This is a genomic window from Rhizobacter sp. Root404, from assembly GCF_001425865.1.
In the GTDB taxonomy this organism is placed as follows: domain Bacteria; phylum Pseudomonadota; class Gammaproteobacteria; order Burkholderiales; family Burkholderiaceae_C; genus LMDS01.
In genome coordinates, this window is sequence record NZ_LMDS01000005.1 from 1,119,400 (window position 1) to 1,348,496 (window position 229,097).

The window sequence follows — 229,097 nt, forward strand, 5'->3', positions numbered from 1 at the left end:
GGGGCACGACCTGGCCATAGTGCACGTTGAATCCGTGCGCGAACGCCAGCGAGGCGCCTTGCTTCATGTTCGGCTCGACGTCGTTCTTGTAGACGGCGGCGATCTGCTCGTCCGGCAGCAGCATCATCACCACGTCGGCCTGCTTGACCGCGTCGGCGACCTCGGCGACCTTCAGGCCGGCCTTCTCGGCCTTCGACCACGACGGGCCGCCCTTGCGCACGCCGACCGTGACCTTGACGCCGCTGTCGTTCAGGTTCTGCGCATGGGCGTGGCCCTGCGAACCGTAGCCGATGATCGTGACGTTCTTGCCCTTGACCAGGCTCAGGTCGGCGTCTTTGTCGTAGTAAACCTTCATGTCTATCTCTCCTGTGGATTCAGTGGATGCGGGATGGTGGATGGCCTGAAGAATCAGACGCGCAGGATGCGCTCGCCGCGACCGATCCCGCTGGTGCCGGTGCGCACGGTTTCAAGAATGGCGGCACGGTCGATCGCCTCCAGGAACGCGTCGAGCTTGCCGGTGTCGCCGGTGAGTTCGATCGTGTAGCTCTTGTCGGTCACGTCGATGATGCGGCCGCGGAAGATGTCGGCCATGCGCTTCATCTCTTCGCGCTCCTTGCCGACCGCGCGCACCTTGATCAGCATCAGCTCGCGTTCGGTGAACGCGCCTTCGGTCAGGTCGACGACCTTGACCACTTCGATCAACCGATTCAGGTGCTTGGTGATCTGCTCGATGACCTCGTCGGAGCCGGCGGTGACGATGGTCATGCGGGAGAGCGAGGCGTCTTCGGTCGTCGCGACCGTCAGGCTCTCGATGTTGTAGCCACGCGCCGAGAACAGCGCGACGACGCGCGAGAGTGCGCCCGGCTCGTTCTCGAGCAAGAGGGCAATGATGTGTTTCATGTCGATTTCCAGCGCGCTCTTCGGACCGGGGGCGGTAACCGCCCGGCCCTTGGCCACGCTGCTTTCGTTCAAAGGAGAGTGAATTCGCCGAAGGGGATCGGCGCCTATCGCCGCAGTCCCGGACAAGGCGCGGTAACGCCCTGCCCCGCCGCGGCGTTCAGCGCGTCACAGGTCTTCGGAGCCCAACAGCATTTCGGAGATGCCCTTGCCCGCCTGCACCATCGGCCAGACGTTCTCGGTCGGGTCGGTGCGGATGTCGAGGAACACGGTGCGGTCCTTCAGGCGGATCGCCTCGCGCAGCGCGCCTTCCACGTCCGACGGCTTCTCGATCTTCAGCCCGACGTGGCCGTAAGCCTCGGCCAGCTTGACGAAGTCGGGCAGTGCGTCCATGTAGCTGTGCGAGTAGCGGCCGCCGTAGTCGAGCTGCTGCCACTGCCGCACCATGCCCAGGTAGCGGTTGTTCAGCGAGATGATCTTGACCGGCGTCTTGTACTGCAGGCAGGTCGACAACTCCTGGATGCACATCTGGATCGAGCCCTCACCGGTGATGCAGAACACGTCGGCATCGGGCTTGGCGAGCTTGATGCCCATCGCGTACGGCAGGCCCACGCCCATCGTGCCCAGGCCACCCGAATTGATCCAGCGGCGCGGCTCGTCGAAGCGGTAGTACTGCGCGGCCCACATCTGGTGCTGGCCGACGTCGGAGGTGATGTAGGCGTCGCTGTCCTTGGTCAGGTCCCAGAGGGTCTGCACGACGTGCTGCGGCTTGATCACTTCGGTGCTGTTCTTGAAGGACAGGCAGTCCTTCTTTCGCCACTCGTTGATCTGCTTCCACCAGGCGGAGAGGGACGGCACGTCGGGCTTGGACTGCGCGTCGCGGATCTGCGCGATCAGCTCCTGCAGCACGTCCTTCACGTCGCCGACGATCGGGATGTCGACCCGCACGCGCTTGCTGATCGACGAAGGATCGATGTCGACGTGGATGATCTTGCGCTCGACCGAGGCGAAGTGCTTCGGGTTGCCGATCACCCGGTCGTCGAAGCGCGCGCCCACCGCCAGCAGGACGTCGCAGTTCTGCATCGTCATGTTGGCTTCGTAGGTGCCGTGCATGCCGAGCATGCCGAGGAACTTCGGGTCGCTCGCCGGCATGGCGCCCAGTCCCATCAGCGTGTTGGTGACCGGGTAGCCGAGCAGGTCGGCGAGCTCGCGCAGCTCGGCCGACGCATTGCCCAGCACCACGCCGCCGCCGGTGTAGATGTAGGGGCGCTTCGCGGCGAGCAGCAGCTGCACGGCCTTACGGATCTGCCCGCCGTGGCCCTTGCGCACCGGGTTGTACGAGCGCATCTCGACCCGCTCGGGGTAGTAGAACGGCGTCTTGGCCATCGACACATCCTTCGGAATGTCGACGACCACCGGACCGGGCCGGCCGGTGCGGGCGATGTGGAAGGCCTTCTTCATCGTCAGCGCCAGGTCGCGCACGTCCTTGACGAGGAAGTTGTGCTTGACGACCGGGCGGGTGATGCCGACGGTGTCGCACTCCTGGAAGGCGTCCAGGCCGATCGCCGGCGTCGGCACCTGCCCGGTGATGATCACCATCGGGATCGAGTCCATGTAGGCCGTCGCGATGCCGGTGATCGCGTTCGTGACGCCCGGGCCGGACGTGACCAGCGCGACGCCGACGTCGCCCGTCGCGCGGGCGTATCCGTCAGCTGCGTGGACGGCGGCCTGCTCGTGGCGCACGAGGACGTGTTCGATCGTCTCCTGCTTGTAGAGCGCGTCGTAGATGTACAGGACCGCGCCGCCCGGGTAGCCCCAGAGGAACTTGACGTTCTCGGCCTGGAGGCACTTGACGAGGATTTCGGAGCCGTTGGGATCGGACGCCGGCGTGGCGCTGGAGGGGAGCGGCTGCGCTGACGCGGCCCGCTTCATTTCAGTGGGAGAGATGTCCATGGCGGAAACCTTTGCGAATTTCTCTGACGAAAAACCATCGGTGCACCTCTCCTCATCCTCGTGAGACGGGTGTGGTGCCTGAGGGTCGACGATGTCGGCGCTCCGGTTGAGCGGCCAGCGTGTCGACCAGAACTGTCGTGCAACCCGGCATTATGTCACCGCTTTGCTGCGCCGCCGCAAGGATCGACGGACCCGACGCGGGCAATGAGATAATCGCCGCCTTGCCTGCGGGGTCTTCCTCCACCTGGCGCCAGACGGTATCCGACGCTCTTGGCATCCGACAAAGAACTTTCCGACTTCCTGAAGAGCGTCGACAAGCGCGCCTTCAAGCGCGCGCTGTACGCGGTCCGCGACGAAGACGCCGCGCTCGACATCGTGCAGGACACGATGATCCGCCTGTCCGAGAAGTACGCCGACCGGCCCGCCGCGGAACTGCCGTTGCTGTTCCAGCGCATCCTGTCGAACGCGACGATGGACTGGTTCCGCCGCCAGAAGGTGCGCAACGCGGTGGTGCGCAACTTCTCGGACTTCGAATCGGCCGGCAGCGACGGCGACTTCGACATCCTCGAGACGCTCGAGGCTCTGGGCGGTTCGCTGGCGTCCGAGAGCACGGCCGATACCGCATCACGGGCGCAGATCCTGCTAGCCATCGAGGCCGAGGTGGCGCGGTTGCCCGGGCGTCAACGGGAAGCCTTCCTGTTGCGTTACTGGGAGGAACTCGATGTCGCCGAGACGGCCGCTGCGATGGGCTGCTCGGAGGGAAGCGTCAAGACGCACTGCTCGCGCGCCGTGCATGCCCTGTCGACGGCCCTCAGGACAAAGGGAATAACGCTATGAACCAGTACGACTTCCGCACCGATTCCCGCTTGCCGCCTCAGGCCGCAGTCGACGCGCTGCAGACGCGCTTCGCGCTGCGCGTGGCCGCTGGGCTGAGCGAGCGCACCGCCGAGATCGGCCCCGACCTGACCGAGCGCCTGCGCTTCGCGCGCGAGAAGGCGCTCGAGCGCGCCCGTGCCACCCGCGCCGCCGCGACGACCCCGGCGGTCGGTGTGAGCCGCAGCGGCGCCGCCATCCTGGGCATGGCCGGATCGGGCTGGTGGCTGAAGTTCGCGTCGGTGCTGCCGGTGTTCGCGCTGGCGGCGGGTCTGTTCATGATCCAGCGCCTGCAGGACAACGCCCAGATCGCGACCGCCGCCGAGGTCGATGCCGCGCTGCTGGCCGACGACCTGCCGCCGCGCGCCTACAGCGATGCCGGTTTCGCTGAATTCCTGAAGACGCCAGGCGAGTGACGGGGGCTCCCATGACCCGAACCACGCGCGTCTCCACACCGGGTCTGCGTTGGGCCGTGGCTGCACTCACCCTGACGATGGTCGCGGTCGCCTCCCTGGTGCAGGCGTCGCAGGCACGTGCGCAGCCCCCGGCTGCAGCCGTCAAGGCTGCCCCCGCGGGCGAGCAGGGCGCACGGTGGACCGAACTCCAACCGGCGCAACAGCAGGCACTCAAGCCGCTGGAACGCGAATGGTCGACGATCGACGTGCGCAGCAAGCGCAAGTGGCAGGAACTCGCGGCTCGCTTTCCCAAGCTGAACCCGCAAGAGCAGGCGCGTGTGCAGGAGCGGATGACGGCCTGGGCCAAGCTGACGCCGAAGGAGCGCACCGAAGCGCGGATGCATTTCCAGGAGGCCAAGCAGCTTCCGGCGCAGGACCGCAGGGCGCGCTGGGACGCCTATCAGGCGCTGTCTCCCGAGCAGAAGCAGCAATTGGCCGAGCGCGCCGCGCCGCCGGCCGAGGCCGCGCGCAAGAACGCATCGCCCACGGCGGTGCGCTCGGTTCGCGACGCCGCACCGCAAGCCAAGTCCAACATCGTGCCGAACCCGGCGCTGGTCGCTGCGCCGCGGGCCGTGGCGCCGACTGTCGTTCAGGCCCGCCCGGGCGCAACGACCACGTTGATCAACCGGCCGCCTGCGCCACCCGGCCACCAGCAGACCGGCCTTCCGAAGATCGCGGCCACGCCTGAGTTCGTCAACAAGGCGACGCTGTTGCCGCAACGCGGCCCGCAAGGCGCGGCCACGCGCTCGGCCACCGCGCCGGCACCCGAACCCGCACCGCGGCAATGACCGCGGCGACCGGAGCTCCGGGCGGCGTCTTCCAGACGCCGAGCCTGAAGCGGCGCATGGCGTCGTTCGTCTACGAGGGTCTGCTGCTGTTCGGAATCGGTCTGTTCCCGGGCGCGCTCGGCGCCCTGTTCGTCGCGTTGACCGGCCACCAGCATCCGTTGCAGAGCGACACCGCGCTGCGGGCGATCACGCTGCTGATCTACGCTGTGTATTTCAGCTGGTTCTGGTCCGCGCGCGGCCAGACCCTGCCGATGCAGACCTGGCACATCCGCGTCGTCACCGCGGACGGCAGGCCGCTGAGCGAGGCACGCGCCCTGGCGCGCTTCGTCGCGAGCTGCGCCTGGTTCGCGCCGGCCGCGGCGATCGCGGCACTGAACCACTGGACGCGCTGGCAGGGGTTGGCGGCTGTGGCCATCGGCGTCATCGGCTATGCACTGCTGGCACTGCTGCACCCGCAGCGCCAGTTCTGGCACGACGCGCTGTGCGGCACGCGCCTGATCGACGCGCGCCCTACCCCCGTCCCGAAGACCTGAGCTGGCCCCCTGCCCGAGGCACAATCCGGCCCCATGACCAATCCGCACAAGGGGCGCACCGGGCTCGACCGGGTCATCCGCGCCACCGGCTATTCGGTCGCCGGCCTGCAAAGCGCGTACCGCGGCGAGAGCGCCTTCCGCCAGGAGTTCTGGCTCGCGGTGCTGCTGCTGCCAATCGCGTTCTGGCTCGGCCGCAGCTGGGTCGAGGTGGTGCTGCTGGCCGGCTCGGTGATGCTGGTGCTGATCGTCGAGTTGCTCAACTCGGCGGTCGAGGCGGCGATCGACCGCATCTCGTTCGAGATCCACGACCTGTCGAAGCGCGCGAAGGACATCGGCAGCGCCGCCGTCTTCCTGTCGCTGCTGCTGTGCTCGGGCACCTGGGCCGCCGCGCTGTGGCAGCGATTCGCGGGATGATCGGGCCGATGAAACCCATCTCGTTGTGCGTCTACTGCGGCTCGCGACCCGGCGTGTCGCCCGTCCATGCCGAGGCAGCACGCTCGGTCGGCCACGAGATCGGCCGGCGCGGCTGGCAACTGGTCTATGGCGGAGGCCGCGCCGGGCTGATGGGCGTGGTGGCCGATGCGGCGCTCGCTGCCGGCGCCACGGTCGTCGGCGTGATCCCAACGTCGCTGATGGACCGCGAACTCGGCCACATCGGCCTGACCGAACTGCATGTCGTGGATACGATGCACCAGCGCAAGACACTGATGGCCGAACGCAGCGACGCGTTTCTCGCGCTGCCGGGCGGCATCGGCACGTTCGAAGAGCTGTTCGAAGTGTGGACGTGGCGCCAGCTCGGCTACCACGACAAGCCGATCGGCCTGTTGAACGCCGCAGGCTACTACGACGCGATGCTCGGCTTCCTGCGCCACAGCGAAGCGCAAGGCTTCATGGCGGCCGAACAGAACGCGCTGCTGCAGGTCGACAGCGACCCGGTGGCGTTGGTCGAGCGGCTCGGCGCGCTGGCGCCGCTTGCCACGGCGCCGGACGACTACCGCCAGATCTGAAGCGCGCGCAAAGCGGCGGTCAGACCGCTTCGTCGTTGGTCTCGCCGGTGCGGATCCGGATCACCTGCTCGATGGCGGTGACGAAGATCTTGCCGTCGCCGATCTTGCCGGTCTTGGCGGCCTTGACGATCGCCTCGATGCAGCGGTCGACGTCCGCATCCTTGACGACGACCTCGAGCTTCACCTTCGGCAGGAAGTCGACCACGTACTCGGCGCCGCGGTACAGCTCCGTGTGGCCCTTCTGGCGCCCGAAGCCCTTGACCTCGGTCACGGTCAGGCCCGTCACCCCCACCTGACCGAGCGCCTCGCGCACTTCCTCGAGCTTGAACGGTTTGACGATCGCGGTGATCTGTTTCATGACGAGCTCCTGCAAGGGTTTGACGAGACTAGTTTAAGCGCGGAACTTCGAGGTGATCGGGTAGCGCCAGTCGCGCCCGAACGCCCGGTGCGTGATGCGGATGCCGACCGGCGATTGCCGCCGCTTGTATTCGTTGATCTTGATGAGCTTGGTCACCCGCTCCACGTCGGCCGCCGCGAAGCCCGCCGCGACGATCTCGTCGATGCCCTGGTCGAATTCCATGTAGCGCGACAGGATCGCGTCGAGCACCTCGTAGGGCGGCAGGCTGTCCTGGTCCTTCTGGTCGGGGCGCAGTTCGGCCGAAGGCGCGCGCGTGATGATGCGTTCGGGGATGATCTCGCGCCCTTGCGCGTTCTTCCACGCCGCCAGGCGGTAGACCAGCGTCTTGGCGACGTCCTTGATCACCGCGAAGCCGCCGGCCATGTCGCCGTACAAGGTGCAGTAGCCGGTCGCCATCTCGCTCTTGTTGCCGGTGGTCAGCACGATGGACCCGAACTTGTTCGACAGGGCCATCAGCAGCGTGCCGCGGATGCGCGCCTGAATGTTCTCCTCGGTCGCGTCCTCGGCGCGGCCCGCGAACTCGGTGGCCAGGCTGCGCTTGAAATCCTCGAACATCGGCACGATCGAGATCTCGTCGTAGCGCACGCCCAGGCGCTGCGCCATGTCGCGGGCGTCGATCCACGAGATGTCCGCCGTGTAGGGGGACGGCATCATCACCGTGCGCACGCGGTCGGCGCCCAGGGCGTCGACGGCGATCGCCAGCACCAGCGCCGAGTCGATGCCGCCGGACAAGCCGATGATCACGCCGGGAAATCCGTTCTTGTCGACGTAATCGCGCACGCCGACAACCAGCGCCGCCCAGGCCTGCGCCTCGATAGACGGTGTGGGCGCCACCTCGCCGGTCGCCGTCACGGTGGACACGTCGAGCAGCATCAGCGCCTCCTCGAACATCGCGGCGCGCGCGGTCACCGCACCTTCGGCGTCCAGCGCGAACGAGGCGCCATCGAACACGACCTCGTCCTGCGCGCCGGCCAGATGCGCATAGAGCAGCGGCATGCGCAGGGCGCGTGCGGTCTGCGCCATCCGCTCCTCGCGCTCGGCCAGCTTGCCGAGGTGGAACGGCGAGGCGTTCAGCACGCACAGCACGTCCGCGCCAGCGGCCCGGGCGAGCGTGCCCGGCTCGTCGAACCAGGCGTCTTCGCAGATGTTCAGACCGAACTTCAGGCCCTGCACCTCGATCACGACGGCCCCCTGCCCCGCATCGCGGCCCGACGCGAAGTACCGCCGCTCGTCGAACACCTGGTAGTTGGGCAGTTCGCGCTTGCAATAGGTGGCCAGCACCCGACCTTCGCTCAGCACCGAGGCCGCGTTGTAGCGCTGCGGCACCGAAACCGAGTTCGACCTAACATCACCCCGATCACCGAACTGATGCGGATGCCCCACCACCACGAACAAGCCAGGCAAATCGGCCAGCGCCCGCGCGCAGTCGGCCAGCGCATCGGCGCAGGCCTGCATGAATGCGGGGCGCAGCAGCAGGTCTTCGGGCGGGTAGCCGCACAAGCCGAGTTCCGGGGTCAGCACCAGCCGGGCGCCCTGCGCGAAGGCGCGGCGCGCGGCGTCGACGATGCGCGCGCTGTTGCCGGCCAGATCGCCGACCGTGGCATTGATCTGCGCCAGCGCCACTTTGACCGAGGATTGTTCTGACATGGTGGGTACTGCGGACGCGCGCAAGCGAAAGACGGAGGCCGATTCGGACGGCCCGGAAGGCTCGAACGATTATGTCATTCGGGTCTTCGACGACCCGGCCCAGATCGATGCGGCGACGTGGAACGAACTGGTCGCCGCCCAGGCGAGCGCCACGCCGTTCATGCGCCACGAGTACCTGCTGGCGCTGCACCGGTCGGAGAGCGCCGTGGCGCAGACCGGCTGGCTGCCGCAGTTCCTCGCGGTGTTCGATGGCACGGCGCTGATCGCCGCCTGCCCGCTCTACCTCAAGGAACACTCGTACGGCGAGTACGTGTTCGACTGGGCCTGGGCCGATGCCTACCAGCGTCACGGGCTGCACTACTACCCGAAGCTGCTCGATGCGGTGCCGTTCACGCCGGTGCCCGGTCCGCGCCTGCTCGCGCGCGACGAGACGGGTCGCCGGGTGCTGCTGCGCGCGATGCAGCAGCTCGCGCGCGACGCCAAGCTCTCGTCCGCCCACCTGCTGTTCCTCGACGAGGCGGACCAGCAGGCCGCGCGCGACGAGGGCTGGATGATGCGCAGCACCGTGCAGTTCCACTGGACACAGCGCGAGGGCGAGCCGTATGCCGACTTCGCGGACCTGCTCGCGAGCCTGCAACGCGAGAAGCGCAAGAAGATCCAGCAGGAGCGCCGCAAGGTGGCGGACGCCGGCGTCACGTTCACCGAATTGCAGGGCGAACAGATCACACCCGACGACTGGGACTTCTTCTACCGCTGCTATGCGCAGACCTACCGCGAGCACCGCTCCACCCCCTACCTGACCCGCGACTTCTTCGCACGAATGGCCGGCACGATGGCGCGGAACTGGTTGATGTTCATCGCCTGGAAGGACGGCGAACGCATCGCGACCTCCCTGATCTGCATCGACCCGGAACGCGGCACCGCGTTCGGCCGCTACTGGGGTGCCGTGGTGCACATTCCCTGCCTGCACTTCGAGGCCTGTTTTTACCAGCCGCTCGCGTGGTGCATCGCCAACGGCTATCAGCGCTTCGAAGGCGGCGCGCAGGGCGAGCACAAGATGGCGCGCGGCCTGCTGCCGGTGCAGACCTGGTCGGCCCACTGGCTCGCGCATCCGCAGTTCGCGCAGGCGGTCGGCGATTTCCTCGAACGCGAGGGCGCCGGCGTCGCGAACTACATCAGCGAGCTGAACGACCGCCTGCCGTTCAAGGCTTGAAGTCGCCGGCGAAGACCGAGACGAACTTGTCCGGTGTCACGTACTTGCGCAACGCGGCATTGACCTGCTCGAGCGTGAGCTGACCGATGGCCGCGTCCACCTTCGCGGCGAGCGCGAAGGTCCGGTCCAGGTACAGGTTGTTGGCGAGCGCGAACGCCACACCGCCGTCCTGCGCGCGCGACAGCTGCCGCAGGCTCAGCAGGCTGGCCTTGCCCTCGACCAGTTCCTTGTCGGTGAAACCGTCCTTCAGCGCGCGGGCGAGCTCCTCGCGGAACGCCGCGTCGACCTTGGCACGGTTCTGCGGCGCGAAGATGGCGCTCGCCTGCCAGGTCGAGTTGCGGTCGATGTTGAACCAGTCGATCTGGCTGCGCACGTCGTAAGACAGCCCCTCGGCTTCGCGGATGCGCTTCCAGAGCCGCGCGTTGCTGCCCGAGCCGAGCAGGAAGTTCGCCATCGTCAGCGCCGGGTAGTCGGGATCGAGGTCGTTCAACGGCACCGCCAGACGCACCAGCATGTTGGCGTTCGGCTTGTCCGGCGTCGCGATCAGCAGTTGCGCGGGCTTGACGTCGACCAGCGGCAGCGGCACGCGCGTGAACGCCGCGCCGGGCTGCCAGCCGGCCAACGCCGATTGCAGCGCCGTGCGCACCTTCGCCGGATCGAGATCGCCGACCGCGGCGAACTCCCCCTGACCCGCCCCGTAGAACCGGGCGTGGAATTCACGGAGGCGCTCGACTGTCAGCCCGCGGTAATCCTCGACCAGTTCGTCGAAAGTCGGCTTGTAGCGCGTGTCCTGACGGGGGTAAGGATTGCCCAGCCGATCGAGTGCGTTGCGCGCCAACGAGCCGGGGTCCTTGCGCTGCTGCTCGATGCCGGTCTGCACGGCGCGCTTGAATTCGTCCAGCGTGTCGGGCGCGAACACCGGATGGCGCAGCAGGTCCCCGACCAGTTCGATCGCGGCCGGCAACTGGTCGCGTCGCGATTGCAGCGTCACGACCACCCGGCCCGGCGTGCTCGAGATGTTCAGCTCGGTCTTCAGTGCGTCGAGCTTGTCCTGCACCTGCTGTCGGCTCAACGTGGTTGTTCCCTTGTCGAGCAGCGACGCCACCGCCTGCGCGGTCGCGTTCTGTCCCGCCAGGCTCTTTTCGTCGCCGAAGTGCAGAATCAACACGGCGCTGACGGCCTGGCCCCGCGTGCCCTTCGGCAACAGCGCGGCCTTGACGCCGCCGACGGCGAAGGTCTGCGTGCGCGCGTCGAGGTTCGCCGGCGTCGCCTCGAAGGCCTCGACCTTGGCCGCGGCGGCCTGCGGCTTGAACGCGCTCATTTCCTTCGCGATGTCGGTGCGCACCGGCGCCGGCGCGCGTACCGGCGCCTCGGTCGGCAGGTAGGTCGCGAGCGTGCGGTTCGACGGCACCAGGTACTGCTGGGCGACGCGCTGCACATCGGCCAGCTTGACGTCGCGCACGCGGTCGCGGGTCAGGAAGAACAGGCGCCAGTCGCCCAGGCCGATCGGCCCGGACAGCGCCACGCCCACCTGCTCGGGATTGGTGAACGACTGGTCCCAGTCATTCAGCCACTTGGCCCGGGCGCGTTCCAGTTCCGCGGCCGTGATGGGCTCGCGCGCGATCGATTCGAGCGTGGCGAGCAGTTCGCCGCGCGCCTTGTCCACGTCCTGCCCCGGCGCCAGCGACGCGCCGGCGAACAGCGCACCCGGGTCGGCCAGGTCGTAGCTGTAGGCGTACACGCCCGAGGCGAGCTGATTCTGCGTCAGGCGCTGATGCAGCCGACCGGACGGCGTGTCACCCAGGATGATGGTCAACAGTTCGATCGGCGCATCGTCCGCGGACGAGCCCGACGGCACGTGGTAGCCGGCCAGCAGGAGCGGCGTACCGCCGACGCGGCGCAGTGTCACGCTGCGTTCGCCGTCCTGCGTCGGGTCGAGCGTGTAGAGCACCGGCAGCGTGCGCGACGGCTTCGGCAGCGCGCCGAACGACTCGACGATCCAGCCCAACGTGCGGGTCGGGTCGAAGCGGCCGGAGACGACGAGCGTCGCGTTGTCGGGCTGGTAGTAGCGGCGGTAGAAGGCCTGGAGGCTCGGGATGTCGACGTTTTCGACGTCCGCCCGCGCGCCGATCGGCGAGTGACCGTAGTTGTGCCAGTCGAACATCAGCGCCAGCGCCCGCTGCGACAAGATGCGCGAAGGGTTGTTCTCGCCCGACTCCATCTCGTTGCGCACCACCGTCATCTCGGTGTCGAGGTCCTTGCGGGCCACGTTGCTGTTGACCATCGCGTCGGCCTGGAGGCCGAGGTACCACTTCAGGTTCGCATCGTTCGCGGCGAAGCTCGCGAAGTAGTTGGTGCGGTCGAAGCTGGTCGAGCCGTTGAACGCCAGCCCGCGCTGCGACAGCTCGGCCTTGGGGTCGCGATGGGTCGGCGTGCCCTTGAACAGCATGTGTTCGAGCAGGTGCGCCATGCCCGTCTCGCCATAACGCTCGTGGCGCGAACCGACCCGGTAGGTGAGATTGACCGTGGTCGTCGGCTTCGAGTCGTCGGGGACCAGCAGCACCTGCAGGCCGTTCGGCAGCCGGTACTCGTCGACCCCCTCGACCGACATCACGGCCCGCACACCGTTCGGCAGTGCCGCGGTGGCGGCGGGCTGCGCGCCCACCGCACAGGTCAGTACGAGGAAACCGGCGGTGACGAACGAGCGCAGCGTGGCGTGCATGAAGGCAATCGGTGAAGGCGGTGGACGCCTTACGACTGCGTTCAGGCCTTCTGGTTCCGGTAGGCAGCCATGCCGTCGACGATTTCCTTCTTCGCCGACTCCGGGCCTTCCCAGCCCTGCACCTTGACCCACTTGCCCGCCTCGAGGTCCTTGTAGTGCTCGAAGAAGTGCTGGATCGCCTTCAGGCGCATCTGGTTGATGTCTTCCGGCTTCTGCCAGTGGGTGTAGATCGGCAGCACCTTGTCGATCGGCACCGCGAGCAGCTTGCTGTCGCCCCCGGCCTCGTCGTCCATCTTGAGCACGCCGATCGGGCGGCAGGTCACGACCACGCCCGGCGACAGCGCGAACGGGGTGATCACCAGCACGTCGACCGGGTCGCCGTCGTCGGCCAGCGTTTGCGGGATGTAACCGTAGTTGCACGGGTAGTGCATCGCGGTGGTCATGAAGCGGTCGACGAACAGCGCGCCGCTTTCCTTGTCGACCTCGTACTTGATCGGGTCGGCGTTCATCGGGATCTCGATGATCACGTTGAACTGGTCGGGCGCCTTGGCGCCGGGGGTCACGTTGTGCAGGCTCATGATTGGATTTTCGGTGCGCGGGGAAACCCGGATTTTAGGCGCAGACGTTTCACGCACCTGACGCGCCGGCCCCATCGCGCCGCACCGATGGAAAACACCATGTCGCCAGCGTTGCTTTGTCACCATCCATCTGGCAGCATGCCGCGGAGGCCGGGCCACGGATAAACGCCCAGCGCGCGACGCTCGAAGTCGGCCTCGAACCCCACCATGCAATCGACGAGGAAGGACTTCCCTTGATCACGACATCGATGGCGCTCTACTTTGCGCTGGCCTGCGGCCTCGCTGCAGTCATATACGGCTTCGTGCAACGAAGCTGGATCCTCAGCCAGGATGCGGGCAATGCGCGCATGCAGGAAATCTCCGGCGCGATCCAGCAAGGTGCCGCCGCGTACCTGGCCCGCCAGTACAAGACCATCGCGATCGTCGGCGTGGTGCTCGCGATCCTGATCTTCGTGTTCATCGATCGCCTCAGCGCGATCGGCTTCGTGCTGGGCGCGCTGCTGTCGGGCGCCTGCGGCTTCATCGGCATGAACGTGTCCGTCAAGGCGAACGTGCGCACCGCGCAGGCCGCCACCAAGGGCATCGGGCCCGCGCTGGACGTGGCGTTCAAGGGCGGCGCGATCACCGGCATGCTGGTCGTCGGCCTCGGGCTGCTCGGTGTCGCGCTGTTCTTCCTGTTCCTGACCGGCGGCACCAGCCCCGAAGCGTCCGCGCTGTCGGCCGCGCTGAAGCCGATGCTCGGGTTCGCGTTCGGTGCCTCGCTGATCTCGATCTTCGCGCGCCTGGGCGGCGGCATCTTCACCAAGGGCGCGGACGTCGGCGCCGACCTGGTCGGCAAGGTCGAGGCCGGCATTCCGGAGGACGACCCGCGCAACCCGGCGGTGATCGCCGACAACGTCGGTGACAACGTCGGCGACTGCGCCGGCATGGCCGCCGACCTGTTCGAGACCTACGCAGTGACGCTGATCGCGACGATGGCGCTGGGCGCGCTGGTCGTGAAGAACGCGGCGATGTCGGCGGTGCTGTACCCGCTGCTGCTCGGCGGCGTCTCGATCATCGCGTCGATCATCGGCTGCTTCTTCGTCAAGGCCTCGCCGGGCATGAAGAACGTGATGCCGGCGCTCTACAAGGGCCTGGCGGTCGCGGGCGTGCTGTCGCTGATCGCGTTCTACTTCGTCACGACGATGTTCATGCCGGCCGACGCGCTCGGCGCGGGCACCCACATGAAGCTGTTCGGCGCCTGCGCCGTGGGCCTGGTGCTGACCGCGGCGCTGGTGTGGATCACCGAGTTCTACACCGGCACGCAGTACAGCCCGGTGCAGCACATCGCGCAGGCCTCGACCACCGGCCACGGCACCAACATCATCGCCGGCCTCGGCGTCTCGATGCGCTCCACCGCGTGGCCGGTGCTGTTCGTCTGCGTTGCCATCCTCGCCTCGTACGCGCTCGGCGGGCTGTACGGCATCGCCGTGGCCGCCACGTCGATGCTGAGCATGGCCGGCATCGTCGTCGCGCTGGACGCCTACGGTCCGATCACCGACAACGCCGGCGGCATCGCCGAGATGGCCGAGCTGCCGAAGAGCGTGCGCGACGTGACCGACCCCCTCGACGCGGTCGGCAACACGACCAAGGCGGTGACCAAGGGCTACGCGATCGGCTCGGCCGGCCTCGCGGCCCTCGTGCTGTTCGCCGACTACACCCACTCGCTCGAAGGCCGCGGCATGAGCGTGAGCTTCGACCTGAGTGATCCGAAGGTCATCGTCGGCCTGTTCATCGGCGGCCTGATCCCCTACCTCTTCGGCGCGATGGCGATGGAAGCGGTGGGCCGCGCCGCCGGCTCGGTGGTGGTCGAGGTGCGCCGCCAGTTCCAGGACGGCGCGATCATGGCCGGCAAGCGCAAGCCAGACTACAGCGCGGCGGTCGACATGCTGACGACCGCGGCCATCAAGGAGATGGTCGTGCCGAGCCTGTTGCCGGTGGTGGTGCCGATCGTCGTCGGCCTGCTGCTCGGCGCCGCGGCGCTCGGTGGCCTGCTGATGGGCACGATCGTGACCGGTCTGTTCGTCGCGATCTCGATGTGCACCGGCGGCGGCGCCTGGGACAACGCGAAGAAGTACATCGAGGACGGCCACCACGGCGGCAAGGGCAGCGAGGCCCACAAGGCCGCGGTGACCGGCGACACCGTCGGTGACCCGTACAAGGACACCGCCGGCCCGGCCGTCAACCCGTTGATCAAGATCATCAACATCGTCGCGCTGCTGATCGTGCCGCTGCTGCCCGCAGGCACCGCCGTCACCGCGGCGCCGGCGACGACCACCGCGATGGCGGCATCGGCCGCGCCGATGGCCACCGCGGACGGCGCGTCGTTCAAGGTCGAGAACGGCGTCGTGAAGTTCTACTTCGCCAGCGGCAAGTCCGACCTGGCCACCGGTGCCGACGCGGCGCTGGCCGACGTGGCCAAGGGCGTCGCGGCGGGCAAGAAGGCGGTCGTCAGCGGCTACACCGACTCCACCGGCGACGCGGCCAAGAACGAGGAACTCGCGAAGCAGCGCGCGATGGCCGTCAGCGCCGCGCTGAAGGCCGCCGGCATCGGCGACGACAAGGTCGAGCTGAAGAAGCCCGAGGTGATGATCGGCAGCGGCGGCAATGCCGAAGCCAGGCGCGTGGAAGTCGCGCTGCAGTAGTCGCGCGGCGCCCTCCGCGGCTCAGGCCCGGGTTCGCAAGAGCCCGGGCCTTTGTCTTTTCCGCTCGGCCGGTGGCCCCTGGTCACGCGGACGTGGTGACGATCCGACGCTCGGTGGGAGCGGGGTGGAACTGACGCACCCCACCCCTCAGAACCTGCATGGCAGCGCCGATGCGACTCGCTACATTGCGGCCGATCCCATGTCGGGACGCCTCTGGAGGAGACCCCGAATGGCCACCAACCTGCTCGAAATGCTCATGCGCGCCATCACGCCCGCGACGACGAAGTCCGTGTCGGATCACCTCGGCGAGTCGCAGGCCGGCGTACAGAGCGGCCTTGCGCTGTTGCTGCCCAGCCTGCTCGGCGGTCTGGCGTCCAAAGCATCGACCCCGGCAGGCGCGTCGAGCGTGTTTTCGGCGTTGACCGAGCCGCGGGTCGACACCGATCTGCTCGGCACGCTGAGTTCGCTGCTCGTCTCCGGTCGCGGCAGCGCCATCGCCAACGTCGGCAGCATCGGCAATGCGCAGCTGGCCAGCGTGTTCGGGGCGGACAAGGCAGTCGGCCTCGGCACGGCGCTGGCCGGCATCACCGGCATGAAGCCGGGCAACGCCGGTAGCCTGGCGACGCTGGTCGTTCCGGCGCTGTTCGGCTGGCTCAAGAAGCTGATCGGCGAGCGCGGCCTGAACGCCACGCGCACCGCCGAGTTGCTGGTCGGACAGCGGGATCACCTTGCCGGTCAACTCGACCCCGCACTGACCAAGGCACTCGGCCTCGCCGCGCCGTCCGCCTTGCTCGCCGGACTGGCGCCCGCCGGCGGTGCCGCCCCGGCGGGAGCCACCGGATCGGGCGGAGGGTTGCGATGGTTCCCGTGGCTGGTCGCCGCACTGCTCGCGATCGGCGCGCTGTGGTCCTTGCTTGGTGCCGGTGGCGGCGCGCCCGCCACGGCATCGCCGCCGGCCGTGGCGTTCGACCTCAAGGTGCCGGCGAAGGTGTATTTCGAGACCGGCAAGTCGGAGATCAGCGCGGAGGGCGTCGCAGTGGTCCAGGCAGTCGCCGGCTTGCTCGCCAGGGACAAGGCGACGCGGGTGGACGTGACCGGCTACACCGACAAGACCGGCGACGCGACGGCGAACCAGGACCTGGCGAAGAACCGCGCGCTTGGCGTGCAGGCTGCTTTGGTGGCAGCTGGCGTCGGCACCGACCGCATCGCGACACGGCCACCGATCTTCGTCGAGATCGGCGCCGGCGGTGCCGATGCCGAAGCGCGGCGCGTCGAGATCACCGCACGCTGAACCGCGGCAAGCCAGAAGGACAAAAGGCCCAGCAGGGATCGCCTGCTGGGCCTTGTCTTTTCATTGGTCGGGACGGCGGGATTCGAACTCGCGACCCCTTGCACCCCATTTGGTATTTTGGGTGTTTCGGGCCGTCCCAGGAAGTCTCACGTCGTCCCACTTTCCTTTGTCAAATCAACCACTTGGAACAATTTCGACGTCCCGAGCAGTCTTCCGAAATCTCGCCGAATCCGCCAGAATTCTGTTGCCAATTCTGTTGCCAGCCCCTCCCAGGTAGCGATTGGCGCTCGAAGGAGACGGCATGGCTCGGACAGCGAAGGTACAGCGGTTGACGGCACTGGCCGTGAAGCGCTACGCGGACGACCGTTCCGTCAGCGCGCCGCTTCACGATGGTGGCGGACTCTATCTCCGAAAGCGCGACGCTTCGGCGCTCTGGTACCTGCGGCTCACCGAGCCCGCGACCGGCGCACAGCAGTGGCACCGGATGTTCCCCGACGACCCGCTGGGTGGCTATCCCCACCGTTCACTCCTTGACGCCCGTGCCGAGGCCAAGCGCCTGTGGGATCTCCGCTCGGAAGGAACCGACCCGCGAGCCCTTCGCCTGAAGACGATCGCCACCCGGCGCCAGGCCGATCTCGACGAGGCCGCGGCGGAAAAACGCAAGGTCACCGTTCGGGTTCTGTTCGAGCGCTGGTGCGCTGTCGATCTGCAACCGCGAGTCGGCACCGACGGCAAGCGGATCGGTCGCAAGGACGCCGGCGCGTACACGCGTGCCCAGTTCGAGCGCCGCGTGTTTCCGAAGATCGGCCACTCGGCGGCTGACGAGATCAAGCGCGGCGATCTGCTGGAGTTGCTCGATGCGGTGAAGTCCGAGGGCAAGCTCCGGACCGCCAACATCCTGCTGACGGACCTGAAGCAGATGTTCCGGTTTGCGCTGGCCCGTGACCTGGTGCTCCGGAACCCGTTGGACACCGTCGCCAAACGCGATGTTGGTGGTCCCTCGGTTCAGCGCGACCGCGTTCTGACCGTCGAGGAGATCCGGCAGCTTCCCGGCTCGATCGAGGCGTCCGGGTTGCATGCCCGGTTTGCCGCGGCGATCTGGGTGATTCTCGCGACAGGTGTGCGCGTGGGCGAACTGCTCGGCGCGGTCTGGCTCGATGAGGAACGCGATCCCGCCGAATTGAAGACGATCGCAGACGCGAGTGGCGTCAAGCTGGGCTTCGTCAACCTGAAACGGAGGACCTGGCACCTGCCCGAGACGAAGAATCAGCGCGACCACACCATTCACCTGAGCGCGTTCGCGATCGAGCAGTTCGAGAAGCTGGCAGAGCTCACGGTGGCGAGCAATGACGATCCGGACCGTTCGGTGCCTTGGGTCTTTCCGAACATGGCCAACGACGGGCCCGTCGGCGTGAAGTCATTCGGCAAGCAGCTGAGCGATCGACAGAAGACGCCGGAGCGCCGCTTGCCTCACCGAAGCAAGGCCACCACGTCGCTGCTACTGAGTCGCGGGCGTTGGACGGCTCACGACCTTCGACGCACCGCAGCGACTCGAATGGCGGAGATCGGAATCAGCGGCGACGTCATCGACGAATGTCTGAACCACATGATCGAAAGTCGCGTGCGCCGAACTTACATCCGTGACCGTCGCATCACGGAGCAGCGCAAGGCATTCGACGCACTGGGCGCGCGAATCCACGCGCTCCTCGCTGCCCCGGCAAGCGGGAAACCGGAAAGCCAGCGACGGGTCGGTCGGCGCCATGGACTTTCTGAGGCCAGGCTCGCGACGGCGACATCCTCGCCCAAGCATCTGCCGCAGCGGTCTCGACAAGTCCGCACCGAAGGTACTGCACTCACTGCCCATAGTGGAGTAGATTTTGACAAATGGCCACAATAGAAGGACACTTGGCCAGAACGCGAGGATCGTCTGAATGAACACCACATCCGCTGTCGAGTTGCAGACCTTGGCCACACTGCCTTTCGAATCCGCCCGCACCGAGGCTGGCGATCTCCTTGGGGGCGCGAAGCTTTTGAAGCGCATGCCGTCGTCGCGGGCGGAGGTTCACGCGGCCATCGTCCACGGCATTCCTTACTCCGCCCTCTTCTTCCTCACGGATCGCATCACCATCTTGTCCGAAGTGGACGTGGCCAACGTGATTGGCATCAGCGCAAGAACGCTGCGCCGCCAGAAGGACGAGCCCAAGAAGTCGATGCCGACCGATCTGGCCAGCAAGACCTGGCTGTTTGCGGAAACACTGGCCAAGGCCGCGGAAGTGTTCGGCGGCAAAGCCGAAGCTGAGCGGTGGATGTCCGAACACGCTATGGGGCTCGACGGAGCCCGGCCCATCGACCTGCTGCGCACGCTACAAGGTGCGGAATTGGTCAATGAGTTTCTCGGGCGCCTGGAGTACGGGGTCTACAACTGATGACCCCGCTACCAGCCAAACTTGATCCGGGCGCACCGCTTGTTGCCTGGCGCGTCGATGCACAGCGCTACGCTTCGTCATGGGATAGCGGTATCGGCGCTGAGGCTGTCGGCGGTCGATGGAATCCTAAGGGACGAAAAGCCGTCTACTGCTCCATCGACCCTTCAACCTGCCTCGTCGAATCGGCGGTGCACCGGGGCTTCAAGGTTCTGGACAGCCAGCCACACGTCCTGACCAGCCTCGAAATTCTGGACCTGCGAACAATCCGAGTCGTGATGCCTGGGGAGGTACCGAATCCTGCGTGGCTCGAGGGCGGCACGCCGAGTCGTCACCAGCAATCTTGGGGCGAGGACCTACTTGATCTTCATGGCGTCGTCGTCTTTCCGAGCGCCGTTTCGAAAAGAAGCTGGAATGTCGTCATAGAGCCATCCGTGGCTGCTGGCAGGTTTCAGCTTCGAACGCAAGAGCGGCTCTCAGTAGACTCACGATTCAGTCCTGCGGAGTAGTCGGACTCCGTGCAGTTCGCGGAAGCGAGCTACCGCTCCCCACCCCAAGCCGCCGGTGGCACTTTTTCAGGTCGATCGGCCGGTCCACTCAGGAAGCGATCGTTCGCGACTCAGGCCGAGAAATCTTCGCGAAGGAATAGCGGGCGTTCGCGCTTGGCGCGGCCCCGGCCAGCACATGCGCGCGGATGAACGACTGCTGCTGAATGCTGCGAAGTTGCGCTGCCGACCCATTGCGGTCATAGCCGGCCCCAAACTCGCCGCCCTGTACCGGCCATTCGACGCACCGTTCACGCCGTGTGACCGGTGATGAATCTATCTGGCTGAGCCAGCCAATGAATGGCTGAAGACCGGCGCCACTTGACAACGCGATGCCGGCCCTACACACTTAACCGACTGGATAAACCAATCGGTTAAACATGAACGACTTACAGGCACTCCCGGCGCGAGAGACAGGAGACGCATCGCCGGATACGCGCCAACGCATCCTTGAGGCGGCGTTCAACTGCCTGGTCGCTCGGGGCTATGCAGCGCTCAGCGTACGGGACATCGCCAAGGATGCCGGCGTAAACCACGCGCTCATCAGCTACTACTTCGGTGGCAAGGACCGGCTTGTGATCGCCGTGCTCGACGATGCCAACCGAAAGCTGCTGGAGCGTCAGCAGCATTTGCATGAAGAGCCTGTTGGGTTCGCCGAGAAGTGGGCGATGGCACGACGCTTCTACCAGAGCGACCTTTCCTCCGGGTTCGTGCGCGTGCAGGCTGAGCTCTGGGCCGCAAGCCTGTCAAACGTCGAGTTGCGCGAGCAATTCTTACCCCGTATTCAGGCGTGGAAGCAGCTGGTTCTCAACGGTGTGCGTGATGCGTTCCAGGCTTACCAGGTCGATTTGCCGGCGGTCTTCAGCGCAGAGGCCATCGCCACGCTGTTGTCCGAGTTCTGGCTTGGCATGGAGTTCTCGCAACTGATCGGTGCCCATGGCGAGACAGCGCGGCACGATGCCACGCTCGACGCCATCGAGGTCCTGCTGCGCACGCTGGACGCGCGTACTGCGCCTGCCGCCAGCAAGCCGAAGGGTCAACGTCAGGTCAAACGCACCAGGAGCCGCCCATGAGCACCGATTGGCCGAAGCGCTTCGACCGCATCGCCGGCGCACTGCCTCCTGGCGGTCGGCTGTCCCCCGCCGATGAGGTGGCGTTCGATACCCTGGAGCCGGCGCTTCAAGGGTTCGTCAGCAGAGATGGGGTGCGGATTTGGTACGCGGTGTGGGGCACCGAAGGGCCTTTCCTCGCCTTTGCACCGCCTTTCCAGATCGTGCACGCTGAACTGCTCAAGAGTGTGGTGCCCTGGTTGTCGCAGCACTTCCGCGTGATCACGATGGACCCGCGCGGCAATGGGCGTTCGGATCGGCCGCAAGGCCAAAAGCATTACGCGCTGGACCTGTATGTCGGCGATTTTCAGGCGGTGCTGGACGCAGCCGGTGCTGACCGCGTGGCCCTGGTGGGGATCTCGGCTGCTGCCATGACGGTACTTCGCACCGCCGCCGAGCAGCCGGAACGTGTGACCCACGTCATCACGGCAGGTGGCTTTGCGCAATCACTGGTGACGGATGCCAAGCTGGCCGCGCGGGTCGAGGCCGAGTTCGCGGCCATGGCGCAGGACTGGCCGGGCTACGTCGATTTCTTCATGCAGCAAATCTTCAACGAGCCGCACTCGACGAAGCCGTACGAGGACGGCGTGCGCTTTGGCTGGGCCACCACGGGTGAGGTGCTCGCCTGGTGCTATCGCGGCTGGCTCGGCAACGATGTGCGCGAGCAGGCGAAGCAAGTGCGCTGCCCAACCCTCGTGATCCACGGCGACCAGGACAAGCGCGTCCTGTACGCCCGCGGCCAGGAGGTACACGACCTGGTGCCAGGCGCCAGGCTGTTGACCATCGCGAGTGGCGGCCACGTGACCGCCGTGCGCGACCCGGTGGTGTTCGCACATGCGGTTCGCGATTTCGTGGCGGGGGCGCCGCCCCTACGGACCTGGACCCGCGCGATGGCCCGTCCGCGTCGGGCTCTGTTCATCTGCAGTCCCATCGGCCTGGGGCATGCGCAGCGCGACCTCGCCATCGCGAAGGCGCTGCGCCTGATCCAGCCCGATCTCCAGATCGACTGGTTCACCACCCATCCGGCCGCCACCTACCTTGAGCGCGAGGGCGAGAGCGTGCACCCCATCTGCACGCGCCTGGCCAATGAGAGCCGCCACTTCGAGGGCATGGCGGGCGAGCACGATCTGTCGGCCTTCTTCGCGCTGCGCACGATGGACGAGGTGATGGCGCGCAATGCGCTGGTGTTCTTCGAACTGATGGAAGCCACGCATTACGACATCGTCATCGGCGACGAGGCCTGGGACGTGGACTACCAGTACCACGAGAACCCCGAGCTCAAGCGCCAGCCGTTCGTCTTCCTGACCGACTTCATCGGTTGCCTGCCGATGAACCCGGACAACGAGCGCGAGGCTTTCCTGTGCGCCGACCGCAACGCCGATGACATCGAGCACGTCGGGCGTTATCCCTATGTGCGCGACGCGGCAATCTTTGTCGGCAATCGCGAGGACGTGCCGGAGCAGACCTTCGGCCCGGGCCTGCCCGGCATCCGCGAATGGACCGACAAGAACTTCTGCTACTGCGGCTACGCGCTGCCTTTCGACCCCGGCGCCCTGGCCGACAAGGACGAGCTCCGAACGCGGCTTGGCTACCGGACCGATGAGCGCATCGTGATCGCTGCCGTCGGCGGTACCGGCGTGGGCAAGCCGTTGCTCGACCGCATCGCGGAGGCCTTTCCGCTCATGAAGCGCGAGGTCCCCGACCTGCGCATGGTGATGGTCGCGGGGCCACGACTCAACGCGGGTGACTTTCCGGCCATGGACGGGCTCGAGGTCCGGCCTTACGTGCACAACCTCTTCGAGCACCTGGCTTGCAGCGACTTGGCGCTGGTGCAGGGCGGGCTGTCCACGACGATGGAGTTGGTCGCGACCCGACGGCCGTTCCTGAGCTTTCCGCTGCGCAACCACTTTGAGCAGTGCGTCCATGTGCGCCGACGTCTGTTCAATTACGAGGCCGACAACTCGGTGGATTACGCGCAGACCGATGCGCAAACCCTGGCGCGTCGCGCGCTGGCTCAGATGGACGCACCGGTGCGTTACCGGCCGGTGGAAACCGACGGCGCAGTGCGGGCGGCGCAGCGCATCGCCGCAGTGCTGGAGAACCGGCATTGGGCCGGGTGACGAGACACCGCCCTCGCGGGCTGCTTTTCTTCAAAGGAGAAAGACATGGCTGCATTTGCCTTGCTGCACGGCTTGGTCGCGTACGCGATCTTCCTGCTCACCTTTTCGTACGCAATCCTCTTTGTCGGCAACCTCTGGGTACCCAAGTCGATCGACATCGGTGTACCGGACGCTGCAGCGGGCCAGCCGCTGGCACTGAGCCTGCTCGTCAACGTGCTGTTGCTCGGCGTCTTTGCCATTCAGCACAGCGTCATGGCGCGGCCCGGGTTCAAGCGCTGGTGGACCCGCTTCGTGCCCAAGCCCATCGAGCGCAGCACCTATGTGCTGCTGGCAAGCCTGTCGCTCGCGCTGCTGTTCTGGCAGTGGCGCCCCATGACCGCGCCGGTGTGGCAGGCACCCGAAGGCCTTGCGACGGTCGCCTTGCTGGCAGTCCAAGCCGCGGGCTGGCTGATGGTGCTCGCCAGCACGTTCATGATCGACCACTTCGAGCTGTTCGGTGTGAAGCAGGTGCTCGCCCGTCTGTCCGGGCGGCCGCTGCCGCCGCCGGTGTTCCGCACGCCGATGCTCTACAAGCATGTGCGGCACCCGATCTACCTCGGCTTCATGCTCGCCTTTTGGGCCACGCCCTCCATGACCGCCGGGCACCTGCTGTTCGCGGTGGCGACCACCGGCTACATCCTGATCGGGATCTGGTTCGAGGAGCGGGACCTGGTGCAGCTCTTCGGACAGAAGTATCAGGACTACCGCCTGCGCGTAGGCATGTTGCTGCCGCTGAAGCGCAGCCGGGCACAGCCCGTGGCCGAGGCGCCCGTCGCCAAGGGCGGCGCTTGATCGAGCCTTTCGTGCGCGAAAGCGGTAACGGCCCGACCGTGGTCTGCCTGCACGCCAGCGCATCCAGTTCGGCGCAGTGGCGTGCGCTGACCGAGCGCCTGTCGGGGCGGTTCCGGGTCCTGGCCGTCGACTTGCACGGATGTGGCCGCACGCCAGGCTGGCCCGGGCCCCTTCCATTGCAGCTGGACGATGAGACGACGATGCTCGACCCGGTCTGGGATCGTGCAGGAGCACGTTTCCACTTGATGGGGCATTCGTATGGCGGCGCTGTTGCGATGCACGCCGCCATCAGGCACGTCGACCGGGTCGCCTCGCTGCTCGTCTATGAGCCGGTGATGTTCGGTCTGCTGAACAAGTTGGAACCCGACTCCATGGCCGCCAGCGAGATCAATGGCGTCCGGGCCGATACCTCGCGGTTCGTGGCATCGGGCCATCTGGACGCGGCCGCGGCCCGCTTCGGCGCCTACTGGCTGGGTGACGAAGCTTGGGCAGCGCTCACTCCCGAACGCCAGGCAGCCATGGCTTGCGCCATGCCGAATGTGATGCCGCAGTGGCAAGCTGCGTTTGCAGAGCCACCGACGCGGATTGAGTTCGGCGCTCTGTCCATGCCAATTCAACTGCTCGGCGGCGTCTGCTCGACCGCCGCCGCGCGCGCTGTGTCTCGGCTACTGGCGGACATGCTGCCGCACGTTTTCCGCGAAGAGTTGCCGGGTTGTGGCCACATGGCGCCGGTGACCTCACCTGAGCGCGTGAACCCGGCCATCGAACGATTCCTTGCGACGCACTGATCGCGCCAGCCACTGTATGCAATCGCCATTGATTCCGCGAACGACTCGCACCGACAACCGTATCATCCGCTTGGCCGTTCCCGAGGACGCAGTCGCGCTGGGCCACATCCAGGCCGCGTCGCATCAGGCCACTTACGCGGGAATCATGCCGGATTCGATCCTCGTGAGGCTGAGCGCAGAGCGCTTGATCGAGCGTTTCCGGTCGCGTCTGAACGCCAGCGCAGAAGCTCATTTAGCGCCAGTGGTCGCCAGCCCGAACCGCCTCTGGGTTGTCCATGTGAACGGCGCCGTCGCGGGTTACGCAGCGACGCAGCCGGGCGCGAGCACCTTCCTGCCGCCACCGCACGGCGCTGGCGAAATCGAGTCCCTGTATCTCCATCCGGACGCCAAGGGACTGGGACTCGGGCGGGCACTGCACCAGCACGCCATCGACGATCTGGTGGCCCGAGGATTCGGTCCATTGGTCCTGTGGGCCTTTGCGGCCAACCGGCAAGCGTTGCGATTCTATGAACGTGCGGGATGGGTTCTGGACAAGGCCGGCGAGAACTGGGTTTTGGATGGGGTGGCCTGTCCGATCGTGCGTTACCGACTGCCCGTCGCTCGCAGCGCGACTGCCTCGACCGGACCGACTATCGATGCTCAGAAGCGCGGGGTGCCAGGATCCAGGCCAAGACAGATTCGGCCGGAAACGACATAGTTGTTGGGCGACATGGCGATGTGCTTGGCTGCGGCGCTGATGTCACGAACTTGACGCTCTAGGGGGAACTCCTCCCAAATGGCCGCGGCGCCTGCTGCGGCGGACACGATCTCCGCCACGCGAATGGAAGACTCGGCAGCATGCGTGCAAGCCGATCGGTACATGGCGCGAGCGCGAACGAGCCGCTCGCCTGCATCGTCAATCGCCGACGTCAGTTCGCTCATTGCCGCAATCATCAGCGCCCGTGCCGCGGCATGCAGAGCTTCGGCACGACCGATCTCCGACTGAATCAGCTCGCGGTCACGCAATGCGATCGACGTGCCTGCACGCGTACGCGCGGCGAGTCCAGTGATAAACGTGTCCAGCACGCCACGGGCGATTCCCAACGGCACGACCGACACTGTTGTCGCGTAGGCCGAGACGGATGGCCAGCGGTAGAGCACGCCGGGTTGCGTGGCTGGCGGGTGCAGCATGTCGTGTGAATGCTCAGTAGGAACGAAGATGTCGCCGAGAACGTAATCGCAGCTGCCGCTGGCGCGCAGGCCAGAGACCCGCCAGTTGTCAATGATCTCGGCATGCTCGGCAGGCACGTAGCACATGAGGATCCGCCCCTCGTCGCGCCCTTCAGTCACTCGACACGCCGCCGCGACCAAGCTTGCGTGGTGAATGCCGCTGGCAAAGGGCCACCGGCCGGTGACCTTGTAACCGCCCTCGACAGGTGCCGCTTGTCCAATGGCTCCGTTGGTGGCCACGACAAAGGCGTCGACAGGAGCGAACCACCGCTTCGCTACCGCTTCGGGAAGATACCCACCTGCGCGGCTCATGCCGCCGCCGTTGCCGACCACCCAACCGATCGAGCCATCCAACGCAGCGGCCGCTTCGACCACTTCCATGAATGACGCCGGCGATAGCTCCCATCCATTGAGTGACCGCGGCAGCCAAAGGCGCAATAACCCGGCCTGCGCGATCGCCTCGAACACCGGCCGCGTGAGCCGTCGCTCGCGATCCATGTCCTCGCGCTGCGAATTCACGAGCGGGGCCATCGAGGTGATTCGTTCCTTGAGCCGGGCAACGGTATCTTGCGAGTTATCGGTCAATTCCCAGCTCCCCGTGGATGTTCAGGCAAGGCCAGTGTCGCCCGGAGTGCCGGCGCCGAGCAAACGAGCAATATTCAGCTATAAGTGAATTGAATTCATCATGCCCCTGATGCGCCGCCTACCGCCCCTTGTCGCATTGCGAGCCTTCGAAGCGGTGGCCCGCCTCGGAAGCTTTCGGCTTGCTGCAGAAGAATTGCACGTCACACCAACAGCGGTCAGCCACCAGCTTCGCATCTTCGAAGAACATTGCGGGCAGATGCTGTTGCGCCGACGTCCCCGGCCGCTCAGCCTGACGGAAGCCGGCGCCCGCTTGTTTCCAGTGATTCGCGACGGGCTCGATGCATTTGCAACCGCCATAGAACAGGTCCGTGCGCCGCAGAATCACCGCTTACGGGTATCGACAACTAACGCCTTCGCGGCGCGATGCCTGGTTCCGCTTCTGCCGGCCTGGTACCGCGAAAACCCCGCGATCGATCTGGAGGTCATCGGGACGGACCAAGTCATGGACCTACGAGCGGGAACGGTGGACGTGGCTTTGCGCTACGCGCGCGACCCACCGGTGGACGGCGTTGCAGTGGAGCTCACTCGCGATCGCTTTCACGTCGTTGCGGCACCCAGGTTGCTGGAGTCCTCCGACGCTGAGTCGTGGAAGCGCCTGCCGCGCATAGCCTACGATTGGCTCCCGGGCGACACAATGGCGCCGACATGGGAGCGCTGGCAAGCGGTATCCCACATCCGCCTCAATGCGAGCGATCGAATCGCGATGCGCTTTCGCGAAGAGTTGCATGCCATTGAAGCTGTTGTTGCAGGTCAAGGCGTTGCCATCTGCAGCGATCTGCTGGTTCGGCAGGAGTTGTCCGACGGTTCCCTCGTGCGAGTGTCCTCGATCACGTTGGATGGCTATGGGCTTTACCTGGTAACTCTGCCGGAGCAGACTACCTCGCAGGGCGTACAAGACTTCTGCGCTTGGCTGCGACGCGTCTATTTGACCGCGTCCGCAGTGTCGAACGAGAGGCAAGTGCCAGGGTAGTAAGCCGAACTCATTCCCGATTCGACAACGGACTGGATCGACCACCTACTGTTTAGCCACCCAGTGCAGTGCATAGAGCAGACGCTAACGAACGGCCCGGACTGAGGTCGCAGCCGTTCCAACGCTCGAGGCAGAGAACAACTCCCAGCCTCGCTCTTTCATGGACGTACTCGGCCCTACACTGCGCACCCCTCCTGCGCATCGCTCCTAGTTCCGCCGCTCCCAACCGGCCGACCTAGCGTGGCCGGAACAAGTCGGGCATTGCGGACGTGTCCGGCGGACCAAACGCAAGCCGCTGCTGCGTCAGTCCGGCGAAGACTGAACTCGAGAAGTCGCCGAACGCACGAACCGCTGCTGAGTTCCGTGCCTCGCGGCGGTACATCAACGAGATCGGCGGCGCTTCATGACCGATCCACTCGCGAAGGACCTGTTCTAGCCGGCCCTCAAGCAGCCACGGCACCTTGCTTAGCCGCGGCGAGCATTGACACTGCTCCAGCAAGCACTGGCTCTCGATCCCAAAAGTCTCACAGATGTGTTTCTGCGCTACGGGTTTCGGGTAATTATTGTTGGGTGACCATGATCTGCGATTGCGTGGGGATGACTCAAATTTCGCGAAACGAATCCGACTTTTGCAGTTGCGGACACGAGGTCGGCAATGGCACACGCGATGAGTGAGACTGGGCGTGGGGCAAGACCGCCAACGCGCGTCGGCGCCAGTGGAACTTAAAGGCGAGGGTCGTAGTCGACGATGGATGAAAGCCGTTGCTGCTTCCCTTGCCATGCGCCTCAGCCTGTCAATGCTCACGGTACTTGGGTTGACCGCCGTATCCAAGACGAACTCACCTGCGACGGAGGTTGGCGAAACAGCGAGCGTTTTAGCTCTGATCGGTGATGCGGCTTGCGAAGACGATTCGCAGTGCGCAACGATTGGCGTAGGTGCGAAGGCATGTGGAGGGCCAGAGGGCTACGTTGCGTGGTCAATTGCGCGAACGGATCCGCACGCATTGGGCGTTGCCGCTCGGCGAGATGCCGACGCGGCGCGGCGTGAGCAGGCTAAGCAGAATTCCGATAGGGGGATGGTCTCTGATTGCAGCATCTCGCCCGACCCCCGTGCGTTCTGCGATATAGGTCGCTCTGCCTCCGCGTCGAGTGGACTTAGTGGGACTTGCCGAATACGCAAGGCACCGGGCTTGGCGAGTCCGATCCTCCGCTAAGCCGCAACGAAAAAAAGGCCGCATCAGCGGCCTTTGTAAGCTGTGCAGACCAGCTCAGCGTGCGTCGACCGAAACCAACGTGGTGCCGAGTGCGGTGCTCACACCGTCCTTGAACTGCAGCACACCAAGATAGCGGCTGCCGTTGTTAACATTCCACGACGCAGCGATCGTCGCAGTGCCGCCCAGGACGACATCCATCGGCCCCGGTGCACGCAACGTCTGCTTTCCTACCGGCTGCCCAATCACCCAGCTTGACATCGTGTAATTCGCCGAGCCGCCAACGGGCGCGTAGCCAACGACGCAGGCTGAGTAGCTTCCCGCCGCTGGCACCTTCAAATCGACCAACTCGTCGGACGTGCCGCCTCCGCTGGAACCAACCAAAGTGCCCGTGCCACCGGTCCCGTTGTAGACCTCAAGGTCTAGGTCGCTCCCTGAGCCGCCTTGCGTGTCGCTGTTGAAGAGCTGGAAGCGGGCAATCTGCGTCCCGACCGGTACAGTGAAGTTGAAGCATTGCTTCGCATTCGTTGTGATCTGCCCTGCACTCAAAGTTGCCGCCTGCATACCGCTCGGCGTAGTTACCAATATGCCGGTGTATCCCGTACCGACCGTGATCTGGGTCGCCCCGGCTTTACGTGTCTCGCTGATGGAAGCGGGCGCCGCGAAAAGGCTGGCTTTCAGGGTCAACGGGCTGCGCACCTGGTGCAAACCATCAGTCCAAACCACGTTGCCAAATACATAGCTGCCGATACCGGCAGTGGTCCGAGTCATGGTGACGCTGTAGGTCCCGCTGGCTCCAGGGGCCAGCGTCAGGCTCATCGGGCTCAGAGTGCCCGTCCAGCCAGGTGCGGTGGCGGTGCCGGAGTAGGTGGCGGTGGCTTTACCGACGTTTCGGACCGTGCGGGTAATCGTGATTTTGCCTAGGACGCTGGCAGCGGTCAGCGACGCGAGGTTAAGGTTCCACGGGGCCACGCTGCCATAAGTTTGGCAAGTGCTGCTTGAGGCCGATAACGAGCCAATTCCGCACAGAAACCGCAGGTAGTCCACTGGCCCGGCGTCATACACGAGGCCCGGATCGGCGGCGCCGTTGGGGCTCACGTGCCCGGCGCCATAACCAAAACGGTCAGCGTCAAGCGCCCCGCTCGCCAACTTGATGTCAGTAGCCGTCGTCATCAACGCTGACTTGATCATCGAAGGTGACCACGTCGGATGCAGTTGCTTCATCAGTGCCGCAATGCCCGCAATGTGAGGACTGGACATCGACGTGCCTTGCAGCGACGCCGCGGCCCCACTTGGGGTCGCGCCCGCCACAATCGCATCGTGCACAGCCTGTTGGCTCGAGTTGTCAGCCACGTAGGCAGCAATCACGTCGACACCAGGTGCGGAAATGTCCGGCTTCAAGATGTTGGCGTCAGCGAGGCTCGGTCCGCGCGATGAGAAGTCGGCCATCACTGGCGCTATCACACCAGGGGCCTGGACCGCGGGAGTGAACGATGCAGTCGCGGTAGGCGCTGCGCCGTAGGCCAGCACTGCTGCGGAATCCGCGGCGGCCAGGTGCACCGTCGGCACTACGTACGGCTGCAGGAGCTGCGTATTTGCAGTCGCTGGCGTGTTTTGAATAATCATTGCAGCGCCGCCAGCGGTCTTGACGGCGTCGCCCTTGTTGATCAGTGCATTGCCCCCGCGGATGCAGACGACCAGCTTGCCTGCGACCTTAGCCGGATCCAGCGCGGCCAAGGCCGAGCCGCCTAACGATGCGCGGTCAGTGGCGTTGTAGCAGCGTCGCAGCGCTGTCTGATCAGGCGCAGAGAGCGTGCCAACTGGCTGAAGGCCAGCGTTCTCCGAAAGGATCATTGCCGTGGACGGCAGTCCAGTCGATTGATAGGACGGGCCAGTAAAAGCAGCGCCCGAGCCAAGAGTGACGACCGCCGTGGTAAAGCGGTCGTGCGTTGAAGCGGCCACGGTCGTCAACCATGGGCTCATGTGAGCAACCTGGTTGCCGGGGCCGCTGTTACCTGCAGACGAGGCAACGAACACGCCTGCCGCTGCAGCATTGAAGAATGCAACCTCGACCGGATCCAGATATTGTGTTTGTGAGCCGCTGATCGAGTAGTTGATAACGTCCACGCCGTCCTGCACGGCCTTATCGATGGCGGCAACGCTGTCTGACGTGAAGCAGCTGTTCTTGCGAGCACCGGAAGTGGCTTCCACATAGCTCCAGCATGTGCGGTAGGCGGCCAATCGCGCTCGCGGCGCCATGCCGGAAAGACGCCCGGCGGCGATGCCGTTGATCAATGCCTCAGAGCCTTCGTTGCCGCCGGCAGTCGACGCCGTGTGAGACCCGTGTCCGTCCTCGTCACGAGGGCCGACATAATCGGTCGCCCACAACGGGCGGCCGAACGCGGTGAAGCCTACATTGAAGAATTGAGCTCCGATGAGCTTGTTGTTGCACATGGCCGACGTGAACCCCTGTCCGGCCGAACAGGTCCCGCGCCACTTCGCGGGCGGTGGGCCGTATACCTGAGTGCCTGCGGCGAAGTAGGGGACGGGCTTGCCGGTGGCATCTACCTTGTCGGAGAACGAGGCGTTCTCCGGCCAGATGCCACCGTCCACGATGCCAATGATGACGTCTTCGCCCTTGACGTTGCGGCCAATGCTGTCAAGCGCGGACCACAGGCCCCCCGGTGCGCTCAGACCCAGGAAGGCCGGTGTGCGAGTGGTGTCCATCGACCGTGCTTCGTCCGGGGTGACCGCGACTACGCCGGGCACGCCTTTGAGCTTGCTGGCCTGCGTCGGCGTTAGCTGCGCGGAGAAACCATTGAACGCGACGCCGTATCTGTGCAGCACGGCAGCGCCACCGATCTGCGCCAGCGCATTGCTACGCTTGGTATCGAGATAGCTGATGTAGGCACGAACGTTTGGTGCGCCAGCATTAAGCTTGCCGCCAGGTACAGGCCGGGTTGCTGCATAACCGGCGACGCCGCCTTCATAAGCGGCTGCAGGAGGGTCGGCCAGCTGAACGATGTAGGTCTGGCGCGCGCTTTGGGCCGACGCGAGAGATCCCAATGCCGTCAATCCGACGGCGAGTGCGATGTGAGGAAGTTGCATTGAGCTCGGCTCCTGCTACGTACAGCCGCTCGTGAAAGTAGAGCGGCGGGCATTGGCGGCGATGGCCGCAATGGAATACGCACCTGTCATAGGCAGATGCCGTACCCTTGCGTGGACCGACTGTGAGCGAGACTGAGCATTGGCAACCCCCCCTGTTCAGGGGGGTGGTCTGCGCCACCGGGCTATGTTCTAGAGGACGCAGGGTTTGTCCTGACCCCGTTGCGACCTCGGTCAGTCGATCGCCGCACTGTTTGGCTCTCCAAATTTGAGCGCGTGCCGCGATTTCGGAGCACCACGTTTGGGCGAACGTGCTGCTTCATAGCGGACTGTCGCGGGCGTCCGCTACTGGCCGAGACGTTGAGTTCAACGCCAAGCCTTGCAGCAGTCATTCGGCGTGATCGCCCGTTTGCTCAGGGGCAGCTGTCGGCCAGCGTCGCGAAAGGGGAGTCCCGGCCACAAGCAGCCGTTGGGTGGTGCGTCCGGAAGCGGACGTCGATTACCCAGACCAGCTCATTGCATCAAAGCTTCGATCAATGGGCAGGTGGGCGGAGCGGGCGTCGGCGCCTAGCTAGCTGAAGGGTAATCGCGTGTCGCCGAGGGCTGAACCTTCGACATGCGAAGCGGGGCCGGGACGTTAGCGGGCAGCCCCAGCGGTCGCATCTGCCTGGGCGATGAACGCCAGCAACGCGGGCGTCGACTGCTTCTCACGATGCACAACCAGATGACATTGCCGAAGCTGCCGCGGCAATGTCGTGGAGACGCGGCACAGACGTCCAGCTTCCAGCGCATCGTTCACTACCCAGGCGGACAGGCAAGCCACCCCCAACCCTTCCTGAGCGGCACGCTGGATGGCTTCCGAACTGCCTAGCTCGATGCTGCGCCGGTAAGAACGCAGGTGGGGCAGCAAGCTCTGGTCGGTGGCCTCGCGCGTGCCAGAGCCCGTTTCGCGAACCAGCCAGACCGCCTCACGCAGCGTGCGCAGGGGAATGCGCTCGCCTGCCGTACTCGACCGGGCCAGCGCACTGTCGGGCGCAGCCACGACCACCATCTCGTCTTGCAGCCAGGGGGTGACCACCAGCTCCGGCTGGTGGCTGGGCCCCTCGATCAGCCCCACGTCGAGTTCGAAAGCGGTCACGGCATCGCAGATGGCGGCGGTGTTCCCGATAACGACCTTCGACCGCCAGGCGGCGGCGCTGCCGGGCTGCTGTGCCCCCATGAAGCCAGCGAGCAGCTTGGGCAACACGTAGTTGCCAATCGTCGTGCTGGCGCCGATGCGCAGCGACTGCGCCTGCGCGCTGCCGTCGCGCGACATCTGCTCGATGCCTGCGGCGCCGTCGAGCAAAGCCAAAGCCCGCGGCAACAGCGCGCGGCCGTTGTCGTTCAACAGCAGGCGTTTGCCGGCGCGGTCGAACAGGCGCAGCGACAGCAGGCGTTCCAGCTCGTTGACGGCCGAACTGGTGGCCGATTGCGACAGCGCTATCTCAGCGCTGGCCGCCGTGGTGCTGCCGCTGCGCGCCACGGCGACAAAAATCTGCAGCTGACGCAGGGTGAGTCGAAGCACGTCCACGGTGATTGCCGTTGTTATCGATTTCGCAGGTACATCTTAGTCATACAACCCGTTGGACGGGTTGATTGCCAAGCTCTAAATTTGCCTGGCCGCTCGATCACGGGGCGGCGGCCCGCCGCGCCACCACCGGCATCTGGAGCCCGACATGCTGACCCTTGAACGAACAACCCCACGCCCCGCAGCACCCGGCCCGCTGGCCCCACAGGCACTGCATGCCCTTCAATGGGTTGCTGCCCGGCGGCCAGTGGCGGGCTTCATGGGGCCGACCCGCGACGTGGCCCATGCCGTCTCGACCACCTTGGCCGCCGACAGCAGCATCGACCCGCAGGTGCTGCGCTGGATGCCGGTCGCAGTGCCGATGGCGGCCGTGCTGCTGTGCGCCGGCATCGCCTTGATCTGGGTGCTGGCGTGATGCACGCGCTGTCGACCTCACAAGCCAGCCCTGGCCCGTCAGCCGGCCACCGGGCAGCGCGGTTGCGCTTGCAGTTGGCAGCCCTGCTGCCCGGCCTCGCCTTGAGCGGCGCCCTGGCCGCGACCGGCATCGCGCTGGGCCACATCGGCTGGCTGCGGGACCACGGCTTCAGTGCGCTGACGCTGGCCATCGTGTTGGGCATGCTGGTGGGCAACACGGTCTATCCGCTGGTGCCGCGCCTGGCCGCGGCCAGCGGTGCCGGCGTCAACGTGTCCAAGCAGAACCTGCTGCGCCTGGGGGTCGTGCTGTACGGCCTGCGGCTGACGGTGCAGGACATCGGCCACGTCGGCATCGCCGGCGTCGCCATCGACGCGCTGGTGCTGGGCTCGACCTTCGCGCTGGCCTGCTTCATCGGCACGCGCTGGTTGGGCCTGGACCGCAAGACGGCGATGCTGATCGGCGCCGGCAGCTCCATCTGCGGCGCCGCCGCGGTGATGGCTGCCGAACCGGTGGTCAAGGCGCGAGCCGAGCAGGTCACGGTGGCGGTGGCCACGGTGGTGGTGTTCGGCACGCTGGCGATCTTTCTGTACCCGGCGCTGTTCGAGCTGAACCAGCACTGGGCGCTGATTCCGGGTGGCGCCAACGGCTTCGGCGTCTACGCCGGCTCGACCATCCACGAGGTAGCCCAGGTGGTGGCCGCGGCGCGTTCGGTGGGCCCGGACGCGGCCAACTCGGCCGTCATCGCGAAGATGGTGCGGGTGATGATGCTGGCGCCGTTCCTGGTGATGTTGTCGGCCTGGCTGGCACGTGACGACAAACGCCACGCCCACACTTCCGCCGCCACGGGCCAGGCCCCAGGCAAGCTCGCCGTGCCCTGGTTCGCCTTCGGCTTCGTCGCGGTGGTGTTGTTCAATTCGCTGCAGTGGCTGCCGGCCTCGGTGGTGGCGGTGACCACCGAGATCGACACCGCGCTGCTGGCCATGGCCATGGCCGCACTCGGCCTGTCCACGCACATCGGCGCCATCCGCAAGGCCGGTGCCAAGCCGCTGTTGCTGGCGCTGATCCTGTTCGGCTGGCTCATCGTCGGCGGTGCCTTGATCAACCGCTGGGTACCGGCCCTGCTCGGCTGAAGCCTCGAATTCACGGCCCGACGGAATAAACCACGGGCTCTCCTCGTCCACCACAGCAAGCCTTTCCCTCTTTTCTCAACACTCTCCGAAAGACATCCCATGAATACCTTCTTCCGCACCACCGCGCTGGCCTTGTGCAGCACCTTCGTCCTCGTGACGGCCACCCTGCCCGCAGGCGCCGCCGAAGCAACCCCGGCCCGCGTCACCTTCGACGGCCAGATCCGCAACAACTCGCTGGCCCTGAGCCCCGACGAGGCCACGGCCGTCGTGTCCTACAGCGAACGGCCCGATGTCATCGTCTACGACCTGGTCACCGGCGCCGTGCGCGGTGTGCTGCGCGGCTACGTCACGCCGCGCAACATCGTCTTCGCGCCCGACGGCAAGAGCTTCTATGTCTCCGACAGCAGCCTGGGCACGGTGACGCGCCTGGACACCACCACGCTCAAGCCGCTGGCCACCGCGTCGACGCTGGCGGCCGGCCCCGGCGCCTTCGGCACCGCGCTCAGCAAGGACGGCAGCGCGCTGTACGTCAACAACCAGGCCAGCAGCACCGTGACGCGACTGGACACCGCCAGCGGGCAGGCCAAGGCCGTGATCACCGGCTTTGCGCAGCCGCGCCAGGGCGTGCGCCTGAGCCCGGACGGCGCAAAGCTCTACGTCACCAACTTCCTGGGCGATAAGGTCACCATCGTCGACACGCAGACCGACAAGATCGAGGGCGAGATCGCGGGCTTCAACAAGATCCGCGCCATCTCGGTCACCGCCGACGGCAAGACCCTGTTTGCGGCCAACAGCGGCAGCAACGACATCGCGGTGGTGGACATCGCCGCGCGCCGCGTCACCAGTACCGTGCCGGTGGGCCGCGACCCCTACGGCGCTGCGCTCACGCCGGACGGCCGCTTCATCTACTCGGGCAATCTGGCCGATAACACGGTGTCGGTGATCGACGTGGCCACGCTGAAGGTGGTGGCCACCATCGCCGGCTTCAAGCAGCCGCGCCAGGCCATCGTGTTCACGCGCGACGCCAAGACGGCCTACGTGCTGAACGAGGACCTGAGCATCTCCAAGGTCGAGCGTGCCGGGCAGCGAATCGTCGCCACGGTGGCCGCTGCGCAGGCGGTGGCGGCGTACTGAAAACCGGGAACTGTCAGAGAACCGGCGCACCGCACGACCGAGCCGGGGGCTTGCCGCTTCCGGTTCGCCCCGTTGTCGCCCCGCCCGCACAAAGGATCGAATGAAAACTCTGGCCAACCCCTGCCGGCGCCGCTTGGCGGCACTTTGTCTGGCCATGTGCACGCTGCCCGCCGCGTTCGCAGCTCAGGCCCAGACGGCCGCCCCGCCGGCGCTGGAACTCGTGGTGCTGGGCTCGGGCGGCCCGGGTGCCACCGGCCGCGCGGGCTCGGCCTTCGTGGTGTTGGTGGATGGCGTGGCGCGTGTTTTCGTCGACGCCGGCCCGGGATCTTTCGTGCGCCTGGGTGAAGCCAAGCTGGCGCTGGGTCGGGCCGACATCGTGCTGCTGACGCACCTTCATGTGGACCATGCCGGTGGACTGCCAGGCCTCTTTAAGGCCCGTGCGGTGTCCAACCGCGGGCCGGTCGATTTCAAGATCTTCGGGCCGGCCGGGCGGCGTGCGCTCGATGCCGACGATGCCGACTTCCCGGCCACCAGCCGCTTCATTGACCTCTTGTTCGGCAAGCAGGGCGCCTTCGGCTACCTGAAGGACTTCTCAACGCCGCTGCGCTTTCAAGTGACCGACATCGACGCACCCGCCACGGCGGCGGCGCTGCCCGAGGTGCGCACCTTGTTTGATGAAGGCGGCCTGCGCATCAGCGCCGTGGCCGGCCACCACCGCGACGCGCCGGCCGTCGTCTACCGCATCGACCACGCCGGCAAGAGCATCACCTTCAGCGGCGACATCGACGCCAGCGGGCTGGCGGGTCTGCGGCGAATCGCCCAAGGCACCAGCCTGCTGGTCTTCAACAGCGTGGTGCTCGACCCACCCGGCTCCCCCGACGTGCTGTACACGTTGCACACGCCGCCCAAGGCAATCGGCGAAGTGGCCGATGCGGTGCGCGCCGGCCAGCTGCTGCTGAGCCACTTGTCGCCCGCGCTCGACGCGCAGCGTGACGCTGTGAAGGCGTCGATCACCGCGCACTACGCCGGCGGGGTGGTGTTCGCGCAAGACGGTCAGCGGCTGGCGCCCTGAGGCGCGCAGCCGCCGGCAATAGTGGCAGTACCAGCCCCGAGTTCGACGCCCGTGCCTACCAACCCCACGAAGGTGATCACGCGAGCCATGCCGTCGGGCCACAGGAACACGGCGGCGTCGAACTTCATGCGCTGGCCGACCGATGGGCTGCCGCTCACGAAACCTTCGGTGCCGACACCGCGGTCCAGGCCCCGCAACTAGAAGGCGCCCGCCGTGGTGCCGAGGGCGTCGGCAAAGGTGCCCGAGAAGCTGAAGGTGTCGCTGGCCGGGTCGTAGCCGGCGAACGCGCTCGCCACATCCACGTCGCCGTTCTGCGGACCGATGTACGTGGGCAGTAGGTCGCCAATGGGGTCGGTGATGCCTTGCGCCAGCGCACCGGTCGCGGCGGTGAACAAGCTGGCCAGCAGCAGGAAGGTCAGGGTTCGCTTCATCGGAGCAATTGGTGGAGCGTGTCGGGCGGGTCAACTGCCGATGGCGTGACAGAAAAAGTTTTTGCGTGGGCCGGAATAGACCGCCTGCCGGCGCCGTCTGCCCTTGTGTCGGGACCTCATGGACCCTTCATCCACCACCGACCACCCCTCACTTCACATCAAGCCTTCAACGGAGCCCTCCATGTTCAAGACATTCGCCTTTGCTGCCACTGCCCTGACGCTTGCCGCTGGCAGCGCCTTCGCCGCCCCTTCCGACGACGCCCGCACGCACTTCCAGGCCATCGCTTCGGGCGACACCCAGATCGTGATGCGCGCCTACGCCGACCAGGCCCAGCTGAACTGGGTCGGCGGCCCGCTGGACGGCACCTACGCCACCACCGACGCCATCCGCGGCACCTGGGAAAAGTTCGGCAAGGCCGTCGGCCCGCTGAAGCTCACCATCGGCTCCATCGAAGAATCGGCCAACCCCAAGGGCTCGACGGTCTCCGCCAACGTCGTCTTCGAAGGCAAGATGCCCATCAAGGTGCGCTACGTGCTGACCTACCGCGAAGGCAAGATCGTCAGCGAAACGTGGCAGATCGACCCCAAGTTGAACGTCGCCCTGGCAGCCACGGCCGAAACCGCCGGCAAGACCGCGACCTACTGATCCACCAGCGCCGCGCCGCACCGGGCCAGACCGGGGGCGGTGCGCACCTGCGTCGTTCGGGTTCATTCCCCGCAGTTGACAACGGAATACCCGCAAGCGCCCGTGCGTCGACCTGATTGAAGTGGTTGACGCACTGCTCACCCATCCACCCAGGAGCTCCCCATGCGACACCCGCTTTCCAAACTTTCGGCCGTGCTGATGCATGCTGCCCTCGCGGCCGCGGCAGGCCTTGCTTCACTGCCCGGCCACGCTGCAGACGGCGCTGAATCGCTGACGTATCCGAACATCATCAAGATACGGGACGGCATGGGCGCACGCGGCGACCTCGCACCGATCGCACGCATCGTCTCGCCGCTGGCGGATTCGCAGATCGTGCCGGGCGAAGGCCGCATTGGCGCAGGCAGCGTGAATGGCACCGGCTTCGTGTTGAACATCGAGGTCGTCACGCGCGACGCGACACCGATCGCCGCGAAAGAATCGCTCAACATCAGAAACACCGCGCTTCTCGGCCAGGTCAACCCGAACATTCCGGGCCTCTATGTCTTCCTCGACACCGACCTCGTCAAGCCCGACGGTGGCGTGATCCCGAAGAACACCAACCTGGCGAACCTCTTCAACATCCTGGGCACCGACGACACGCCCGGCGCGGGCGTGACGCTGTGGCTGGGCTGGCACGTGCTTGAATCGCTGCCGCTCGACACGAGCCGCTTCAACATCACCACCGCCGTGGTCGACACCGCCGGTCGCATCGGCTTCGACAGGGTCTCGATGGCGGTGCTGCGCGGCGGTATCACATCGGGGCAGGCACTGACGCCCCTTCCGATCGATGTGTTCGATGACGGCATCGACGACGCGGACGGACCGGAGGTGACGATGATCGCGCCCCGCGTGCCGTCGCGTGTGTCACCCGGGCCGCAAACCGGCAATCCGACGCCGCCTGCGAATGCATCGCTGTTCTTCATTCAAGTGGCGGCGCTGGACCGCTCGCGTCACGGCATCGGCGTCAGCGAAAACGGCCAAGGCACGGCGGCCCGCTCGGTGTTGGGAACCATCCTGGATGGCAGCCAGATCCAGAACCCGATCACGCATCCCAGCAACGGCACGAACCGCAATTTCCCGGGTCTGAACGTGACCTTCGACGTGCCCTTGCGCCAGCCCAACGGCAACGTGGTGCCGGCGGGCTCGAACCTGGCGCCGATCTTCAACGTTGCCGGCAGCGAGCTGGACGCTGACGGCTATGTCGTGACGACGGCCGATTGGGTGGTGGGCGGATCGCTCCTGATGCCCGCGGGCAAGCGTTCGGTCACGATCACCGCCCGGGTCACCGACAACGCCAATCGCACCCGCAGCGTCAGCCACGTCGTGGGCATCAGCCCAGTCGAGAACGGCCAAAACCTGACGCCCGAACCCTGAGAACGAGGCCGCGCGGCTCCGACCATGGAGCCGCGCTCGACGCACAGGGCAGGGGCAGCCCGCCACCCTGCACAACCAACACCCCATCTTTTTTTCACGCCTGCGGAATAAAAGGCCTGAGCGTGCCGTCTGCCCCGATGTGAGCAACATCTCACCCACGCTGCCCAATCCGCCACCACCTCCACGGAGCTTCCCATGTTCAAAACCCTCGCCATCGCCGCATCTGCGGCAACGTTTCTGGTCACTGCCGGCTGTGCCAACATGGTCGAGCCGCCTGCCAAGGCGCCCGCCATGTTGTCTGGCGGCGCACTCGTCACACCCGGCGGCATGACCCTCTACACCTTCGACCAGGACGTGGCGAACAGCGGCAAGAGCGCCTGCAACGGCGGCTGCGCCGCGCTGTGGCCGCCGATGATGGCCACCGCCACCGACCAGACCACGGGTGCCTACAGCATCGTCACTCGCGACGATGGGTCACGCCAGTGGGCCTACAAGGGCAAGCCGGTGTACACCTACAAGGCCGACCAGAAGGCCGGCGACCGCAGCGGCGACAACTTCAAACAGGTCTGGCACATCATCAAGGAATGACGCCTGTACACCCGCCTGCACACCCAGCTTCGCGCGGGCTCACCCCATCGTCAACATCTTGATGAACGACGACCATCAACTGCTGAGCTGGGTGCCGCGTTTGCGCCGCTATTCCCGGGCGCTGGTGAACAACCGTGACGACGCCGACGACCTGGTGCAGGACACGCTGGAGCGGGCCTGGGCCAAGTCGGGCCTGTGGGGCAGCGTGGCGGACATGCGCGCCTGGCTCTTCAGCATCATGCACAACCTGCACGTCGATGGCGTGCGCCGGCCCAGGCTGCACCCCGTGACCATGGACGATGACACCCCCGAGGTGCCGGTGATGCCGACGCAAGGCGACAGGTTGGCGGTGCTGGACCTGCAGGCCGCGCTGGACCTGCTGCCCGTCGAGCAGAAGGAAGTGCTGCTGCTGGTGGCGCTGGAAGACATGGCCTATGCCGACGTGGCGCAGGCCCTGGGCATTCCCATCGGCACGGTGATGTCGCGCTTGTCGCGCGGCCGTGAGCGCCTGCGCGGCCTGATGGAAGGTCGTGCCGAACCCGTGCGGCTGAAGGTCGTCAAATGAATGCATTGCGAAGCACCCTATGAGTACCGATCGCCCATCGCCGCCCACCCTCCCSCCCMCCCCCCCGGTCACCGAGGCCGAGCTGCATGCGTTTGTCGATGGCCGTCTGCCCGCAGAGCGTGAGGCCGAGATCGCCGCCTACCTGGCCGCGCGCCCCGACGATGCGCAGCGCGTCGAGGCCTACCGTGCGCAGAAGCGCGAGCTGCACGCCCTGTTCGACCCCGTGCTGGACGAGCAGCCGCCGCAACGCCTGCTGAAGTCGGCGCGCCCGCGCGCCGTATCGCCGACGCCTTGGTACCTGCAGCGCTTGGCCGCCGGGCTGGCTATCGCCGTCATCAGCGGCGCCACGGGCTGGGGGCTGCGCGGCGTCGGACCTGGAACAGCCGGTGACGATGCCGCCCGCATGGCGGCTGTGCAACCGGCCCCAGGTGGTTTGACTTTGGTGTCTGCGGGTGGCTTCGCGCAGCGTGCCGCCGTCGCGCACGCGGTCTACAGCCCCGATGTGCGCCGGCCCGTGGAAGTGGACGCCGCGCACGAAGACCAGCTCGTGGCCTGGCTGTCCAAGCGCATGGGCGCGCCGATGAAACCGCCGCACCTGCAGGCGCAGGGCTACACGCTGGAAGGTGGGCGCCTGCTGCCAGGTGGCCAGGGGCCGGTGGCTCAGTTCATGTACCGCAACCAGCAGGGCAGCAAGCTGACGCTGTACGTGTCCAATGACGTGGCCGACGTCGGCAGCGCCGCGGGCTCGGGCGGGGCCGCGAAACCGGATGCGAAACCGGGTGCGAAGAACGCTGACACCGCCTTCCGCTTCGCGCAGGAAGGCGCCGTCAACGTGTTCTATTGGGTCGACGGGCCCTTCGGCTATGCGCTGTCGTCCGACGCCGACCGCAGCGTGCTGGCGCGGGTGTCGGCCGAGGTCTACCAACAGCTGGGCGCACCGCGCTGAAGGCCACGGCAAGTCCCGCAGCGCAGGCGGTTTGCACCGCCATGGAATGAATTGGCCTGAAGCGCGCTCTTTGCTGCGAGCGCCTGACGCACCGACACAGCCCTTCGTTGGGTGCAAGGTCGCGCGTCACGGGCCCCAGTCCACCTTTGCACTGAACAAAGAAAGCACCCATGACCACCCAACGTCGCGACATCCTCAAATACTCGCTGGCCGCCGCGGCAGCCAGCGCGCTGCCCGCAGCACAAGCCCAGGCACCGGCCGCCAGCACAAGCACCAGCACGACAGCGCCTGGCCCCGGCATCGACCCGCGCGACCGCGTCTTCATCACCAACGAAGACTCCAACACGCTCGTCGTCATCGATCCCAAGACCAACACCGTCGAGAGCACGATCAACCTGACCAGCTTCGACGAAGACCCGCGGCCGCCGTTCCGCTACGTCACCGCCGGCGTGGCGCCCACGCACGCGGCGATGATCCACAAGCCGCTGTACCACGGCTGCATCGACGCCCACGGCGCGGTGCCGTCTCCCGACGGCCGCCTGCTGGCCACCAGCGGGCGCGGCTCGAGCAACATCTACCTCATCGACGCCGAGCAGCGCCGCGTCATCGGCAACACGCCGAACCCGGCTGCCGGCCCCACCACCAACCCCGAACGCCTGAGCAGCGGCCTGCTGCTGGGCCGAGAACCGCACGAGCCCACCTTCACGCGCAACGGCAAGGAGCTTTGGGTGACGCTGCGCGGGGAAGACCGCATCGCCATCGTCAACGTCGAACTCGCCCTGCGTCAGTTGAAGGGCACCGACAACACAGGTTCGACGGCCATCCGCCAGTTCCTGCCGACGATCAACGGCCCGGCCCAGGTATGGTTCAACCGCGAAGGCACGCTGGCCTTCGTGGCCAGCCAGAAGGTGTCGCAGGTCGACGTGTTCCGTGTCAACCCGGGCGCCGATGGCCACAGCCAGCCGCAGCGCGTGACGACACTGGACATCAGTGCGCAGGACAAGCCCGGCTTCACGCCCTTCATGAAGACCACGCCCGACGGCGCCGAGGTGTGGTTCTCGCACAAGCTGGCCGATGCGCTGTCTTCTCGCTCGACGCGGGGCGGTTTCGACCTCATTGACAGCGTGCCGCTGGGCATGGGCGCGCGGCCCAACCACGTCGAGTTCGTCAGCAACGCGCGCGGCAGCGTGGTTTACGCCAGCCTGGCGCGCATCGACGACGGCGGCCCCGGCGGCGTGGCCTCCAGCCCCATCGCCATCATCGACCGCAGCGCCGCCGGCGGGCAGCGCAAGGTGGTGGGCAGCTTCTTCAGCCACGGCCGCGAAGCCCACGGGCTGTGGACCAACCCCGAAAACACGCTGCTCTACATCGCCCACGAGCAGGACGAACTGCCCGGCACGCCCAACGCCGGCCAGACAGTGTGCAGCGCCTTCGACGTCAGCGACCCGCTGAAGCCGGTCTTCATCGCGCAGATTCCGCTGGGCAACCTGACCCTGCCTTCCGGAGCGCTGCGCAACAAGAAGAGCATCAACCTGGTCTACGTGCGCGTGGGTGCCAAGGGGCAGACTGCATGAAGGGCATGAAGGGCATGAGGGGCGGACACGCCCAACATGGAGTCAGTGCCTTCGAGCGCGAGATGGACGCTTCGATGGCCCGCATGATGCAAGACATGCACGGCCCGGGCTTCGTGGGCCAGGCCGACATCGACTTCCTGGCGATGATGATTCCGCACCACGCCGGCGCCGTCGACATGGCGCGGCTGGTGCTGCAGCACGGCCGCGACCCGGCCACGCGGCAACTGGCGGAGGAGATCATCGCCGGCCAGACCATCGAGATCGAGAGCATGACGCGGCGGCTGGCGGCCTTGCAGCAGCGCTCTAGCGCGGGTTCGGCAGCCGAATTTCCATCGCTGGGTGGCACGCGCGGGCCGTGATGCCCAGCCTGAGGGTAAGCACTGACGATGGCGATGGAATGAACCGCAGCGCTGTCCGCTCTTGATCACCATGCTGTTCCAGTCTGCCGAGTCCCGCTACAACCAATGGGTGCGGGACCATTACCGCTTCCTGCTGCGCAGCGCCTGGGCGCTGACAGGCTCGCGTGCCATCGCCGAAGACGTGGTGCAGGACTGTTTTGCCAACGCCTGGAAGCACCGCGAGCAGTTGCGCGATGCGGCCTTGGCGCGGGCCTGGCTGTTCCAGATCATGCGGCGCGCCGCCTTCCGCCAGGCCGCGCCGGGCATGCAGTCGCTGGACGACGACGAGCAGCCCGAGCAGGCCGCCCCCGACGCCGGGCTGGACGACAAGCTGGACGTGGTCAAGGCGCTCGCGCGGCTGGCGCCCATCCACCGCGAGGTGCTGGTGCTGTTCTATTTCGACGACATGCCCACCGCGCAGATGGCCGAGGCGCTGGAGATTGCGCCCGGCACCGTGCTGTCGCGCCTGGCTCGCGCGCGCGACGCGCTGAAGCAGGTGATGGGCGTGCCAGTGCGGGCACCCGGCGGCGCCCAGGTCACGCCCTTGCGGAAGACCCCGTCATGAAGCGCGAACTCCGGCCGCCCGAGTTGCCCGACAGCGCGTTCGACTTGCGCACGCGCGCCGAACTGGCGCTGGCCTTCGAGCCCATCGACGCCCCGCCGCACTTGTACCGCAAGGCGCAGCCGCTAATGGCGCGGCGCAGCTTCCAGCGCGCCGTGCTGGGCCTGCTGCTGGCAGGCAGCGGCACCGGCGCCGTGCTGGCCATGCGCCCGCCAGAACTCGTGCGCGGCGCCATCGAACACGAATACTTCGAGCGCACGCTGCGCGGCACCTTCATGGCCAGCGCGCCCTTGCTGCAGCACCTGGGGCTGGCCGGCCAACAGGTGGTGCCCGGCTTCCCGCAGCTGATGCGGCCTTGCGACATCGACGGCCACCTCGTCTACCACCTCACCACCTTCTTCGAGAAGGGCGGCATGGTCACCGTGTTCGCCTTCGACAAGGCGGTGGCACTGACGGAGGGCAGCGGCTGGTGGGGCAACGTGCACTGGAAAGTCATCACCTCGCGCGACGGCAAGCCGCTGGTGCTGGTGGCGCAGAAGAAGCAGGCCCTGGCCGTGGCGCAAAGCCAGTTCGGTCCAGCCACCGACATGTCCCCACCGAATTCCACACCGACCCCCAAGGAGACCCGATGAACAAGACCTTGAACTCGCTGCCGCGGCGCCAGATGCTGGCCGGCAGCGCCAGCGCCCTGGCCGCGGCCGGCCTGGCCACTTTCACGCGCGGTGCCGCCGCGGCTGGCGAAACCCCAGTGGCCAGCGCCACGCCCAAGCCGCTGCCCGCCTACGTGGCGTGGAAAGACCCGGCCAGCGTCATCGTGCACAGCAGCACCACCATCGAGACCAAGCGCGCAGCCTTCGGCAGCGGGGTCATCACGCCGGGCGAGCAGCTCTACATCCGCAACAACCTGCCGGCGCCCGACGCGTCCATCGTCGCCGACCGCGACGCCTGGCAGGTGGCCATCGAAGGCGTGAAGGCGCCGCGCACGCTGACGCTGCGCGAGCTGAAGACGATGGGCGTGGAGACGACCGCGATGGTGCTGCAGTGCTCGGGCAATGGTCGCGGCTACTTCCCCAGCAAGCCCAGTGGCACACCCTGGCAGGTGGGCGCGGCGGGTTGCGTGATGTGGACCGGCGTTCCGGTGCGCGTGGTGGCCGAAGCGCTGGGCGGCGTCGTGCCGGGCGCCGGTTACCTGACCGGCACCGGCGGCGAGAAGCTGCCCGAAGGCCTGGACCCGCTGAGCATCATCGTCGAGCGCTCGGTGCCGGCCGCCGCGATGGCCGACGCGCTGCTGGCCTGGGAGATGAACGGCGTGCCGATCTCGCTGGCCCACGGCGGGCCGCTGCGCCTGATCGTGCCCGGCTACACCGGCGTGAACAACATCAAGTACATCAAGCGCCTGGCCTTCACGGCCAAGGAAACCGAGGCGAAGATCATGTCGCACGGCTACCGCATCTCGCCGCCGGGCGGCAAGGGCGACCCGAGCCAGCCGTCGGTGCAGGAGATGTCGGTCAAGTCGTGGATCAACTCGCCGGCGCCTGATGCATCCAGCGTCAAGGCCGGCCTGGTGCAGGTGCAAGGCGTGGCCTTCGGCGGGCTGAACGGCATCAAGCGCGTCGAGGTGTCGCTGGACGGCGGCAAGACCTGGAACGACGCGCGGCTCACCGGGCCCGACCTGGGCCGCTATGCCTGGCGACAGTTCGTGCTGGCCGCGAAGCTGCCCGCTGGCAGCCACACGCTGGCCAGCCGCGCCACCGACACGGCCGGCAACGTGCAGCCCGAACAGCGGATGGAAAACGCCGGCGGCTACAACAACACGAGCTGGGCCGACCACGCCGTGAAAGTGACGGTGGCCTGAACATGCGCAACACCATCCACCAGCACTTCGTGGTGCATGCCTTGAAAGTCGCGTCGGTGCTCGTCGCAGGCCTGGCACTGCCCGCTCTGCCCGCGCTGGCGGCCGACGAAAGCGCGCAACTCGCCCTGGGGAAGAAGCTCTTCCTGCAGGGCGTCGTCCCGTCGTGCGCCGTGTGCCACACCTTGCAGGCCGCAGGTGCCGAGGGCGCCGTCGGCCCGGTCCTCGACGAGTTGAAGCCCGACGCTGCGCGCGTGGCGAAGGCGCTGCGCAACGGGCTGGGCCAGATGCCCTCGTACAAGGACAAGCTCACCGAAGCAGAGATTGCGGCGCTGGCGCTCTACGTGTCGAAGGCCAGCGGGGGTGCCAAGTGAAACTTCAGGTGGGTGGAATCTGTGGTGCATCCCCACCGATAAAGGCTCGTCCGCGCGGGCCGCAAGACGCTGACTGGCACCGAAACGCAGGGCATCTTCATCGGTCGCCGCCGTCGGCAGCGACTGCTTCTCAACTCCTCGACAGACTGGATTGGGTCGGCAGCGAATGTTCGGCTGATCGCGTTCCGGACGGATGGCCTTCATCGGGTGTCGATCGGCGCCGCAGATCGTGACCGACCGCTTTATAGAACGGTAGCGTTCGAGCGGCCGAAGGCCTATGGCGGCTGCACTTTTAGACCGGTCACTGGCGCGGCAATTTCCCGACTGATCCTATGACCGAAGGTGGCCGGGAGCAGTCACGGCAATGCACGAAATTGATCGAAATTCAGCACGAGACTCAGGTGCAGGTCGACCTAAAGTTGACTCTCATCACGGAGCCCGACATGCAGCCGACGATCCGCACCACTACCTCAGCCTCGCCCATCACTCCACCCACGCCCAAGTTCGTTCGTATGCCAACGGTTCTCCAAATCACGGGGCTTGGGCGATCAACGATCTACAGGTTGATCGCCGAGAAGAAGTTTCCCGTGCCGGTGCGGGTGGGCGATCGCGCCGTGGCGTGGCGCCAGGTTGACCTGGACGCCTGGAGCGAAGGTCGGCTGCCCTCTGCCCACTGACCAAGCGAGACTCTTCAGCGCATGATCAACAGCAGCTTGATCATTGCCCCGACAAGGAGCAGAAGCAGCGCAACGCGACCCCATCGCCACGTGGTGAACCGGTATCGGTGGTTCAGCCGGAGAGCCGTGTGCACTCGCGAGATGGCCACAAGTGCAAGCACTGCCACCCCCGTCGGCAGCAAGATGCCAGTGCCTCCGGGAACCTGACCGAGAAGCACCATGGCCGCGAGCGGCCATGCAGTCGCGTCTATCGCACCCAACCATCGACGACCGGGCCAATAGGCCGCGTCGGGCGCCGGTGCACGGGCGAACACTATCCACATCATCTGAACCTCACTGGGCTTGTCACCCTGCCTTGAGTCCTGAGGGAGCCGTCTCTTCGGGCATTCCCAAGATTCCGCAGAACCGGGTGCCCCATGTCCTGCCTCTCATCCTTCGGTCGCCTTGCGCAGCGAGACGCGACGCGCCAGCCGCGGCCGACAAGGCACCGTGGAGAGTTGGGCGGGGCCCGCATCGCGGGAAGGTCCAAACTCCCGCGAAAGGCCTTGCGGCCGGGGCGCGCGACGCAAGACTGCGCAGTTGTGGCGAACGCAGATGTCGGCAGGCACCGAGCCTGGCGCGAAGCCAGCAAATCTGGTCGACCCGATCCGATTCGTTGGAGGTGCTCATCGCCGAAGACTGCTGAAGCCCACGGGACGATGAGAGACGTCTTGATACGGAAACGATCTGCACGGGACTTGCCTTTTTAGATACGCGAGTTCATAGTAGTTTGCCATTTCCGAATTTTCCAGCTCAAAAGAGAAACAACTGCTGGTGGGTTCATGGCCTGAAGCTTCGTTAAACCGCAGCGGACGCTGGGTCTGCGGGAGGTGCCTATGTCGGACCGCCGTTCTGTTTGCTCGAGTGCGCTGCATTCGAGCCTGGGGAAGCCCCCATCGCCTGCGCCCCTTGATGCAGGTGCCGTCACGCGAACGCCTCGATCGCCGTGGCCTGAGATCCGTTTCTTTGCCCGCGGGCAGCATGTCTAACAGCGCTAGCCGTCAGACGAGTGATCGGCCGCGGTCGGTCGCCGAATCGAGTGCGGACAACGTGTTGACTGTCCGCATCAGCGCGCGTCCGGGAGGCATCGCGGTTCAGCGCACCGAGCAGCGCCCCGACGGCAGACGCGTGGTGCAGTCGATGCACTTCGCCGATGAGGCGACATACGTCCGGTGGTGCCAGTCGGATGACCTGTGGTTCACGTATCCCCTGCTCTTCTCAAAGTTGTCGAGGAGCGGGTGTGAACTCTTCAACTTCGAGCCCTGACGATGGTTCGTTGCTTGCCGCGACGCTTCGGCCCGACTACTTCACCGCGGTCGGTCAGGTGATCCGCGACATGCAGTCGGCCCAAGACCAGTCCCAGGCGGTCGAATTGCTGCGCGAAGCCACCGTCCGCATGGGCGCGGAGGTCGCCATCTTTGCGAGCTTCATCCGAGACGACGAATCCTGCAGGTCCTATCGATTGCTTCTTGCGTGCGACCCGGCTTGGTTCAAGGAATACGAACGCCAAGGTCGCTTCGACGACGACCCCTGGCTTGCCTACGCACAGCGGCACTCGGTGCCCGTCCGAAGCTCTCAACTCCCCGTCAAGACCGACGCTGAACGTTCTGCCGTTGGTCTGGCCGCGAGGTTCGGCTTCCGCTCAGCAGTGATCGTGCCGACGCCATCCAGCGGCGGACTCTCCCGAGCCGGTGTGCTCTGTCTGGGTTCATCGAAGAGCGGCTACTTCGACGACGACGGGTTCGTTGCGCTTCGTGTCATCGCACGGAGTGTCGCCATGGAACTCCACGAGTGGTGGCTCGGCCGCATCAGCCACGAACTGATCGCCACTGCTGGTCTGGCGCCCGAGGACCTGCTGCTTCTGGCGCACGAGCGCCAAGGCCACACCACGAAGGAAATCGCCAGAGCATTGAACTGGTCGACGAGTTCGGTCGACTCGAGGTTCCACCGAATGATCGTCCGGCTGCGCGTTTCCAGCCGCAAGGCCGCTGCGCGTCTGGCTGCCGAATACGGCGTCATCTAGAAGATCAGGAGACCCCATGTCCGCTGCAACGTTGACAAACGCATCCCAACGCTCACCCGCGTGGCTTTGGAAGATGTACGACTATGTCGGGGCCCATTCGAATCCGCTCCGGGCCGAGAACGAACGAGACCGGGCGCGTCAACGCGCCGTCATGCCGGCAGTCGCCGTTGCGTGGGTGTACGGATTTCATCTGATCATGGGATCGGACGTGACGGACAACGAGCGCCTCTGGATCATTGCGGCATTGCTCTACTGCGCGGCGGCGTTGGCATTTCGCGCCTACCTCAAGGGACATCCCGAGGGAGGCGTACACGTCCAGTACGCATTCCTGGCGCTGGACCCGATGATTGTCGGGTGGGCGCTGTATGCCGCCCCGCAACTCCTCGCCTGGTTCCTCGTCCTGATGCTGGTGACGATCGTCCGCGTTGGGTTTCGGTATGGGTTGAACGCCATGAAGGTCGAGCTTGGCTTCGCCTGGCTGGGTGTGTCGCTGCCACTCATCTTCGGGTCCTACTGGCACACGGAACTGCAGATGAGCGCATCTTTGCTTCTGATGGTCAGCTGGGCATGGTGGCTGTTTGCGCCATTGATCCGCTCTGCCGAGCGCGCCAAGGCCATCGAGATCGAGCGTGCGCGCCTCGAGTCGCTGGAAGACTCGCTGCAGGCCAAGAGCGAGTTCCTGTCGCGCGTCAGCCATGAACTGAGATCCCCGCTGCAAGGCGTCGTGTCGGCGATCGACCTGTTCGAGGAGCGCTACATCAACGATGCGGCGCAGGCTGAGCTGGTGTCTCAGATTCGGCGTGGCGCGACTGCCCTGAACACCCAGCTTCGAGACCTTCTGACGCTTGCTCGCGGCGATGTCGGAAAGATGGAGATCAATCCCATGCGCTTCGAGGTCGGAGACCTGGCGGTGACGCTCGCACGGCAGGTCGGCCGTGAGGCCATCGCCAAAGGGCTGGAGCTTGTGGTGGACACACCAGAGGAACCGATATTCGTGGTTGCAGATCCGGCGCGTATCGATCAGGTGTTGACCAACCTCTTGACGAATGCGACACGTCACACCAAGGCAGGAACCGTGACGCTGAAGCTCCATCCGTACGAGGCGGAGTCAAGCTCGCTGCGCTTCGAGGTGATCGACACAGGTCCTGGAATCGAGAGCGACCGGATACCGACGCTCTTCGATCCGTACACACGATTTGGCGAGATGACCAGCAAGGGCGAGGGAGCCGGCCTCGGCCTGGCGATCGTGCGATCGGTGCTTCAGTTCCTCGGCGGCACCGTCAAGGTGTCGAGCGCGAGAGGCGTCGGGACCAACTTCGATGTCCGAATCCCCGCCGAGCTGCTGGACGGCGAACGACCTCCGGCCGATATCGCGCTCGTCACCCGTGTGCTGGTAGTCGACGACCGCAAGGAAGTGCTCGACGGGATCGCGAGCGTGGTGCGACAGCTGGGGTTCTATTGCGACACCGCGCTGAGCGTGGCGACGGCTGCGAATCTCCTGGGTGCCCGCCGGTACGACGTTGCCTTCGTCGACCTGGACATGCCGATCAAGAGCGGATTCGACCTGGCCTCAGAGACCCGGCGCGGGGATGGCCCCAATGCGCGCACCCGAATCGTGTCCATAAGCGCGGCAGATGTGCCCGACGCGAGACGTGGGTGGCCGTTCGACAGCCACCTCACGAAGCCAATCACCATACAGGCGATTCAGCGGGCTATCGCCCAGCCAACGCTTGCAGCAACTGAGCCGAAACGATCGGCAGGCGCGTAGGCTTCTCGAAGAACAGCAGTTTGTAGGTCGATACGGCCTCCGCGACGGCGGGCTCGATCATCACGTCGGACTGAATTTTTCCGGTCAGCACCGCGATGGGACAATCACGGTCGTCCGCCCGGATCATGCCTACCAGTTCTGCGGCGGAGCCTTCGGCGAGCATCCAGTCGATCACGAATCCGTCGAAGGGTCGAAGCCGCATGCTCGGTACCAGGTCGTCGACACGCGTGAACGCCTCGACCTCGCATCCCCGATCGGAAAAGTGCCGCGCCAGGTTGCGCGCCTCGTCCCCGTCATCGTCGAGCACGGCGATCCGCCAGCGTCGGTCACCGACGCCGACGACACGGACGCTGGCCACGTCGAAGCATTGGCTCGACCCCACCTCTGTCGCAGGGAGAACCATCCACTGATCGCCCAAGCGAACCGCCACCAGCGAGTTGCGCGCAGGCTCCTTCGACGCATTGCCCGGCACCAGGAAGCACGGGACTCGAACCGGGCCGGCGACCAGCATGCCAGGCACCTCGTCGGTGGAATTCTGTTCGGCAAAGACCGTGGCGAGTGACTCGCCGTAGTGCTTGGCGATGGTTTCGATCTCTTCGAGCTCCCACGCCGCAGTTCCGTTCATGCGTCGGTAGGCCACCGTGTAGGCCACCTTCAGCACCTCGCCAATCGTGATGACATGCTGATTGGTCGGCACGTCGTGGCGCGAGAGCAGCGCTCTGACATACCGCGTGCCTACGGGATCTGGCTCACCGTCTCGTCGAGCGCTGGACGTCTTGGGCAACGAAGCAGAAGGCATGTGAGCGAGTTCCTCACGGGCAGGTGCAAGACAGATCGATCGAACTACATCAGATATCCATTTTAGTCGCTCTGCGGGGCATCCACGTCCTAAATCGCAAACAGGTGCCGGCGGGGCCAAGGCTACCGCGATCGAAAACGAGTCGGGAACGCCCGTTTTGTGATCGCGAGACGTCCTGAGATTTCTCGGGACCTCGCTGCTCTATCTGGGACTTCAGAGCGATTTCGAACATGGTCGATGTTGCTGAATTTGAGCCCGAATTCAGCACGCGTTCATGGCTCATTCGCACCTAGATTTATCTGCATGGACTCTTCGATTCAACAGGGCTGAGCGACATGGACGTCACCTCGTTCATCGCACTCGCCGCGGTCTGCGCCCCGCTCGTTCATGCGAGCACCGCCCGGGCCATCGTGTCGACCGAGAGCACGTTCAATCCCAATGCTATCGGCGTGGTTGCCGGCAACCTCACACGCCAGCCGCGCAATCCGCAAGAGGCGCTGGCGACCGCACGCTCGCTTCGCGACCAGAAGCGCAACTTCAGCGTCGGGCTTGCCCAGATCAACGTAAGCAATCTCGATCGCTTCGGGCTGTCGCTTGAGGACGGGTTTGACAGCTGCAAGAACCTGCAGGCGATGCAGGCAGTGCTGACTGAGTGCTTCGATCGAGCCGGTCCCGTTGACGGTTCCCAGGGCGCGCTGCGCCGCGCCCTCTCCTGCTACTACAGCGGCAACTTCACGACCGGCTTCAGGCACGGCTACGTAGACCGTGTCGTCAGCGATGCTCGGAAGACCGCGCGCGCCCCGCCGTAAGCAACCACGCGCTTTTCATCTCGTTTCAGCACACTTTTTGTGATTGAGGACTCGATCATGGCCACTACTTTGCGTCCGATTTTCAACATGAACGTTCTGGCGTTCGTTCTGATGAGCGTGCTCATCGCCTTCATGCCCCAGCTCGCCCTCGCTCAGGGCTTCGACAAGATCAACACGACGGTCACCAACGTCAACACCATCCTGGTGACGATCTCGATCGCGGTCGTGACCATCGCGATCATCTGGGCCGGCTTCAAGATGATCTTTCAAGGTGCTCGCCTCGCCGATGTCGCCAACGTCCTGATCGGCGGCACCCTGATCGGGGGCGCCACGGCGTTCTCGACCTACATCATCAGCTGATCGCAGGCGGGCTCATCGTGCAGGCCGAAGCCATCTACAAGGGCGCGACCCGGCCCGCCATGAAACTGGGCATCCCGCTCGTGCCGCTGGTGGTCCTGTTCGGCACCGGGATGCTGCTGGTTCTGTGGGTCGGGAGCCTGGTCAGCTGGTGGATCCTGCCGATCGTGCTGGCCGCCTTCGTGCCCGCACTGGGCTGGATGCGCTTCGTCACGAGCAAGGACGACCAGCGCTTTCGGCAGATGTTCGTCGCCGCCAAGTTGCGGTTCCATGACCGCAATCGGCGCCTCTGGCTGTCGCGCAGCTACGCGCCTTACCTCTATCGGGGGACTCGTGATGTTTGGCATCGGTAACTCAGGCGCCCGAACGGGTGACGCCCCGTCGAGGGCACACAGGATGCGGCGCAGCGCCGAGCCGCGCCACTGGGCGCGTGCGCAGTCCGAGAACCCGCTCGCGCGCTTCGTGCCGTTCTCGTCCCTGGTCTCCCCCGTCGATGTGATCACCCGGGGTGGCGACTACCTTCGGGTGTGGCGTCTGGACGGCGTTGCGTTCGAGTGCGCCGACGAGCACACGATCGCCGAGCGGCACGAGGCGAAGTGCAGCCTGCTTCGCAACCTGGCCGGCGGCCAGTTCGCTGTGTGGGAGCACCGACTGCATCGGGCCATCGAGGACGACATGGCGGTCCCGACGGAGCCGGGCTTCGCACGCGACGTGGCGCAGGCATACGGCGGCCTGTTGCACAGGCAGCGCATGATGAGCAACGAGCTCTACATGACGCTGGTCTACCGTCCGACCACGTCAAGCGTCGGCCGCGCGTTCCAGTCCACACGACGGACGCGCCGCGACATCGGCAAGGCTCAGGACGACGCGATGCGCGTCATGGACGAAAAGTCCGCCCTGGTTCAACGCGTTCTGCGCGGCTTCGACCCGCAACTGCTTGGCACGGTCCGCCGCAACGGGCGTGACTATTCCGAGGTCGCCGAGTTCCTTGGCTACCTTGTCAACGGGGTGTGGCGGGCAGTGCCGATGCACGCCGGTCCGCTCTACCGGACGCTGCCGACCTCACGCCTGTCCTTCGGCGCCGACAAGCTCGAGATAAGGAGCGGCGAGCAGAAGCGCTTCGCTGCCTTCGTCGACATCCACGAGTACGCCGACGCGGTCGAACCCGGTGTGCTGAACGCCCTGCTCTACGAGCGAAGTGAGTTCATCGAGACCCAGACCTTCTCGATCCTGCCGCGACGCGACGCGATGCGCGCGTTGGAGCTGCAGCGCGATCAGCTGATCGCCAGCGACGATGTTGTCGAGAGTCAGGTCGCCGAGATGGACGTCGCCTTGAACGAACTCGGCGACGGACAGTTCTGCATGGGTGAGTTTCACTACAGCCTGGTCGTGTTTGGCGACGACGTCGCCGATGCCGGGCGCCGCGCGGCGCAGGCGATCGGCGCTGTGGGCGAGGCGTGCAGCCTGCAGATGCGGCCGGTCGACCTCGTGGCAGACGCTGCGTGGTTCGCCCAGATGCCGGGCAACTGGCAGTGGCGGCCTCGGGAGGCCAAGCTCTCCTCCCGTGCGTTCGCTGCGCTCGCCAGCGGTCACAATTTCCCGCGCGGCAAACGCGATGGCAACCCGTGGGGTGAAGCGCTGGTCTTGCTTCGCACCCCGAGCGGCCAGCCCTTCTATCTGAACCTTCACAAGAGTCCGGAGGACGAGAACTCTGCCGACAAGAAGCACCCGGGCAACACGCTCATCATCGGCTCGACCGGCGTCGGCAAGACAACGCTCGTGATGCTGCTGCTGGCACTGACCCGGAAGTGGAACCCGGCGCCTCGCCTCGTCCTGTTCGACCTGGACCGCGGCAGCGAGATCGCCCTTCGAGCGCTGGGTGGTCGGTACTTCACCTTGGAAGCAGGCAAGCCGACCGGCTGCAACCCGCTTCAACGCGACCCCACGCCGGCACGTATCCAGTTCTGGGAGCAGTTGCTCCGGACCTGCATCGCAACGCCGACCCTGCCCCTGCTCCCCGTAGACGAGCGCGCCATCGCCGATGCCGTCCGATCTGTCGCGATGATGCCGAGACACCTGCGCCGCTTCTCGACGGTTCGACAGAACCTGCCGAAGTCGGGCGAGAACAGCCTCTATGAGCGACTCGGTCGCTGGTGCAAGGGCGGCGCACTGGGTTGGGTGTTCGACGAGGCGGACGATCGCCTGACGGACCTGATGGATGCGAGTGCCATCGGCTTCGACACCACGGAGTTCCTAGACTTACCCGAGGTCCGCACGCCAATGATGTTGTACCTGCTCGACGTGATGGGCGAGCTGGTCAACGGCGAGCGGCTGATCTACGTCATCTCCGAATTCTGGAAGGCGCTCGACAACGAGATCTTCAGCGACTTCGCGAAGCAGAAGCAGAAGACGATCCGCAAGCAGAACGGCCTGGGCATCTTCGACACGCAGAGCCCGTCGGACGTGTTGCGCCACTCGATCGGCCGAACAATGGTCGAGCAGAGCGTCACCAAGATCTTCCTCGCCAATCCGGAAGCGATGCGCGAGGAATACGTCGAAGGGTTCGGTCTGACGGAAGCTGAATACGACATCGTCAAGAGCCTCAGCGCACGCGGCGGCCGCAGCTTCATGGTCAAGCAGGGAAACAGCAGCGCGATCTGCGAACTCGACCTCTCTGGCCTGGAGGACTTCGTTACCGTGTTGTCCGCCACCACGGATAACGTCGCATTGCTCGACGGCATCCGGGAACGCGTGGGTGACGACCCCAAGGCTTGGCTCCCTTTGCTCCTGGAAGCGGTTCGTGAGCGCAAATCCAAGCCGCAAAGGAGCGTTCCATGAAAGCAATCACCATGCTCGTCCTCGCGACGAGCGCCCTCGCCTGTCTCGCCGCGCAAGCCCAGTACGTCAAAGGCAATGAAGCCGTGAAGACCACTGCCGCGGGCAAGACGGTCGAAACGCCACCCATGCCGGCGACCGGTCCGATGCGAAACACGAAGCCGTGCCTGGCATCGGGCTCCTGCTTCGCTGGCGCATGGCTCATGGTGGAAACGCAGGACGGCTTGGTCGAATGCACCGAAGCCTATGCGCGCGCTGGCACTTGCCGCCCCTCGACCTACGGTGCCAAGAAGGCATCGCGTCTCTGGGTGGTCAAGCGCGGGAGCGAGTGGCTTCAGTGCCAGTACCCGGATCTTGGAAGCAAGTGCGTGAACATGTTCGCGCGGCCCCCGGCAAACATGCCATTCGACGCGGTTCAGTAGGCGGGCACTGACATGTTCACCTGGCTCGGCACCAACCTCACGGGGATCATGAGCACATACGTCTTCGGGGTCATCTCGACCCTGATGACCGCGCTCACACCGATTGCGCTCGTCTGCATGACCCTGTGGGTCCTGCTCTACGGGTGGGCTGTGCTTCGCAACGAGGTGTCCGAGACCGTGCCGAGCTTCGTCTGGAAGACGACGAAGATTGGCCTCGTGATCGCGTTCGGGCTACAGGCCGGCTTCTACGTGACCAACGTCGCCGACACAGCGGACTCGCTCGCCATGGGCGTCGCGACGACGTTTCTGCCTGCGGGGGTTGATCCGAGTACCGTGACTTCTCCGTACGCGCTGCTCGACAAGTTCAACGACGACGCGAGCGCCCAGGTCGCAGACATCATGAAGGACGCCGGCATCACGCGTCTTGACCTGTTCCTCGCAGCGGCCGTGTTCTCGCTGGGTTCAGTGGCTTTTCTCTGCGTGGCGCTCTTCGTGGTGACGCTCTCGAAACTCCTCTTGGCCTTCGTGCTGGCGGTCGGTCCGATCTTCGTTCTCTGTCTCGCGTGGAAGCCGACGCAGCGCTTCTTCGACAGCTGGTTGTCGATGCTGCTGAACGCAGTCGTCCTCACCTGGTTCGCTTTCTTCGCCCTCGGCTTGAGCGCTCATGTCGGAGCGGGGATGTTCAAGGCCATTCAGGATGGCGGCGGCTTTCTTGGTGGCACATTGAACGCGCTCACCGAAGCCACTCGCTACTGCGTGCTCATGATCCTCATGGGGATCATCTGCTTTCAGGCGCCCAGCCTCGCCTCGGCCCTAACGGGCGGTGCGGCAGTTCAGCAAGGCATCCAGATGGTGCAAAACGCGATGATGGTCGCTGGTCTTCGCGCATCCCGGTCGGGCGGTTCGTCCGCCGCGTCAGCTGCTACAGCCGGCGGTGCGATCCGGGCCGGCACTGGCCTGCCGTACGCCGCAGGCAAAGCCACGCGCTCAGCAGCAACTGCAGGCGCCCGCTTCGCCGGAACCATGGCCACCGGTGCCGGCGCTGTCGCGCGCGGCGCCTACACCGGCGCTCGTACCGCCGCCTACCGTCTGCCCGCGATGCGCGGCCGGAGCTGACCCACCCCGAGGAGCCCGTCATGAAGCCACGCTTTTTTCGTCTCGCCGCCATTGCGCTTTCTGTTGCCGTTCCACTCGCCTCATTCGCGCCGGCGAGTCAGGCCCAAGGCATTCCGGTCATCGACATCGCGAACCTGGTCCAGACCATCATGCAGGTTCTCAACGACGTCACCAAGATTGCCAACCAAGTCGAGCAGATCGAGGCTCTGCAAAGTCAGCTCGCGAGCATCAACGGCATGCGCAATCTTGGCAACGTCTTCGACAGCGCGACGCTGAAGAACTACGTCCCCGCGAACGCCTACAACCTGGTCAATGCCATCGACACGGGTGGATACGGGGGGCTCACCAGCACGTCCAAGACACTTCGTGACGCGCAGATGGTCTACAACTGCTTGGATCGCTCCGGGGCAGCCCGCACCGACTGCCAGGCCATGCTCGCTCAGCCGTACCAGCAGAAAGGCCTGCTGCAGGACGCCATGAAGGCGGCGTCCGGCCGGCTCGAGCAAATAAAGTCGCTGATGACGCAAATCAACGGCACCAGCGACCAGAAGGCCGTGCTCGAAATCCAGGCCCGCATCGGCGCCGAGAACGCGATGCTCCAGCACGAGATGTCCCAGGTCCAGATGCTGACCGGCATGGCCGACAGCGAAGAGCGCATCGCCCGCTCGCGTGACCGCGAACGCCAGGCCGAGATGCTGAACCGCACCGGCAAGATTTCCGACTACCTGCACTGAGCATCCGGACGGAGACGACGCACCATGAATGCCCTGGTACATCCCGGCTCAGCTGCATCTCACAACTCAAAGGGGCTGGCCGAATCGCAGGACGCCATCGAGACCAACCGCAATTGGGAACTCGATCGCGCGCTGATGCTGCAGCGCTCCGAACGTCGCGGCTGGATCGTCGGTGGCGTCGGCATCCTCGTGGCGATCATCAGCGCGCTCGCGGTCCTCGCGCACGGCGCGCTCCACCAGGTCGTCGGCATTCCGATCGTGGTCGACAAGACCACCGGCGAGACCACGATCGAGCAGCGACTGAGCGCCGAGACGATTCCCCCGATGGAAGCGCTCGACAAACACAACCTAGCGGTCTTCATCCGGGCACGCGAAGGCTACAGCTGGTGGTTCCTGCAACGCGACTTCGATCAGGTCTCGCGCATGGCGATCCCCACCGTCTTCGCCGACTACAACCGTGCGTTCGAGGGCCAGGAAGCTCTGCAGAAGAAGCTGGCCGGCGCCGAGGAATGGCGCATCAACGTGGTCAGCGTGCGTCTGGCACCGTCCGGGCGCCGCGGAAACGGCGGCATCGCCTCGATCTCCTACGAGAAGGTGGTGCACTTGGTCGACCGGAACATCCCCGACGTGACGACACGGCACGCCGCCAGTGTCGTCTACGAGTACCAACCGAAGGTGCTCGCGAAGGAGAAGGACCGGATCGAGAACCCATTCGGCTTCGTCGTCACGGCCTACCGATCCGATCCCGAGATCGCTTCGCCACCACCCACGCCTGGCGGCGCGGCTGCGAAGCAGTGAGGCGACCATGCGCAGAGACACGCTCACGTTCGCCGCCGCATGGCTGGTCGCGGCATCCATCGGCCTTCTGATCGATCCGGCATTCGCTCAGGACACCGCGGATCCCCGGCTGCGGGACGTCTTCTATGACCCTCAAGCCGTCGTCACCGTCTTCGTCAAACGCGGCGTCGTCACCGACATCGTGCTCGACGCCAACGAGGCGATCACCGATGTCGCCTCCGGCCTCGGAGCCGATTGCGCCAAGCCGGACTCGAGCTGGTGTGTCGCGGCGCAACCCGGTGGACGCCACCTCTTCGTCAAGCCGAAGACCACCGCGGGCGCACCGAACAACATTGCGGTGGTCACCGACCGGCGCACGCACTCGTTCCGGTTCGTCGTTTTGGCCGACCGGGATGCGCGCCAGCCGGTCTACCGCCTCTCGGTCAGGACAGCAGTGGCACCTCCTCCGCCGACGGCACCGCAAGCGTCGATGGCGACAGCCGAGGTCGCCGCGCCAGCCCCGCTCTCTGCAGCAGAGGTGATCAAGGAGCGACTGGGTGCGGCACCCCAGCCGGTCAACTCGAGCTACTCGATCGCCGAGGGCAAGCACTCGGAAGACATCGTCCCGACGCTCGTGTTCGACGACGGGCGCTTCACGTACCTGAAGTTCCCGAACAACCGCGAGGTGCCTGCCGTCTTTCATGTGCTGCCCGACGGATCCGAGACCGTCGTCAATGCGCGGATGGAGGGTGATCTGCTCGTGGCCGATCGGGTCAGCCGGCGCCTGATGCTGCGTGCGGGTTCGGCCGTCGTCGGCGTGTGGAACGAGGCCTTCGACCTGGATGGCGTGCCGCCGACCAACGGCACCACGGTCTTCGGCGTCGATCGGCAGATCAAGACCTCGCCCACACCACCTACCACCAGTCAGGGAGGTCAACGATGAGTGCCAACGAATCTAGACCGGAACCGGAACGCGACGGATCCAATGCGGCAAATGTGATCGAGCCCCTCGAGGGCGAAGCCGGCATTCCGAGCGTCGTTCGGCCCAAGGGCGTGAACGTCTCGCGCAAAGGCATCTTTGCGGTCGCGTTGCTCGCGCTGTCTCTCGTGGCGGTGTCCGGCGTGTCGATCAACCGGGCGCTGTCGAACAAGAAGGATGGCGACGAAGTCTCCAAGCACCTGGGTGATCGACCGGCCGCTGCCGGCGGCGACGCCCGTCGCCTCGACATGACGTTGCCTCTCCCTGTCGCCTCGGTGCCTGCCGGTCGCATGATCCCAGCCATCTTGCCCACCGCCGACGAGCGGCGCGCGGAGGCGATTCCGCTGCGCCAGAACGAACCGGCCAGGATGGCGCCGGAAGACGCGCCCGTCCTGCTCGTTTCGAGTCGGCCCACGCCAATATCCGACTCATCGTCGCGGCGCCAGGCGGGTCAGGTTGGAGGCGACAGCGCCGCACTCGATGGCCCGCTCGACACCACGCGTCGCAACCTCGAAACCTATCAACGCCAGCTGCAAGGTGTCGTCGATTCGCTGACCAAGGGCCGAGGCAGTCTTACGCCGGCAACCCAAGGCGCTGCATCCACGCTCGTTTCGAGCGCAGCCCCGCCGGCCGGTCTCTTCGGGGGCGAACTCCAGAAGTCGGCAACGCCTCGCGTCGCGGCCGGACTGCTCGGTGACCGCAGTTTGATCCTTCCCAAGGGAACAGCCTTCACGTGCGCACTCAAGACGAAGCTGATCAGCGCAGCGTCCGGCTTCGTCAGCTGCCAGGTCCGGCGCAATGTCTTCAGCGACGACGGCCGTGTCCTTCTGGTCGAGCGCGGCTCGCACATGGACGGCGAGTACCGGATCGCGTCGGTGCGCCCGGGCACCGTGCGCATCCCGGTCCTGTGGACCCGCATCCGCACCCCCCGCGGCGTGACGGTCGACATCGAGTCGCCAGGGACCGGGCCGCTCGGCGAGTCCGGCGTAGATGGCTACGTCGACAACCGCTGGCTGGAACGCATTGGCGCGGCGATGCTGCTTTCGCTGATCGACGACTCGGTCAAGCTGGCGATCGAGGACCGTGGCAGCGCTGGCAGCGGCAACACCATCGTGCTGCCTTCCACCACCTCCAGCACGAGCAAGCTCGCCGAGAAGGTGCTCGACAGCACGATCAACATCCCGCCGCTGATCTACCAGAACCAGGGCGGCATCGTCGGCATCTATGTGGCACGAGACGTGGACTTCTCGTCCGTCTACGAGCTGAAGGTGGGCGAGCGATGAGCGGGCCGGGCGTGATCGACGGTATCGAATCCGACCTCGCCGATGCATGGTGCGGTGACGCCACCTCGGTGGTCGAGTTTCTGCGTCCGCTTCGGGCGCAACTCGATGCACCCGGCGTGCTGGAAGTCTGCGTCAACCGTCCGGGCGAGATGATGGTCGAGACCGCGAAGGGATGGCAGTCGGTCGCCGCGGCGGAACTCACCCTCGAGCGTTGCCTGTCGCTGGCGACGGCGGTGGCGACGTACTCCGATCAGCAGATCAACCAGGAGCACCCGCTCCTGTCGGCCACCTTGCCGACGGGCGAACGCGTTCAGTTCGTCGTCCCGCCGGCGGTGACGCGCGGAACCGTGTCGATCACGATTCGCAAACCCGCTCAGCTGATCCGGCGCCTGGACGATTTCGAGCGCGAAGGCCTGTTCGAACGCACCGCGACTGTCGCCCGAAGCGAGGCATGTGACCTTCTGCCCTTCGAGCAGGAACTCGTCGCTCTGCGAGATGCGGGACGGTATTCCGAATTCCTGCGCCTGGCGGTCCAGAAGCACCAGACCATCGTCGTCAGCGGCAAGACGGGATCCGGCAAGACGACCTTCATGAAGGGGCTCGTCGAAGAGGTCACGCACCGGGAACGCCTGATCACGATCGAGGACACGCCAGAGCTGACGATTCCGAATCACCCGAACGTCGTGCACCTGTACTACAGCAAGAACGCGCAGGGCACGGCGAAGGTGACGGCGAAGTCGCTGCTCGAGGCCTGCCTGCGCATGAAGCCCGATCGGCTCTTCCTCGCCGAAGTTCGGGGCGACGAGTGTTTCTACTTCGTGCGCCTCGCCGCCTCGGGTCACCCGGGCAGCATCACGAGCGTCCACGCCGGCAGTTGCGCCCTCGCCTTCGAGCAGATGTCGCTGATGATCCGCGAGAGCGGTGCTGGAGGCGGCCTGCGCATGAACGAGATCAAGTGGCTGCTCGGGGTCGTGATCGACGTCATCGTCCAGTTCGACCGTGACGAGCGCGGCCGCTTCATCTCCGAAATCTACTACCAGCCACGGCGACAGCGGCTGGGGCGCTGGGACGAATCCGGCGCGGGTCAGGACGCGAGGGCCACAGCGTGAGCGCAGCGACCGCCCTGTCGATGACGACCTGGACGCCGGCACGCAAAGGCGTGGCCGGTCTGTTCATCGCGATCGTCTTCTGCGGCCTCGCGTGCGCGGCGGTTTACCTGTCCGCGGTGATCTTTCTGGTTCTGAACAAGATGCATCCTCGGCATGCCGAGTTCAGGAGCATCGCGACGTACTGGGACGCCTACGCCGACGACCCGAAGCGGCGCCGGCAGCTGATCGGCTCCGTCGGCGCGTCGGGCATCGCGCTTCTGGTCGTCCTTCCGTTCTCCTTGGTCGTCGCGGCGCGAAGGCAGCGTCCGCTGCACGGTGACGCACGGTTCGCGACCGAGGCGGAGATCGTTCGGGCCGGGCTCCTGGATCGCGGCGGCGAAGATCGATCGCCGAGGATCATTGTCGGCCGCCATCGCGGCCGATTCCTGAGGCTGCCTGGGCAGCTGTCGGTGATGCTGTCGGCGCCGACCCGAAGCGGTAAAGGGGTCGGCGTGGTTGTGCCGAACCTTCTGAACTGGCCCGACTCGGTCGTGGCCCTCGACATCAAGGGCGAGAACTACGAGATCACGGCCGGCTATCGGGCGGCGCACGGTCAACGCGTCTACGCCTTCTCGCCGTTCGATGAGCAGGCGCGCAGCCACCGTTGGAACCCGTTGACTGCCGTCCGCACGAATCCGCTCCACCGCGTGGGCGACCTGCTGGCCGTCGGCCAGGTGTTCTTCCCGAACGACGGCACCAGTACGTCTTCGGACGCGTTCTTCAACGACCAGGCGCGCAACCTCTTCATGGGGCTCGGGCTCTACTTGCTCGAAACACCCGCCCTACCCCGGACCCTCGGCGAGATGCTGCGTCAGTCGTCCGGCAAGGGCCAGTCACTCAAGGACCACCTGAGCGGCGCGATCGGCCAGCGCGTCAAGGACGGTGATCCCCTCAGCGACGAATGCGCCGATGCGCTCAACCGGCTTCTGACCAACTCCGAGAACACGCTCACCTCCATTGTCTCGACCTTCAACGCACCGCTGACGATCTTCGCGGATGCGATCGTCGATGCAGCGACCAGTGCCGACGACTTCAGGCTCGAAGACCTGCGACGCAAACGGATCACGGTCTATGTTCGCGTTCCGCCGAACCGGCTCGCCAATGCACGACCTCTGCTGAACCTGTTCTTCTCGCAACTGGTGAGCCTGAACACACAGCAGCTGCCGGAGCAGGACCGTAGCCTCCGGTTCCAGTGCCTGCTGATCAACGACGAGTTCGCAGCGATGGGCCGCGTCGGCGTGATCTCGACGGCGGCAGCCTTCCTGGCCGGCTACAACCTGCGGCTCCTCACCGTGGTGCAGGCCATGTCGCAGCTCGATGTGCTCTACGGCGACAAGGAAGCCCGCACGTTTGCGACGAACCACGGGTTGCAGATCCTGTACGCGCCGCGCGAGCAGCGCGACGCCGATGAGTACAGCGCGATGCTCGGGCACTTCACCGAGCGTGCGACGTCGAGAAGCCATTCGCGGTCCTTCGGGCACCACGGGCATTCGAGCACCGGCCGCAACGAAAGCGATCAGCGCCGCGCCCTGTTGTTGCCGCAGGAGTTCAAGGAGCTCGGCCCGGAACGTCTGGTGGTGATCTTCGAGAACTGCAAGCCGATCCTGGGCGAGAAGATCCGCTACCACCGCGACAAGGTTTTCAAGGATCGCTTGCGGCGCGCTCCGGTGGTTCCTCGCATGAACACCGACCTGCACCTTGCACGGACGCAGCAACGGATGCGCTACGCCGACGACGAGCTGGCTGACGGCCAGACTCTGTCGGTCGATGACCTGGCGCAGGACTTCAGCGACATACGCGTCCCGGGCGCAGACGGCACCGCCGCCGAGTGGGACGCCTGCATCGAGGCGTTCCTCCAGGAGACCGACGTGACCGGCCCGCGCGAGAGCTTTGGCGGTTCCATCGAGGCGCTTGCGCCTGATTACGACGATGGGATATCACCAGATTTGCCATCGGCCGGGCACGAACGAAGTGACGCCTTGAACCAGACCTGAAGGAGCACCAATGCGAGCCTCTCTCCCCATCTTCGCCAGCCTCTTGATCCTGAGTTCGTGCGGTTCGCCACCGAAACCGCCGACCGTGGACGAGTCCAGGAGGCGTCCGGTCAATGTCGCGACCGCAGTCGAGCTGCAGACGTGCAGGAGCGATTTGCAGAACACACGCATCCTCGCCACCGAAACCACTCGCCTCGCGGAAAGCGCCAGCGCCACGGCAACTCGTCTCGCGCTCCAGCAGCAGGCGATGTCGTCGAGGCCATCGCCAGAGGTCGAGTTGGCGAATGCTGTGTATACCGTGCGATTCGCGTTCGGCAGCATTCAAGTGTCGGTGCCTCCGCGCGAAACTGAGGCGTTGATCGAGCACGCGCGTGCCGCGACCGTCGTGATGCTCCGAGCCCGGACAGACGGTGATACCGAAACGCCTGCGGAGAGTCGTATCGCTCGTGAGCGCGCCATCGCCGTTCGAACTTACCTTGTGCAATCCGGTGTCGATCCAACGCGCATCCGTATGACGTGGCAACCAATCGGCGACACGGTGAGCGACAACGGCACCGCGAACGGCCGTGCGATGAACAGACGCGTCGAGATCGAGCTGTATCGACTCGCTCCGCAACGCCTCGCGGTGAACTCGGCCTCATCGGCGCTGTAGCCAAGCGTGGCCTGGACAAGTCATTCCTGAAGGAGCGCACTCCATGGGCACTGAGAGCGGATTGGGCCTACGGCCTGGTGGCACCGTCGAGCCAGCGAATCGGGCGAAGGTGGCGCGGGAGGTGTTCCAGATGCCGACCGAGCCGCGGGGCAAACACTACGAGCTCCGTGACCCGTTCGCGGAGGTGACGTATCGCATCGACTCGTTCGCCGACATGACGGCAAAGGCGGATCAGTTGGGCGCCACGCGATTCCACGCCATTGGAGCGGACGGTTCTCGCACTCCCGTCGTGAAGGTCGGGCGCGACTGGAAAGACCCGGACACCCGCGCGACGATGTCAGATCGCACCACGCCAACAATCGACCGCGCGAGCAACGTCGTTCCGATGGCGGGCTCGCCCACGGCCACGCCCGTCACCGAGTCCGTTGTCGCGAAGATCGATGGGGACGCAGAACGCACCGCCCGCATCGCGAAGCTCGAAGCAGCTTTGTTCGAACGCTATCTAGTCAAGCGCGCCGCCGTGAAGGTCGGTGAGCTCAGCATCGGGCAGACGGAGTATCGGTATCGCGGCGATGCGAATCGGGTCGCGTTCACCGAGACGACCTTCCGGCTTTCGACAGACAACAACAACCCATCGGTCGCTCGCTCGATGGTCGACGTGGCGGAAGCGCGCAATTGGCAAGGCATTCGTGTGTCGGGAAACGAGGATTTCAAGCGCATGGTCTGGCTCGAAGCCTCGCTGCGTGGTGTGAAAGCGCTGGGCTACGAGCCGCAGTTGGTTGATCAGAAACTGCTCAAGCGCGAGCGCGAAGCGCGTTTGATCAATCGAATCGAGCCGGTGGCCCAGCTCGATCGTGCCGCCGACGGCTCCGCTTCCACAAGCAAGCAGTCTGCGCGCGGCAGCGCTGGAAGAAAGGCGGTACTTGTCGCGCTCGAAGCCGTGCTCGTGTCTAAAGGCGTTCCGGTCAAGCAGCGAGATGCCGTGATGGCAGCCGCTGCGGAGAACCTGTCGAATCGGCTGCGCGCCGGCGAAGTCCACAAGGTCAAGGTCTTCGACAAGAACGCGCCGTCTCAGCGCATCCCGGTCGTGCCTGCTCGTGAAATCCAGCGCGCGCAGGAACGGGCGGCACCTACCCGTTGAAGCCAGGAGTGCAGTGATGTATCTGGTCGACGGCCGACGGTATGCAACTGGCGGGAGCGAGCTACAGCATGCGTTGGCCGCAGCCTACGTCAGGCGTCTGCGACCCGTCTGTCTGTGCGCGGACCCGCATGCGCCGCTCTACATCGCTCGATTGGGCGCTATCTTCATGCTCAAGCGCATGCCGTTCACCGGTGGTCAGCATGCCATTGCGTGCCCTCACTACGAGGCGTCCGAGGAGTTGTCAGGAATGGGCCAAATCCTTGGCACGGCCATCTCGGAGAGTCCCGACACAGGCATGACGCAGCTGCGCGTCGACTTCTCGCTGTCAAAAGGCGCGACACATGCAGTGCCGCAAGCCGAGTCGGCGGATCGTGGCGTCGCTAGCGGAACCGGCGCGGCCCTGACCCTCCGCGGCCTCGCGCACTACTTGTGGAGAGAAGCCGAGCTTACGAGGTGGCGGCCAGGATTCGATGGCAAACGGACCTGGGGTGTGGTGCGGTCTCATCTCCTCACGGCGAGCTCCAACAAGAACGTGAAGGGTTCACCGCTGACAGACGTTCTCTACGTGCCTGAAGCGTTCACGGTCGCCGGCGCGGACGCCATCCGGGCGCGCCGCAAGTTTCGCTTCGACATGGGCCTGAGACGTTCGACGAGCGGTCCCGCGAGGAAGATGATCCTGGTGGGCGAGCTGAAGGAGGTGCTTCCGGCACGGATTCACTTCAGCGCGATCATCAAACATGCTCCGGATATGCCGTTCTTCATGAGCAGCGATCTGCATCGGAGGACGATGCGGCAGTTTGACTGCGAACTGTCGCTGTGGGCCGGCAATCCGGAGTGCCATCTGCTTGTCGTGGCGACATTCGGCTTGACCGACTGGGGCCAGCCCGCGATCGACGAGATCTGTTTGGTCCTGGCTTCGGCCCAATGGATCCCACTCGTCGATGGCTTCGACAAACTCTTGATTGACCGACTGGTGCGCGATCGGCGAGCGTTCGACAAGTCGCTGGGCTTTAACTCGCGACTACCGCCAGGCGCCATCAGCGCCGTGTTGCTGGACGCAACCTCGGGGCCCGTGCCTCTGGCGATCGACCGCGACGACATTGACGATCAGAACGCTCGGTCAGACGTGGGGCTCACTGGCGCGAGTTGGCGCTGGCAAGTCCATGGCACAGACATGCCGGCTTTACCGGCTTGACGATCGGGGGCGCGTTCGACCCCCAGCGGTTCTTCGTTGCCGGCGCATCGCCCGCGACCGCCAATCGAGAAATAAAAATAGAAATAAAAGTGGGTAAGTTTGCAAATCGCCTGTAGGATACGGGTTCGCCAACTCGAAATTCGCTGCACCATGACACGCATGATCGTCCAGTCTCGCGCGGACCGGCTGTTGAAGAAAGATTATTTGATCATCAGTCAGCTCATCGTCGATGCGTGGCGGGACTACCAGCAATACCCGTTCACGATTCAAACCGCGCACACGCCGAGGACCCGTGCGAGTGCGGTTCACGACCACATGGTGCTTCGTGCTCGCGAGGCCTTCGCGAGCATGCCCCATGCGAAGTGCATCGACCATAGCGGCCTTTTCATTGTGCTTCTTTACGACCGCATCGCATTGCGATTTAAGAAGCTGGACGACGAGTTCCGCTCGTCCAACATTCCAACCCAGCAGAGCCTCGACTTTGTGCGTCAAGAGTCAGAGCTACCCGGCATCAAGACCATGATGAACCTGCAGGCCGGCTATCGCCTGAATCGCCTCCAAACGGACCTCGAGGGCGTCTATGTCGCCTGTCCGCGCGGTGCAGAGAACCTGTGGATCAAAGAGCTGCCGATCGTCAAGATGGCAAGCAGCGCCAGCGTCATCAGTTTCCCGCCGTCCATCAAGCCGACTCCAGCGACTACGTTCTCGATCAAGGATCAGCCTAAGAGCGACAAGTTGGCAGATAGTGAAGGTGGTTAATCCGAAGATGGTGACCCTCGCTCGAGAGGCGAGGGAACTGACGCAGGCGGACCTGGCGCAGCGGCTTGGTATCAGCCAAGGCTTGATGTCAAAAATCGAAAACGGAATTGTGCAGACGCCTGCACCAGTGCTTGAGGGACTTGCGTCGACGCTTGGCTTCCCGGAGGCGTTTTTTTTGCAGCCCGACTCGATCCATGGGGTTGGGACGGACACGTTTCATCAGATGTATCGCCGGCGAAAGGCGCTGCCGATGAAGACGTTAAAGCGCATCGAGGCACGAGTGAACATTTCCCGCATGCACGCTGATCGCATGCTGAAAGCGGTCAACATCGAGCCAGGTCACGGGATTCCGAGGCTCGAGGTAGACGATTTCGATGGTGACATCGAGCGAATCGCCGCAACAGTGCGAGCCTCTTGGCTGCTGCCCAGCGGTCCGGTGGACAACGTTGTGAAGTGCATCGAGGATGCGGGTGGCATGGTGATCCCGTTCGACTTTGGTACCCAACAAGTCGACGCTACCAGTCTGCGTTATCGCGATTTGCCTCCACTCATGTTTCAGAGCAATCATTTGCTGGGGGATCGACAGCGGTTCACGCTTTCGCACGAGCTGGGTCATATGGTCATGCACTCGGTCGTTCCGAACGCGAATATGGAGAAGGAGGCTGACCGATTCGCTGCCGAGTTTCTAATGCCGGCGCAGGAGATTGGCCCTCAACTCGTAAACCTCACGCTACATCGTGCCGCGCAGTTGAAGCGCTATTGGCGCGTCTCGATGGCAGCAATCATTTACCGTGCTAGCTCATTGGCCAAGATCACTGAGAACCAGGCGCGTTATCTTCGAATTCAAATGGGAACAGCGGGGCTTCGCACTCGGGAGCCGGTTGAACTTGACGTTCCTGTAGAACGACCGCGACTCCAGCGTGAGCTGATCGAGCTTCATTTGAAGGATCTTGGGTACTCGGCGAGTGAACTATGCATGACGCTCGCTTCCACGCCTCAAGACTTCGCCGAGTTGCACATGGATACGCTGCCGATGGCCTATCGCGCGGGCTTCTTGTCCGCCTCCGATGTTCGCGGCGAAAACGTCGTGGAGCTTCCCCGCCGAAAGTAATTGGCGCCCACAGGCGAGCAATAGCAGATCCATAGAAAGGCGCCAAGATGATCTTGACACTGACGGGCGCATCCGGCGCAGGTAAATCTACGCTTGCGAAAGCTTTGGTGTGCTTACTACCAGGTTCAGAACTGTCGCCGGGCTGCACTACACGCGCCATTCGGCCTTCTGAAACCGCGGCGGACGTGGTTCACCTGAGCGAGGAGCGGTTCAGTGAGATGCGTGAGCGTGGAGACTTCCTGTGGACAGTAGAGGTTCACGGCCTCTGGTATGGAACACTTCGACGTGTAGTCGCTGACGGACTCGAAGACCAAGCACACTGCCTACTATTCGCACTTACACCTGAAGTGCTGCCGATCCTCAAAGACTTCGCGCGAAAAGCCGGCTACGGCGATGAGGTGCGTTCAGTTTATGTCACCTCCCCTGAGCCTACCGCTCTTCGTGCCCGGCTGAGCGCACGTGGGGACGACAACGAAACTATCGAGCGCCGCTTGGACGATTGCGAGACCTGGGACGCCACAGCCCGCTCTTCTTACCTATACGATCTTTTCGTCCCCGGTGAGGGCGATGTAGAGCGGAACGCGAGGGGATTAATCGATACGCTTGGCATTCTGAAATCGAATCAATCAGGGACGGCATAAAAATGTTCTATTCGAGAAGGCTGAATTCCGAATCCGGCATCGTAGAAGTATGGGAGTGTGACTGGGACAAGCATCAAACCGGGATGGCAAAAAAGATCTTCATCCGCAAACACTGTGATGAAGGGCAGCTTGAGATGCCGCACGAGCAATATTCGGCTGCGGCCGCAATCTGCTGGGCACCTGGACGTACCATCGGGAATATCGCCGTTAACTCAGAAGAAGTATTTGGAAGCTTCGGCGGCAAGAGTGGAACGAACGCAATCTTGCCTTGTCACATTGTCCCTTGCGGGAAGTTCAGAAATGGAGCATCTCGGTGGTATTGCAAGACTCATCAGATTCATTGGGGAACCAAAGCAGATATAGCAGCTCTCCCTGAGTCTGGAGATGTTACCTGCAGCAACCACCTGATGGAGATGAGCTACGTTGTCGATCCGCTCGTACTGGAATTCAGTGACTACGAAGAGATAGGGATTTGGTGTTCGCTTCCGCCGGCAATTTCATCTCGTCCAATCGAGAAGCGCCCGCCAAAGATTCACATTCATAAGCGGTTCACGGGAAACGAGAAAAAGTCTCTCGATCGCGACTTCGACGCCGTCGTGTTCTCATACAACCAGGATCTAGGCCTATTCGCAAACGACCAGATTACGCAGATCCAAGTTACGCCTCCGGCTGCATATGAATTTGTCAACTCGATCGAACAAGGGCGTGAAATGGGGTGTGTTAGTTGCAAAAAATGTGGCTATCCACACCTCGACCTCGGGTCATTTGCGAATAATCCCCACGCGAAACACTTTTGCGGAAATTGTGGAAATGATAGTATTTGGAGTGAAGGGAAAATTGTCTCTACTCCGCTGAAGCCACTCCACGATCAATTTCACAAGAGTAATTGCTATGTGGTGCCGGACCGGTCATTGAACTTGGATGACTACGATGGTCGGCATTTTGAGCTGTGGGCTTCAACTCCGGCAGTCGTGTGGACTGCCGATCGTCCGCAAGAACGGGGAATTCATGTGCACGTCTTTGAGGGCGAAGGGCCCCGGCGCATCGAAGACGACACTTTTGGAACTGTCATTTATCAGGGTAAGCCGTTAGACCGTGCAACGCTTTGGGCCATGATGAGGGAACACACTCTCTACTGAAACGAAAGGCGCCGTGTGGCTGTTTCCGCTGCCAAGTTTGACCGGTCATCAACCAACGGTCTCTGCGCAGATCTCGCACCCCGGGGTCGACCGACGTTGCTAAGAGGAGAAGAACATCGACCGCTCCTCAGCGGTGTGGAGACTGTGCTTCGCAATGTGGGACTGGGCGGCCGGCACCTGCTCAGACTTCAGGTCCCACGGTAGATCGTCGAAGTTGATCTCGGCGATGATGCTCGAGAAGTCCTTGTCATAGCAGTCCTTCAACACTTTCATGTCTGTCGACGGGAAGCTATCTTTGAAGTCCTTGTTATAGCGGGGCTGGAAGTACCGGATGAGGGACGCTTCGTAGAGTGCGACTCGCTCCTTCTCCGTAGTGCCGTAGAGCTTGTCGATCCCAGCGCGAATCCGCTCCGTCCCACTGCTGAGATCCTTCGCAAAGGGATTGAACATCGTCAACATTCGGTTGGCAGAGATCACTTCCAGCAGCAGCACCGTAAGTTGCTTGCCTGGTGGGGCCCCGATTTGGAGGGAGATCTTCTGGAGCGTCTCGTGCTTCTCAAGGCGATCGAGCGCTGCTCGCTCGCCGGCCTTTCCATAGGCCTGCCCGATGTAGAGCACGTCGAAGTGGACCGGATGCACCTGCTTAATGGCCTGCGCCATGTCCACATCGTCTATCCCGTGTTCCTCTCCGTCCTTGCCGAGAACACGAAATAACTGGTCTTCCTTCACTAGGGTCGATCCCTCTGGAAGTCTCGACTTGACGACCACCGGGTTGTCGCCGACTTTGAACTTGATCAAGGCCATCTGACCTGCCTGTTCAACTTCCTCGAGGAAGACCCGAGGGGTAAGTCCAATGAGGTAGATATGACACTTCTTGCTGACCTCTTCGAACTCTTCGAGCCGCTCCTTTTCGTAGATCGCCGCTGCCGGCATGACGACAAAGCTGTCTGCGTGCAGCATTAGAGCGTGCTCGATGTCGTACTGCTTCTTCGAGAAATCAAACACCTTGGCGAACCTTATGTTGTGTCAGTCGACTATCGCATATCGAGCGTGCGCAGACGACCCGGGCGGCGAGCGGGCGCTCATCCATACGATGGTCAGCGATCAACGTGCGGCTCGGTCAGGGCCGACCAGCGGAATGCGATGGCCAACCATCACCCCTATCGGAACCACGTCGAAGCTGAGTCAACGGCATACACGCCGCCTGCATGAGGTCAAGCGCCCCGCTCTTCTTCAAGCAGTGGGGAGGCGTACGCAACAAGTTCGCCGGTCGCGAGCTGCACGGCCGGATCTACGACGAGATGGGCGGCGTGAGGCGCTAGGCCGCGATGCGTTTGAGGTTAAGTGCAAGCATGCGGGTGAAGATTTCATCGTCCGTCATCGTTGACGAGTAGTCCGCCCATCCGTATGCAGCCGCGACTGCCATATCGATCTTCTCGTGGGCGCCAACGAGCCACGCCGGCCGCTCGTTATAGAGCTTCGTCAGCGTACGCTGAGCCACCTCGACTTCGTGGCCTTCTCGTGGTCTGATCAGCGGCGCATAGGGCGACGATGACATTCCCAACGGCACGATGTCGGGTTCACGGGTGACCCACACCGCCGGATGGACCCAGTCTTGACGAAGGTCGTCTAGTCGTTTGGCCGCATCAGCGATGCCGGTCGCTGCCGCAGCGATCGTGTCCGGCAGGCCGGCCGGTATGAGCGCGCCAGCAGTTGTCACCTCGGTTGTCTTGCTGGCGGTATCAGCCGGCGTCAGGCCGGACGGGAACGGAAAGGTGTCGAACGATGTCGTGGGCGTGTAGCGCGGGCGGTCATCGAGATTTGTGCCCAACCGAAGCGACCACAGGACGTGGAACCGACTTTGCAAGATGCCAAAGGTCGCGTCGTCCGACCGGGCGAAAGCTATCAGGGCATGGTCCGGAAGAACGCTGGCGTGCATCCAGGTGAAGATTCGGTGTTTCGCCGTGCCGAGCACGACCAGGTAGCGGGGCAGGCCAGCCAGGGCCGAACGGAGCTGGGGAATGGGTTCGGCCAGCAGCCACCAGTATTTCTTGTATGACGCGCGCGGGTTGTGATCGCGTTCGGGCTTGACGGTTTCGACAACGTATTTGTACGGTGCCTCGTACAGGCTCGCGTCTTCAGCGGACATGTCCGTGCCGAAGTCGATGATCCACTTGTCCTTAGGCCTCTCGATCACGCCTTTACCGTTTGCCCACGGCTTGACCACTTCGGCATTGGAACGGCCACCAGGATTTGGCATCGCCAACCACTTGCGGGCGAGTTCGCCGGGGATATCGAATGGGCCTGCCTTGACGGTCGTGTAGTAGGCCGCGCCCTGGTTTTCGGCCAGTACGTTCGCCGTCGTCAGGTCGGCTCCGGAACTGAGGTCAGCGTTGATCTTCGTGACGACAACGCCATCGAGCCGCGGCGGCACCTCGAAGGCTTTGCTGGCGAAAGCGACGAGGCATACCTGAAGCGACGCGCCTTCGTTGACCCACGGCAGCGAACTCCACGCGTCATAGATGGTGGCGCTCTGATCAATGTCGTCGAGCACCTTGCGGTTCAGGCCGCCACGAAGGCTGTCCGTTGCCACCAAGCCTGCGGCGCCGAGTTCGCCGGCGACAACTTTGGCGCGCGCCTTCTCAAACCAATAGCAGACTAGGTCGGCAAAGCCGACGACACGACCCTTGTAGGCGTCGCGCAGTCGATCCGTGTATTCGTCGCCAACCTCACGCCTCATCTTCTTCGTCCCGAGGAACGGGGGGTTGCCGACCACGACTGTCGCAGCTGGCCACTCGGCTTCCGTCCCGTCGACATTGACGATGGCATCGCGGTTCTCAATGCAATCAAGCGGTTCCAGGATCGGGTTCGTCTTAAACGCGTAGCCGTGCTGCAGTCGCCATTGCAGCTCACCGATCCAGACTGTGACGCGCGCCAATTCGGCGGCGAATTCGTTGATCTCGATGCCCAGTACGTTATGTGGCCCCGTCACGTCTTGCTGGCGGTGCAACCCGAGCGTTTCGGCTTCGAGGTTGACCCTGTGCTCAATGTCCTTGAGAGTTCGGAGGGCCAGGTAGAGGAAATTGCCACTCCCACACGCCGGATCGAGAACCTTAAATTGCTTCAACTTCTCCAGGTAGGCGTTGAAGACGAGTTGCGCCTCTTTTTCCGCCGCGTTGGCGCTCGTCCGGACGCGGCCATACTTGACCTTGTCCATGATCGTCTTCGCCTCTTCGCGGAGCCGATCGCGCTTCTCCAGCAAATCAGCGATCCGCTTGGCGACCAGCGCCCATTCGGCCAACAATGGGGTTTCGACGACCGGCTTGACGATGCGCAAAATCGTCGCCGGATCGGTGTAGTGGGCACCCAGCTGGGCACGCTTGCCGGGGTCAAGGCCGCGCTCGAACAGCGTTCCGAAAATGCTGGGATCGATAGCGCTCCAGTTCATGCCACTGGCGTTGCGCAACGACGTGACATCTTCGGCGGACAGCGGCGGCACCTTGATGTTATGGAACAGGCCGCCGTTGAACCACAGGATGTCCTCTGCGCCGAAAAGGCCACCATCACGCATGGACTCGAACAGCTTGCCAAGTTGATGACCCAGAACCGTCGGGGTCACGTGCACGCCCACCAGGCGCTCGAACAGCTTTGCGGGCAAGAGATCGACATCTTCAGCAAAGAAGCAAAACAGGCACTGGGTCAGGAAGTGTGAGACCTCGCTGGGCGGTACGCCAGCGATTCGCAGCCGGTCGGCCGTTTCAGCAAATGTCGTCGCAGCCTCTTCGGTGATCTGCTTGGTCGTTTTGGCCGGCTTGAATTTCTCCGGCGACTTAAAGAGCCAGCGAAGCTTCTCCTGAACGTCTGGCCGGGTAAGCTCCTCGAGCAAGATCGTGTGCTGTTCGCTGGGCGTGCCGGTGAAGTGCGTGTGAATCTCGATCTTGAGCCGGTCGCTGACGACCAGCAGGGCCGGGTTGTCGAGCGGCAGCGCATACAGCATGAGCTGCTTGAGCGCCCCTTCGAGACTCTTGCCGGGAGCTTTGTATTCCCAGCCGAAATGGCCACGCATCCAGACGTCCGCATAGCCCTTACCCGTACCGGTCTTCGTTAGGCCGCGCTCGAAACAGTAGTTCTCGACGTCGCCAGGCGTAGGTACGCCCAGGACGGCGCAGAGGTCCATGAAATGCGGCTGCGCGCCTGCGCGTTCGTTGAGTCCGTAGGCCGGTCCGCCGGCACCCCATTTTTTGATGAATTCTTGTGGCGTCATGGACGGGCATTGTCACCGACCACGACGGTCCCTTCGTCCCGATGAGCTGCCCTAAACTGGTGGCCTTGCAGCCCAGCCGCACCCATCATGGCTCGCATCGAGAAGACCGTTTTCATCAGCTACCGTAGAGCGGACGAAGCCTGGGCGCTGGTGGTCTACAACTGGCTGACGCAGCACGGCTATGACGCCTTCATCGACTACGAGGGGCTCGCTAGCGGGTCGTTCGAGACGGCGATCATCGAAAACATCAAAGCACGGGCCCACTTTCTGGTGCTGCTGACGCCGACAGCACTGAGCCGTTGCAATGAGACTGGCGATTGGCTGCGTCGCGAGATCGAAGAGGCGATGGCCAGCCGACGCAACATCGTGCCGCTCATGTTCGCTGGTTTCGATTTCACGGCCCTGTATCAGCAAGCGCAGATGACCGGCAAGCTTGCGATGCTTCAGCAATACAACGGGCTGCGCGTCGCGTCTGTCGACTTCGAGCCGACCATGCAGAAGCTTGCCACCAGATTCCTCAACGTTGCGCTTGATGCAGTCCTGCATCCACCGTCGATCCGTGCCGAGGAAATCGCACGCGAACAGCAGGCGGCAGCGAACGCCAACCTGCAAGCGGACGAAATTGACTTTCTGCGTATGGAGCTGGCGGAGGCGAAGGCCAAGCTGAAGGACTTCGAATGCCCGCAGTGCGAGGCGCCGTTAGAGTTACGGGTGTTCCACAACAAGACGGCGGAGTACCGGGGCAAGAGCATTGACCACGACGTCGAGTATGTACGCTTCACCTGTGGCTATGAGATGGTCGACGGAACGACAACGACGGAATGCAAGTGCGAATCGCTGGAGCCCGAGCCGCCCGAGCGCGACCTGCGAGATTGACACTAGGCCCGCTGCCGCCATGTCCATCATTTAGGACATCATCGACCTGCTGATTTTGCGCAAACAGGAGAAGAAGCTGGAACCGGACATTGTGCTTGCGCCGCTTACGAAGGCGCTCGCATTGAGGCGATTCGCGCAAAGGCGACCAATCTATTCACACCCGTCTCTTGCGGACGGCGCCGACCCATGTTTCTAGTTTACTGATGTCTTCTTGAAGCTCTGCTGGCGGTGGAACTGGTGCCCGCCACGCCGGCGCCTTGTCATGGCCGGGGAGCCAGGTCGAGCATTTGGTCATGGAGACTTCGACGAGTTTGCAATCGTCATCCGTGATGTCTGCGATCAGAGCGATCTGCTGGGTTTGAATGCTGGGTCGGAACCGTTCAACGAGGCCACCGAGCAGGACTTCTTCCAACGCGCGTTCCCAGCCTTCGCGCAGCAACCCGTAGAGGTGCTTTGCTTCCTTCTCGTAAGCATCCTGATGACCGTCGCGCGACAGCTTGTCGGCGTCCTGCCAGGCCTTTTTCAGGAACCCGAGCTTCTTCTTGATAGGCATGGCGACCCATGGAAGCTCCGCTTCACAAACTCCAGCGCCTCTGGGAAGGTGGCGCACGTGCTGATCCAGCGCGGCGATCCCCTGCTGCTCGGCACACTGTTTCAACGCCAGCAAGAAAACGACGTCGTGCGTGAAGACGATCACCTGGCGCCGCTGTGATTCCTCGACCAGTCTGTGTGCCACGCTTCCACGCCACTGGAAGTCCAGGGAGGAGACAGGGTCGTCAAACACGATGCCGGATGGATCGTCTGCCGTGCTGAGTTCTGCGAAGAACGCGGCGATTGAGAGGCAGCGTTGCTCACCTTCGCTTACCACCTTTGGCAGTTCGACACCAGGGGCACGAGTGAGGACGAGCCGGTGATAAAACACCCCGTCCGCGCCGCCTTGCTCCTTGAGTTCCACAGCCATGTGCCGGAAACCGAGGCGACCAAGTTCCTCCTGAAAACTCTGCTTCAGCTTCTGGGAGACCGCGACCTTGGTGACCGCCGTGCTCTTCGCCGTGATGGATTGAGTCCTTGTCTCTTCAAGACACAGGCCGTAGGCCGCGAACCGCTTCTTCCGGTCAATCTCGGCCAGGACAGCGCCCTCGAGGGAAGCCAGGAGCTTTCGTGACTGCAACTCCACCAGCTCCGCGGACAGTGCCTTCTGCGCTTCTTTGTTGATGGACGCGCGAAGCAGTCGGATGCGTTCTTGGAGCTGGCTCGCGAGGGCCGCAACGGCTTCCGAGACGGGCACAACCTTCTGAAGATCGGGCGGCAAGACGCCGTTTTCGGCTAGGCAGGCAACGACGGCCTTGCGACGATCTTCGTTCCCCGTCAACGCCTCGCCGATCTCGCTCGCCAGTTGTTCCTGATCAAGAGCGATTTCCTTGCGAGCTTCTTCCACACCCTCGGTCTGCACTCGGAGATCGAGAAGGACCTTTCGCTGACGCGCGAAGCCCTCACGCAGGTGTCGCAGCTCGCTCTCGGTTTTCGAGATGACGAAGGTCTGGAACTGCTCGAATCTGTGTGCAGCCGCAAGGTCAAGTTGCTGTTGGCAAAGCACGCACTTCGCGTCGTCTGCCGTCACCGGGAACGCCCGGCCCGGAAATGCGACTTCCTCAGAATAGCTGCGCGCAGCCTCCCACATGGCCGCCCAATTCTCACTACCTGTCCCGGCCAGGAGCCCTGCCGGAAAGGTCGCGTCGCGAAGGCGGTTTGCCTCTTCGGCCTTACGAGACCCGGCCGCGCGTATATCGATCATTGCTGAGACGGCCGTGTCCGACAGGGCTGCTTCGACAGCGCCAAGATGGCGAGCTAGACCAGTCACACGGCCGTGGCGAAGGGTCAGTTGCTGGGCCAGTTTTTCCGGGTCGTTGGCCTTTTGGTCGAGCAGCGCCTTGTCCAGTAGGGAAAGACGCGCCTCTTCCTCGTCGGACAGGTGCGCGAGCGCCGAAAGCGCGTCGGGCTTGGTCAGCGAGCTAACGCTTGCCAGGAATTTCGCCGCGGCCGTGCCGGCCACAAACTGCGGCACGATCGCCGCCACGCCGTCGCTGCCAAGCGAGCGCTGATCCGCCTCCAACTGAAGGCGCACTGACTTGCACGCTTGAACCAACTTGTCGAAGAGGTCCAGGCCGAAAGGACGAAACTTGACGTTCGTCTTTTCGGTCAGGTACACGGCGGCGCCGTGAGTATCGAATACGCTCACACGAGAAATGAGTTCGTCGTCCAACGCCCCGGTCCACTCGCGGGGCGCCGGCTCGTTGCCCACTTGGTACTTGATCGCCACAACGGGCGAGAACGGCGCGGAGCCTGATACGACGTTGCCCAAAATCTCCTCGCGCCCGCGTGCATGACAGGCACTCTTCAGGATGCGTATGTAGCCCGACTTTCCAGCGCCGTTGTCCCCGTAGACCACAGTCAGTCCCGGCGCGAAATTGAGCGTCTGCTCCTCGGCGAGGGCGTTCACTCCGCGATGGTGGTAAATCGACCCCAGCGACACTGACGGCCCAGTCGCTCTGTCAGGGACGTGCTGCTTGTCCAATGGAGCGGCTTCTTGGGCTTCCGCAAGGCCGTGTCCGCTCTTGCAAATGTCGGTCAGCGCACGCACGTCCGCGTCGTCCAGCTCCCCTTGCACAGAAAGGCGGCGTAGGGCATCGCGCTGCCACATTGGTCGGTCGTGGGACCAAGTCAGAATCTCCTGCAGCACCGACATCGAAACCCTCCCTTTTGTATCGATGCATCATATGGAATGTTTTCGTATCGGCGAGAGAGCTACACCGGTTTTGACCTGCTGTATGTTGACAGCCGTTCCATGCGGCCAAGGCGCTCGCAATCGGCGATGACGACGCCTCCCGTCTGATCAAGGAGCACTTCCCCGCACCTCAGGCCCCTGAGCTGAATTACAGCTTGTTGACTCGCCGTGCGGGCAATCATCCTGGGGACCTGGCATCGCTTCGCGATGTGCTCGAGCAGTACAAGTGTGTGACCGCATGGCATCGGCTCACAGGTAAGTTGCTGCATGCTCTCGCACCACGGCCCCGGCATGATCGCCGCTACCGGGCGATGTCGCGCGCAAATCCCGCGGTATCGTGCTTGCGTTCTCCGATGCCGACAGCGCCGCGGAACTTTCCAATTGCGACGGCGAGCGTCCTGTCGCGCTGCTCGCCCGAGCGCGAAAGAGCGGCCGCCAACCGCTCCCACGCATCCGAACGGAGCTGTGGGACAGGCGCGCCCGCCGGTTTGCGCTGGCGAACGGGAATCCTCACTCGCTTCTGTTCGCTGGCCTTGATCCGCCAAAGCGCCTCACCTTGGCGGCCTTGGCCACGCACGACGCGAGCCGACGCCTCGGCGTCGATGCCCCACCCCCTGAGCTTTTCGGCGAAGGTCTGGCGCCAACGACTGAGGTCCGCCTTGCGCGGGTTGAGCCGCTTGCCATGTCGCGACTCAGCCCGCACGCTGAGGTGAACGTGCGGGTTGGCCTGGTGATCGTGCAGCACCATCACGTATTTTTGATCCGCCAGCTCGGCCTGCGCGAACTCACGCGCCGCCTTCAGTACGGACAGCGGATCGACGCCGCGCGGCATCGACAACATGATATTGAATGCCTCTCGTCGGAAGCCGATGTCTTCGATCGGTGTTCCCCCGAGCCGCCAGTCATCAACCAATGCGCGCAAATCGTCCTTTCCATTCAGGACCTCTCCACGGTCATCTTCGATTTCCAGGCGACCGTTCTTGCTGATGTATTTGAAGTGCGCCGCGATCGCCTTCATGCCTCGTCCGCCGCCAGTTACCTTCACCATCACTTGCGGGGCGCGACGAACAACAGTGGCTTCGATCCGGGCCCGGATCGCGTTCGCTCGTTGCCTCAGAAGATTCGCAGGCAGCTTCGGCTGCGGCGGCACCTTGACCATCCGATTGCCCGGATAGAAGATGCGTTCGCCCCACCGCACCAGCACGCCGTCAATCGATTGAGGATCAGACATCACATGATCTCCTTGCGTTTGGCGTTGTGATCGCGCCCGCCGACGAAAGTGGCCTGAGGCTGCAGTTGTTTGAGCGCTTGGCCGGACAGGCCGAGATGCCTATGGACCTCGCCTGCGACCTCGTCAAGCAAAGAACGGTAGCGTTGAGCGGAGTGCATCTCGCTTCGAGCAAGAAGGCTTGCCAGGTGCCGAAGGTTTCGACTCATCGTGGACAACTCGGCGTTGGACGCGATCAGCGCGGAGATGCAGTCCGCTCGTCCGCCTGAGGACACTGCGGGAACACCCTCGATTAAGCCGGAGAGGAAGACCCCGCGCGACAGGCCTGCTGCCTTTGCGGCTCGGTCAAGCCGGACAACGTTGTCGGCGTCGAACCTGATCGACAACTTGACCTGGCTAGAAGCCGGCTCGGATGTCCGATCGTCCAAATCCCCTGCCGCAGGCAACACGCTTGCCAACGCCTCGCGAACGACGACCGACACGCTTACCTGTCGACCCCGAGCATGTGCCACCAACGCGGTCTTCAGACCGCGCATATCGACCGTGACGAACTCGTGAGGAGCGGTGTTCATGAGGCAACGAATGAACTCGCGAAGCGGTTGTGAAATCGGCGGCGGGCAGCCTATCTCTGCACTCACCACATCTTCATCTTCGTCGATGAATCGACTCTTCTCGCTGCTGAATTTCGGCCCAAATTCAGCACGCGTTTGGCACCGATCGACGTCGATGATTGGTTCAAGCGAAACGCGACCGAAAAGTCCGCGGAAAGCGGTGAAACGCGAGCGTTAAGCGAGCGAAAAACCAGTGCAAAGAAGCGGCAAATGCGAACAGACACCGAAAACTTCCGGCAAGGGAGCGAGAAGCAGCCGGCAACTGGCTGCGAAGCGACCGAAAAGAGGCGCCGGCAATGAGGCTCGTGCCCACCCAATCTCCTGGCCGAGGAACGCGCAAGGCGCGGGATTTCGGGCTCGAGATTGCGCAGCTTCGCGCGCAGGGCTATACGCTCGATGCCATCCGCATCGCGCTCGCGAATGCTGGCGTGGACGTCACCATCAGCACGGTTTGGCGAGAGGCGAACAGAGCTGTCGTGGGACAGCCCGCGAAGCCGGTCGCCAAAGCGATGGCGACGAGCGCGGCGCCACCGGACGCCGTCGCTCCAACGATCGCGCAAGCATCGGCTTCCCCGCCCGCGGCCCAGACCCGCGCTGAGCGGCGCAACGGCAACGAGGTCGCCGAAGCCTTCATGCGCAGCCAGATCACCAATCCCCTCATTCGCGCCAAGGAGCAACGATGAAAATCGCCGTTATCAACTTCTCCGGCAACGTCGGGAAGAGCACCATCGCCCGTCATCTCTTGCTCCCCCGCATCGAGGGCGCTGAACTCATCGCGGTGGAGAGTCTGAACGCAGACGAAAACCAGGGTCAGGCGCTGCGCGGGCGTCAGTTCGGCGAGTTGCAGGAGTATCTCCAGACCGTCGATAACGTCGTGGTCGACATCGGTGCCAGCAATGTCGAAGACTTGCTCGGTCTGATGCACCGCTACCACGGAAGCCACGAAGACTTCGATTGCTTCGTGGTTCCGACCGTCCCGGCGCTCAAGCAGCAACAGGACACGATTGCCACGCTCGTCGAACTCTCAGGCCTCGGAGTGCCACCCTCTCGTCTCAAGCTCGTCTTCAACATGGTCGAAGACGATGATGACGCGGCACGTTCATTCAGCCAGTTGCTGACGTTCGTCGGCCAGCAGCTGCTTGCCGAGGCCAATCTGGCTTGCAAGCTCGGCAGGAACGAGATCTACGGCCGCGTTAAAGGCTCGGGCGCGGACCTGTCGGCGTTGATACAGGACAAGACGGATTACAAGGCGCTGATCGTGAAGGCACAGGGCACGGCAGACAAGCTCGCGTTGGCGCAGCGCCTGGCCACGAGGCGGCTCGCATCGGGCGTGATACCGGAACTGGATGCGTGTTTTGCGGCGCTCGGCTTGAACCAAAGCATGGCATGAGCGGACCGACGACGGCACGGGAGGCACTCATCGTCGAGGCTCTCGGCGAAGTGGCGCTGCTTCTTGACCGCATGGAGACCGTGACCTCCTCCATGGAGGTCGGTCGACTGGCGTTCATCAATGCGGGCGCGGACTTGGAAGGCCGGCTCAAGGACTTCGACATGCGCACTGCGTCGATCGCGCAGCAAGTCCAGGCTCGCGCGGTCGAGCACATCGTCAGGCGCACTAGCAAGGTGACAGGCGATTCGATCGAATCGCAGGCGCGCGCCATGAACATGGCGGCTCGGCTCGCGTTTTCGGAACAGGCCGATTCGAGCCTGGCAAGGTTGACGAATGCTTTGCAGCAGGTCCTTCACCGCGTCGACCGGCCGTGGGACCTTTGGTTGACGCACGCTGCCACGGCTGCCGTGTCGGCGTGGGTCACGTGGTGGCTCTTCAGTTCACTTCCGCCTCGATGATCCGACGAAGCCAGGGGCGTGCCGAGCCTCAGCGAGAAGGCTGCTCACAGCGCACCACGAAGTTTCAAGTAGACCGCATCGGAGTTGCGGATCACTTGAGACAGACTCGGACGAGGAGCCTCTCAGTGCTCCTTGTCTTTCGGCGGGTTCGGATCGTTGCCGGGCGCAATCGTGTCCTTGCTCCGGATCTTGCCGTCGGTACCCTTGATCTTGAGTTCTCCGCCGCCCGCGTTGACCAGCATTTGCTTGGCTTGGTCAGCTGCTTGCTTTTGCGTTTGATGATTGCCGGCGGAGCGCGATGCTCCGTCGCGCTTGTTAGCCCAGGTGCCGTCGCTTCGCTGGGAGACAGTTCGACGGTTCGCCATGTTCGCTCCTGGTTGACAGGATCACTACATTACGACGAAACGAGGCCGGCGCCAAGGCCGGCGTGATCCGTCACGCTAGGCGCAAACTTTGTCCGCCGGTCGATTTCGATCGTCGCCGCCATCGCGGCACAATTCCTCCCATGCCAAACATTGCATCCATCCTGAAGTCCGAGATCACCCGAATCGCCCGCAAGGAGATTCGTGCCGAAGTCGAGGGCCTTAAGAAGTCCGTCGGTGGCTATCGATCCGAGATCGCCGGTCTTAAGCGGCGAGCCCAATCGCTCGAGCAGCAAGTCAAGCGTCTCGAGAAGTCAGCGCCCAAGCCGGACGCGCCACCGTCAGTCGAAGAGGGCAAAGCCCCTCGATTCAGTGCCAAGGGCCTGGCCAAGCAACGGCAGCGATTGGAACTGTCGGCCGATGCCGTCGGCGTTCTCGTCGGCGCATCGGGACAATCGGTCTACAACTGGGAAGCGGGCAAGGCACGGCCGCGGGCCAATCACCTGCCGGCCATCGCTGCGCTGCGCTCGCTGAGCAAGAAGCAGGCAGCCGAGATCCTCGCCGCTCGGAAGATCGCGAAGTAGACGAGTTGCCGGGGCTGCGGGCCTGGGCTTCCGGACCGCGGTTTCGCGCGACTTACGACCTCTTCGAGTGGGACTTTCGCCACTCCCACGGTGGCACCGGATTGGCGTCGGCCCACAGGCCCAATCGTTCGCGGTGCGCGACGATCTCCATCGCCTGGATTTTCGGGTCGGTGAGATACCGGGTGTAGGCCCACGCCATCCCTGATCGGACCATCGCCGCATTCGCATCGGTTCCGGTGCAGATGACGCGCGCGACGGTCCGACCATAGCGATCGCGAGTCGATGGCCGAATCTCCGCCTGCTTCTTGAAGCACAAGGTCGAGAGCATCTCCTTGCTCCGCTGGCCGAAGGCTTGGGCCTTTTCAGGCGCATCGATCTCTGCGAGTCGGATCACCTTCTGCGGCTGGTCAGCACATCGAACCTTGATCGTGTCACCGTCGCTGATCCCGACGACCAGGCAAAGGAGTGCGGCTTCAATCATGAACTCTGGACGGCGTTAGCCGGTTGTTTGAGGTGGGCCGATGATGCCTGCCATATGCTCTCGCCTTCGATCGCGTCCAGCCAGCGGAGGCATCATCAAGACCAACTATGTCCTGATCGACTACGAGAGTGTGCAGCCTGAGATCGTCGCGGCGTTGAAGGACGATCACTACCGGGTGCTGATGTTCATCGGTCCGACCCAGGCACGCATCGACATCAACGTGGCCACGGCGCTGCAGGTGCTCGGCACGCGAGCCGAGTACATCCGAGTGTCGGCTCCAGGCCGAAACGCGCTCGACTTCCACATCGCCTATTACCTGGGCCGGTTGGCGGTCGCCGAGCCGGACGCCTACTTCCATGTGATCTCGGTCGACAAGGGCTACGACCCGCTGATCGAGCATCTCAAGAGCAAGGGCGTTCACGCAACTCGCTGCGCCGATGTCAACGACATCCCGATCGTCCGGACCTCCGGTGCCGCGCCCGCAGACGACAAGCTGTCGAGCATCCTGGCCTACCTGGTCAAGCGCGGTGAGCAGCGGCCCGCCTCCACCAAGACCTTGAGCACCAGCGTCGCCGCGCTGTTTCAGCCGAAGCTCGACGAGACCGAAGTCCAGTTGCTGCTGGCGGAACTGCAGCGCAACGGTGTGTTTGTGGTCAACGGCACCAAAGTCGTCTATTCGTTGCCGGACTGAAGGAACCGAAGCACATCGAGCTTCGCGACAAACGACCTTCCTCATTTGACCCCCGTGTTGCGACAGGCAATGCTCACCGAGCGCCGCCGATGCGACGCCCAGTCTCCCGACCTGCGGCCTCGATGGCCAAGAGGTCGGGCACCGCGAGCCGGCGCAGCCGGCGAGCGCCGCCGCCAGGCGTGAGCGCTTTCCCGTGCCGAGCCCATCATCGACCCGGAACGACAGGTGGTCGGTGCTGAATCTCCGCAGAAATTCAGCACCTCCATCGTTGAAAACGTCAGGCAGAACGAATCTTGCGCATCTCCTCGGCCAGCACCCACAGCGCGCGATTCAGGTTCACGCTGCGGTCGATGCTGCCCACCGTTCGCGTCTGCATCCGGCGGCCCTGCACACTGCGTCCCCGCTGCCCGCCCTGAATGGCGTTCTCCTGGACCCGCTGGAATGTGGTCCACAGGCTGTGACCGAGGTCCTCCGGGCGGCGCGCCTCGATCAGTTGCTCGGCGGTGATCGGCGCGGGCGGTTGTCCCTCGGTGCGCTCGCCATAGCGCAGCGCCAGTGCCGCGGTCGCGAAGGCGCGCTGCTCGTCGACCTTCAAGGTCAGCGCCTTCATGCCGTCCGTCGAAGCATCGACCGCCTCGAAGTCGTCCAGCACGCGGAACGCGCCTTCGATCACGTCATCCTGAATGTTGCCCTTGTGCGGGATGCGGATGTCGTTCGACACGGTGCCGACCACCAACCCGTTGCAGCAGACGAAGCGGAACACGCCCGCGAGCATCTGGTACGAACTCGCCCCGTCGTGGCTGTTGATCAGGATGATCTCGTTCGCTTCCGGCCGGGCCTTGACGTGCCCCGCGTGCCGCATGCGGATCATGTGCTTCGTGAACTCGGATTTGCCTTCGATCCTGCTCTTGCTCTGCGCGACCATGAAGGGCTCGAACCCCTCCTTGCGGAGGCCGCGCAGCACCTCGATGGTCGGGATGTACGTGTAGCGCTCGGAACGGCTCGCGTGCTTGCCCTCCGCGAAGATCGACGGCGCGGCCTGCCGCATCTGGTCTTCCGCGAGGGGCTGCTCGCTGCGGATCACGTGGGTGTTGCGCGCAAAGCGCGTCGCGAGACTCGGGCTGGTGCTTGAAAACATGTTGACTCCTTGTCGATGAGGAAAGACGGCGGGCCGGCGCATACGCGCCCTGCCCGCTCGCAGATCAGTTCGCCGCAGCGGCGCCGCGACCCTGAGCACCGGAACGGCCTGCGCGCCCACGCGGCTTCGCCGTCGTGCGCTTCGCGGTCGTGTCGTCGGGCGCCTCGTCCTGCCGCTCGCGACGCGCGTCGGAATCGGCCTTGCTGTCGAGGTAGTCGAGCTCCTCGCAGGTGAACTGAAACCCGTAGACGGTGCTGCCGTCCTTGTCATAGTTGTTGTTCCGCAGGCGCCCGACCACGTTGACACGCGAACCCTTGCCGAGGTACTCGGCGGCGTTCTCGGCCTGCTTGCCCCACAGCGTCCACTGGATCGCGGTCGCTTCCTCGGCCCGGTCGTCACCCGACCCGCGCCGTGTGTTGCTGATGATGGTCACGGTGCCCTTGGCGACCTCGCCATCGCGACCTTTGACGAACTCGACCTTGACGGCCGAAGCCAGGCGCGCGTTGCGCTGTTCCACTCGTACGAATGCCATGATGAATCTCCAGTCAGAACGATCAGCCGGAACCCGTCTTGAGTCCCTTCAAACTGATCCTTCTGCTCGGACTTCCTCGCACCCGCCCACGGGCGGGCGGGGGGTGGGCATGGCCTCTTCCCTCACGGGAAGAGGTGGGAGATGGGTGGGGTTGCGTTTGGGTACCAGCAGCCGAAGCGATGAGCCAGTTTCCGGCCCACCGCTGTTTTAGATCCCCCCACAAGTCCCCCTCATTGAAGACGGGGGCGCAGCTGGGGGGAGCGCGGTGGGTTGTACTGGCGATCAAGGCTGCAAAGAGTGGAAAGAGGGCCCGCAGCACAGGCGAACGATGTGACAGGTCTCCTGGCGCAGCGGATGCGCGGAGGAGCCCGCCCCGTCCCTGAGAGTCGGCGGCTCCGCGGCACGCGTGACACCAAGTGAGCCGAAGGCGAAGCGACTGGCGCGTGGGCCGAGCCGGCTCGATCACTTGCGGCCGGGGCCGTCACGGCACGCAGCGCTTTCGCCCTTCGAGATTCGAGATTCGAGATTCGCGTCAGGGATGGCCGCCCGCAGGGGTGCGACGTCGGACTTCGACGGCGGCTCGACGCGCAGCGCAACAGCCCGGCTCGGCGCATCCGGGCGAAGCCCTACAACGTGAGTTTCGAATGCTTGATCGCGCGGTAGTAGCTCAACGAGTTGGCGGCCTGGCGCTCAGGCCTCGTGCACCACAGGATCAGCGCAAGCAACGCCACCTGGATCGGCAACCGAAGCCACAGTGCCCACAACGGGATCGCCGCAAACAGGTCCGGCCTTTGCAGCATGTAGACGTGGCACGGCGTGACGGCGACCGTCAGCAGGAACAGCCCGATGCCTGCCGCGCGTCGCGTCGGCCGCCACAGGAGCCCCACCGGGCCGAGCAACTCGAACACGCCGCTGACCAGCACGGCAGCGCGCGGCCACGGAATGTAGGGCGGCACGATCCGCATCTCGGTCTCGGTCGCCACGAAGTGGGCGATGCCGCCGACGAAGAACCACAGGAAGACGACGATCAGACCGGCCAGCTTCCCGCGCGACATCGACACACTCGCCATCCCTCACTCTCCCAACAGATGCAGCACGATTTCGCGCCGATGCGGCCGCGTGCGGTGCTCCCAGAGATAGATTCCCTGCCACGTCCCGAGCGCCAGGCGCCCATCGGACAGAGGCACCGACAACTGCACCGCCGTCAGCGCCGCACGCACGTGGGCCGGCATGTCGTCGGCACCCTCGTCGTGATGCCGGAACAACGGATCGCCATCGGGCACGAGCCGCGCGAAGAAGCGGTCGAGGTCGCCCCGCACGTCCGGGTCGGCGTTCTCCTGGATCAGCAGGCTGGCGGAAGTGTGCCGAACGAACACGGTCAGCAGGCCGGCCGCGAGGCCCGACTCGTCGACCCATTCCGTGACCGGACGCGTGACCTCGAGCAGCCCGCGTCCGCGGGTCTCGAAGGTCATCGACGTGGTGAACTGGCGCAGCATCGGAGCAGCATAAGGCACGGCGGATGCCGACCCGAGCCGGGCATCCGCCGTGATGGGCGGCCCCGGCATCAAGGCCGGGGCCGCTGCTTCACTCCTGACCCGCTTCGCCGTCCTCGTCAGCGCTCGACGCGTTGGCGGACGACGCAGCGTCGGAACGCTCCGACGCCGATGGCGCACAGAGCATCGCCGGCAACCAGCCACTCCCCGCCGCGAGCCGCTCGGCCTCGCTCGCGAGGTCGCCCTTCTTCAACTTCGACAGACGTGTGACCTGATCCGGTGCGAACACCGCCACCGCTTCCAAGGCCTTGGCTTTCGAGACATGCTCGAAGTAGCCTGCGGCCGTCGGCGTCCACCACACGTGCATGTCGAGGTCGAGTGCACGCGCCAGCAGGCTCGCGGGCGCCTCGGTTTCGCGGGACTGGATCGCACCGACGGTCGAGGCGACGCAGACCGCGAGCAACGCGATGAGATCGGTCTGCGGCATCGCGAGCAGCACTTCGAACATCGCGGCCGAATCGTCCGGCAGGCGCCCGGCCCACGCCTCGCAAACTGCGCGCAGGCCCAACGCGGCTGGCGCCTCGACGATGTCCGGTGCGTGGGTCACCAACCCATCCACATGGGACGTGGCGCTGATGTTGATCGGCGATCCCTCGTAGCCGTTGCAGATCACGCGCCGAGCCAGGTGGTGCACCAGCAGCACCAAGGCGATCTGCGGATGACGAGCCACCTCGGCCTGCAACGCAGCCGTGCGATGCGCACTCAGCCGGCGCACCAGCTTTTCCGACAGGCTCGCCTTCGGCGGCTCCGCAGCGCCGACCTCGGCATCGCCGCCCGTCGCGCCACCCTCACCTTTCACGCGCTCGCGCAGCTTCTGGGCTTGCTCACCGCGCAGCAAGCCCCGATGCACGACGACGGCACCGGCATGGTCGACAGCCACCACTGCACCGGCCTGTGCGAGCACCTCCGGCGCGTAGGTCGTCAGCGACTGATTGATCGCATCGATCTGGTCGCCCAACGCATCGAGCTGGTCCTGCAAGCCCTGCGCATCCTCGTCCGACACGTCGGCCTCCTCGTCGTCCAGACGATCCTGCAGGGCCTGCTGCTCGGCTTCGAGCTTGGCGATCCGCTTCGCCTCGGCCTTGGTCGGCTGGCGGCGCTCGCGTCGCGCCCGCTGGAACACATGCAATTCGGCATAGGTTGCACGCGGCACCACGTCGATCCACGCCCAGCCTTCCCCGCGCACCTGTTCCGCCGTATCGGCCAGCTTGTCGCGCGCCAGTCGATCCAGCAATGCCGGGTCGGTCAGGTAAGCGCCCTGTTGCTCGTCCGAGAACAGGTCGCGCCGCAGCGCACCGCCTGCCGCCTCATAGGCATCGAGCCCGACGAAGCGCGCCAGCGCATCGCCAGCCGCCGACAGCTCGTCCTGCGTCAGGTGCTCGCGCAACGCATCGGGACTGCGCTGCCAATCGGGCGAGTCGTAGAACGCGGCCTCCTGCGCCGCAGGATCGTCGGTGATCGCCAGCGCCATCAACTGGTCGAGGGTCACCGCATCGACCCGGTAGTCCGCGAGCAGTCGCGGCGACACGTTCGCCAACTTGAGGCGACGCTGCACCACCAACGGTGAGACGCCGAAGTCGGCCGCGATGTCCTCGACCGGGTGACCTTCGGCGACCAACGCGGCGAAGGCCTCGAACTGATCCGCCGGGTGCATCGACTCGCGCTGCACGTTCTCGGTCAGGCTCACCGTGCGCGCCGCGCCGTCCGGCACGAGCAGACACGGCACCTCGAAGTCTTTCGCGAGCTTGCGCCGCTTCACCAGCAGCTTGAGGGCGGCGAGGCGACGACGACCCGCGACCACGTCGAAGCGCTCGCCATCGACGTTCTGCACGACCGCGAGGTTGTGAAGCAAGCCGACGCGCGCGATGCTCGCGGCGAGTTCCGGGATCGAGGTGCCGCCACTGCGGCGCACGTTCCGACTCGACGGTCGCAGCAACGACAGCGCCACGAGCCGCCGCTCCTGGCCTGCGGCACATGTAGATGAGGATGCCGCCGCCGTAGCGATGGCGGTGGTTTCGGAAAGGGTCATCGTGTTCATGGATTTGCTCCTGCCCCCTCGGTCGCATTCAGCGACACCGGGGACCGTTGATGGAAGATTTCGACAGACGGTTCGGGCTAGTGGTGCTGCTGCATCGGCGCTCTCCTTGGCTGTTGGTCGGATGTGGGCTCCGCAGGGCCGCGAAGCCCCTTCGCGGCCATAGAGGCCGATCCGGCCGGCGCGGGTGCGCCGTCAAGGGAGGAAGCGCAGCCGCTGGCGCGGCCCGCAGGCGAAGCCGAGGACTCGGGCGGCTGCGCGGCCCTTGACGGGAGGAGCGACCGCAGAGGCCACGCAAGCCGGCCACGGCCGGCGCGCAGGCGGCACGCAGCGAAGCACAGAGCCGCCGAAGGCGGAGCCGTTGGCACGACATGGCTCATTGAGAAGCGCAGCAAAAAGGGGGCGATGCCCCCTGCGCTACATCAGGCCACGTTCGGCCATCGACAGAACATCCGGCCCTGCAACGATCAGGTGATCGAGCACCCGAACGTCGACCAGGCTCAGCGCGCTCTTGAGCGTCTGCGTCAGGAACTCGTCCGCCCGCGACGGCTCCGCGACGCCCGACGGATGGTTGTGCACCAGGATCACGGCCGCCGCATTGCGCGCCAGCGATTCCTTCACGACCTCCCGCGGATACACCGCCGTCTGGCTCACCGTGCCGCGGAAAAGCTCCACGAGATCGATCAGTGCATGCTGCGCATCGAGCATCAGCACCGCGAAGACCTCGTGCTCCAGGCCACCCAGCCGAACCCGCAGAAAGTCTCGCACCGCCTGCGGAGAGCCCAACACCTCACGGCCTCGCAAGTGATGCCACAACAGTTGCTGCGCTGCTCCCAGCACCTCGTCGTCTTGAGCAGGTCGATAGCTGCCCGTGACATCGCGAACGAGGAGAACAGAAGACTCGATGGAAGAGTTGAGATCGTGTGCCATGGTCGGCTCCGTGCATCGGGCGGGATTGCCCGAGACGTGTCCAGCACGGCGCAGCACAGCCGTCAGGGTTCGCAGACGGACGCAGGCCGCGAGCACGATGCGAAGCAGCGCGCGCAGACCTTGACGGCGAGAACGCCGTGGTACGTTGAAGGAGCAGCAAGCCGCCCCGCTCCACCCTTCGAAGGCATCGGCAAGCGCAGCGTGCAGGCGTGAGGGATCAATGCCGCATGGCCGCAACTCGACGCGAGGTGCGGGGCAACGCCCGAGAGCCCGACGGCAGCCCGTGCCGGCACGTATCTTCATCGCCACTCAGCACAACCAAGAAGGCAGCGAATGCGTCAAAGCCGAGGAGTAATCCTCAGCGAGTCGGACGATCTTCCGACAGCGCCATCGTCTTCTCGTCGCGTCTTCCGCCATAGAAGCGCTCGAGCGCGACACCAAAGCATTCGTCCGGCGAGACCTGCTCGAACAACGTCAGGCAGCTGCAGAACTTCAAATCGTCCGGCGACCCGAAGATCTCGTGAGCCGTCTTCGACGGCACTTCGAGTACCGCCAGTACGCACTCTTTCAACCTCGGACCCAGGACGGGGTGCGACCAGTACGAGTGCGCTTCAATCAGGTCGTGCAGCCCGTAGAACTGCGCCATCGAGCTGCGACCCAGCGCCTTCAACTGAGGGAACACGAACCACATCCAGTGCGACTGCTTGTGCCCTGCCTTCAGCTCCGCCAGAGCGGTCGCGTAGACCGGTGCCTGCGCTTCCACGAACCGCCTCAGATCGCCCATTGCGTCATGCCGCCAGGCGGTGCTCGTAGTACGGCCGCGCCCGATCATCCAGGATCGCGTACTGCGCCGAGAGGTTCTTCGGATCGGGACTGAGCCAAGCATCGATGTTCTCGGGCCTGATCGGAATGATGCAGCGGTCGTGACCGGCAGCGGACACCTCCGCCGGCGGTTCGTCCGTGATCGCCGCGAACGACAGCAGGTCGGGCTCCCCCGGAGCCGACCATCGCGACCACAGGCACGCCACCAGCATGTCCTGCGTCGGCCGGGGCCGAAACTCCAGGATCAGGTTCTTCACGTCCTCGCCGTCTCCGAGTGCCCGTCCCTCGGCACGATGCTGATTGACGTTCTCGAAGAACGCGTTGACCACCATCAGGCCGTGCGAGTAGCCGAACAGGCCCTTCCAGAATCCTTCCAGGTTCTCCCGCCGCGCGTTGTAGGTCCCCGGGTACTTCGTGTCGTAGAACGCCGGCTTGCCGGCCGGCCGGCATTGATAGCGCATCGGCTTGATCACGCGCCGGCCGTTCTCCATCACCATCACCGGCGCGTAGTGCCCCGGAAAGATGCGCGAGTCGCTCTCCTTCAATTCCAAACGCTTGAGGTCCGAGAGCTTGCTGATCGCCCACTCGATCTTGTCGGTCGCGATGCGCCGGCTGTTTGCCGCTGCCTTCGTGGTCTTCGTCTGGAGGGTTCTCTCGGCATCTGCGAGGCGCTTGCGCTGCTCGAACAGGCCCTGTTCGAGCCGGACCGTCTCCGCGGCCGCGAAGCTATCGATCGCAGCCTTGATCCGACGCTGGGCGTCGGTCTCGGGCTGCGCGAACGCTGCCTCCACCGCCTTCGGGATCTTGATCTTGGCGTCGTCGATGTGGCGCCAGAACAATTCGTAGAACTCCTTGATATCGAGTTCCGCATTGAAGTCCCGGATGTAGCGACGATAGTCCGCCCAGACGAGAGCCGAGTAGCACATGAACATCCTTGCAGCGAGATGGTGGGTACGCAGCGGCAGTTTACGGAACCTTCACGATGACTCTTCTCGACGCCAAAAGCCAAGGCGCCAACGCCTTCGCAAGGTCATCACCGCGCCGGAATTCACGACCAGATCGCCGACGATTTGCAGGTCACCGGACTTTGGTGCAATACTGGATGCCCATACAGTATTCAGGAGCCCCCCATGGCCGCCGTCCTGGAGTGGGCCGGCGACGACGAGGAGCCGGTCCCGGCATCCTTTCCGTCGTCGCAGCACCGCACCCGAGGCCGACGGACACCTGTGCGCCCGGGCGAATTGCCGCCCGACATCGAAGCGGCAATCTGGCGCGGCGACCAGCTCGGCTCGCCGGTCACGTCCGTCATCTCGAGCGGCTTCAAAGCCCTGGACGCCGAACTTCCCGGTGCGGGCTGGCCCTGCCATTCCCTCACCGAAATCCTGCAGCCCCAACCCACGGTCGCCGAGTGGCGCCTGCTTGCACCAGCGATGCGCCAGGTCGTGGCCAACGGCGGCAACGTGGTCGTCGTCGGCCCACCGAAGATTCCGCACCTGCCTGGTCTGAAGTACGCCGGACTCGACGAACGGCACCTGGTCTGGATTCAGGCCGACACCCCGGCCGAACGACTGTGGGTGACGGAACAGCTGATCAAGACGAACGCGGCGGGGTTGCTCGTCTCGTGGCTGCCTCAGGCACGCCAGGAGCAGATCCGACGCCTGCAGGTCTGCGCACAGGCCTGCGATGGACCGGCCTTCCTGTGCAGACCAGCAGCCGCAGAGCACGAGCCCTCCGCGGCGCCGCTGCGCATCCAGCTCACGTTCGGCGTGGACTGGGAAGTGCACGTGCATCTTCTCAAACGCAAGGGGCCGACCCACGAAGGCCACATCGCCCTGCGCTCGGTGCCGGGCGGTCTCGAATCCATCATCACGCCCCGGCTCAGAACGCCGAGCGCTCTCATCGCCGCGCGCAAGTCGCGCGACGATCAACCCCATGTTGTGGGCAGCCCTGCTCCCCGACAAGCTTCCATCCGACGAGTCACGGCGCACTGACGCGGTCTCGGGACTCGCGACCTGGTGCCTTCAGTTCACACCCCGCGTCGCCGTCATCGAACCGCTGTCGGAGTCGCCCGCCGTCGTGATGGAGGTCGAGGCAAGCGTCCGCCTCTTCGGTGGCAAGCGCAAACTCGTCGAACGGGTCCGTGACGAAGTCGGTGACCTCGGCGTGCGACAGCTCAGCTGGGCACCGACGAGCCTGGCCGGCGTCGCGCTTGCGAGAGCGGGCAAGTCGAATGGTTTCGCGAAACCGATCGAGCAGCTCCTCGATGCCCTGCCCGTCGAGACGCTGACGGCGGTTGCCGTGCATCACGCGACCCTGGTTCGAGTCGGCTGCCGGACCCTGGGCGATGTGCGCAAGCTGCCGCGCGGTGGCCTCAGCCGCCGCTTCGACGCCGAGCTGTTAGGCGCGCTCGATCAGGCCTACGGCCTGCGACCCGAAGCCCATCGCTGGGTCGAACTGCCCGACACCTTCAGCGCGAAGTTCGAACTGATGGCTCGGGTCGAGATGGCCCCAGCGATGTTGTTCGGCGCGCGACGGCTGATGTTGCAGATGTCGGGTTGGCTTGCAGCGAGGCACTGCGGCGTCACCGCCTTCACGCTGCGCTGGTGGCACGACGCGATGCGCGCGAAATCCGCCGGCCAAAGCGGCGAGATGACGGTCCGCACCGCGCAACCGACACGCGACATCGAGCACCTCACCCGACTGCTGGCCGAGCACCTCGCCAAAGTTGAACTGCTGGCTCCGGTCGGCGACCTGGAACTGCTCGCCCTCGACGTGCAATCGCTGGAGGAGCACAGCACCACGCTCTTCCCCGAGCCCCAGCAAGCAGGCGAGAGCCTCGCCCTCGTCCTCGAACGCATTGCGGCACGACTCGGTCCGGACCGCGTCCTGCGACCGGTCGTCGTCGAGGACGATCGCATCGAGTGGATGACCCACTGGCAACCGGCGCCCGAACCCCGACCACGCAAACTCAATCGGTCGGTCGACATCCCGCAGCCGACCTTCGTGTTCGACGCACCCCTGCGGCTGGCGACGCGCGGCGAGCGACCGCTCTACCAGGGGATGCTCCAGCTGCTCGCCGGACCGCACCGGATCGAAGGGGGCTGGTGGGACCGCACCACCGAGAACGGCGAGCAGACCACACGGAACGTCGTGCGCGACTACTGGGTTGCGCTGAGCGAACACGCCGGCATCCTGTGGGTGTTCCAGACGCGCCTCGCCAACGACGAAACGCAGTGGTTCGTCCACGGCGTCTTCGCCTGAGCCCTTCACCAGGTCATGCCGTGAGCACCATTCCCGACTACGCCGAACTGCGTTGCGTCAGCAACTTCACCTTCCTGCGCGGCGCCAGTCAGCCCGAGGAACTGGTCGAGCGCGCGAAGCAGCTCGGCTATACGGCCCTGGCCATCGCCGACGAGTGCTCGCTGAGCGGCATCGTGCGCGCCCACGTGGCCGCGAAGAAGAAGGAACTCAAGCTGCTCGTCGGCAGCCAGTTCGCCATCGACTGGGGCATCGCGGCATCGACAGAGACCACGCCATTCGAGCTCACAGTCCTCGCCTGCAACCTGCACGGCTACGGCAACCTGTCGCAGTTCATCACCAAGCTGCGTCGGTCATCGCCGAAGGGCACGTATCACCTCGACATCTCCAACATCACCGGTGACGAGCTCGCCGACTGCGTGGTGCTGGCGTCGCCGAAGCGCATGGCCGAGCCGGAGCAGCTGAGCAGCGTCGCGAAGTGGCTCCTCGACCATTTCATCGGCCGGTGCTGGTTCGGCGTCGACCTGCTGCGCATCCTCACCGACGAGATGTGGCTGCACAGGCTGCGCGAGGTCAGCGCGGCCAGCGCGATCCCGCTGGTCGCGGCCGGTGACGCGCACTTCCATGTGCGCTCGCGCAAACCGCTGCAGGACGTACTCACCGCGACGCGCGTCGGCAAGCCATTGACCGAGTGCGGACTCGACCTCCAGCCGAACGCCGAACGGCATCTGCGCACACGACTGCGCCTCGCCCAGACCTATCCGGAGGACCTGCTCGCCGAAACATTGAACGTAGCATCACGCTGCGTCTTCAGCCTCGACGAACTGCGCTACCAGTACCCCGACGAAGTGATTCCGAAGGGCGAGACACCGGCCTCGTATCTGCGCAAGATCACCTACGAAGGCGCGGGACGTCGCTGGCCCAAGGGCATGCCCGCGAAGGTCCAGACCCAGATCGAGTACGAACTCCAGCTGATCGGCGAGCTGAAGTACGAGCACTACTTCCTGACCGTCGCGGACATCGTCGCCTTCGCACGATCGCGGCACATCCTCTGCCAGGGCCGCGGCAGCGCCGCCAACAGCGTGATCTGCTATTGCATCGGCGTGACCGAGGTCGACCCGGCCCGCATGAGCGTGTTGTTCGAGCGCTTCATCTCGAAGGAGCGCAACGAGCCGCCTGACATCGACATCGACTTCGAGCACGAACGGCGGGAGGAGGTGCTGCAGTACCTGTACACGAAGTACGGCCGCGATCGCGCGGCACTCACCGGCGTCGTCATCAGCTATCGCCCGAAGAGCGCGATTCGCGATGTCGGCAAGGCCCTGGGTTTTCCGCTGGAGACCGTCGATGCGATCGCCAAGGGCCACGTCTGGTGGGACGGCAAGGACGTGAAGAAGGAACGCCTCGAGGAACTCGGGCTCTCGGTGGACGACCTGCAGGTGCGGCAGCTCCTGCACCTGACGCAGCAACTGCTGGGTTTTCCGCGCCACCTGAGCCAGCACACGGGCGGCTTCGTGCTGACGAAGGGGCCACTGTCGCGCATGGTGCCGATCGAGAACGCGTCGATGAAAGACCGCACGGTCCTTCAGTGGGACAAGGACGACCTCGACGCGCTCGGCCTCCTCAAGGTGGACTGCCTGGCCCTCGGCATGCTGACGGCGATCCGCAAGTCACTCGAGTTCATCGGCACGCGCAAGGGTTACGTCTTCGAGATGCAGGACATCCCAGGCGAGGACACCGCCACCTACGACATGATCTGCAAGGCCGACACGGTCGGCGTGTTCCAGATCGAGAGCCGCGCACAGATGAGCATGCTGCCGCGGTTGCGACCGCGGTGCTTCTACGACCTGGTCATCGAGGTCGCGATCGTCCGGCCGGGACCGATCGTCGGCGGCATGGTCCATCCGTATCTGAACCGCCGGCAGGGCAAGGAGCCGACCACGTACCCGAGCGAAGCCTTGAAGGAAGCACTCGGACGAACGCTGGGTGTACCAGTGTTCCAGGAACAGGTGATGCAGATCGCGATGATCGCGGCCGGATTCACGCCCGGCGAGGCCGACGAGCTTCGACGCGCGATGGCCGCCTGGAAACGCAAGGGCAGCCTCGATCGCTACTACGACAAGATCGTGAACGGCATGACCGAACGCGGTTACGAGAAGGAGTTTGCCGAGGCCATCTTCCAGCAGATCCACGGGTTCAGCGAGTACGGTTTTCCGGAGTCGCACGCGGCCTCGTTCGCGCTACTGGTCTACGCCAGCTGCTGGATCAAACATCACCACCCGGCCGAGTTCCTGGCGGCGATGCTGAACTCTCAGCCGCTCGGGTTCTATTCGCCTTCGCAACTCGTCCAGGACGCGAAACGTCATGCGGTCGAGGTCCGTGCCGTGGACGTGATGGTCAGCGATGTCGACTGCACGCTCGAGGATCTACCGCATCCACCGGCGGTGCGGCTGGGACTGAGGATCATCTCCGGCCTCAAGGCGGAGACGATGGACCGCATCGTCGAGGCTAGACGCGACCGCGTTTTCGACTCCGCCGAAGACCTCGCGAGACGCGCACATGTCGATCACGCCGAGATGAAGCTGCTCGCTGGCGCCGACGCGCTGATGAGCCTGTCGGGCCATCGCCGACAACAGGTCTGGGATGCCGCCGCTCTGCGGTCGACACCCGAACTGCTTCACGAGGCCAGCTTCGACGAGGACATGCTCGAGCTTCCCCCGGCGCCGGAGGGTGAGGAGATCCTGTTCGACTATGCATCCCAAGGGCTCACCCTCAGGCGCCATCCCCTGGCGCTGCTGCGCGACAGACTCACCGAGCGCAAACTCATCACTGCCGAGCAGCTCGATGCGCTTCCCAACGGGCGACTCGTGCACTACTGCGGCATCGTGACACTGCGTCAGCAGCCGGAGACCGCGAACGGCACGGTGTTCATCTCGCTCGAGGACGAGACCGGCGTGGTCCAGGTGATCTGCTGGAAATCGCTTCGCGATGCGCAGCGCAAGGAACTGCTGAACGCACGCCTGTTGGAAGTGCACGGCCAGTGGCAACGCGAAGGCGACGTGAAGAACCTGATCGCCGGGAAACTGGTCGACCTGACGCCGCTGCTCGGCCGTCTCGCCACCGAAAGCCGGGATTTCAAATGAGGCCCGTCCGTGGTGAACGCTGCCTTGGTGCTCACTCCCCACTGATCTGATTACACATGGACATCTCCCTGCCGATATGGCCGCGCCGCGTTCATCTCACGCGCCTGATGTCGATCTGGCGGTCGGCCGGATGGCCCTGCCGTGACGCCGTCGAACTCGACCTGATCGCAGCAGGCTGGGCAACGCTCCTTGAGGGTGCTGGTGGACACGAAACCATGCGGCTGACGCCAGCGGGCATCCACCTGCTGGCGGATTCCCGGCAACGCAACCGGCGAGCCCTTAGCGATCACGACCGGCTGGCGGGTCGCGTCGCTGCCAACCTGATGGCCGCAGGACGGATCGTCTGGCGGGAATTGTCACTGCGCGCACGGATCAACGCCAACGATCCGGCATCGAACGGTTCCGCGACCATTACCGACGAGGCACTGTGGGCGGAGGACGAGGCGAACCTCCAACCATCCCATCAGGGCAAGGCGGCGTGGCGCATGGCCAGACCCGATGTGTTCTCGGTGCGCCGGACATCGGTCGAGGAATATCTTCGGCCCACGGTGCACGAGGTCAAGGTGAGCCGGGCCGATCTGCTGTCCGACCTTCGCCACGCAGCCAAACGCGCGTCCTACCAGTGGCTGTCCTGCGAGACCTACTTCGTGTTCCCGGCCGGCGTGGCAGAGCCGCGTGAGATTCCCGAAGCCTTCGGCGTCTGGCTGCTGAATGGTTCCATCGAAGCCGGCACGCTCGACCTGATCCGTCCCGCGCGGCACGTCGCCTGCAAGTTGCCGTTCCCGGTATGGATGGCGCTGGCCGCGGCGCCTCCGACCCGCCGTGAAGACGAAGCGATGCAGCGGGAACTGGCAGACGCGTCCGCTGCAGGGGAGTCGATCGACGACGCTGCGTTCGAAGCAGCGCTGCGCAATGGCAGCGACCTGTGAAGACCTACACCGTCGCCGTCCGCACGCTCTGCGAATTCGCCGCCAAACAGGGCGACCTGGACCTGCGATTCACCCCGTCGCCCACCTCCCAGCAAGGCGTCGCGGGCCACCAGACGGTCGCCGCGAGTCGCTCGGCGTCGTACCGCAGCGAAGTCACGGTGCGCGGCGAGTACCGGCACCTGGTCGTGCGGGGACGCGCCGACGGCTACGACCCCGATCGGCAGTTGCTGGAGGAGGTCAAGACGTTCAGGGGCGACCTCGACCTCATGCCCGCTAACCATCGCCATCTCCACTGGGCGCAGGCCAAGGTGTACGGCGCACTGGTGTGCCGGCAGCTCGACTTGCCGTCGTTGACCGTGGCGCTCGTGTACTTCGACGTCGGCAGGCAACAGGAGGCACTGCCGCTGACCCAGCGGTGCACGGCGAGCGAACTGCAGGCATTCTTCGAGGCACTGTGCGAGCGCTTCATCGCGTGGGCGGATTGTGAACTGGCGCACCGGGAAGGACGCGACGCGGCGCTGACGATCCTGCAGTTTCCGCATGCTGAGTTCCGGGCAGGACAACGCGATCTCTCGAAAGCCGTGTTCAACGCCGCGCGACTCGGTCGTTGCCTGCTGGCCCAGGCGCCCACGGGCATCGGCAAGACGATCGCCACCCTGTTTCCGATGCTCAAGGCTTGCCCCCCGCAGGAACTCGACAAGATCTTCTTCCTGACGGCCAAGGGCTCGGGCCGATCACTGGCGCTGAATGCACTGGAGACCATCCGTCGAAGTCAACCCGGCATGCCGCTGCGAGTCATCGAACTGGTCGCCCGCGAAAAGGCCTGCGAGCATCCCGACAAGGTGTGCCACGGCGAGTCGTGCCCGCTCGCTCGCGGCTTCTACGATCGACTGCCCACAGCTCGCACAGCGGCCGTGTCGGCCGGAACGCTGACTCGAGAGTCGATCCGTGAGATCGCCCTCGCGAATCAGGTGTGCCCGTACTACCTCGGCCAGGAAGTGGCGCGATGGTGTGACGTGATCGTCGGTGACTACAACCACTTCTACGACAGCACCGCGCTGTTGCACGGTCTGACGCTGGCGAACGCGTGGCGAGTCGGCGTCCTCGTCGACGAAGCGCACAACCTCGTCGATCGTGCGCGGGCCATGTACAGCGCGAGCCTGCATTCGGCGCAGCTGCGATCGGTCCGGGCGGCGGCGCCGGCCGCGTTGAAGGGGCCGCTCGATCGCCTGCAGCGATGCTGGAACCGGTCGGTCAAGGGCGCGACCGGGGCCTACACCGTCCTCGACGAGCCGCCACGGGCGTTCGCATCGGCACTTCAGGACGCCACCGGCGCGATCTCGGAGCACCTTGCCGAGAACCCGGCAGGGGTCGACGGTGCGTTGTTGCAGTTCTACTTCGATGCCCTGGAGTTCACACGTCGGCTCGACACCTTCGGCGCGCACTCACTCTTCGATGTCACGCTCGATCCGGGCACGGCATCGGGTCTGCTCCGGTCCGGCTCGACACTGTGTGTGCGCAATGTACTGCCATCGCCGTTCCTGAAAGCGCGCTTTGCGGCGGTCCGAGCCACCGTGCTGTTCTCCGCCACGCTGACGCCGTGGAACTTCTATGCAGACACCCTGGGCCTGCCGGATGACACCGCATGGCAAGACGTGGCCGCGCCGTTCCAGGCCGAGCAGTTGTCGGTGCACATCGTGCGCGACGTGTCGACCCGATATCGTGATCGCCGCAGTTCGCTGGCACCGATCGCGCGGCTCATCGCAGCGCAATTCGACTCAGCCCCCGGGAACTACATCGCGTTCTTCAGCAGCTTCGACTACCTCGAACAGGCGGTCGCAGAATTCAGGCAAAGGCACCCGGACATTCCGACGTGGCAGCAAGGGCGACGCATGCGCAACGCCGAACAAGAGGCTTTTCTGGCACGCTTCGATGTCGATGGCCGCGGCGTCGGATTCGCGGTACTCGGCGGCTCGTTCGCAGAAGGCATCGACCTCGTCGGAACGCGCCTGATCGGCGCGTTCATCGCAACGCTTGGACTCCCTCAGTCCAACCCCATGAATGACGAGCTTCGACGACGGCTCGATACCGAGTTCGGTGCCGGCTACGACTACGCCTATCTTTTCCCCGGCATCCGGAAAGTGGTGCAAGCCGCCGGTCGCGTGATTCGCACCCTGTCAGACAGCGGGACCCTTCACCTGATCGACGACCGGTTCGCGAGGCCCGAAGTACTGCGCCTGCTGCCGGTGTGGTGGGGAATCGGTGCTCCTTGCGAGACCACACCTCAAGCCTTCCCGGGTCGCGGCATGGTCGAGTCCTTCGTGCCCGTTTGCGAAAGCACAGTACGTCAGCGGGCGCATGCCTGAGCTCCGGAGGTGGGCCGAACAGCAGGGCGTCGTGTGGTTGACCGTCCTGTCGAGCCACCCCTCTCGGTCCGACTACCTCGAGCCAGATAAAGCCGAGACGTTCAACCGCGGCCGCGGCGGTCTGCCTTCGGCTCTGCTCATCGACGCGAGCGGTGCTGTGGGCAGTGCATATGGCGCAAAGACCGCCAACCACATGTTCATCGTTGGCAAGGACGGCATGCTGGTCTACGCCGGCGGCATCGACGATGGTGAGACCATCGACCCAAAGAAGGTGCTGGCCGCGCACAGCTACGTGCGTCCGGCGCTTGAAGAGGTCTTGGCCGTTTCGCTGTGCGCTTGCGTACGCGGGCTGAGCCAGCTAAGGCCGACCAGCCTCTCACTTGACCGCGTGCAGCTCCGTGACGGTGGCCTTGCCCTTGACCATCTCGGCCTGGAAGCGCACCTTGTCGCCAACCTTGAAGCCGTCGAGCATCTTCTTGTCGGCAATCTCGAAGCCCATTGTCATCGCGGGCATCGCCAGGTTCGGAATGTCTCCGTGCCGCAGGACGATGAGCCCGGTGATGGGGTCGAGCTTGCGCACCTCGCCGTTCACGAGCGACATGGCCGCAGCGGAAGCGGAAGCCGTGGGTTTCATCGGCATTTGCATCGACTGAGCCATCGACAGGCCGGAGGTGCCGAGCAGAACCGTGGCTGTGAGCGTAGTGAGTGTCTTCATGGAAGTCCTTCAGGAATTGGCTGGTTTGGGTAGCGGCTGAACGATTGAGGTCGCGGCAGGCGCTCGCTGAGCGCCGCGCCGCCGGTGCACGAGGTACCAGGCCGCTGGTATGACCAGCATCGACAGCAGCGGTGCCGTGACCATGCCGCCGACCATCGGAGCGGCAATGCGCGTCATGACTTCGGAGCCCGTGCCGGTTCCCCACAGGATGGGCAACAGGCCCGCCATCACCACCGCGACAGTCATCGCCTTGGGGCGCACGCGCAGCACCGCACCTTCGCGAATGGCTGCCAGCAACGTCTCTTCGTTGTCAGGCTCTCCCGCAGCCAAGCGCCTGGCCAGTGCGTTCTTCAGATAGATGAGCATCACCACGCCAAACTCGGCGGCAACACCCGCGAGCGCGATGAACCCGACAGCCGTGGCCACGGAAACGGAATGGCCCAGCGCCAGAATGAGCCAGAAGCCGCCGACCAGGGAGAACGGCACCGCAGCCATGACCAGGCCAGCGTCCGCGAACGAGCGGAACAGCAGGTACAGCAGCACGAAGATGACGGCCAGGGTCACCGGCACTACGAGCTTCAGCCGCTCGGTCGCGCGCTCCAGATACTCGAACTGCCCGGACCAGGACACGGCATAGCCGGCGGGCATTGCCACGTACTTGGCAACCGCCGCTTGCATGTCCGTCACGACCGAACGCAGGTCACGACCTCGAACGTCGACGTAGACCCTCCCGGACAATCTGGCGTTCTCGCTACGCAGCATTGGCGGGCCTTCTTCGATGGAGATGCGGGCCACGTCCTGCAGCAGCACGGTCGCCCCTTTCTCGGTCACGAACGGCAGCTGACGCAGCCGCTCGAGCGAGTCGCGGATTTCGCGTGGGTAGCGGACGTTGACGGGATACCGCTCGCGGCCCTGGATGACCTCGCCGACGTTGTCGCCGCCGATGGCGGTCGAAACCACAGCCTGCACGTCCGCCACCGACAGGGCGTAACGCGCGGCAGCCAGGCGGTCGACGTCCACGTCGATGTATCGACCGCCGGTCAAGCGCTCGGCGAGCGCTGACGAGACGCCGGCAACCCCCTTCACTGCCGCCTCGATTTGCGTCGCCAGACGGTCGATGGTTGCCAGGTCTGCGCCGGCGACCTTGATGCCAACCGGACTCTTGATGCCGGTGGCCAGCATGTCGATGCGATTCCGGATTGGCGGTACCCACACGTTGGAAAGGCCGGGTACCTTTACCACGCGGTCGAGCTCGTCGACCAGCCTGTCCGGCGTCATTCCCGCACGCCACTGCTCCCGCGGCTTGAATTGGATGGTGGTCTCGAACATTTCCAGCGGCGCTGGGTCCGTTGCCGTGTCCGCGCGACCAGCTTTGCCGAACACGCGCTCGACCTCGGGTACGGTCTTGATGAGCCGGTCGGTCTGCTGGAGCAGCTGAGCGGCCTTCGACACGGAAATGCCCGGCAGCGCTGACGGCATGTACAACAGGTCTCCCTCGTCGAGCGCAGGCATGAACTCGCCTCCGAGGCGCGTGACCGGAATGGCCGTCAGCGCCAGCACCGCAGCGGACGCGACCAGGGTCGTCTTGGGGAAACGCAAGACTGCATCGAGTGCCGGGCGGTAGACCGCAATCAGCAGGCGGTTCACCGGATTGGATGCTTCGTGCGGGATGCGTCCGCGGATGAAGTAGCCCATGAGCACCGGGACCAGCGTCACCGACAAGCCCGCGGCCGCCGCCATCGCGTAGGTCTTCGTGAACGCCAGCGGTGAGAACAGTCGCCCTTCTTGGGCTTCGAGTGCGAACACCGGCACGAACGACAGCGCGATGACCACCAGCGAGAAGAAAAGAGCCGGCCCGACTTCGACGCAGGACTCGACCACCAGGTGCCAGCGCTCCGTTGTCGTCGGCGCTCGGCCATGCTCCGCCTCGAAGGCTTCGATGTGCTTGGCCATGTTCTCGACCATCACGACCGAGGCATCGGTCATCGCGCCGATGGCGACGGCGATGCCACCTAGCGAGAGGATGTTCGCGCTGACGCCTTGCCAGTGCATGACGATGTAGGCTGCGAGGACGCCAACCGGGAGCGCGACTACCGCCACCAGCGCCGAGCGCAGATGGAATATGAAGATGGCGCAGACGACCGCCACCACGACGAACTCTTCGATGAGCTTGGAGCGCAGGTTGTCGACAGCCCGGTCGATGAGCTTGGAGCGGTCGTAGGTCTCGACCACTTCGACGCCCGGCGGCAGGCTGGGCTTGAGCGCAGCAAGCTTGGCCTTGACCGCCTCGATGGTTGTACGGGCGTTCTTGCCCGAGCGCATCACCACGACACCGCCGGCGACCTCGCCCTCCCCATCGAGCTCGGCAATGCCGCGGCGCATCTCTGGCCCGATCTGCACGGTCGCAACGTCTCGGAGCAGCACCGGCGTCGTGCCGGACAACGACAAGGGAATGGTGCGGAAGTCGTCCAGCGACTTCAGGAACCCGCGTGAGCGCACCATGTACTCGGCTTCGGCCATCTCGACGACCGACCCGCCCGAGGATTGGTTGGCGTTCTTCAGCGCCTCCATCACCGCCCCTTGCGTGACGCCAAGCGCGCGCATGCGGTCGGGGTCGAGCACGACCTGGTACTGCTTGACCATGCCGCCGATGCTGGCGACCTCGGAAACATCGGGAACGGTCTTCAGTTCGAACTTCAGGAACCAATCGTTCAGCGCGCGCAGCTGGCTGAGGTCGTTCTTGCCCGTCCGGTCGACCAGTGCGTACTCGTAGACCCAGCCCACGCCGGTCGCGTCCGGGCCCAGCGCCGCAGTCGCGCCCGGCGGCAGCTTGCTCTGCACCTGGTTGAGGTACTCGACGACGCGCGACCTCGCCCAATACGCGTCGGTCTTGTCGTCGAACAGGATGTAGACGAACGAGTCGCCGAAGAAGCTGTAGCCGCGGACGGTCTTGGCACCGGGGACGCTGAGCATCGTCGTGGTTAGCGGGTACGTGACTAAGTCCTCGACCACCTGCGGCGGCTTGCCCGGGTACGTGGTCCGCACTATCACTTGAACGTCGCTCAAATCGGGCAACGCGTCTACTGGCGTCTTCTTGACCGACCACAGCCCCGCGGCCACTAGAAAGGCAGTCGCCATCAGCACGAGGAACCGGTTGCCGACCGACCAACGGATGAGCGTGGCAATCACTTGGCTCCTCCAGTTCGCTGGACCGACACGAGCTCGTAGTCCATGGCGCCACCCTTCTTGAACTCGAAGCGGACGGTGTCGCCAGGCTTGATGTCAGCGAAGGCCTTGGCATTCGGCTTGCCGAAACCCATCGTCATCGACGGCCATTTCAGCGCGGCAGTTGGGCCATGCGAGATGGTGATGCCGTCGGTTTCGACGCTCTCGACCTTGCCTTCGCCGACGAAAACGCCGGAGGTCGCTGCGGACATGGACGCGGCCGAGGCCGGTGCTTCCGCGGCTGCCGCGCTCATGCTGCCGGTCACCGAACGCAGGCGAGCCTCCGAGTCGATGAGGAACTGGCCACTGGCCACGACCACCTCACCTTCGGTGAGGCCTTGCGTGACTTCTATGTCCTCGCGCACCTCTTGACCAACGCTCACGTCCCGACTTTCGAACGAGCCGTTCTCCTTGCGCACGAGGACGACAGCGCGCTTGCCCGTACGGATGACGGCCTCGGAGGGAACAACGAGTCGCGACGAAGTCGGACCGGCCACCTGCAGGCGCAGCAGCATCCCCGGGGTGAGTTTGCCGCGCTTGTTGTCGACTTCGAAGCGAGCCTGCAGCGTCCGGGTGCTGGCGCTGACCTGCGGGAGGATTTCCTTCAGTTCGCCGTCGAACGTCTGTGAGGCGTCGGCCTGCAGCACCGCTTTGACTTTCTGGCCCCGCGTGAGGCGAATGGCTTGGGCTTCTGGCACCTCGGCCACGGCCCACACCTTCTCCAGCCCGGCGATGCGGAACAGCGTCATCCCCGGCGAAACGGCCATACCCTCGCGCACGCCCAACTCGGCGACGACGCCGCTGACTGGCGCACTGAGGGTGAAGCGCGCCTGTGCAGTCCCCGACTCTTCGCTCTGGCGGATGAGGGACTCGGGAATGGACATCGCGCGCATGCGGTCTCGTGCAGCCGCGATGAGGTCTTGCGGCACGCCGGCGCGCTTCAGCGCAAGCAACTCGTTCTGGGGGCCGAGCCAATCGGGCGCGAAGATGGTCGCAAGCGCTTGTCCCGTGCGGACCTGCTCCATCGGTGCCCGCACTGCAAGGCGCTCCACGTAGCCTGCGACCCGCGTTTGGACGGCCACGTTGAGGCGTTCGTCGAATTGCACCGCACCTACCGCGTCGAAGGAAGCCGAGATGTCGGCCTTTCGTACTGCGGCGGTGCGGATGCCGAGGTTCTGCTGCACCGTCGGACTGACCTTGACCCCACCGTCACTGGCGTCGCCGTCGGCGTAGACCGGCACCAGCTGCATGTCCATGAACGGAGACTTGCCGGGCTTGTCGAACCGTTGGCCCGGCACCATGGGATCGTGCCAGTAGAGAACTTTCTTGTCGGCAGAACCCGATGCGCCAGGCGCAGTTGTCGTGGCCATCTCGGTGGAACCACTGGTGTGCCGGCCGGCGTAGAAGCTGCCCGCGACCAGGGCGGCAGCGCCCAGCAGCGACAGCGCAATGACTTGAGCGCGCTTCATTGAGCACCTCCATTCACGATGGGTTTGAAGGCGAGCTGAGCCTGCGCCTTGGCGAGGTCGCGCTGCAGCGTGAGCAGCTTCCGTTGGGCTTCAACTTCCATGTGCCGCGCCTCGAACAGCGACACCAGCGTCACCTGGTTCGAGCGGTACCCGGCGAGCGCGGCGGCTGTTCGTTGCTGCGTTGGCGCCACCACCGACGTCTGGCATCGCTGGATGCGGTCGGTCAGGCGCTGAGCGTCGCTGGTCAGGCCGCGAAACTCCGCTTGTGCCGCACGGGTTGCTTCGGCCAGAGTGCCCTCGGCCTTGTCGACCAGCGCGAGCTTGGACGCTGTGTCTCGGTCCTGCCGCTCCGCTGGCGACACTGGAAGCGGGATGCTCACGCCGAACGACACCATGTCCGAGTAGCCGGTCCGCTGACCGTAGGACACCTCCCAGGACCAGTTGGGCTTGCGGTTGCTTGCGGCGACCGCCGCTTCCTGGCGCGCGAGCTCGATGTCACGCTGCGCCGCCAGCACCATCGGGTGGCTCGCGACGAAAGCTTGCTCATCGAGACGGGCTAGTTCGACCGGCGCTGCGAGGTCGTCGGTCTTGAGGCCGACCCATCGCTCCAACGCGACGCGAGCGGTACCCTGCTGCTGCCGGACCTCTGCGGACTCGTCCTCGGCGATGCCTCGCGAACTGGTCGCGGCCAGCACCTCCTGGCTGCTGCCAGCGGATGAGGACAACCGAGCCTTGGCGGCTTCCAGTTCCTCGTGAACATGGTGCTCGGAAAGCGTGGTCAGCTTGAGCGTCTCGCCGGCGAAGTAGGCATCGACGTAGGCGAGCGCCGTCTGCAGTCGAACGTCGGCCGCCGCGGCTTGGACAGCAACGGACTCGCGGCTGACCATCGCATCGGCGGCAGCTTGGCGGGCGGCGCGTTTCTCCGCCGAGACCCACTCCTGCCCAATGCCGATGCGCTTCATCGTCATGGAGTCGCGCGTGGTGCTGAGGCGGTCGCCACCGGTGACGGGCAAGTTGTCGACACCGGCACGGAGTGTCGGGTCCGGCAGTTGGCCGGCCGCGCGGGCCGCCTCCGAGGCGCTGACGACGCCGGCGCGCGCCGACCGTTTGGCTTCGGAGCGTTGAACCGCCAGGTCGAGCGCCTGGGTAAGCGTGAGCGGTGCAGCGACCGTCAGTGCCGGCAGCAATGCGACGGCCAAGGCCACCGCGCGCAGGGGTAGAGTGAACATGGGAACTCCGAAGACAAACGGGGCGTTTGCTGGCGAGCGGGCAAGCCGCACCAGCGCCGGTCAGTCGACGGAGGGGTCAGACGCGGAGTCTGAGCGTGGAAAGGAAGACGGGGTCCGGAGGCGGACGTGCTTCGGGCGAAGACGTTGCCGGGAGGGCTTCAGCCTCGACAGCGTCGAGAACGAGCGGCAACACGAGGACCTGCACGACCATCGGCACCGATGCTGCAGGAAGCTTGACCACCTCGAAAGACTGCGCGGCTCCGGCCGAGTGCTGGTGGCAAAGGACAGGCTGCGCCTGGTCCATGCCCTCGCAGGGCTCGCCTGCGGCCATCATTTGCGCCATGGCTGCAGCGTCCGCTTGGCCCGGGCAGACGTAGTTCGCCAACGCCAGCTGTGAGAACAGCAGCGACAGCACGACGAAGAACGTCGTGGTCAGGCGGTGGATGGAACGACGCGTCATGAGCATCCGAAGTGTAGCCGCGGCGGTTTAGTCAGTTGACAAAGGTTGGGCTTACGCCCTCTCAGAAGAACATGAGTGTGGCCATGCCCTTCTCAGTGCTTGTGTCCGCTCGTCGCCCCGGTGTAGCCCCGCGCCTCGTTGTACAGGGCAACCTGCTGGTCGGTCAGCAACCGACGGGTTTTCAAATGGGCGACGAGGTGCGCGGCGCGCAGTTGGCCGTTGAGCGCGGCAATGCGCTCCGTCGCCGCCACGATGGCTTTCTCGTCCGCTGTCCCGCGCTTGAAGGCCTCGTCAAGCTCACCCTCGGCCGCGATGACCTGCTGCCCCAATCGCTGTGCTGATGCCTTCATCTCCGCGCTGATACGCTGCAGGCCCACTTGTTGGTCGGCTGTCACCATGAGCCGTTCCTGCAGTTCGAGGACGTGCAGTGGCCCGGGAACTCCATTCAACTCGGCCGGCAGCGAGGCACCCATGCCGCGCCCTACTTGCAAGTCCGATACCTGCTCGGGCGACAAAGCCTTGATGTCCCGGCTCTGGAGCTCTTTGTACGGGCTACTGTGCTGATGCTGCGCCCAGGCCGATGGAGCGACCAGTGCAAGAGCGAGGAGCAGGATACGTGGGCACATAGGGCCTCCGTCAATGGTCGAGGCGACAGAAGCAGTACACGAACTGCTGTGTCGAGCCCCAAGGGGTTGTGTGCAGATTGATGCTGTGGTCCAGGAGCCGGAACTGCCCACCGAATTCGTCGTGAAGCGCCTCCGACGAATACCGAGACACCGGCAGGCCGCTGCACTGCGAAGGTCCTTCGGGGCCGAACGCGCCGACGACGGCGAACCCGCCAGGCTTCAACGCTCTCAGCACCTGCGCGACGTAGGCGCTCCGCTGTTGGGGCTCCGTGAGGAAGTGGAAGACGGCGCGGTCGTGCCAGACATCGAAGGATGCGGGCGCGAAGTCGTGCGCCAGGACGTCGGCGTCGAGCCAGACCACCCCGCCCGCGCGGGCGCCCAACCGCGCACGAGATACCTCAAGGGCCTTCTCGGAGAGGTCGAGTACGGTGACTTTCTCGTACTCGGCGTCAACCAAGTCGTCGACCAGCGTGGACTCGCCGCCGCCGACGTCGATGAGGCTGGCAGTCAGCGGTACGCCTGTCTTGCGGATATACGCCAATGACTCCTGCAGGTGTGGCGCGTACCAGCTGACAGCGTCTGGCGCTTTCGTGCCGTATACCGCTTCCCAGTGTGACTTCGGCTCCATCTTCACGTCCGTTCTCGTTTGGTCGCTAGTGTGCATGGCCATGCCGATGATGGATGTCCGGGTAGTGGGGATGCTTGTGCGTCAGCACTTCATGGCGATGCTGGTGCGCATGCGGCTCGGCGCTGTCCCAGTCGAAGTGGTGAGCGTGCTGGTGATGCTCATCGTGGCGATGCGGGTGAGAGTGCTCGAGCGGCTCGTGGCTGTGTGCGTGAAGGTGCCGTTCCCGCACATGAAGCCAAACACCGAGTGCCATCAACGCCGCCGCCGCCCAAAACAGCGGAGCTGGCGCACTTGGCCAGATGGCGAGCGAGATGACGACGCCAAACAGCGGCGCGACCGAGAAGTAGGCGCCAGTGCGCGCTGTGCCCAGTACCCGAAGGCCGACCACAAACAGAGTCAGGCTCAGCCCATACCCGAAGAACCCCAGCAGTAAGCTGGCCCCGACGGTGGGCAACGCGGGCAGGCTCACTCCATTGGCCAGCGCCAAGGCCGTGTTGCAAGCGCCCGCAACGAGACCCTTGAGTCCAGCGACGAGCATCGCGTCGTTCGTCGACACCTTTCGGGTCAAATTGTTGTCGATGGCCCAGCACAGACAGGCCCCCAGGATGAAGAGAGCTCCGGTCGACAAGGCTGCGCCTCCAGGCTCCCAGGATAGAAGCACTCCCCCGGCAACGATGGCAATCATGCCCAGGACGATTTGCCGGTCCGCGTTCTCCTTGAACACCAACCAGGCGATGACCGCCGTCAGCACGCCTTCGACATTCAGCAAGAGCGAAGCCGACGCGCCGCTGGTCTGATTCAATCCCAGCATCAGCAACGCCGGCCCAAGCATGCCGCCGAACACGATTGCGCCCAGCAGCCATGGCATTTCCTTACGCGGGATTTCGAGATTGGTTTGCGTCTGACCCGCAGCGCGTTCGCGTGCCCACCGCAACGCGAGCAGCAGAGTCAGACCCAGGCCGCTCCCCAGGTAGAGCAACCCGGCGAGGAGGAGCGCAGGTACATCGCCGACGAGTAGCTTGGCAAGTGGTGTGCTGGCACCGAACAGCAGGGCAGCGGCAAGTGCGGGAGTGGCTGTGCGCAACGACATGGCGGACTTCAAGGGTTCTAGGCTTCAATGTAGCGGCCAGGCCACCTCACTTGGCAGGTTGAATTGCCGTCACGGTGAAGGCGCCATTGACCTTCTCGGCCGTGAACTTGACCTTGTCGCCCTCCTTCAAGCCGTCGAGAAGCTTTGGGTCGGCGGCCTTGAAGACCATCGTCATGGCGGGCATCTCGAGGTTAACCAATGGGCCGTGCCGCAGCGTCACCTTGCCCTGGTCCTTGTCAAGCTTGCGCACCTCGCCGTCGCTCTGCGGGGCGGCAGCCGTCGCAGGATGATGCGCGGAGTGTTCAGCAGCGGACGCCGGTGCGGTCTGGGCGTTGACGACGAACGCGGCCGAGGCGATGGTGGCAAGGGTGATGATGTGAGTGAACTTCATGTTGGACTCCTTCAGGATTTGGGGTAGTGGGCGAAGACGGTCGAACGACCGCTCTTGTCGATGAGAAAAACGTCGAACGGGTCTTCGCGGTCGCCGTACTCCATGCCGGGCGAGCCAACGGGCATGCCGGGCACGGAAAGGCCGATGGCCGCCGGCTTGGTTGCGAGCAGGCGCTTGACCTCTGCTGCAGGTACATGGCCCTCGACGACGTAGCCACTGACGATGCCCGTGTGGCAACTGCCGAATTTGTCCTTGAGCCCGTAGCGTTTGCGGGTGACCGTGGTATCGCCGACCTCGGTCACCTTCACAGGGAAGCCGGCGGCCTTCAAGTGGTCCACCCAGGCGCCGCAGCAGCCACACGTGGGCCTCTTGAACACTTCGACCAAAGGCAAGGCTGTCACAGCGAGGGCCGGCAGTGCGGTAACTGCAGCACTCGCGGTCAGAGTGGTCAGGAAGTGGCGGCGCTTCATTTCACAACCACCTTTCCTACCATGCCAGCCTCGAAGTGGCCAGGCTGCAGACACGCAAACTGGAACTCCCCCGGCTTGGTGAACTGCCAGACGATTTCGCCGGCCTTACCCGGCTTCACGTGGGCCATGTTGGCGTCGGCGTGCTCCATCTCCGGAAACTCCTTCATCAGTTCAGCGTGTTCCTTGATGGCTTCCTTTGTGCCAAGCACCATCTCGTGCAAGACCTTGCCGTCGTTGTGCACGACGAACTTCACCGTCTCGCCGCGCTTGACGGTCACGTCCGATGGCGTGAAGCGCATGGCGTCGCTCATGTCTACCTTGATGGTCTTCGTGACCTTCTTCGGATTGCCTTCCTGTCCGAAGTCGGTTGCCTCGACCTTGCTCGCGTCGAACTTGCGAGCAGCAGCGTGTTCTTCGTCGCCATGCGCAAACGCGGCGCTCATGCCAAGCGCGAGAACGGCGGAGGTCAGTGCGTTCAATTTCTTCATGGATTGTTCCTTCAGTGGCCTTCGTGGCCGGTGGGTTTGCGAACTTGCAGGGTTTTGGAATCGGCCTTCGGGGCCGGCGCTCTGACCGTCTCCGGCATCTCGGCCGTGTACTCGCTGGCGAGCGTGCCGGCGGGGTGCTTGTACGGGCCTGGGTCTTTGAAGTCGCCGCGCTTGATGTCGTCGCGGACCTTGACGACGCTGAACATGCCGCCCATCCCGACCGGGCCGAATGGCCCTGAGCCGGTCATCATCGGCAGAGTGTTGTCAGGGATGGGCATCTCCATCTCGGCCATGTCGTGCATGCCCTTGTCGCCCATGACCATGTAGTCCGGCACCAGCTTCGAAATCTTCTTCGCGACGTCGCGGTGGTCCACGCCAATCATGGTTGGGACCGAATGGCCCATCGCGTTCATCGTGTGGTGAGACTTGTGGCAATGGATGGCCCAGTCGCCCGCGAGCGCGTCGAACTCGAAGGCGCGCATCTGACCCACGGCGATGTCGGTGGTGACCTCCGGCCAGCGCGCGCTCCTGGGCACCCAACCTCCATCGGTGCCGGTCACTTCGAAGTGGGGGCCGTGCATGTGGATGGGATGGTTGGTCATCGTCAGGTTGCCCACCCGGATGCGTACACGCTCGCCCGTGCGTGCAACGAACGGGTCGATACCCGGGAAAGCCCGGCTGTTCCACGTCCACAGGTTGAAGTCGAGCATCGTGTTCACCTTCGGCGTCGCGCTGCCTGGCTCGATGTCGTAGGCGTTGAGGATGAAGCCGAAGTCGCGGTCGACCTTGAACTGCTTCGGGTCCTTGGGGTGCACGATGAACAGTCCCATCATCCCCATCGCCATCTGCGTCATCTCGTCGGCATGCGGGTGGTACATGAAGGTGCCCGAACGCTGCAGCACGAACTCGTACATGAAGGTCTTGCCGACCGCGATGGGCGGCTGGGTCAGCCCGGTGACGCCGTCCATGCCCGAGGGCAACAGCACACCGTGCCAGTGCACGCTGGTGACCTCCGGCAACTTGTTCGTGACGAAGATGCGGATGCGGTCGCCTTCGACCGCTTCGATGGTCGGGCCTGGGCTCTGACCGTTGTAGCCCCAGAGATTGGCTTTCATGCCCGGGGCGATTTCGCGCACCGCAGGCTCGGCCACAAGGTGGAACTCCTTGACGTTGTCCTTCATGCGCCATGGCAGGGACCAGCCGTTGAGCGTGACGATGGGTTGATACGGGCGGCCGTTCGGAGGGAGCGGCGGCAGTTGCATCTCCGCTGACGACTGCATCACCGCTTCGGGCAAAAGGGCTGCGCCTGCGCGGCTGACTGCGGCGGCTCCCAGCATGGTCGCGCCGGCGGCCCTGAAAAATGTTCTGCGATTGGTCATTGTTCTTTTCCTTCAGTGGGCAGGCTGCGCAGAAGCTGCAGCAGTGCTGGGACCCATGCCCGGCGTGGAGCCGGGCGAGCGGCCCGTGAGAGCCGACTGCAGATTCGTCTCGGCCACCCAGTAGTCACGCAGTGCCTCGACAGCGCCGGTGACGCTGGCAATCTGGTCCTTGGAATCCGCTAGGAGTTCGAAGACGCTCGCGAGCATCCCGTTGTAGCGAAGCAGGTTCTCGTCGGCGATGCGTTTGCGCAGCGGTACGACCTCGTCGCGGTAGTGCCTGGCCAGGTCGTAGGCGGTCCTGTACGCGGAGTACGACTCGCGCACTTCGGAGCGGGCATTGATGGCGACCTGTGCCGTGCGGTTCACCGACTGCATGTACGTGGCTTCGGCGCGGGCCATTCGCGCAGAACCGAAGTCAAAGAGCGGCAACTCGAGCTCGATTTCGTAGCCGTTGCTGCGCTGCTCGCCCGTGGAGCTCTTGTTCTGATAGCCCGCGTGCAGGACGTTGATGAACCGAGTGGTCTGGGTCAGGCCGAGCGACTTCGCCGTGGACTCGGTGGCACGTTTGGCCATGAGGACGTCAAGACGCTTGTCCATTGCGGTCTGTTCCGCATCCTTCGGTTCAGCCGGTGCGGCAGGCAGGTCCGGTAACCGCTCAGGAAGCGTGAACCCGAGCTGGTCCCCAGTCAGCGCGAGAGCCCGCGTCAAGCGCTCACGGGCGGCCAGCGCCTGATGCTGCGCCCTGGCCAGCTGCGCCGTAGCATCCGAGTAGAACGACTGCTCCCGCATCTGTGCCAGCTTGTTGAAGTTGCCGGCGGCGGCCATCCGTTTCGCCAGTTCATTGGAGGCATCTGCAGCTTCCTTCACCTGCCCGTAGTAACCGACCAGTTGCTGCACCGTCACCGCCTCGAAGAAGGCCTTACGCGCCTCGCTGGCGACTCCCACGGTCTCGAAAGCCGCCTGCAACTGCGACTGCTCGAAACGGCGCTGCTCGACCTGCTTGGCAAGGGGCATGGTGAGCAGCCCCAGCACGTCGAACAGTAAGGCGCGGTCAATTTCGACAATTCCATTCCCGCTCAGGCGACCAAAACTGAACGAAGGGTTCGCGAGCCGACCAGAACGTACCAAGTCGGACTCGGCGATGCCGAGTTCGGCATAGCTGGCCTGCAGGTCGCGGTTGTTCAGGAGCGCGATTTGCACCACGCTGTCGGCGTTCAAAGGCTGCTTCAACAGCTCGGCCAAGCGCGCGTTCGCTGTGTCGGTCTCGCCGGCGCTGCGTTGCCAGTTGGCCGACTGCCCGGTGCGCTCCTTGGTCAGCTCTGAGACCTTGCCGAACCCGCCGTCTTCCGAGAACGAGGCGCAGCCGGTCAGGAACAGTGCGGTAGCAGCCACTACCGTCAGGCGCCTCACTTCTTGCCTCCCGGCATCGGCATTTGATGCCCGCTGTGGTCGGCCTTCGCTGGCTTCGAGGCGGCTGGTGCCGGTGCGGATGCACCGCCCATGGGCATGGCCATGGCGTGACCACCGGACTTGCCGACAGCGTCATTCATCGACTTCCAGTTGCCCGGTTTGGTGTCCTGCCAAGGCTTGTAGTCAGCGAAGGCGGACTGGTAGGGCAGCTGCGGAGTCGGCTTCGGCGACTCGGTGTTGGCCGGTTGTGCGGCAGCCAGAAGGGGTGCGCACGCGGCAAGGGCGAAGCCCCACGCTGGTAGGTTGATTTTCATTGTTCGAACTCATCTGACGCACCGCTGGCGCGATGCCAACGGCGGATTTCCCGTGCGATGGCCGCACGAGCCCGGTTCGGCCTCTCAGCGGAGGCCTGCTTGGGTCAGATGGTTCGTGGAGGACGTTCCTGGCCGTCCGAATGGAAGGCAGGGATGCGCGCGGTTAGCGCGGGGAAGATGACGGAGGAGGTCAGATTGGGCTCACCGAGGGACGGCACCGCGCCGACAATGGAAGCCATGCAGCAACCGCTCGCGCAGAAATGGCACGTGGCGGGGTGGTCGCCCGAGGGTGTGTCTGAGTTCGGCGCCTCTTGGCTCGCGTGATGGTGCGCCGACGCGTGGTCCGCATGCATCTGATGGTCAGTTTGCATGTCGTGGTCGTCGTGCCCAGCGACCACAGTCGCAGTGCCCGTGCCCTCACCGTCCGGGCACAGCATGGTCGCCGCCACCGCGCCCCGGATGGGGAGCAGGACGGATAGCAGGACCAGGATGATGATGCGGAGGTGTTTCACGTTCGACGATTATCGGGCAGTTGCGTTGTGCGCGCAGGTCAGCGGAAGTTGCAGTCGTATAGCGCCGCGCACTTAGCCCCGCATTCAATGGGCCGGACGGCGCGGTGCGACCGGAACCCTTCGTTTCGACGGAGCGTCGTCGGTCGCGCCACCCTCCGCCGCCAAGCCATCCAAGATGGGGCATTCCGGTCGGTCGTCCCCGTGGCAGCAGTGAACGAGGTGCTCGAGCGCGGACTTCATCGCCAGAATTTCCGCCGCCTTCTGTTCGAGTTCCTTGATGTGTGCCTCGGCCAGGGCCTTGACCTGCCGACTCGGCCGCCTACGGTTTTGCCACAGGCTCACGAGTTCCGCGATTTCTGAAAGCGAGAAGCCGAGGTCGCGCGAGTGCCGGATGAAACGAAGAGTGTGCACATCCGCCTGCTGGTACTGACGGTACCCGGACTCCGTACGCCGTGCTTCTGGCAACAAGCCCAGCTCTTCGTAGTGCCGAATCATCTTCGCTGACACGCCGGACGTACTCGCTGCTTCGCCGATGTTCATCATGACCTTGTTCCTTGGGGGCGCTTGCGCTATGGGCAGTCTAGACCTTCCCACTATGGCAAGGTCAAGGCAAAACCACGTTCGTGGCCCATCGCGTCGACAACGCTTGACCTTCCCAAGATGGGAAGGTCGAAAGTTGCTTTGTCGAAAACCAACTGGAGAGCTAAATGGTCACCTTCGAAGTCAACGACATGACCTGCGGTCACTGTGTCAGCGCCATCACCAAAGCGGTAGCGTTCGTCGACCCGGGCGCCAAGGTCCAGGTCGACCTGGCCTCCCACCGCGTGCAGATTGAACCGACCGCCTCGACGGTGGCGGTTCTGGGCGACGCCATCAAGACGGCAGGGTTCACGCCGGTCGCTCTCGCGGGCGAAGTGCCCCAGTCGGCACAAGCAGCTCCGAGGAAGGGATGCTGCTGCGGCTGAGTGGCAAGAGCCTGCGGCTGGTTGGTCAGCCCGCCAACCGGCCGCACTCATTGCCTTGGCCCGATGCGTCCCTTGATGCACGTCAAAGGCATGCCGTCCGGCAGCGCTCATTCTTCTCACAATGCACCCGGAGAAGAAGATGAAGCTCGTACTCAGCGCTGTAGCCCTGACCTTGTTGGCTGGTTGTTCGTCCTTGCCAGGCAGCTCATCCAAGGAGGCCGACGAACATGCGGCGCACCATCCGGCCGGGACCCTTGCCACCCCGGCGCCCACTGGCTACGACGAGCAGATGAAGATGATGCAGGAGATGCATCAGAAGATGGCCGCCGCGAAGACGCCTGAGGAGCGCGCCGCAATGATGAAGGACCACATGAAGACCATGCAGGACGGCATGGGCATGGTGGGTCAGATGCACGGTGGAATGATGGGCGGCAAAGGGATGGAAAGCGGCAAAGGCGAGATGCGCATGGACCCGGAAATGATGAAGCGCCGCATGGACATGATGGAAATGATGATGCAGATGATGATGGACCGCGAGGGGACGAAGCCCCCGGCGACCAAGTAGCGCTGCGCCCGACTGGAGCATCGACATGGACATGACCGACCACGAACCCCCACCGTTCTGGCGCTCGCGCGCGGGAATTGCACTCCTCGTCGTCGTCGCGGTTGGCGGCTTCCTGCTGTTCACGGAGCACCGCGCCCACGTGCTGGGCGTCTTGCCGTTTGCGTTCCTGCTGGCATGCCCGCTGATGCACGTCTTCATGCACCACGGTCACCACCATGGCGGCCACGGCCACAGCGAGCGAGGCAACGATGAACGTCGCTGACAACGCCTATGGCCTCTGGGGGCTGGTGATACTGAACTCGGTCATCTTCGTCGGGTTCGCCTACAGCTTCTTCAAGCCGACCACCCTTCGCGACTGGCGCAGCTTCAGCGCGTACTCGGCCTTCATCGTGGCGCTTTTCGCGGAGATGTATGGCTTCCCGCTGACCATCTACCTCTTCTCGGGCTGGTTGAGTTCGAAGTTTCCTGGCGTCAACCTGTTTGGCCATGAAGCCGGCCACCTGTGGTGGCTCGTGACGGGGCAGCACGGCAATCCTCACCTCGATGTCCTCCACATCCTGAGCGTCGTCGTCCTGTTTGCCGGCTTCATGCTGCTCTCGAAGGCTTGGCACGTGCTCTATCACGCCCAAAGGCGACACCAGCTCGCGACCGCAGGCCCCTACCGACTCGTGGGACACCCGCAATACATCGGTTTCGTCGCCATCATGTTCGGCTTCCTGCTGCAGTGGCCGACGCTGCTGACCTTGGCGATGTTCCCGGTGCTCGTGGTGATGTACGTGCGCCTGGCCATCTCGGAGGAACGAGACTCCGAGCAGGCCTTTGGGGACGCATGGCGAGCCTACGCGGCCGTAACGCCTCGGTTCATCCCGCACTTCTCGAAGGATGACCGTGCACGGCCGGTCAACAGCCACTAAGGGTGCTGACCTCGCCTCTGGGCTCGGTGCCATCGTTCTGGGCGCGGGCCTGGCGCTGGTTGCGCCAACCGCCCTTCAGGCCTACGCTGTTCCTTTGCTTGTCGCAGGGCTTCTCGTCCACGGGCTGGGCATGACGCTGAAGTACAGGCTCGAAGGCCGCGAAGGAACGCCCCTCTGGTGGGAGCGCGTTCTCTTCTGGCTGTGTTGGGCCTGTCTGGCGGCGCTCGGACTTTGGATGGTTGTCGGCCTGGCCTCTCGATAGCGCTCCGCTTGACCTTCCGACCAAGGGAAGGTTCAAACTGCCAACAAGAACTGGAGAGCGCCATGCAAAGCAATACGAAAACATCTCACGACCACGCGCATCGCGGCACACATGTGATGCCGGACGGAACGGTGATGGGCGGCGCTCATCACGACCACAGCCATGCAGCTCACCTGCCGGCAGCGACGAAGCCCATGCCCAAGGGCGACCAAAGCCAGGTCGAATACACCTGCCCGATGCATCCGCAGGTGCGACAGATGGGTCCGGGCAACTGCCCCATCTGTGGCATGACGCTCGAGCCGGTGCTGGCCACTGCCGACCAAGGCGAAAGCCCTGAGCTGCGCGACATGACCAAGCGCTTCTGGATTGGGACTGCGTTGACGGTCCCGGTCTTCGCGCTGGAGATGGGCGGTCACCTTTTCAACATTCACCACCTCATCGCTCAGCAGACGTCCAACTGGGTGCAGTTGCTGCTGGGAACAACCGTCGTGCTGTGGGCAGGTTGGCCGTTCTTCGTGCGTGCTGTGGCATCGGTCAAGAACCGAAGTTTGAACATGTTCTCGCTCATTGCCTTGGGCACGGGCGCGGCCTGGCTCTACAGCATCGTCGGAACAGTGGCGCCGCAGCTATTCCCTGCAAACCTGCGCATGGCCGATGGTGCCGTCGCCATCTACTTCGAGGCCGCCGCGGTCATCACGGTGCTCGTGCTGCTGGGCCAGGTGCTCGAACTTCGAGCACGCGAGAAGACGTCGGGAGCCATCAAGGCCCTTCTCGGCCTGGCGCCGAAGACGGCGGTCAAGGTGAAGGACGACGGCGCTGACGAAACCGTTCAGGTCGATGCCATTCAGGTCAGCGACCTCCTGCGCGTGCGTCCCGGCGAGAAGGTGCCGGTCGACGGTGAACTCACCGACGGCAAGGGCAACGTCGACGAGTCGATGGTCACCGGCGAACCCATTCCAGTCGCGAAGACCATTGGCTCCAAAGTGACCGCGGGAACGCTCAATCAGACCGGGGGCTTCGTAATGCGCGCCGAGAAGGTCGGCGCGGACACCCTGCTCTCGCAAATCGTCCACATGGTGGCGGCGGCGCAGCGCAGCCGCGCGCCCATTCAAAGGATGGCCGACCAGGTGGCCGGTTGGTTCGTGCCGGTCGTCATCCTGATTGCGGTTCTCACGTTCGTGGTGTGGCTGGTCTGGGGACCGTCGCCGGCATTCAGCTACGCGCTCATCACGGCGGTGGCCGTCCTCATCATTGCCTGTCCCTGTGCGCTCGGCCTAGCCACGCCGATGTCCATCATGGTCGGTGTCGGCAAGGGGGCTCAGCATGGCGTGCTGATTCGCGACGCCGAAGCGCTCGAGCGCATGGAGAAGGTCGACACGCTGGTGCTCGACAAGACCGGGACGTTGACTGAAGGCCGGCCGAAGGTTGTACACATCGAACCAGGCCCAGGTTTCAGCAAGGACGACGTGCTGCAGAAGCTCGCGAGCGTGGAGCGGGCCAGCGAACATCCTTTGGCCATGGCAATCGTCAACGCCGCGCAGGAGGGCAAGCTGAACCTGTCGGCCGTCACCGACTTCGACTCACCCGTTGGCAAGGGCGTGGTCGGCACCGTCGACGGGCAGCGGGTCGTCTCCGGTAGCGCGAAGTTCCTGGCCGAGGAAGGCGTCGACTCGGCATCGCTGAACCAATCGGCGGAGGAGCAACGCGCCAAGGCAGCAACCGTCATCTTTGTCGGCGTCGACGGCAAGCTCGCCGGCTTCGTCGCCATCGCCGACCCCATCAAGGCCACGACGCCGCAGGCGCTTCAGGCATTGAAGGATGCGGGCATCCGCATCGTCATGCTGACGGGCGATGGAAAGACGACTGCCGAGGCAGTTGGCAAGCAGCTTGGCATCGACGAGGTCGTTGCCGAGGTGTTCCCTGAAGACAAGGTCGCGGTGGTGCAGCGATTGATGAAAGAGGGACGGGTCGTCGCCATGGGTGGTGATGGCGTCAACGATTCGCCGGCACTTGCAGCAGCCACGGTGGGCATCGCAATGGGCACTGGCACCGACGTTGCGATGGAAAGTGCAGGCATCACGCTGCTCAAGGGTGACCTCATGGGCATCGTCCGAGCGAGGACCTTGTCGCAAGCGACGATGCGGAATATCCGCCAGAACCTCGCGCTAAGTTTCGTCTACAACGTGGCCGGCATCCCGCTCGCTGCCGGGGTGCTCTATCCGTTCTTCGGGCTCTTGCTGTCACCGGTCGTTGCAGCCGCGGCAATGGCGTTGTCGTCGGTCAGCGTGATTGGCAATGCACTTCGGCTTCGTGCGTTGAAGCTGCAGTAGCCATGATTCAGGGCCTCTGTCGTCGCGGTCTGGCGGAGTGGCTCATCGCCGCCTGCGGCGTCTGGCTCATGGGTCTGGGCCTGTACTTCATCTTCGTCCGCCCGGCACTGCTGCCGGAAGACGTGCGCTACATGGGCGCGGACCTGCAAGCCCTGCAGGCCGTCGCGCCGCACCTGGGCGACTGGCTGGGCAAGGTGTTCACCGTCATGGGTGGCTTCATGGCCGGAGCCGGCGTGCTTGTCGTCTACTTCGGTTGGACCGTGATGCCGTCGAGGCCCAGGGGTGCGACGCTGGTGCTGGCCTTGGTCGGAGCCCTGACGCTGGTGCTGATGAGCGCGGTGAACCTCGCGCTGCACTCTGATTTCAGGTGGTTGCTCGCACTGCAGCCGTTGGCATGGGCCGCTGCGCTGGTGCAGTACGAGTTGCAGGGCCGGAAGCGTTCCTTGCCAATACGGTCCGCTTCCCATTCGAAGTAAGCTCTGGGTGCGGAGCCCGTCCGGTCACGGGCTGGAGACGACCATGTACCGTCTGACATCCAGCGCACGGAAGTTCGTTCTGGCGACCCATGTCACGTCCTCAGTCGCGTGGATGGGTGGCGTAGCCTGCTTCCTCGTTCTCGCCATTGCGGGCTTCACGAGCACCCAGACGCAGACAGTGCAGGCGGCATACCTCGCAATGAGCCTCATTTGCTGGTTCGTCGTCATCCCGCTTAGCCTGGCTTCGCCGGCAACCGGCGTGATTCAGGCGCTGGGTACGCCCTGGGGCCTCACGAAACACTACTGGGTTTTGGTGAAACTGCTCATCACCATCCCATGCTCGGCTGTGTTGCTCCTCCACATGCTGCCGACGACGCGGCTCGCCGCTGCTGCGGTCCAGGGAGGCCTCGTTGGAGAAGCAATGCAAGACTTGCGCGTGCAGCTCATTGCCGACTCGGCGGTGGCGCTGGGCGTACTGCTGCTGACGGTCGTGCTCGCGGTCTACAAGCCGCGAGGACTCACGGAGGCTGGTGCGATTGCTGCTGGTAAGCGGTCAGCTGATGAGCAAGCCCCGTACGCGCTCCCGACGTGGATGCTGTGGCTGCGGCGAATCGCCATTGCAGCGGCAGTTTCGTTCCTAGCTGCGCACCTTGCTGGCAAGGGCATTGGCGGGCACGGAATGCACTAGCGCTTCCGTCCAGGACCTCGGGTCAGTCGGCAGGATGGCCAGCACAGCCGTGCTGCTCCGCTGCGGACATGACAACCGCTGAGACCAGAACCGACAAGCTGATGTCAATTGACAGGCGGCTGTCGGAATGCGTTAGTTGGATGCGTTGCGTTTCGGCTCCCTCGGCAGCAGCTGAGGTCCGTTGCGATTGGCGGGCTGGCCATGTTGCGTTTCCCCCGGCGGTATTCGACATCCAACTGTCAATTGGCAGAACCGTGTCAACTCCAGACAGAACAGCCAAGCCGCCGCCAGATGGCCTCGCGTTTGCTAGCCTACGGTCCGGCCTGCCCATCCCGCGGCAGATGACAGACGTCAACCCTCTCGACCAAGCGTACGCCGAACGCGTTCTGGCTGAAGCCGCCATTGCTGGTCTGCTGGACGTCTTGTCGGGGCGGGTCGTGTCCGAGGAGGAACTGGACCATCTGCTCGGCGTCACGGACTTTCCGGGTTCGAACGAGCCGTAGACGAAGGTCCAAAGGCAACGCCGAGAAACTGACTCGCTCCTGTCGGAAAGTGTTGGAACGCACCCGACTGCTTGTGCACCAGCAACGCGTAGTTCGCGCCCTTGGTCTTGGTGCTTGCCGCTCGGGCATCGACGTATTCGACGAACTGGGAGGCTGAATCTTCTCCGCAACGCCAGGCGCGACAACCTCTTCAGTCTAGCGCTCGGGCTCGCAAAGCGTGAGGCAGGCTCATGTCGAGTGGACGGAGCGGAGGTGTCCCTTTGCCCGCTTGGACTCCGGGGGGTTTTGTGCGGCGCGGGTCATTCCCGAGAGGATGCCGCACTTGTCAGCGGATTGCGATACGCCACAGCGCGCACGGAGTTCCTTGAGTTGTTTCTCCAGCGCTCGCAGCTCACGGATGCGCGTCGACACATGCCCGATGTGTTCGTCCAGAAGCGCGTCGACGTCGCCGCAGTCTTCAGCTGGCGCGTCCTTGAACCGCAGCAACACCCGAACCTCGTCAAGAGACATGTCGAGCCCGCGGCAGAACCGGACAAACAGAAGTCGCTCCTTGTGCGAAGCGTCGTAGACCCGAAAGTTGCCCTGCGTACGCGCAGGCGCAGGCAGCAAGCCCTCCCGCTCGTAGTAGCGGATGGTCTCGATGGGGGTGGACGACTCGACGGCAAGCTCGCCAATTTTCATGGAATCTCCACGGTGACAGGGTCATGAGTGTAGGCACTTGACTCTGTAGTAGCTACAGGTATTCAAATACCCACAGCACTCGAACAAGTACCCATGCCAAACACCCAGAAGGCCCTTGCCGGGCACCAACACGACGCCCATGACCACGGGCACGAACACGCGCATCCGCTCAATCCCGCCGTGGCATCGACGGACAGTTGTTGTGCTTCGACCTCGTGTGGCTCTTCGGTTTCAGTGAAGGAGCTGCAGGCCACCCTGCCCGCTTCCACCGGAGCACTCCAACTCCGGGTCCCGTCCATGGACTGCCCAGCGGAAGAGGGCCAAATTCGCGCCGCTCTTGAAGGCATCGCGACCATACGCCGCCTGAGTTTCGACTTGCCCGGCCGAGCACTTGCGGTCGAGGCGCCCCCTGCGGCCTGGCCCGACATCATTGGCGCTATCAATGCTGCAGGTTTCAAGACGGAGACCCTTTCTGCGCCGGTGACGCCCGAAGAAGGGGCTCGCGCACAGCGAGCAGAGTTCCTGCGTCTGGTCGGAGCGTTGGTGGTTGCGGTGCTTGCCGAGCTCATCAACTTCTTCGCTCCGGAAACGACGGTTTGGAATGCTGTCGGGATGGGCGTCGCTGCGGGAGCAATTGCACTCGCGGGCACGTCCGTGTTCCGCAAGGGCGTCTCTGCGCTGCTGCGAGGTCAGCTCAACATCAATGCGCTGATGTCGGTCGCGGTCGCCGGCGCCTTCGTCATCGGCCAATGGCCCGAGGCCGCAATGGTGATGGCGTTGTACTCATTGGCAGAGCTCATTGAAGCCCGAGCCGTCGACCGTGCACGCAACGCTATCAGTGGCCTGCTCGCACTGTCGCCGCAGGAGGCGGAGGTCTTGCAGGCCGATGGCACCTGGGCGACGGTCCAGGCCACAAGCGTCGCAGTCAGTGCCATTGTTCGCGTGCGCCCGGGTGAGCGCCTGGCGCTCGACGGACGGGTGAAGACCGGCCAAGGCGCCATCGACCAATCGCCCGTGACCGGCGAGAGCGTCCCCGTCGACAAAGGCCCTGGAGACGAGGTCTTCGCAGGCACCATCAACCAGAACGGTTCGCTCGAGTTCGAGGTCACGGCACCGGCCAGTGACACCGTGCTCGCCCGCATCATCCACGCGGTCGAGGAAGCGCAAGGCAAACGTGCTCCGACCCAGCGCCTGGTCGACCGCTTCGCCGCCGTCTACACACCAGCGGTCTTCGTGCTGGCGCTGGCCGTCGCGGTCGGCGCGCCGCTGCTCTTTGGTTGGGCCTGGATGGCCGCCATCTACAAGGCGCTGGTTTTGCTGGTCATCGCCTGCCCGTGTGCTCTCGTCATCTCGACCCCGGTCACGGTCGTCAGCGGTCTGGCTGCAGCCGCGCGACGCGGCACTCTCATCAAGGGCGGCGTCTACCTCGAAGAGGCCCGCAAGCTAAAGACCATCGCGATGGACAAGACCGGGACCATCACCGAGGGCAAGCCCAAGCTGGTTGCTCAGGTCGTTCTGACCGATGCTGTACCTGAAGCCATGGTCCTGCGCATCGCGCACAGTCTTGCTGCGCGCTCTGACCATCCGGTGTCCAAAGCCATTGCGGCCGGGCTGGATGGCGAAGCGTTGGTGGTGGAGCGCTTCGCTGCCGAGCTTGGCCGCGGAGTCCAAGGCGCCATCGACGGGCACGACTACGTCCTCGGAAACCATCGCTGGATTGAAGACCGCAAGCAGTGCTCCGCCGACCTTGAAGCGCGAATGCAGGAGCATGAAGTTCTGGGGCGCACCATCACCGTTCTGGCGAACTCGCAAGGGGTGCTTGCGCTGTTCGCCGTGGCAGACACTGCCAAGGCCTCGTCGAAGGACGCGGTCGCTGAGTTGCTCCGAATGGGCGTCGCCTCCGTGATGCTGACCGGTGACAACGAGGCAACGGCCAAGGCGATTGCAGCCCAGGTTGGCATCACTGACGTCCGCGCGAATTTGCTGCCGCAGGGCAAGGTCGAGGCTATCAAGGCCCTTGCCGCTTCCGGGCAGGCGGTTGGCATGGTCGGCGATGGCTTGAATGATGCGCCGGCACTCTCAACGGCCAACGTGTCCATTGCCATGGGTGGTGCCGGAACAGACACCGCGATGGAAGCGGCCGACGTGCTCATCATGAACGATGACCTCCGTCGCGTGCCCGAGACCATCCGACTGTCCAAGCGCGTGTACGCCGTTCTCTGGCAGAACATCGCGCTGGCGCTCGGCATCAAAGCCGTCTTCCTCACGCTCGCCATCTTCGGCAACGCCACGATGTGGATGGCCGTGTTCGCCGACATGGGCGCCAGTTTGCTGGTGGTCTTCAACGGCCTTCGGCTGCTGCGAAAAGCGGCCTGAAGAGGCGCCCTCTCCCGAGACCTCCGCGTAAACCCGCATCTATACTGCCGACCGATGCTCCGCACGTTCCTCATCTTCGTTGCCATGTTGTTGCCGCTCCAGTTCGCCTGGTCAGCGGCTTCGGCGTATTGCCAGCACGAAACCACCGAACAGCAGAGCAAGCACTTCGGCCACCACTTCCACGCTCACAAGGGCGAGGTGAAGAAGGCTTCCGACAGCAAGCTGATGGCGGACTCCGACTGCGCGTCGTGCCATGCCAGTGCCTCGGCTGCAATTCCGACCCAGCTCGACGGGTGCGACTTCGAAGCCACGTCGCTATCGGCACAGGTCGTGGCCTCGCCACCTTTTTCATCGGCGCTCGCTCGAGCGCCCGACCGCCCTCAGTGGCTTCGTCTCGTCTGACCGGCGAGACGTTCAAACAACTCCAACTGTCCTGACGTTTCGCCGAATCCCTGGTTTCAACCTTGTGAGATTCGATGCGAAAACACGTGCTGCCGCTCGGGCTGGCGGCGATATTGCTCAGCCCTTTCTTCCTCTCTTCGGCGCAGGCCCAGCCCACGTCGGTCCTTACCCTCGAACAAGCCCAGGCGCTCGCCGCCTCCAAGAGCTTCACCGTCATCGCAGCACAGCGCGAGGTTGATGCCAATGACGGGGCTGTTCGCCAAGCAGGTGCCTGGCGAAATCCCGAGCTGAACGCCTCGGTCGAGGACACGCAGCGAGCAACCCGCACGACCACGGCAACGGTCGACTTCCCCATCGAGCTCGGCGGAAAGCGTGCCGCTCGTGTCAGCGCTGCCGACAGGGGGCGTGAATTGGCACAAGCCGAACTCAGCAACGTTCGAGGCGGCCTGCGCGCCGATGTCGTCCGCGCCTTCTTCAGCGTCCTCGTCGCTCAGGAACGGGTCGCGCTCACCTCCAATTCCGCTGACCTGGCGGCTCGCGGCGCCGACGCCATCGGTAAGCGGGTGACCGCTGGGAAGGTGTCGCCCGTGGACGAGACTCGCGCTCGGGTCGACCAAGCCAACGCGCAGTTGGAAGCAGCCGAGGCGACGGCCGAATTGCAAGGCGCCAGGCAGACGCTTGCCGCGCTCTGGGGCGACCCCGAGCCACAGTTCGGTGCCGTGCAAGGCGACATCGAATTGATGCCCACTAGAGCACCTGCCTCCGAACTCGCACGGGAGCTCGACGCTTCGCCGGGACTGCTGACAAGTCGCATCGAGGTGGACCGGCGCCGAGCGCTTGTCGATGTCGAACGCAGCAAAGGCGTACCCGACCTGACCGTGAGCGTCGGCGCGAAGCGCGACAACGAACTCGGCCGCACGCAAGCCATCGTCGGCATTTCCATACCGTTGCCGTTCTTCGACCGGAACCAAGGCGCGACCTACGAAGCCCTGAAGCGGGCCGAGAAGGCCAATGACGAGCACCAGGCCGCACGCATCCGCGTCCTCACCGAGTTGCAACAGGCGTCGAGCCAACTGAATGTCGCCAGCGCTTCAGCACGGACGCTGAAGTCGACCGTACTACCTGCAGCGCAGCAGGCGTACGACGCCGCCACCAGAGGCTTCGAGGCGGGCAAGTTCGGCTTTCTCGATGTCATCGACGCCCAGCGCTCCCTTCTCCAGGCCCGCGCGCGCTATCTGACCGCGCTGTCGACCTCCAATCAGGCCGCCACGGCCATCGACCGCTTGCTCGGTCGGTAATCGAACACACCACACATCATGGCAATCAGCAACAAACAACGCATCGCGATGGCGGTCATCGTGCTCGTCGGCCTCTTGGGCGGTGGCGCCGTACTCCTGTCGGAGCGCGCGAAATCGGGCGGCGAAGAGGCCGAGCACTCTGAGGCTGGCCACAGCGACAAGGATCAGCACGCCGCCGACGGCAAAGCCGCCCACAAGGAAGGCGAGAAGGACGAACACGGCCACGAGGCCAAAGCAGAACCGAAGGGCGGCCACAAAGAGGGCGAGAAGGAACAGCACGAGGAGCGTCAGGTCAAACTGACGGAGGAGCAACTCAAGGGCTCCGGCATCACAGTGCAAGCCGCAGGTCCGGCAAAGCTCCAAGCCGCTGCTCAGTTCCAAGGCGAAATCCGCTTCAACGAAGACCGAACCACACACGTCGTCCCGCGCCTCGCCGGCGTCGCCGAGTCCGTGAACGCCAATCTCGGACAGCTGGTTCAAAAGGGACAGGTGCTGGCAGTCGTCGCGAGCACGTCCTTGTCGGAGCAGCGCAGCGAACTCCTGACCGCGCAGAAGCGTCGCGACCTCGCGAAATCGACTTACGAGCGCGAGAAGAAGCTCTGGGAAGACAAGATTTCCGCCCAGCAGGACTACCAGCAGGCGCAAAGCTCGCTGCAGGAGGCGGAGATTGCCGTCCAGAACGCATCGCAGAAACTGGCGGCAGTCGGTGCGACGGGTTCGTCCACGGGCCTCAATCGCTTCGAAATTCGCGCGCCCTTCTCCGGCACCGTTGTCGAGAAGCATCTGAGCCTGGGCGAAGCCGTCAAGGAAGACGCGAGCATCTTCACGGTATCGGACCTGGGCACGGTATGGGCTGAGTTCGCGGTCGCGCCGAAAGACCTGGCAGCGGTCCGCGTCGGCCAACGGGTCATCGTCTCGTCGACAGCATTCGACAGCAAGGTCGAAGGCACCATCGCATACGTGGGCGCACTCCTCGGCGAACAAACCCGCACTGCAAGAGCGCGTGTGACATTGACCAATCCGAAGGGGGCATGGCGCCCCGGACTGTTTGTGACGGTCGCCGTTCTCGGAGAGGACCAGGACGTTCCGCTGACGGTGAGCGCAGATGCCGTTCAGACCATCGACGAGCAGCCGATGCTCTTCATGGCTACCCCAGGAGGCTTCGTCGCCAAGCCAGTGAAGGTCGGTCGGTCAGACGGCCGCACTGTCGAAATCCTCGGGGGCATGAAGCCCGGCGACAAGTACGCCGCGACCAACACGTTCGTCCTGAAGTCGGAACTCGGCAAAGCCAGCGCCGAGCACGGCCACTGAGCAGGAACGCATCATGTTTGAACGCATCATTCGCTTCTGCATCGAGCAGCGCTGGTTGGTCATGCTGGCAGTGCTGGGCATGGCCGGTCTCGGCGTCTACAACTACTCGCGCCTTCCCATCGACGCCGTCGTCGATATCTCCAACGTCCAGGTCGTCATCAACACGGAGGCGGCGGGCTATTCGCCGCTGGAGACCGAGCAGCGCATCACCTACCCCATCGAGACGGTGATGGCTGGCTTGCCCGGCCTCGAACAGACACGTTCGCTCTCCCGCTACGGGCTCTCGCAGGTCACCGTCATCTTCAAGGACGGCACCGACATCTACTTCGCCCGGCAGCTGGTGAATCAGCGTGTCCAAGAGGCTCGCGACCGGCTGCCCGCCGGCATCACGCCGACCATGGGACCCATCTCCACTGGATTGGGAGAAATTTACCTTTGGACTGTCGAGGCGCGCGAAGGCGCGAAGAAGCCCGACGGTACGCCATATACGTCCACCGACCTGCGCGAAATCCAGGACTGGGTCATCAAGCCGCAGTTGCGCAAGGTCAAGGGCGTCACCGAAATCAACTCCATTGGCGGGTTTGAAAAGCAGTACGTCGTCGCACCAAATCTCGAGCGGCTCGGCGCCTACGGCTTGAGCCTGTCGGAGGTGGTCACCGCGCTCGAGAAGAACAACTCCAACCAAGGCGCCGGCTACATCGAACGGCGTGGCGAGCAGTACCTCGTGCGTGCGCCAGGACAGGTCAAGTCGATCGAAGACATCGGCGACATCATCATCGGAACTGCCGCCGGCCAGCCCATCCGCGTCCGCGACGTCGCCGACGTTGAACTCGGCCGCGAGCTTCGCACCGGCGCAGCGACCGAAAACGGCAAGGAGGTCGTGCTCGGCACGGTGTTCATGCTGATGGGAGAGAACAGCCGCACGGTCTCGCATGCGGTGGACAAACAGATGGAGGCCATCAACAAAACGCTTCCTGCGGGCGTCAAGGCTGTCACGGTGTACGACCGCACGGTGCTTGTCGACAAGGCCATCAACACCGTCCAGAAGAATCTTCTGGAGGGCGCGGTCTTGGTCATCGTCGTCTTGTTTGCACTGCTCGGCAACTTCCGAGCGGCGCTCATCGTGGCGACGGTCATCCCGCTGTCGATGCTGTTCACGTTCACGGGCATGGTCAGCTACGGCATCAGCGCCAATCTCATGAGTCTTGGCGCCTTGGACTTTGGCGTCATCGCCGATGGAGCGCTTGTTTCGGCCGAAGCCGCCATCAGACGTCTTGCACACGCGCAGGCCCATCGAGGTCGACCGCTGACTCGCTCAGAGCGCTTCCACGAGGTTTACGAAGCGGCCAGAGAGTCTCGGCGGCCCCTGCTGTTCGGGCAACTCATCATCATGGTCGTGTACATCCCCATCCTCGCGCTGACGGGCGTCGAGGGGAAAATGTTCCATCCGATGGCCTACACGGTGCTGTTGGCCTTGTTCGGTGCCATGGTGTTGTCGGTGACTTTTGTGCCGGCTGCCATCGCGCTCTTCATCGGCAATCGAGTTGCCGAGAAAGAAAACCGGCTGATGGAGTGGGCCAAAAGCCGCTATCAGCCTGCGCTCAAGAACGCTCTGAGCAACTCGCCCGTAGTTTTTACCTTTGCTGCCGTCGCGGTCATGTTCTCGGTCGCCGTGGCCAGCAGGCTTGGAAGCGAATTCGTCCCGAGCTTGAATGAGGGCGACTTCGCCATCCAGGCACTGCGCATCCCCGGCACCAGCCTGACCCAGTCGGTCGAAATGCAGAAACAGCTCGAAGCTCGCCTGAAGGCCAAATTCCCGGAAATCGAGCGAGTCTTCGCCCGCACCGGAACCGCCGAGATTGCGGCCGACCCGATGCCACCCAACATCTCGGACGGCTACATCATGCTGAAGCCTGTCGACAAGTGGCCGGAGCCGCGCAAGACTCGAGACGAGCTACTTGCCGCTGTCCGCGAGGAAGCCGCTCTGGTTCCCGGCAACAACTACGAGTTCTCGCAACCCATCCAGTTGCGCTTTAACGAGCTGATTTCGGGCGTGCGCTCGGACGTCGCAGTGAAAATCTTTGGCGACGACAACGAGGTCCTGAACAAGACCGCCGCGGAGGTTGCCGAGGCACTTGGCAAGGTACCAGGCGCTACGGAGGTGAAGGTCGAGCAAACGACTGGGCTGCCGATGCTGACGGTCAACGTCGACCGCGCAAAGGCCACGCGCTACGGCTTGAACATGAACGAAGTCCAAGACACGGTGGCAACGGCCATCGGCGGCCGCGAAGCTGGCACCTTCTTTCAAGGAGATCGTCGGTTCGACATCCTCGTCAGGCTCCCCGAAACGGTCCGCCAGGATGTGGAGGCACTTCGTCGCTTGCCGATTGCTCTGCCCAAGGGAGTCGGGCCGACGGCGTACGTGCCGCTTGGCGAACTCGCGAGCTTGGAAATGACGCCCGGTCCGAACCAGGTGTCACGGGAGGACGGCAAGCGCCGGGTCGTGGTCAGCGCGAACGTCACGGGGCGCGACCTCGGGTCGTTCGTGAGCGACGCTCAGACGGCCATTGCGAAGGTCTCCGTGCCTAGTGGCTACTGGACAGCCTGGGGCGGAACGTTCGAACAGCTCGAGTCCGCAACCAAGCGCCTGCAGCTGGTGGTGCCGCTCGCCTTGTTGATGGTTTTCGTCCTGTTGTTCACGATGTTCGGCAACATCAAGGATGGCCTCCTGGTGTTCACCGGCATTCCTTTCGCCCTGACCGGCGGCGTGCTCTCTCTTTGGGCTCGGGGCATCCCGTTGTCCATCTCAGCGGCAGTGGGGTTTATCGCGTTGTCGGGAGTCGCTGTCCTCAATGGGCTCGTGATGCTTTCGTACATCCGCACCTTGCGAGACCAGGGCAAGAGCCTCGACGATGCCATCTGGGAAGGGGCCTTGACGCGCCTGCGTCCGGTCTTGATGACCGCACTGGTTGCCTCGCTGGGTTTCATCCCGATGGCCATCGCTACCGGCACCGGCGCCGAGGTGCAGCGGCCCCTGGCGACGGTTGTCATTGGCGGGATCCTGTCGTCGACCGCACTGACGCTGTTGGTTCTGCCCCTCCTGTACAGATGGGCTCACAGGCGCGACGAAGATGAGCTTCCCGACGAAGCTCCGACCTTGAGCACGAAGACAGCATGAGCGCCGAACACAGCGAAGAAAAGGGTCATGCAGGGCACGACCACGCCACCGGCGCCAACGAACGGTCGTTGAAGATTGCGCTCGCCCTCACGATGGCGTTTCTCATCGTCGAATTGGTCGGCGGCGTCGTCACGAAGAGCCTGGCACTCATCTCGGATGCGGCGCATATGTTCACCGACGTGGCGGCATTGGCCATCGCATTGGCGGCTATTCGCATCGCCAAGCGGCCGGCCGACGCCAAGCGCACGTTCGGCTACCACCGCTTCGAAATCCTGGCGGCAGCGTTCAACGCAATGTTGCTGTTCGGGGTCGCGGTGTACATCCTCTACGAGGCATACCTGAGAGTGAAGGCACCGCCGGAAATCCAGTCGACAGCGATGCTCGTCATCGCAGTGGTTGGATTACTCGTGAACTTGGCGAGCATGAAAGTCCTGGCCAGCGGCCAGGAGTCAAGCATGAACGTCAAGGGTGCCTACCTCGAGGTTTGGGCCGACATGATTGGTTCAGTGGGCGTCATCGTCGGTGCCCTGGTCATCAAGTTCACCGGCTGGTCGTGGGTGGACTCGCTGGTCGCCGTTGGCATTGGCCTGTGGGTCGTCCCCCGGACCTGGACGCTGCTCAAGTCAAGTGTGAACATCCTCTTGGAGGGTGTTCCCGACGATGTCGACGTGGAGAAGGTTAAAGAGACGCTGCTGTCAGTGCCCGGAGTCATCAGCCTGCACGACCTACACGTATGGGCTGTCACTTCCGGAAAGAGCACTCTCACGGCGCACCTGGTCACGGAGGAAAAGGTGCACGCCGAACGAGACATCCTGCCCGTGGTTCGAGACCGCCTTGCGGATCAGTTTGGGATCACGCACACGACGATCCAATGTGAGGTGACGCCGTGCGAACAGACAGACGAGACGAACCACTTTCGTAGCGCGGCGGAGGGGTTGAAACACGACCACCGTGACGATCGCTCTTAGCGAGAGGGACTTGCTTCGCAGGCGGAGTGAGCAGACGTTCCGGAATGTCGGCTCCTGGCCTTCGAGGATCAGCGAGCACACTGCGCCGAACGGCAACTGTGAGTCGTGTAGCTGCCGACCAATGCCGTACTACCGCTTTGACATGTTGACCGGGCTGTGACGTTCGCCATCCGAGCGATCGTGGACGACCCTGAGCTTCCGCTCAAGCTTCATGACAGCAGACGTTCGCGCTCTCTCAATGGGCGAAGCGGCGTCCGCTTGACCTAGAACCATATTTCGACCAGAATCGAAATATGGAAGAACAAGGCGCCATCGTTTCGCTTGCCGCGCTCGCCCAGGAGATGCGCCTGCGTATCTTTCGTGCGCTGATCGGTGCCGCCCCCATCGGGATGACGCCCGGCGAGCTGTCGGCCATGCTCGACGTTCCGGCGTCGACGCTGTCCTTCCACCTCAAAGAACTGACGCACTCGGGGCTGGTGACCCAGGAGCGCGAGAGCCGCCATCTCATCTACAGGCCCTCGATCGACCAGATGAACGAGCTGCTCGGGTACCTCACCGACCACTGCTGCCAGGGCACACGCTGCCTGGTCGTCAAGGCCCCGGCCTGCGCAGACTGCTGAACTCTTCCATCCGCCAGCTCGCCGTCAAGGGAATCCCATGGCCGACAAGATCCACAACGTGCTGTTCGTCTGTAGCACTGACACCGAGAAGGCTGCCGTGTTCATGTCGGCTGCAGTCACGCTCAAACATCGCCTCGAGTTGATGTTGGCGCTGCCGATCAAGAGCCTCGATGCGATGGCGATCAAGCGCGAGATCACCCAGATCGGCAGGAGCTGAGCGGTCGATCCTCCGGAGCCCGGCTGGTCACAGCGATGCCTTGGGATCGAACCAGACTCGCGACTGGCCTTCACAGTCTCCTCTCCCCATGACCACGAACGTCCTCATCCTCTGCACCCACAATTCCGCGCGCAGCGTGCTCGGCGAAGGCATGGTCAACGCACTCGCCGCGCGCCTCGGCCGCGACGTGCGCGGCTTCAGTGCCGGCAGCGCGCCGAGCGGCCGCATCAACCCGTTCGCGCTCGAGGCGCTCGGCAATGTTGGCGTCGACACCAGCGCATTCCGCAGCAAGAGCTGGGACGAGTTCACCGCGCCGGATGCCCCCGAGATGCGCATCGTCATCACGGTGTGCGACAGCGCCGCGAAGGAGACCTGCCCATATTGGCCCGGCAGCCCGGTTCGGATGCACTGGGGCTATCCCGATCCGTCGAATGCACCGGGCGGCGACGAAGGCAAGCGCCAGGCCTTCGAACTGACCCGCCAGGCCATTGGCTATCGCTTGCTGCAGCTGTTGCAGCTTCCGCTCGAGACGATGAGCAACGCCGACCTGCAGGGCGCCCTGAACCAGATCGCCAGAGGCTGAGCCATGGTCGATCTACGTCGCAAGCTCCTTGCCGAAACCCTCGGCACCGCCCTGCTCCTCGCGGTCGTGATCGGCTCCGGCATCATGGCCGAGCGCCTGTCGGGCGGCAACGTCGCGATCGCGCTGCTCGCCAACACACTGGCGACGGTCGGTGGCCTGTACATCCTGATCGGGGTGTTCGACCCGGTCAGCGGCGCGCATTTCAATCCGGCGGTGAGCGCCGTGATGGCATTGCGCGGCGAGCTCTCCAAGGCCGCGCTCGGTCCCTACATCCTCGCCCAGCTCGTCGGTGCGATGCTCGGCGCCTGGCTGGCCCACGCCATGTTCGACATGACGATCCTGCAGTTCTCCACGCATGTGCGCAGCGGGATCGGGCAATGGATCGCCGAGGCGGTCGCCACCGCAGGCCTGCTGCTGGTGATCCTGCGCGCACCCGATGGCCGCGCGGCCGCCATGGTCGCGAGCTACATCGGGGCCGCCTACTGGTTCACCGCGTCGACCTCGTTCGCGAACCCGGCCGCCGTATTCGGGCGTTTGTTCTCGGACAGCTTTGCCGGCATCGCGCCGTCAAGTGCGCCGGGCTTCGTCGTCTCGGAACTGATCGGCGCATTGATCGGCCTGTGTATCCATCGAGCTCTCGGTCAACCGCGCGCCGGCCATCCCAATGTCGTTGAGTCCTCTGGCGAAGCGCTGGAGGAGCCCCGGTCAACCAAGCGCGCCTGAACAGCCGCGGTCCTCCTCAAACCTCGTCATCCCATGCCCACCGTGAGCGACCCCTCCATCACCATTTATCACAACCCCGATTGCGGTACCTCGCGCAACACGCTGGCGCTGATCCGCAACAGCGGCGTCGAGCCGATCGTCATCGAGTACCTGAAGACGCCGCCAGGCCGCGCGAAACTGGTCGAGCTGATTGCGGCAATGGGCGTTCCGGTGCGCAGCGTGCTGCGCCAGAAAGGCAAGCCCTACGACGAGCTGAAACTTGGCGATCCGAAGTGGACCGACGACCAGCTCATCGACTTCATGGTTCAGCATCCCATCCTGATGAACCGGCCGATCGTCGTCACGCCGCTGGGCATGCGCCTGTGCCGGCCGTCCGAAGCGGTGCTCGACATCCTGCCGTCTCCGCAGCTCGCCCCCTTCTCGAAGGAAGACGGCCAGCCGGTGATCGATGCCGCATTGACCAGAAAGAGCAGCCACCGTGTCGCTCCTTGACCTGAGCCTGCCGAACGTCGACGCGTCGCTGTTCGACTCCCCGACCGGTACGCGCTTGGCGGGCGCCGGCGCATCGACCCATCCGCCGCGTTTCCTGCTGCTCTACGGCTCGTTGCGCGAGCGCTCGTACAGCAAGCTGCTGACGCTCGAAGCGGCGCGCCTGCTGATAGCGATGGGCGGCGAGGTCCGCGTGTTCGACCCCGCCGGTCTGCCGTTACCCGATTCCGCACCTGACACGCATCCGAAGGTGCAGGAGTTGCGCGAAGCTGCCGCCTGGGCCGAAGGCATGGTCTGGACCTCGCCGGAGCGCCACGGCGCGATGACGGGCATCATGAAAGCGCAGATCGACTGGATCCCTCTGAGCATCGGCGCAGTCCGGCCCACGCAGGGGAAGACGCTCGCCGTGATGGAAGTGTCCGGCGGCTCGCAGTCGTTCAATGCCGTCAACCAGCTGCGCGTGCTCGGACGCTGGATGCGCATGATCACGATCCCGAACCAGTCGTCGGTCGCGAAGGCGTTTCTCGAGTTCGACGAAGCCGGGCGCATGAACCCCTCGGCCTACTACGAACGGGTCGTCGACGTGATGGAAGAGCTGATGAAGTTCACGCTGCTGACGCGCGACGTCGCGCCGTACCTGGTCGACCGCTACAGCGAGCGCCGGGAGAGTGCGGACGAGCTGTCCAAGCGGGTCAACCAACGCGCGATCTGAGAGAAAACTGACAAGGGGCATCGCCCCTTTCCTTCCGCCGACTTAGTTGCTATTGACAACGACCAACCGAGTGCCTATCGTGAGCCTACATAGTTGCTATCAACAACCACATGAGTGCAATCCCCGATCAGTCACGCGGCCTGCTGCGCGAAGTCGCCCGCATGTACACGCGGGCTCAGCGCGTGGTCGCCGACTGCTGTCGCACCACCAACACGCAGTGCCACCTGCTCACCGAGCTCGCCCGCACCGGTCCGCTGCCCTTGTCGGAACTCGGCACGCGGGTGTCGCTGGAAAAGAGCTGGGTGTCTCGCGCGGTCGAGGCGATGGTCGAGCGTGGACTGGTGACCAAGGAGCCGAATCCGCTCGACGCAAGGAGCTGGCTCGTCACGCTCACCGACGAAGGCGTACGCACCGTCGATGACCTGAACCAGACGCTCGACGCCCACGCCGAGCAGTTGTTGGGTTCTCTGAGCACGCGCGAACGCGCCGCGGTCGAGAGCTCCCTCTTGTTGCTGATGAAGGCGTTGCGCGAGGACACCGCAGCCAACTGCTGCCTCCCGCCGCCGGAACGGAAGGAAACCAAATCATGCTGCTGAACACGGCCCCCACCCTTCGCCACGCCACGCAGACCGACTGGCCCGCCATCGAGGCGCTGCTCCTGGCGAACAAGTTGCCCACCGATGGCGCGCAGGCGCACCTGAACACCTACCTGCTGGCGATCTCCAACGGCGAGGTCGTCGGCAGCGCCGGCGCCGAGGTCTACGGCCAGATCGCACTGTTGCGCTCCGTTGCGGTAGCGCCCGGCCTGCACAAGCAGGGCATCGGCAAGTTGCTGCTGAACAGTCTGCTGCAGGAGGCACGGCGCCGCGACATCGGCAAGCTGTACCTGCTGACGGTGACGGCGCCCGAATACTTCGCGCAGTTCGGTTTCAAGCGCGGCAAGATCGAGGACGCTCCGCAGGCGCTGAAGGCGTCGGCCGAGTTGCAGGGCGCGTGCCCCGCCTGCGCAGCCTTCATGGCACTCACGCAGCAAGAGACTTCGCGAACCAACGACGCGCTGCCGGTGGCCGTGCTCGGCGCTGGCCCGGTCGGCCTGGCGGCAGCCGCCGAGCTGCTGGAGCGAAACATTCCGTTCGTCGTCCTCGAGGCCGGCATGCATGTCGGTGCGAACCTGGTCGATTACGGGCACGTGCGCCTGTTCTCGCCGTGGCAGTACAACGTCGACGCCGCGATGGCAAGGCGTCTCGCGCGCACCGGCTGGCATGCACCGCCCGCCGCGGAGCTGCCGCTGGCGGGCGAAGTGGCCGAGCGCGTGTTGCAACCCTTCGCTGCACTGCCGGAGGTTGCGCGTGCGCTCCAACTCGACACGAAGGTGGTGTCGGTCAGCCGCGAAGGGTTCGACAAGGTCAAGAGCGCCGGACGCTCCGAGGCGCCGTTCGTCATTCGCGCGATGCAGGGCGACAAGACCGTCGAGCTGCGGGCTCGCGCCGTGATCGACGCCTCGGGCACCTGGGGCTCCCCGAACCCGATCGGTGCCAGCGGATTCCAGGCCATCGGTGAAGCCGAGGCTCAGTCGCAGATCTCCTACGGCATTCCCGACATCCTCGGCAGCGCACGGACTCGTTTCGAAGGCAAGCGCACCCTGGTCGTCGGAGCGGGACACAGCGCGGCGAACGCCTTGCTGTACCTGGCGGAGCTGGCGCGGCAAGCGCCCGAGACACGCCTGCTGTGGTCCGTGCGATCACAGACGTTCACCCGCGTCTTCGGCGGCGGCGAGGCCGACGCCCTGCCTGCGCGTGGTCAACTGGGCTCGTCGCTGAAGGCCCTGCGGGACAGCGGCGCGCTGGAGTTCGTCAGTGGCCTGCGCATCACGGCGATCCAACGGGCCGCGGGCCAATTGACGGTCGTCGGCCTGAACGCCAAGAACGAGACCGTCACCTTGAGCGGCATCGACGAAATCATCTGCGCGACCGGGCAGCGCCCGAACCTGTCGCTGACCGGTGAACTGCGCGTGAAACTCGACCCGTGGCTCGAGTCCACCGAGGCCCTCGGTCCGTTGATCGATCCGAATGTGCACAGCTGCGGCACCGTGCGTCCGCACGGGCACCGCGAGCTCGCGCATCCCGAGCCTGGTCTGTACACGATCGGGGTCAAGAGCTACGGCCGTGCGCCGACCTTCCTGATGGCCACCGGCTTCGAGCAGGCGCGCTCGGTCGTCGCGGCCATCGCCGGCGATCTCGAAGCGGCGGACCGCGTCGAACTGGACCTGCCCGAGACGGGGGTCTGCGGCCTCGGTACCGACGACACGTCTGGCGCCGAGAGCAGTTGCTGTGGCGACGCACCCGTGACGGCCACGCTGGCGGCCGCCGCAACGCCGTCCAAAGGCGGATGCGGTACCACATCCTGCGGCACCAAACCGGTCGTGCCCGTCGTCGCAGCCTCGACAGCGCGCTGCTGCGGCTGACATGGGCGGCCCGCGCCACCTTCCCGTGGTCGTCGCTGCGCTCGGCACGGCGCAGACGCTGGCGTGGGCCTCCACCTACTACCTGCCGGCGATGCTGGCCGTGCCGATGGCCAGGGACCTCGGCGTCTCGACGCCGACGGTCTTCGCCGCCTTCTCGTTGGCGCTCATCGTGTCGGCGCTGCTCAGACCTTATGCTGGACGGGCCATCGACCGTTGGGGTGCGCGGCCGGTGCTCTCCAGCACCAACGGCGTCTTCGCGCTAGGCCTCGCCGCGCTCGCGAACGCGCATGGGCCAGCGGGCCTCTTCGGCGCCTGGGTGATCCTCGGGATCGGAATGGGCAGCGGACTCTACGAAGCCGCGTTCTCTGCCTTGGTGCGGCTCTACGGCCGCGACTCGCGCAACGCCATCACCGGCATCACGCTGATTGCCGGCTTCGCCAGCACCATCGGCTGGCCCTTGTCAAACCTGCTCGAGCATCAGGTCGGCTGGCGCGGCGCCTGTTATGCATGGGCCGCGATGCACCTGCTGATTGGCCTGCCGCTGAACCTGTTGCTGCCCAGAGCAGCAAGTGCAGACCACGCGTCGGACCCGGCACAGGCCACTCCCAGCGACGCGGTGCCACTGACCGGCGCGCGTGCAAAGCGTGCGGGCGTGCTGCTCGCCATGGTGTTCGCAGCCACCTGGTTCATCAGCACCGCGATGGCAGCTCACTTGCCGAGATTGCTTCAAGCGAACGGCGCCACGCTGGCGACCGCCGTCGCCGTGGGTGCCTTGATCGGGCCGGCGCAGGTGGCGGGACGGCTGCTCGAATTTGGCTTCCTGCGGCGGCTTCATCCGCTGCTGTCCGCCCGCCTGGCCGCGCTGATGCACCCCGTCGGCGCATCGCTCCTGCTGTTCATCGGCGCGCCAGCTGCCGCCGTCTTCGCGGTGATGCACGGTGCCGGCAACGGCATCCTGACGATCGCCAACGGCACGCTGCCGCTGGTGCTCTTCGGGACCAAGGGCTACGGTCAACGGCAAGGGATGCTGATGGTTCCGGCGCGGCTGGCGCAGGCGTCCTCGCCCTGGCTGTTCGGGCTGTGTCTTGACCAGTGGGGTGAGGCCGCACTGTGGGTGTCCGGCGCGATCGGCTTGCTGGCCTTCGGCGCGCTGTTCGCGATGCCCCAGCCCTCCGACAAGTCCGCATCCCCCGCGGCTCCCGTCATCCACTCCACTTCGTCTTGAGCCATGAACATTCGAGTCCCCACTCCCGCGGACGCCGATGCCATCGCGGCGATCTACGCGTCCATCGTCGCAAATACCAGCATCTCGTTCGAGCTGACGCCGCCGTCGGTCGACGAGATGCGCAGCCGGATCGTGAAGACGCTGCACGACCTGCCCTGGCTCGTCAGCGAAGATGACCAGGGCTCGGTGGACGGGTACGTCTACGCGAGCAAGCACCGCGAGCGTCCGGCGTACCAATGGTCGGTCGACGTCACCGCGTACGTGCGCGAGGACGCGCGCGGTACGGGCATCGGCAAGAGGCTGTACCGCGCCCTCTTCGACGAGCTGGCCCTGCTCGGCTACTTCCAGGCGTTCGCCGGTATCGCACTGCCCAATGCGGCCAGCGTCGCGCTGCACGAGTCCGTGGGCTTCGAGCCCATCGGCGTCTATCGCAAGGTCGGCTTCAAGCACGGCGCCTGGCACGACGTCGGCTGGTGGCAGCGGGAGCTTCGCGAACCGATCGAGCCCAACGCGCCCACGCGATTTCAGGTGAAGACATCGACATGAAGACCAAGCGAGCGCAACTCGCGTGCACCCGAGGCTGATCCATGCGGCGAAGAAATGTTCTGGCCGGCGCGGCGACACTGCTGAGCATCAATGCGCGAGGCGCTGACGCTGGCCGAGATCTCGGCGGGCCACGCAGTGCCTACGGCGAACGTGCCGCGTCCTAGCGAGGGGCAACCCGCTTCTTCAACCCATCGGCCACGCCGGGGACTGGAGCGAGTCGCGCGCCACTCCAAGATTCGGTGGGCATCATCACTCCCTCCTCGCTTCATTTCGAGCGGCATCACTCCGGCGTGCCGACGATCGACCCTTCGAAGCACCAGTTGCTCGTGCACGGCCTCGTGAAGCACCCTCTCGTCTTCTCGATGGAAGACCTGCGTCGTTTGCCGTCGGTCTCGCGAATCCATTTCGTCGAGTGCGCGGGCAACAGCGGACGAGAACACGCGGGCAATCCCGGCGAGACGGCACAGAAGAGCCATGGTTTGGCGAGCTGCAGCGAGTGGACAGGCGTGCGCCTCGCTGACCTGTTGCGCGCCGCGGGCGTTGATCCCGCCGCGCACTGGCTCATCGCCGAAGGCGCCGACGCGGGTCGTCATTCGCGAAGCATTCCGCTGGACAAGGCCATGGACGATGTTCTGGTCGCCTACGGTCAGAACGGCGAAGCGCTGCGACCAGAACAGGGGTACCCGTTGCGTCTGCTGGTGCCCGGCTGGGAAGGCAACGTCAACGTCAAGTGGTTGCATCGAATTCAACTCTCGACGGGCCCCGCGATGTCGAGAGACGAAGCGGCGAGCTACACCGACTTCATGCCGGACGGACGCGCGTGGCAATTCAGCTTTGAAATGGACGTCAAGTCGGTGATCACGCGGCCCAGCGGTGGCATGCGCTTGTCTCGCGCGGGCCTGCACGAGATCTCGGGGCTGGCATGGTCGGGCCGCGGTCGTGTCTCGCGCGTGGAGGTTTCTTGCGACGGCGGATCGACGTGGCAGCATGCGGCACTGGGTGACTTGGTGTTGCCGAAGGCATTCACCCGATTCACGCTGCCGTGGCGATGGGACGGCAAGGAAGCCTGGATCCTGTCGCGGGCCACGGATGAAAGTGGCGACACGCAGCCCACGCGGGAACGCATCGTGTCCGCCAGAGGACTTCAATCGGGGCCTGATGGATTCAATCATTACAACGGCATCAAGGCGTGGCACGTGAGCCGCGACGGCGTGGTGACCCATGTCTAGTCTCGCGGCGCCGCGGCTGGCAATGATCGCGTTGGCACTCGCCACTGGGTTCGGTGCGGCGGCGAACGATCCCAACAACCTGCTCGATGCTCCCGGCCGACGGGCGAGCCCATCGGAAATCGCAGCCGCCGACATCACTGTCTTTCCGGATGGTTCGGGTCTGCCCACCGGACGCGCAACAGCGCGCGAGGGGCGGCTCGTCTACGGCCAGCACTGCGCGGCGTGCCATGGCGAGAAGGGTCAGGGGAACGACGACTTTCCTGGCCTCGCCGGTGGCGTCGGCAGCCTCAGTGGCGGAACCCCGCTGTTGACCGTCGGCAGCTACTGGCCCTACGCGACGACGCTGTGGGACTACACGCGACGTGCCATGCCGTACCCGCGACCAGGCTCGCTGACACCGCAAGAGGTCTATGCGGTCACTGCGTACGTCCTCTACCTGAACGGCATCGTCGAGGAAGACTTGGTACTCGACCAGAACACTCTTCCAAAGGTACGCATGCCGAACCGTGATGGCTTCGTACCCGATCCGCGTCACAGGCGCTTGATCGTCCTACCCGCGCGAGATCGTCGTTCCAAGTCGGTGCGATGACGCAGCAACCCCAGCTCGGTGCTTGTCCTCGGGTTCCAAGAGAGTCGAGTTTGCAGTGCAGACCCTGACCTTCGAATCTCAACCACAACTCTGCGAGGCAAAACGTGGGCGCGCGCTCGCTTGAGCGCTATACCGGAACGCGACCCAAAGCGTTCGTAGCCTGTAGCGATCCGCCCTCGCTCAACAAAGCTTCGACAGAGCCGCAGAGGAGTCCAACGCACCATCGGGAGTGCGACGCAAGAACACAACAGCGCGACATTTCTTTTCGCATCCTTCGCGAGGACTTCCCGCACCGTCTCAGCGTTCGCCAAGTGCCCGGAATTCTGTTGCCAATTCTGTTGCCAGGGCCCGAATTGGGGCCCGAAAAGAGAAATGGGTTAGCCCCTTGTGAGAGCTAACCCATTGATTTCATTGGTCGGGACGGCGGGATTCGAACTCGCGACCCCTTGCACCCCATGCAAGTGCGCTACCAGGCTGCGCTACGCCCCGATGAAGCCATGATTATAAGGTCAGACCGCGAGCAGCCCGCGGATCGAGATCAACTCCTGGCGCATCTGCGGCAGTGACAGCGCGACGGTCGAGACCTCCGGCTGCGGAATGTCGGGCGGCGCCGCGTCGCCGTCGGACTGCAGCGCCTCGATGACGTCCTCGAGGTCGATCGCATCGGCGCTGACGACGCTGCTGTCGTCGATCAGTTCGGGCTCGGCGATCGCCCGGCCGGAAGGGCCTTCGGTCAACCGGTTACGCGCCCCGCTGATAGTGAAGCCCTGCTCGTACAGCAGGTCGCGAATGCGGCGGATCAGCAGCACCTCATGGTGCTGGTAGTAGCGCCGGTTGCCGCGGCGCTTCATCGGTTTGAGCTGGGTGAACTCCTGCTCCCAGTAGCGCAGCACATACGGCTTCACGCCGCACAGGTCGCTGACCTCACCGATCGTGAAGTAGCGCTTGGCGGGGATGGCTGGGAGCGCTTTCTCCATGAAAATCAACGAGGTTTGGGCAGAAAGCTAAGACTCTACTCGAACTCCTCCTCGGGCGGTATGTCGCCTTGCACGACACCCTTCAGTTTGTGGCTGGCGTGGAAGGTGACCACGTTGCGCGCCTTGATCGGAATCGCTTCGCCGGTGCGCGGATTACGGCCCGGGCGAGGCGCCTTGCGCCGGATGTTGAAGTTGCCGAAGCCGGACATCTTCACGTCCGCCCCGGTCACGAGCGTCGCGTGGATCAGGTCGAAGAAGGCCTCGACCATGTCCTTCGACTCGCGCTTGTTCAGGCCGAGTCGCTCGAACAGCAACTCGGCCAGCTCGGCCTTGGTCAGCGTCGGCGTCTCGAGCGTCGGCAGCGCGACGCGGCTGACCGGGGGCTCGTCGTCGCCGGGATCGTTGATCATGTCGATGCGCTCGTGCGGATCTGCAGCGTTCATCGGCGGCCTCAGGCGCGCAGCCGCACGCCGAGGCGTTGCGTCAGCGTGGACAGGACATCGGCGATCGCCGCGTCGATGCGCTCGTCGGTCAACGTGACCTCGTCGTCCAGCAATTCCAGGCGGACGCTGAGGCTGCGTTCGCCGGCCTTCATCTCGCCACTGGGCGTGGTCGGCTTGTAGACGTCGAACAGGCGGGTCGAGCGGATCAGGCGGGCGCTCTTGGCAGCCCCGATCGCCTGCATCAGCGCGTCGTGCGTGACGAGCTCGCCGGCAATCAGCGACAGGTCGCGCCAGACCGACTGCTGCCGTTGCACCGGCGTCAGGCTGGGCAGCTGGCGCGCCGTCAGCGCCGCGGCGTCGAGTTCGAACAGCATCGGCGCGTGCGGCAGCTCGTAGGCCTGGCGCCACTTCGGGTGCAGCTCGCCGGCATGGCCGATCACCACGTCATCGAGTTCGATGCGGGCGCAGCGGCCCGGGTGCAGCGCCGGGTGCTCGGCCGCGACGAAGCGCGCAATGCGCGGCGCCAGCAGCGCCTCGATGTCGCCCTTCAGGTCGAAGAAGTCGACGCTGCGGTCCTTCGTCCCCCACTGCAGCGCGTCGGCCCCGCCGTAGGCGAGACCGGCGATGCGCAGGGTCTGGCCGACGCCCGCCACGCTGACCGGCCCGTCGACGACGCTCGCATCGCGCCTGAACGTGCGTCCGGCTTCGTACACACGCACCCGCGTCGCCTTGCGCGACAGGTTCAGCCGCAGCACGCCGATCAGGCTGCCCAGCAGGCTGGAGCGCATCACCGCGAGGTGCGCGGCCATCGGGTTGACCAGCTTGATCGGGTCGGCGTTGCCGGCGAGCTCATGCTCCCAGCGCGCGTCCACGAAGCTGAAGTTGATCGTCTCCTGGTAGTCGAGCGCCGCCATTCGGTGGCGCACCGCGTCGAGCCCGCGCTGCGACTCGCTGCGCACCTGCGGCACCAGCGACGCCTGCGGCGGCGCGACCGGCAGGCTCTCGTAACCGATGACCTTGATGACCTCCTCGATGAGGTCCTCCTCGATCTTCAGGTCGAAGCGCCAGCTCGGCGGCGTGACGGTGATCGTCCCCGGTGCGCTCGTGAACGCGAAGCCCAGGCGCTGCATCACGCCTTCGCACTGCGCCTGCGTCACCGGCATGCCGATGATCTTGGCGGCGCGCGCAACGCGCAGCGTGACCGGCTTCGCCTGCGGCAGGTTCAGCACCTGGTCGTCCATTGCGCCGGCCTCGCCGCCGCAGATGTCGAGGATCAGCTGCGTGATGCGCTCGATGTGTTCGACGGTCAGCGCCGGGTCGACGCCGCGCTCGAAGCGATGCCCGGCGTCGGTCGAGAAGTTGAAGCGCCGCGAGCGGCCCATCACCGCCTCGGGCCACCAGAACGCGGCCTCGACATAGACGTTCTTCGTGTCGTCCGACACCGCGGTCGCGTCGCCGCCCATGATGCCGGCGAGCGATTCGACACTCTGCCGTTCCCCCGCCCCGTCGGCAATCACGCCGACCTGCTCGTCGACCGTGATGGTCGACCCGTTCAGCAGCTTCAGCGTCTCGCCGGCGCGGCCCCAGCGGACGACGAGCCTGTCGTGGATCTTGTCGAGGTCGAAGATGTGCGACGGCCGGCCGTACTCGAACATCACGTAGTTCGAGATGTCGACCAGCGCGGTCACCGAGCGCTGGCCACAGCGCGCGAGTCGATCGACCATCCACGCCGGCGTTGTCGCCTTCGTGTTCACGTTGCGGACGATCCGGCCGGAGAAGCGGCCGCACAGATCAGGCGCCTCGACCTTCACCGGGAGCTTGTCGTCGAAGCGCGGCAACACCGGGGGGAAGCTCGGTGTCTTGAGCGGCGCACCGGTCAGCGCGGACAGTTCGCGCGCGACGCCGTAGACACTGAGGCAATGGGCCAGGTTGGGCGTCAGCTTCAGCGTCAGCAGCGTGTCGTCGAGCCGCAGGTGCTCGCGGATGTCCTGGCCGACGACCGCGTCGTCCGAGAGGATCAGCAAGCCGCCGTGATCCTCCGACAGCTTCAGCTCGCGGGCCGAGCACAGCATGCCCTGGCTCTCGACACCGCGCAGCTGCCCGAGCTTGATCGCGAACGGTGCACCGCCCTCCTCTGCCGGCGGCAGCGCCGCGCCGACCAGCGCGCACGGCACCTTGATGCCGGCGCGCACGTTCGGCGCACCGCAGACGATGTTCAGCGTCGTGCCGGTACCGGCATCGACCTGGCAGACGTTCAGCCGATCGGCATTCGGATGGCGCTCGACCGACAGCACCTGGCCGACGACCACGCCGGCGAAAGGCGGCGCGGCCGGGCGTGCCTCCTCGACCTCCATGCCGGCCATCGTCAGCGTGTCGGCCAGTTGTGCGCTGCTGATCGGCGGGTTGCAGAACTCGCGCAGCCAGGACTCGGGAAATTGCATGTCGTTGTCGACTCGTCAGTGTCGGAAGGAACGTGTCAGTTGAACTGCGCCAGGAAGCGCAGGTCGCCTTCGAAGAAGGCGCGCAAGTCGCTGATGCCGTAGCGCAGCATCGCCAGCCGGTCGATGCCGGAGCCGAACGCGAAGCCGACGTAGCGCTCCGGATCGAGCCCCATGTTGCGCACGACATTCGGGTGCACCTGGCCCGAACCCGAGACCTCGAGCCAGCGGCCCTCGAGCGGGCCGCGCTCGAACATGATGTCGATCTCCGCGCTCGGCTCGGTGAACGGGAAGTAGCTCGGGCGGAAGCGCAGCTTCAGCTCGGTGGTCTCGAAGAAGGCCTGGATGAACTCGAGGTACATCACCTTCAGATCCTTGAAGCTGACGTTCTCGCCGATCCACAGGCCCTCGACCTGGTGGAACATCGGCGAGTGGGTGGCATCGCTGTCGACGCGGTAGGTGCGCCCGGGCACGATCACGCGGATGTCGGGCATCGTCGCCTGGCCGGCGTACCGTCTTGCGTGCGCCTGCGCGTAACGCACCTGCATCGGCGAGGTGTGCGGGCGCAGGTTCAGGTACGCGCCGTGGGCGTCCTTGATGTCCACGTAGAACGTGTCCTGCATCGAGCGCGCGGGATGGTTCTCGGGGTTGTTCAGCGCGGTGAAGCTGTACCAGTCGGTCTCGATCTCGGGGCCGTCGGCCACGTCGAAGCCCATCGAGCCGAAGATCGCCTCGATGCGCTCGCGGGCGCGCGAGATCGGGTGCAGCCCGCCGCCGGCGCCGCGCTTGCGGCCGGGCAGGGTCACGTCGAGCGCTTCGCTCTTCAGCTGCGTCTGCAACTCGGCGTCGGCCAGCGCGTCACGGCGCGCGTTCAGCGCCGCCTCGATCTGCTGCTTGGCCGCATTGATCAACGCGCCGCGGGCCTTCTTGTCATCGGGCGACAGGGCCCCGAGCGCCTTGAGCTGCTCGGTGATGCGGCCGGTCTTGCCGAGGTAGCGGGCCTTGGCGTTCTCGAGATCGGCGGGCGCGGTCGCCTGCTCGAAATCGGCTCGCGCTTCTTGCACCAACGGGCTGAGGTCGTTCATCTGGGTTGCTGCTGGCAGGAACAAAAAAGGCCGCACACGAGGTCGGCCTTTGGAAGCTCACCCGGTCGGCATCGCTGCCGGCCGGGCTGGCCGCGAGGTGCAGTGCGCGAGCACTGCACCGTGGCGACTTAAGCGAGCTGGGCCTTCACCTTCTCGACGATGCTGGCAAAAGCGGCCGGATCGTGGATGGCCATGTCCGACAAGACTTTGCGGTCGATCTCGATCGACAGCTTCTTCAGGCCGTTCATGAACTTGCTGTAGGTGACGCCATGGCTGCGGCTGCCGGCATTGATCCGGGCGATCCACAGGTGACGGAAGACGCGCTTCTTGGTCCGGCGGTCACGGTATGCGTACTGCCCGGCACGCATGACTGCTTGCTTGGCAATGCGGAATACATTCTTGCGGCGGCCGCGGTAACCCTTGGCGAGTGCGAGAACTTTCTTGTGACGGGCGCGAGCCGTTACACCACGTTTGACGCGAGGCATGTTGTGTCCTTTCCTTGAAGCGGTTTAGAGGCCAGCGAAGGGCATCATCTGCTTGATGTGCCCCATGTTGGTCTCATGCACGTTGACGGCGCCGCGGAGGTGGCGCTTGTTCTTCGTGGTCTTCTTGGTCAGGATGTGGCGCTTGAACGCCTGGCCCCGCTTGACGGTGCCGCCTGGACGAACGCGAAACCGCTTGGCGGCGCTTTTCTTGGTCTTCATTTTGGGCATGTGATGCTCCTTCTTGGTTGCTCCTGCATGGCGCCGGCAAAGCTCTTGCCGTCTTGTAGGCCATGAGGGGCTTCTGACAACACGCTGGCGACCAGACCAGCGCACTGCATCTCGGTAACTCTTACTTCCGCTTCGGCGCCAGCACCATGATCATCTGGCGCCCTTCGAGCTTGGGCATGTGCTCGACCACCGACACATCGGCCAGCTCGTCGCGGATGCGCTCCAGCAGCCGCATGCCGATGTCCTGGTGGGTAATCTCACGCCCGCGGTAGCGCAGCGTGACCTTGCCCTTGTCGCCGTCCTCCTCGATGAAGCGGCGCAGGTTGCGCATCTTGATCGCGTAGTCGCCTTCGTCGGTGCCGGGCCGGAACTTCACTTCCTTGACCTCGACCACCTTCTGCTTGCTCTTGGCCTCGGCCGCCTTCTTCTGCTCCTGGTACTTGAACTTGCCGTAGTCCATCAGGCGGCACACCGGCGGATCGGCCTGGGCGACGATCTCGACCAGATCGACGTCCGCCTCACCTGCCAGGCGCAAGGCCTCGGTGATGCTCACGATGCCCAGCGGTTCGTTCTCGGGTCCGTTCAGCCGGACTTCGGGCGCCATGATCTCGCGGTTGAGGCGGTGCTTGCGCTCTGCGTTCGGAGTACGGCGGTCAGCAAAAGTAGCGATGGTCAAAACCCTTCAATAGGCTCCAAGGCAGCGGAGCCCGACAAATACCCATGTGCGGCCGGTCTTCAGGCTTGCAACGCCACCGGAGTGGCGCCTTCAAGTCTTCTGGGCGATGTCAGCGGCGATCTTCTGTGCGAAGTCGGCCAGTGGCATCACACCGAGGTCCTGGTTGCCCCGGGCGCGCACCGCAACGGCTCCGTTTGCCTTCTCCTTGTCACCCACGACGAGGATGTACGGAACCTTTTGCAAGGAATGCTCGCGGATTTTATAGGTTATTTTCTCGTTGCGCAAATCGGACACCACCCTAAGTCCTTGTTTTTGCAGCGTTTTGACCACTTCGCGGGCGTAGTCGGACTGGTGGTCGGTGATGTTGAGCACGCTCACCTGCACCGGCGCCAGCCAGGCCGGCAGCGCGCCGGCGTGGTGTTCGATCAGCATCCCGATGAAGCGCTCGAAGCTGCCGACGATCGCCCGGTGCAACATCACCGGGTGGGCGCGGCCGCTGGACTCGGTCACGTACTCGCCGCCCAGGCGCTCGGCGGTGTTGAAGTCGACCTGCATCGTGCCGCATTGCCATTGCCGGCCGAGCGCGTCCTTCAGCGTGTACTCGATCTTCGGGCCGTAGAACGCCCCGTCGCCCGGCGCGACGATGAACTCGACGCCCGAACGGCGCAGCGATTCCATCACCGCGTGCTCGGCCTTGTCCCAGAGTTCGTCCGAGCCGACCCGGTGCTCGGGCCGTGTGGCGACCTTGTAGATGATCTCGCCGAAGCCGAAGTCCTTGTAGACCGCCTGCAGCTGCGCCGTGTAGGCCACGCACTCCTCGAGGATGTGGTCCTCGGTGCAGAAGATGTGGCCGTCGTCCTGCGTGAAGCCGCGCACCCGCATGATCCCGTGCATCGAGCCGCTGGGCTCGTTGCGGTGGCACTGGCCGAACTCGCCGTAGCGGATCGGCAGCTCGCGGTAGCTGCGCATCTGCGACTTGAAGATCAGCACGTGGCCCGGGCAGTTCATCGGCTTCAGCGCGTACTCGCGTTTCTCCGACTCGGTCGTGAACATGTTGTCGCGGTAGTTCTCCCAGTGGCCGGTCTTCTCCCACAGCCCCTTGTCGAGGATCTGCGGGCCCTTGACCTCCTGATAGCCGCAGTCCTTGTAGACCTGACGCATGTACTGCTCGACCTGCTGCCACAGCGCCCAGCCCTTCGGGTGCCAGAACACCAGGCCCGGTGCGAACTCGTCGATGTGGAACAGGTCGAGCTCGCGGCCGAGCTTGCGGTGGTCGCGCTTCTCGGCCTCCTCGAGCATGTGCAGATGCTGCTGCAGCTCGTCCTTCGTGGCCCACGCGGTGCCGTAGATGCGCTGCAGCATCTCGTTGCGGTGGTCGCCGCGCCAGTAGGCGCCGGCCACCTTCATCAGCTTGAAGTGCTTCAGCTTGCCGGTGCTCGGCACGTGCGGGCCGCGGCACAGGTCCTCGAACGCGCCTTCGCGGTACAGCGAGACGTCTTCGCCGGCCGGGATGCTCGAGATGATCTCGGCCTTGTAGTGCTCGCCGATTCCCTTGAAGTACGCCACCGCCTCGTCGCGCGGCAGCACGCGGCGCTCGACCTTTTCATCCTTGCGCGCGAGCTCGGTCATCTTGGCTTCGATCGCGACCAGGTCTTCCGGCGTGAACGGGCGCTTGTACGAGAAGTCGTAGAAGAAGCCGTTCTCGATCACCGGGCCGATCGTGACCTGCGCGTCCGGGAACAGCTCCTTGACCGCGTAGGCCAGCAGGTGCGCCGTCGAGTGCCGGATCACGTCCAGGCCGGCCGGGTCCTTCTCGGTGACGATCGCGAGCGGCGAGTCGTGCTCGATCAAATAGCTCGTGTCGACGACCTTCGCGTCGGCCCCCTGCCCGACGCGGCCGGCGAGCGCCGCCTTGGCCAGGCCGGTGCCGATCGACGCGGCCACTTCGGCCACCGTCACCGGGCCGGGGTACTCACGCTTCGAGCCGTCGGGCAATTGGATGGCGATCATCTTGAAACTCCAGAAAAGCAAAAGGCGCGGACTGAGCCGCGCCTTGTCGAGAAAGGGAATGGAAATGCAGGTCGAGACGCGCGGCCGACTAGACCTTCGTGGAGAAGGTGGTAGTTCGCGGTGTCATAACCATCATTGCCTTTCTCGTCCTTGTGTGTTGAGTGCGCGATTCTACATCGGCAGGATCGACACATTCGCCGTGCGCTCGATCAGCCACAGCAGCCCGATCACCAGCGCGGCGAACGAGCCGCCGCGGATCACCAGCGGCCGGTAGCGCGGCCACTGGCGCAACGCGAACAGCAGCGCGGTGACGCCGACGACGATCATCAGCTGCCCGAGTTCGAGGCCCACGTTGAACTGCAGCAGCGCCCACGCGAAATCCGCCGTCGGCAGGTTCAGCTCGGCCAGCACGCCGGCGAAGCCGAAGCCATGGATCAGGCCGAACAGGAAGGTCACGACGACGCGCCGCACCGGGAAGATCGGCCAGACGTTGTCCAGTGCCGCGAGGATGATCGTCACCGCGATCGCCGGCTCGATGATCGCCGATGGCAGCGAGACGATCTTCAGCGCCGCCAGCCCCAGCGTGATCGAGTGCGCGACCGTGAATGCCGAGACGATGCCGACCACCGGCCAGATCGCCTCCGACAGCTTGCCGACCGGCTGCCAGCCCTGCGGGCTGCGACGCATCACCGACGGCAGCAGCAGGCACAGCAGGAACAGCACGTGGTCGTAGCCGGTCAGGATGTGGTGCACGCCTTCGCGCAGGAAGCCCCATGGGCCCGCGTTCGCGGCCGATGCGGGCTGATCGGCCGCCGCGGTCGTCGCGGTGCCCGCCTGCAGCGTGACGCCGCGCGACGGGTCGAGCAGCGCCAGCGCGAGCGGCTGCCCGGCCATCTGGATGCGGGCGATGCCGCGATGCGTCGGATCGACCTCGCGGAACAGCGTATAGCCGATGGCCGGTTGCGCCGTCAGCACGCAGTCGGCGCTCAGCAGCAGCACCGCGTAGGCGCCATCGTTGCGCCGCTCCAGCGCCTGGCCGGTCGGCCGCAGCGCGCAGCCGGCCAGCGTCAGGCGCGGCAGCGCGTAGGCCTCGATGCGCGGCCACGCGGTCTTGACTTCGCCCCAGGTCAGCCGGCCGTCGTCGTCGGCATCGAGCACGAGCGCCACGTCCAGGTCGCGCAGCGCGATGTCCCAGCGCACCTTGGTCGCCGCCGGGCCTGCGTCGATCTGCAGGTACGAATCGCTCGACTTGTGCGCCTGCGCCGGCAGCGCGAGCCCGAGCAGTGCCGCGCAGACCAGCAGCAGGCGCAACAGCGCGCTCATCGCAGCGCCTTGATGCGCGCGTCGACCAGGCCGATGTCGGCGGCGAGCTTCTGCGCCGCATCGATCGCCTCGGATCGGCCGCTGGCGCGCGCGGCCTGCGCCAGCACGACCAGGTCGAGCGGCTCGCGCTGCTGCGCCACGTTGCCTCGCGCGAGTTCGAGGGCGCGCGCGGCGTCGCCGTCGACCTGCAGCGCGAACATCGCCTGCTCGCGGCCGTGGAACACCTTGGCGTCGGGGCGCTCGTTGGCCAGGGCGATGCGCTCGCGCATCTCCGCGGCATCGGCGGCGGCGCCGGGCGCCCGCGCCTGGGTCCCGGCGATCGCGAGCCGCAGCAGCACGGCGTCGCTGCGGGCCTGCCCTTTCAGCAGCGCGAGCGCCTGCGCCGGACGCTTCTGTTCGATCAGGAAGTCGGCGTAGTCCAGCGTCGTGTACGGATCGGCATCGAGCGCCAGGGCGGCGCGGAACGCGGCCTCGGCTGCCGCCGGGCGGCCCGCGCGCTGCTCCAGTTCCGCCAGGCTCGTGGTCAGCCAGGCTCGGGTCGTGGCGGGTTGGCGCGCGTCGGCCAGCAGCGCCGCGAACATCGCGCGCGCACGCGTCTGGTCGCCCCGCAAGGCCGCGTTCTCGGCGATGCAGGCGTTGCCGTGCACGGCCGCACCGGCACGCAGCACTTCGGCGCACGCGGCATCGGATTCGGCATACCGCCCCTGCACCCGGCGCACCGTCGCGAGCGTGAGCCAGGCCTGCGGGCGCGGCGCACCGCCGCGGGCGATCAGTGTCGTCAGCGTGCCGACGGACGCGTCGAAGTCATGCAGGTATTGCTGCAGGGTCGCTCGCATCATCAGCACGTCGTCCGGCGTCGATGCGGCGTCGCGCCAGCCATCGATCGCGGCCATCGCCATGCCGGCGAAGCGCGGGTCGCCCTGTTCGTGGGCCTGGTCCAGATAGGCCTTCGCCGCGGCCAGCGCGAGGGCCGGGTCGTTCGGCCGCTGCGCCAGTTGCTGTCGCACGCGCCGGGCCTCGGCTCGGCCGCCCGGCAACGCGGGCAGGACCTCGATCACCTCGTCGTCACGGCTGGGCGTGATCGGCGCGGCGGTGGCGTCGTGCATGAGCGCACCGAGCAGCGCGGCGCACAACAGGATTCGGAGGATTGGCATCGGGCCAAGAATAAGGGAGGGCGGCACGCGATGCGCGCCGCCCTCCTCGCCTACGTCACTCGACGGCGACTGGCTCACCGGTGTCGTCGGCCGGCGGCGTGACATTGCTGACGTCGACCGGCTCGAGCTCGTCCGCCGACGACGCGACCAGCGCCTTCACGTAGCTCATGAAGCCGGCGCTCGACTCGCTCGCGCTGGCCGGCACGGCCTCGGTCACCGGCGGGGTGTCGTCACCACCACCGCAGCCCGCGAGGGCCGCGCCGGCGACCAGCGCCAGGATCATCCATGACTTGTTCATGTCGTGCTCCTTGCGTGGCATCACTGCGCGCCCGGCACCGGCGTGCCGATGTACGGGAAGGTCGGCAGCAGCGGACCCGCGGCCTTGACCTTCGCGCCGGCCTGGTCGACCCCGTCGTGCAGGCCGTACGCAGCGGCGCCGAGCGGCACGGCCGAGGGCTTGCAGGTCGCGCCGAGCTTGAACGCGTCCGAGTCGCCGTTGGCCACGCACAGCCCGCCCATCACCGCGATCAGCGAGATGTCGACCACGTCGTCGTTCGGACGGCGCCCGTTCGGGTAGCCGGCCAGGTCCTGCGGCGCCGGGCCGAGCAGCCCGCCGAGCAGGCCGAGGCGGTTCTGGTTGGCGTAGGCGGTCGGGGCGATCGCGGTGTTCAGGCGCAGCATCTCCGACGCCGTCACCGTCGCGGGCTGGTTCACGCCCTTGATGCCGGTCAGGAAGGTCGTGACCAGGTCGGTACGCGGGAAGTTGGTCGGCGCGATGTTCGGCGTCGCCAGCGCGATCTCGAGCAGCGCGGGCAGCGTCGGGTTGGTCACGTAGTTCGCGAACTGGGCGTCGTCCTTCGGCTTCGAGGCGTTGAACTTGTCCTTGTCCGGCAGGCCGATCACCACTTCGTTGACCAGCGGCATGCCCAGGCGCGAGACCTGCGTCCACGCGCCGCCGCCGACCTGCGCGGTGCCGTAGCCGCTCTTCGGCGCACCGTTCATCAGGTGGCCCTGGCGCACGCTGGCCGTCGTCCACGCGCCGATCACCGGATCGGAGCCGGCCGTCAGGCAGCTGGTCGGCACCTCGACCGCGAGCGACGTGACGTTCTTGTACTTCAGCGAGTCCTCGCCCGCGTCGCGGTTGTTGTTGTCGAGCAGGAAGGCCGCGCTCGGCACGTTCACCAGGTCGAAGATCGCGCCCAGGTTCACGGCGAACGGGTCCTTGCGCTGGCCGACGAAGACCTTGCCCGGCGTCGCGCAGCCCGGGATGTTGACGCTGTAGATGTGCTTGGCCGCATAGGCGGCGTAGTTCGGGATCGTCTTGGTGCCGATGTTGTCCGACGGCTTGTCGAACGTCGCGCTGCCGCCGGTCACGTTGGTGACTGCGCTCTTGGTGCCGCCGCGGCGGTCGCCGCGCACCACGTTGACGGTGAAGCTCTCGTTGACGTTCAGGGTCGCGGCGTTCGGGTCGGTCACGCCCCCGAACTGGGTCAGCGGGATCGCGACATCCTTGCCGCCCACCGACAGGGTCTTGCCCTTCAGCGTGTTCTTGAACTGGAACTGGAAGCTGATGTCTTCCTTGCCGTCGCCGTTGTTGTCGACGTGGATCTCGTACATCGCGTTCGGGTCGAGCTTGAAGTAGTTCGGGCCGCCGTACGCGTCCTGCAGCGGCAGGTAGTTGGCGATCAGCGTGACGAAGCCGGTGCGGCCCGGCTCGTAGCTGTTGAACATGTAGAAGTCGGTGGCATCGACCTTCGGCATCGCGGTGATCGACGGCGCCTCGCGGTGGCTCGAGGCTTGCGCCGGCAGCGACGCCATGCCGTAGGCGGTGGCGAGGGCCGCGAGCAGCGGCAGCAGGCGGGGATGGCCCGTTCGTTGAGCAGTCATGTCGTCTTCCTTTGATTGAAGTGTTGGGCACGGCCCGCCGGGCGTGTGCCCGGCTGCGGTCGACTTGTCTCGACGCGCATGGCACTCGGCCCGTCGCGTCTGCAGCCCCTTACGCCAGCCCTCCCGGACTGGATGCAATGCAAAGGAAGATTTCGGTGCGCGCCGGCTCAGCCGGGCGCGGCGGCGGCCTTCATCCGCTGCGCGAACTCCTGGCGCAGCTCGCGTCGCGTGCGCGCGGCCGCGTCGCGGCGGCGCTGATCGGCGGTCAGCAGGGCCAGCGGCGGCACCGCCACCGGCTTGCGGTCCTCGCCCATCGCCACCATCGTGAAGAAGCAGCTGTTCGCGTGCCGCACCGTCTGGCTGACGATGTTCTCGGTGACGACCTTGATGCCGATCTCCATCGAGGTGTTGCCGGTCGCGTTGACGCTGGCGAGGAAGGTCACCAGCTCACCGACGTGGATCGGCTCGCGGAACATCACCTGGTCGACCGACAGTGTCACAACGTAACGGCCTGCGTAGCGGCTGGCGCAGGCGTAGGCCACCTGGTCGAGCAGCTTCAGCACGGTGCCGCCGTGCACGTTGCCGCTGAAATTCGCCATGTCGGGCGTCATCAGCACGGTCATCGTCAGTTCGTGTTTTGGCAGGTTCATCGATCGCTCCCTTCAGGCCAGCGGTTGCGCAGCAAGACCCGGGCCGCCCCGCGCCCAGTCGGCGAACTCGTCGCGCAGCCGCGCGCTCTCGGCGACCGCGCGTGTCCACGCCCTGACGCGGCCGGCGGTGTCCTCGCCGAACAGCTTGAAGTCGGCGCGGTCGGGCAGCTTGCCGTTCGGCAGCGTCGCGATCCACGCCGGGTTCGGCGACAGCACGATCACGTTCGACAGCTGCGCGGTCGCGCGGTGCCGGTGCTTCAGGAACTTGTCCAGCCAGCCGGGAATCACGCTCTGCTGGAAATGCGGGTACAGCACCAGCGCCGGTTCGTCGGGCGACGCATCGGCCATCGACGCGTAGTTCAGGTGCAGGTGGTAGTCCGTGATCCCGCCATCCTGGTACGCCCCCGGCGGCGCGCCCGGGATGTTGTGCACCGGATCCAGCCAGTACGGGATCGAGCAGCTCGCGAGGATGCTGGGCGCGAGGTTCTCGGCCGACAGCCGCGCGGTGTGCGTGCGGTAGTCCTGCAGCTGGATCGGCAACGGGTCGCGCGGGTCGGAGAAGATGACCCGTTCCCACCAGCCGCCCATCGCGCGGCGGCTGAACGCGTTGGCGGCGAAGGCGCTCGCGTAACTCAGCGGCGTGCTCACCGACGACAGGGCCCGACCGTGCCGCCGAATCAGGTGCCGGCCGCGGCTGGTGAACACATGCAGACGCAGGCGCCGGTTGCCCAGCAACTCGGGGACGCGGTGGCCGAAGCGCGCGGCCAGGTTGGCGCCGAACACCTCGGACACGTGGCGCGGCGTCGGCAGCTTGCCGGGCGCGTGCTCGTAGTCCTGGTGGATGTAGTCGTGCGCCATCTGGGCGAGCGCGGTTGCCGGGTCGTCGAGGCAGGCCGCGGCCATGCGCCAGGCGCCGATCGAGGCGCCGAGCAGGTGGATCGTCTGCGTCGCCGCCGCGAGCCATTCGCCGAACAGGTACTGGTCGAGCGGATTGAGTGCCAGGCCCTTCGGACCCCCCGCCGCGGCAGGGATCGCGCGCACGTGGCGCGGCTGCAGGCCGTGCTCGCGCAGCGCCTTCAGCGCGCGCGGGCCGGCATGGACACACAGGGCTCTCATGTCGTCACTGTAAGGGCCGCGCGGCGGGCCGCGGCGCCCGACCCGTTCAGCGCTTGGTCTGCAGCCGCGCGAACGCGTCGGCCATCGCCGAACCGCCGGCGGCCGGCGCGGCGCTCCGATTCGGCGCGCCGACCCGTTCGCCGCGCGCCGGCGCGCGGTACGCATTGCCGCCGCGCTCGCCGCCCGCGGCGGGCTTGGCGTCGAGCTTCATCGTCAGCGAGATGCGCTGGCGCGCCAAGTCGACCTCGAGCACCTTGACCTTCACGATGTCGCCGGTCTTGACGACCTCGCGCGCGTCGTTGACGAACTTGTTCGCGAGCTGGCTGACGTGGATCAGCCCGTCCTGGTGGACGCCGAGGTCGACGAACGCGCCGAACTGCGCGACGTTGCTGATCGTGCCCTCGAGCGTCATGCCGGCGACCAGGTCCTTGATGTCCTCGATGCCGTCGGTCAGGCGCGCGACCTTGAAGTCCGGACGCGGATCGCGGCCCGGTTTCTCGAGTTCGGTCAGCACGTCCTTGACCGTGATCGCTCCGAACTTCTCGTCGGCGAATGCTTCCGGCTTCAACGCACGGATCACGTCGCTGCGGCCCATCACCTCGGCCGCCGGCTTGTTCACCGCGGCGAGCAGGCGCTCGACCAGCGGGTAGGTCTCGGGATGGACACCGGTGGCGTCGAGCGCGTTGTCCCCGCCGCGGATGCGCAGGAAGCCGGCGCTCTGCTCGAAGGTCTTGGCGCCCAGCCCGCTCACGTCGAGCAGCTGCTTGCGGCTGCGGAACGCGCCGTTCGCATCGCGCCAGCGCACGATGCTCGCCGCGACCGCGCCGCTCAGGCCCGACACGCGCGAGAGCAGCGGCGTCGACGCGGTGTTCAGGTCGACGCCGACCGAGTTCACGCAGTCCTCGATCACCGTGCCCAGGCTCTTCGCGAGCTCGCTCTGGTTCACGTCGTGCTGGTACTGGCCGACGCCGATGCTCTTCGGGTCGATCTTGACCAGCTCGGCCAGCGGATCCTGCAGGCGCCGCGCGATGCTGACCGCGCCGCGCAGGCTCACGTCCAGGTCGGGCAGTTCCTTGCTCGCGTACTCGCTGGCCGAGTAGACCGACGCGCCGGCCTCGCTGACGACGATCTTCTCCATCTTCGTGTCGGGCGCGATCTTCTGGATGCGCTTGATCAGGTCGCCGGCCAGCTTGTCGGTCTCGCGGCTCGCGGTGCCGTTGCCGATCGCGATCAGGTTGACACCGTGGGTCGCGCACAGCCGCGCGAGCGAATGCAGGGAACCCTCCCAGTCGCGGCGCGGCTCGTGCGGATAGACGGTGTCGGTGGCCAGCACCTTGCCGGTCGCATCGACCACCGCCACCTTGCAGCCGGTGCGGATGCCGGGGTCCAGCCCCATCACGACCCGCGGGCCGGCCGGCGCGGCGAGCAGCAGGTCGCGCAGGTTCTCGGCGAACACCTTGATCGCGACCGCCTCGGCGTCTTCACGCAGCCGCGCGAACAGGTCGCGCTCCAGGCTCAGGCTGAGCTTGACCTTCCAGGTCCAGGCGATGCACTTGCGGATCAGGTCGTCGGCCGGGCGTCTGGCGTGGCCCCACTTCAGGTGGACGGCGATGTGGCCTTCGGCGAGGACCGGCTTGCCGGGGACGATTTCCTCGTCGGTCACCAGCTTGGCATCGAGCAGTTCGAGCGTGCGGCCGCGGAACACCGCCAGCGCGCGGTGCGACGGCACCGTGCGGATCGGCTCGGCATAGTCGAAGTAGTCGCGGAACTTGGCGGCGTCCGGGTGCGTGCCGTCCTTGCCGTCCATCAGTTTGCTCTGGAACAGCGCCTCGCCCCACAGCCAGTCACGCAGCTTGCGCACCAGCGCGGCGTCTTCGGCCCAGCGCTCCGACAGGATGTCGCGCACGCCGTCGAGCACCGCATGGGCATCGGCGAAGCCGCCTTCGACATTGACGAACGCCACGGCTTCGTCGAGCGGCACCAGCGTCGGGTCGGCGAACAGCTTGTCGGCCAACGGCTCGATGCCGGCCTCGCGGGCGATCATCGCCTTGGTGCGGCGCTTCTGCTTGTACGGCAGGTACAGGTCCTCGAGTTCCTGCTTGGTCGGCGCAGCGTCGATTGCCGCTCTGAGGGCGGGCGTCAGCTTGCCCTGTTCGTCGATGCTCTTGAGCACCGCGGCGCGGCGCTCCTCCAGCTCACGCAGGTAGGACAGGCGGGCTTCGAGCTCGCGCAGCTGGATGTCGTCGAGGTTGTCAGTCGCTTCCTTGCGGTAGCGCGCGATGAACGGAACGGTGGCACCCCCGTCGAGCAACTCGACGGCGGCTTGAACCTGGGCCGGGCGAACCTTGAGTTCGGCGGCAATCTGCAGAAGGATCTTGTCCAAGAGGCGGGGGGCTGAATACGAAGCGGCGCAGTGTGCCACACCCCCCTCACCCGACCCGGCTTCCGGCAGCCGGTGGAACGCCCGTCAGTTCAAGGGGCCGACGCGGCCGGCATCGCGGGGCCGACCGTGGTCTCGCGGGTGACGGTCTCGCGCAGGATGCCGCCGCCCTTGACGCTGCCGCTGGTCGTGGTCGTGACGCTCTTGGTCGAGCCCGACGGGTCGATCTTGGTCATGCTGCCTTCGCGCACCCGTGCGCGCAGCACGCAATCGCGCTGCTCCGCGCCGGTGAGCACGTCGCAGCGCTCCTTGGCGTTCTTGCGCAGGTGGCCGTCGCCGTCGCTGAGCTGGCCCTTCAGCGCGGCTTCGCGCGCATTGACGGCTTCCTTCATGCAGGCGTCCATCACCTGCCCCGATTGGCCGGCGAGGCAGCGCGCGCGCTCCTGCTCGTAGCGGGCCTGCACGTCGGCCGACGCCGCGCCGGCGGCAGCGGCCGTGCCGCAGATCAGCGCGGTCGCGAAGCCGAGCGCAGTGGCACGGAAGGTCGCTTGACGGGTCTTGTTCATGGCATGTCCTGGGTCGAGTGATCGATGCCCGACTCTAGGCAGGACGGGGTCTCGTTCACGTCGGACGCCGGCGCGACCCGAACCCGTCGCCGCCGAATCGGCTGTAGGACACGTCCGGCGCCGTCAGACACGCAGGTGGCGCAGCGCGCCCTGGGCGGCGGCGACGCCGGAGGCGAAACACGCCGTCAGCAGGTAACCGCCGGTCGGCGCCTCCCAGTCGAGCATCTCGCCGGCGCAGAACACACCGGGGAGCGCGCCGAGCATCAACCCCGCATCGAGCGCCTCGAAGCGGACCCCGCCGGCACTGCTGATCGCCTCGTCGAGCGGCCGCGCGGCGCCCAGGCGCAACGGCAGTGCCTTGATGGCCTGCGCCAATCGCAGCGGATCGGCGATGACCTCGCGCGGCAGCAGCTCGTGCAGCAGCGCGGCCTTCACGCCATCGAGCCCGAGGCGGCTCTTCAGGTGCGTGGACAGCGAGCGCGAGCCGCGCGGCCGCGCGACCTCGGCCTGCACGAAAGCGGCATCGCGCTGCGGCAGCAGGTCGATGTGGACGAGGGCGTCGCCGTGCGCCGCGATCGCGTCGCGCGCCGGGCCGGAAAGCGCGTAGACCAGGCTGCCCTCCACGCCGCCCTCGGTGATCACGAACTCGCCGGCCTGCCGATGCGCCGGTCCGTTCGGACCGACCAGCGACAGCGCGACGTTCTTCAGCGGCTGGCCGGCGAAGCGCGTGCGGAAGAATTCGGTCCAGGATGGGGCCACGTCAAAGCCGCAGTTGGACGGCCGCAGCGGCGCGACATCGACGCCACGGGCCTGCAGCCACGGCACCCACGCGCCGTCGGAGCCGAGCCGCGCCCAGCTGCCGCCGCCGAGCGCGAGCACGACGGCATCGGCCTCGGCGACCGCCTCGCCCGCCGGCGTTGCGAAGCGCAGCCGCGACGGGCTCGCGCCGCCCTGCACCCACCCGGCCCAGCGATGCCGCATGTGGAACACCACGCCGGCCGCACGCAGGCGATGCAGCCACGCGCGCAGCAGCGGCGCGGCCTTCAGGTCGGTCGGAAAGACGCGGCCCGAACTGCCGACGAAGGTGGAAACCCCCAAGCCGAGCGCCCACGCGCGCAGTTCGGCCGGGCCGAAACCGCGCAGCAACGGGTCCAGCGCCGGCCGGCGCGCCGCGTAGCGATCGAGGAAAGGGTCGAGCGGCTCGCTGTGCGTCAGGTTCAGCCCGCCCTTGCCGGCGAGCAGGAACTTGCGGCCGACCGACGGCATCGCATCGAACAGGTCCACGCGCACGCCGCCGGCGGCCAGCACCTCGGCGGCCATCAGCCCGGCCGGCCCGCCGCCGACGACGGCGACGCGGCGAGGAGAATTCAGGGTCATGTCGTGTCGGTCCGTGCGCGGGTGGGGTTCGAAGGCGGCGCAGTGTGGCACAGGCCGCGGCGTAAGAAGCCCGGCCTGGCAGCGACCCACCCTGTCGAGACCCGAAGCCTGGAGCGCGCCCGATGCCTGCCAACCGCCTACTGATGACCGCCACGCTGCTGGCCGCGCTTGCCGCGGCCAGTGTCCCCTCGATCGCCGCGACGCCGAGTTGCCGTGCCGCGAGCAGCGCCGTCGCACCGTCGGTCATCGAGCTCTACACCTCGGAAGGCTGCAGCTCGTGTCCGCCGGCCGATCGCTGGCTGTCGCGGCTGAAGGCCGATCCGTCGGCCGTCGCGCTCGCGTTCCATGTCGACTACTGGGACCGGCTCGGCTGGAAGGACCGGTTCGCGAGCCCCACCTACACGCAGCGCCAGGCGCAGCAGCAGGCGAGCACCGGCGCGCGCTTCAGCTACACACCGCAGGTCGTGATCGACGGCGCCGACCGGCCCGACTGGCCGCGCGCCACGACCGCCACGAGCCGCAGCCGTTCGAACGCGCCGGTGCAGGTCGAGCTCGCGCGCGACGGCCGGCGCGTGACCGCGTCGATCGCCGTGGCGTCGAACGCGCCGCCGCGGCTGGCCGCGTACTGGGCCGTGACCGAATCGGGCCACCGCAGCGCGGTGCAGGCCGGCGAGAACCAGGGCGCGACGCTGCAGCACGATTTCGTCGTGCGCGAGTACCTGCCCGTGGCCGCGTGGACCGCACGCGCCGACGCCCCGGCGACGCTGACGTTCGAGCCTGGCACCGCGCCCGACCCGGCGCATCCGCGCGAGGTGAACCTGGTCGTCGTCGACGCGCAGACCGGTCGGCCGGTGCAGGCGCTCAAGCTCGGGTGCTGAGCCCTTACACGGCGGCCGTCGCCGCGACGTTCGACGTCGCCGTCCGGCAGGTTCACCCGCTCGGCGTCCATGCGTCTGGTCGGCCCGCAGCGTCTCGCAGTCGCAGGCGGCCAGGTCCCAGCCGTAGCGTCGCACGCGGCGTGGCAGGCGGGCATCCCTCGCCGGGCTCCGCTGCGCTCAGCGCCGCGTGACGACGATTTCGAGGTACTCGCTCGGCACCAGCAGCGCATTCGCGCCACCCTGGTTCAGGCTGTCCAGCAGCGCGCGCAGGTCGGTGTCGAGCGCAGCCGCCTTGTCGGCCGGCAGCGCGGCGAACGCCTTGTGCACCGGGCCATACCAGGTGCGGAACACCTCGACGAAGTGCGCCGCCGAGCGGTAGCGGAAGTTGAACATCCGCTTCGTCACGGCGATCGACTGCGCGCTGTCGCCGAACAGTTCGTGCAGCGCCGTCTCCACACCCCAACGCGACGGCGGCTGCACGCCGGCCGGCGGCGGCAGGTGCCGGCCCAGCGTCTTGAACAGCTGGCCGATGAAGCCCTCGGGCGTCCAGTTCGCCAGGCCGATGCGGCCGCCAGGGCGGCACACGCGGGCCATTTCCGAGGCGGCTTTCGCCTGGTCGGGCGCGAACATCACGCCGAAGGTCGAGAGCACCACGTCGAAGCTGGCCGCGTCGTACGGCAGTGCCTCCGCATCGGCGATCTCGAAGGCCGCGTTCAGGCCCTCGGCGCGCGCGCGGGCGGCACCGCGTTCGAGCAGGGCGGGCACATAGTCGGTCGAGGTCACGCGGCAGCCGCGGCGGGCGGCGGCGAGTGTCGCGTTGCCGTTGCCGGCGGCGACGTCGAGCACGCGCTCGTCCCAGCGCAGGTCGCAGGCCTCGGCGAGCTGCTCGCCGACGATCTGCAGCGTGGTGCCGATGACGGCGTAGTCGCCGCTGGCCCAGGCGGTCTGCTGGCGGGCCTTCAGGGCGGTCAGGTCGGTGGCGGGGGTGGTCGTGGCGGTGTCCATGCGGAGGCTCCTGTCGGGTGATGGACCTGGCCAGTGGCGGGCCGTGTCCTGTGCCGCACTGTGGGCAACGCGCGTGGCGGCGTCCTGCCCGAACGTCGGCAAGGCTTGGCCGAGCGTCCGGGCGAAGTCCCTGACGGCATCCGGCGCTTTGTCGCGCCTGCGGCTGCGACCACAATCGATCGCACCGCGATTCCACCGGAGTTCGAGATGAGCCTGAACGACATCGCCACGGCCATGCAACGTGTCGAGCGCGCGTTCACGCGCCGCCCCGAGGCGGGCCTGCACGACGACGCGCCGGCGATGGCGCGCTGGCAAGGCGGCGCCCGCTTCGTCGCCAGCCATCCGGGCGGCCACCAGGTGCCGACCGACATGCCCACCGAACTCGGCGGCGGCGGCAGCGCGGTCACCCCCGGCTGGCTGTTCCGTGCCGGGCTGGCCTCGTGCGCGGCGACGTCGATCGCGATGTCCGCCGCGGCGGCCGGGATCGCGCTCGAGGTGCTCGAGGTGAGCGCCAGCAGCCGCTCGGACACGCGCGGCCTGCTCGGCATGGCCGGGGCCGACGGCACGCCGGTGTACGCCGGCCCGCACGACATGCAGCTGCAGGTGCGGATCGTCGCCCACGCCGTCCCGCCGGAGCGGCTGCGCCGGCTGGTCCGGGACGCGGTCGGTCGCTCGCCGGTGCCGAGCGTGCTGCCGAACGCGACGCCGCTGGCGCTGCACATCGACGCCGGCGACGCCGCCGAGGCCTGAGCCGATGGATGCGCTCTCGCAGACGCTGCGCGTCGTCCACCTGGTCGGCGCGATCTTCATCCAGGGCCGGTTCACCGCGCCGTGGTGCTACGAATCGCCACCGGCCGACACGGTCGCGCCGCTGCTGGAGCCGGGCGCCGAGCGCATCGTCATCTTCCACCTGATCACCGAGGGCGAATGCTGCGTCGAGATGGACGGCCAGCCGCCGATGCAGCTCGTGGCGGGCGACGCGATCGTCTTCCCGCACGGCGACGCGCACCACATGGCCTCTGAACCCGGCGTCACGCCAGCCCGAGGCGGCGCCAAGCTCGACGCGATCCTGGCGCGCCGCCCGCGCCAGATCGCCTACGGCGGCGGCGGTGCGGCGACGCGGCTCGTCTGCGGCTACCTGGCCTGCGACGCGCGCCTGGCACGGCTGCTGCTGACCGGCCTGCCGCCGATCGTGCGCGTCAACGTGCGCGATTCCGCGGCCGGTGCATGGCTCGAGGCCTCGCTGCGCTACGCGCTGGCCGAGGCGCGCTCACCGCGCCCCGGCGGCGCCGGCGTGCTCGCCAAGCTGGCCGAGGTGCTATTCATCGAAGTGCTGCGCTTGTACATGAACGCGCCCGACACCGAGCGCACCGGCTGGCTCGCCGGCGTCGGCGACCGCATCGTCGGCAAGGCGCTGAGCGAGCTGCACGAGCGCCCCGCGCATGCCTGGACGCTGGAGGAACTGGCGCGCAGCGCCGGCACCTCGCGCTCGGTGCTGGCCGAGCGCTTCCAGCAGCTGGTCGGCAACTCGCCGATCCAGTACCTGACGCAGTGGCGCATGCTGCTCGCCGCCAACCTGCTGACCCGCAGCGACGCCTGCCTGGCGCAAATCGCCGAAGACGTCGGCTACCAGACCGACACCGCATTCAGCCGCGCCTTCCGACGCGAGTTCGGCGCGCCGCCGGCCGCGTGGCGGCGCAGCCGCGCGCAGGCGCGTGCCGTGCCGCAGGCGGCGCAGACCGTCGAGCCCTGAGCGGCGCGCGTCAGTCGGCCTCGCGGAGTTGGGCGCGCAGCTTCTCGCCCAACTCGGGCTTGTGCGCGAACGGGTCGGTCGGGTTGCGCGGGGTCATGATGTCCTCGAGCCGGACCTGCACGCTGCCCAGCGACTTGGGGTGGCTGTAGACGTAGAAGCGGCGCTCGGCGATCGCGTCGAACACGAACTGCGCCACCTCGGCCGCGCTGACCTTGCCGCTGCTGACCGCCTTGTCGCTCATCGCCTGGCCGATCAGCTGGCTGCGCGTGAGCTTGCGGCCCGTGTCGGTCATCTCCGCGGGGCGGTTGCGGTCGCTCTTGGTGATGCCGGTCGGCACGAAGAACGGGCACAGCAGCGAGGCGCTGATCTGGTCGGTGACCAGGCGCAGGTCCTGGTAGAGCGTCTCGCTCATCGCGACGACGGCGCTCTTGGTCGCGTTGTAGACGCCCATATTCGGCGCGTTCAGCAGGCCGGCCATCGACGCGGTGTTGGTGATGTGGCCCTCGTAGGTCGGGTCCTGCTTCGCAGCCTCGAGCATCATCGGCGTGAACACGCGGATGCCGTGGGCCACGCCCATCAGGTTGACGCCGACGACCCACTCCCAGTCCTTCAGCGTCGTCTCCCAGATCAGCCCGCCCGCCCCGACGCCGGCGTTGTTGAACACGAAATGCGGCGCGCCGAAGCGCGCGAACGCGGCGGCGCCGAGCGCCTCGACCTCGGCGGCCTTCGACACGTCGAGCCGGAACGGCAGCACCGCGGCGCCGAGACCGCGGATCTCGGCGGCGGCCGTGTCGAGCGCGTCCTGCTGCACGTCGGCCATCACGATGTTCATGCCGAGGCGGGCGCCGATGCGCGAGGTCTCGAGGCCGAAGCCGGACGCGGCCCCGGTGATCACGGCCGTGCGGCCCTTGAAGGTCTTCATCTGTCGGGTCTCTTTCAGGCGGGTTGCGGTTTCTTGATCTGGAAGGCGATGCGCGGGAAGTGCACGTGCACGGTGCCGGCGCGCTCGTCGGTGCGGGCGATCACGACCTCCTGCCGGCTCAGGCCGACGAGGCGACCGGCCACCGGGTCGTGCGCGTAGTCGGTCGGCGTCACGGTCACGTCGTCGCCCTGCGCGAGGCCGGGTTCGGCGCTGAACGACAGTGGCGCGTGCGCGCCCTGCGCGGCGATAGCGATCGCCTCGGCGCTCGTCATCTTCGTGAAGCTGCCCTGGCCGAAGGCGTTGACGCGCTCGTACCACGCGCAGACTTTCGGATAGGCCTCGAGCAGCGCGGCGACCGGCGGCGCGAGGCGGATGAACCAGATCGACTGCGCGGCCGAGAAATCGGCGATCGACGGCAGCGCGCCGAGCAGGAACGGCTGGCCGTCGTGCAGCATGTGTTCGAGCCGCGCGAGGTAGGTGTGCAGCGCGGCCGCGCCGTCGGTCACGGTCGCGCGGCGCATGTTCGGGTTCATCGCGGCGCGGTCGGCGCCGAAGGCCTTCAGCATCTCGGGCGTCGCGTCCTTCAGCACATGCGGCGCGCCGGCGGGCTGCAGCGTGAACGGCACCGCCGTCCAGAACAGCGTGGTGTCGGCCCACTGCGCGACAACGTCGGCGATGCCGCTGGTGGCCATCGGGTACGACGGTGGCTCGGGCTTCAGCGCGTCGATCACGCGGCACATCAGCGCGGTGTCGCAGTACACGTCCGCGCCGATCTGCATGAACGGCGTGCGCCGGTAGCCGCCGGTCAGCGCCATCACGTCGGGCTTGGGCAGCATGTTCGGCACGATGACCGAGCGCCACGGGATGCCCTTGAAGCCGAGGATCAGGCGGACCTTCTCGGAGAAGGGCGAGCCGGCGTAATGGTGGAGGATGAGGTCGGACATGGGGGCCTTTGGGTTCAGCACGGCAGCGCGCGCCGGATGATGGAATCGACATCGACGCCGGCCGGCAAGGTGCCGAACACGAGCGGGCCGTCGCCGCCGAGGCGCGATCGGCAGAAGGCGTCGAACACCGCAGCCGGCGAATGGCGCTGCAGCAGCGACGCCTGCACTGCCAGCGCGATGTCCTGCGCGAGCCGGCGCGCGCCGGCCTCGTCGCCGCCACCGTCGGCGGCGTCGTTGAAGCGCGCAAGCAGCGCAGCGGTGAAGTGATCGTAGCCAGGATGAGCGCCACGCGCGGTGTCCAGCTCGGTGGCGAGTGCGCCCACCACGTCGTCGCCGTTCGCATCGCGCTTCTTCATCGCGCGGAGCAAGTCGAGCGCCATGATGTTGCCGGCCCCTTCCCAAATGGAGTTCAGCGGCATCTCGCGGTAGATGCGGGCCATCGTGCCCTCGCCGTGTTCCTCGACGTAGCCGTTGCCGCCGAGGCACTCCATCGCCTCCTGCGCCAGCGCCGAGCCGCGCTTGCAGACCCAGAACTTCGCGACCGGCGTCAGCACGCGGCGCATCAGCGCTTCGAACGGGTCGTCCTGCCGGTCGATCGCGCGCGCCAGGCGCAGCGCGAGCGCGGTCGCGGCTTCGCTCTCCAGCGCCAGGTCGGCCAGCACGTTCTTCATCAGCGGCTGCTCGATCAGCGGCTTGCCGAAGGCGTGGCGTTGTGATGCGTGGTGCAGCGCCAGCGCGACCGCGCCGCGCATCAGCCCGGCCGTGCCGAGCGCGCAATCGAGCCGGGTCAGCGTGCCCATCTCGAGGATCTGCGGGACGCCGCGGCCCTCCTCGCCGACCAGCCACGCGAGCGCGCCGTTGAACTCGACTTCGGAGCTGGCGTTGGCGTGGTTGCCGAGCTTGTCCTTCAGCCGCTGGATCGCGATCGCGTTCAGGCGGCCGTCGGGCAGCACGCGCGGCAGGAAGAAGCACGACAGCCCGGCCGGCGTCTGCGCCAGCACCAGGAACGCATCGCTCATCGGCGCGGAGAAGAACCACTTGTGGCCGACGAGGCGGTAGCAGCGGCCCCACGGCGTGTCTTCGATGTATTCGGCGCGGGTGGTGTTGGCGCGCACGTCGGAGCCGCCCTGCTTCTCGGTCATGCCCATGCCCATGGTCACGCCGCGCTTCTCGCGCACGTGCAGCAGGCGCGGGTCGTAGGCGGTGCTGGCGAGCTTGTCGAACCAGTCGGTGAACACGGCGCCGTTGTCGCGCAGCGCGGGCGTGACCGCGTAGGTCATCGAGACCGGGCACAGCACCGAGGGTTCGAGCTGCGTGTACATCAGGAAACCCGCGGCGCGCTCGATGTGCGCGCCCGGGCCGGGTTGCGCCCACGGCGTGGCGTGCAGGCCGGCGCCGACGGCGGCGCCGAGCAGCGCGTGGTAGCTCGGGTGGAACTCGACCGTGTCGGTGCGGTGGCCGTAGCGGTCATAGGTGTGCAGGCTGGGCTTGTGGACGTTGGCGAGACGCGCATGCGCCTGCATCGCCGGATCGCCCAGGAGCAGGCCGAGCTCGGTGCGGCGGGCCTCGTCAACCTGCGGCGCGTGGAAGCGCAGTGCGTCGCGCAACGCGCGGTCGGTCGTGTAGAGGTTATGACCCGCGAGCGGCTCGCTCTGGTTCAGCACCTCGTGCGTCGCGGTCGGGTTCATGGCTCAGGCGGAACGGAAACGTTGGGACCAGTCGGCCAGGTCGGCGTCGATCGCGGCACGCAGCGCGGTGAGCGACTCGGCGCGCAGCCGCAACTTGGTGGCGGTGAAGGCCTCGGCGTTCAGCGTGAGCAGCTTCGCGGTGCGCTCGCGCGCGGTGGCAAGGAGCGACGCGGCCGGTGCCAGTTCGTCCAGCATGCCGGCGGCCAGCGCCTGCTCGGGCGTGTACGGCGCGGCGGTCGCGGCGACGAGGTTCAGGTGCGCCGGCGCGAGCCGCTGGCGGCAGACCTCGATCGCGAAATGCGGCAGCGTCAGGCCGATCTGCACCTCGTTGGCCTGCAGCCGCGCGCCGCTGTCGACGCCGATCCGCACGTCGGTGCTCAGCAGCAGGAAGAGGCCCATCGCGACCGCGTGGCCGCTGCAGGCTGCCACCACCGGTTTCGGGAACGACAGCAGCCGCTCGGTGAGGCGCGCGCCGGCCTCGAGCATGCGGTACAGCTCGTCCGGCCCGCGCTTGAACACCGCCAGGTCGAAGCCGCCGGAGAACATGCCGGGCCGGCCGGTAAGCAGCACGGCGGCGCCGTCGGCCTGGGCGCGATCGAGCGCGTTGTTGAGCGCCTGCAGCATCGCCACGCTCATCGCGTTGGCCTTGCCGTCGTCCATCGTCAGCGTGGCGATGCCGTCGCTGAACTCGTAGCTGACCCGCGGCGCGCTCATCGTGCGAGCCTCAGACGAGCTTGACGACCTGCTTGCCGAAGTTCCTGCCCTTCAGCAGGCCGAGGAAGGCCTCGGGCGCCGCGGCCAGGCCCTGCGCGACCGACTCGCGGTACTTCAGCTTGCCGGTGGCGACCATCGTGCCGAGCTCCTTCAGCGCCTCCGGCCAGAACTCCATGTGCTCGCTGACGATGAAGCCCTGGAGCATCAGCCGGTTGGTCAGCAGCAGCTGCGGCTGCTTCAGCGGGATCGGCTCGCCGTCGTAGCCGCTGATCATGCCGCACAGGGCAATCCGGCCGAACGCGTTCATGCGCGGCAGCACCGCGTCGAGCACCGCGCCGCCGACGTTCTCGAAGTAGCCGTCCACGCCGTCCGGCGTCGCCGCCTTGATCGCCTCGTAGAGCGACTTCGGGTCGGTGTGGGCCTTGTAGTCGATGCAGGCGTCGAAGCCGAGTTCGTTGACGACGTAGTCGCACTTGTCCTTGCCGCCGGCGATGCCGACCGCGCGGCAGCCGCGCGCCTTCGCGAGCTGGCCGACCGCGCTGCCGACCGCACCGCTGGCCGCGCTGACCGCGATCGTCTTGCCGGCCGCGGGCTTGCAGATCTGCGTCAGGCCGTACCACGCGGTCACGCCCGGCATGCCGACGGCGCCGAGGTAGGCCGACAGCGGGATGTGGGTGGTGTCGACCTTGCGCAGCACACCTGGCGTGTTCGCATCGACGACGCTGAACTGCTGCCAGCCGCCGAAGCCGACGACCTTGTCGCCGACCGCGTAGCCCGGGTTCTTGGACGCGACCACCTCGCCGACCGTGCCGCCCTGCATCACCGCGTTCAGCGGCTGCGGCACGGCGTAGCTCTTGGCGTCGTTCATGCGGCCGCGCATGTACGGGTCGAGGCTCATGAAGTGATGGCGCACGAGCACCTGGCCGTCCTTCAGTTCGGGCACTTCGGCCTCGAGCAGCTTGAAGTTGTCGGCGCGGGCCTCGCCGTCGGGGCGGGACACGAGGTGGATCTGCTGGTTCATCGTCATGGTGGGTCTCCTGGTATTCGTTCGTTCAATCGGTCGACAACGGTGCCTGTTGCAGCGGGTGGGTCGAGCTGGGGCTCACCGGCAGGCGCTTCACGTACTTGAAGGTGCCGGTGGAATGACTGCAGGCGCGGCCCTGTGCGTCGTAGATCGTGCCTTCGGTGAAGGCCATCGTGGCGGTGCGGTGCATCAGCCGGCCCTTGCCTACGAGGGCGCCGACCGCAGGGCGCATGAAGGTCGTCTTCATCTCGATCGTGACGACGCCCATCTCGGGGTTCGCGCTGCGCGCGGCGGTGGCCATCACGACATCGAGAAACGTCATGCACGCGCCCCCGTGCACGACCTGGAAGCTGTTGGAATGCTCCGGCTTCGCGGCGTAGTGCAGCTCGGATTCGCCACCCTCGAAGCGCTCGAGGGTGAAGCCGAGCAGTTCGACGAACGGGATGGTGACCCCGAACGGGATGCTCATCTCAGGCCGCTCCGAGCACCACACTGACGCCGCCGTCCACCGCGAGCCACTGCCCGGTGATGTGCTTGCCGGCCTCGCTGGCGTAGAGCAGCGTGATGCCCTTCAAGTCGTCCTCGTCGCCAAGGCGACCGAGCGGCGCCTTGGCGGCCATCTTCTCCTCGCCGAGCGAGGTGATCAGGCCGGCGGCCATCTTCGTCATGAAGAAGCCGGGGCAGATCGCGTTGACGTTGATGTTGTACTTGCCCCATTCGGCGGCCAGCGTGTGGGTGAAGCCGATCACCGCGGTCTTCGAGGTGTTGTAGGCCAGCGTCTGCATCTCGGGCGGGTTGCCGTTGAGGCCGGCGATCGAGGCGATGTTGATGATCGAGCCGCGCTTCTTCGGGATCATGTAGCCGCGCGCGACCTGCTGCGACAGGATGAAGTAGCCGCGCACGTTCAGGTTCATCACCTTGTCCCAGGCCGCGACGGGGTGGTCCTCGGCCGGGGCGCCCCAGCTTGCGCCGGCGTTGTTGACGAGGATGTCGATCGCGCCCAGGCGCTGCAGCGTCTCGTCGGCCAGGCGCCGGGTCTCGTCCTCCTTCGAGCAGTCGGCGGCGATCCAGCGCGCGTCGATGCCTTCGGCCTGCAGCTCGGCGGCGGCCTGCTCCAGGTCCTCGGCCTTGCGCGAGCTCAGCATGATCTTCGCGCCGGCTTCGCCGAGCGCATGGGCCATCTGCAGGCCCAGGCCGCGCGAGCCGCCGGTGATCAGCGCGGTCTTGCCGGTCAGGTCGAAAAGCTTCTTGATCGATGTACTCATAACGTCTCCTTGAAATTCTTCATGCGCGAACGGATCCAGATCAGCACGATGCCGACCACGATCATCAGGATGCCCGGCGCGGCGATGCCCCAGCCGAGCGCCACGTCGCTGCGCTGCACCGACAGGCCGAGCGCGAGCAGGATCATCCCAAGGAAGATCAGGATCCAGCACCACTTCTCGATGCGCTGCGCGGGGGTGGTCATCTAGAACCAGGCCTCGTCCATCGTCCTGCAGGTCGCGTCGCGCGCTTCGACGACCTGCAGCCATGCACCGATCTTCGGCAGCTCGTAGTGGAAGAAGTACGTGCAGGCGGCCAGCTTGCCGTGCAGCAACGCCGCCTCGTCGGCCGACGCGCCAGCCAGCTTCGGCCGGGCGCACAGCGCGACATCGAGCCAGATCCAGGCCAGCACGACGTGGCCGAAGGCTTGCAGGTACGGCGTCGCGTTGGCCAAGGCCTCGTCGGGCTGGCCGGTCGACCAGGCGCCACGGGTCGCGGTGCGGAGTTGCGCCATCGCATCGGCCAGCGCGCTCGCGTGCGCGGCCAGCGCCGGCACATCACGCCCCTGCTCCAGCGTGCGCTGCATGCGGGCCATCAGCAGGGCGAGGCCGGCGCCCTCCTGCATCACCACCTTGCGACCGAGCAGATCGAGCGCCTGAATGCCGTGCGTGCCCTCGTGGATCATGTTCAGGCGGTTGTCGCGCCAGTACTGTTCGACCGGGAAGTCGCGCGTGTAGCCGTAGCCGCCGTGGATCTGGATCGCGAGGCTGTTGGCCTCCAGGCCCCACTCGCTCGGCCAGCTCTTGGCGATCGGCGTGAGCATCTCGAGCATCAGGCTCGCGTCGGCGGAGGCCTCGGGCGTGCCGGTGCGCTGCTCGTCGACCAGGCGCGCGCAGTACAGCTCGAGCGCGAGCGCGCCCTCGCAATAGCTCTTCTGCGCGAGCAGCATGCGCTTGATGTCGGCGTGCTGGATGATCGGGATCTGCGGCTTCGCGGCGTCCTTGCCGCCGGTGCCGGTCGGTCGGCCTTGCGGGCGATTACGCGCGTAGTCGAGCGAGGCTTCGTAGCCGGCCTGGCCGAGCATCGTGGCCCCCATGCCGACGGCGATGCGGGCCTCGTTCATCATGTGGAACATGCAGCGCAGGCCTTCGTGGGGCCGGCCGACGAGATAACCGATGGCGCCGTTGGACCCGCGTACCGGATATTTCCCTTCACCGAAGTTCAGCAGCGTGTTCGGGATGCCGCGGTTGCCGAGCTTGTGGTTCAGGCCCGCCAGCGCGACGTCGTTGCGCTCGCCGGTGAGTTCGCCATCGGGGCCGACCAGCTTCTTCGGCACGATGAACAGCGAGATGCCGCGCGTGCCGGGGATCAACTTGCCGTCCGGACCGGGGATCTTCGCCAGCACGAGGTGGATGATGTTCTCGGCGAGTTCGTGCTCGCCGTTGCTGATCCACATCTTGTTGCCGCGCAGGCGGTAGCGCGCGCCGAGCGGGTCGGATGCGAAGCCGTCGCCATCGGGCGTCGCACGCGTGGCCACGTCGGACAGGCTGGAGCCCGCCTGGGGCTCGCTCAGGCACATCGTGCCGGCGAAGCGGCCGGCGAACTCCTGCTTCGCGAACACCGTCTGCTGCAGCGGCGTGCCGTGGACCATCAGCAGGTTGGCGTTGCCGCTGGTGAGCATCGCGCCGCCGGCGACGTTGCCGCCGGCCCGCGCGAAGAAGCTGTTCGCCGCCATCTGCACGACGCACGGCAGTTGCATGCCGCCGATCTCGTAGTCCTGCGCCGCCGCGAGCATGCCGGACTCGGCATAGGCGCGCGACGCTGCGAGGCTGGCCGCGGGCAGGTGCACGCGTTCGCCGTTGTGATCCACAACCACGCGCGGCTCCTCGGTGTCGGCCTGGCGGTTGAAGGGCGCGAACTTGTCGCGCGCCAAGCGCTCGCAGCTGTCCAATACCGACGCGAAGGTCTCGGCCGAGTGGTCGGCGAAACGCTCGCGGTTCTGCAGCGACGGCACATCCAGCCAGTCGTTCAGCAGGAAATCCAGGGTCTGTCGATAACTCATGAGGTTCCGTTCTTCTCGCTCGCCCTCGCGATCGTGCCTTGCGCGATCGCGCACAGTTTCTCGTCGCCGCCGGTGACCGCGAACACCTCGCACTGGCAAACCGCCTGCGATTGGCTCACGTGCACGGCCCGGGCTCGCGCGACCAGCCGGTCGCCGATCGCCGGGCGGACGTAGTTGATCTTGTATTCCGCCGTCACCACCGGCACGTGCATCGCGGTGCCGCCGGCGAAGGTCAGCGCGTTGTCGGCCAGGTAGCTGACGACGCCGCCGTGCGCGAAGCCCATCTGCTGCTTCAGCGGCGGCGTGAGCGCGACGCCGAGTTCGCAGCGCCCGGGTTCGAGCGCGATCATGTCGGCGCCGAGCAGCACGCTGAACGGCTGCGACGCGATGACCTCGCGGCCCATCTGCAGGAACGCGGCCGGATCGATCGTCGTCATGGGGCCGTCAACTTGAAATGCGCCAGCGCTGCGGTCGCGATCGGCGCGCCCCACTCCTGCACGAAGTGACCGCCCTCGGCCACCTCCATCGGTGCCGGGCAGCCGCGAATTTTGGCCTGCAGCGCGCGCATCGGCACTTCGCCGAGGACCGGGTCCTGCATGCCGATCGCCATGAAGCTGTCGCCGGTCCAGCGGGTGCGCCAGAACTCGCCGGCTTCACGGCTCAGCGCCGCGCCGGGCGCGTCGGCACCGTCGGGTACCAGGTTCGGGAACGCCTTCAGCGCGGCCTTGTGGCGCGCGTCCGGAAACGGCGCGTCGTAGGCCGCGACCTCGTCGGCCGTCATGTCGGGCTTGCCGCGCTGGATCAGCCGGCCCACCGGCAGGGCGGCCTGGCTGTTCGAATAGGTGCGCCACTGGCGGAAGCCCTCGGTGACCTGGCCGGTGCCCAGGCCGGTGTTCATCACCAGCAGGCGCGTGAAGCGCTCCGGCATGGCCATCGGCAGCGTCAGGCCGAGCAGGCCGCCCCAGTCCTGCACGACGAGCATCACGTTGCGCAGGTCGAGCCGTTCGACGAACGCGAGCAGCATGTCGCGGTGACGCTCGAAGCTGTGCCAGGCCGGGTCGAGCGGCTTGTCCGAGCGGCCGAAGCCGATCAGGTCGGGTGCGACCACGCGCAGCCCGGCGTCGCGGAACACCGGGATCATGTGGCGGTACAGGTACGACCAGGTCGGGTTGCCGTGCAGGCACAGCGCGGTGACCGGCCGGTCGCTGCCCTCGTCCACGTAATGAACGCGCAGACCGTCGAGGGCCGGCAAGTCGTCGATGTAGTGCGGCGCGTACGGGAAGCCCGGAAGGCTCCCGAAGCGCGCGTCCGGGGTGCGCAGGGCGTCCACGGGCGAGGCGCCGGTCAAAGCACCTCGAAGACGCCGGCCGCGCCCATGCCGCCACCGATGCACATCGTCACGACGACCTTCTTGGCGCCGCGGCGCTTGCCCTCGATCAGCGCGTGACCGGTCAGACGCTGGCCCGACACGCCGTAGGGGTGGCCGACCGCGATCGCGCCGCCGTTGACGTTGAGCCGGTCCATCGGGATGCCCAGCGTGTCGGCGCAGTACAGCACCTGCACCGCGAAGGCCTCGTTCAGTTCCCACAGGTCGATGTCGGCGACGGTCAGGCCGAGCTTCTTCAGCACCTTGGGCACCGCGAACACCGGGCCGATGCCCATCTCGTCGGGCTCGCAGCCGGCCACCGCGAAGCCGAGGAAGCGACCCAGCGGCTTCAGGTTGCGCTTGCTCGCGAGTTCCTCGCTCATCAGCACGCAGGCGCCGCCGCCGTCGCTGAACTGGCTGGCGTTTCCGGCCGAGATCACGCCGCCGGGGATCGCCGGCTTGATGCCCATGATGCCTTCGTAGGTGGTGCCCGGGCGGATGCCTTCGTCGTTCTTGATCGTCACTTCCTTGGTGCGCAGGCCGAGCTGCGCGTCGGCCACGCCGGCCATCACGGTGCAGGCGACGATCTCGTCAGTGAACTTGCCGGCTTCGAGCGCGGCGGCGGCCTTCTGCTGGCTGGCGGCGCCGTAGCGGTCCATGCGCTCGCGGTCGATCTTGTAGCGCTTGGCGACCTGCTCGGCCGTTTGCAGCATGTTCCAGTAGATCTCGGGCTTGTGCTCCATCAGCCACGGGTCGGTGCCCATGTGGCGGTTGGCTTCGTTCTGCACGCACGAGATGCTCTCGACGCCACCGGCCACGAGCACGTCGGATTCGCCGGCGATGATGCGCTGGGCGGCCATCGCGATCGTCTGCAGGCCGCTGGAGCAGAAGCGGTTGACCGTCATGCCGCTGGTGGTGATCGGCAGGCCGGCGCGCAGCGCGATCTGGCGTGCGATGTTGGAGCCGGTCGCGCCCTCGGGCGTGGCGCAGCCCATGATCACGTCGTCGACCTCGGCGCCGTCGATGCCGGCGCGCTCGACCGCGGCCTTGACCGCGAAGCCGCCGAGCGTGGCGCCGTGCGTCATGTTGAAGGCACCCTTCCAGCTCTTGGCGAGCGGGGTACGGGCGGTGGAAACGATCACGGCGCTGGTCATGGGTGTTCTCCTGGGGATCAGATGAAGGGGATCAGGTGTTCGCGGCAACCGCCGTCGACGCCTTGTAGATGCTGTTCCTGGGCTGCGCGAACACGCGCCGCACCATCGGCTCGAACTCGCTCATCGGCAGCGTCTCGGCCTTGGCGTCGAACGCCGGGTTGTCGTAGAGGTCGCAGAACTCTGCCGTGCGGTCGTAGTGGGCGTGGCCCTTGAACTGGTCGCGCAGGTTCCGGTCGAGGCCGATGTGGTGGAAGAAGTAGTAGCCCTGGAAGATGCCGTGGTTCTGCACCATCCACAGGTTCTCGTCGCTGACGAAGGGCTTGAGGATCGCCGCGGCGATGTCGAAGTGGTTGAAGGTGCCGAGCGTGTCGCCGATGTCGTGGAACAGCGCGCAGACCACGTACTCCTCGTCGCGGCCGTCGCGCAGCGCGTTGGTCGCGGTCTGCAGCGAATGGGTGTAGCGGTCGATCGGGAAGCCACCGTAGTCGCCCTCGAGCACCTTCAGGTGCGCCATCAGGCGATCGGGCAGCTGGCGTGCGAACGGCATGAACTCGGCGCCGATCTTCTGCCAGTCCTGCGCGGTGCTCGCTTCCATCTTCGTGAATGTGGCGCGGTCGTTCATCGTCGTGTCTCCTGCTCAGGGCGCGGGCGCCGAATTGCCGATCAGTTGGTGCCAGAACTGGATCAGCTCGACATAGTTGGCGGTCGAGATGCGCTCGTTGGTGCCGTGGAATCGTTTCAGGTCTTCGGGCTTGGCGCGCACCGGCGAGAACTTGTAGATGTTGTCGGCGATGCCGTCGAAGTGACGCGAGTCGGTCGCGCCCAGCATCAGGCCCGGCGCGACCACCACGTCGGGGTGCAACTGGCGCAGGGTCCTGCTGATCAGCTGGAAGCCGGGGGCGTCGGTCGCGGCGACCTTCGACGCCTCCGAGAAGCCTGCCGCCTTCTCGACCTTGATCGCCGGGTTCTTCACGACCGTGTTGACGTGCTCGACGATCGCGTCGCTGCTGTCGCCCGGGGCGAGACGGAAGTTGACGGTGGCGTTGGCGCGGCCGGGCAGCACGTTGTCGGCGTTGCCGGCGCTGGCGATGGTCAGCGCGGTGGTGGTGCGCATCATCGCGGAGGTCGAGGCGCCCTTCTTCAACTGCTGCTCGATCACCGGCTTGAACAGCCACAGGTTGGACAGGAACACGCGGTTCATGCCGTTCATCTCGGGCGCGATCGTCTCGAACATCTCGCGCGAGAGACCGCGCACCGCGAGCGGCATCTGCTGGTCCTCGAGCTTCGCGAGCGCGACGCTCATCATGCCGATGGCCGACTGTCCGGCCTCGGGCGGCGGCATCGACGAATGACCGGGCGTGGCGCTGGCGGTCAGGTTGACCGACAGGTAGCCCTTCTCGGCAACGCCGACCAGCGCGGCCGGCCGGCTCAGGCCCGCGAGCACACCCTCGGTGATCAGCAGGCCCTCGTCGACGATGAACTGCAGGTGGATGCCACGCTGCTTGAACAGCTTGGCGATCTGCAGCGCGCCGCGCTGGCCGCCCTGTTCCTCGTCGTGGCCGAAGATCAGGTACACGGTCTGGCGCGGCTTGAAGCCCGAGGCGGCGAGCAGCTCGACCGCCTCCATCATCGACATCAGGTTGCCTTTGTCGTCCCACGAGCCGCGGCCCCAGACGAAGCCGTCCTTCACCGCACCGGAGAACGGCGGCTGCTGCCAGTCGCCTTCGGTGCCGGGCGCGACCGGCACGACATCCTGGTGCGCCATCAGGCCGATCGCCGCGGCTTTCGGGTCGGTGCCGGGCCAGGTGTAGACGAGGCCGTACTGGCCGACGACTTCGCGCTGCAGCACGGCATGCGCCTTCGGGAAGCTGGCCTGCAGCAATGCATGCAGCGCGGTGAACTCGGTCGCGTTCGCGTCGACATCGTCGCGCGCGGCGATCGTCTTCAGGCGCACCGCCGCGCCGAGCCGCTCGGCGACCGCCGCCACGTCGACCTTCACCGGCGTGGCCGGCGCGACCGCGAGTTGGCGCGACGGCATCAGCAGCGTCTTCGCGCCGACCGCAACGGCCAGCGCGAGAACGACGATGCCCAGCAGCGCGAACAGCTTGCGCATGTCAGTCGATCGGCCGGTCAGCGCGAGATCAGCTGAACGAGCGGCCTTCGGCGGCCAGCTTCGCGAGCAGCGGTGCCGGCTTCCAGAATTCGGCGTCGTCGTGCGGGTTGGCGGCGAAACGTTTCATCGCGCCGACCACGTTGAACAGCCCGACCTGGTCGGCGTAGTTCATCGGGCCGCCGCGGTGCAGCGGGAAGCCGTAGCCGGTGAGGTAGACCATGTCGATGTCGGACGCGCGCATCGCGATGCCCTCCTCGACGATCTTCGCGCCCTCGTTGACCAGCGCGTAGACGAGGCGGTGCACGATCTCGTCGTCGCTGATCTTGCGCGGCGTGATGCCCAGATCCTTGCGGTGCTTCTCGATCATCTCGACCACCACCGGGCTCGGGATCGCGTCGCGCTTGCCGGGCACGTAGTCGTACCAGCCGGCGCCGGTCTTCTGGCCGAAGCGACCCATCTCGCACAGCAAGTCGGCGGTCTTCGAGTAGCGCAGGTTCGGCTTCTCGAGGTAGCGACGCTTGCGGATGTACCAGCCCACGTCGTTGCCGGCCAGGTCGCCCATGCGGAACGGGCCCATCGCCATACCGAACTTCTCCATCGCCTTGTCGACCTGCGCCGGCGTGGCGCCCTCTTCCAGCAGGAAGCCGGCCTGACGCGAGTACTGCTCGATCATGCGGTTGCCGATGAAGCCGTCGCACACGCCGGAGACGACCGTGGTCTTGCGGATCTTCTTGCCGATCTGCATCACGGTGGCGAGCACGTCCTTCGCGGTCTTCTCGCCACGGATGACTTCCAGCAGCTTCATCACGTTGGCCGGGCTGAAGAAGTGCATGCCGATCACGTCCTGCGGGCGCTTCGTGAAGGCGGCGATCTTGTTGACGTCGAGCGTCGAGGTGTTCGAGGCCAGGATCGCGCCGGGCTTCATCACCTCGTCGAGGGTCTTGAACACCGTCTCCTTGACGCCCAGGTCCTCGAACACCGCCTCGATCACGAGGTCGGCGTCCTTCAGGTCGGCATAGTTCAGCGTGGTGCCGAGCATGGCCATGCGGGCGTCGAGCTTGTCCTGCTTGAGCTTGCCCTTCTTGACCTGCGCGTCGTAGTTCTTGCGGATGATGCCGATGCCCTTGTCCAGCGCCTCCTGCTTCATCTCGAGGATCACGACCGGGATGCCGGCGTTCAGGAAGTTCATCGCGATGCCGCCGCCCATCGTGCCGGCGCCGATCACCGCGACCTTCTTGATCTCGCGCACCGGGGTGTCGGCCGGCACGTCGGGGATCTTGGTGGTGGCGCGCTCGGCCATGAACGCGTGGCGCAGCGCCTTGCTTTCGGGCGTGAACATCAGCGCGGTGAACAACTCGCGCTCGAGCTTCATGCCGGCGTCGAACGGCAGCTTCAGCGAGCCGGCGACGGCCTCGACGCACTTCAGCGGCGCCGGGAAGTTCTTGCTCATGCCGCCGACCATGTTCTTGACGAACTGCACGTAGGCGTCGGCGCTCGGATGCGTGACCTTCAGGTTGCGCACCAGCGGCAGCGGACGCTTGTCAGCGACCTCGGCGGCGAACGCCAGCGCCTCGGTCATCAGGTCGCCTTCGGCCAGCTTGTCGAACAGCTTCTGGCCCGGCGCCATCGCGAGCATCTCGCTCTTGACCGGCTCGCCGCTGACGATCATGTTCATCGCGTTTTCGACGCCGATCACGCGCGGCAGGCGCTGCGTGCCGCCGGCGCCCGGGATCAGCCCGATCTTGACTTCGGGCAGCGCGACCTGCGTGCCCTTGGCCGCGACGCGGTAGTGGCAGCCGAGTGCCAGTTCCAGTCCGCCGCCCATGCACACGGAATGGATTGCGGCGACGATCGGCTTGCTGCTCGCTTCGAGCGCGAGGATCACGCTCAGCAGGTTCGGCTCGGCCAGCGCCTTCGGCGAGCCGAACTCCTTGATGTCGGCGCCGCCGGAGAACGCCTTGCCGGCGCCGCTGATCACGATCGCCTTGACGGCGTCGTCGGCCTGGGCGCGCTCCAGCCCGTTGACGATCCCGAGCCGCGTCGCGTGGCCGAGGCCGTTGACGGGCGGGTTGTCCATCGTGATGACCGCGACGTTGCCGCGAAGTTCGTAGTTGGCGCTCATGCTCGTGTCCCCAGGGTGTTCAATAGAAAAAGAACGATCGTTCGATTCTAGGTCGGCAAGAAAAGAAGGCGCTGTCTCTGCTGTGACAGCGCCTCCGGCAGGTGAAAGTCGTTCGCCCGGCGTCAGACCTCCAGCCACTCCTTGCGAATATAGGCGTCGGCACGCAAGGCTGCCGGCGTGCCTTCGAAGACGATGCTGCCGTGACCCATCACGTAGCAGCGTTCGGAGATGCTCAGCGCGATGGTGAGCTTTTGTTCGACCAGCAGCACCGACACCCCCCGTTCCTTCAGGGTCTTCAGGTACTCGGCGACCAGTTCGACGATCTTCGGCGCGAGGCCTTCGGTCGGCTCGTCGATCATGATCAGGTCCGGGTCGCCCATCAGCGTGCGGCACAGCGTCAGCATCTGCTGCTCGCCGCCGGAGAGCACGCCGGCCTCGGTGTGCTGGCGCTCCTTCAGGCGCGGGAACATCCGGTACATGTCGTCGAACGACCAGCGCGGCTTTTTCTTGCCGCGCTTCTCGCCGAGCATCAGGTTCTGCTCGACCGTCAGCTTCGGGAAGATGTCGCGATTTTCGGGCACGTAGCCGATGCCGCGGTGCGCGATGTCGAACGTGTGCTGGCCAAGGATTTCCTGGTCCCGGAACTTGACCGAACCCTCGCCGGAGACCAGCCCCATGATCGTCTTGACGGTGGTCGAGCGGCCCGAGCCGTTGCGGCCCAGCAGCGCAACGATCTCGCCCTCGCCGACCTTCATGTCGACGCCGTGCAGGATGTGGCTCTTGCCGTAATAGGCGTGCAGTTGATTCAGTTGCAGCATGTCAGTGTCCCGCCTCGGCGGCCTGGGCATCGGCGAGCACAGAGCCGAGATACGCCTCCTGCACCTTGGCGTTCGCGCGCACCGCCTCGGGCACGTCGAACGCGATCACCTCGCCGTAGACCAGCACGGCGATCTTGTCGGCCAGCCCGAACACGACGCCCATGTCGTGTTCCACGGTCAGCAGCGTCTTGCCGACCGTGACCTCGCGGATCAGCTCGATGAAGCGCGCGGTCTCGCTCTTGCTCATGCCGGCGGTGGGCTCGTCGAGCAGGATCACATTGGCGCCGCCGGCGATCGTGATGCCGATCTCGAGCGCCCGCTGCTCGGCGTAGGTCAGGTTCATCGCGAGTGTGTCGCGCTTCTTGTCGAGGTGCAGGTCGCGCAGCAGCTTCTCGGCGCGTCCGTTCGCATCGTCCAGGCCGGCGAGGAACTTCCAGAACGCGTACTTGTAGCCCATCGACCAGAGCACGCCGCAGCGCAGGTTCTCGAAGACCGAGAGCTTGTTGAACAGGTTGCTGACCTGAAAGCTGCGCGCCAGCCCGAGCCGGCTGACCTCATACGGCGCCATGCCGTCGATGCGCTGGCCGTTCAGCACGATCTCGCCGCTGGTGGGGCCGAAGCGCCCGCTGATCAGGTTGAACAGCGTCGACTTGCCGGCGCCGTTCGGCCCGATGATCGCGACCCGCTCGCCTGGCACGACGGCCAGGTTGGCACCGCGGATGATCTCGGTCTTGCCGAAGGACTTGCGCAGATCCTTCAATTCAATGGCGAACTGGCTCATGCCGCCTCCCGTGCGCGGATCGCCGCTTCGATCTCGCCCTGCACCTCGCCCCAGTGGAGCGCGAAGCGACGGCGCGTGAACTCGAACAGGCCGATGCCGACCAGCGCCACCACGACGGCGCCGATCCAGCTGGTCGCGGACTTCACGTTCAGATCGAGCCCCAGGAATCGCATGATCGGCCCGAGCGCCTCGTTCAACTGGATGTGATAGGTCATCTCGATCATCGCGGCGATGCCGAAGAACATCACCGCGCCGGTGACGGCGAGCAGGACGTACCAGCCGAGCAGGCGGCCGAGCTTGCCGAACTTCCAGACCCGCAGGTTCATCATGATCAGGCTGGCGATGCCGCCCGGCGCGAACATCACCATCAGCAGGAAGACCAGCCCGAGGTAGAGCAGCCAGGCCTTCGTGATCTCGGAGAGCAGCACCAGCGCCAGCACCATCAGCGCCGCGCCGATGATCGGCCCGAAGAAGAAGGTGGCCCCGCCGAGGAACGTGAACAGCAGGTAGGCACCCGAGCGCGCCGCGCCGACGACCTCGGCGGTGGCGATCTCGAAGTTCAGCGCGTACATGCCGCCCGCGACGCCGGCAAAGAAGCCGGCGATGATGAAGGAGATGTAGCGCACCCGCTGCGTGTTGTAGCCGATGAACTCGACCCGCTCCGGGTTGTCGCGCACCGCGTTCAGCATGCGCCCGAGCGGCGTCCGCGTGAACGCGTACATGCCGGCGGTGCAGACGATGGTGTAGATCGCGAGCAGGTAATACACCTGGATCTGCGGCCCGTAGGTGATGCCCATCACCGGTTTGCCGATGACCCGGTTGGCGCTGACGCCGGCCTCGCCGCCGAAGAATTCGGCCATCATCAGCGAAGCCGCGAACACCAGTTCGCTGATGCCCAGCGTGATCATCGCGAAGGTCGTGCCCGACTTCTTGGTCGTCACGAAGCCGAACAGCACCGCGAAGAACAGCCCGGCCACGCCACCGACCAGCGGCAGCAGGCTGACCGGGATCGGGAACGAGCCGTCGCCGATCGCCTTCAGCGCGTGGATCGCGACGAACGAGCCCAGGCCCGAGTAGACGGCGTGACCGAAGCTCAGCATGCCGCCCTGCCCCAGCAGCATGTTGAAGGACAGGCAGGCGACGATCGCGATGCCCATCTGCGAGAGCATCGTGATTGCGAGGCTGCTGCTGAAGATCAGCGGCGCCACGAGCATCACGACGATCGCGAGCCCCCAGATGATCAGGTCGCGCGGGCCCATGGCCCCGTATTTGATGGCGGATGCAGTCATGGGTCAGCCCTCTCTCGTGCCCATCAAGCCCTTGGGCCTGAAGATCAGGATCAGCACCAGCAGAAGGTACGGCAGGATCGGTGCCACCTGGGACACCGTGAGTTTCAACAGGGAGTGGTCGGCCGCGGCCGGCGAGAGGGTCACGCCGATGTTCTTCAGCGCGCTGAAGATCGAGTAGTCGAGCGCCACCGCGAAGGTCTGCAGCACGCCGATCAACAGCGAGGCGACGAACGCACCGGCCAGCGAGCCCATGCCGCCGACGACCACGACGACGAAGATCACCGAGCCGACCGTGGCCGCCATCGACGGCTCGGTCACGAAGGTGCTGCCGCCGATCACGCCGGCCAGCCCGGCCAGGCCGGCACCGGCACCGAACACCATCATGAAGACGCGCGGCACGTTGTGGCCCAGCGACTCGACCATCTCCGGGTGCGTGAGCGCGCTCTGGATCACCAGGCCGACGCGGGTGCGCGTGAGCATCAACCACAGCGCGACCAGCATGATCAGCGCGATCATCATCATGAAGCCACGGGTGGCCGGGAACGGCGAGCAGACGATGCGCACGGCCGCGTCGGCCGCCGTGCACATGGCCGCGGGCGCTGCGCCCCAGACCAGGTGCATGCCGTCGACCGACGAATTGATCAGCGTGAACATCGGTCCGCGCAGCATCTCGGGGGGCGGGAACTCGACCGCCGTGCGGCCCCAGATCAACTGCACCAGTTCCAGGATGACGTAGGACAGGCCGAAGGTGATCAACAGCTCGGGCACATGGCCGAACTTGTGCACCCGGCGCAGGCAGTACTTCTCGAAGGCGGCGCCGAGCGCGGCAACCACCAGCGGCGCCAGGAACAGCCCGGGCCAGAAACCGACGATCCGGGTGATCGTGTAGGCAACGTACGCGCCAACCATGTAGAAGCTCGCATGCGCGAAGTTCAGCACGCCCATCATGCTGAAGATCAGGGTCAGGCCCGAACTCAACATGAACAGCAACAGCCCGTAGCTCAGGCCGTTGAGCATCGAAATCGTGAAGAACTCCATCGTGTGGCGCTTCCGCGGGTGCAGTGTGAAAGGGATCAGGTCAACAGCGGTCGAGAACGCACGACGGTGACGAGCAGGGCCCGGCGGGTCATCCCCGGCGGGCCCTGCGGACCGGGAGGAAGGTCAGCCGCCCGCCGGGCGCTGCATCTGGCAGCTCGTCGGCGTGCTCGACACGTAAGGCTCGAAGGTCGCGACCGGCGCCAGAGTCATGCCGGTGTTCTCGGGCGAGTACGGGTTCTTGGCGTCCGCCTTCTGCCAGACGGTCATGTAGAGCGTCTGCTGCAGTTGGTGGTCGGTCTTGCGCATCTCGGTCTCGCCGCCGAAGGCGCTCTTGATCTTCATGCCCTCCATCGCGAAGGCCACCTTCACCGGGTCGGTCGACTTGGCCTTGGCCATCGCCGCGCCGAGGTACTCGAACTGGCGGATCACCGAGCCGGTGTAGAGGTCGTCGTTGAACTTGTCCTTGAAGCCCTTCATGATCGTGTTCATCTCGCCGCCCATGTTGTAGTGGGCATAGGCGATCTGGTAGACCTTGCCGGCGCCGGTCTGGCCCAGGGCCGACGGCGTGCCGGTCACGCCGGTGTAGTACGTGAAGAACTTGCCGGTGTAGCCGCCTTCGTTGGCCGCCTTGACGAGCAGCGCCAGGTCGGAGCCCCAGTTGCCGGTGATCACCGTGTCCGCGCCCGAGGCCTTGATCTTGGCGATGTACGGGGCGAAGTCGCGAACCTGCGCGAGCGGGTGCAGGTCGTCGCCGACGATCTCGATGTCCGGACGCTTGCGCTTCAGGTATTCCTTCGCGTACCTGGAGACCTGCTGGCCGTGCGAATAGTTCTGGCCCAGGATGAAGACCTTCTTGATGTCCTTCTGGTCCTTCATGTAGCTCGTGATCGCCTCCATCTTCATCGTCGTGTCGGCGTCGAAGCGGAAGTGCCAGAAGCTGCACTTGCTGTTGGTCAGGTCAGGGTCGACCGCGGCCTCGTTCAGGAAGACGATCTCCTTGCCGGGATTGCGTTCGTTGTGCTTGTTGATCGCATCGATCAGCGGCACGGCGACCGAGGAGCCATTGCCCTGGATCACGTAGCGGATGCCCTGGTCGATCGCCGACTTCAGCGCGTTCAGGCTTTCGGTCGGGCTCAGCTTGTTGTCGACCGGCACGATCTCGAACTTGACGCCGGCCGGGTTGCTGGCGCTGAAGCGCTCGGCCAGGTACTGCTGGGTCTTGACCTGGTTGGTGCCGACCGGGCCCATCAGGCCGGTCAGCGGATCGATCCACATCAGCTTGACGGTCTGGCCCGCCAGGGGCTTGGCCTGGGCCATGGCGACGCCGGCCGAGACGGCGAGAGCGGCTCCGACGGTCAGTGAGAACACGTTGCGGGACAACGAGCGACGAGCAGACTTCATGATGGAGCTCCGGGTATGTGAAACGCCCGCAAAGGTAACGGAAGTGCGTTGCGTGGGGTTACAGGGACTACCCCAAAGCCCTGTCACCGCGGGGACAGCAGCGAATTTCCGACGCACCGGCATGGTGAACGGGCGGTGAACCGGGCATTCTCCCTTCGGCGCTTCGGCCTCGCACCGCTGGCTAAACTGCGACCGATGATGATGGATGAAACCGCGGCTGCTCCGCGCGCTGCCGCCACGTGGCCGAACCGTTTCCGCGGCCTCGGTGACGCGTTCTTCACCGCGTTGCCCGCCGAACCGCTGCCCGACCCGCATTGGGTCGCAACCAGCGCGTCCTGCGCTGCGCTGCTGGGCCTGCCGCCGGACTGGACGAGCCGCGCCGACCTCGATGCACTGCATGTGCTCAGCGGCCAGGGCCGCTGGCCCGGGATGACGCCGCTCGCGACCGTCTACAGCGGTCACCAGTTCGGCGTGTGGGCAGGCCAGCTCGGCGATGGCCGCGCCCTGTGGCTCGGCGAGATGGACACGCCGGCCGGACCGCTGGAGATCCAGCTCAAGGGTGCCGGTCGCACGCCGTACTCGCGCATGGGCGACGGCCGCGCGGTGCTGCGTTCGTCGATCCGCGAGTTCCTCGGCTCGGAGGCGATGCACGGACTCGGCGTGCCGACGACGCGCGCGCTGTGCGTCACGGGCTCGGCGCTGCCGGTGCGGCGCGAGACGATCGAGACCGCGGCGGTGGTGACCCGGGTCGCGCCGAGCTTCATCCGCTTCGGCCATTTCGAGCACTTCGCGCACCACGACCTGCACGCCGAGCTGCGCCAGCTGGCAGACTTCGTGATCGCGCACCACTTCCCGGCCTGTCGAGAAGCCGCCAACCCGTACGCCGCGCTGCTGGAGCAGGTCGCGCTGCGTACGGCCGATCTGATGGCCGACTGGCAGGCCGTGGGCTTCTGCCACGGCGTGATGAACACCGACAACATGTCGATCCTCGGCCTGACGATCGACTACGGGCCGTTCGGCTTCCTCGACGCGTTCGATCCCGGCCACATCTGCAACCACTCCGACAGCCAGGGCCGCTACGCCTGGGCGCGGCAGCCGAACGTCGGCTTCTGGAACCTGCATGCACTGGCGCAGGCGCTGCTGCCGCTGATCGGCGATTCCGATCTGGCGCTGGCCGCGCTCGAGCCTTACAAGACCGGGTTCGCCGATGCGCTGCTCGCACGCTGGCGCGCCAAGCTCGGGCTCCAGACGCGCGAGGACGGCGACCGCGAGCTGGTCGACGACCTGCTGCGCCTGATGGCCGCCGACCGCTGCGACTTCACGATCACCTTCCGGCGCCTCGGCCGGTTCGCGACCGCGGGCGGCGCCGACGACGCCGTGATCCGCGACCTGTTCATCGATCGCGCCGCGTTCGACGGGTGGGCGACGCGCTATGCGCAGCGGCTGGCGCGCGAGCCCGGCACCGACGCCGAGCGCACGGTGCGGATGGACCGCGTGAACCCCAAGTTCGTGCTGCGCAACCACCTCGCCGAGGTCGCAATCCAGGCGGCGCAAGGCGGCGACTTCAGCGCGACCGAGCGCCTGCTGCAAGTCTTGCAACGCCCCTATGACGAGCAGGACGACGCCGCCACCACCGCCTATGCCGGCTTTCCGCCCGAATGGGCGCAATCGATCGAGGTCTCGTGCTCGTCGTGACGCCTCGCGTCGCCGCGCTAGACTTCGCGCCCCAATGACGCTGTTTCGCCCCGCGCGGGCTTGCCGATGAAGATCTTCCTCGACTTCCTGCCGCTGCTGCTGTTCTTCGGGGTCGGCAAGTACGCCGACCACAACGCCGACTGGGCCGCGCGCTTCGCGACCGAACACTTCGGCTTCATGGTGTCCGGCGGCGTGGTCGGCACCGAGGAGGCCTCGGCGCTGCTCGCGACCATCGTCGTGATCCTTGCCACCGGCGTGCAGATCGGCTGGCTGCTGTCGCGCGGCAAGAAGGTCGACATGATGCTGTGGGTGACCTTCGTGCTCGTCGTCGTGCTCGGCGGCGCGACGATCTGGTTCCACAACGCCACCTTCATCAAGTGGAAGCCGAGCGCGCTGTACTGGGCGATGGGCCTGGCGTTCTGGGTCAGCCAGACCTTCTTCCGCAAGAACCTGCTGCAGACGCTGATCGGCGAGCAACTGCAGCTGCCGGCAGCAGTGTGGCAGCGCCTGAACTTCGCGTGGATCGCGTTCTTCGCGCTGCTCGGCTTGTTGAATCTTTACGTGGCCTACAGCTACAGCACCTCGACCTGGTTCACCTTCAAGGCCTTCGGCGTGACCGGGCTGATGCTGGTGTTCATGGTCGCGCAGGGGCTCTACATCAGCAAGCACATGCCGCCGGAACCCAGCGACGAGCCGGCACCGGCGCCTGCACCGGAGCGCCTGCCATGAGTGTCGCCGCGCAGGACATCGACGCCGTGCTTCGCGAAGCGCTGGCCCCGCTGGAGCTGGCCGTGGAGGACGACAGCCACCTGCATGCCGGCCATGCCGGCGCGCGCGAAGGCCGGCACTTCACGGTGCGTGTGACCGCCGCGCGCTTCAACGGTTTGTCACGTGTGGCCCGCCACCGCCTCATATATGATGCGCTGCAACTTTTGATCCCGCGCGGCATCCACGCCTTGGCCATCGAGGCGCGCGCGCCCGGTGAATCCTGAGTCACCCCCCAACTCCCCTGATGCTCATGAAGAAGACCTATTTCGCTGCGTGCGCCGCATTGCTGCTGTCGGCCTCGCTGACCGTGCAGGCCCAGAACATCGCCATCGTCAATGGCAAGCCGGTGCCGAAGGCGCGCGCCGATGCGCTGATCAAGCAGGTGCAGAAGCAGGCCGCCGCACAGAACCAGCAGCTCCCGCCCGACCTCGACCAGCGGGTGCGCGACAAGCTCGTGATGGACGAGATCCTGACGCAGGAGGCCGAGCGCCGCGGCCTGGCGGCCAGCGCCGACTACAAACAGCAAATGGAGCAGGCCCGCCAGGCCGTGCTGACCAAGATGCTGACCGAGGACTTCACGCAGAAGAGCGCGGTCGCCGACGCCGACGTCAAGGCCGAGTACGAGAAGTTCAAGGCCCAGTCGGCCGGGACGGAATACCGCGCCCGCCACATCCTGGTCGAGAAGGAAGACGAGGCCAAGGCGCTGATCGCCCAGATCAAGGGCGGCGCCAACTTCGAGGAGCTGGCCAAGAAGAACTCGAAGGACCCGGGATCGGGCGCCAACGGCGGCGACCTCGATTTCGCGGCTCCGGGCTCGTACGTGCCCGAGTTCTCGCAGGCGATGGTCAAGCTCAAGAAAGGCGAGATGACGCAGGAGCCGGTTAAGACGCAGTTCGGTTACCACATCATCAAGCTCGACGACACGCGCGAGGCGCAGTTCCCGCCGTACGACGACGTCAAGGGCCAGCTGAAGCAGCGCATGGAGCAGCAGAAGCTCGGCGCGTTCGTCGACGAGCTGAAGACCAAGGCGAAGACGGACTACAAGTTCAGCAATTAGTACGCTTCGCTACCGTGACAAGGGCGCCTTCGGCGCCCTTGTTCGGTTTCTGGGCTGGCCTTCGGCTACGCCTCGATCTCGGTGGCGACCCTTCCCGCCTCGATGTGCAGCTGCCGATCGCAGCGCGCGGCGATCGAGCGGTCGTGGGTGACGAGCACCAGCGTGGTACCGGCTTCGCGGTTCAGGTCGAACATCAGCGCCATCACGGTCTCGCCGGTCGCGAAGTCGAGACTGCCGGTCGGTTCGTCGGCGAGCAGCACGGCCGGCCGCATGACGAAGGCGCGCGCCAGCGCGACGCGCTGCTGCTCGCCGCCGGAGAGCACCTTCGGGTAGTGGCGCAGCCGCTCGCCGAGGCCGACGCGGCGCAGCATCTCGGTGGCCAGCGCGCGCGCATCGCTGCGGCCCTGCAGTTCGAGCGGCAGCATCACGTTCTCCAGCGCATTGAGGTTGCCGAGCAGCTGGAAACTCTGGAACACGAACCCCACCTTCTCGGCACGCACCGCGGCGCGCGCGTCCTCGTCGATCGCGAACAGATCGACGCCGCCCAGCTTCACGGTGCCGGTGGTCGGCGTGTCCAGCCCCGCGATGATCGACAGCAGCGTGCTCTTGCCCGAGCCCGACGCGCCGACGATCGCCGCCGACTGGCGCGCCGCCAGCGAAAAATCGATCTCGTGGAGAATGGTCAACGTCCCGGTGGAGTCCTTGACCTGCTTGGTGACACGCTCGACGGCAATGATGGGTTCAGACATGAATGACGGTGGGTTTCCTGGTGTTCGAGCGTCTCGGCGCCGATGGCTGGCGCACTGTACCGCGTTGGCTGCGGCGCTCGTGCTGCCGTTCGGCACGACCGCGTCCGCTCAGGGGCCGGCCCGACCGGTCGTGCTCGTGGTCGGCGACAGCCTGTCGGCCGAGTACGGCTTGGTGCGCGGCAGCGGCTGGGTCGCGCTGCTCGAGGCGCGCCTCGCTCAGCAAGGCATCGCGGCGACGGTCGTCAACGCCAGCATCAGCGGCGACACCACCTCGGGCGGCCGCACCCGCTTGCCGGCGCTGTTGAAGCAGCATCGCCCGGCGATCGTCGTGCTCGAGCTCGGCGGCAACGACGCGTTGCGCGGCCTGCCACTGGCGATGACCCGCGACAACCTCGACACGATGACCAAGGCCGCGAAGGCCGCCGGTGCCAAGGTGGTGATCGCCGGCATGCAGCTGCCGCCGAACTACGGCAAGCAGTACGGCGAGGAGTTCGCCGGGCTGTTCGCGACGATCGCCAGGGCCGAAGGCGCGGCGCTCGTGCCCTTCCTGCTCAAGGGCGTGGCCGATGTGCCGCAGGCGGAATCGCTGTTCCAGCGCGACCGCATCCATCCGACCGCGCAGGCGCACCCGACGATCCTCGACAACGTCTGGCCGGTGCTGCGGCCGCTGCTGCCGAAGCGCTGACCGGGCGCGTCCGCCTCAGCGCTGGTCGCGCGGCTCGCCGCGCCGGTTGTCGTCGGCGCGCGGGTTGTCTGCCCGCGGGCCACGGGCTTCGGGTGCGCGCGGCGGATCGATCCGCTGCACCGGCGGCGGCGCGACGGCCGGGCGCGGCACGTCCACCGGGCGCTGGACCGGTGGCGGCTGCACCGGCTGCGGTGCGCGCTGGATCTCGACCGGCCGCTGGACCGGCGGCGCTTGCACCGGCGCTGCCGGGCGCTGGATCTCGACCGGGCGCTGCACGGGCGCGGGCGCCGCCTGCGGCGGTTGCCGCGCCTGCGGCGGCCTTTGAATCTCGACCGGCCGCGGCGGCGGGGCGCGGCGCTCGTCGGCACCGCGGTCTTCGCGGCGCCGTTCGTCGCCGCGCTGCACCGGCAGCGGACGCATCATGGGCGCCTCCTGCACGGGCTGCGGCGCTGCAGCGGGGCGCGGCGGCTGGACCGCCGGTGTGGGCGGCGTCACGGCCGCCGGTGCGGTGACCTGCGGCGTGACCGGCTGCGCCGGGTTGGGGACGGCCGGCGCGCCGCCCGCCGCGCGCTCGCCGCGGCCGCGCATCGACGGGTCCCCTCGATCCGGGCGCCGACGCTCGTCGTCGCCGAAGCCGGGGCGCCCGGGCGGGCTCGGAATCGGCCGCGGCGGTGCCGCTGTCGCGGCCGGGGGCTGTATCGCCGACGGTGCCGGCGTGGCCTGTGGCGCCTGCACGGCACCGGGCTGCGCCGTCACGGCCGGACGCGCTGGCGCGGCGACATCCGGTCGGGCCGGGCGCTCGCTGTCGCGCGGCACGGCGCGACGGTCGCGGTCGTCGCGATCGCGGCGCTCGAGCCCGGGGCGGGCGGTGCCGTCCGGCCGGCCCGCGAACCCGGGCGGCGGGCGCACATCGCGCGTCGGGCTGCCACGCGCGGGCAACGAGGGCGCGGCGACCGGCGCGGTGACCTGGGCCACCGCCCGTGCGGGCTGCGAGATCAGTTCCCGCACCGCCGGCGCCTGCCGGAACTGCGCGGCAGCCGGCGCCACTGCGCGGCGCTCCGTCATCACGCCCGTGGGCACGACCGTCACCGCGCGCGGATGGCGGCGGTTCTCGAACTCGCGTGGCGCCTGCGGGTTCGCGAACGCGCTGTTGATCACGGCGACGTTGGTCACGTTCGTGATGTTGACGTTGCGGGCGTAGCGCGGGCTGACCCGGTAGCCCGGCACGTAGACCTCGCGCGGCGCGAGCGGGAACCAGCCGACCGCCGGCCCGCCACCGATCGTGACCGACACGTTGCCCCGCGAACCGCCGACCCACGCGACCAGCGCCGGCGCGTACACCGGGCGGTGGACACGCTGACCCGGCGTCCAGCACCAGCGGCTGCGCAGGTAGACCCAGCGGCCGTAGTGGAACGGCGCGAAGCCCCACGGCGCGTCGTCGACCCAGGTCCAGCCCCACGGCCGCACCCAGGTCCAGTGGCCGTGGCTGTAGGGCGCCCAGTCGACCGCCACGGCGGTCGGATACCAGACGGCACCGTAGTCGGTCGTCTGCTCCCAGCGGCCATAGGCGTCCAGCTCGGCGGCGCCGCTCATCTCGGGCGACACATAGCGCTCGGCCACGCTGCCGATGTAGCGGCGATCGCGCTCGCTGCTCCAGCCGGCGAAGGCATCGTTGACCGGCCCGAACATCGTGTACTGCGCGACGCCGCCGGAATCGATCCAGAACTCGGCGCGCTGCCCGGGGCCGACCGCCAGGCCGCTGTTCGGGCCTTCATAACGAGCCTCGCCGGCGTAGACGGTCAGATCGCTCTTGCCGTTGATGCGGTCGACCCGGTAGGTGCCGCTGCGCTGGACCAGGAAGCGGCCCTCGTCGGTGGTGATCTCGAGCTCGCCGGCGCCTTCCGCGTCGCGCACCCGCGCGATCGCACTGCCCTCGAGCAACTGCAGCGAGGCCTGCGCGTCGTCGAGTTGCGCCACCTCGAGTTCGGTCGCCGAATCAAGCCGCAGGCTGGTCGAGCCGATCTGCAGCTCGGCGCGCGCGCCGGTGTCGGTCGCGATGCGGTCGCCGCTGGTGAGCGGCTGGTTGCGCACCGCGCTGACCCATTCGCCGGCGTCCGGCGAGTAGATCCACACCTGGCCGGTGGCTTCCGAGACTCGGGCGACGCGGCCGGGCGGGTCGACGTCCGGCTCCTGCGCCGCCGCGGAGAGCGCGAACGCGCCAAGCGCCAAGGCCCAGCCGGCGGCTGCGCCACGGGCCAGGAGGGCCAGTCTTCGGGATAGGGTCGAGCTCATCGTTGAACCTCCAGTGCGGCAGGCGCACGTGTGCTGATGCTGCCTTCGGTCAACGCGCCGGACGGTGCGCCCGCCGACCGCGCGGGCGTAGGAGAAACGCCCGTTTACAGCCGACGTCAGTCGTCGGCCGCCGCGTCCAGGCCGGGGAACAGCACGCTGGTGAAGCCGAAGCGCGAGAAGTCCCGCACTCGCATCGGGTACAGCTTGCCGATCAGGTGATCGCATTCGTGCTGGACCACGCGGGCGTGGAAACCCTCGGCCTCGCGGTCGATCGGCCTGCCTTCGGCGTCGAGGCCGGTGTAGCGGATGCGCGCGAACCGCGGCACCACGCCGCGCAGCCCGGGCACCGACAGGCAGCCCTCCCACCCCTCCTCTTCGGCATCGCCGAGCGGGGTGATCACCGGATTGATCAGCACGGTCTCGGGCACCGGCGGGGCGTCGGGATAGCGCTGGTTCTGGCCGAAACCGAAGATCACCAGTTGCAGGTCGACGCCGATCTGCGGCGCCGCCAGGCCGGCACCCTGGACCGCATGCATGGTCTCGAACAGGTCGTCGACCAGCGCCCGCAGTGCCGGCGTGCCGATCGCGTCGGCCGGCACCGGCGGCGCGACGCGCAGCAGGCGCGGGTCGCCCATCTTCAGGATCTCGCGGATCGTCATGGCGTCATCTTCGAAAAAGCGTCGATGACCTCAGCTGGGGCCTGCACCAGCTCGATCAAGACGCCTTCGCCGCCGACCGGGAACTCGGCATTGCTCTTGGGATGCACGAAACAGATGTCGAAGCCGGCCGCCCCCTTGCGGATGCCGCCCGGCGCGAAGCGCACGCCGTTCGCGCTGAGCCATTCGACCGCCGTCGGCAGGTCGTCGATCCACAGGCCGATGTGGTTCAGCGGCGTGGTGTGGACGGCCGGCTTGCCGTGGGGGTCGATCGGCTCCATCAGGTCGACCTCGACCTTGAACGGCCCGCTGCCGATCGCGCAGATGTCCTCGTCGACGTTCTCGCGTTCCGAGCGGAAGGTGCCGGTCACCTCCAGCCCGAACTTCTCGACCCAGAGCGTGCGCAGCGCCGCCTTGCTGGGGCCGCCGATCGCGACCTGCTGGATGCCCAGCACCTTGAAGGGTCGTGTCGTCATTGGAACTCCATGATGACCTGGTCGACCGACAGGCTCTCGCCCTTCGCGGCCTTCACCGCGGAGACGATGCCGTCGTGCGCGGCGATCAGGATGTTCTCCATCTTCATCGCCTCGATCACCGCGAGCTTCTCGCCGGCCCGCACCGCCTGCCCCGCCGTGACGGCCACATCGACCAGCAGCCCCGGCATCGGCGAGAGCAGGAACTTGGACAGGTCGGGCGGTGCCTTGAACGGCATCAGCGCGTTCAACTCGGCCGCGCGCGGCGACAGCACCCGCACCTCGACCTGCGCGCCGTGGTGGGTGACGCGGTAGGCCAGCATCAGGCGCTCGACCTGCGCGCAGAACGGCTTTCCGGCCAGGTCGCCGTGCATCGCGGTGTCGCGCAGCGGCCGCGTGAAACGGATCGGGTAGCGGCGGCCCGCGATCTCGACGTCGAACACGTCGCCCGCCACCGACACGCTGACCGGCGTCTCATGACGCGTGCCGTCGGCATCGGTCTGGACGACCACGAATTGGTCGCCAACCTGCAACTCGTGCCCGCGCAGCTGGCCGCTGATGCCGGCCGAGCGCGCCAGCACGCGCCGGTTGGTCGCGACCGCGAGCGCGAGCAGAAAGTTCGGATCCTCGTGCTGTACCGACGCGCGCGTGAAACCCTTCGGGTAGTTCTCGGCGATGAAGCCGGTGTTGAAGTCGCCGGCGACGAACTTCGGGTGCGCGAGCAGCGCGGCCTGGAACGGGATGTTGCTCGAGATGCCCTGGATCACGAACGCGTCGAGCGCGTCGCGCATCTTCGCGATCGCGTCGTTGCGGTCGGTGCCGCAGGCGATCAGCTTGCAGATCATCGAGTCGTAGAACATCGGGATCTCGCCGCCTTCGTAGACGCCGGTGTCGACCCGGATGCCGCCGTCCGGCGGCACGGGCAGCGACGCGGTCATCGTCTGCGCCGGCGGCTCGAACGCGACCAGGCGCCCGGTGCTCGGCAGGAAGTTGCGCAGCGGGTCTTCCGCGTTGATGCGGCACTCGATCGCCCAGCCCTTGCGCTGGATCTGCTCCTGCGTGAACGCCAGCGGCTCGCCGGCCGCGACGCGGATCATCTGCTCCACCAGGTCGAGGCCGGTGATGCACTCGGTCACGGGGTGCTCGACCTGCAGCCGCGTGTTCATCTCGAGGAAGTAGAAGCTCTGGTCCTTGCCGACCACGAACTCGACCGTGCCGGCGCTCTGGTAGTTCACCGCTTTCGCGAGCTGCACCGCCTGCTCGCCCATCGCCTTGCGCGTCGCCTCGCTGATGAAGGGCGATGGCGCCTCCTCGATCACCTTCTGGTGGCGGCGCTGGATCGAGCACTCGCGCTCCCACAGGTAGACGCAGTGGCCGTGCGCGTCGCCCAGCACCTGGATCTCGATGTGGCGCGGCTCCTCGACGAACTTCTCGATGAACACGCGGTCGTCGCCGCAAGCTGTTGCGCGCCTCGTTGCGGCACGAGGTGAAGCCCTCGAACGCTTCCTTGTCGTTGAAGGCGACCCGCAGCCCCTTGCCACCGCCGCCGGCCGAGGCCTTGATCATCACCGGGTAGCCGATGCCCTTGGCGATCTCGACCGCCTGCTCGGGCGTGTCGATCGCCGCGTTGTAGCCGGGGATGGTGTTGACCTTCGCCTCGCCCGCCAGCTTCTTCGACGCGATCTTGTCGCCCATCGCGGCGATCGACGCGTGCTTGGGGCCGATGAAGACGATGCCCTCTTCCTCGACCTTGCGCGCGAACACCTCGTTCTCGCTGAGGAAGCCGTAGCCCGGGTGCACCGCCTGCGCGCCGGTCTGTTTGCAGGCGGCGATGATCTTGTCCATCACCAGGTAGGACTCGCGGCTCGGCGCCGGGCCGATGAATACCGCCTCGTCCGCCAGCTCGACATGCAGCGCGTCTCGGTCGGCCTCGGAGTACACCGCGACCGTCGCGATGCCCATCTTCTTCGCGGTCTTGATGACGCGGCAGGCGATTTCGCCGCGGTTCGCAATCAGGATCTTCGTAAACATGCTCTTGCTCTCCTGAGTGCTCACAGCGGAATGTTGCCGTGCTTGCGCCACGGATCGTCGACCTTCTTGTCGCGCAGCATCACGAGCGAGCGGCAGATGCGCTTGCGGGTCTCGTGCGGCTGGATCACGTCGTCGATGTAGCCGCGGGCGCCGGCGACGAACGGGTTCGCGAACTTGGCCTTGTACTCGGCCTCGCGCGCCGCGAGCTTGGCCGGGTCGCCCTTCTCCTCGCGGAAGATGATCTCGACCGCGCCCTTCGCGCCCATCACCGCGATCTCGGCGTTCGGCCACGCGAAGTTGACGTCGCCGCGCAGGTGCTTGGAGCTCATCACGTCGTAGGCGCCGCCGTAGGCCTTGCGCGTGATCACGGTGATCTTCGGCACCGTGCACTCGGCGTAGGCATAGAGCAGCTTCGCGCCGTGCTTGATGATGCCGCCGTACTCCTGCGCGGTGCCGGGCATGAAGCCGGGCACGTCGACGAAGGTCAGCACCGGGATGTTGAAAGCGTCGCAGAAGCGCACGAAGCGCGCGGCCTTGATGCTGGACTTGATGTCCAGGCAGCCGGCCAGGACCAGCGGCTGGTTCGCAACGATGCCGACCGCCTGCCCGTCCATCCGGCCGAAGCCGATCACGATGTTCTTCGCGTAGTCGGGCTGCAGCTCGAAGAAGTCGCCGTCGTCGACGGTCTTCACGATCAGCTCCTTCATGTCGTAGGGCTTGTTCGGGTTGTCCGGCACCAGGGTGTCGAGCGACAGGTCGGTGCGGTCGGCCGGATCGCTGCTCGGGCGCACCGGCGCCTTCTCGCGGTTGTTCAGCGGCAGGTAGTTGAAGAAGCGGCGCAGCATCGCGAGCGCGTCGACGTCGTTGTCGAACGCCAGGTCGGCCACGCCGCTCTTGGTGGTGTGGACCGATGCGCCGCCGAGGTCCTCGGTCGACACTTCCTCGTGGGTCACGGTCTTCACGACCTCGGGGCCGGTGACGAACATGTACGAGCTGTCCTTCACCATGAAGATGAAGTCGGTCATTGCCGGCGAGTACACCGCGCCGCCGGCGCACGGCCCCATGATCATGCTGATCTGCGGCACGACGCCCGAGGCCATCACGTTGCGCTGGAACACCTCGGCATAACCGCCGAGGGAGGCCACGCCTTCCTGGATGCGCGCTCCGCCGGAATCGTTCAGGCCGATCACCGGCGCGCCGACCTTCATCGCCTGGTCCATCACCTTGCAGATCTTCTCGGCATGGGCTTCGCTGAGCGCGCCGCCGAACACCGTGAAGTCCTGGCTGAACACGAACACGAGGCGGCCGTTGATCATGCCGTAGCCGGTGACCACGCCGTCGCCCGGGGGCCGGTTGTCCGCCATGCCGAAGTCATGGTTGCGGTGCTCGACGAACATGTCCCATTCTTCGAACGTGTCGGCATCGAGCAGCAGCTCGATGCGCTCGCGCGCCGTCAACTTGCCCTTGCCGTGCTGGGCGGCGATGCGCTTCTCGCCGCCGCCCAGGCGGGCGCGGGCACGCTTGGCTTCGAGCTGCTGGATGATGTCGTGCATGGTGTCGTCTACCTCGGTTCTCGTTCAAACAGGTTCAGCAAACTGCGCGCCGCCGATGACGGCGCGACGCGCGCCGCGGTGACCTCGCGCAGGGTCGCCGGCAGGGCGCGGCGCACCGCGGCATGGTGCCGGAAATCGGCATGCAGGCGCGCATGCACGATGTCCCACATCCAGGCCAGGGCCTGAGATTGGCGGCGCGCATCGAATTCGCCGCTGGCGCGGCGCTTGGCGTGGAACTCCTCGACGGCGGCCCAGAACGCCTCGAGCCCCTGGCTCTTCAACGCACTGAGCTGCATCACACGCGTGACCCACTGCTCCGGCGCCGCGTGCGCACCGAACATGCGCAGCGAGCTGCTGATCTGGGCTTGCGCGCGCGTGGCGGCGTCCGGGTCGAGATCCGCCTTGTTGATCACCACCAGGTCGGCGAGCTCCATCACGCCCTTCTTGATCGCCTGCAGGTCGTCGCCGGCGTTCGGCAGCTGCAGCAGCACGAACATGTCGGTCATGCTCGCGACGGCCGTCTCGCTCTGGCCGACACCGACGGTCTCGACGATCACCACGTCGTAGCCGGCGGCCTCGCAGACCAGCATCGCCTCGCGGGTCTTCTCGGCCACGCCGCCGAGCGTGCCGCTGGCCGGGCTCGGGCGGATGTAGGCGGCGGTGTCGGCCGAGAGTCTTTCCATCCGCGTCTTGTCGCCGAGGATCGAGCCGCCGGAGATGCTCGACGACGGATCGATCGCGAGCACCGCGACACGGTGCCCCTTGGCGATCAGCGCGAGGCCGAGCGCCTCGATGAAGGTCGATTTGCCCACCCCCGGCACGCCCGAGATGCCCAGGCGCATCCCTTTCCCCGTCTCGGGCAGCAACGTGTTCAGCAATTCGTCGGCGCGGGCGCGGTGGTCGGCGCGGGTCGATTCGAGCAAGGTGATGGACTTGGCCAGTGCGCGGCGATCACCGCTGCGCACGCCCGCCACCAGCACCTGATCGACGCGGTCGAGTGTCACGAAACGATCAGGCGGTCAGGTTCGCGCGGATCTGCTCGAGCACGTCCTTCGCGCTCGCCGGGATCGGCGTGCCGGGCCCGTAGATGCCCTTGACGCCCGCCTCGTACAGCATCTCGTAGTCCTGGCGCGGGATCACGCCGCCGACGAACACGATGATGTCGTCGGCACCCTGCTGCTTCAGCGATTCGATGATCGCCGGCACCAGTGTCTTGTGCCCGGCGGCCAGCGTGCTGACGCCCACCGCATGCACGTCGTTCTCGATTGCCTGCCGCGCGCACTCCTCGGCGGTCTGGAACAGCGGGCCCATGTCGACGTCGAAGCCGAGGTCCGCGAACGCGGTCGCGACGACCTTGGCGCCGCGGTCGTGGCCGTCCTGCCCGAGCTTGGCGATCATCACGCGCGGGCGCCGGCCCTGCTCCTCGGCGAACTGGGCGATCTCGCCCTTCAGCTTGTCCCAACCCTCGGCACTGTCATAGGCGGCTGCATACACACCGGTCACCTTTTGCGTGTCGGCGCGGTGGCGCCCCCAGACCTTTTCGAGCGCGTCGGACACCTCGCCCACGGTGGCGCGCAGGCGCACCGCCTTGATCGACAGGTCGAGCAGGTTGCCTTCGCCGGTCTCGGCGCAGGTCGACAACGCATCGAGCGCGGCTTGGACCTTCGCGGTGTCGCGCGTCGCGCGCACCTGCTTCAGCCGTGCGATCTGGCCGTCGCGCACCATCGCGCCGTCGACATCCAGCGTCTCGATCGCGTCCTCGGTCTTCAGCTTGTACTTGTTGACGCCGACGATCACGTCCTTGCCGGCATCGATGCGGGCCTGCTTCTCGGCCGCGCTCGCCTCGATCTTGAGCTTGGCCCAGCCGCTGTCGACGGCCTTGACCATGCCGCCCATCGCGTCGACCTCCTCGATGATCTTCCAGGCGGCGTCGGCCATGTCCTGCGTCAGCTTCTCCATCATGTAGCTGCCGGCCCACGGATCGACGACGCTGGTGATGTGCGTCTCCTCCTGGATGATCAGCTGGGTGTTGCGCGCGATGCGCGCGCTGAACTCCGAGGGCAGCGCGATCGCTTCGTCGAGCGCGTTGGTGTGCAGCGACTGCGTGCCGCCGAACACCGCGGCCATTGCCTCGATCGTGGTGCGCACGACGTTGTTGTACGGGTCTTGCTCGGTCAGGCTCCAGCCCGAGGTCTGGCAGTGGGTGCGCAGCATCAGGCTCTTCGGGTTCTTGGCGCCGAATGCGGTCATGATCTTCCACCACAGCAGCCGAGCGGCGCGCATCTTGGCGACCTCGAGGTAGAAGTTCATCCCGATCGCCCAGAAGAAGCTCAGGCGCCCGGCGAACTCGTCGACATCGAGACCCTTCGCGAGCGCCGCCTTCACGTACTCGCGGCCGTCGGCGAGCGTGAACGCGAGTTCCAGCGCCTGGTTCGCGCCGGCCTCCTGCATGTGGTAACCGGAGATCGAGATCGAATTGAACTTCGGCATGTTCTGTGCCGTGTACTGGATGATGTCGCCGATCGCGCGCATGCTGGGTTCGGGCGGAAAGATGTAGGTGTTCCGAACCATGAACTCCTTCAGGATGTCGTTCTGGATCGTCCCGCTCAGATTGTCCTGCGCCACGCCCTGCTCTTCGGCCGCGACCACGTAGCCGGCCAACACCGGCAGTACCGCGCCGTTCATCGTCATGCTGACCGAGACCTTGTCGAGCGGGATGCCGTCGAACAGGATCTTCATGTCCTCGACCGAGTCGATCGCGACGCCCGCCTTGCCGACGTCGCCGGTGACGCGCGGGTGGTCGCTGTCGTAGCCGCGGTGCGTGGCCAGGTCGAACGCGACGCTGACGCCCTGCGCGCCGGCGGCCAGGGCCTTGCGGTAGAAAGCGTTCGACGCCTCGGCGGTGGAGAAGCCGGCGTACTGGCGGATCGTCCACGGGCGCACCGCGTACATCGTGGCCTGCGGACCGCGCACGAACGGCGCGAACCCGGGCAAGGTGTCCGTGTATGGCAGGCCTTTCAGGTCGGCCGCGGTGTAGAGCGGCTTGACCGGGATGCCCTCGGGGGTGACCCAAGTCAGCGCCTGGGCATCGCCGCCCGGGGCGGATTTGGCGGCGGCCTTTTCCCACGCGGGCAGTGCGTCCGAATTCAGAATCTTGTCGTCCGACATGGTGTGCATCCCTCGGCGTACAGCGCCCAGTATGTGGGCTGGACGATCTGCGCAAACGCCGTCATAATTCAAAATTGAATTCTAACGCCAGAGTTGTGCCCATGGCTACCCCCTCGACCGTTCTCGCCGACCAGCCCGCCGCGCCGCTGCGCGAGCGCGCGCTCTACGAGCAGGTGGCCGAGCGGCTGCGCGGCCGCATCCTCGCCCACACGCTGCACCCGGGCAGCTGGATCGACGAGCAGGCGCTGGCAGCCGAATACGGCATCAGCCGCACGCCGCTGCGCGAAGCCCTGAAAGTGCTGGCCGCCGAAGGTCTGGTGACGATGAAGCTGCGTCGCGGTGCGTATGTCACCGAGGTGTCGGAGCGCGACCTCGCCGAGGTCTATCACCTGCTCGCACTGCTCGAGAGCGACGCCGCGCTGGTCGTCGCGCGCAGCGCCAGCGCAGCCCAGCTCGCCGAGCTGCTCGCGTTGCACCAGCAGCTCGAGGATGCGGTGGCCGACCGCGACGCGTTCTTCGCCGCCAACGAACGCTTCCACATGAAGCTGCTGGAGATCGCCGACAACCGCTGGCGCAACCAGCTCGTGGCCGACCTGCGCAAGGTGATGAAGCTGAACCGCCACCACTCGCTGTTCAAGCAGGGCCGGCTCGAGGCCTCGTTGAAGGAGCACCGCCAGCTGATGGCGGCGCTGAAGGCGCGCAACGGCGAAAGGGCCCAGGCGCTGATGCAGCAGCACTTCGCCAATGGCAAGGAAGCGGCGTCGCTGACCTGAAAGTACGCCGCCGCGCTGCGACACAATGGCGCCATGCCCGACCGCCCTGCCCTCAGCCTGATCGCCGCCGTCCCCCGCAATGGGGCGATCGGCAAGGACAATGCGCTGATCTGGCGCGAGCCCGAGGACCTGAAGAACTTCCGCCGCGTCACGATGGGCTCGCCGGTGATCATGGGCCGCAAGACCTGGGACTCGCTGCCGGAGCGCTTTCGGCCGCTGCCGGGGCGGCGCAACCTCGTGGTCACGCGCAATCCGACCTGGCATGCCGAGGGCGCCGAAGCGGTCCGGTCGATCGACGCGGCGCTGGCGTTGCTCGCCGGGACCGCGAAGGCCTTCGTCATCGGCGGCGCCCAGCTCTACGCACTCGCCCTGCCGCGGGCCGAAGAGCTTGTGCTCACGGAGATCGACGCGGAACTCGATGGCGACGTGTTCTTCCCGCCGTGGGACCGCGCGCACTTCACCTGCACCGCCCGAGATCCGCGCGACGGCTACAGCTTCGTCACGTACCGCCGCTTGCCTGCTGGCGCCGGGCCGGCCGACATCTGACGTTCATTTGACGACGTCGAACTTCAGCCCGCTCGCGCCTTCGCCGCGGCCGGTCGTCTTGCTGCGACCGATCCAAAGCAAGGCGCGGCCCGACGCATCACGCGCGTAGTTGAATGCGCGCTTGAGCTCGATCCCCTCGCGCGGCACTTCTTCCTCTTCGAGGCGCAGGAAGTCGGTCGTTGTCAGCGACGCGGGGTCGCCCGGCGTCAGGCGCAGGATCTCGCCGCGCGGGTGGAACATGAAGCCCTGCAGCTTGTTGTCGTCCGGCCCGCTCACCGGCTTGGGCTCGACGAACGGCAGGTTGCGCAGCCGCTCGATGAAGGCCTTGTAGTCGACGTTGCGCGGCTCGTCCATCGGCCCCGGCGTGACCTGGTAGAACTGCGTGACGACCCCGCGCTGCAGCTGGATCGACCAGTTCAACGCACTCGCGTGCTCGCGCTTGACCGGCAGGAACGGGATCCAGTGCGCCGCCACCGGCGTCTGCAGCGTGTAGCTCAGCGGCGCGCCGCCCTCGGCGACGACCGCGCCGCTCGGCAGCGCCAGGCGCTGCGTGGTCGACAGGCGGCCGCTCTCGAAGCCGCGGTCCAGCGCGTCGCCCGAGGTGCCCTGCACGCGCTTCTCGATCGCCCAGGCGATGTTGGCCATCTCGTCGCGCATCATCAGCACGTGTTCGAGCGGCGGACCCTCCTGCGTCTCGAGCGCGGGGCACAGATAGAGCGAGCCGTCGAGCCGCGTGCGCGTGCCGTTGGCGGCGGGGGCACTGCTCATGCCGTACAGCGTCCATGGCGTGCCGTCCGGGTTGCGCGCAGGCGGAATCGGCACCGTGATGCCGAAGTTGTCGGTCACGCTGAACTCGGCGACGCGGTAGACCGCGTTGGTCGGCAAGGTCATCGGCAGCACGAACCAGTCGTTGCCGAACACGAGCGCGTACTCCATCACCGCGAGCCGCGCCAGGTCGCTCTTGGCGGCGCCGAGGCGGCCGAAGTTGACCTGCCCGTCCTCGAACTCCCAGTAGCGATCGGCCGGCATGCCGGGGTAGCGCGCGATCGTCGGCATCGGCGGGCGCTCCGGCTTCCACTCGGTGGCGCCCTGGGCCATCGGCGGGATGCCGGCAGCGGGGGCGCGCGCCGTGAAGGTGTGCCAGTCGAGCAGGCCGTCGGTGTATTCGTCGGCGTCGAGACGCACCTCCGGCACCACCCCGTCGGAGCGCAGGCCGAACGCGTATTCGAGCCGCTGCGGGTTCCAGTAGGCGCTCGCGCCCGCGGTGTCCCTGTCGACGACCAGGTCGTCGAGCCAGGCCATCCAGGCGGTCAGCACGGCGCGCACCGCGGCCGGCGCGGCGATGCCCAGTCCCGCCACGACCGCCTCGATGCCGGCGTCGTTGCCGGCGAGCGGGCGCAGCGTGCGCGCCAGGCCGTCGGCATCGATCGCGCGGCCGCCGAGCAGGCGGTGCCAGACGAAGCCGGCGTTGTCGGCGACCGGATCGGCCGGGTCGGCGATGGCCGCGGTGAACGCCGCGCGCAGCGGTTCGACGGCGCCGCCCTGCCCGGCCGCGCGCAACATGCGCATCAGGTGCTGGCCGGCTTGGGCGTTGAGCTTGGCGTGGACAGGCAGCACGCGCTCGGCCTCGACGATGGCCTCCAGCGGTGGCGTGGCGCCGCCGAATGCGCGGTCGGGCACTGCGCCGCCGGCGTGCACGAGGCGCGAGATCGGCGCGCCCCGTACGCGCATCGCCGCGCCGATCGGGCTGCCGGCGTCTTCGCCCTGGAACTCGCTGAACTGCCACTGGCGCGCCAGCATCCACAGCGGGTCGGCGAGCGGCGCCTGCAGACCGAGCGTGGTGTCGTCGCTGGTGGGCATCGGGTCGAGGCGCGACCAGGTGGTCGCCGACGGGTCGGGCTGGAGGATCGCCACGTTCAGCGCCGCCACGTTGGCGGCTTTCATCGAGACACGGAACGGTGCGCTCATGGTCGTGTTGCTCCTGGTTCGCGGGGCAGGTTCATTCGCTGACGACGTTGGTGCCGGCCGCCATCGTCATGAAGCTCTTCGCGGTGTTCTGGTCGTAAGCCGCGCGCAGCGCCGCGAGGTTCTTCGAGACCAGCACACCGAAGTCGACCGAGGGCACGTCCTGCTTGAAGTTGTTCGACAGGAACAGGCCCGGAAGCAACAGGCCGAGCCCTTTCAGGTCGGCCGGCCGCACCGCGCGCACCCGCGAAAGCGCGAGCGCCTCGTCGACGACGCCGAGCAGCGCGTCGAGGGTCCAGTTCTGCAGGTCCTTGTCGTGCGGCACCGCGAGCAGCATGCTCTGTGGCGCGCGTGCGCCGGGTGCGTCGAAGTGGAAGCCCAGGCCGGTGGTCTCCTTCGGCGCCGGGATGGCCTCCATCCACTCGTCGACGTAGAGACCGGCGAAGGTGTCCGCAGCGCCGAGCGTGGTGAGCGCGTCCGGCGCGTGCGCGACGACCGCGACCACGCCGCGCAGGTCGTCCTTCGGGTCGGGCGGCAACGCGCCCCAGTGCTTCACCTGGACACCAGGTTGCGCCGAGGTCTGCAGCAGCTTGAAGTCGCCGCCCTGCTGCGGCAGGCCCATCGCCTCGGCAGCGGTCAGCGCGTCGCTGAGCAGGCCGGCGGTCTCGTGCACGCAGCCGAGCTTGGGCAGCCAGCCGGCGATCGCCAGATCGTCGCCGCGCAGCAGCGTCGCGCGCGCCGCGAGCGAGGTCGCCGACTCGGCCGCGAAGCCGCCGAGGTCGAAGGTCGGCAGCACCGGAAACGATTCACCCATCACGGCCTTGATGCGTGCGATCGCCTTGCGCACCTGCTCGCCGAAACGCTGCGTTGCCTCGGGTGCGGGTGCGGCTGCACGGCGTCCCCGCACTTCGGCGAGCAGCGCGGCGGCGCGGTCGTGCGCCGCGATCAACGTGTCGCCACCCGCCACCTGCGCGCCGCCGTCCGCGACCGGCTGGCTGGCCAGCGCGCTGCGCCAGCCGAGCGCGTCGGCCTGCGCGAGCGCGGCCTGCAACTGCGCCAGCAAGGCTCGGTTGGCGGGCGCAGCCGGGTCGGGCACCACGGGGGACTCGGGTGGATCGGGCTCGGGCGGGATCACCGCGGCGGCCGCCGCCACGGCGCCCTGCAGCGCCTGCTCGACCGCGTCGGCGTGCGCGTCGGCGGTGGTCATGCGCGCGATCAATTCGGCGACCTGCACGCCGGCGAACTCGCCGTGATTCAGCGTCGCGTCGGTCTCGACGCCGTCGCGCGCCTGCACCATGTCCATGCGGCGCAGCGGCCGGGTCTTGTCGAGCAGGCGCTTCAGCAGCCACGCGAACGACTCGAACTCGACCAAACCGACGCTGCCGGCCGGTGCCCCCGCCGGCGCGTCGGGCTGCATCACGATCGCCATCTGGTCGGCGGCGGCGCCGAACGCCGCGCGCGCCTTGGCGTTCAACAGGGTCGCGAGCCGCTCCTGCACCGCGCTCTGCCCGCCGGCGCGTTGCGCCTCGCTGCCGAGCACCAGCGCGAGCGGCGACAGGCCGAGTTCGGTGAGCGAGGCCTCGAGCGGGTTGCCGGTGTCGTCCCAGCGGAACTGCGCTCGGCCGTCGTAGACCGTGCCGGTGTCGACCTTGCGTAGCACGCGGGCGTGGAAGCGGTAGCGCGCCGGCGCGCCGAGCAGCCGTGCCAGCCAGGCGTTGAGCCGCGGTTCGAGCTGCGCGGCCAGGTCGTTCATCGGCGCCCACGCGCCGGCGTCACCGCCTTGCATCGCGACGACCACGCGCTGCGTGTAGCCGCGGGTCGAGTGCGGTGTGTCGATCACGTGCATCTCGGGCGGGCGGGTCTGCTTGTCGAGCGTGGCCATTGCCGCGCCCGCGGCCTCGAGATTGCCGCCGACGATCTGGTGCACGCTCTCGGCCACCAGCAGGTCGGAGACCGAATCCATCAGGTCGATCAGGTCGTCGATCCAAGGCTTGACCTTGGCGCGGTCGGCGCCGGGCACGAGCGCCGGGGAGACCGCGTCGATGCTGCGGCCATTGCTCTGGTACTCGCCGACCAGGCGCACGCCGTCGATCACGTCGCGCGCCGAGATCTTCTCGCCTTGCGCGTCGTCCGGGCCGGTGGGCTTGAGCGGATAGCGCAAGCGGTAGTCGAGGATGTGCTGCGACAAACCGTGGTCGCGCAGCGAACGCTCGAAGCGGTAGCCGAGCAGCGCCGCCATCGACTGGCCGTTCGAGAGGCCTTCGAGCAGCCGCTTCGCGCGCTTGACGCGGGCCGAGCTGAGGTCGAGGTCGAACGCGCCGCCGGCGGCTTCGCGGTTCGCGAGGTGGCCGCTGCGCAGGATGGCCGCGGTCGTCGCCTGCTGGATCGACGGCGCGTGGACGTAGCCCAGGCTGTCGGCGCTGCGCTGGTCGGGCAGGCGCGAATCCGGCTTCAGGTTCTCGACGACGCCCCAGGCGCCGATGTGCAGGCCGCGCGGCGTGGCCTCGCGCATCTGGTCGAGGCGCTTGGTCGCGAGCGAGGTGATCCAGGCATCGAGCCGGTACGCGGCGACGTCGAGCGTGCCGCGCAATGCGAGGTCGAGTTCGCCCGCCTTGCGTGCCTGCAGGAACTCAAGGCTCTCGTTGAAGGTCGCGATATTGCGCAGGTGCTCCGGGCCGTTGCGCACCGCCTCGACCAGCCGCGTGCCGATGTAGGCCTCGACGCTCTGGTTGCCGGTCGTGCCGATCAGTTGCAGGCCGAGCAGCGCACCGGCGTGGCCGATCTCGATCTGGTCGCCGACCAGCGTGGTCCTGTCGACCGAGATCAGCTCCGAGTAGCCCATCCGGCGTGCTGCGAGCTTGGCGGTGGCGCTGACCAGCGGCGACTTGTCGAGGTGGCCGTAGAACAGCTGGCGGCCGCTGTGCAGCACCTCCTCGTCGGCCGCGAAGCCGAGCATCGCCTCCAGCAGCGACTCGCCGTTCTGCATCGCCTTCAGCGGCTGGCGCAGCGTGGGATTCGGCGTGCGCAGCAGCGCGAGCAGGCTGGCGACGAAGTTGCGCGCCAGGGCGGCGTCGGCCGGCAGCTCCTGCTTCGGGTTGGCCGGGTCGCGCTGGACCCACGGCACCGCGTTCAGCGACGACGGTTTGGGCCGCACCGCGCAGCCGCTGATGAACGGCGATTTCATGCCCCAGGGCTGGCGCTCGAGCAGGTCCGCGACCATGAACTGGATCAGCATGCGCTGGCCGAACGCGAGGTCCTTGATGTCCGGGTAGTTCTCGATCGCCGCCGGGCCGACGACCTGCCAGAACTGCTTGGCGACCGACCACGGCTGCATCGCGAGCACCTGGTGCAGCTGGTGCGCGGCCGGCACGCTCAGCGTCGGCACGAGTTGGGCGGCGCTCTCCCAGTAGCCGCGGAACCAGCCGATCGCCTCGAGCAGCTCGGTCTCGAGCGCGGAACGCGGCTCGGCCTTGAAGCCGCGCGCGGTGATCGGCAGGATGCCGTAGGGCTGGTTGCCCACGCGCAGCGCCGCGAGCGGGCCGTTCGGGCGCAGGTAGCGCACCGCGTGCGCGCGCAGGGTGTCGATCGCGCTGTCGGTCAGCAGCGTCTGGTTCGGGTCGAGCGGGTTCCAGAAGTAGCGCAACGTGTAGCCGAGCGTCGCGTTCCACAGCGCATTGATCATGTGGCCGGCCGTGGCGCCCTCCTGCAGGTCGGCGCCGGGGATCAGCGTGGCGTCGAAGGTGCCGATTCCTTGCGCGGGCGGCAGGCCGAGCAGCAGTTGCAGTCGCGCGCCGGCACCAGCGAGTTCGTCGACCACCACCGGGCCGGGGCCGGCGGCCGCGGCCACGCCGCCGATCGCCTCGGCCTGCGCGTCGGCGACGGTCGGGTCGAGTGCGGCCGCCACGTCGCCGCCGTTCGCCGCGAAGCCGGCGCGCACGCTGCCGGTGTTGTTGGTCGGCGTGGCCTGCGCGACGAACTTCAGGCCCTCGGCGTGCTGGTGGTTGTTCAGCAGGTCGGCGACCAGCGCCGCGCCCGACTCGGGTGTCTGCGTCCAGTCGACGCCGAGGACGACGAGCCGGTCCAGGCCCTGCGCGAGCGTGGTGCCCCGGCGCAGGTCGCGGGCCGTGACCGTGATCGCCATGCCGGCCGCGACGGCAGCCGGGTAGTCGACGAGCCAGGCGCGGTCGTCGGCGAACGGGTTCCACTGGGCAGGGTCGTCGACCAGCAGCGGATCGAACAGCGGGGACATCGGCAGCAGGTCGGCGACCGGCGCGCCCCACTTGCGCAGCACCTCGACGCCGCCGCGAAAGCCGACCGCGACGAAGCGCTCCGGCAGCACCGCGGCCACGACTTCGCGCGCATCGGGCGAGGCCATCGGCACGGCCGCCAGATCGAAGTCGGGCGCGGCCGCGTTGCCGATCTGGCCGACGTTGGCGGGCGTCAGCATGCGCACGAGGTAGGCGGCACGCATCGGGCCGTAGGGGATCGCGATCTCCTGCCAGGCCGAGCTGCTGTCCTGCGGGCTCGCGAAGCGTTGCGTCCAGTAGCGCTGGGCGGCTTCGACCTCGGCCGGCGTCAACCCCGGCTCGTGCTGGAACGCATGCAGCGGATCGGGGTAGATGCGGATCATCAGCTGCGTGGTCGCGTCGTCGTAGCGGGTCTGGATCGCGACCGGCATCAGCAGCACCGGGTGCTGGGTGTCGAGCGCCTCGACCATCAGCGCCGGGTCGCGCGCCGCACGCAAGCCTTCGGAGATCTCGACGATGCCGCGCAGTTGCGCCTTGGTGCCGTCGATCTGTTCACGCGACTTGGCGGCCAGGGATGCGACGCGCTGCCTGGCGCGTTGCTGCGTGCGCTCGCTCGCGCCGTCGCGCTGCAGCAGCGCGAGTTCGCGCTCGGCCTGCTGCAGCGCGGCGCGCGCGGCGCGTTGCGTGTCGCGCGCGGCGGCGAATTGCGCGCGGGCCTTGGTGATGGCTTGTCGGTTCAGGTCGAGCAGGGGCATGGTGTCTCCTCGGGGATGCGCGGACGTCCTCAGGTCTTGAGGTCCGGGCCCTCCCAATACGCGCGGAACGGCTCCTGCAGCAGCGCCTTCGCGATCTCGGCTGCGGTCGGCGTGGCGGTCAGCGTCGGGAACGACGCGAACGGCGCGTTCGGCACGCCGGTGAGTGCCGCCACCGTCGTGAACTGGCCGGCGGCCACACCCACGTGGCTCCACGACAGCGCCTTGTACGGGTTGTAGCCGCGCGCCTTGATCGCCTTGAACTCCGGCGTGGCGGCATTGCCCATCGCGTACTGCTGCAGCGCCACACGCATCGCCGGACGCCGCTGCATGCCGATCACCGCGCTGCCGACGCCACCGCCGCCGCCCGCCGGTGCGGCAGGCGGCTCGTCGACATCGAAGCCGAAGCGCGGCTCGGTCATGTGCTCCTCGATCACGAAGCACCAGTCGTCGATCGCCTCCTTGTCGATGTCGAAGCCGAAGAAGGTGATGTCCGGCGCGATCGTGCCGGTGAATACGGGCGTCTGGATCGCCGCGGCGTTCGGCGGCAGGCCTTGCGCGTTCTTCACGAGCTTGCTGGCATCGGGCGGCACGTTCTTCAGCCGCTTCCAGGCGTAGACCGCGGTGTTCGGGTAGCGCCGCAGCAACTGGCCCTTGACCAGCAGCGCGATGCGGTTCGGGTCCTTCAGGTTCTCGTCGACGCGCTGGCCGAGCGGCTGCTGGCCCCACTCGTGGATCGGCTCCATGTCGTCGAGAGGCTCCTGCGTACCGTCGGCGCGCGAACGCACGCGACCCCAGAAGCGCTGGAACGGCGTGCCGCGCAGGTCGGTCGGGAAGCCGCGCCACAGCAGCTCGCGGTTCATTTCGGCATTCGCACCGACCATGAAGCTGTCGATGAAGAACTGGTTCACCTGCACGGCCATGATCAGGTCGGGCGGCAGGTTGCCGATGCCGGGCATGAAGGCCTCCTGGTTCATCTCGGCGAGGTCCTTGTAGAGCGGCGCGCGCAGGTGCGGCCAGGCCATCACGCGGTCGAACAGCGCGGGCACCATGAAGCGCAGCTTGTTCGAGCCCGGGCCGTTCATCAGGTAGCGGCCGACGAACGCGCTGACCGTGCCCGGCTCGGTGCCGGCGAGCTGCACCTGCGAGACCAGGCGCGCGGCGAGCGTCAGGTCGGGCCGGGTGCGCGCGCGCACGATCTGCGCAGCAGCGGCGAGCGGAAAGTCGACCGTGTGAACCGCGACGCGCATCGTGTCGAACGGATCGAGCCACTGCTTCTGCAACTGTTGTGTCGCCTTCGAGAAGCGATTCAGCACGTCGCGGGTGCGCAGCGCCGGCGGCAGCGTGATGCTGGTGACGTTGCGCTGCGCCGGCGCATCGCCGACCCGTGTGAACTCCAGCCCTTCGGTCAGCTTGAAGCCGGAGACGACGTTGCCAGCTTGCAGGTCGAACGCATTGGCCGGCAGGCTCGAGAACAACCCGACGTTGCCGAACTGGCGAACGTCGACGAGGTTGACCTGAGCCAGCGGGATGCCGGCGATGCGCGCGATCTCGCCCGCGCGCGGACGCTCGACGACGCCGCGCGGCGTCAGGCGCGCGAGCGGCTTGTCCAGGCGCAGCGCGCCGCTGCGCTTGTCCAGCTGCATCGCGCTGATCTGCAGTTGACCGCCAGTCAATTGCGCCTCGACCAGGAAGCCTTCGACGCCGCGCCGGCTGGCCGACTCGACCTGCAACGCGACGGCGCCGAAGTCGGCCGCCTTCAGCGTTTGGGTCTGCGCCGCGAGCGCCGCGAAGCGGCCGACGTGCAGGTCGGTGAACACGCCGCCGTGCTGCGCCGGCCGGATGCGCATCTGCGGCATGCCGTGCCGCGCGACGCTCACCTGCGCGGCGCTCGCCGCCGCCATCACGGCCTTCACCTGCGCCACGCCGACCTTGCCGCGCATGCCGCGGCCGCTGAGGTCCACCTCGGTCTGGCCATCGAGCTGGAGGCCGTCGAAAAAGGTGGTGCCAAGGATGCCGTCGGGCACGTACGCGTTGACGCTGAACGCCGCGCCCTTCGTCGTGGCCGCGGCCATCTGCGTCATGTAGCCGCGACCCACGTCCTGCAGCCGCGTGACGGTGCCCCCGCGCAACGCCGCCGCGCGCAGGCCACGGCGCAGCGGGCTGGCACCGCGCCGCAGCGCGCCGTCGACCATCGCCGCGGGCATGCTGGAGCGATCGACCTGGCCGCCGAGCGAGGCGATCACGCCGTTCACCTTGAAAGCCGGCTGCCCGGCCGCGTCCAGCGCCTCGATCCGCGGCAGCGCCGGCCCCATCACCTGCAGCAGCCGCTCGGGCGGCAACGGGTCGAAGTGCTTGGCCTTCAGTGCGCGCTGCGCCTCGATCGCCAGGCGGGTCAGGTTGAACTTGAGCTCGGCGTCGCGGATCGTGCCGATCTGGTCCCAGCAGGCGTCGACATAGGCCTCCTGGTTCTTGCGCACGACTTCGGCACCGTGTCCGGCCGCGCCGCGGTAGCGCGGGTTCAGGTTCAGCCCGGCGAGCCACAGGCCGGGCTCGTCGGCGCGGGTCACGCTGTGCTTCTTGGCGTGCCAGTTGCCCCACAGCGGCGGCTTGACCTCGATGCGCCGCACTGTGCCGTCGGGTTCGTCGACGACCGGGTTGTCGACCTGGCTCGCCGGCGTGTTGACGATCGCCATCAGGCTGTCGGCATGCGTGCCGATGGCGGGCGCGCCGGGCGTGTAGCTCAGCGGCACCAGCGCGCCTTCCATCTTGGTGGAGACGCCCGCCGGGTTGATCAGTGGATCGACCGCCATCGGCGCGGTACCGATGTTGGCGAGCAGGCTCTGCATCGCCGCGTCGTTCTTCCACTTCTTCGGCGTGCGCAGGCGGCGCGCGAGCGACTCGAAATCACCGGCATCGCTGGTCGAGAACTCCCAGTGGTAGTAGACCGGCAGCGTCACGTCGGCCACGACGGCGGTGTTCCAGGCCGGCGCGAGCGTCTGCATCGCCGCGCCGCTGCCGTCGCCGGCCAAGCCGAGCCCGCGCAGCCGTCCCGGCTCGAAGGCCGGCACCACGCAGGCGACGTAGTCGGTGCGCGGCGAGAGCCGGCGCGGACACACCAGCCGCGAGACATTGCTGCGCGGGTCGCCCTGCAGTTCGGCCTGGATGCCGGCGACGTTGTCGGACGCCGAATCGCTGACGACCTGTGCATGCGCCCACGACCATGATTCGCCAAGCGGCGGCAACTCGGTCTCGACCAGCGCCGCCGGCACGCGGATCTGCGGCAGCGGCGCCTGCCCCTTCATCTTCGGCACGCCGCACTTCGCGACCTCGAGCACCACCAGCACCAGCCACGGCCGCAGCCGATCGGTGGCGGTCGCGCTGGCCGGCGTCAGCATCCAGGGGAAATCGGGCGGGTCGAAGTCGACGATCGCCAAGTAGTTGGGCTCGAAGTTGGTCGCGTTGCGGCGCGGGTCGGTGCGCACGACCAGCGCGGTGTCGATCGCGACCACGTCGCCGGGGCCGTAGAGCTGCATGGCGATCGGCGGGATCGCCTCGCCTGCGAACGCGCCGGCGAGCTTGACGCCGACCTGCGCGGTCGCGTGCGCGGGCAGCGCGCCCATGGTGTCGACATTGCCGAGCGCGACGGTCAGGCCGCGCCGCACCCACGGCAGGAACTGGTACGAGGTGGGCATCTGGCAGGCTCCTGATCTGAACGGCTTAGAACACCGACTCGAACGCTTCGACCACCTGCGCCGCGCCGCCCATGGCGGCGGCCGCGTCGGCGGCGTGCCAGTAGGAGTGGCCGGCCGTGCCGGCGAGCGCGGTGGCGGCCATCGTGCCGGTCGAGGTGTCCAGCACCTGCATCGGCACCGGGTTGATGACGATGCGCACGTCGTCCTCGGGGCGCAGTTGGTCCTTGCGGCGCAGCGGCGTGCGCGCTGCGGCGCCGTTGTCGAGCGCCCAGTGGCGGTGCTGCGCGAGCGTCAGGCCGGCGCCGGCGAGCACGCTGCCGCTCTTCTCGATCGAGAGGTTCACTTCCTCGTAATCGAACAGCTCGCCTTCGGCATGGCCGAACAGGTAGTCGCGCTGGCCGACCTGCAGACCGCTGTTGAAGCGGTCGAACGAGGGCTTGCCGAGCAGGTCGTCCTCATTCATGTCGAGGAACTGCGCGGCCGGGAAGCTGTCCTGCAGCACCTTGTCGGCGGCCTTCTCGCTTGCGCCGAACACGAGCGAGCCGATGCCGATGGTGCGCTCGCCGTCGATCTTGTCGGAGCCGAGCTTGTCGAGCTGCTTGTCGAGCGGCATGCGCTTCTGCACGAACTGCAGCACCGCGTTCGGATGCGCGAGCAGCGGTGCGGGCTGGCCTTCGGGCGGCGCCGGCAGCTTGGCGAAGCTGGCGAAGGAATCGCCGGCCTGCGCGAGCTGCGCCGACCAGTTGCCCATCGTCGCGATCTCCTGCTTCAGCTCGCCGAGCAGTGCGATCCGGCGGACGACGGTTTCCTTGTCCTCGCCCCAGGTCTCGTCGACATGGAAGCTGAAGTCGGGCAGCGGCCACGGCGTGTGCACCTTGGCGCGGCCGACGATGTGCCAGCGGCCCGGGCCGCTGAGCATGCCGTAGATGTCGACGCTCGCGAAGTCAATGCCGAACACCTCGATGCCGGCGAAGACGTGGATGTCGGTCTCGAAGCGGAACGTCGGCACCAGGTAGATGATCGCGTTGAACTCGAAGCCGCCCTCGAAGCTCGCGACGCCGACGTCGCCCCACACCCGCATCGACGAACCGCCCTGCACCGTCGCCGAGGTCACCGCGAAGTAGCCACGGAATTGCATGCCGACGATGCCGATCGACAGGTCGGCGCCGACCCGCTGGAACGGGCTCGGCACGTCGGGCGGGATGTCGGTGAACTTCGGGTGGAAGCCGCCGGCGCTGATCAGGAAGCTCGGCCGGTCGCCGAACACGGCGCGGAACGCGAACTGCCCGCTGAGCGAGATCATCAGTACGCGCGAGTCGCGCAGCACGCCGTCCAGGCCGATCTGGAACGGGTCGAAGACCACGTAGCCGGCGAAGTCGATCTGCAGGTACAAGAGCGCCAGGTCCTTGTCGACCAGCGGCGGCAATTGCACGATCACCTGGCCGACCAGGATCAGCTGCGAGGGCTCGATCAGCACGCCGACGCGCGCGGTCACCAGGCTCGGCGTGCCCCAGCCGAGTTCGAGCATCGGCCCGATCACGAAGCCGCCGGCCTTGAACGGGAACAGCACGCGCAGCTGGCTGATGATCTGCGGCGCGTTGGCGATCGGGTTCTGCGGGAACAGGAAGTTGTCGAGCGAGCCGGTCGCCAGGCCCGCCGTCAGCGCCTCGCGGTTCACCGTGTGCTGGATGCCGAGCAGACCGCCCAGGCCGGTGAGCGTGAAGCCGAAGCCGAGCTGGATCGGCGGCAACTGCGCGACGATGATCAGCAGCAGCGACCACCCACCCGGGTTCTTGGTCGACAGCAGGCCGATCGCCTTGACGCCGATCTGCATGATCTTGACGTCGATGATGCCGCCATACTCGCCGCGGTCGGGGTCGAACAGCAGGAAGCCGCCGCCCTTCACGACCCCGGCGTCGATCGACATGCCCGCGCCCGATGGCGGCTTCAGCCCCCAGGCGGCGTCGGCGATGCCCTGCGTCAGGTTCTTCAGGTTCAGCTTGGTGCCGAGCCGGTCGATCGAGCCGGCGAACGGGCCGATCTGCACCTGGAACGACCCGGAGAGCTCGACCTCGATCTTGTTCAGCCCCTCGGCCTTCTTGAGCTCGAAGGTGAGGAACGGGATCTGGACCGGCGAGTTGGGGATTTTCTCGAGCGGGATCGTGGCCTTCAGGCCCGTGCCGTCCTTCAGGCGCAGACCGCCGGCGATGTCGGCGATCAGGCCGAAGGTCAGCGCCACCTCGATCTCGTCACCGATGACGGCGCCGAGGAACGGATCGTCGCCGACCTTGAGCACGAGCTTGCTGTCCTTCAGATCGAACTCGACCTGCGGCGCGAGGTTCTTCAGCACGATGGCGCCGCTGAGCTCGCCGATCGAGAAGTGCGTGCCGTCGGCCTTCCCCAGGATCAGCGGCGTGGCGGTGCTCTTGCGGCCGAAGCGGAGCCCCAAGTCGATCTCGCCGTCGAAGCGCGGTGCGGGGATGCTCGCCGGCAGCGGGTTCAGCGCGGGCAGGTCGAAGGCCATCGTCAGCGCGCTGCCGGCGGTGAACGCGAGCTTGAAGTCGTCGCCGACGCCTTGGTCCGCTTCGAGCGAGCTGTTCAGCTTGGCGTAGAGCACGGCCGGGTTTGGCGCCGCCGGGCCGTCGTAGCCGAAGGTCAGTTCGAGCTTCTTGCCGGCCGAACGCACGAGCTCGAAGGTCTTGGTCTTGCTGCCCGCCGGCAGCGTGATCGGCGCCCGGCTCGCCGGCAGGCCGCGCGGCGCCGCCGGGTCGTTGCCGAACGCGCGGTCGATGATCGTGCCGATCGCCATGATCGCGAGACCGACGATCGCCTGCGGCTCGGCCACGCTCGCGTCCGACGCGTGACCCGCCGGATCCTCGCCCTTCATGATGTAGACGAGGCGGCGCGCGGGCAGCGGGCCGTCGGGCTCATCGGCATCGCCCGAGACGATCAACAGCAGCTTGGCGATCGAATAGGCCGACGGCGGCTTGCCGGGATCGGCGCCGATGATGCGTTCGATCTGTCGCACCACGGCGACGAGATCGTTCAGGTCGACGTTGCCGTTGCCGAGGTTGGCGAGCACCGCGCCGAGCGTTCGCAGCGCGGCGAGCGTTTCGCCGGTGACGAGCGTCGCCACTGCGAGCGACTCGGCCGCGGCGTGCGCCACCGCGAAAGCGCTCGGGTCGATCTGCGCGGCCGTCTTGTCGAGTTCGAGGCCGAGGCGGGTCTTCAGCGCATCGCGCAGCGGATCGGCCAGTGCCGCCACCGGGATCTGACCGTGCAGATGCTCGACCGACACCTGGAACCACTTGAACGCTCTCAAAAATACCGTGTCAGCCGTGCCCGCCATGGTGTCCTCCGCTGGAGTCACCGCAATGTAGTGACGGGGTTTCGGAGAGTCACCCCCTAGCACCCGTGGATTCCAACGAGTGGTTACAACAGAATCGCGCGCCGAAGTCGGAACGCGCCAGCGCGCGCCTCCGTGAGGCGTGGCTGGCCTCGCCACTAAACTCGCGCACCGGCGACAACGCCATCGACAAGAACACGGGGAGATCGATATGTCAGGAGGCGGATTTCATGTGCACGGCCCGCACGACCACGAACTCGAGCACGCCGCGCACGCGGACCCCGGCGGCCTGGCGGGTCAGCTCGCCGTAGCGACCGCGGTGATCGCGACGGTCGGGGCGCTGTTCGCCTACATGGGCGGCGCCACTCAGGCGAACGCGGGGCTCTACAAGAACGACGCGGCGATCAAGAAGACCGAGGCCGCGAACCAGTGGGCCTTCTACCAGGCCAAGAGCAGCAAGCAGAACCTGGCCGAGATCGCGCTCGACCTGGCGCCCGAGCCGCGCAAGGCGTTCTACCTGGCGGAGGCCAAGCGCTACAAGGGCGAGAAGGACGAGATCATGGTCGCGGCCAAGAAGCTCGAGGACGAATCGAAGGCGTGGGAGAAGAAGAGCGACGAGCAACTTCACCAGCATCACCGCTGGGCCCAGGCGACCACGGCGCTGCAGATCGCGATCGCGATGGCGGCGATCGCGCTGTTGACGCGGCGCAAGTGGCTCGAGTACGGCGTGTTCGGCCTGAGCGCGGTCGGCGTCGCGCTCGGCGCGCTGGCATGGCTGCACATCTGACCGCGTGTCGATAATGGGCGCCATGAAGATCGCCACCTGGAACGTCAACTCCCTCGCGGTGCGGCTGCCGCAGCTGATCGACTGGCTCGCACTGCACCAGCCCGACGCGCTGTGCCTGCAGGAAACCAAGCTGGCCGACGACAAGTTCCCGCACGCCGAGATCGCGGCGGCCGGCTACCAGGTCCACTGGTTCGGGCAGAAGACGTACAACGGTGTCGCACTGCTGAGCAAGTCGGTCGCGACCGACGTGGTGCGCAACATCCCCGGCCACGACGACGCGCAGGCGCGCGTGATCGCCGCGACGGTCGACGGCGTTCGCCTGATCTGCGCCTACGTGCCGAACGGCCAGTCGGTCGAGAGCGAGAAGTTCCCGTACAAGCTCAAGTGGCTGGAGGCGCTGCGCGACTGGGTCGCGACCGAACTCGCGGTACACCCGCAGCTCGCGCTGCTCGGCGACTACAACATCGCCCCCGAGGACCGCGACGTGCACGACCCGGTGATGTGGGCCGGCCAGGTGTTGTGCACGCCGGAGGAGCGTGCGCATTTCAAGGCCCTGCTCGCGCTTGGGCTGCACGATTCGTTCCGGCTGTTCGATCAGCCGCCGAAGCAGTACAGCTGGTGGGACTACCGCATGCTCGGGTTCCAGAAGAACAAGGGCCTGCGGATCGACCACATCCTGGTCAGCGAGGCGCTGAAACCGCGGGTCCGCAGCGTCGTGATCGACCGGCCGACGCGCAAGAACGAACGGCCCAGCGACCACGCGCCGGTGATCGCCGAACTGTCCTTCGACTGAGCGCTGTCAATCGTCCAGGCCGAGCTCCTGGATCTTGCGGGTGATGGTGTTGCGGCCGATGCCGAGCTTCTGCGCCGCCTCGATGCGGCGGCCGCGCGTGATCTCGAGCGCGGTGCGGATCAGCTGCGCCTCGAACTTGTGGGTCAGCGTGTCCCAGACCTGCGGGTCGCCGGCCTGCAGCAGCCCGCGCGCCTCCTGCTCGAGCCCGCCCAGCCATTGCGGGCCGAGCGGCAGCAGCGCGGGATTCGGGGCCGGTGCGGGTGCGATCTGCGTCGGTGTGCCGGACAGCGGTGCAGGCGGCGCCTCGACCGGTGTGGCTTCCCGAACGGCGGCGCGCGCCGGTGCAGTCGCCGCTGCGTCGGCGACGACGTTCTCCGCGGCCAGTTCGGGCGGCAGGTCCTTGGCCTCGATCATCTGCGCCGGCGCCATCACGGTGAGCCAGTGGCAGATGTTCTCGAGCTGCCGCACATTGCCCGGGAAGTCGAAGCGCATCAGCCGCGCGAGCGCCGAATCGGTGATGCGCTTGGCCTCGACGCCGAGTTCCTTCGCGCTCTTCTGCAGGAAGAAGCGGGTCAGCGAGGGCACGTCCTCGGCACGCTCGCGCAGGGCCGGCAAGCGCAGCCGGATCACGTTGAGGCGGTGGAACAGGTCTTCGCGAAACGCGCCGGCCTTGACGCGATCCTCGAGGTTCTGGTGCGTCGCGGCGATCACGCGCACGTTGCTGCGCATCGGGTTGTGACCGCCGACGCGGTAGTACTGGCCGTCGCTCAACACCCGCAGCAGCCGGGTCTGCAGGTCGAACGGCATGTCGCCGATCTCGTCGAGGAACAGCGTGCCGCCATCGGCCTGCTCGAAGCGGCCACGGCGCGTGGTCTGCGCGCCGGTGAAGGCGCCACGCTCATGTCCGAACAGTTCGGACTCGAGCAGATCCTTCGGAATCGCCGCCGTGTTGATCGCGACGAACGGGCCGCTGGCGCGCGGGCTGTGCTTGTGCAGCGCGTTCGCGACCAGTTCCTTGCCCGAGCCCGATTCGCCGGTGATCAGCACGGTGACGATGCTCTGGCTGAGCCGGCCGATCGCGCGGAACACGTCCTGCATGGCCGGCGCCTGGCCGAGCATCTCGGGCATCTGCGCGGCCTTCTCGTCGCGCACTTCCTCGCGCAGGCTTTCGTCGACCGCGCGGCGGATCAGCTCGACGGCCTTGGGCACGTCGAACGGCTTCGGCAGGTATTCGAAGGCGCCGCCCTGGAACGCGCTGACGGCGCTGTCGAGATCGGAGTACGCGGTCATGATGATGACTGGCAGGGACGGCATGCGCTCGCGCACCTTGGCCAGCAGCTCGATCCCCGAGCCGCCCGGCATGCGGATGTCCGAGACGAGCACCTGCGGCTCGTCGTCGTCGAGTGCATTCAGCACATCGCGCGCGTTGGTGAAGCTGCGTACTGCGAATTCCTCGCGCGCCAGCGCCTTCTCCAGCACGAAGCGAATGGATTGGTCGTCGTCAACGATCCAGATGGGTTTCATGCCCTGCCCTGCGTTTTCCGTCTGCTCATCGGCGGCTGCGCTCGTGGCGCCTGGCCGCTCAAGGTAGCGGAATGACAATCTTGAATATCGTCTTGCCCGGTTCGCTTTCGCATTCGATCGTGCCGAGGTGTTGCTGCACGAAGGTCTGCGCCAGCGTGAGCCCAAGTCCGGAACCGCCATCCCGACCCGACACCAGCGGGTAGAAGATGCGATCGCGGATGGACTCGGGCACGCCCGGGCCGTTGTCCTCGATATGCAAGTCCAGTGCCAGACGATAGCGCTGCTTGCCCAGCGTCACCTGGCGCGCGATCCGGGTGCGCAGCAGGATGCGGGCGTCGCCATCGGCGATGCGCTCGCCCAGCGCCTGCGCCGCGTTGTGCGCGATGTTGAGCACCGCCTGGATCAGCTGTTCGCGGTCGCCGCGGAAATCGGGGATCGAGATGTCGTAGTCGCGCTCGATCGCCAGACCGCGCGGGAACTCGGCCTGTATCAGCGCGCGCACGCGTTCGCACACCTCGTGGATGTTCACGTCGCTCACCACATGCGGCTTGCGGTGCGGCGCCAGCAACCGGTCGACCAGCGCCTGCAGCCGATCGGCCTCGCTGATGATGACCTGCGTGTATTCGTGCAGCGCCCGCGATTCGACTTCCATCTCGAGCAGCTGCGCCGCGCCGCGGATGCCACCGAGCGGGTTCTTGATCTCGTGCGCGAGGTTGCGGATCAGCTCCTTGGTGACCTGCGCCTGGCCGAGCGCGCGCTCCTCGCGGTCCTGCCGGGTCTGCTGCTCGATCTCCACCAGCTCGACGACGACGTTCGGCGAGCCGTCCATCTGGTTCACGATCACGTGCACCGGCAACGGGTCGCCATGCAGCGCGCCCGGTCGTCGCAGATGGGCTTCGAGGCGGCTGGTCGCGTACTCGTTGCGGCTGACCGCGACCACCGTGTCCTGCAGGCGTTGCGAGTCGACGAACCAGTCGAACACCAGGCCGCGCTGCACGCTGCGGCGCGACAGGCCCAGCACGCTCTCGAATGACGCGTTCGCGAACACGCACTGGCCGTCGACGCCGACGATCGCGACCATCGTCGCGAGGTGATCGAATGCGGCGAAGGCCGTGGCTGGCGGCGCCGGTGCGGCCGCCGCCGGCGCGAACAGGCGCCTCACGGGCGCGCCCGCAGCAGGGTGGTGGCGGCGCTCACTGCGGCTGCTTGGCGATCTCGCGCTTCAGCGCGGCGATGTCGCTTTCCTTGCGGCCGATGGCCGACTTCATGTCGGCGACGCGATCGAGGTACTTCTGGTAGTTCTTCTCGTTGCCCTGGCGCTCGGGCTCGCCGTTGTTGTACTCGGCCTTCATCGTCGCGAGACGGTCTTCCTCGCGCTTGAGCTCGGCCTCGAGGATACGGCGGGCATCATTGTCGCGGGCCCGCTGGTCGGCGGGGTCGACGCGCGTGCCGGCCGGACCGGACGTCGCCGCGGGCGCCGTCGGCGCGCGCGGCTTGACGCTCTGGATCACCGTGACCGGCGCGTTCTCGAGCACCTTGCAGCCCTTGTCCTTGGCTTCCTTGGCGCTGATGGTGTTGCTGTAGTTGTTGCCCGGGCACTTGTAGGTCACGTTCGCATCGGCGGCGAGAGCCGGTCGCGCGGACGTCAGCATGACCATCAGTGCGGCGGCGAACAACGGGGCGGTGAACTTCATGCGTGCGGTCTCCTGGGCTGGCAACGCGGCGCAGCGAGGCGGCGCCGACAGGACCAGAGTCGATTGTCGCGCAGCTTGTTCCGCTCCCAAGCAAAAGGGACGGCCCGTGCCGTCCCTTTGTCATCGGCCGAATCGGCCCGCGCTTTACAGCGTGTAGTACATGTCGAACTCGACCGGGTGCGTGGCCATGCGGAAGCGCGTCACTTCCTGCATCTTCAGGTCGATGTAGGCGTCGAGGTAGGCGTCGGTGAAGACACCGCCCTTGGTCAGGAACGCGCGGTCCTTGTCCAAATACTCGAGCGCCTGGTCGAGGCTGTGGCACACCGTCGGGATCATCTTGTCCTCTTCCGGCGGCAGGTGGTAGAGGTCCTTCGTCGCGGCTTCGCCCGGGTGGATCTTGTTCTCGACGCCGTCGAGGCCGGCCATCAGCAGCGCCGCGAACCCCAGGTACGGGTTCATCAGGGGATCCGGGAAGCGCGCTTCGACACGGCGGCCCTTCGGGTTCGCGACGTGCGGGATGCGGATCGAGGCCGAGCGGTTCTTCGACGAGTACGCGAGCTTGACCGGCGCTTCGAAGCCCGGGACCAGGCGCTTGTACGAGTTGGTGCCCGGGTTGGTGATGGCGTTCAGCGCGCGTGCGTGCTTGATGATGCCGCCGATGTAGAACAGCGCGAATTCGCTCAGGCCGGCATAGCCGTCACCGGCGAACAGGTTCTTGCCGTCCTTCCAGACGGACTGGTGCACGTGCATGCCCGAGCCGTTGTCGCCGACGATCGGCTTGGGCATGAAGGTCGCGGTCTTGCCGTAGCTGTGGGCGACGTTCTGGATCACGTACTTCTGCAGCTGGACCCAGTCGGCGCGCTGCAGCAGCGTGCTGAACTTGGTGCCGATTTCCATCTGCGCCTGCGCGACCTCGTGGTGGTGCACTTCGCAGGGGATGCCCAGCGATTCGAGCACCAGGCACATCTCCGAGCGCATGTCCTGCATGCTGTCGATCGGCGGGGTCGGGAAGTAGCCGCCCTTGACCGCCGGCCGATAGCCGGAGTTGCCGTGCTCGTAGACCTTCTTGGTGTTCCACGAGGCTTCTTCGGAGTCGATCTCGGCGAAGCAGCCCGACATGTCGTTGCCCCAGCGCACGCTGTCGAAGACGAAGAACTCGGGTTCGGGGCCGAAGAAGGCGGTGTCGCCCAGGCCCGACGCTTTCATGTACGCCTCGGCGCGCTTCGCCAGCGAACGGGGGTCGCGCTCGTAGGGCTTGCCGTCGCCCGGCTCGACCACGTCGCAGGTCAGGATCAGCGTCGGCTCTTCGAAGAACGGGTCGATGTTTGCGGTGTTCGGGTCGGGCATCAGCTGCATGTCCGACGCTTCGATGCCCTTCCAGCCGGCGATCGAGGAGCCGTCGAAGGCGTGGCCCGACGTGAACTTGTCTTCGTCGAAGTGCGACACCGGCACGCTGACGTGTTGCTCTTTGCCGCGGGTGTCGGTGAAACGGAAGTCAACGAACTTGACCTCGTTCTCTTTCACCATCTTCATCACGTCGGCAACGGTCTTGCTGGCCATCTGGAACTCCTGGGTGGAATTGTTTTCGGTAGGTGATCGGGGCGATCGGGACTGCGTACTCGGCCTTCAAAAGGCCCGGTCACAGGCCCAAAAAACGCGCACAGGAATGTAGCAGAAAGCATGCCCGCAACAGGCCGCCACGAGCCTCGCAACGCCCCGGGCCACGAGGGGCGGAGGCTGCAGAACGATGCACGCGGAGTCGCGCAAGTTTGGTGCGTGCGAACGCACCAAAATAGGAGCGACTATCGCACCAATTCGGGGCCCAGCGTCGCGCCGTGCTCGGCCAGCCCCGCGAGCAGCACGCGGTACGCCGCATCGAGCCGATCGGCCTGGCCCTTCACGCCGAGTTCGATGTGGCGACCGTATTCAGGGTGATCGACGCTCGGCAGGCTGAACACCTTCACGCCATCGAAGGCGGCCTCGATGCGCTCCATCAGCGGGGTGAGCGTGGCCTCCATCGCGCCGAACACGATCACCGATTTCTCGCGCTGACCCCCCTGCCCCTGCAGCCCCGCGTACTGGTGGTCGAGCACCCACTCGATCATCGGCCAGGCCATCACCGGAAAGCCCGGCACGAAGTGCACGTGGCCGACGCTGAAGCCGGCGATCTTGTTGTACGGGTTCGGGATGATCTGCGCGCCTTCCGGGAACACGCCCATGTTGAGCCGGTGCACGTTGTCGTGCCGGTCCGGCTCGAACGGGATGCCCTGCTCCCTCGCGGTATCTCGCATGCGTTCGAGGATCAGGTCGCGTGCCTGCGGATGCAGCGCGAGCGGTCGGCCCAGCGCCGCGGCCGCGCATTGGCGGGTGTGGTCGTCGGGCGTGGCGCCGATGCCGCCGCACGAGAACACCACGTCGCCACTCGCGAACGCGTGGCGCAGGTCGGCAGTGATCCGGGCCGGATCGTCGCCGACGTAGCGCGCCCAGCTCAGCGCCAGGCCGCGCGCACCGAGCAGCTCGATCACCTTGGGCAGGTGCTTGTCGGCGCGTTTGCCCGAGAGGATTTCATCGCCGATGATGATCACGCCGAAGTTCATGTGCGGTTCCAGGGTGGGTTCGGGGGCGCGCCGGCGCTGTCGGCCGGGGCCTGCGGGATCAAGCGCGCATCTTCGATGACTTCGAGGTCCCGCGGCCCACCGCCGCGCACCGGCGGGAGCACCTCGACCGGCTCGCGCTCGCGACGCAGCACCTGCAACGCGGACAGCGCGAAGTGGGCGAACCACAGCGCGGAGAACGCGAACACCAGCGTGTAGATCCAGATCGCCACCGGCACCAGCACCGGCGCGAACACGATCGCGATCGCGCCCGAGGCCCACACCACCGACGGCGCCGCGCCAAGGTAGCCGGTCATCACGCCCATGCCCAGCAGCGTGCTGCGGTGGCGCCGCACAAGCTCGCGGCGTTCGTCGGCACTGGCGTGTTCGGCCAGCACGTCGTAGGTCATCACGCGGTAGGTGAGCCAGCCCCAGATCAGCGGCGGCAGGATCAGCACCAGCGGCGGCACGAACCACAGCGGGATCGACACCACCAGCGCGATCAGCGCCGCCACGGTGGCCCACAGCGCGCCGAACGTGCTGCCGACGAACGAGCCGCCGTGCTTGCGTTCCAGCAGCGGGAAGCGCCGGTTCGCGACCAGCGTCAGCATCGCCGGCGTCATGAACGCGGCCACCAGCAGCAGCGACAGGACGACGATCACCGGCGTGGTCAGGAACACCACGACCATCGGCGCGAGCACGGCCTTCAGCCCGGCCAGGCCCCAGCCCTCGAGCCACCCGATCATCGTCTTCAGGAGGGCCCAGGACTCGAAGGTCGCGCGCACCGCGTCGATCGCCGATTCCCAGAAGAAGTAGCCGAGGCCGAGCGCCAGGCCGGCCATCAACACCAGCGGCAGAAGCGACAGGACGATGACCCGCGGGTGCAGGCAGTACGCCGCCGCGCGCCAGAACGAATCGAACAGAAGCTTCACGGGCGGTTCGTCAGCGCATGTTGCCGGTGTGGCCGAGCGAGTAGCGGCCTGGCTGCGGCCACACGGTCAGCCCGTGCGGCTCGGCGCCGACCTTGATCTGCTGGACCGCCCCGGTCGCGGTGTCGAAGCGGTAGATCACATCGTCGTAGCGGGCGGCGAGCCAGAGGTACTTGCCGTCGGCGCTGACGTTGCCCATGTCCGGGCTGCCGCCGCCTGGCACGCCCCAGCGCGCGACCACCTTCTCGGTCGCGAAGTCGATCACCGTGACGCCTCCGTCGCCGAGCTTGGGCCCGCGGATCGCGTGCGAGCCGCGGTTCGCCACGTACAGGCTCTTGCCGTCGCGGCTCGGGTACAGGCCGTGCGCGCCTATGCCGGTGGCGATGAAGCCGACCTTCTTGAACGATTCGACGTCGACGATGTGCACGCCGTCGGCATGCATGTCGGCGATGTAGACGCGCTTGCCGTCAGGTGAACTCCGGATGTCCTGCGGCATGCCCTTCGAGACGGTGCAGATCTCGGTCTCGCCGGGCTCCCAGGGCTTCCCCGCCTCGACGCGCGGCGCGCCCTTGGTCTCCTTGAAGCGCGTGGCCGGCATGTCCAGGCGCAGGTAGCCGAGCACCTTGCGCTCGACCAGGTCGATCCTCACCAGCGTGCCGGAGAACTCGCAGGTGAAGATGACCGTGCGCCCGTCGATCGCGAAGTCGGCGTGGTTGATCCCGGGGCAGCCGGGGGTGTCGATCGAGAACTGCATCGCCATCGTCTTCGGGTCGCGGAAGTCGAGCCGCTTGCGCGCCTCGGCGACGACGATGGCCGACTTGCCGTCCGGCGTGAAGTACATGTTGTACGGGTCGTCGACATTGACCGGTTTGCCCGGCTTGCCGGTGCGCGGATCGATCGGGGTCAGGCTGCCGTCGGTGCGGCCCTCGGCATTGTTGGTGACCCACAGCGTGCGCAGGTCGTAGGACGGCACGATGTGCTGCGGCCCGATGCCGACCTTGAAGCGATCGACGACCTTCATCGCCTTCGGGTCGACCACGTAGACATCGTTCGAGCGCAGGTTGGGCACGTAAATCCGTTCCGGATCGTCGGCCAGCGCAGCGCCGACCTTGCCGGCGGCCGTTTCGCTGTAGAGGTTGCGCGCATCGACGACCGCCGGCATGCCGGGCAACGGCGCGAGCGCCGCGGCTGCCGCCGGCTTCACGGCCGCAGCCTCGGGGCCTGCGCCCTGCACCTGGCTTGCCACCAGCACGCCCATCACCGCGAACAGGCCGACGGTCCAGGCCGCAGCTTCCTTCAATGCAAATTTCATCTGGGCATTCCGTGTCGAGAATTGAGAAGTGTCGAGAGGATTCAACGCGCCCGCGTGGCGTCGCGGATGACCTGCACCGAGCGGTCGATCTGGCGCTCGACCCCGAGCCGACCGAGCTCGGCCGTCGCGCGCCGCGGGTCACCGTGAACGCCGTCGCGGGGCCCGGCCGTCGCGGCCTGTTCGAAAGCGTCGGTTCGGACCATCGTGGGGTCGATCGCCAGCATCAGCGCGGTGTCCGCCAGGCCCGCGTGGCTGCCGATCTCGTCGCTGCGAAGGCCCTTGGCCTTGAGCGCCTCGACGAAATCGGTCTGGGTCACGCGATAGTAGTCGACCAGCGCCAGCACCCGACACCCCGGCTGCCCCGCCCATTCGCGGTTCAGCTTGGCCGCCACGCGCTCCAGGCTCTTCTGGTAGCCGCCGTGGTCGCCCAGCAGCACGACATCGCGAAAGCCGTGCTGACGGAAGCTGCGCGCCGTCGCTTCGAGCACCGCCTCGAACACCGGCTCGGGGATCGAGATCGTGCCGGTGAAGCGCATGTGTGCGGCGGGCGGCGTGATGGCGCCCTCGGGCACGTAGGCGAGCGTCGGCGCGACCACGGCATTGCCCAGGCGCTGCGCGATCCGCCCGGCGATGACCTTCGCCCGCTGATTGTGTTTGCCGAGCGCCAGCTGCGGGCCGCTCTGTTCGGTGCCGCCGATCGGGACGAGCACGGTCGTCGCACCGGCATGCACGCGATCGCGCAGTTCGGTCCAGGTCAGTTCCTCGAGGTACGGGCTGGTGGGGGGCGGTGCGGCCAACGCGCCGCGGCTCGCGACCGCCAGCACGACCAGGCAGGCGAGCATCGCCCGGCCGAACGGCAACCCTCGGCGGGGCAGGAGACGGGTCGGGACAGGCAACATCGCGGCGGAGCGGGTGGGCAACCCGGAAGTGTAAGAGGCGCGCCTAACGCTCGAGGACCTGGTCGCGCACCCAGTCGCGTCGGACCCGGTGCATGGCCTCGATCGTCGCCCCCTGAGCGACCTCGACCAGGCGCCGGCGCAGTGCGGGGCGATCCGCCGAATTCAACAACGCGGTCAGACAGTGCGCCAGCGAGTCGACGTCGCCGCGCCGGTACAGCAGTTCGGGCGGCAGGCCGAGGCTGCGGTAGGGCAAGGAATCGGGGCAGACCGGCAGGCAGCCCTGGCTGATCGCGTCGAAGATCAAGCGCGGCTGCTCGTCATTCAGGTTGGTCAGCAGCACCACGTCGACCTGCCGCAGGAACGCGAAGAATTCGTCGGGGTACGGCAGAGCACCCACGAAGCGGATGGGCACGTCGATCGGCGTCGCCGCCGCTTGTGCGCGCAACGCCGCCTCTTCGGGCCCGACGCCGGCGATGTCGAGTTCGAACGGCACGCCCGGCAGCCGCGCAGCCAGCGGCGCGAGCACCTCGATCGCCTGATGGATGCCCTTCATCCGCTCCAGCCGGGCCGCCGCGCACAGCCGCCAGTGGTGGTCCGACGGTGGCTCGGGCCGCGCGGGGGCGATGTCGGACTGGCGGATCCAGCTGGCCGTACCGACCAGGACCCGACGCTGGCCCGAGCCGATCAGCCGGCGCAGGCCTTCGCCGACCAGGAACACCCCGCCAGCCCGGGCGGCCAGGTAGCGTTGGCTGACCCGGATGCTCACGCTGCGCGCCCAGGCACGCCAGCGGCGCAGCAGACCGGCACGCGCCGCATTCATCAGCTCGGTGCGGGCACGGTCGCTCGAGATGCCGACGATCGCCGCCTTGCCCGCCCGGCGCGCTGCCCGCATCAGGCGTCGTGCCGGCGCCGAGGCGCGCCAGCCGAAGTTCCCGGGGACCTGGACGACATCGCAGCGTTCGAGCAACGCCTGAAGATCACGGTCCGACAACTGCGCCGGGTCGACCACGCGGATGCCTTCGGGCAAGGGTTGAAGCGACACCTCGGCCTGCGGCCACGCGCCCATCACCGGCGCCAGCAGCACGAGCTCGGTCACCGCCTCGACCTGGGCTTGCAGATCCCGCGCCCACAAGTCCAGCGTCATCGACTCGGTGCCGCGGCGCACGACGGGGATCGATGTCAGCAGCGCGAGGCGGTAGCTCATGGGACCACCCCGCGAACCGGTGGGTTCGCGGGAAGAATTTTCATCACCGTGTCGTATGACGCAGATACAACCGGTGACAAACACGCAAGATCGGCTACGCTACGACCGTGTATCAGAAAGTTACTCCTTTGGAGAATCATCGTGTTTCGCCAACTCCAGCTTTTCGCCCTGCACAGCCGCCTTCGCCGCGTTGAAGCCGCGCTGGATCGCCTGCAGGTCCGGTACACGACGGCTTGCCGCGTCGGTGGCGATCTCGCCGCGCAGCGCCTGCAGCACGAGTTCGAGAATCTGGCGATCGACCAGGCGATGGTCGCACACCGCATTCAGCGCCTGGCGCCGCCGACCAGCGGCGCGAACCCGCGCACGTTGCTGCCGCTGCGCGGTACCGGCCGGGCTCACAGCGCGGTCTGACGGCGCCCTCACCGCGCCGCGGTGAGATACCGGTGGCACACCGCGGCGGTCTGCGCGAACTGCGCGGCCGGCCACTCTCCCAGGTTCAGGCTGAGGTGCCCGAGCGCGCTCGCAAGGTGGTGATTGGCCATCGAGGGATCGCATCCCAAAGCCTCGCAGTGCGCTGCGACGGTGCGCCTGGCCCCCGCAGGCGCCACCCCCAGCGACATCGCGACCCGCACCAGGTCGTACATGCCATGGCCTTCGCTGCGTGCGCCTGCCCAGTCGATCACGTAGAAGGGCGTCCCGCTTCCCGGATGCGGGCGACGCAACAGGTTGCCCGCCCAGAGGTCGTTGTGGGCCAGCACGGTGCGCGGGCGCCAACGGCCGGCCGCCAGTGCCTCGCGGGCTGCCGCGGCAGCGTCACGCACGCTGGCGTCGACCGTCTGGTTCGCGGCCAGCGCCTCGAGCGGCTGTGCGAACAGCGCGTCCGACTGCGCGTCGTCGACGGGTGAGGCGGTGCGCCGGGTCACGGCGTGCAACCAATCGAACACCGGTGCCGCCAGCCGCCAGCGCTGCCAGCGCGAGATCCAGCGGTTCGTGCTGAGCGGCCGGCAGAACGCCGTGACGGTGTAGCTCGCGCCGTCCGACTCGCCGACATGCAACGGCGTCAACACGGTCGCGCCCAGTTCGCCGCCGAGGCGTCGGCTGGCCTCGAACGCGCTGGCCGCGGCCTGCGCGGCCGCGCGCGGAAATTCCGGGGGCGACAGCACGACGAACGCGATCGGCTGCCCGCCGCGGCTGAACACGATGAACTTGTCGCAGTGGTCCTCGACCAGGCGGCGCAACGCGACCGCGCTCACCTGACCCAGCCCGCCGCGGTCGCGCAGCAACTGGTCGAGGGTCGCCAGAACGTCGGCAGGAAGTTGTGGGGAGAGACTGACCTCGGGCACGCGCGGACCTAGTCGTCGTCGCCGCCGCCCAGCACGCTGCCGAGCAGCCCGCCGACCGCCAGGCCGCCCAACACGGAGCCCTCTTCACGCGAACCACCGCGCTGCGGCGCCGCGGCGAACACGCGCGACGCGAGCCGCGAGAACGGCAGGCTCTGCAGCCACACGGTGCCGGGACCGGTCACCTTGGCGAAGAACAGGCCC

The 229,097-nt window shown here is 66.3% G+C and carries 210 protein-coding genes, 1 tRNA gene and 1 pseudogene (2 of these 212 only partly in view); 104 read left to right on the top strand and 108 right to left on the bottom strand.

All coding sequences use genetic code 11. The features are described from left to right. The 3 genes from ilvC to ASC76_RS19315 form a co-directional block, all read right to left on the bottom strand. On the bottom strand, positions 1-355 hold the beginning of the coding sequence (gene ilvC, locus ASC76_RS19305) for a ketol-acid reductoisomerase (RefSeq protein WP_056470155.1). Its footprint begins 662 nt before the window's first position; 355 of the gene's 1,017 nt are visible here — the first part of the coding sequence; the start codon lies at positions 353-355; its stop codon lies beyond the left edge, outside the window. Positions 356-408: 53 nt separating this feature from the next. After that, positions 409-900, bottom strand: coding sequence for an acetolactate synthase small subunit (ilvN, locus tag ASC76_RS19310; protein WP_056471147.1), 492 nt, complete (start codon positions 898-900; stop codon positions 409-411). 165 nt (positions 901-1,065) lie between these two features. Then, on the bottom strand, positions 1,066-2,850 hold the full coding sequence (locus tag ASC76_RS19315) for an acetolactate synthase 3 catalytic subunit (protein ID WP_056470158.1): 1,785 nt from the start codon (positions 2,848-2,850) through the stop codon (positions 1,066-1,068). Positions 2,851-3,120: 270 nt separating this feature from the next. Here ASC76_RS19315 and ASC76_RS19320 point away from each other — a divergent pair, with 270 nt between their 5' ends. From ASC76_RS19320 to ASC76_RS19345, 6 genes are read left to right on the top strand one after another with little or no spacing between them, the layout of a single operon-like run. After that, positions 3,121-3,687 carry an RNA polymerase sigma factor gene (locus tag ASC76_RS19320; RefSeq protein ID WP_056470161.1) on the top strand — a complete coding sequence of 189 codons (567 nt, stop codon included), beginning with the start codon at positions 3,121-3,123 and terminating at the stop codon, positions 3,685-3,687. Next, complete coding sequence (locus ASC76_RS19325; RefSeq protein WP_056470164.1) at positions 3,684-4,139, top strand: DUF3619 family protein; 456 nt, start codon at positions 3,684-3,686, stop codon at positions 4,137-4,139. Before ASC76_RS19320 ends, ASC76_RS19325 begins: the two co-directional genes overlap by 4 nt. 11 nt (positions 4,140-4,150) lie before the next feature. Next, a complete protein-coding gene (locus tag ASC76_RS19330) occupies positions 4,151-4,966 on the top strand; it encodes a DUF3106 domain-containing protein (RefSeq protein ID WP_235580519.1) in 816 nt (271 codons plus the stop codon). Further along, positions 4,963-5,499 carry an RDD family protein gene (locus ASC76_RS19335; RefSeq protein WP_056470166.1) on the top strand — a complete coding sequence of 179 codons (537 nt, stop codon included), beginning with the start codon at positions 4,963-4,965 and terminating at the stop codon, positions 5,497-5,499. The genes ASC76_RS19330 and ASC76_RS19335 overlap by 4 nt, the downstream gene beginning before the upstream one ends. 33 nt (positions 5,500-5,532) lie before the next feature. After that, complete coding sequence (locus ASC76_RS19340) at positions 5,533-5,913, top strand: diacylglycerol kinase (RefSeq protein ID WP_056470169.1); 381 nt, start codon at positions 5,533-5,535, stop codon at positions 5,911-5,913. 8 nt (positions 5,914-5,921) lie between these two features. Next, positions 5,922-6,506, top strand: a complete 585-nt coding sequence (locus tag ASC76_RS19345) for a TIGR00730 family Rossman fold protein (RefSeq protein ID WP_056471152.1) — start codon at positions 5,922-5,924, stop codon at positions 6,504-6,506. Between the two features lie 19 nt (positions 6,507-6,525). On the opposite strand, the gene ASC76_RS19350 is transcribed toward ASC76_RS19345, so the two are convergent. Together ASC76_RS19350 and ASC76_RS19355 are read right to left on the bottom strand one after the other, a co-directional pair. Beyond that, the gene (locus tag ASC76_RS19350; RefSeq protein ID WP_056471155.1) at positions 6,526-6,864 is read right to left on the bottom strand and encodes a P-II family nitrogen regulator; all 339 of its coding nucleotides are present in this window, start codon (positions 6,862-6,864) and stop codon (positions 6,526-6,528) included. 33 nt (positions 6,865-6,897) lie between these two features. Further along, positions 6,898-8,571 (bottom strand): NAD+ synthase, encoded by a 1,674-nt coding sequence (locus ASC76_RS19355; protein ID WP_056470172.1) that lies wholly within the window; start codon positions 8,569-8,571, stop codon positions 6,898-6,900. On the opposite strand from ASC76_RS19355, the gene ASC76_RS19360 reads away from it, so the two are divergent. Further along, a complete protein-coding gene (locus tag ASC76_RS19360; protein ID WP_082549288.1) occupies positions 8,570-9,784 on the top strand; it encodes a GNAT family N-acetyltransferase in 1,215 nt (404 codons plus the stop codon). The genes ASC76_RS19355 and ASC76_RS19360 overlap by 2 nt on opposite strands. Here the strand turns inward: ASC76_RS19360 and ASC76_RS19365 are convergent. Together ASC76_RS19365 and ppa are read right to left on the bottom strand one after the other, a co-directional pair. Beyond that, complete coding sequence (locus ASC76_RS19365) at positions 9,774-12,506, bottom strand: pitrilysin family protein (protein WP_056470174.1); 2,733 nt, start codon at positions 12,504-12,506, stop codon at positions 9,774-9,776. The two genes, ASC76_RS19360 and ASC76_RS19365, sit on opposite strands and share 11 nt — an antisense overlap. 41 nt (positions 12,507-12,547) lie before the next feature. Continuing rightward, complete coding sequence (gene ppa, locus ASC76_RS19370) at positions 12,548-13,084, bottom strand: inorganic diphosphatase (RefSeq protein ID WP_056470177.1); 537 nt, start codon at positions 13,082-13,084, stop codon at positions 12,548-12,550. Between the two features lie 236 nt (positions 13,085-13,320). Here ppa and ASC76_RS19375 point away from each other — a divergent pair, with 236 nt between their 5' ends. From ASC76_RS19375 to ASC76_RS24885, 10 genes are all read left to right on the top strand, one after another. Next, the gene (locus ASC76_RS19375; RefSeq protein ID WP_056471161.1) at positions 13,321-15,768 is read left to right on the top strand and encodes a sodium-translocating pyrophosphatase; all 2,448 of its coding nucleotides are present in this window, start codon (positions 13,321-13,323) and stop codon (positions 15,766-15,768) included. A gap of 229 nt (positions 15,769-15,997) precedes the next feature. Continuing rightward, positions 15,998-17,059 (top strand): OmpA family protein, encoded by a 1,062-nt coding sequence (locus ASC76_RS19380; RefSeq protein WP_056470180.1) that lies wholly within the window; start codon positions 15,998-16,000, stop codon positions 17,057-17,059. Positions 17,060-17,387: 328 nt separating this feature from the next. Next, positions 17,388-18,956, top strand: coding sequence for a site-specific integrase (locus tag ASC76_RS19385; protein WP_162247146.1), 1,569 nt, complete (start codon positions 17,388-17,390; stop codon positions 18,954-18,956). A gap of 34 nt (positions 18,957-18,990) precedes the next feature. Beyond that, positions 18,991-19,485 carry an antitoxin Xre/MbcA/ParS toxin-binding domain-containing protein gene (locus ASC76_RS19390; protein ID WP_056470187.1) on the top strand — a complete coding sequence of 165 codons (495 nt, stop codon included), beginning with the start codon at positions 18,991-18,993 and terminating at the stop codon, positions 19,483-19,485. Next, positions 19,485-19,991 (top strand): RES family NAD+ phosphorylase, encoded by a 507-nt coding sequence (locus ASC76_RS24875; RefSeq protein ID WP_082549291.1) that lies wholly within the window; start codon positions 19,485-19,487, stop codon positions 19,989-19,991. Before ASC76_RS19390 ends, ASC76_RS24875 begins: the two co-directional genes overlap by 1 nt. Positions 19,992-20,407: 416 nt before the next feature. Continuing rightward, positions 20,408-21,100 carry a TetR/AcrR family transcriptional regulator gene (locus tag ASC76_RS19395; RefSeq protein ID WP_056470191.1) on the top strand — a complete coding sequence of 231 codons (693 nt, stop codon included), beginning with the start codon at positions 20,408-20,410 and terminating at the stop codon, positions 21,098-21,100. After that, positions 21,097-23,256 (top strand): alpha/beta hydrolase, encoded by a 2,160-nt coding sequence (locus ASC76_RS24880; protein WP_082549292.1) that lies wholly within the window; start codon positions 21,097-21,099, stop codon positions 23,254-23,256. The genes ASC76_RS19395 and ASC76_RS24880 overlap by 4 nt, the downstream gene beginning before the upstream one ends. Positions 23,257-23,301: 45 nt before the next feature. Further along, the gene (mddA, locus tag ASC76_RS19405; protein WP_056470194.1) at positions 23,302-24,087 is read left to right on the top strand and encodes a methanethiol S-methyltransferase; all 786 of its coding nucleotides are present in this window, start codon (positions 23,302-23,304) and stop codon (positions 24,085-24,087) included. Next, positions 24,084-24,875, top strand: coding sequence for an alpha/beta fold hydrolase (locus tag ASC76_RS19410; protein WP_162247147.1), 792 nt, complete (start codon positions 24,084-24,086; stop codon positions 24,873-24,875). The genes mddA and ASC76_RS19410 overlap by 4 nt, the downstream gene beginning before the upstream one ends. Positions 24,876-24,891: 16 nt before the next feature. After that, positions 24,892-25,572: a GNAT family N-acetyltransferase gene (locus ASC76_RS24885; RefSeq protein WP_082549294.1), complete on the top strand. Its 681-nt coding sequence runs from the start codon at positions 24,892-24,894 to the stop codon at positions 25,570-25,572. Here ASC76_RS24885 and ASC76_RS19420 read toward each other — a convergent pair. Then, a complete protein-coding gene (locus ASC76_RS19420) occupies positions 25,515-26,669 on the bottom strand; it encodes a hypothetical protein (protein WP_157615863.1) in 1,155 nt (384 codons plus the stop codon). The genes ASC76_RS24885 and ASC76_RS19420 overlap by 58 nt on opposite strands. Before the next feature lie 100 nt (positions 26,670-26,769). On the opposite strand from ASC76_RS19420, the gene ASC76_RS19425 reads away from it, so the two are divergent. Beyond that, positions 26,770-27,699 carry a LysR substrate-binding domain-containing protein gene (locus ASC76_RS19425; RefSeq protein ID WP_200947177.1) on the top strand — a complete coding sequence of 310 codons (930 nt, stop codon included), beginning with the start codon at positions 26,770-26,772 and terminating at the stop codon, positions 27,697-27,699. 1,268 nt (positions 27,700-28,967) lie between these two features. On the opposite strand, the gene ASC76_RS19430 is transcribed toward ASC76_RS19425, so the two are convergent. Both ASC76_RS19430 and ASC76_RS19435 read right to left on the bottom strand, forming a co-directional pair. Then, positions 28,968-32,018 carry a S8 family peptidase gene (locus ASC76_RS19430; protein WP_082549295.1) on the bottom strand — a complete coding sequence of 1,017 codons (3,051 nt, stop codon included), beginning with the start codon at positions 32,016-32,018 and terminating at the stop codon, positions 28,968-28,970. Between the two features lie 634 nt (positions 32,019-32,652). After that, a complete protein-coding gene (locus ASC76_RS19435) occupies positions 32,653-33,585 on the bottom strand; it encodes a LysR family transcriptional regulator (RefSeq protein WP_004306488.1) in 933 nt (310 codons plus the stop codon). Between the two features lie 256 nt (positions 33,586-33,841). On the opposite strand from ASC76_RS19435, the gene ASC76_RS25555 reads away from it, so the two are divergent. From ASC76_RS25555 to ASC76_RS19450, 4 genes are all read left to right on the top strand, one after another. Next, the gene (locus tag ASC76_RS25555) at positions 33,842-33,997 is read left to right on the top strand and encodes a hypothetical protein (RefSeq protein ID WP_156147846.1); all 156 of its coding nucleotides are present in this window, start codon (positions 33,842-33,844) and stop codon (positions 33,995-33,997) included. A 62-nt stretch (positions 33,998-34,059) separates the two neighbouring features. Then, positions 34,060-35,127, top strand: coding sequence for a YeiH family putative sulfate export transporter (locus ASC76_RS19440; RefSeq protein WP_056470206.1), 1,068 nt, complete (start codon positions 34,060-34,062; stop codon positions 35,125-35,127). Positions 35,128-35,226: 99 nt separating this feature from the next. Beyond that, positions 35,227-36,261: a beta-propeller fold lactonase family protein gene (locus ASC76_RS19445; protein WP_004306481.1), complete on the top strand. Its 1,035-nt coding sequence runs from the start codon at positions 35,227-35,229 to the stop codon at positions 36,259-36,261. A gap of 100 nt (positions 36,262-36,361) precedes the next feature. After that, positions 36,362-37,333, top strand: coding sequence for an MBL fold metallo-hydrolase (locus ASC76_RS19450; RefSeq protein ID WP_040828892.1), 972 nt, complete (start codon positions 36,362-36,364; stop codon positions 37,331-37,333). Here the strand turns inward: ASC76_RS19450 and ASC76_RS19455 are convergent. Both ASC76_RS19455 and ASC76_RS19460 read right to left on the bottom strand, forming a co-directional pair. Further along, positions 37,315-37,461 (bottom strand): hypothetical protein, encoded by a 147-nt coding sequence (locus ASC76_RS19455; protein ID WP_156147847.1) that lies wholly within the window; start codon positions 37,459-37,461, stop codon positions 37,315-37,317. The genes ASC76_RS19450 and ASC76_RS19455 overlap by 19 nt on opposite strands. 69 nt (positions 37,462-37,530) lie before the next feature. Further along, entirely contained in the window at positions 37,531-37,764 is a 234-nt protein-coding gene (locus ASC76_RS19460) for a hypothetical protein (protein ID WP_004306475.1), read from the bottom strand. A 181-nt stretch (positions 37,765-37,945) separates the two neighbouring features. Between ASC76_RS19460 and ASC76_RS19465 the strand changes: the two genes are divergently transcribed. From ASC76_RS19465 to ASC76_RS19540, 14 genes are all read left to right on the top strand, one after another. Continuing rightward, on the top strand, positions 37,946-38,410 hold the full coding sequence (locus ASC76_RS19465) for a nuclear transport factor 2 family protein (RefSeq protein WP_004306473.1): 465 nt from the start codon (positions 37,946-37,948) through the stop codon (positions 38,408-38,410). Positions 38,411-38,572: 162 nt separating this feature from the next. Continuing rightward, positions 38,573-39,823 carry a hypothetical protein gene (locus ASC76_RS19470; RefSeq protein ID WP_004306471.1) on the top strand — a complete coding sequence of 417 codons (1,251 nt, stop codon included), beginning with the start codon at positions 38,573-38,575 and terminating at the stop codon, positions 39,821-39,823. 261 nt (positions 39,824-40,084) lie between these two features. Then, on the top strand, positions 40,085-40,411 hold the full coding sequence (locus tag ASC76_RS19475) for a hypothetical protein (protein ID WP_051021707.1): 327 nt from the start codon (positions 40,085-40,087) through the stop codon (positions 40,409-40,411). 61 nt (positions 40,412-40,472) lie between these two features. Beyond that, entirely contained in the window at positions 40,473-40,976 is a 504-nt protein-coding gene (locus tag ASC76_RS19480) for an RNA polymerase sigma factor (RefSeq protein ID WP_056470208.1), read from the top strand. A 19-nt stretch (positions 40,977-40,995) separates the two neighbouring features. Beyond that, on the top strand, positions 40,996-41,922 hold the full coding sequence (locus ASC76_RS19485; protein WP_056470211.1) for an anti-sigma factor: 927 nt from the start codon (positions 40,996-40,998) through the stop codon (positions 41,920-41,922). Positions 41,923-42,092: 170 nt separating this feature from the next. After that, a complete protein-coding gene (locus ASC76_RS19490) occupies positions 42,093-43,496 on the top strand; it encodes a YncE family protein (RefSeq protein WP_004306463.1) in 1,404 nt (467 codons plus the stop codon). Positions 43,497-43,510: 14 nt separating this feature from the next. Beyond that, on the top strand, positions 43,511-43,855 hold the full coding sequence (locus ASC76_RS19495; RefSeq protein WP_036231484.1) for a DUF305 domain-containing protein: 345 nt from the start codon (positions 43,511-43,513) through the stop codon (positions 43,853-43,855). Positions 43,856-43,925: 70 nt separating this feature from the next. Then, a complete protein-coding gene (locus ASC76_RS19500; protein ID WP_031943585.1) occupies positions 43,926-44,459 on the top strand; it encodes an RNA polymerase sigma factor in 534 nt (177 codons plus the stop codon). Next, positions 44,456-45,088, top strand: coding sequence for a hypothetical protein (locus tag ASC76_RS19505; RefSeq protein WP_004306457.1), 633 nt, complete (start codon positions 44,456-44,458; stop codon positions 45,086-45,088). The genes ASC76_RS19500 and ASC76_RS19505 overlap by 4 nt, the downstream gene beginning before the upstream one ends. Further along, entirely contained in the window at positions 45,085-46,311 is a 1,227-nt protein-coding gene (locus ASC76_RS19510) for a sulfite oxidase (RefSeq protein WP_004306455.1), read from the top strand. The genes ASC76_RS19505 and ASC76_RS19510 overlap by 4 nt, the downstream gene beginning before the upstream one ends. Before the next feature lie 2 nt (positions 46,312-46,313). Then, a complete protein-coding gene (locus ASC76_RS19515; protein WP_004306453.1) occupies positions 46,314-46,682 on the top strand; it encodes a cytochrome c in 369 nt (122 codons plus the stop codon). Between the two features lie 332 nt (positions 46,683-47,014). Further along, positions 47,015-47,359: an AlpA family transcriptional regulator gene (locus ASC76_RS19520; protein ID WP_235580521.1), complete on the top strand. Its 345-nt coding sequence runs from the start codon at positions 47,015-47,017 to the stop codon at positions 47,357-47,359. Positions 47,360-48,674: 1,315 nt separating this feature from the next. Continuing rightward, a complete protein-coding gene (locus ASC76_RS19535) occupies positions 48,675-49,421 on the top strand; it encodes an autoinducer binding domain-containing protein (RefSeq protein WP_056470221.1) in 747 nt (248 codons plus the stop codon). A 16-nt stretch (positions 49,422-49,437) separates the two neighbouring features. Further along, positions 49,438-51,189, top strand: coding sequence for a hybrid sensor histidine kinase/response regulator (locus ASC76_RS19540; protein ID WP_082549297.1), 1,752 nt, complete (start codon positions 49,438-49,440; stop codon positions 51,187-51,189). On the opposite strand, the gene ASC76_RS19545 is transcribed toward ASC76_RS19540, so the two are convergent. Beyond that, a complete protein-coding gene (locus ASC76_RS19545; RefSeq protein WP_082549298.1) occupies positions 51,134-51,988 on the bottom strand; it encodes a helix-turn-helix domain-containing protein in 855 nt (284 codons plus the stop codon). The two genes, ASC76_RS19540 and ASC76_RS19545, sit on opposite strands and share 56 nt — an antisense overlap. Before the next feature lie 335 nt (positions 51,989-52,323). On the opposite strand from ASC76_RS19545, the gene ASC76_RS19550 reads away from it, so the two are divergent. The 19 genes from ASC76_RS19550 (at position 52,324) to ASC76_RS24895 (ending at position 71,080) form a co-directional block, all read left to right on the top strand. Then, positions 52,324-52,797, top strand: a complete 474-nt coding sequence (locus ASC76_RS19550; protein ID WP_056470230.1) for a lytic transglycosylase domain-containing protein — start codon at positions 52,324-52,326, stop codon at positions 52,795-52,797. 87 nt (positions 52,798-52,884) lie between these two features. Then, entirely contained in the window at positions 52,885-53,157 is a 273-nt protein-coding gene (locus ASC76_RS19555) for a TrbC/VirB2 family protein (RefSeq protein ID WP_056470233.1), read from the top strand. 17 nt (positions 53,158-53,174) lie between these two features. Beyond that, complete coding sequence (locus ASC76_RS19560) at positions 53,175-53,507, top strand: type IV secretion system protein VirB3 (RefSeq protein WP_056470235.1); 333 nt, start codon at positions 53,175-53,177, stop codon at positions 53,505-53,507. Positions 53,508-53,550: 43 nt separating this feature from the next. Continuing rightward, positions 53,551-55,992, top strand: coding sequence for a VirB4 family type IV secretion/conjugal transfer ATPase (locus tag ASC76_RS19565; protein WP_056470238.1), 2,442 nt, complete (start codon positions 53,551-53,553; stop codon positions 55,990-55,992). Next, positions 55,989-56,411, top strand: a complete 423-nt coding sequence (locus tag ASC76_RS19570) for a hypothetical protein (RefSeq protein ID WP_056470241.1) — start codon at positions 55,989-55,991, stop codon at positions 56,409-56,411. Before ASC76_RS19565 ends, ASC76_RS19570 begins: the two co-directional genes overlap by 4 nt. Positions 56,412-56,423: 12 nt before the next feature. Continuing rightward, positions 56,424-57,527, top strand: coding sequence for a type IV secretion system protein (locus ASC76_RS19575; RefSeq protein ID WP_056470244.1), 1,104 nt, complete (start codon positions 56,424-56,426; stop codon positions 57,525-57,527). A 20-nt stretch (positions 57,528-57,547) separates the two neighbouring features. Beyond that, positions 57,548-58,261 carry a type IV secretion system protein gene (locus ASC76_RS19580; RefSeq protein WP_056470248.1) on the top strand — a complete coding sequence of 238 codons (714 nt, stop codon included), beginning with the start codon at positions 57,548-57,550 and terminating at the stop codon, positions 58,259-58,261. Positions 58,262-58,285: 24 nt separating this feature from the next. Continuing rightward, positions 58,286-59,059 carry a virB8 family protein gene (locus ASC76_RS19585; protein WP_056470251.1) on the top strand — a complete coding sequence of 258 codons (774 nt, stop codon included), beginning with the start codon at positions 58,286-58,288 and terminating at the stop codon, positions 59,057-59,059. A gap of 7 nt (positions 59,060-59,066) precedes the next feature. Beyond that, positions 59,067-59,981: a TrbG/VirB9 family P-type conjugative transfer protein gene (locus ASC76_RS19590; RefSeq protein WP_056470255.1), complete on the top strand. Its 915-nt coding sequence runs from the start codon at positions 59,067-59,069 to the stop codon at positions 59,979-59,981. After that, complete coding sequence (virB10, locus tag ASC76_RS19595) at positions 59,978-61,300, top strand: type IV secretion system protein VirB10 (RefSeq protein ID WP_056470258.1); 1,323 nt, start codon at positions 59,978-59,980, stop codon at positions 61,298-61,300. Before ASC76_RS19590 ends, virB10 begins: the two co-directional genes overlap by 4 nt. Then, a complete protein-coding gene (gene virB11 / locus ASC76_RS19600; protein WP_056470259.1) occupies positions 61,297-62,409 on the top strand; it encodes a P-type DNA transfer ATPase VirB11 in 1,113 nt (370 codons plus the stop codon). Before virB10 ends, virB11 begins: the two co-directional genes overlap by 4 nt. After that, positions 62,406-64,442 (top strand): type IV secretory system conjugative DNA transfer family protein, encoded by a 2,037-nt coding sequence (locus ASC76_RS19605; RefSeq protein ID WP_082549300.1) that lies wholly within the window; start codon positions 62,406-62,408, stop codon positions 64,440-64,442. The genes virB11 and ASC76_RS19605 overlap by 4 nt, the downstream gene beginning before the upstream one ends. Positions 64,443-64,452: 10 nt before the next feature. Then, entirely contained in the window at positions 64,453-65,094 is a 642-nt protein-coding gene (locus tag ASC76_RS19610; RefSeq protein WP_056470262.1) for an OmpA family protein, read from the top strand. 43 nt (positions 65,095-65,137) lie between these two features. Beyond that, complete coding sequence (locus ASC76_RS19615) at positions 65,138-66,235, top strand: LPD7 domain-containing protein (protein WP_056470265.1); 1,098 nt, start codon at positions 65,138-65,140, stop codon at positions 66,233-66,235. A gap of 16 nt (positions 66,236-66,251) precedes the next feature. Further along, positions 66,252-67,430 carry a DUF1173 family protein gene (locus ASC76_RS19620; protein ID WP_082549301.1) on the top strand — a complete coding sequence of 393 codons (1,179 nt, stop codon included), beginning with the start codon at positions 66,252-66,254 and terminating at the stop codon, positions 67,428-67,430. 150 nt (positions 67,431-67,580) lie between these two features. Further along, on the top strand, positions 67,581-68,189 hold the full coding sequence (locus tag ASC76_RS25785) for a hypothetical protein (protein WP_162247148.1): 609 nt from the start codon (positions 67,581-67,583) through the stop codon (positions 68,187-68,189). A 7-nt stretch (positions 68,190-68,196) separates the two neighbouring features. Continuing rightward, entirely contained in the window at positions 68,197-69,300 is a 1,104-nt protein-coding gene (locus ASC76_RS19630; RefSeq protein ID WP_056470270.1) for an ImmA/IrrE family metallo-endopeptidase, read from the top strand. 47 nt (positions 69,301-69,347) lie between these two features. After that, positions 69,348-69,941 carry a hypothetical protein gene (locus ASC76_RS24890; protein WP_082549303.1) on the top strand — a complete coding sequence of 198 codons (594 nt, stop codon included), beginning with the start codon at positions 69,348-69,350 and terminating at the stop codon, positions 69,939-69,941. 83 nt (positions 69,942-70,024) lie between these two features. Next, positions 70,025-71,080: a hypothetical protein gene (locus tag ASC76_RS24895; RefSeq protein ID WP_200947178.1), complete on the top strand. Its 1,056-nt coding sequence runs from the start codon at positions 70,025-70,027 to the stop codon at positions 71,078-71,080. A gap of 99 nt (positions 71,081-71,179) precedes the next feature. On the opposite strand, the gene ASC76_RS19635 is transcribed toward ASC76_RS24895, so the two are convergent. Both ASC76_RS19635 and ASC76_RS19640 read right to left on the bottom strand, forming a co-directional pair. Then, positions 71,180-72,085 (bottom strand): hypothetical protein, encoded by a 906-nt coding sequence (locus tag ASC76_RS19635; protein WP_235580522.1) that lies wholly within the window; start codon positions 72,083-72,085, stop codon positions 71,180-71,182. A gap of 313 nt (positions 72,086-72,398) precedes the next feature. Continuing rightward, complete coding sequence (locus ASC76_RS19640) at positions 72,399-75,344, bottom strand: DNA methyltransferase (protein WP_056470276.1); 2,946 nt, start codon at positions 75,342-75,344, stop codon at positions 72,399-72,401. An 87-nt stretch (positions 75,345-75,431) separates the two neighbouring features. On the opposite strand from ASC76_RS19640, the gene ASC76_RS19645 reads away from it, so the two are divergent. Then, positions 75,432-76,220, top strand: coding sequence for a toll/interleukin-1 receptor domain-containing protein (locus ASC76_RS19645; RefSeq protein WP_056470279.1), 789 nt, complete (start codon positions 75,432-75,434; stop codon positions 76,218-76,220). A gap of 154 nt (positions 76,221-76,374) precedes the next feature. Here ASC76_RS19645 and ASC76_RS19650 read toward each other — a convergent pair whose 3' ends face one another. The 3 genes from ASC76_RS19650 to ASC76_RS19660 form a co-directional block, all read right to left on the bottom strand. Beyond that, positions 76,375-78,966: an AAA family ATPase gene (locus ASC76_RS19650; protein WP_056470282.1), complete on the bottom strand. Its 2,592-nt coding sequence runs from the start codon at positions 78,964-78,966 to the stop codon at positions 76,375-76,377. A 340-nt stretch (positions 78,967-79,306) separates the two neighbouring features. After that, positions 79,307-80,236, bottom strand: a complete 930-nt coding sequence (locus tag ASC76_RS19655) for a relaxase/mobilization nuclease domain-containing protein (protein WP_157615865.1) — start codon at positions 80,234-80,236, stop codon at positions 79,307-79,309. Further along, on the bottom strand, positions 80,236-80,805 hold the full coding sequence (locus ASC76_RS19660) for a hypothetical protein (RefSeq protein WP_056470287.1): 570 nt from the start codon (positions 80,803-80,805) through the stop codon (positions 80,236-80,238). The genes ASC76_RS19655 and ASC76_RS19660 overlap by 1 nt, the downstream gene beginning before the upstream one ends. Before the next feature lie 335 nt (positions 80,806-81,140). On the opposite strand from ASC76_RS19660, the gene ASC76_RS25560 reads away from it, so the two are divergent. Genes ASC76_RS25560 through ASC76_RS19675 form a run of 3 tightly spaced genes read left to right on the top strand, consistent with a single transcriptional unit; the run spans position 81,141 to position 82,692 of the window. Then, positions 81,141-81,527, top strand: a complete 387-nt coding sequence (locus tag ASC76_RS25560; protein WP_157615867.1) for a hypothetical protein — start codon at positions 81,141-81,143, stop codon at positions 81,525-81,527. Beyond that, the gene (gene stbB, locus ASC76_RS19670; protein WP_056470290.1) at positions 81,524-82,234 is read left to right on the top strand and encodes a StbB family protein; all 711 of its coding nucleotides are present in this window, start codon (positions 81,524-81,526) and stop codon (positions 82,232-82,234) included. The genes ASC76_RS25560 and stbB overlap by 4 nt, the downstream gene beginning before the upstream one ends. Continuing rightward, positions 82,231-82,692, top strand: coding sequence for a hypothetical protein (locus ASC76_RS19675; RefSeq protein ID WP_056470293.1), 462 nt, complete (start codon positions 82,231-82,233; stop codon positions 82,690-82,692). Before stbB ends, ASC76_RS19675 begins: the two co-directional genes overlap by 4 nt. A 122-nt stretch (positions 82,693-82,814) precedes the next feature. Here the strand turns inward: ASC76_RS19675 and ASC76_RS19680 are convergent, their stop codons facing one another. Further along, positions 82,815-83,057: a DUF2188 domain-containing protein gene (locus tag ASC76_RS19680; protein ID WP_056470296.1), complete on the bottom strand. Its 243-nt coding sequence runs from the start codon at positions 83,055-83,057 to the stop codon at positions 82,815-82,817. 140 nt (positions 83,058-83,197) lie between these two features. On the opposite strand from ASC76_RS19680, the gene ASC76_RS19685 reads away from it, so the two are divergent. Continuing rightward, entirely contained in the window at positions 83,198-83,638 is a 441-nt protein-coding gene (locus ASC76_RS19685; RefSeq protein WP_056470299.1) for a transcriptional regulator, read from the top strand. A 52-nt stretch (positions 83,639-83,690) separates the two neighbouring features. Here the strand turns inward: ASC76_RS19685 and ASC76_RS19690 are convergent, their stop codons facing one another. Next, positions 83,691-84,119, bottom strand: a complete 429-nt coding sequence (locus ASC76_RS19690; RefSeq protein ID WP_056470302.1) for a thermonuclease family protein — start codon at positions 84,117-84,119, stop codon at positions 83,691-83,693. 43 nt (positions 84,120-84,162) lie between these two features. Between ASC76_RS19690 and ASC76_RS19695 the strand changes: the two genes are divergently transcribed. Then, entirely contained in the window at positions 84,163-84,810 is a 648-nt protein-coding gene (locus ASC76_RS19695) for a PIN domain-containing protein (protein ID WP_235580536.1), read from the top strand. A gap of 277 nt (positions 84,811-85,087) precedes the next feature. Here ASC76_RS19695 and ASC76_RS19700 read toward each other — a convergent pair whose 3' ends face one another. From ASC76_RS19700 to ASC76_RS19735, 8 genes are all read right to left on the bottom strand, one after another. Continuing rightward, complete coding sequence (locus ASC76_RS19700) at positions 85,088-85,948, bottom strand: DUF932 domain-containing protein (RefSeq protein ID WP_056470309.1); 861 nt, start codon at positions 85,946-85,948, stop codon at positions 85,088-85,090. A 64-nt stretch (positions 85,949-86,012) separates the two neighbouring features. Beyond that, positions 86,013-86,480, bottom strand: coding sequence for a single-stranded DNA-binding protein (locus ASC76_RS19705; RefSeq protein ID WP_082549305.1), 468 nt, complete (start codon positions 86,478-86,480; stop codon positions 86,013-86,015). A gap of 626 nt (positions 86,481-87,106) precedes the next feature. Beyond that, positions 87,107-87,535: a hypothetical protein gene (locus ASC76_RS19710; RefSeq protein ID WP_056471175.1), complete on the bottom strand. Its 429-nt coding sequence runs from the start codon at positions 87,533-87,535 to the stop codon at positions 87,107-87,109. Between the two features lie 18 nt (positions 87,536-87,553). Further along, positions 87,554-87,973: a secondary thiamine-phosphate synthase enzyme YjbQ gene (locus ASC76_RS19715; protein WP_371262161.1), complete on the bottom strand. Its 420-nt coding sequence runs from the start codon at positions 87,971-87,973 to the stop codon at positions 87,554-87,556. A 91-nt stretch (positions 87,974-88,064) separates the two neighbouring features. After that, on the bottom strand, positions 88,065-90,071 hold the full coding sequence (locus ASC76_RS19720; RefSeq protein ID WP_056470313.1) for a ParB/RepB/Spo0J family partition protein: 2,007 nt from the start codon (positions 90,069-90,071) through the stop codon (positions 88,065-88,067). Positions 90,072-90,485: 414 nt separating this feature from the next. After that, positions 90,486-90,998 carry a DNA repair protein RadC gene (radC, locus tag ASC76_RS19725; protein WP_056470317.1) on the bottom strand — a complete coding sequence of 171 codons (513 nt, stop codon included), beginning with the start codon at positions 90,996-90,998 and terminating at the stop codon, positions 90,486-90,488. A gap of 358 nt (positions 90,999-91,356) precedes the next feature. Further along, positions 91,357-91,830 carry a DUF1810 domain-containing protein gene (locus ASC76_RS19730; RefSeq protein ID WP_371262156.1) on the bottom strand — a complete coding sequence of 158 codons (474 nt, stop codon included), beginning with the start codon at positions 91,828-91,830 and terminating at the stop codon, positions 91,357-91,359. Beyond that, positions 91,787-92,746, bottom strand: a complete 960-nt coding sequence (locus ASC76_RS19735; RefSeq protein ID WP_056471178.1) for an SOS response-associated peptidase family protein — start codon at positions 92,744-92,746, stop codon at positions 91,787-91,789. The genes ASC76_RS19730 and ASC76_RS19735 overlap by 44 nt, the downstream gene beginning before the upstream one ends. 204 nt (positions 92,747-92,950) lie before the next feature. On the opposite strand from ASC76_RS19735, the gene imuA reads away from it, so the two are divergent. From imuA to ASC76_RS19760, 5 genes are read left to right on the top strand one after another with little or no spacing between them, the layout of a single operon-like run. After that, a complete protein-coding gene (imuA, locus tag ASC76_RS19740; protein WP_082549306.1) occupies positions 92,951-93,811 on the top strand; it encodes a translesion DNA synthesis-associated protein ImuA in 861 nt (286 codons plus the stop codon). After that, positions 93,753-95,081 carry a DNA polymerase Y family protein gene (locus ASC76_RS19745; RefSeq protein WP_056470323.1) on the top strand — a complete coding sequence of 443 codons (1,329 nt, stop codon included), beginning with the start codon at positions 93,753-93,755 and terminating at the stop codon, positions 95,079-95,081. The genes imuA and ASC76_RS19745 overlap by 59 nt, the downstream gene beginning before the upstream one ends. Before the next feature lie 20 nt (positions 95,082-95,101). Beyond that, positions 95,102-98,221, top strand: a complete 3,120-nt coding sequence (locus ASC76_RS19750; RefSeq protein WP_200947179.1) for an error-prone DNA polymerase — start codon at positions 95,102-95,104, stop codon at positions 98,219-98,221. Positions 98,222-98,277: 56 nt separating this feature from the next. Next, the gene (locus ASC76_RS19755) at positions 98,278-99,150 is read left to right on the top strand and encodes a hypothetical protein (protein ID WP_056470327.1); all 873 of its coding nucleotides are present in this window, start codon (positions 98,278-98,280) and stop codon (positions 99,148-99,150) included. Then, a complete protein-coding gene (locus ASC76_RS19760) occupies positions 99,147-101,516 on the top strand; it encodes an ATP-dependent DNA helicase (protein WP_082549307.1) in 2,370 nt (789 codons plus the stop codon). The genes ASC76_RS19755 and ASC76_RS19760 overlap by 4 nt, the downstream gene beginning before the upstream one ends. A gap of 376 nt (positions 101,517-101,892) precedes the next feature. Here ASC76_RS19760 and ASC76_RS19765 read toward each other — a convergent pair whose 3' ends face one another. From ASC76_RS19765 to cueR, 16 genes are all read right to left on the bottom strand, one after another. Next, entirely contained in the window at positions 101,893-102,231 is a 339-nt protein-coding gene (locus ASC76_RS19765) for a copper-binding protein (protein WP_235580523.1), read from the bottom strand. 9 nt (positions 102,232-102,240) lie between these two features. After that, positions 102,241-105,420, bottom strand: coding sequence for an efflux RND transporter permease subunit (locus ASC76_RS19770; protein ID WP_056470333.1), 3,180 nt, complete (start codon positions 105,418-105,420; stop codon positions 102,241-102,243). After that, positions 105,417-106,925, bottom strand: a complete 1,509-nt coding sequence (locus tag ASC76_RS19775) for an efflux RND transporter periplasmic adaptor subunit (protein WP_056470336.1) — start codon at positions 106,923-106,925, stop codon at positions 105,417-105,419. Before ASC76_RS19775 ends, ASC76_RS19770 begins: the two co-directional genes overlap by 4 nt. Next, positions 106,922-108,154, bottom strand: a complete 1,233-nt coding sequence (locus tag ASC76_RS19780) for a TolC family protein (protein ID WP_056470338.1) — start codon at positions 108,152-108,154, stop codon at positions 106,922-106,924. Before ASC76_RS19780 ends, ASC76_RS19775 begins: the two co-directional genes overlap by 4 nt. A gap of 76 nt (positions 108,155-108,230) precedes the next feature. Further along, positions 108,231-108,614 carry a hypothetical protein gene (locus tag ASC76_RS19785; protein ID WP_056471187.1) on the bottom strand — a complete coding sequence of 128 codons (384 nt, stop codon included), beginning with the start codon at positions 108,612-108,614 and terminating at the stop codon, positions 108,231-108,233. Positions 108,615-108,706: 92 nt separating this feature from the next. Then, a complete protein-coding gene (locus ASC76_RS19790) occupies positions 108,707-109,240 on the bottom strand; it encodes a Spy/CpxP family protein refolding chaperone (protein WP_056470341.1) in 534 nt (177 codons plus the stop codon). Positions 109,241-109,250: 10 nt separating this feature from the next. After that, positions 109,251-109,868 carry a class I SAM-dependent methyltransferase gene (locus ASC76_RS19795; protein WP_056471190.1) on the bottom strand — a complete coding sequence of 206 codons (618 nt, stop codon included), beginning with the start codon at positions 109,866-109,868 and terminating at the stop codon, positions 109,251-109,253. A gap of 25 nt (positions 109,869-109,893) precedes the next feature. Next, positions 109,894-110,958 (bottom strand): DMT family transporter, encoded by a 1,065-nt coding sequence (locus ASC76_RS19800; protein ID WP_056470344.1) that lies wholly within the window; start codon positions 110,956-110,958, stop codon positions 109,894-109,896. A gap of 46 nt (positions 110,959-111,004) precedes the next feature. Then, positions 111,005-111,349 carry a copper-binding protein gene (locus tag ASC76_RS19805; protein ID WP_056470347.1) on the bottom strand — a complete coding sequence of 115 codons (345 nt, stop codon included), beginning with the start codon at positions 111,347-111,349 and terminating at the stop codon, positions 111,005-111,007. A gap of 11 nt (positions 111,350-111,360) precedes the next feature. Next, the gene (locus ASC76_RS19810; RefSeq protein ID WP_056470350.1) at positions 111,361-111,819 is read right to left on the bottom strand and encodes a DUF411 domain-containing protein; all 459 of its coding nucleotides are present in this window, start codon (positions 111,817-111,819) and stop codon (positions 111,361-111,363) included. After that, entirely contained in the window at positions 111,816-112,307 is a 492-nt protein-coding gene (locus tag ASC76_RS19815; RefSeq protein ID WP_200947180.1) for a plastocyanin/azurin family copper-binding protein, read from the bottom strand. The genes ASC76_RS19810 and ASC76_RS19815 overlap by 4 nt, the downstream gene beginning before the upstream one ends. Positions 112,308-112,318: 11 nt before the next feature. After that, positions 112,319-113,686 carry a multicopper oxidase family protein gene (locus ASC76_RS19820; RefSeq protein WP_056470355.1) on the bottom strand — a complete coding sequence of 456 codons (1,368 nt, stop codon included), beginning with the start codon at positions 113,684-113,686 and terminating at the stop codon, positions 112,319-112,321. A 12-nt stretch (positions 113,687-113,698) separates the two neighbouring features. Beyond that, positions 113,699-115,096: a TolC family protein gene (locus ASC76_RS19825; protein WP_056470358.1), complete on the bottom strand. Its 1,398-nt coding sequence runs from the start codon at positions 115,094-115,096 to the stop codon at positions 113,699-113,701. Then, positions 115,093-115,410, bottom strand: a complete 318-nt coding sequence (locus tag ASC76_RS25565; RefSeq protein WP_157615873.1) for a hypothetical protein — start codon at positions 115,408-115,410, stop codon at positions 115,093-115,095. Before ASC76_RS25565 ends, ASC76_RS19825 begins: the two co-directional genes overlap by 4 nt. A 104-nt stretch (positions 115,411-115,514) precedes the next feature. Then, positions 115,515-115,922, bottom strand: coding sequence for a hypothetical protein (locus ASC76_RS19830; RefSeq protein ID WP_056470361.1), 408 nt, complete (start codon positions 115,920-115,922; stop codon positions 115,515-115,517). Positions 115,923-116,006: 84 nt separating this feature from the next. Continuing rightward, positions 116,007-116,462, bottom strand: coding sequence for a Cu(I)-responsive transcriptional regulator (gene cueR, locus ASC76_RS19835; RefSeq protein ID WP_056471193.1), 456 nt, complete (start codon positions 116,460-116,462; stop codon positions 116,007-116,009). 167 nt (positions 116,463-116,629) lie between these two features. On the opposite strand from cueR, the gene ASC76_RS19840 reads away from it, so the two are divergent. The 8 genes from ASC76_RS19840 (at position 116,630) to ASC76_RS25570 (ending at position 122,625) form a co-directional block, all read left to right on the top strand. Beyond that, a complete protein-coding gene (locus ASC76_RS19840) occupies positions 116,630-116,887 on the top strand; it encodes a heavy-metal-associated domain-containing protein (RefSeq protein ID WP_056470365.1) in 258 nt (85 codons plus the stop codon). Between the two features lie 139 nt (positions 116,888-117,026). Further along, entirely contained in the window at positions 117,027-117,452 is a 426-nt protein-coding gene (locus tag ASC76_RS19845; protein ID WP_056471196.1) for a hypothetical protein, read from the top strand. Positions 117,453-117,477: 25 nt separating this feature from the next. Next, positions 117,478-117,714 carry a DUF2933 domain-containing protein gene (locus ASC76_RS19850; RefSeq protein ID WP_056470368.1) on the top strand — a complete coding sequence of 79 codons (237 nt, stop codon included), beginning with the start codon at positions 117,478-117,480 and terminating at the stop codon, positions 117,712-117,714. Next, the gene (locus ASC76_RS19855; protein WP_056470371.1) at positions 117,701-118,366 is read left to right on the top strand and encodes an isoprenylcysteine carboxylmethyltransferase family protein; all 666 of its coding nucleotides are present in this window, start codon (positions 117,701-117,703) and stop codon (positions 118,364-118,366) included. The genes ASC76_RS19850 and ASC76_RS19855 overlap by 14 nt, the downstream gene beginning before the upstream one ends. Positions 118,367-118,744: 378 nt before the next feature. Continuing rightward, positions 118,745-120,958, top strand: a complete 2,214-nt coding sequence (locus tag ASC76_RS19865; protein ID WP_056470377.1) for a copper-translocating P-type ATPase — start codon at positions 118,745-118,747, stop codon at positions 120,956-120,958. Positions 120,959-120,960: 2 nt separating this feature from the next. Continuing rightward, the gene (locus ASC76_RS19870) at positions 120,961-121,434 is read left to right on the top strand and encodes a hypothetical protein (RefSeq protein ID WP_056470380.1); all 474 of its coding nucleotides are present in this window, start codon (positions 120,961-120,963) and stop codon (positions 121,432-121,434) included. Between the two features lie 43 nt (positions 121,435-121,477). Beyond that, positions 121,478-122,122: a hypothetical protein gene (locus ASC76_RS19875; protein WP_200947181.1), complete on the top strand. Its 645-nt coding sequence runs from the start codon at positions 121,478-121,480 to the stop codon at positions 122,120-122,122. A 341-nt stretch (positions 122,123-122,463) separates the two neighbouring features. After that, a complete protein-coding gene (locus ASC76_RS25570; protein ID WP_157615875.1) occupies positions 122,464-122,625 on the top strand; it encodes a hypothetical protein in 162 nt (53 codons plus the stop codon). A 228-nt stretch (positions 122,626-122,853) separates the two neighbouring features. Here the strand turns inward: ASC76_RS25570 and cadR are convergent, their stop codons facing one another. Further along, positions 122,854-123,306 carry a Cd(II)/Pb(II)-responsive transcriptional regulator gene (gene cadR / locus ASC76_RS19880; RefSeq protein ID WP_056470382.1) on the bottom strand — a complete coding sequence of 151 codons (453 nt, stop codon included), beginning with the start codon at positions 123,304-123,306 and terminating at the stop codon, positions 122,854-122,856. Between the two features lie 93 nt (positions 123,307-123,399). Between cadR and ASC76_RS19885 the strand changes: the two genes are divergently transcribed. The 18 genes from ASC76_RS19885 to ASC76_RS24900 all read left to right on the top strand — a co-directional run bounded on the left by ASC76_RS19885 (position 123,400) and on the right by ASC76_RS24900 (position 142,236). After that, positions 123,400-125,682, top strand: coding sequence for a cation-translocating P-type ATPase (locus ASC76_RS19885; RefSeq protein ID WP_056470384.1), 2,283 nt, complete (start codon positions 123,400-123,402; stop codon positions 125,680-125,682). A 54-nt stretch (positions 125,683-125,736) separates the two neighbouring features. Further along, entirely contained in the window at positions 125,737-126,084 is a 348-nt protein-coding gene (gene czcI, locus ASC76_RS19890; RefSeq protein WP_056470387.1) for a cation efflux protein, CzcI family, read from the top strand. 74 nt (positions 126,085-126,158) lie between these two features. After that, a complete protein-coding gene (locus tag ASC76_RS19895; protein WP_056470390.1) occupies positions 126,159-127,382 on the top strand; it encodes a TolC family protein in 1,224 nt (407 codons plus the stop codon). An 18-nt stretch (positions 127,383-127,400) separates the two neighbouring features. After that, on the top strand, positions 127,401-128,693 hold the full coding sequence (locus ASC76_RS19900) for an efflux RND transporter periplasmic adaptor subunit (protein WP_056470394.1): 1,293 nt from the start codon (positions 127,401-127,403) through the stop codon (positions 128,691-128,693). A gap of 13 nt (positions 128,694-128,706) precedes the next feature. Beyond that, positions 128,707-131,871: a CusA/CzcA family heavy metal efflux RND transporter gene (locus tag ASC76_RS19905; protein ID WP_056470397.1), complete on the top strand. Its 3,165-nt coding sequence runs from the start codon at positions 128,707-128,709 to the stop codon at positions 131,869-131,871. Next, the gene (locus ASC76_RS19910) at positions 131,868-132,839 is read left to right on the top strand and encodes a cation diffusion facilitator family transporter (RefSeq protein WP_056470399.1); all 972 of its coding nucleotides are present in this window, start codon (positions 131,868-131,870) and stop codon (positions 132,837-132,839) included. The genes ASC76_RS19905 and ASC76_RS19910 overlap by 4 nt, the downstream gene beginning before the upstream one ends. A 293-nt stretch (positions 132,840-133,132) precedes the next feature. Continuing rightward, entirely contained in the window at positions 133,133-133,459 is a 327-nt protein-coding gene (locus tag ASC76_RS19915; RefSeq protein ID WP_056470403.1) for a helix-turn-helix transcriptional regulator, read from the top strand. Between the two features lie 37 nt (positions 133,460-133,496). After that, positions 133,497-133,676: a hypothetical protein gene (locus ASC76_RS19920; RefSeq protein ID WP_056470409.1), complete on the top strand. Its 180-nt coding sequence runs from the start codon at positions 133,497-133,499 to the stop codon at positions 133,674-133,676. Positions 133,677-133,764: 88 nt separating this feature from the next. Beyond that, positions 133,765-134,259 carry an arsenate reductase ArsC gene (locus ASC76_RS19925; protein WP_056470412.1) on the top strand — a complete coding sequence of 165 codons (495 nt, stop codon included), beginning with the start codon at positions 133,765-133,767 and terminating at the stop codon, positions 134,257-134,259. Between the two features lie 3 nt (positions 134,260-134,262). Beyond that, positions 134,263-134,982, top strand: coding sequence for an MIP/aquaporin family protein (locus ASC76_RS19930; RefSeq protein ID WP_056470415.1), 720 nt, complete (start codon positions 134,263-134,265; stop codon positions 134,980-134,982). 33 nt (positions 134,983-135,015) lie between these two features. After that, positions 135,016-135,474, top strand: a complete 459-nt coding sequence (arsC, locus tag ASC76_RS19935; protein WP_056470418.1) for an arsenate reductase (glutaredoxin) — start codon at positions 135,016-135,018, stop codon at positions 135,472-135,474. Further along, positions 135,461-136,183, top strand: coding sequence for an arsenical resistance protein ArsH (arsH, locus tag ASC76_RS19940; protein ID WP_056470419.1), 723 nt, complete (start codon positions 135,461-135,463; stop codon positions 136,181-136,183). The genes arsC and arsH overlap by 14 nt, the downstream gene beginning before the upstream one ends. 110 nt (positions 136,184-136,293) lie before the next feature. Then, positions 136,294-136,779, top strand: coding sequence for a MarR family winged helix-turn-helix transcriptional regulator (locus ASC76_RS19945; RefSeq protein ID WP_056470422.1), 486 nt, complete (start codon positions 136,294-136,296; stop codon positions 136,777-136,779). Then, positions 136,770-138,647, top strand: coding sequence for an arsenic resistance N-acetyltransferase ArsN2 (arsN2, locus tag ASC76_RS19950; protein ID WP_082549308.1), 1,878 nt, complete (start codon positions 136,770-136,772; stop codon positions 138,645-138,647). The genes ASC76_RS19945 and arsN2 overlap by 10 nt, the downstream gene beginning before the upstream one ends. Before the next feature lies 1 nt (position 138,648). Then, positions 138,649-139,872 (top strand): MFS transporter, encoded by a 1,224-nt coding sequence (locus ASC76_RS19955; RefSeq protein WP_056470425.1) that lies wholly within the window; start codon positions 138,649-138,651, stop codon positions 139,870-139,872. A gap of 3 nt (positions 139,873-139,875) precedes the next feature. Further along, positions 139,876-140,418: an arsinothricin resistance N-acetyltransferase ArsN1 family B gene (locus ASC76_RS19960; RefSeq protein ID WP_056470428.1), complete on the top strand. Its 543-nt coding sequence runs from the start codon at positions 139,876-139,878 to the stop codon at positions 140,416-140,418. A gap of 239 nt (positions 140,419-140,657) precedes the next feature. Then, positions 140,658-141,647: a sulfite dehydrogenase gene (gene soxC / locus ASC76_RS19965; protein WP_082549309.1), complete on the top strand. Its 990-nt coding sequence runs from the start codon at positions 140,658-140,660 to the stop codon at positions 141,645-141,647. Beyond that, a complete protein-coding gene (locus tag ASC76_RS24900; RefSeq protein WP_082549310.1) occupies positions 141,640-142,236 on the top strand; it encodes a c-type cytochrome in 597 nt (198 codons plus the stop codon). The genes soxC and ASC76_RS24900 overlap by 8 nt, the downstream gene beginning before the upstream one ends. 412 nt (positions 142,237-142,648) lie before the next feature. Here the strand turns inward: ASC76_RS24900 and ASC76_RS19970 are convergent. From ASC76_RS19970 to ASC76_RS20055, 18 genes are all read right to left on the bottom strand, one after another. Continuing rightward, a tRNA-Pro gene (locus tag ASC76_RS19970) sits at positions 142,649-142,725 on the bottom strand. 20 nt (positions 142,726-142,745) lie between these two features. Continuing rightward, a complete protein-coding gene (locus ASC76_RS19975) occupies positions 142,746-143,213 on the bottom strand; it encodes a MerR family transcriptional regulator (protein ID WP_056471202.1) in 468 nt (155 codons plus the stop codon). A gap of 35 nt (positions 143,214-143,248) precedes the next feature. Next, positions 143,249-143,623 (bottom strand): integration host factor subunit alpha, encoded by a 375-nt coding sequence (locus ASC76_RS19980; protein ID WP_157615927.1) that lies wholly within the window; start codon positions 143,621-143,623, stop codon positions 143,249-143,251. Positions 143,624-143,664: 41 nt separating this feature from the next. Continuing rightward, positions 143,665-146,097, bottom strand: a complete 2,433-nt coding sequence (pheT, locus tag ASC76_RS19985; protein ID WP_056470434.1) for a phenylalanine--tRNA ligase subunit beta — start codon at positions 146,095-146,097, stop codon at positions 143,665-143,667. 35 nt (positions 146,098-146,132) lie between these two features. Then, complete coding sequence (pheS, locus tag ASC76_RS19990) at positions 146,133-147,179, bottom strand: phenylalanine--tRNA ligase subunit alpha (protein ID WP_056470437.1); 1,047 nt, start codon at positions 147,177-147,179, stop codon at positions 146,133-146,135. A 128-nt stretch (positions 147,180-147,307) separates the two neighbouring features. Beyond that, positions 147,308-147,664, bottom strand: coding sequence for a 50S ribosomal protein L20 (rplT, locus tag ASC76_RS19995; protein WP_056470439.1), 357 nt, complete (start codon positions 147,662-147,664; stop codon positions 147,308-147,310). Between the two features lie 24 nt (positions 147,665-147,688). After that, positions 147,689-147,892 (bottom strand): 50S ribosomal protein L35, encoded by a 204-nt coding sequence (gene rpmI, locus ASC76_RS20000; RefSeq protein WP_056470442.1) that lies wholly within the window; start codon positions 147,890-147,892, stop codon positions 147,689-147,691. Positions 147,893-148,013: 121 nt separating this feature from the next. Continuing rightward, entirely contained in the window at positions 148,014-148,568 is a 555-nt protein-coding gene (infC, locus tag ASC76_RS20005) for a translation initiation factor IF-3 (protein ID WP_371262157.1), read from the bottom strand. Between the two features lie 90 nt (positions 148,569-148,658). Continuing rightward, a complete protein-coding gene (thrS, locus tag ASC76_RS20010; protein ID WP_056470449.1) occupies positions 148,659-150,578 on the bottom strand; it encodes a threonine--tRNA ligase in 1,920 nt (639 codons plus the stop codon). A gap of 171 nt (positions 150,579-150,749) precedes the next feature. After that, positions 150,750-151,901: a HupE/UreJ family protein gene (locus ASC76_RS20015; RefSeq protein WP_056470452.1), complete on the bottom strand. Its 1,152-nt coding sequence runs from the start codon at positions 151,899-151,901 to the stop codon at positions 150,750-150,752. After that, positions 151,898-153,055 carry a hypothetical protein gene (locus ASC76_RS20020; protein ID WP_157615877.1) on the bottom strand — a complete coding sequence of 386 codons (1,158 nt, stop codon included), beginning with the start codon at positions 153,053-153,055 and terminating at the stop codon, positions 151,898-151,900. The genes ASC76_RS20015 and ASC76_RS20020 overlap by 4 nt, the downstream gene beginning before the upstream one ends. Positions 153,056-153,110: 55 nt before the next feature. Next, positions 153,111-153,353 carry a hypothetical protein gene (locus ASC76_RS20025; RefSeq protein WP_157615879.1) on the bottom strand — a complete coding sequence of 81 codons (243 nt, stop codon included), beginning with the start codon at positions 153,351-153,353 and terminating at the stop codon, positions 153,111-153,113. A 20-nt stretch (positions 153,354-153,373) separates the two neighbouring features. Then, on the bottom strand, positions 153,374-154,942 hold the full coding sequence (locus tag ASC76_RS20030) for a DUF4331 domain-containing protein (RefSeq protein WP_056470459.1): 1,569 nt from the start codon (positions 154,940-154,942) through the stop codon (positions 153,374-153,376). Between the two features lie 167 nt (positions 154,943-155,109). Next, entirely contained in the window at positions 155,110-155,592 is a 483-nt protein-coding gene (locus tag ASC76_RS20035; protein WP_056470462.1) for an acyl-CoA thioesterase, read from the bottom strand. Positions 155,593-155,604: 12 nt separating this feature from the next. Next, positions 155,605-156,708 carry a hypothetical protein gene (locus tag ASC76_RS20040; RefSeq protein ID WP_056470466.1) on the bottom strand — a complete coding sequence of 368 codons (1,104 nt, stop codon included), beginning with the start codon at positions 156,706-156,708 and terminating at the stop codon, positions 155,605-155,607. Positions 156,709-156,754: 46 nt separating this feature from the next. Beyond that, entirely contained in the window at positions 156,755-159,091 is a 2,337-nt protein-coding gene (locus ASC76_RS20045) for a Tex family protein (RefSeq protein WP_056470469.1), read from the bottom strand. 89 nt (positions 159,092-159,180) lie between these two features. Then, a complete protein-coding gene (locus ASC76_RS20050) occupies positions 159,181-159,654 on the bottom strand; it encodes a hypothetical protein (RefSeq protein ID WP_056470472.1) in 474 nt (157 codons plus the stop codon). Positions 159,655-159,777: 123 nt separating this feature from the next. After that, a complete protein-coding gene (locus tag ASC76_RS20055) occupies positions 159,778-161,031 on the bottom strand; it encodes a TIGR03862 family flavoprotein (protein WP_056470475.1) in 1,254 nt (417 codons plus the stop codon). Between the two features lie 122 nt (positions 161,032-161,153). Here ASC76_RS20055 and ASC76_RS20060 point away from each other — a divergent pair, with 122 nt between their 5' ends. Continuing rightward, positions 161,154-161,909: a thioredoxin family protein gene (locus ASC76_RS20060; protein ID WP_056470478.1), complete on the top strand. Its 756-nt coding sequence runs from the start codon at positions 161,154-161,156 to the stop codon at positions 161,907-161,909. A 177-nt stretch (positions 161,910-162,086) separates the two neighbouring features. Here ASC76_RS20060 and ASC76_RS20065 read toward each other — a convergent pair whose 3' ends face one another. Then, entirely contained in the window at positions 162,087-162,914 is an 828-nt protein-coding gene (locus ASC76_RS20065; protein ID WP_056470480.1) for a class I SAM-dependent methyltransferase, read from the bottom strand. Positions 162,915-163,121: 207 nt separating this feature from the next. Here ASC76_RS20065 and ASC76_RS20070 point away from each other — a divergent pair, with 207 nt between their 5' ends. Both ASC76_RS20070 and ASC76_RS20075 read left to right on the top strand, forming a co-directional pair. Further along, positions 163,122-163,664 carry an OsmC family protein gene (locus ASC76_RS20070; protein WP_056470484.1) on the top strand — a complete coding sequence of 181 codons (543 nt, stop codon included), beginning with the start codon at positions 163,122-163,124 and terminating at the stop codon, positions 163,662-163,664. A gap of 4 nt (positions 163,665-163,668) precedes the next feature. After that, positions 163,669-164,667, top strand: a complete 999-nt coding sequence (locus tag ASC76_RS20075) for an AraC family transcriptional regulator (protein WP_056470487.1) — start codon at positions 163,669-163,671, stop codon at positions 164,665-164,667. Between the two features lie 10 nt (positions 164,668-164,677). Here the strand turns inward: ASC76_RS20075 and ASC76_RS20080 are convergent, their stop codons facing one another. The 20 genes from ASC76_RS20080 to ASC76_RS20175 form a co-directional block, all read right to left on the bottom strand. Beyond that, positions 164,678-165,589, bottom strand: a complete 912-nt coding sequence (locus ASC76_RS20080; RefSeq protein WP_056470490.1) for an SDR family oxidoreductase — start codon at positions 165,587-165,589, stop codon at positions 164,678-164,680. A gap of 14 nt (positions 165,590-165,603) precedes the next feature. Further along, the gene (locus ASC76_RS20085) at positions 165,604-166,533 is read right to left on the bottom strand and encodes a glutathione S-transferase family protein (protein ID WP_056470492.1); all 930 of its coding nucleotides are present in this window, start codon (positions 166,531-166,533) and stop codon (positions 165,604-165,606) included. A gap of 14 nt (positions 166,534-166,547) precedes the next feature. Continuing rightward, complete coding sequence (locus ASC76_RS20090; RefSeq protein ID WP_056470496.1) at positions 166,548-168,221, bottom strand: isovaleryl-CoA dehydrogenase; 1,674 nt, start codon at positions 168,219-168,221, stop codon at positions 166,548-166,550. Positions 168,222-168,224: 3 nt separating this feature from the next. Continuing rightward, complete coding sequence (locus ASC76_RS20095) at positions 168,225-168,935, bottom strand: crotonase/enoyl-CoA hydratase family protein (RefSeq protein ID WP_056470498.1); 711 nt, start codon at positions 168,933-168,935, stop codon at positions 168,225-168,227. Positions 168,936-168,945: 10 nt separating this feature from the next. Further along, entirely contained in the window at positions 168,946-169,962 is a 1,017-nt protein-coding gene (locus ASC76_RS20100) for an NADP-dependent oxidoreductase (protein ID WP_056470502.1), read from the bottom strand. Positions 169,963-169,987: 25 nt separating this feature from the next. Then, on the bottom strand, positions 169,988-170,428 hold the full coding sequence (locus ASC76_RS20105) for a PaaI family thioesterase (protein ID WP_056470506.1): 441 nt from the start codon (positions 170,426-170,428) through the stop codon (positions 169,988-169,990). A 1-nt stretch (position 170,429) separates the two neighbouring features. Further along, positions 170,430-171,224: an SDR family oxidoreductase gene (locus ASC76_RS20110; protein ID WP_056470510.1), complete on the bottom strand. Its 795-nt coding sequence runs from the start codon at positions 171,222-171,224 to the stop codon at positions 170,430-170,432. Beyond that, positions 171,221-171,427, bottom strand: coding sequence for a hypothetical protein (locus tag ASC76_RS20115; protein WP_056470515.1), 207 nt, complete (start codon positions 171,425-171,427; stop codon positions 171,221-171,223). Before ASC76_RS20115 ends, ASC76_RS20110 begins: the two co-directional genes overlap by 4 nt. Further along, on the bottom strand, positions 171,428-173,284 hold the full coding sequence (locus ASC76_RS20120) for an acyl-CoA dehydrogenase (RefSeq protein WP_056470516.1): 1,857 nt from the start codon (positions 173,282-173,284) through the stop codon (positions 171,428-171,430). Further along, positions 173,281-173,721: a PaaI family thioesterase gene (locus tag ASC76_RS20125; RefSeq protein ID WP_056470518.1), complete on the bottom strand. Its 441-nt coding sequence runs from the start codon at positions 173,719-173,721 to the stop codon at positions 173,281-173,283. Before ASC76_RS20125 ends, ASC76_RS20120 begins: the two co-directional genes overlap by 4 nt. Next, positions 173,718-174,614, bottom strand: coding sequence for a haloalkane dehalogenase (locus ASC76_RS20130; RefSeq protein ID WP_056471208.1), 897 nt, complete (start codon positions 174,612-174,614; stop codon positions 173,718-173,720). Before ASC76_RS20130 ends, ASC76_RS20125 begins: the two co-directional genes overlap by 4 nt. Before the next feature lie 14 nt (positions 174,615-174,628). After that, on the bottom strand, positions 174,629-175,804 hold the full coding sequence (locus ASC76_RS20135) for an acetyl-CoA C-acyltransferase (RefSeq protein ID WP_056470519.1): 1,176 nt from the start codon (positions 175,802-175,804) through the stop codon (positions 174,629-174,631). A 31-nt stretch (positions 175,805-175,835) separates the two neighbouring features. Continuing rightward, positions 175,836-176,426 carry an HD domain-containing protein gene (locus tag ASC76_RS20140; RefSeq protein ID WP_056470520.1) on the bottom strand — a complete coding sequence of 197 codons (591 nt, stop codon included), beginning with the start codon at positions 176,424-176,426 and terminating at the stop codon, positions 175,836-175,838. Positions 176,427-176,441: 15 nt separating this feature from the next. Next, the gene (locus tag ASC76_RS20145; RefSeq protein ID WP_056470521.1) at positions 176,442-177,917 is read right to left on the bottom strand and encodes a M20 family peptidase; all 1,476 of its coding nucleotides are present in this window, start codon (positions 177,915-177,917) and stop codon (positions 176,442-176,444) included. Positions 177,918-177,945: 28 nt separating this feature from the next. Further along, complete coding sequence (locus ASC76_RS20150; protein ID WP_056470524.1) at positions 177,946-180,039, bottom strand: 3-hydroxyacyl-CoA dehydrogenase NAD-binding domain-containing protein; 2,094 nt, start codon at positions 180,037-180,039, stop codon at positions 177,946-177,948. Between the two features lie 122 nt (positions 180,040-180,161). Beyond that, positions 180,162-180,857, bottom strand: coding sequence for an ABC transporter ATP-binding protein (locus ASC76_RS20155; RefSeq protein ID WP_056470526.1), 696 nt, complete (start codon positions 180,855-180,857; stop codon positions 180,162-180,164). A gap of 1 nt (position 180,858) precedes the next feature. Further along, the gene (locus ASC76_RS20160; protein ID WP_056470528.1) at positions 180,859-181,638 is read right to left on the bottom strand and encodes an ABC transporter ATP-binding protein; all 780 of its coding nucleotides are present in this window, start codon (positions 181,636-181,638) and stop codon (positions 180,859-180,861) included. After that, entirely contained in the window at positions 181,635-182,927 is a 1,293-nt protein-coding gene (locus tag ASC76_RS20165; protein WP_082549314.1) for a branched-chain amino acid ABC transporter permease, read from the bottom strand. The genes ASC76_RS20160 and ASC76_RS20165 overlap by 4 nt, the downstream gene beginning before the upstream one ends. A 3-nt stretch (positions 182,928-182,930) precedes the next feature. Continuing rightward, positions 182,931-183,965 (bottom strand): branched-chain amino acid ABC transporter permease, encoded by a 1,035-nt coding sequence (locus ASC76_RS20170; RefSeq protein WP_056470532.1) that lies wholly within the window; start codon positions 183,963-183,965, stop codon positions 182,931-182,933. Positions 183,966-184,088: 123 nt separating this feature from the next. Then, positions 184,089-185,366 carry a branched-chain amino acid ABC transporter substrate-binding protein gene (locus ASC76_RS20175; RefSeq protein ID WP_056470535.1) on the bottom strand — a complete coding sequence of 426 codons (1,278 nt, stop codon included), beginning with the start codon at positions 185,364-185,366 and terminating at the stop codon, positions 184,089-184,091. Between the two features lie 195 nt (positions 185,367-185,561). On the opposite strand from ASC76_RS20175, the gene ASC76_RS20180 reads away from it, so the two are divergent. From ASC76_RS20180 to ASC76_RS20195, 4 genes are all read left to right on the top strand, one after another. Further along, positions 185,562-187,061: a YdiU family protein gene (locus ASC76_RS20180; protein WP_056470538.1), complete on the top strand. Its 1,500-nt coding sequence runs from the start codon at positions 185,562-185,564 to the stop codon at positions 187,059-187,061. Positions 187,062-187,127: 66 nt separating this feature from the next. Next, positions 187,128-187,790, top strand: coding sequence for a septation protein A (locus ASC76_RS20185; protein WP_056470541.1), 663 nt, complete (start codon positions 187,128-187,130; stop codon positions 187,788-187,790). Beyond that, positions 187,787-188,053, top strand: coding sequence for a BolA family transcriptional regulator (locus ASC76_RS20190; protein ID WP_056470544.1), 267 nt, complete (start codon positions 187,787-187,789; stop codon positions 188,051-188,053). The genes ASC76_RS20185 and ASC76_RS20190 overlap by 4 nt, the downstream gene beginning before the upstream one ends. 26 nt (positions 188,054-188,079) lie before the next feature. Then, a complete protein-coding gene (locus ASC76_RS20195; protein WP_056471211.1) occupies positions 188,080-188,886 on the top strand; it encodes a peptidylprolyl isomerase in 807 nt (268 codons plus the stop codon). Between the two features lie 65 nt (positions 188,887-188,951). On the opposite strand, the gene ASC76_RS20200 is transcribed toward ASC76_RS20195, so the two are convergent. Next, positions 188,952-189,635, bottom strand: coding sequence for an ABC transporter ATP-binding protein (locus ASC76_RS20200; protein ID WP_056470548.1), 684 nt, complete (start codon positions 189,633-189,635; stop codon positions 188,952-188,954). Between ASC76_RS20200 and ASC76_RS20205 the strand changes: the two genes are divergently transcribed. Next, positions 189,634-190,320: an arylesterase gene (locus ASC76_RS20205; RefSeq protein ID WP_056470551.1), complete on the top strand. Its 687-nt coding sequence runs from the start codon at positions 189,634-189,636 to the stop codon at positions 190,318-190,320. The two genes, ASC76_RS20200 and ASC76_RS20205, sit on opposite strands and share 2 nt — an antisense overlap. A 15-nt stretch (positions 190,321-190,335) precedes the next feature. Here the strand turns inward: ASC76_RS20205 and ASC76_RS20210 are convergent, their stop codons facing one another. From ASC76_RS20210 to scpA, 7 genes and pseudogenes are all read right to left on the bottom strand, one after another. Continuing rightward, complete coding sequence (locus ASC76_RS20210; RefSeq protein WP_157615881.1) at positions 190,336-192,612, bottom strand: DUF6600 domain-containing protein; 2,277 nt, start codon at positions 192,610-192,612, stop codon at positions 190,336-190,338. A 116-nt stretch (positions 192,613-192,728) separates the two neighbouring features. Beyond that, positions 192,729-193,271 carry a peptide deformylase gene (gene def, locus ASC76_RS20215; RefSeq protein WP_056470557.1) on the bottom strand — a complete coding sequence of 181 codons (543 nt, stop codon included), beginning with the start codon at positions 193,269-193,271 and terminating at the stop codon, positions 192,729-192,731. Continuing rightward, a complete protein-coding gene (locus tag ASC76_RS20220) occupies positions 193,268-193,744 on the bottom strand; it encodes a VOC family protein (RefSeq protein WP_056470560.1) in 477 nt (158 codons plus the stop codon). The genes def and ASC76_RS20220 overlap by 4 nt, the downstream gene beginning before the upstream one ends. Beyond that, a pseudogene (locus tag ASC76_RS20225) lies at positions 193,741-195,772 on the bottom strand (acetyl-CoA carboxylase biotin carboxylase subunit). The gene ASC76_RS20220 and the pseudogene ASC76_RS20225 overlap by 4 nt, the downstream one beginning before the upstream one ends. A gap of 20 nt (positions 195,773-195,792) precedes the next feature. Beyond that, positions 195,793-197,325, bottom strand: coding sequence for an acyl-CoA carboxylase subunit beta (locus ASC76_RS20230; protein WP_056470563.1), 1,533 nt, complete (start codon positions 197,323-197,325; stop codon positions 195,793-195,795). An 8-nt stretch (positions 197,326-197,333) separates the two neighbouring features. Continuing rightward, the gene (gene meaB / locus ASC76_RS20235) at positions 197,334-198,329 is read right to left on the bottom strand and encodes a methylmalonyl Co-A mutase-associated GTPase MeaB (RefSeq protein WP_056470566.1); all 996 of its coding nucleotides are present in this window, start codon (positions 198,327-198,329) and stop codon (positions 197,334-197,336) included. A gap of 7 nt (positions 198,330-198,336) precedes the next feature. Continuing rightward, on the bottom strand, positions 198,337-200,493 hold the full coding sequence (gene scpA, locus ASC76_RS20240) for a methylmalonyl-CoA mutase (protein WP_056471214.1): 2,157 nt from the start codon (positions 200,491-200,493) through the stop codon (positions 198,337-198,339). Between the two features lie 101 nt (positions 200,494-200,594). Here scpA and ASC76_RS20245 point away from each other — a divergent pair, with 101 nt between their 5' ends. Beyond that, positions 200,595-201,266 carry a GntR family transcriptional regulator gene (locus tag ASC76_RS20245; RefSeq protein ID WP_056470568.1) on the top strand — a complete coding sequence of 224 codons (672 nt, stop codon included), beginning with the start codon at positions 200,595-200,597 and terminating at the stop codon, positions 201,264-201,266. 33 nt (positions 201,267-201,299) lie between these two features. Beyond that, complete coding sequence (locus ASC76_RS20250) at positions 201,300-201,812, top strand: dihydrofolate reductase (protein ID WP_056470572.1); 513 nt, start codon at positions 201,300-201,302, stop codon at positions 201,810-201,812. Positions 201,813-201,815: 3 nt separating this feature from the next. On the opposite strand, the gene ASC76_RS20255 is transcribed toward ASC76_RS20250, so the two are convergent. From ASC76_RS20255 to ASC76_RS20270, 4 genes are read right to left on the bottom strand one after another with little or no spacing between them, the layout of a single operon-like run. Continuing rightward, positions 201,816-203,780 carry a hypothetical protein gene (locus ASC76_RS20255; RefSeq protein ID WP_056470575.1) on the bottom strand — a complete coding sequence of 655 codons (1,965 nt, stop codon included), beginning with the start codon at positions 203,778-203,780 and terminating at the stop codon, positions 201,816-201,818. Positions 203,781-203,811: 31 nt separating this feature from the next. After that, positions 203,812-208,779: a hypothetical protein gene (locus ASC76_RS20260; protein ID WP_056470578.1), complete on the bottom strand. Its 4,968-nt coding sequence runs from the start codon at positions 208,777-208,779 to the stop codon at positions 203,812-203,814. 29 nt (positions 208,780-208,808) lie between these two features. Next, a complete protein-coding gene (locus ASC76_RS20265) occupies positions 208,809-212,471 on the bottom strand; it encodes a hypothetical protein (protein ID WP_056470581.1) in 3,663 nt (1,220 codons plus the stop codon). A 25-nt stretch (positions 212,472-212,496) separates the two neighbouring features. Next, positions 212,497-215,820 (bottom strand): DUF6603 domain-containing protein, encoded by a 3,324-nt coding sequence (locus ASC76_RS20270; RefSeq protein ID WP_157615883.1) that lies wholly within the window; start codon positions 215,818-215,820, stop codon positions 212,497-212,499. 208 nt (positions 215,821-216,028) lie between these two features. Between ASC76_RS20270 and ASC76_RS20275 the strand changes: the two genes are divergently transcribed. Beyond that, positions 216,029-216,604, top strand: a complete 576-nt coding sequence (locus tag ASC76_RS20275; protein WP_056470587.1) for a DUF4337 domain-containing protein — start codon at positions 216,029-216,031, stop codon at positions 216,602-216,604. A 22-nt stretch (positions 216,605-216,626) separates the two neighbouring features. After that, positions 216,627-217,397, top strand: a complete 771-nt coding sequence (gene xth / locus ASC76_RS20280) for an exodeoxyribonuclease III (protein ID WP_056471217.1) — start codon at positions 216,627-216,629, stop codon at positions 217,395-217,397. 6 nt (positions 217,398-217,403) lie between these two features. Here the strand turns inward: xth and ntrC are convergent, their stop codons facing one another. From ntrC to ASC76_RS20340, 12 genes are all read right to left on the bottom strand, one after another. Beyond that, positions 217,404-218,921: a nitrogen regulation protein NR(I) gene (gene ntrC / locus ASC76_RS20285; RefSeq protein ID WP_056470591.1), complete on the bottom strand. Its 1,518-nt coding sequence runs from the start codon at positions 218,919-218,921 to the stop codon at positions 217,404-217,406. Positions 218,922-218,979: 58 nt separating this feature from the next. After that, the gene (glnL, locus tag ASC76_RS20290) at positions 218,980-220,002 is read right to left on the bottom strand and encodes a nitrogen regulation protein NR(II) (RefSeq protein WP_082549315.1); all 1,023 of its coding nucleotides are present in this window, start codon (positions 220,000-220,002) and stop codon (positions 218,980-218,982) included. Positions 220,003-220,114: 112 nt separating this feature from the next. Then, on the bottom strand, positions 220,115-220,615 hold the full coding sequence (locus ASC76_RS20295) for a hypothetical protein (RefSeq protein ID WP_082549316.1): 501 nt from the start codon (positions 220,613-220,615) through the stop codon (positions 220,115-220,117). A gap of 144 nt (positions 220,616-220,759) precedes the next feature. Further along, positions 220,760-222,175, bottom strand: a complete 1,416-nt coding sequence (gene glnA, locus ASC76_RS20300; RefSeq protein ID WP_056470598.1) for a type I glutamate--ammonia ligase — start codon at positions 222,173-222,175, stop codon at positions 220,760-220,762. 242 nt (positions 222,176-222,417) lie between these two features. After that, a complete protein-coding gene (locus ASC76_RS20305; RefSeq protein ID WP_056470601.1) occupies positions 222,418-223,212 on the bottom strand; it encodes a molybdopterin-binding protein in 795 nt (264 codons plus the stop codon). Further along, the gene (locus tag ASC76_RS20310) at positions 223,209-224,141 is read right to left on the bottom strand and encodes an EI24 domain-containing protein (RefSeq protein ID WP_056470603.1); all 933 of its coding nucleotides are present in this window, start codon (positions 224,139-224,141) and stop codon (positions 223,209-223,211) included. The genes ASC76_RS20305 and ASC76_RS20310 overlap by 4 nt, the downstream gene beginning before the upstream one ends. Positions 224,142-224,151: 10 nt before the next feature. Beyond that, positions 224,152-225,450, bottom strand: coding sequence for a YncE family protein (locus tag ASC76_RS20315; protein ID WP_056470606.1), 1,299 nt, complete (start codon positions 225,448-225,450; stop codon positions 224,152-224,154). Positions 225,451-225,491: 41 nt separating this feature from the next. Next, positions 225,492-226,370 carry a creatininase family protein gene (locus ASC76_RS20320; RefSeq protein ID WP_235580524.1) on the bottom strand — a complete coding sequence of 293 codons (879 nt, stop codon included), beginning with the start codon at positions 226,368-226,370 and terminating at the stop codon, positions 225,492-225,494. Between the two features lie 22 nt (positions 226,371-226,392). Next, positions 226,393-227,553 (bottom strand): glycosyltransferase, encoded by a 1,161-nt coding sequence (locus ASC76_RS20325; RefSeq protein WP_056470610.1) that lies wholly within the window; start codon positions 227,551-227,553, stop codon positions 226,393-226,395. 120 nt (positions 227,554-227,673) lie between these two features. Beyond that, the gene (locus ASC76_RS25575) at positions 227,674-227,952 is read right to left on the bottom strand and encodes a hypothetical protein (protein WP_157615885.1); all 279 of its coding nucleotides are present in this window, start codon (positions 227,950-227,952) and stop codon (positions 227,674-227,676) included. A gap of 20 nt (positions 227,953-227,972) precedes the next feature. Further along, entirely contained in the window at positions 227,973-228,896 is a 924-nt protein-coding gene (locus tag ASC76_RS20335) for a phosphotransferase (RefSeq protein WP_082549318.1), read from the bottom strand. A gap of 8 nt (positions 228,897-228,904) precedes the next feature. Further along, positions 228,905-229,097, bottom strand: the 3' portion of a protein-coding gene (locus tag ASC76_RS20340) for a TIGR00266 family protein (protein WP_056470615.1). The gene runs 626 nt beyond the window's last position; 193 of the gene's 819 nt are visible here — the last part of the coding sequence; its start codon lies beyond the right edge, outside the window; it ends in the stop codon at positions 228,905-228,907.

Excerpts from the sequence above, each read along its gene's own strand:
- ilvN (WP_056471147.1), bottom strand. The coding sequence starts at position 900 with ATGAAACACATCATTGCCCTCTTGCTCGAGAACGAGCCGGGCGCACTC.
- ASC76_RS19315 (WP_056470158.1), bottom strand. The coding sequence starts at position 2,850 with ATGGACATCTCTCCCACTGAAATGAAGCGGGCCGCGTCAGCGCAGCCG.
- ASC76_RS19325 (WP_056470164.1), top strand. The coding sequence starts at position 3,684 with ATGAACCAGTACGACTTCCGCACCGATTCCCGCTTGCCGCCTCAGGCC.
- ASC76_RS19330 (WP_235580519.1), top strand. The coding sequence starts at position 4,151 with ATGACCCGAACCACGCGCGTCTCCACACCGGGTCTGCGTTGGGCCGTG.
- ASC76_RS19335 (WP_056470166.1), top strand. The coding sequence starts at position 4,963 with ATGACCGCGGCGACCGGAGCTCCGGGCGGCGTCTTCCAGACGCCGAGC.
- ASC76_RS19340 (WP_056470169.1), top strand. The coding sequence starts at position 5,533 with ATGACCAATCCGCACAAGGGGCGCACCGGGCTCGACCGGGTCATCCGC.
- ASC76_RS19345 (WP_056471152.1), top strand. The coding sequence starts at position 5,922 with ATGAAACCCATCTCGTTGTGCGTCTACTGCGGCTCGCGACCCGGCGTG.
- ASC76_RS19350 (WP_056471155.1), bottom strand. The coding sequence starts at position 6,864 with ATGAAACAGATCACCGCGATCGTCAAACCGTTCAAGCTCGAGGAAGTG.
- ASC76_RS19360 (WP_082549288.1), top strand. The coding sequence starts at position 8,570 with ATGGTGGGTACTGCGGACGCGCGCAAGCGAAAGACGGAGGCCGATTCG.
- ASC76_RS19355 (WP_056470172.1), bottom strand. The coding sequence starts at position 8,571 with ATGTCAGAACAATCCTCGGTCAAAGTGGCGCTGGCGCAGATCAATGCC.
- ASC76_RS19365 (WP_056470174.1), bottom strand. The coding sequence starts at position 12,506 with ATGCACGCCACGCTGCGCTCGTTCGTCACCGCCGGTTTCCTCGTACTG.
- ppa (WP_056470177.1), bottom strand. The coding sequence starts at position 13,084 with ATGAGCCTGCACAACGTGACCCCCGGCGCCAAGGCGCCCGACCAGTTC.
- ASC76_RS19380 (WP_056470180.1), top strand. The coding sequence starts at position 15,998 with ATGGCCACCAACCTGCTCGAAATGCTCATGCGCGCCATCACGCCCGCG.
- ASC76_RS19390 (WP_056470187.1), top strand. The coding sequence starts at position 18,991 with ATGAACACCACATCCGCTGTCGAGTTGCAGACCTTGGCCACACTGCCT.
- ASC76_RS24875 (WP_082549291.1), top strand. The coding sequence starts at position 19,485 with ATGACCCCGCTACCAGCCAAACTTGATCCGGGCGCACCGCTTGTTGCC.
- ASC76_RS19395 (WP_056470191.1), top strand. The coding sequence starts at position 20,408 with ATGAACGACTTACAGGCACTCCCGGCGCGAGAGACAGGAGACGCATCG.
- ASC76_RS24880 (WP_082549292.1), top strand. The coding sequence starts at position 21,097 with ATGAGCACCGATTGGCCGAAGCGCTTCGACCGCATCGCCGGCGCACTG.
- mddA (WP_056470194.1), top strand. The coding sequence starts at position 23,302 with ATGGCTGCATTTGCCTTGCTGCACGGCTTGGTCGCGTACGCGATCTTC.
- ASC76_RS24885 (WP_082549294.1), top strand. The coding sequence starts at position 24,892 with ATGCAATCGCCATTGATTCCGCGAACGACTCGCACCGACAACCGTATC.
- ASC76_RS19425 (WP_200947177.1), top strand. The coding sequence starts at position 26,770 with ATGCCCCTGATGCGCCGCCTACCGCCCCTTGTCGCATTGCGAGCCTTC.
- ASC76_RS19430 (WP_082549295.1), bottom strand. The coding sequence starts at position 32,018 with ATGCAACTTCCTCACATCGCACTCGCCGTCGGATTGACGGCATTGGGA.
- ASC76_RS25555 (WP_156147846.1), top strand. The coding sequence starts at position 33,842 with ATGGGGCCGACCCGCGACGTGGCCCATGCCGTCTCGACCACCTTGGCC.
- ASC76_RS19445 (WP_004306481.1), top strand. The coding sequence starts at position 35,227 with ATGAATACCTTCTTCCGCACCACCGCGCTGGCCTTGTGCAGCACCTTC.
- ASC76_RS19450 (WP_040828892.1), top strand. The coding sequence starts at position 36,362 with ATGAAAACTCTGGCCAACCCCTGCCGGCGCCGCTTGGCGGCACTTTGT.
- ASC76_RS19455 (WP_156147847.1), bottom strand. The coding sequence starts at position 37,461 with ATGAAGTTCGACGCCGCCGTGTTCCTGTGGCCCGACGGCATGGCTCGC.
- ASC76_RS19460 (WP_004306475.1), bottom strand. The coding sequence starts at position 37,764 with ATGAAGCGAACCCTGACCTTCCTGCTGCTGGCCAGCTTGTTCACCGCC.
- ASC76_RS19465 (WP_004306473.1), top strand. The coding sequence starts at position 37,946 with ATGTTCAAGACATTCGCCTTTGCTGCCACTGCCCTGACGCTTGCCGCT.
- ASC76_RS19470 (WP_004306471.1), top strand. The coding sequence starts at position 38,573 with ATGCGACACCCGCTTTCCAAACTTTCGGCCGTGCTGATGCATGCTGCC.
- ASC76_RS19475 (WP_051021707.1), top strand. The coding sequence starts at position 40,085 with ATGGTCGAGCCGCCTGCCAAGGCGCCCGCCATGTTGTCTGGCGGCGCA.
- ASC76_RS19480 (WP_056470208.1), top strand. The coding sequence starts at position 40,473 with ATGAACGACGACCATCAACTGCTGAGCTGGGTGCCGCGTTTGCGCCGC.
- ASC76_RS19490 (WP_004306463.1), top strand. The coding sequence starts at position 42,093 with ATGACCACCCAACGTCGCGACATCCTCAAATACTCGCTGGCCGCCGCG.
- ASC76_RS19495 (WP_036231484.1), top strand. The coding sequence starts at position 43,511 with ATGAGGGGCGGACACGCCCAACATGGAGTCAGTGCCTTCGAGCGCGAG.
- ASC76_RS19500 (WP_031943585.1), top strand. The coding sequence starts at position 43,926 with ATGCTGTTCCAGTCTGCCGAGTCCCGCTACAACCAATGGGTGCGGGAC.
- ASC76_RS19505 (WP_004306457.1), top strand. The coding sequence starts at position 44,456 with ATGAAGCGCGAACTCCGGCCGCCCGAGTTGCCCGACAGCGCGTTCGAC.
- ASC76_RS19510 (WP_004306455.1), top strand. The coding sequence starts at position 45,085 with ATGAACAAGACCTTGAACTCGCTGCCGCGGCGCCAGATGCTGGCCGGC.
- ASC76_RS19515 (WP_004306453.1), top strand. The coding sequence starts at position 46,314 with ATGCGCAACACCATCCACCAGCACTTCGTGGTGCATGCCTTGAAAGTC.
- ASC76_RS19520 (WP_235580521.1), top strand. The coding sequence starts at position 47,015 with ATGACCGAAGGTGGCCGGGAGCAGTCACGGCAATGCACGAAATTGATC.
- ASC76_RS19540 (WP_082549297.1), top strand. The coding sequence starts at position 49,438 with ATGTCCGCTGCAACGTTGACAAACGCATCCCAACGCTCACCCGCGTGG.
- ASC76_RS19545 (WP_082549298.1), bottom strand. The coding sequence starts at position 51,988 with ATGCCTTCTGCTTCGTTGCCCAAGACGTCCAGCGCTCGACGAGACGGT.
- ASC76_RS19550 (WP_056470230.1), top strand. The coding sequence starts at position 52,324 with ATGGACGTCACCTCGTTCATCGCACTCGCCGCGGTCTGCGCCCCGCTC.
- ASC76_RS19555 (WP_056470233.1), top strand. The coding sequence starts at position 52,885 with ATGAACGTTCTGGCGTTCGTTCTGATGAGCGTGCTCATCGCCTTCATG.
- ASC76_RS19565 (WP_056470238.1), top strand. The coding sequence starts at position 53,551 with ATGCGGCGCAGCGCCGAGCCGCGCCACTGGGCGCGTGCGCAGTCCGAG.
- ASC76_RS19570 (WP_056470241.1), top strand. The coding sequence starts at position 55,989 with ATGAAAGCAATCACCATGCTCGTCCTCGCGACGAGCGCCCTCGCCTGT.
- ASC76_RS19575 (WP_056470244.1), top strand. The coding sequence starts at position 56,424 with ATGTTCACCTGGCTCGGCACCAACCTCACGGGGATCATGAGCACATAC.
- ASC76_RS19580 (WP_056470248.1), top strand. The coding sequence starts at position 57,548 with ATGAAGCCACGCTTTTTTCGTCTCGCCGCCATTGCGCTTTCTGTTGCC.
- ASC76_RS19585 (WP_056470251.1), top strand. The coding sequence starts at position 58,286 with ATGAATGCCCTGGTACATCCCGGCTCAGCTGCATCTCACAACTCAAAG.
- ASC76_RS19590 (WP_056470255.1), top strand. The coding sequence starts at position 59,067 with ATGCGCAGAGACACGCTCACGTTCGCCGCCGCATGGCTGGTCGCGGCA.
- virB10 (WP_056470258.1), top strand. The coding sequence starts at position 59,978 with ATGAGTGCCAACGAATCTAGACCGGAACCGGAACGCGACGGATCCAAT.
- virB11 (WP_056470259.1), top strand. The coding sequence starts at position 61,297 with ATGAGCGGGCCGGGCGTGATCGACGGTATCGAATCCGACCTCGCCGAT.
- ASC76_RS19610 (WP_056470262.1), top strand. The coding sequence starts at position 64,453 with ATGCGAGCCTCTCTCCCCATCTTCGCCAGCCTCTTGATCCTGAGTTCG.
- ASC76_RS19615 (WP_056470265.1), top strand. The coding sequence starts at position 65,138 with ATGGGCACTGAGAGCGGATTGGGCCTACGGCCTGGTGGCACCGTCGAG.
- ASC76_RS19620 (WP_082549301.1), top strand. The coding sequence starts at position 66,252 with ATGTATCTGGTCGACGGCCGACGGTATGCAACTGGCGGGAGCGAGCTA.
- ASC76_RS25785 (WP_162247148.1), top strand. The coding sequence starts at position 67,581 with ATGACACGCATGATCGTCCAGTCTCGCGCGGACCGGCTGTTGAAGAAA.
- ASC76_RS19630 (WP_056470270.1), top strand. The coding sequence starts at position 68,197 with ATGGTGACCCTCGCTCGAGAGGCGAGGGAACTGACGCAGGCGGACCTG.
- ASC76_RS24890 (WP_082549303.1), top strand. The coding sequence starts at position 69,348 with ATGATCTTGACACTGACGGGCGCATCCGGCGCAGGTAAATCTACGCTT.
- ASC76_RS24895 (WP_200947178.1), top strand. The coding sequence starts at position 70,025 with ATGGCAAAAAAGATCTTCATCCGCAAACACTGTGATGAAGGGCAGCTT.
- ASC76_RS19640 (WP_056470276.1), bottom strand. The coding sequence starts at position 75,344 with ATGACGCCACAAGAATTCATCAAAAAATGGGGTGCCGGCGGACCGGCC.
- ASC76_RS19645 (WP_056470279.1), top strand. The coding sequence starts at position 75,432 with ATGGCTCGCATCGAGAAGACCGTTTTCATCAGCTACCGTAGAGCGGAC.
- ASC76_RS19650 (WP_056470282.1), bottom strand. The coding sequence starts at position 78,966 with ATGTCGGTGCTGCAGGAGATTCTGACTTGGTCCCACGACCGACCAATG.
- ASC76_RS19655 (WP_157615865.1), bottom strand. The coding sequence starts at position 80,236 with ATGTCTGATCCTCAATCGATTGACGGCGTGCTGGTGCGGTGGGGCGAA.
- ASC76_RS19660 (WP_056470287.1), bottom strand. The coding sequence starts at position 80,805 with ATGAACACCGCTCCTCACGAGTTCGTCACGGTCGATATGCGCGGTCTG.
- ASC76_RS25560 (WP_157615867.1), top strand. The coding sequence starts at position 81,141 with ATGAGGCTCGTGCCCACCCAATCTCCTGGCCGAGGAACGCGCAAGGCG.
- stbB (WP_056470290.1), top strand. The coding sequence starts at position 81,524 with ATGAAAATCGCCGTTATCAACTTCTCCGGCAACGTCGGGAAGAGCACC.
- ASC76_RS19675 (WP_056470293.1), top strand. The coding sequence starts at position 82,231 with ATGAGCGGACCGACGACGGCACGGGAGGCACTCATCGTCGAGGCTCTC.
- ASC76_RS19680 (WP_056470296.1), bottom strand. The coding sequence starts at position 83,057 with ATGGCGAACCGTCGAACTGTCTCCCAGCGAAGCGACGGCACCTGGGCT.
- ASC76_RS19685 (WP_056470299.1), top strand. The coding sequence starts at position 83,198 with ATGCCAAACATTGCATCCATCCTGAAGTCCGAGATCACCCGAATCGCC.
- ASC76_RS19690 (WP_056470302.1), bottom strand. The coding sequence starts at position 84,119 with ATGATTGAAGCCGCACTCCTTTGCCTGGTCGTCGGGATCAGCGACGGT.
- ASC76_RS19695 (WP_235580536.1), top strand. The coding sequence starts at position 84,163 with ATGCCTGCCATATGCTCTCGCCTTCGATCGCGTCCAGCCAGCGGAGGC.
- ASC76_RS19700 (WP_056470309.1), bottom strand. The coding sequence starts at position 85,948 with ATGTTTTCAAGCACCAGCCCGAGTCTCGCGACGCGCTTTGCGCGCAAC.
- ASC76_RS19705 (WP_082549305.1), bottom strand. The coding sequence starts at position 86,480 with ATGGCATTCGTACGAGTGGAACAGCGCAACGCGCGCCTGGCTTCGGCC.
- ASC76_RS19710 (WP_056471175.1), bottom strand. The coding sequence starts at position 87,535 with ATGTCGCGCGGGAAGCTGGCCGGTCTGATCGTCGTCTTCCTGTGGTTC.
- ASC76_RS19720 (WP_056470313.1), bottom strand. The coding sequence starts at position 90,071 with ATGAACACGATGACCCTTTCCGAAACCACCGCCATCGCTACGGCGGCG.
- radC (WP_056470317.1), bottom strand. The coding sequence starts at position 90,998 with ATGGCACACGATCTCAACTCTTCCATCGAGTCTTCTGTTCTCCTCGTT.
- ASC76_RS19730 (WP_371262156.1), bottom strand. The coding sequence starts at position 91,830 with ATGATCGGGCGCGGCCGTACTACGAGCACCGCCTGGCGGCATGACGCA.
- ASC76_RS19735 (WP_056471178.1), bottom strand. The coding sequence starts at position 92,746 with ATGTGCTACTCGGCTCTCGTCTGGGCGGACTATCGTCGCTACATCCGG.
- imuA (WP_082549306.1), top strand. The coding sequence starts at position 92,951 with ATGGCCGCCGTCCTGGAGTGGGCCGGCGACGACGAGGAGCCGGTCCCG.
- ASC76_RS19745 (WP_056470323.1), top strand. The coding sequence starts at position 93,753 with ATGTTGTGGGCAGCCCTGCTCCCCGACAAGCTTCCATCCGACGAGTCA.
- ASC76_RS19755 (WP_056470327.1), top strand. The coding sequence starts at position 98,278 with ATGGACATCTCCCTGCCGATATGGCCGCGCCGCGTTCATCTCACGCGC.
- ASC76_RS19765 (WP_235580523.1), bottom strand. The coding sequence starts at position 102,231 with ATGAAGACACTCACTACGCTCACAGCCACGGTTCTGCTCGGCACCTCC.
- ASC76_RS19775 (WP_056470336.1), bottom strand. The coding sequence starts at position 106,925 with ATGAAGCGCGCTCAAGTCATTGCGCTGTCGCTGCTGGGCGCTGCCGCC.
- ASC76_RS19780 (WP_056470338.1), bottom strand. The coding sequence starts at position 108,154 with ATGTTCACTCTACCCCTGCGCGCGGTGGCCTTGGCCGTCGCATTGCTG.
- ASC76_RS19785 (WP_056471187.1), bottom strand. The coding sequence starts at position 108,614 with ATGACGCGTCGTTCCATCCACCGCCTGACCACGACGTTCTTCGTCGTG.
- ASC76_RS19790 (WP_056470341.1), bottom strand. The coding sequence starts at position 109,240 with ATGTGCCCACGTATCCTGCTCCTCGCTCTTGCACTGGTCGCTCCATCG.
- ASC76_RS19795 (WP_056471190.1), bottom strand. The coding sequence starts at position 109,868 with ATGGAGCCGAAGTCACACTGGGAAGCGGTATACGGCACGAAAGCGCCA.
- ASC76_RS19800 (WP_056470344.1), bottom strand. The coding sequence starts at position 110,958 with ATGTCGTTGCGCACAGCCACTCCCGCACTTGCCGCTGCCCTGCTGTTC.
- ASC76_RS19805 (WP_056470347.1), bottom strand. The coding sequence starts at position 111,349 with ATGAAGTTCACTCACATCATCACCCTTGCCACCATCGCCTCGGCCGCG.
- ASC76_RS19810 (WP_056470350.1), bottom strand. The coding sequence starts at position 111,819 with ATGAAGCGCCGCCACTTCCTGACCACTCTGACCGCGAGTGCTGCAGTT.
- ASC76_RS19815 (WP_200947180.1), bottom strand. The coding sequence starts at position 112,307 with ATGAAGAAATTGAACGCACTGACCTCCGCCGTTCTCGCGCTTGGCATG.
- ASC76_RS19820 (WP_056470355.1), bottom strand. The coding sequence starts at position 113,686 with ATGACCAATCGCAGAACATTTTTCAGGGCCGCCGGCGCGACCATGCTG.
- ASC76_RS25565 (WP_157615873.1), bottom strand. The coding sequence starts at position 115,410 with ATGAAAATCAACCTACCAGCGTGGGGCTTCGCCCTTGCCGCGTGCGCA.
- cueR (WP_056471193.1), bottom strand. The coding sequence starts at position 116,462 with ATGAACATCGGCGAAGCAGCGAGTACGTCCGGCGTGTCAGCGAAGATG.
- ASC76_RS19840 (WP_056470365.1), top strand. The coding sequence starts at position 116,630 with ATGGTCACCTTCGAAGTCAACGACATGACCTGCGGTCACTGTGTCAGC.
- ASC76_RS19845 (WP_056471196.1), top strand. The coding sequence starts at position 117,027 with ATGAAGCTCGTACTCAGCGCTGTAGCCCTGACCTTGTTGGCTGGTTGT.
- ASC76_RS19850 (WP_056470368.1), top strand. The coding sequence starts at position 117,478 with ATGGACATGACCGACCACGAACCCCCACCGTTCTGGCGCTCGCGCGCG.
- ASC76_RS19855 (WP_056470371.1), top strand. The coding sequence starts at position 117,701 with ATGAACGTCGCTGACAACGCCTATGGCCTCTGGGGGCTGGTGATACTG.
- ASC76_RS19865 (WP_056470377.1), top strand. The coding sequence starts at position 118,745 with ATGCCGGACGGAACGGTGATGGGCGGCGCTCATCACGACCACAGCCAT.
- ASC76_RS19870 (WP_056470380.1), top strand. The coding sequence starts at position 120,961 with ATGATTCAGGGCCTCTGTCGTCGCGGTCTGGCGGAGTGGCTCATCGCC.
- ASC76_RS19875 (WP_200947181.1), top strand. The coding sequence starts at position 121,478 with ATGTACCGTCTGACATCCAGCGCACGGAAGTTCGTTCTGGCGACCCAT.
- ASC76_RS25570 (WP_157615875.1), top strand. The coding sequence starts at position 122,464 with ATGACAGACGTCAACCCTCTCGACCAAGCGTACGCCGAACGCGTTCTG.
- cadR (WP_056470382.1), bottom strand. The coding sequence starts at position 123,306 with ATGAAAATTGGCGAGCTTGCCGTCGAGTCGTCCACCCCCATCGAGACC.
- ASC76_RS19885 (WP_056470384.1), top strand. The coding sequence starts at position 123,400 with ATGCCAAACACCCAGAAGGCCCTTGCCGGGCACCAACACGACGCCCAT.
- czcI (WP_056470387.1), top strand. The coding sequence starts at position 125,737 with ATGCTCCGCACGTTCCTCATCTTCGTTGCCATGTTGTTGCCGCTCCAG.
- ASC76_RS19895 (WP_056470390.1), top strand. The coding sequence starts at position 126,159 with ATGCGAAAACACGTGCTGCCGCTCGGGCTGGCGGCGATATTGCTCAGC.
- ASC76_RS19900 (WP_056470394.1), top strand. The coding sequence starts at position 127,401 with ATGGCAATCAGCAACAAACAACGCATCGCGATGGCGGTCATCGTGCTC.
- ASC76_RS19905 (WP_056470397.1), top strand. The coding sequence starts at position 128,707 with ATGTTTGAACGCATCATTCGCTTCTGCATCGAGCAGCGCTGGTTGGTC.
- ASC76_RS19910 (WP_056470399.1), top strand. The coding sequence starts at position 131,868 with ATGAGCGCCGAACACAGCGAAGAAAAGGGTCATGCAGGGCACGACCAC.
- ASC76_RS19915 (WP_056470403.1), top strand. The coding sequence starts at position 133,133 with ATGGAAGAACAAGGCGCCATCGTTTCGCTTGCCGCGCTCGCCCAGGAG.
- ASC76_RS19920 (WP_056470409.1), top strand. The coding sequence starts at position 133,497 with ATGGCCGACAAGATCCACAACGTGCTGTTCGTCTGTAGCACTGACACC.
- ASC76_RS19925 (WP_056470412.1), top strand. The coding sequence starts at position 133,765 with ATGACCACGAACGTCCTCATCCTCTGCACCCACAATTCCGCGCGCAGC.
- ASC76_RS19930 (WP_056470415.1), top strand. The coding sequence starts at position 134,263 with ATGGTCGATCTACGTCGCAAGCTCCTTGCCGAAACCCTCGGCACCGCC.
- arsC (WP_056470418.1), top strand. The coding sequence starts at position 135,016 with ATGCCCACCGTGAGCGACCCCTCCATCACCATTTATCACAACCCCGAT.
- ASC76_RS19945 (WP_056470422.1), top strand. The coding sequence starts at position 136,294 with ATGAGTGCAATCCCCGATCAGTCACGCGGCCTGCTGCGCGAAGTCGCC.
- arsN2 (WP_082549308.1), top strand. The coding sequence starts at position 136,770 with ATGCTGCTGAACACGGCCCCCACCCTTCGCCACGCCACGCAGACCGAC.
- ASC76_RS19955 (WP_056470425.1), top strand. The coding sequence starts at position 138,649 with ATGGGCGGCCCGCGCCACCTTCCCGTGGTCGTCGCTGCGCTCGGCACG.
- ASC76_RS19960 (WP_056470428.1), top strand. The coding sequence starts at position 139,876 with ATGAACATTCGAGTCCCCACTCCCGCGGACGCCGATGCCATCGCGGCG.
- ASC76_RS24900 (WP_082549310.1), top strand. The coding sequence starts at position 141,640 with ATGTCTAGTCTCGCGGCGCCGCGGCTGGCAATGATCGCGTTGGCACTC.
- ASC76_RS19975 (WP_056471202.1), bottom strand. The coding sequence starts at position 143,213 with ATGGAGAAAGCGCTCCCAGCCATCCCCGCCAAGCGCTACTTCACGATC.
- ASC76_RS19980 (WP_157615927.1), bottom strand. The coding sequence starts at position 143,623 with ATGATCAACGATCCCGGCGACGACGAGCCCCCGGTCAGCCGCGTCGCG.
- pheT (WP_056470434.1), bottom strand. The coding sequence starts at position 146,097 with ATGCAATTTCCCGAGTCCTGGCTGCGCGAGTTCTGCAACCCGCCGATC.
- pheS (WP_056470437.1), bottom strand. The coding sequence starts at position 147,179 with ATGAACGACCTCAGCCCGTTGGTGCAAGAAGCGCGAGCCGATTTCGAG.
- rplT (WP_056470439.1), bottom strand. The coding sequence starts at position 147,664 with ATGCCTCGCGTCAAACGTGGTGTAACGGCTCGCGCCCGTCACAAGAAA.
- rpmI (WP_056470442.1), bottom strand. The coding sequence starts at position 147,892 with ATGCCCAAAATGAAGACCAAGAAAAGCGCCGCCAAGCGGTTTCGCGTT.
- thrS (WP_056470449.1), bottom strand. The coding sequence starts at position 150,578 with ATGATCGCCATCCAATTGCCCGACGGCTCGAAGCGTGAGTACCCCGGC.
- ASC76_RS20015 (WP_056470452.1), bottom strand. The coding sequence starts at position 151,901 with ATGAGCGCGCTGTTGCGCCTGCTGCTGGTCTGCGCGGCACTGCTCGGG.
- ASC76_RS20020 (WP_157615877.1), bottom strand. The coding sequence starts at position 153,055 with ATGCCAATCCTCCGAATCCTGTTGTGCGCCGCGCTGCTCGGTGCGCTC.
- ASC76_RS20025 (WP_157615879.1), bottom strand. The coding sequence starts at position 153,353 with ATGAACAAGTCATGGATGATCCTGGCGCTGGTCGCCGGCGCGGCCCTC.
- ASC76_RS20030 (WP_056470459.1), bottom strand. The coding sequence starts at position 154,942 with ATGACTGCTCAACGAACGGGCCATCCCCGCCTGCTGCCGCTGCTCGCG.
- ASC76_RS20035 (WP_056470462.1), bottom strand. The coding sequence starts at position 155,592 with ATGAACCTGCCAAAACACGAACTGACGATGACCGTGCTGATGACGCCC.
- ASC76_RS20040 (WP_056470466.1), bottom strand. The coding sequence starts at position 156,708 with ATGAGAGCCCTGTGTGTCCATGCCGGCCCGCGCGCGCTGAAGGCGCTG.
- ASC76_RS20050 (WP_056470472.1), bottom strand. The coding sequence starts at position 159,654 with ATGAACAAGACCCGTCAAGCGACCTTCCGTGCCACTGCGCTCGGCTTC.
- ASC76_RS20055 (WP_056470475.1), bottom strand. The coding sequence starts at position 161,031 with ATGACCCTGAATTCTCCTCGCCGCGTCGCCGTCGTCGGCGGCGGGCCG.
- ASC76_RS20060 (WP_056470478.1), top strand. The coding sequence starts at position 161,154 with ATGCCTGCCAACCGCCTACTGATGACCGCCACGCTGCTGGCCGCGCTT.
- ASC76_RS20065 (WP_056470480.1), bottom strand. The coding sequence starts at position 162,914 with ATGGACACCGCCACGACCACCCCCGCCACCGACCTGACCGCCCTGAAG.
- ASC76_RS20070 (WP_056470484.1), top strand. The coding sequence starts at position 163,122 with ATGAGCCTGAACGACATCGCCACGGCCATGCAACGTGTCGAGCGCGCG.
- ASC76_RS20075 (WP_056470487.1), top strand. The coding sequence starts at position 163,669 with ATGGATGCGCTCTCGCAGACGCTGCGCGTCGTCCACCTGGTCGGCGCG.
- ASC76_RS20080 (WP_056470490.1), bottom strand. The coding sequence starts at position 165,589 with ATGAAGACCTTCAAGGGCCGCACGGCCGTGATCACCGGGGCCGCGTCC.
- ASC76_RS20085 (WP_056470492.1), bottom strand. The coding sequence starts at position 166,533 with ATGTCCGACCTCATCCTCCACCATTACGCCGGCTCGCCCTTCTCCGAG.
- ASC76_RS20090 (WP_056470496.1), bottom strand. The coding sequence starts at position 168,221 with ATGAACCCGACCGCGACGCACGAGGTGCTGAACCAGAGCGAGCCGCTC.
- ASC76_RS20095 (WP_056470498.1), bottom strand. The coding sequence starts at position 168,935 with ATGAGCGCGCCGCGGGTCAGCTACGAGTTCAGCGACGGCATCGCCACG.
- ASC76_RS20100 (WP_056470502.1), bottom strand. The coding sequence starts at position 169,962 with ATGACGATGAACCAGCAGATCCACCTCGTGTCCCGCCCCGACGGCGAG.
- ASC76_RS20105 (WP_056470506.1), bottom strand. The coding sequence starts at position 170,428 with ATGAGCATCCCGTTCGGGGTCACCATCCCGTTCGTCGAACTGCTCGGC.
- ASC76_RS20110 (WP_056470510.1), bottom strand. The coding sequence starts at position 171,224 with ATGAGTACATCGATCAAGAAGCTTTTCGACCTGACCGGCAAGACCGCG.
- ASC76_RS20115 (WP_056470515.1), bottom strand. The coding sequence starts at position 171,427 with ATGACCACCCCCGCGCAGCGCATCGAGAAGTGGTGCTGGATCCTGATC.
- ASC76_RS20120 (WP_056470516.1), bottom strand. The coding sequence starts at position 173,284 with ATGAGTTATCGACAGACCCTGGATTTCCTGCTGAACGACTGGCTGGAT.
- ASC76_RS20125 (WP_056470518.1), bottom strand. The coding sequence starts at position 173,721 with ATGACGACGATCGATCCGGCCGCGTTCCTGCAGATGGGCCGCGAGGTC.
- ASC76_RS20135 (WP_056470519.1), bottom strand. The coding sequence starts at position 175,804 with ATGACCAGCGCCGTGATCGTTTCCACCGCCCGTACCCCGCTCGCCAAG.
- ASC76_RS20140 (WP_056470520.1), bottom strand. The coding sequence starts at position 176,426 with ATGAACGACCGCGCCACATTCACGAAGATGGAAGCGAGCACCGCGCAG.
- ASC76_RS20145 (WP_056470521.1), bottom strand. The coding sequence starts at position 177,917 with ATGCGCAAGCTGTTCGCGCTGCTGGGCATCGTCGTTCTCGCGCTGGCC.
- ASC76_RS20150 (WP_056470524.1), bottom strand. The coding sequence starts at position 180,039 with ATGAGCGCCAACTACGAACTTCGCGGCAACGTCGCGGTCATCACGATG.
- ASC76_RS20155 (WP_056470526.1), bottom strand. The coding sequence starts at position 180,857 with ATGCTGCAACTGAATCAACTGCACGCCTATTACGGCAAGAGCCACATC.
- ASC76_RS20160 (WP_056470528.1), bottom strand. The coding sequence starts at position 181,638 with ATGAGCCAGTTCGCCATTGAATTGAAGGATCTGCGCAAGTCCTTCGGC.
- ASC76_RS20165 (WP_082549314.1), bottom strand. The coding sequence starts at position 182,927 with ATGACTGCATCCGCCATCAAATACGGGGCCATGGGCCCGCGCGACCTG.
- ASC76_RS20170 (WP_056470532.1), bottom strand. The coding sequence starts at position 183,965 with ATGGAGTTCTTCACGATTTCGATGCTCAACGGCCTGAGCTACGGGCTG.
- ASC76_RS20175 (WP_056470535.1), bottom strand. The coding sequence starts at position 185,366 with ATGAAGTCTGCTCGTCGCTCGTTGTCCCGCAACGTGTTCTCACTGACC.
- ASC76_RS20180 (WP_056470538.1), top strand. The coding sequence starts at position 185,562 with ATGATGATGGATGAAACCGCGGCTGCTCCGCGCGCTGCCGCCACGTGG.
- ASC76_RS20185 (WP_056470541.1), top strand. The coding sequence starts at position 187,128 with ATGAAGATCTTCCTCGACTTCCTGCCGCTGCTGCTGTTCTTCGGGGTC.
- ASC76_RS20190 (WP_056470544.1), top strand. The coding sequence starts at position 187,787 with ATGAGTGTCGCCGCGCAGGACATCGACGCCGTGCTTCGCGAAGCGCTG.
- ASC76_RS20195 (WP_056471211.1), top strand. The coding sequence starts at position 188,080 with ATGAAGAAGACCTATTTCGCTGCGTGCGCCGCATTGCTGCTGTCGGCC.
- ASC76_RS20205 (WP_056470551.1), top strand. The coding sequence starts at position 189,634 with ATGAATGACGGTGGGTTTCCTGGTGTTCGAGCGTCTCGGCGCCGATGG.
- ASC76_RS20200 (WP_056470548.1), bottom strand. The coding sequence starts at position 189,635 with ATGTCTGAACCCATCATTGCCGTCGAGCGTGTCACCAAGCAGGTCAAG.
- ASC76_RS20210 (WP_157615881.1), bottom strand. The coding sequence starts at position 192,612 with ATGAGCTCGACCCTATCCCGAAGACTGGCCCTCCTGGCCCGTGGCGCA.
- def (WP_056470557.1), bottom strand. The coding sequence starts at position 193,271 with ATGACGATCCGCGAGATCCTGAAGATGGGCGACCCGCGCCTGCTGCGC.
- ASC76_RS20220 (WP_056470560.1), bottom strand. The coding sequence starts at position 193,744 with ATGACGACACGACCCTTCAAGGTGCTGGGCATCCAGCAGGTCGCGATC.
- ASC76_RS20230 (WP_056470563.1), bottom strand. The coding sequence starts at position 197,325 with ATGCACGACATCATCCAGCAGCTCGAAGCCAAGCGTGCCCGCGCCCGC.
- scpA (WP_056471214.1), bottom strand. The coding sequence starts at position 200,493 with ATGTCGGACGACAAGATTCTGAATTCGGACGCACTGCCCGCGTGGGAA.
- ASC76_RS20245 (WP_056470568.1), top strand. The coding sequence starts at position 200,595 with ATGGCTACCCCCTCGACCGTTCTCGCCGACCAGCCCGCCGCGCCGCTG.
- ASC76_RS20250 (WP_056470572.1), top strand. The coding sequence starts at position 201,300 with ATGCCCGACCGCCCTGCCCTCAGCCTGATCGCCGCCGTCCCCCGCAAT.
- ASC76_RS20255 (WP_056470575.1), bottom strand. The coding sequence starts at position 203,780 with ATGAGCGCACCGTTCCGTGTCTCGATGAAAGCCGCCAACGTGGCGGCG.
- ASC76_RS20260 (WP_056470578.1), bottom strand. The coding sequence starts at position 208,779 with ATGCCCCTGCTCGACCTGAACCGACAAGCCATCACCAAGGCCCGCGCG.
- ASC76_RS20265 (WP_056470581.1), bottom strand. The coding sequence starts at position 212,471 with ATGCCCACCTCGTACCAGTTCCTGCCGTGGGTGCGGCGCGGCCTGACC.
- ASC76_RS20270 (WP_157615883.1), bottom strand. The coding sequence starts at position 215,820 with ATGGCGGGCACGGCTGACACGGTATTTTTGAGAGCGTTCAAGTGGTTC.
- ASC76_RS20275 (WP_056470587.1), top strand. The coding sequence starts at position 216,029 with ATGTCAGGAGGCGGATTTCATGTGCACGGCCCGCACGACCACGAACTC.
- xth (WP_056471217.1), top strand. The coding sequence starts at position 216,627 with ATGAAGATCGCCACCTGGAACGTCAACTCCCTCGCGGTGCGGCTGCCG.
- ntrC (WP_056470591.1), bottom strand. The coding sequence starts at position 218,921 with ATGAAACCCATCTGGATCGTTGACGACGACCAATCCATTCGCTTCGTG.
- glnL (WP_082549315.1), bottom strand. The coding sequence starts at position 220,002 with ATGGTCGCGATCGTCGGCGTCGACGGCCAGTGCGTGTTCGCGAACGCG.
- ASC76_RS20295 (WP_082549316.1), bottom strand. The coding sequence starts at position 220,615 with ATGAAGTTCACCGCCCCGTTGTTCGCCGCCGCACTGATGGTCATGCTG.
- glnA (WP_056470598.1), bottom strand. The coding sequence starts at position 222,175 with ATGGCCAGCAAGACCGTTGCCGACGTGATGAAGATGGTGAAAGAGAAC.
- ASC76_RS20305 (WP_056470601.1), bottom strand. The coding sequence starts at position 223,212 with ATGAACTTCGGCGTGATCATCATCGGCGATGAAATCCTCTCGGGCAAA.
- ASC76_RS20315 (WP_056470606.1), bottom strand. The coding sequence starts at position 225,450 with ATGAAATTTGCATTGAAGGAAGCTGCGGCCTGGACCGTCGGCCTGTTC.
- ASC76_RS20325 (WP_056470610.1), bottom strand. The coding sequence starts at position 227,553 with ATGAGCTACCGCCTCGCGCTGCTGACATCGATCCCCGTCGTGCGCCGC.